217 protein-coding genes, 1 tRNA gene, 3 pseudogenes and 2 riboswitches (1 of these 223 cut by a window edge) are annotated in these 219,772 nt (G+C 69.6%); of the genes and pseudogenes, 103 read left to right on the forward strand and 118 right to left on the reverse strand.

Annotation, left to right across the window (positions count from 1 at the left end):
- The 8 genes from NGJ44_RS01710 to NGJ44_RS01745 form a co-directional block, all read left to right on the forward strand.
- Positions 1-308 (forward strand): UDP binding domain-containing protein (locus NGJ44_RS01710; RefSeq protein WP_286012345.1); only part of this gene is annotated, 308 nt, incomplete at its 5' end.
- Between the two features lie 13 nt (positions 309-321).
- Complete coding sequence (locus NGJ44_RS01715; RefSeq protein ID WP_053246562.1) at positions 322-1,347, forward strand: SDR family oxidoreductase; 1,026 nt, start codon at positions 322-324, stop codon at positions 1,345-1,347.
- A 1-nt stretch (position 1,348) separates the two neighbouring features.
- Positions 1,349-2,698 carry a murein biosynthesis integral membrane protein MurJ gene (gene murJ / locus NGJ44_RS01720; protein ID WP_251862920.1) on the forward strand — a complete coding sequence of 450 codons (1,350 nt, stop codon included), beginning with the start codon at positions 1,349-1,351 and terminating at the stop codon, positions 2,696-2,698.
- Positions 2,699-3,853, forward strand: a complete 1,155-nt coding sequence (locus tag NGJ44_RS01725; RefSeq protein ID WP_251862921.1) for a glycosyltransferase family 4 protein — start codon at positions 2,699-2,701, stop codon at positions 3,851-3,853.
- A 15-nt stretch (positions 3,854-3,868) separates the two neighbouring features.
- The gene (gene asnB / locus NGJ44_RS01730) at positions 3,869-5,800 is read left to right on the forward strand and encodes an asparagine synthase (glutamine-hydrolyzing) (RefSeq protein WP_251862922.1); all 1,932 of its coding nucleotides are present in this window, start codon (positions 3,869-3,871) and stop codon (positions 5,798-5,800) included.
- 3 nt (positions 5,801-5,803) lie between these two features.
- Positions 5,804-6,946 carry a glycosyltransferase family 4 protein gene (locus tag NGJ44_RS01735; RefSeq protein ID WP_251862923.1) on the forward strand — a complete coding sequence of 381 codons (1,143 nt, stop codon included), beginning with the start codon at positions 5,804-5,806 and terminating at the stop codon, positions 6,944-6,946.
- Positions 6,943-8,130, forward strand: a complete 1,188-nt coding sequence (locus tag NGJ44_RS01740; RefSeq protein ID WP_251862924.1) for a glycosyltransferase family 4 protein — start codon at positions 6,943-6,945, stop codon at positions 8,128-8,130. Before NGJ44_RS01735 ends, NGJ44_RS01740 begins: the two co-directional genes overlap by 4 nt.
- A gap of 89 nt (positions 8,131-8,219) precedes the next feature.
- A complete protein-coding gene (locus tag NGJ44_RS01745; RefSeq protein ID WP_251862925.1) occupies positions 8,220-9,353 on the forward strand; it encodes a glycosyltransferase family 4 protein in 1,134 nt (377 codons plus the stop codon).
- Positions 9,354-9,365: 12 nt separating this feature from the next.
- Here the strand turns inward: NGJ44_RS01745 and pgi are convergent, their stop codons facing one another.
- On the reverse strand, positions 9,366-10,925 hold the full coding sequence (pgi, locus tag NGJ44_RS01750) for a glucose-6-phosphate isomerase (protein WP_251862926.1): 1,560 nt from the start codon (positions 10,923-10,925) through the stop codon (positions 9,366-9,368).
- Positions 10,926-10,930: 5 nt separating this feature from the next.
- Positions 10,931-12,322 carry a phosphomannomutase/phosphoglucomutase gene (locus tag NGJ44_RS01755; protein ID WP_251862927.1) on the reverse strand — a complete coding sequence of 464 codons (1,392 nt, stop codon included), beginning with the start codon at positions 12,320-12,322 and terminating at the stop codon, positions 10,931-10,933.
- A gap of 286 nt (positions 12,323-12,608) precedes the next feature.
- Between NGJ44_RS01755 and NGJ44_RS01760 the strand changes: the two genes are divergently transcribed.
- From NGJ44_RS01760 to NGJ44_RS01780, 5 genes are all read left to right on the forward strand, one after another.
- Positions 12,609-13,250 carry a BPTD_3102 family carboxylase-like protein gene (locus NGJ44_RS01760; protein WP_251862928.1) on the forward strand — a complete coding sequence of 214 codons (642 nt, stop codon included), beginning with the start codon at positions 12,609-12,611 and terminating at the stop codon, positions 13,248-13,250.
- A 144-nt stretch (positions 13,251-13,394) separates the two neighbouring features.
- Positions 13,395-14,810, forward strand: coding sequence for an FAD-binding oxidoreductase (locus NGJ44_RS01765; protein WP_251862929.1), 1,416 nt, complete (start codon positions 13,395-13,397; stop codon positions 14,808-14,810).
- A 38-nt stretch (positions 14,811-14,848) separates the two neighbouring features.
- Positions 14,849-15,556, forward strand: coding sequence for a response regulator transcription factor (locus NGJ44_RS01770; protein ID WP_053244996.1), 708 nt, complete (start codon positions 14,849-14,851; stop codon positions 15,554-15,556).
- On the forward strand, positions 15,553-16,881 hold the full coding sequence (locus NGJ44_RS01775) for a sensor histidine kinase (RefSeq protein ID WP_251862930.1): 1,329 nt from the start codon (positions 15,553-15,555) through the stop codon (positions 16,879-16,881). The genes NGJ44_RS01770 and NGJ44_RS01775 overlap by 4 nt, the downstream gene beginning before the upstream one ends.
- Positions 16,882-16,935: 54 nt before the next feature.
- A complete protein-coding gene (locus NGJ44_RS01780) occupies positions 16,936-17,730 on the forward strand; it encodes a phosphatase PAP2 family protein (RefSeq protein ID WP_235489606.1) in 795 nt (264 codons plus the stop codon).
- On the opposite strand, the gene NGJ44_RS01785 is transcribed toward NGJ44_RS01780, so the two are convergent.
- Complete coding sequence (locus NGJ44_RS01785) at positions 17,693-18,619, reverse strand: SMP-30/gluconolactonase/LRE family protein (RefSeq protein WP_251863065.1); 927 nt, start codon at positions 18,617-18,619, stop codon at positions 17,693-17,695. The two genes, NGJ44_RS01780 and NGJ44_RS01785, sit on opposite strands and share 38 nt — an antisense overlap.
- A gap of 151 nt (positions 18,620-18,770) precedes the next feature.
- On the opposite strand from NGJ44_RS01785, the gene NGJ44_RS01790 reads away from it, so the two are divergent.
- The 3 genes from NGJ44_RS01790 to yihG all read left to right on the forward strand — a co-directional run bounded on the left by NGJ44_RS01790 (position 18,771) and on the right by yihG (position 22,646).
- On the forward strand, positions 18,771-19,499 hold the full coding sequence (locus NGJ44_RS01790) for a FadR/GntR family transcriptional regulator (RefSeq protein ID WP_251862931.1): 729 nt from the start codon (positions 18,771-18,773) through the stop codon (positions 19,497-19,499).
- Positions 19,500-19,689: 190 nt separating this feature from the next.
- Entirely contained in the window at positions 19,690-21,582 is a 1,893-nt protein-coding gene (locus NGJ44_RS01795) for an LTA synthase family protein (RefSeq protein WP_053244989.1), read from the forward strand.
- A gap of 161 nt (positions 21,583-21,743) precedes the next feature.
- Entirely contained in the window at positions 21,744-22,646 is a 903-nt protein-coding gene (gene yihG / locus NGJ44_RS01800; protein WP_053244990.1) for a 1-acylglycerol-3-phosphate O-acyltransferase, YihG family, read from the forward strand.
- A gap of 25 nt (positions 22,647-22,671) precedes the next feature.
- Here the strand turns inward: yihG and fahA are convergent, their stop codons facing one another.
- Positions 22,672-23,991: a fumarylacetoacetase gene (gene fahA, locus NGJ44_RS01805; protein WP_053244991.1), complete on the reverse strand. Its 1,320-nt coding sequence runs from the start codon at positions 23,989-23,991 to the stop codon at positions 22,672-22,674.
- A gap of 118 nt (positions 23,992-24,109) precedes the next feature.
- Positions 24,110-25,408 carry a homogentisate 1,2-dioxygenase gene (gene hmgA / locus NGJ44_RS01810; protein WP_053244998.1) on the reverse strand — a complete coding sequence of 433 codons (1,299 nt, stop codon included), beginning with the start codon at positions 25,406-25,408 and terminating at the stop codon, positions 24,110-24,112.
- Between the two features lie 171 nt (positions 25,409-25,579).
- Here hmgA and NGJ44_RS01815 point away from each other — a divergent pair, with 171 nt between their 5' ends.
- Entirely contained in the window at positions 25,580-26,539 is a 960-nt protein-coding gene (locus NGJ44_RS01815) for a LysR family transcriptional regulator (RefSeq protein ID WP_251862932.1), read from the forward strand.
- On the opposite strand, the gene NGJ44_RS01820 is transcribed toward NGJ44_RS01815, so the two are convergent.
- The 4 genes from NGJ44_RS01820 to mutM all read right to left on the reverse strand — a co-directional run bounded on the left by NGJ44_RS01820 (position 26,529) and on the right by mutM (position 30,532).
- A complete protein-coding gene (locus tag NGJ44_RS01820; RefSeq protein WP_502802095.1) occupies positions 26,529-26,726 on the reverse strand; it encodes a DUF2783 domain-containing protein in 198 nt (65 codons plus the stop codon). The genes NGJ44_RS01815 and NGJ44_RS01820 overlap by 11 nt on opposite strands.
- A 21-nt stretch (positions 26,727-26,747) precedes the next feature.
- Positions 26,748-28,424, reverse strand: a complete 1,677-nt coding sequence (locus NGJ44_RS01825) for an FAD-dependent oxidoreductase (RefSeq protein ID WP_251862933.1) — start codon at positions 28,422-28,424, stop codon at positions 26,748-26,750.
- A gap of 215 nt (positions 28,425-28,639) precedes the next feature.
- The gene (locus NGJ44_RS01830; RefSeq protein WP_251862934.1) at positions 28,640-29,593 is read right to left on the reverse strand and encodes an MBL fold metallo-hydrolase; all 954 of its coding nucleotides are present in this window, start codon (positions 29,591-29,593) and stop codon (positions 28,640-28,642) included.
- 111 nt (positions 29,594-29,704) lie between these two features.
- Positions 29,705-30,532: a bifunctional DNA-formamidopyrimidine glycosylase/DNA-(apurinic or apyrimidinic site) lyase gene (gene mutM, locus NGJ44_RS01835; RefSeq protein ID WP_251863067.1), complete on the reverse strand. Its 828-nt coding sequence runs from the start codon at positions 30,530-30,532 to the stop codon at positions 29,705-29,707.
- On the opposite strand from mutM, the gene NGJ44_RS01840 reads away from it, so the two are divergent.
- From NGJ44_RS01840 to NGJ44_RS01870, 7 genes are all read left to right on the forward strand, one after another.
- Positions 30,531-32,417 carry a tetratricopeptide repeat protein gene (locus tag NGJ44_RS01840; RefSeq protein WP_053244052.1) on the forward strand — a complete coding sequence of 629 codons (1,887 nt, stop codon included), beginning with the start codon at positions 30,531-30,533 and terminating at the stop codon, positions 32,415-32,417. The two genes, mutM and NGJ44_RS01840, sit on opposite strands and share 2 nt — an antisense overlap.
- Positions 32,414-33,007: a lipoprotein insertase outer membrane protein LolB gene (gene lolB, locus NGJ44_RS01845; protein ID WP_053244053.1), complete on the forward strand. Its 594-nt coding sequence runs from the start codon at positions 32,414-32,416 to the stop codon at positions 33,005-33,007. Before NGJ44_RS01840 ends, lolB begins: the two co-directional genes overlap by 4 nt.
- A 167-nt stretch (positions 33,008-33,174) precedes the next feature.
- Positions 33,175-34,773 (forward strand): methyl-accepting chemotaxis protein, encoded by a 1,599-nt coding sequence (locus NGJ44_RS01850; RefSeq protein WP_251862935.1) that lies wholly within the window; start codon positions 33,175-33,177, stop codon positions 34,771-34,773.
- 75 nt (positions 34,774-34,848) lie between these two features.
- Positions 34,849-35,760, forward strand: a complete 912-nt coding sequence (gene ispE, locus NGJ44_RS01855; protein WP_053244070.1) for a 4-(cytidine 5'-diphospho)-2-C-methyl-D-erythritol kinase — start codon at positions 34,849-34,851, stop codon at positions 35,758-35,760.
- A 1-nt stretch (position 35,761) separates the two neighbouring features.
- Positions 35,762-35,838: transfer RNA gene (locus tag NGJ44_RS01860), tRNA-Gln, on the forward strand.
- Between the two features lie 130 nt (positions 35,839-35,968).
- Positions 35,969-36,919: a ribose-phosphate pyrophosphokinase gene (locus NGJ44_RS01865; protein ID WP_053244055.1), complete on the forward strand. Its 951-nt coding sequence runs from the start codon at positions 35,969-35,971 to the stop codon at positions 36,917-36,919.
- A gap of 118 nt (positions 36,920-37,037) precedes the next feature.
- Positions 37,038-37,658: a 50S ribosomal protein L25/general stress protein Ctc gene (locus NGJ44_RS01870; RefSeq protein WP_251862936.1), complete on the forward strand. Its 621-nt coding sequence runs from the start codon at positions 37,038-37,040 to the stop codon at positions 37,656-37,658.
- Between the two features lie 104 nt (positions 37,659-37,762).
- On the opposite strand, the gene NGJ44_RS01875 is transcribed toward NGJ44_RS01870, so the two are convergent.
- Both NGJ44_RS01875 and NGJ44_RS01880 read right to left on the reverse strand, forming a co-directional pair.
- On the reverse strand, positions 37,763-38,743 hold the full coding sequence (locus tag NGJ44_RS01875) for a Bug family tripartite tricarboxylate transporter substrate binding protein (protein ID WP_053244057.1): 981 nt from the start codon (positions 38,741-38,743) through the stop codon (positions 37,763-37,765).
- Between the two features lie 73 nt (positions 38,744-38,816).
- On the reverse strand, positions 38,817-39,710 hold the full coding sequence (locus NGJ44_RS01880) for an MBL fold metallo-hydrolase (RefSeq protein ID WP_251862937.1): 894 nt from the start codon (positions 39,708-39,710) through the stop codon (positions 38,817-38,819).
- 135 nt (positions 39,711-39,845) lie between these two features.
- Here NGJ44_RS01880 and NGJ44_RS01885 point away from each other — a divergent pair, with 135 nt between their 5' ends.
- The 5 genes from NGJ44_RS01885 to NGJ44_RS01905 all read left to right on the forward strand — a co-directional run bounded on the left by NGJ44_RS01885 (position 39,846) and on the right by NGJ44_RS01905 (position 44,615).
- Complete coding sequence (locus NGJ44_RS01885; RefSeq protein ID WP_053244059.1) at positions 39,846-40,808, forward strand: LysR substrate-binding domain-containing protein; 963 nt, start codon at positions 39,846-39,848, stop codon at positions 40,806-40,808.
- Between the two features lie 140 nt (positions 40,809-40,948).
- Positions 40,949-41,548 (forward strand): aminoacyl-tRNA hydrolase, encoded by a 600-nt coding sequence (gene pth / locus NGJ44_RS01890; RefSeq protein ID WP_053244060.1) that lies wholly within the window; start codon positions 40,949-40,951, stop codon positions 41,546-41,548.
- Positions 41,545-42,306: a CPBP family glutamic-type intramembrane protease gene (locus NGJ44_RS01895; protein ID WP_251862938.1), complete on the forward strand. Its 762-nt coding sequence runs from the start codon at positions 41,545-41,547 to the stop codon at positions 42,304-42,306. The genes pth and NGJ44_RS01895 overlap by 4 nt, the downstream gene beginning before the upstream one ends.
- Positions 42,307-42,371: 65 nt before the next feature.
- A complete protein-coding gene (ychF, locus tag NGJ44_RS01900; RefSeq protein ID WP_053244061.1) occupies positions 42,372-43,463 on the forward strand; it encodes a redox-regulated ATPase YchF in 1,092 nt (363 codons plus the stop codon).
- 90 nt (positions 43,464-43,553) lie between these two features.
- A complete protein-coding gene (locus NGJ44_RS01905; RefSeq protein ID WP_251862939.1) occupies positions 43,554-44,615 on the forward strand; it encodes a class I SAM-dependent methyltransferase in 1,062 nt (353 codons plus the stop codon).
- Positions 44,616-45,190: 575 nt separating this feature from the next.
- Here the strand turns inward: NGJ44_RS01905 and NGJ44_RS01910 are convergent.
- The 3 genes from NGJ44_RS01910 to NGJ44_RS01920 form a co-directional block, all read right to left on the reverse strand.
- Complete coding sequence (locus tag NGJ44_RS01910) at positions 45,191-46,012, reverse strand: IS3 family transposase (RefSeq protein WP_043224117.1); 822 nt, start codon at positions 46,010-46,012, stop codon at positions 45,191-45,193.
- Positions 46,009-46,323, reverse strand: coding sequence for a DUF1153 domain-containing protein (locus tag NGJ44_RS01915; RefSeq protein ID WP_032955731.1), 315 nt, complete (start codon positions 46,321-46,323; stop codon positions 46,009-46,011). The genes NGJ44_RS01910 and NGJ44_RS01915 overlap by 4 nt, the downstream gene beginning before the upstream one ends.
- Positions 46,324-46,583: 260 nt before the next feature.
- Entirely contained in the window at positions 46,584-47,987 is a 1,404-nt protein-coding gene (locus NGJ44_RS01920; protein WP_251862940.1) for an MFS transporter, read from the reverse strand.
- Positions 47,988-48,088: 101 nt separating this feature from the next.
- On the opposite strand from NGJ44_RS01920, the gene NGJ44_RS01925 reads away from it, so the two are divergent.
- The 4 genes from NGJ44_RS01925 (at position 48,089) to NGJ44_RS01940 (ending at position 50,813) form a co-directional block, all read left to right on the forward strand.
- Positions 48,089-48,811, forward strand: a complete 723-nt coding sequence (locus tag NGJ44_RS01925) for an ArsR/SmtB family transcription factor (RefSeq protein WP_251862941.1) — start codon at positions 48,089-48,091, stop codon at positions 48,809-48,811.
- A gap of 88 nt (positions 48,812-48,899) precedes the next feature.
- Positions 48,900-49,643: a GntR family transcriptional regulator gene (locus NGJ44_RS01930; RefSeq protein WP_251862942.1), complete on the forward strand. Its 744-nt coding sequence runs from the start codon at positions 48,900-48,902 to the stop codon at positions 49,641-49,643.
- A gap of 16 nt (positions 49,644-49,659) precedes the next feature.
- Positions 49,660-50,511, forward strand: coding sequence for a sulfite exporter TauE/SafE family protein (locus tag NGJ44_RS01935; RefSeq protein ID WP_053245572.1), 852 nt, complete (start codon positions 49,660-49,662; stop codon positions 50,509-50,511).
- Positions 50,508-50,813: a DUF1634 domain-containing protein gene (locus NGJ44_RS01940; RefSeq protein ID WP_053245573.1), complete on the forward strand. Its 306-nt coding sequence runs from the start codon at positions 50,508-50,510 to the stop codon at positions 50,811-50,813. The genes NGJ44_RS01935 and NGJ44_RS01940 overlap by 4 nt, the downstream gene beginning before the upstream one ends.
- Before the next feature lie 122 nt (positions 50,814-50,935).
- Here NGJ44_RS01940 and NGJ44_RS01945 read toward each other — a convergent pair whose 3' ends face one another.
- The gene (locus tag NGJ44_RS01945) at positions 50,936-51,397 is read right to left on the reverse strand and encodes a MarR family winged helix-turn-helix transcriptional regulator (protein WP_053245574.1); all 462 of its coding nucleotides are present in this window, start codon (positions 51,395-51,397) and stop codon (positions 50,936-50,938) included.
- Positions 51,398-51,400: 3 nt separating this feature from the next.
- Positions 51,401-52,993, reverse strand: coding sequence for an MFS transporter (locus tag NGJ44_RS01950; RefSeq protein WP_053245575.1), 1,593 nt, complete (start codon positions 52,991-52,993; stop codon positions 51,401-51,403).
- A 380-nt stretch (positions 52,994-53,373) separates the two neighbouring features.
- Here NGJ44_RS01950 and NGJ44_RS01955 point away from each other — a divergent pair, with 380 nt between their 5' ends.
- Together NGJ44_RS01955 and NGJ44_RS01960 are read left to right on the forward strand one after the other, a co-directional pair.
- Positions 53,374-55,890: an AsmA family protein gene (locus NGJ44_RS01955; RefSeq protein WP_251862943.1), complete on the forward strand. Its 2,517-nt coding sequence runs from the start codon at positions 53,374-53,376 to the stop codon at positions 55,888-55,890.
- A complete protein-coding gene (locus tag NGJ44_RS01960; protein WP_053245581.1) occupies positions 55,887-56,276 on the forward strand; it encodes an MOSC N-terminal beta barrel domain-containing protein in 390 nt (129 codons plus the stop codon). The genes NGJ44_RS01955 and NGJ44_RS01960 overlap by 4 nt, the downstream gene beginning before the upstream one ends.
- 31 nt (positions 56,277-56,307) lie before the next feature.
- Here the strand turns inward: NGJ44_RS01960 and NGJ44_RS01965 are convergent, their stop codons facing one another.
- Together NGJ44_RS01965 and NGJ44_RS01970 are read right to left on the reverse strand one after the other, a co-directional pair.
- On the reverse strand, positions 56,308-57,531 hold the full coding sequence (locus tag NGJ44_RS01965) for a benzoate/H(+) symporter BenE family transporter (protein WP_251862944.1): 1,224 nt from the start codon (positions 57,529-57,531) through the stop codon (positions 56,308-56,310).
- Positions 57,528-57,782, reverse strand: coding sequence for a YfhL family 4Fe-4S dicluster ferredoxin (locus NGJ44_RS01970; protein ID WP_053245577.1), 255 nt, complete (start codon positions 57,780-57,782; stop codon positions 57,528-57,530). The genes NGJ44_RS01965 and NGJ44_RS01970 overlap by 4 nt, the downstream gene beginning before the upstream one ends.
- A gap of 209 nt (positions 57,783-57,991) precedes the next feature.
- Between NGJ44_RS01970 and NGJ44_RS01975 the strand changes: the two genes are divergently transcribed.
- Together NGJ44_RS01975 and NGJ44_RS01980 are read left to right on the forward strand one after the other, a co-directional pair.
- On the forward strand, positions 57,992-58,444 hold the full coding sequence (locus tag NGJ44_RS01975; RefSeq protein ID WP_251862945.1) for a hypothetical protein: 453 nt from the start codon (positions 57,992-57,994) through the stop codon (positions 58,442-58,444).
- Positions 58,445-58,453: 9 nt separating this feature from the next.
- Complete coding sequence (locus NGJ44_RS01980; RefSeq protein ID WP_251862946.1) at positions 58,454-58,804, forward strand: winged helix-turn-helix domain-containing protein; 351 nt, start codon at positions 58,454-58,456, stop codon at positions 58,802-58,804.
- A gap of 19 nt (positions 58,805-58,823) precedes the next feature.
- Here NGJ44_RS01980 and coaD read toward each other — a convergent pair whose 3' ends face one another.
- Complete coding sequence (coaD, locus tag NGJ44_RS01985; protein WP_053245576.1) at positions 58,824-59,327, reverse strand: pantetheine-phosphate adenylyltransferase; 504 nt, start codon at positions 59,325-59,327, stop codon at positions 58,824-58,826.
- A gap of 58 nt (positions 59,328-59,385) precedes the next feature.
- A complete protein-coding gene (rsmD, locus tag NGJ44_RS01990; RefSeq protein WP_053245580.1) occupies positions 59,386-59,952 on the reverse strand; it encodes a 16S rRNA (guanine(966)-N(2))-methyltransferase RsmD in 567 nt (188 codons plus the stop codon).
- On the opposite strand from rsmD, the gene ftsY reads away from it, so the two are divergent.
- Entirely contained in the window at positions 59,951-61,201 is a 1,251-nt protein-coding gene (ftsY, locus tag NGJ44_RS01995; RefSeq protein WP_502802096.1) for a signal recognition particle-docking protein FtsY, read from the forward strand. The two genes, rsmD and ftsY, sit on opposite strands and share 2 nt — an antisense overlap.
- Before the next feature lie 90 nt (positions 61,202-61,291).
- Here ftsY and NGJ44_RS02000 read toward each other — a convergent pair whose 3' ends face one another.
- The 9 genes from NGJ44_RS02000 to NGJ44_RS02040 form a co-directional block, all read right to left on the reverse strand.
- The gene (locus tag NGJ44_RS02000) at positions 61,292-63,487 is read right to left on the reverse strand and encodes a phosphocholine-specific phospholipase C (protein WP_251862947.1); all 2,196 of its coding nucleotides are present in this window, start codon (positions 63,485-63,487) and stop codon (positions 61,292-61,294) included.
- A 30-nt stretch (positions 63,488-63,517) separates the two neighbouring features.
- Positions 63,518-63,694: a hypothetical protein gene (locus tag NGJ44_RS02005; protein ID WP_251862948.1), complete on the reverse strand. Its 177-nt coding sequence runs from the start codon at positions 63,692-63,694 to the stop codon at positions 63,518-63,520.
- A 271-nt stretch (positions 63,695-63,965) separates the two neighbouring features.
- Entirely contained in the window at positions 63,966-65,636 is a 1,671-nt protein-coding gene (locus NGJ44_RS02010; protein ID WP_251862949.1) for a CYTH and CHAD domain-containing protein, read from the reverse strand.
- 182 nt (positions 65,637-65,818) lie between these two features.
- Complete coding sequence (gene phnE, locus NGJ44_RS02015) at positions 65,819-66,652, reverse strand: phosphonate ABC transporter, permease protein PhnE (protein WP_251862950.1); 834 nt, start codon at positions 66,650-66,652, stop codon at positions 65,819-65,821.
- Complete coding sequence (gene phnE / locus NGJ44_RS02020) at positions 66,649-67,533, reverse strand: phosphonate ABC transporter, permease protein PhnE (protein ID WP_251863069.1); 885 nt, start codon at positions 67,531-67,533, stop codon at positions 66,649-66,651. Before phnE (NGJ44_RS02020) ends, phnE (NGJ44_RS02015) begins: the two co-directional genes overlap by 4 nt.
- Positions 67,530-68,300: a phosphonate ABC transporter ATP-binding protein gene (gene phnC, locus NGJ44_RS02025; protein ID WP_251862951.1), complete on the reverse strand. Its 771-nt coding sequence runs from the start codon at positions 68,298-68,300 to the stop codon at positions 67,530-67,532. The genes phnE (NGJ44_RS02020) and phnC overlap by 4 nt, the downstream gene beginning before the upstream one ends.
- A 2-nt stretch (positions 68,301-68,302) precedes the next feature.
- Positions 68,303-69,307 carry a phosphate/phosphite/phosphonate ABC transporter substrate-binding protein gene (gene phnD, locus NGJ44_RS02030; protein WP_053246349.1) on the reverse strand — a complete coding sequence of 335 codons (1,005 nt, stop codon included), beginning with the start codon at positions 69,305-69,307 and terminating at the stop codon, positions 68,303-68,305.
- Positions 69,308-69,468: 161 nt separating this feature from the next.
- Positions 69,469-70,314: an IclR family transcriptional regulator gene (locus tag NGJ44_RS02035; protein ID WP_251862952.1), complete on the reverse strand. Its 846-nt coding sequence runs from the start codon at positions 70,312-70,314 to the stop codon at positions 69,469-69,471.
- An 11-nt stretch (positions 70,315-70,325) separates the two neighbouring features.
- The gene (locus tag NGJ44_RS02040; protein ID WP_251862953.1) at positions 70,326-71,141 is read right to left on the reverse strand and encodes an HAD-IIB family hydrolase; all 816 of its coding nucleotides are present in this window, start codon (positions 71,139-71,141) and stop codon (positions 70,326-70,328) included.
- Positions 71,142-71,303: 162 nt separating this feature from the next.
- On the opposite strand from NGJ44_RS02040, the gene ribBA reads away from it, so the two are divergent.
- The 6 genes from ribBA (at position 71,304) to NGJ44_RS02070 (ending at position 75,655) form a co-directional block, all read left to right on the forward strand.
- Positions 71,304-72,494, forward strand: coding sequence for a bifunctional 3,4-dihydroxy-2-butanone-4-phosphate synthase/GTP cyclohydrolase II (ribBA, locus tag NGJ44_RS02045; protein WP_053246352.1), 1,191 nt, complete (start codon positions 71,304-71,306; stop codon positions 72,492-72,494).
- Positions 72,491-73,018 carry a 6,7-dimethyl-8-ribityllumazine synthase gene (gene ribH / locus NGJ44_RS02050; protein ID WP_053246353.1) on the forward strand — a complete coding sequence of 176 codons (528 nt, stop codon included), beginning with the start codon at positions 72,491-72,493 and terminating at the stop codon, positions 73,016-73,018. Before ribBA ends, ribH begins: the two co-directional genes overlap by 4 nt.
- Positions 72,990-73,496, forward strand: a complete 507-nt coding sequence (nusB, locus tag NGJ44_RS02055) for a transcription antitermination factor NusB (RefSeq protein ID WP_251862954.1) — start codon at positions 72,990-72,992, stop codon at positions 73,494-73,496. The genes ribH and nusB overlap by 29 nt, the downstream gene beginning before the upstream one ends.
- A 69-nt stretch (positions 73,497-73,565) precedes the next feature.
- Positions 73,566-74,531, forward strand: coding sequence for a thiamine-phosphate kinase (gene thiL, locus NGJ44_RS02060; RefSeq protein ID WP_251862955.1), 966 nt, complete (start codon positions 73,566-73,568; stop codon positions 74,529-74,531).
- A gap of 63 nt (positions 74,532-74,594) precedes the next feature.
- Complete coding sequence (locus tag NGJ44_RS02065; protein WP_251863070.1) at positions 74,595-75,101, forward strand: phosphatidylglycerophosphatase A family protein; 507 nt, start codon at positions 74,595-74,597, stop codon at positions 75,099-75,101.
- On the forward strand, positions 75,098-75,655 hold the full coding sequence (locus NGJ44_RS02070) for a CinA family protein (protein WP_053246653.1): 558 nt from the start codon (positions 75,098-75,100) through the stop codon (positions 75,653-75,655). Before NGJ44_RS02065 ends, NGJ44_RS02070 begins: the two co-directional genes overlap by 4 nt.
- A 64-nt stretch (positions 75,656-75,719) precedes the next feature.
- Here the strand turns inward: NGJ44_RS02070 and pyrF are convergent, their stop codons facing one another.
- The 3 genes from pyrF to NGJ44_RS02085 all read right to left on the reverse strand — a co-directional run bounded on the left by pyrF (position 75,720) and on the right by NGJ44_RS02085 (position 78,357).
- Positions 75,720-76,538 carry an orotidine-5'-phosphate decarboxylase gene (pyrF, locus tag NGJ44_RS02075; protein WP_053246515.1) on the reverse strand — a complete coding sequence of 273 codons (819 nt, stop codon included), beginning with the start codon at positions 76,536-76,538 and terminating at the stop codon, positions 75,720-75,722.
- Positions 76,539-76,543: 5 nt separating this feature from the next.
- A complete protein-coding gene (locus tag NGJ44_RS02080; protein ID WP_251862956.1) occupies positions 76,544-77,860 on the reverse strand; it encodes an NAD(P)/FAD-dependent oxidoreductase in 1,317 nt (438 codons plus the stop codon).
- Between the two features lie 101 nt (positions 77,861-77,961).
- The gene (locus tag NGJ44_RS02085) at positions 77,962-78,357 is read right to left on the reverse strand and encodes a diacylglycerol kinase (RefSeq protein ID WP_053246517.1); all 396 of its coding nucleotides are present in this window, start codon (positions 78,355-78,357) and stop codon (positions 77,962-77,964) included.
- A 155-nt stretch (positions 78,358-78,512) separates the two neighbouring features.
- Here NGJ44_RS02085 and NGJ44_RS02090 point away from each other — a divergent pair, with 155 nt between their 5' ends.
- The 10 genes from NGJ44_RS02090 to NGJ44_RS02135 all read left to right on the forward strand — a co-directional run bounded on the left by NGJ44_RS02090 (position 78,513) and on the right by NGJ44_RS02135 (position 90,366).
- Positions 78,513-80,159 (forward strand): alcohol dehydrogenase catalytic domain-containing protein, encoded by a 1,647-nt coding sequence (locus tag NGJ44_RS02090; RefSeq protein WP_251862957.1) that lies wholly within the window; start codon positions 78,513-78,515, stop codon positions 80,157-80,159.
- Positions 80,160-80,223: 64 nt separating this feature from the next.
- Positions 80,224-81,198, forward strand: coding sequence for a sialic acid TRAP transporter substrate-binding protein SiaP (locus tag NGJ44_RS02095; protein ID WP_251862958.1), 975 nt, complete (start codon positions 80,224-80,226; stop codon positions 81,196-81,198).
- A gap of 63 nt (positions 81,199-81,261) precedes the next feature.
- Positions 81,262-81,888 (forward strand): TRAP transporter small permease, encoded by a 627-nt coding sequence (locus NGJ44_RS02100; protein WP_251862959.1) that lies wholly within the window; start codon positions 81,262-81,264, stop codon positions 81,886-81,888.
- Positions 81,889-81,898: 10 nt separating this feature from the next.
- Complete coding sequence (locus NGJ44_RS02105) at positions 81,899-83,308, forward strand: TRAP transporter large permease (protein ID WP_251862960.1); 1,410 nt, start codon at positions 81,899-81,901, stop codon at positions 83,306-83,308.
- Between the two features lie 11 nt (positions 83,309-83,319).
- Positions 83,320-84,066 (forward strand): SDR family oxidoreductase, encoded by a 747-nt coding sequence (locus NGJ44_RS02110; RefSeq protein ID WP_251862961.1) that lies wholly within the window; start codon positions 83,320-83,322, stop codon positions 84,064-84,066.
- A 26-nt stretch (positions 84,067-84,092) separates the two neighbouring features.
- Positions 84,093-84,959, forward strand: a complete 867-nt coding sequence (locus NGJ44_RS02115; protein ID WP_053244788.1) for a fumarylacetoacetate hydrolase family protein — start codon at positions 84,093-84,095, stop codon at positions 84,957-84,959.
- 27 nt (positions 84,960-84,986) lie between these two features.
- Entirely contained in the window at positions 84,987-86,522 is a 1,536-nt protein-coding gene (locus tag NGJ44_RS02120) for a UxaA family hydrolase (RefSeq protein ID WP_053246408.1), read from the forward strand.
- Between the two features lie 37 nt (positions 86,523-86,559).
- Entirely contained in the window at positions 86,560-87,771 is a 1,212-nt protein-coding gene (manD, locus tag NGJ44_RS02125; RefSeq protein ID WP_053244787.1) for a D-mannonate dehydratase ManD, read from the forward strand.
- Positions 87,772-87,773: 2 nt separating this feature from the next.
- A complete protein-coding gene (locus tag NGJ44_RS02130; RefSeq protein WP_251862962.1) occupies positions 87,774-89,294 on the forward strand; it encodes a mannitol dehydrogenase family protein in 1,521 nt (506 codons plus the stop codon).
- 13 nt (positions 89,295-89,307) lie between these two features.
- On the forward strand, positions 89,308-90,366 hold the full coding sequence (locus NGJ44_RS02135) for an Ldh family oxidoreductase (RefSeq protein WP_251862963.1): 1,059 nt from the start codon (positions 89,308-89,310) through the stop codon (positions 90,364-90,366).
- Here NGJ44_RS02135 and NGJ44_RS02140 read toward each other — a convergent pair.
- From NGJ44_RS02140 to groES, 3 genes are all read right to left on the reverse strand, one after another.
- Positions 90,329-91,249 carry a YihY/virulence factor BrkB family protein gene (locus NGJ44_RS02140; protein ID WP_053244224.1) on the reverse strand — a complete coding sequence of 307 codons (921 nt, stop codon included), beginning with the start codon at positions 91,247-91,249 and terminating at the stop codon, positions 90,329-90,331. The two genes, NGJ44_RS02135 and NGJ44_RS02140, sit on opposite strands and share 38 nt — an antisense overlap.
- Positions 91,250-91,463: 214 nt before the next feature.
- The gene (gene groL / locus NGJ44_RS02145; protein ID WP_053244225.1) at positions 91,464-93,104 is read right to left on the reverse strand and encodes a chaperonin GroEL; all 1,641 of its coding nucleotides are present in this window, start codon (positions 93,102-93,104) and stop codon (positions 91,464-91,466) included.
- A 37-nt stretch (positions 93,105-93,141) separates the two neighbouring features.
- Complete coding sequence (gene groES / locus NGJ44_RS02150; RefSeq protein ID WP_053244226.1) at positions 93,142-93,429, reverse strand: co-chaperone GroES; 288 nt, start codon at positions 93,427-93,429, stop codon at positions 93,142-93,144.
- A gap of 423 nt (positions 93,430-93,852) precedes the next feature.
- On the opposite strand from groES, the gene NGJ44_RS02155 reads away from it, so the two are divergent.
- The 4 genes from NGJ44_RS02155 to arsB all read left to right on the forward strand — a co-directional run bounded on the left by NGJ44_RS02155 (position 93,853) and on the right by arsB (position 96,576).
- A complete protein-coding gene (locus NGJ44_RS02155) occupies positions 93,853-94,506 on the forward strand; it encodes an alpha/beta fold hydrolase (RefSeq protein WP_053244227.1) in 654 nt (217 codons plus the stop codon).
- Between the two features lie 97 nt (positions 94,507-94,603).
- Positions 94,604-94,930: an ArsR/SmtB family transcription factor gene (locus NGJ44_RS02160; protein WP_053244228.1), complete on the forward strand. Its 327-nt coding sequence runs from the start codon at positions 94,604-94,606 to the stop codon at positions 94,928-94,930.
- Between the two features lie 60 nt (positions 94,931-94,990).
- A complete protein-coding gene (locus tag NGJ44_RS02165) occupies positions 94,991-95,497 on the forward strand; it encodes an arsenate reductase ArsC (RefSeq protein WP_251862964.1) in 507 nt (168 codons plus the stop codon).
- Positions 95,497-96,576, forward strand: coding sequence for an ACR3 family arsenite efflux transporter (gene arsB / locus NGJ44_RS02170; protein WP_251862965.1), 1,080 nt, complete (start codon positions 95,497-95,499; stop codon positions 96,574-96,576). Before NGJ44_RS02165 ends, arsB begins: the two co-directional genes overlap by 1 nt.
- 30 nt (positions 96,577-96,606) lie before the next feature.
- Here arsB and NGJ44_RS02175 read toward each other — a convergent pair whose 3' ends face one another.
- Positions 96,607-97,521, reverse strand: coding sequence for a beta-keto acid cleavage family enzyme (locus tag NGJ44_RS02175; RefSeq protein WP_053244231.1), 915 nt, complete (start codon positions 97,519-97,521; stop codon positions 96,607-96,609).
- A 61-nt stretch (positions 97,522-97,582) separates the two neighbouring features.
- Complete coding sequence (locus NGJ44_RS02180) at positions 97,583-98,791, reverse strand: ABC transporter substrate-binding protein (protein ID WP_082308242.1); 1,209 nt, start codon at positions 98,789-98,791, stop codon at positions 97,583-97,585.
- A gap of 183 nt (positions 98,792-98,974) precedes the next feature.
- Here NGJ44_RS02180 and NGJ44_RS02185 point away from each other — a divergent pair, with 183 nt between their 5' ends.
- On the forward strand, positions 98,975-99,694 hold the full coding sequence (locus tag NGJ44_RS02185; RefSeq protein WP_235489025.1) for a Crp/Fnr family transcriptional regulator: 720 nt from the start codon (positions 98,975-98,977) through the stop codon (positions 99,692-99,694).
- Positions 99,695-99,923: 229 nt separating this feature from the next.
- Positions 99,924-100,940, forward strand: coding sequence for a LysR family transcriptional regulator (locus NGJ44_RS02190; protein ID WP_082308243.1), 1,017 nt, complete (start codon positions 99,924-99,926; stop codon positions 100,938-100,940).
- Here NGJ44_RS02190 and NGJ44_RS02195 read toward each other — a convergent pair.
- The 5 genes from NGJ44_RS02195 to NGJ44_RS02215 form a co-directional block, all read right to left on the reverse strand.
- Positions 100,855-101,664 carry an aldolase/citrate lyase family protein gene (locus tag NGJ44_RS02195; protein ID WP_251862966.1) on the reverse strand — a complete coding sequence of 270 codons (810 nt, stop codon included), beginning with the start codon at positions 101,662-101,664 and terminating at the stop codon, positions 100,855-100,857. The two genes, NGJ44_RS02190 and NGJ44_RS02195, sit on opposite strands and share 86 nt — an antisense overlap.
- 61 nt (positions 101,665-101,725) lie before the next feature.
- The gene (locus NGJ44_RS02200; protein ID WP_082308244.1) at positions 101,726-103,468 is read right to left on the reverse strand and encodes an ABC transporter permease; all 1,743 of its coding nucleotides are present in this window, start codon (positions 103,466-103,468) and stop codon (positions 101,726-101,728) included.
- A 3-nt stretch (positions 103,469-103,471) separates the two neighbouring features.
- Positions 103,472-104,536 (reverse strand): ABC transporter ATP-binding protein, encoded by a 1,065-nt coding sequence (locus NGJ44_RS02205; protein ID WP_053244235.1) that lies wholly within the window; start codon positions 104,534-104,536, stop codon positions 103,472-103,474.
- A 31-nt stretch (positions 104,537-104,567) separates the two neighbouring features.
- Positions 104,568-105,626 carry an ABC transporter substrate-binding protein gene (locus NGJ44_RS02210; RefSeq protein ID WP_053244236.1) on the reverse strand — a complete coding sequence of 353 codons (1,059 nt, stop codon included), beginning with the start codon at positions 105,624-105,626 and terminating at the stop codon, positions 104,568-104,570.
- Between the two features lie 421 nt (positions 105,627-106,047).
- Complete coding sequence (locus tag NGJ44_RS02215; RefSeq protein WP_053244237.1) at positions 106,048-106,944, reverse strand: LysR family transcriptional regulator; 897 nt, start codon at positions 106,942-106,944, stop codon at positions 106,048-106,050.
- Positions 106,945-107,052: 108 nt separating this feature from the next.
- Between NGJ44_RS02215 and NGJ44_RS02220 the strand changes: the two genes are divergently transcribed.
- The 9 genes from NGJ44_RS02220 (at position 107,053) to NGJ44_RS02260 (ending at position 115,599) form a co-directional block, all read left to right on the forward strand.
- Positions 107,053-107,649 (forward strand): amino acid synthesis family protein, encoded by a 597-nt coding sequence (locus tag NGJ44_RS02220; protein WP_251862967.1) that lies wholly within the window; start codon positions 107,053-107,055, stop codon positions 107,647-107,649.
- Entirely contained in the window at positions 107,646-108,437 is a 792-nt protein-coding gene (locus tag NGJ44_RS02225; RefSeq protein WP_251862968.1) for an alpha/beta fold hydrolase, read from the forward strand. The genes NGJ44_RS02220 and NGJ44_RS02225 overlap by 4 nt, the downstream gene beginning before the upstream one ends.
- A gap of 34 nt (positions 108,438-108,471) precedes the next feature.
- On the forward strand, positions 108,472-109,440 hold the full coding sequence (locus NGJ44_RS02230) for a Bug family tripartite tricarboxylate transporter substrate binding protein (RefSeq protein ID WP_251862969.1): 969 nt from the start codon (positions 108,472-108,474) through the stop codon (positions 109,438-109,440).
- Positions 109,441-109,518: 78 nt separating this feature from the next.
- Positions 109,519-109,610, forward strand: a riboswitch (TPP riboswitch).
- Positions 109,611-109,680: 70 nt separating this feature from the next.
- A complete protein-coding gene (locus NGJ44_RS02235; protein WP_251862970.1) occupies positions 109,681-110,763 on the forward strand; it encodes a LuxE/PaaK family acyltransferase in 1,083 nt (360 codons plus the stop codon).
- Positions 110,760-112,247, forward strand: a complete 1,488-nt coding sequence (locus tag NGJ44_RS02240; RefSeq protein ID WP_251862971.1) for an acyl-CoA reductase — start codon at positions 110,760-110,762, stop codon at positions 112,245-112,247. The genes NGJ44_RS02235 and NGJ44_RS02240 overlap by 4 nt, the downstream gene beginning before the upstream one ends.
- 8 nt (positions 112,248-112,255) lie before the next feature.
- Complete coding sequence (locus tag NGJ44_RS02245) at positions 112,256-113,020, forward strand: ABC transporter ATP-binding protein (RefSeq protein WP_053244242.1); 765 nt, start codon at positions 112,256-112,258, stop codon at positions 113,018-113,020.
- The gene (locus tag NGJ44_RS02250) at positions 113,017-113,781 is read left to right on the forward strand and encodes an ABC transporter permease (protein ID WP_053244243.1); all 765 of its coding nucleotides are present in this window, start codon (positions 113,017-113,019) and stop codon (positions 113,779-113,781) included. Before NGJ44_RS02245 ends, NGJ44_RS02250 begins: the two co-directional genes overlap by 4 nt.
- Positions 113,782-113,801: 20 nt before the next feature.
- Positions 113,802-114,818: an ABC transporter substrate-binding protein gene (locus NGJ44_RS02255; protein WP_251862972.1), complete on the forward strand. Its 1,017-nt coding sequence runs from the start codon at positions 113,802-113,804 to the stop codon at positions 114,816-114,818.
- A 1-nt stretch (position 114,819) separates the two neighbouring features.
- On the forward strand, positions 114,820-115,599 hold the full coding sequence (locus NGJ44_RS02260) for an SDR family oxidoreductase (RefSeq protein ID WP_053244245.1): 780 nt from the start codon (positions 114,820-114,822) through the stop codon (positions 115,597-115,599).
- A 124-nt stretch (positions 115,600-115,723) separates the two neighbouring features.
- On the opposite strand, the gene NGJ44_RS02265 is transcribed toward NGJ44_RS02260, so the two are convergent.
- Genes NGJ44_RS02265 through NGJ44_RS02310 form a run of 10 tightly spaced genes read right to left on the reverse strand, consistent with a single transcriptional unit; the run spans position 115,724 to position 125,350 of the window.
- The gene (locus tag NGJ44_RS02265) at positions 115,724-116,641 is read right to left on the reverse strand and encodes an SMP-30/gluconolactonase/LRE family protein (RefSeq protein WP_251862973.1); all 918 of its coding nucleotides are present in this window, start codon (positions 116,639-116,641) and stop codon (positions 115,724-115,726) included.
- 38 nt (positions 116,642-116,679) lie between these two features.
- Positions 116,680-117,666 carry a Bug family tripartite tricarboxylate transporter substrate binding protein gene (locus NGJ44_RS02270; RefSeq protein WP_053244247.1) on the reverse strand — a complete coding sequence of 329 codons (987 nt, stop codon included), beginning with the start codon at positions 117,664-117,666 and terminating at the stop codon, positions 116,680-116,682.
- A 33-nt stretch (positions 117,667-117,699) separates the two neighbouring features.
- Positions 117,700-118,656, reverse strand: coding sequence for a tripartite tricarboxylate transporter substrate binding protein (locus NGJ44_RS02275; RefSeq protein ID WP_053244248.1), 957 nt, complete (start codon positions 118,654-118,656; stop codon positions 117,700-117,702).
- Positions 118,657-118,702: 46 nt separating this feature from the next.
- Positions 118,703-119,656 carry a tripartite tricarboxylate transporter substrate binding protein gene (locus NGJ44_RS02280; protein ID WP_251862974.1) on the reverse strand — a complete coding sequence of 318 codons (954 nt, stop codon included), beginning with the start codon at positions 119,654-119,656 and terminating at the stop codon, positions 118,703-118,705.
- A 55-nt stretch (positions 119,657-119,711) separates the two neighbouring features.
- Positions 119,712-120,782 (reverse strand): cyclase family protein, encoded by a 1,071-nt coding sequence (locus NGJ44_RS02285; protein WP_251862975.1) that lies wholly within the window; start codon positions 120,780-120,782, stop codon positions 119,712-119,714.
- Between the two features lie 10 nt (positions 120,783-120,792).
- On the reverse strand, positions 120,793-121,740 hold the full coding sequence (locus NGJ44_RS02290; RefSeq protein ID WP_251862976.1) for an NAD(P)-dependent oxidoreductase: 948 nt from the start codon (positions 121,738-121,740) through the stop codon (positions 120,793-120,795).
- Positions 121,737-122,420, reverse strand: coding sequence for an RraA family protein (locus NGJ44_RS02295; protein WP_251862977.1), 684 nt, complete (start codon positions 122,418-122,420; stop codon positions 121,737-121,739). Before NGJ44_RS02295 ends, NGJ44_RS02290 begins: the two co-directional genes overlap by 4 nt.
- Before the next feature lie 49 nt (positions 122,421-122,469).
- Positions 122,470-123,465 carry a Bug family tripartite tricarboxylate transporter substrate binding protein gene (locus tag NGJ44_RS02300; protein WP_251862978.1) on the reverse strand — a complete coding sequence of 332 codons (996 nt, stop codon included), beginning with the start codon at positions 123,463-123,465 and terminating at the stop codon, positions 122,470-122,472.
- A gap of 17 nt (positions 123,466-123,482) precedes the next feature.
- Positions 123,483-124,358 carry an amidohydrolase family protein gene (locus NGJ44_RS02305; RefSeq protein WP_251862979.1) on the reverse strand — a complete coding sequence of 292 codons (876 nt, stop codon included), beginning with the start codon at positions 124,356-124,358 and terminating at the stop codon, positions 123,483-123,485.
- Between the two features lie 23 nt (positions 124,359-124,381).
- A complete protein-coding gene (locus NGJ44_RS02310; protein ID WP_251862980.1) occupies positions 124,382-125,350 on the reverse strand; it encodes a Bug family tripartite tricarboxylate transporter substrate binding protein in 969 nt (322 codons plus the stop codon).
- A 93-nt stretch (positions 125,351-125,443) separates the two neighbouring features.
- Here NGJ44_RS02310 and NGJ44_RS02315 point away from each other — a divergent pair, with 93 nt between their 5' ends.
- A complete protein-coding gene (locus tag NGJ44_RS02315) occupies positions 125,444-126,181 on the forward strand; it encodes an IclR family transcriptional regulator (RefSeq protein ID WP_251862981.1) in 738 nt (245 codons plus the stop codon).
- Here NGJ44_RS02315 and NGJ44_RS02320 read toward each other — a convergent pair.
- From NGJ44_RS02320 to NGJ44_RS02350, 7 genes are read right to left on the reverse strand one after another with little or no spacing between them, the layout of a single operon-like run.
- Positions 126,178-126,936, reverse strand: coding sequence for a carboxymuconolactone decarboxylase family protein (locus NGJ44_RS02320; protein WP_251862982.1), 759 nt, complete (start codon positions 126,934-126,936; stop codon positions 126,178-126,180). The genes NGJ44_RS02315 and NGJ44_RS02320 overlap by 4 nt on opposite strands.
- On the reverse strand, positions 126,924-128,108 hold the full coding sequence (locus NGJ44_RS02325) for an SDR family NAD(P)-dependent oxidoreductase (protein ID WP_251862983.1): 1,185 nt from the start codon (positions 128,106-128,108) through the stop codon (positions 126,924-126,926). Before NGJ44_RS02325 ends, NGJ44_RS02320 begins: the two co-directional genes overlap by 13 nt.
- Positions 128,108-128,866: an SDR family NAD(P)-dependent oxidoreductase gene (locus NGJ44_RS02330; RefSeq protein WP_251862984.1), complete on the reverse strand. Its 759-nt coding sequence runs from the start codon at positions 128,864-128,866 to the stop codon at positions 128,108-128,110. Before NGJ44_RS02330 ends, NGJ44_RS02325 begins: the two co-directional genes overlap by 1 nt.
- A gap of 9 nt (positions 128,867-128,875) precedes the next feature.
- Positions 128,876-129,820 carry an acyl-CoA dehydrogenase family protein gene (locus NGJ44_RS02335; protein ID WP_251862985.1) on the reverse strand — a complete coding sequence of 315 codons (945 nt, stop codon included), beginning with the start codon at positions 129,818-129,820 and terminating at the stop codon, positions 128,876-128,878.
- Positions 129,817-131,022 (reverse strand): acyl-CoA dehydrogenase family protein, encoded by a 1,206-nt coding sequence (locus NGJ44_RS02340; RefSeq protein WP_053244363.1) that lies wholly within the window; start codon positions 131,020-131,022, stop codon positions 129,817-129,819. The genes NGJ44_RS02335 and NGJ44_RS02340 overlap by 4 nt, the downstream gene beginning before the upstream one ends.
- An 8-nt stretch (positions 131,023-131,030) precedes the next feature.
- Complete coding sequence (locus tag NGJ44_RS02345) at positions 131,031-133,163, reverse strand: acetate--CoA ligase family protein (protein WP_251862986.1); 2,133 nt, start codon at positions 133,161-133,163, stop codon at positions 131,031-131,033.
- 2 nt (positions 133,164-133,165) lie between these two features.
- A complete protein-coding gene (locus tag NGJ44_RS02350; protein ID WP_053244362.1) occupies positions 133,166-133,936 on the reverse strand; it encodes an enoyl-CoA hydratase/isomerase family protein in 771 nt (256 codons plus the stop codon).
- Between the two features lie 279 nt (positions 133,937-134,215).
- Here NGJ44_RS02350 and NGJ44_RS02355 point away from each other — a divergent pair, with 279 nt between their 5' ends.
- Positions 134,216-135,094, forward strand: a complete 879-nt coding sequence (locus NGJ44_RS02355) for an SMP-30/gluconolactonase/LRE family protein (protein ID WP_053244361.1) — start codon at positions 134,216-134,218, stop codon at positions 135,092-135,094.
- 21 nt (positions 135,095-135,115) lie between these two features.
- Here the strand turns inward: NGJ44_RS02355 and NGJ44_RS02360 are convergent, their stop codons facing one another.
- Positions 135,116-136,063: a LysR family transcriptional regulator gene (locus NGJ44_RS02360; protein WP_235489096.1), complete on the reverse strand. Its 948-nt coding sequence runs from the start codon at positions 136,061-136,063 to the stop codon at positions 135,116-135,118.
- 104 nt (positions 136,064-136,167) lie between these two features.
- On the opposite strand from NGJ44_RS02360, the gene NGJ44_RS02365 reads away from it, so the two are divergent.
- Positions 136,168-137,232: an LLM class flavin-dependent oxidoreductase gene (locus NGJ44_RS02365; protein ID WP_251862987.1), complete on the forward strand. Its 1,065-nt coding sequence runs from the start codon at positions 136,168-136,170 to the stop codon at positions 137,230-137,232.
- A gap of 10 nt (positions 137,233-137,242) precedes the next feature.
- Positions 137,243-138,040: a flavin reductase family protein gene (locus NGJ44_RS02370; RefSeq protein ID WP_251862988.1), complete on the forward strand. Its 798-nt coding sequence runs from the start codon at positions 137,243-137,245 to the stop codon at positions 138,038-138,040.
- A gap of 100 nt (positions 138,041-138,140) precedes the next feature.
- On the opposite strand, the gene NGJ44_RS02375 is transcribed toward NGJ44_RS02370, so the two are convergent.
- Positions 138,141-139,103: a tripartite tricarboxylate transporter substrate binding protein gene (locus NGJ44_RS02375; protein WP_053244357.1), complete on the reverse strand. Its 963-nt coding sequence runs from the start codon at positions 139,101-139,103 to the stop codon at positions 138,141-138,143.
- 309 nt (positions 139,104-139,412) lie between these two features.
- Between NGJ44_RS02375 and NGJ44_RS02380 the strand changes: the two genes are divergently transcribed.
- On the forward strand, positions 139,413-140,819 hold the full coding sequence (locus tag NGJ44_RS02380; RefSeq protein ID WP_251862989.1) for a 3-deoxy-D-arabino-heptulosonate 7-phosphate synthase: 1,407 nt from the start codon (positions 139,413-139,415) through the stop codon (positions 140,817-140,819).
- 31 nt (positions 140,820-140,850) lie between these two features.
- Here NGJ44_RS02380 and NGJ44_RS02385 read toward each other — a convergent pair.
- The 6 genes and pseudogenes from NGJ44_RS02385 to NGJ44_RS02410 all read right to left on the reverse strand — a co-directional run.
- A pseudogene (locus NGJ44_RS02385) lies at positions 140,851-141,276 on the reverse strand (transporter); the annotation flags it as partial.
- A gap of 188 nt (positions 141,277-141,464) precedes the next feature.
- On the reverse strand, positions 141,465-141,944 hold the full coding sequence (locus tag NGJ44_RS02390) for a carboxymuconolactone decarboxylase family protein (protein WP_053244350.1): 480 nt from the start codon (positions 141,942-141,944) through the stop codon (positions 141,465-141,467).
- Between the two features lie 87 nt (positions 141,945-142,031).
- Complete coding sequence (locus tag NGJ44_RS02395) at positions 142,032-143,006, reverse strand: tripartite tricarboxylate transporter substrate binding protein (RefSeq protein WP_251862990.1); 975 nt, start codon at positions 143,004-143,006, stop codon at positions 142,032-142,034.
- An 86-nt stretch (positions 143,007-143,092) separates the two neighbouring features.
- Positions 143,093-144,097 carry a cyclase family protein gene (locus tag NGJ44_RS02400; RefSeq protein WP_251862991.1) on the reverse strand — a complete coding sequence of 335 codons (1,005 nt, stop codon included), beginning with the start codon at positions 144,095-144,097 and terminating at the stop codon, positions 143,093-143,095.
- Positions 144,098-144,162: 65 nt separating this feature from the next.
- Positions 144,163-145,368 (reverse strand): CaiB/BaiF CoA transferase family protein, encoded by a 1,206-nt coding sequence (locus NGJ44_RS02405; protein WP_053244353.1) that lies wholly within the window; start codon positions 145,366-145,368, stop codon positions 144,163-144,165.
- Positions 145,369-145,419: 51 nt separating this feature from the next.
- Positions 145,420-146,262, reverse strand: coding sequence for an HpcH/HpaI aldolase/citrate lyase family protein (locus NGJ44_RS02410; protein ID WP_251862992.1), 843 nt, complete (start codon positions 146,260-146,262; stop codon positions 145,420-145,422).
- 86 nt (positions 146,263-146,348) lie between these two features.
- Between NGJ44_RS02410 and NGJ44_RS02415 the strand changes: the two genes are divergently transcribed.
- Positions 146,349-147,224, forward strand: a complete 876-nt coding sequence (locus tag NGJ44_RS02415) for a LysR family transcriptional regulator (protein ID WP_053244355.1) — start codon at positions 146,349-146,351, stop codon at positions 147,222-147,224.
- Positions 147,225-147,291: 67 nt separating this feature from the next.
- On the opposite strand, the gene NGJ44_RS02420 is transcribed toward NGJ44_RS02415, so the two are convergent.
- Both NGJ44_RS02420 and NGJ44_RS02425 read right to left on the reverse strand, forming a co-directional pair.
- Entirely contained in the window at positions 147,292-147,747 is a 456-nt protein-coding gene (locus NGJ44_RS02420; protein ID WP_251862993.1) for a CBS domain-containing protein, read from the reverse strand.
- Positions 147,748-147,773: 26 nt separating this feature from the next.
- Positions 147,774-148,187, reverse strand: coding sequence for an Hsp20/alpha crystallin family protein (locus NGJ44_RS02425; RefSeq protein WP_053244347.1), 414 nt, complete (start codon positions 148,185-148,187; stop codon positions 147,774-147,776).
- 189 nt (positions 148,188-148,376) lie between these two features.
- Here NGJ44_RS02425 and NGJ44_RS02430 point away from each other — a divergent pair, with 189 nt between their 5' ends.
- The gene (locus NGJ44_RS02430) at positions 148,377-149,771 is read left to right on the forward strand and encodes an MBL fold metallo-hydrolase RNA specificity domain-containing protein (RefSeq protein ID WP_053244346.1); all 1,395 of its coding nucleotides are present in this window, start codon (positions 148,377-148,379) and stop codon (positions 149,769-149,771) included.
- 2 nt (positions 149,772-149,773) lie between these two features.
- Here NGJ44_RS02430 and NGJ44_RS02435 read toward each other — a convergent pair whose 3' ends face one another.
- From NGJ44_RS02435 to NGJ44_RS02465, 7 genes are all read right to left on the reverse strand, one after another.
- Positions 149,774-151,591, reverse strand: a complete 1,818-nt coding sequence (locus tag NGJ44_RS02435; protein WP_251862994.1) for an adenosylcobalamin-dependent ribonucleoside-diphosphate reductase — start codon at positions 151,589-151,591, stop codon at positions 149,774-149,776.
- A 14-nt stretch (positions 151,592-151,605) separates the two neighbouring features.
- On the reverse strand, positions 151,606-152,094 hold the full coding sequence (locus NGJ44_RS02440; protein WP_251862995.1) for a universal stress protein: 489 nt from the start codon (positions 152,092-152,094) through the stop codon (positions 151,606-151,608).
- Between the two features lie 46 nt (positions 152,095-152,140).
- The gene (locus NGJ44_RS02445) at positions 152,141-154,573 is read right to left on the reverse strand and encodes a phosphoketolase family protein (RefSeq protein WP_251862996.1); all 2,433 of its coding nucleotides are present in this window, start codon (positions 154,571-154,573) and stop codon (positions 152,141-152,143) included.
- Positions 154,570-155,469, reverse strand: coding sequence for a murein L,D-transpeptidase (locus NGJ44_RS02450; RefSeq protein WP_251862997.1), 900 nt, complete (start codon positions 155,467-155,469; stop codon positions 154,570-154,572). Before NGJ44_RS02450 ends, NGJ44_RS02445 begins: the two co-directional genes overlap by 4 nt.
- A 10-nt stretch (positions 155,470-155,479) precedes the next feature.
- Positions 155,480-155,887, reverse strand: a complete 408-nt coding sequence (locus NGJ44_RS02455) for a universal stress protein (protein WP_251862998.1) — start codon at positions 155,885-155,887, stop codon at positions 155,480-155,482.
- 194 nt (positions 155,888-156,081) lie between these two features.
- A complete protein-coding gene (locus NGJ44_RS02460; RefSeq protein ID WP_251862999.1) occupies positions 156,082-157,065 on the reverse strand; it encodes a zinc-dependent alcohol dehydrogenase family protein in 984 nt (327 codons plus the stop codon).
- A complete protein-coding gene (locus tag NGJ44_RS02465; protein ID WP_082308257.1) occupies positions 157,062-157,559 on the reverse strand; it encodes a GNAT family N-acetyltransferase in 498 nt (165 codons plus the stop codon). Before NGJ44_RS02465 ends, NGJ44_RS02460 begins: the two co-directional genes overlap by 4 nt.
- A 221-nt stretch (positions 157,560-157,780) precedes the next feature.
- Here NGJ44_RS02465 and NGJ44_RS02470 point away from each other — a divergent pair, with 221 nt between their 5' ends.
- The 3 genes from NGJ44_RS02470 (at position 157,781) to NGJ44_RS02480 (ending at position 160,092) form a co-directional block, all read left to right on the forward strand.
- On the forward strand, positions 157,781-158,143 hold the full coding sequence (locus tag NGJ44_RS02470) for a cupin domain-containing protein (RefSeq protein ID WP_251863000.1): 363 nt from the start codon (positions 157,781-157,783) through the stop codon (positions 158,141-158,143).
- Positions 158,144-158,316: 173 nt separating this feature from the next.
- Positions 158,317-159,252, forward strand: a complete 936-nt coding sequence (locus NGJ44_RS02475; RefSeq protein WP_502802097.1) for a Bug family tripartite tricarboxylate transporter substrate binding protein — start codon at positions 158,317-158,319, stop codon at positions 159,250-159,252.
- A 153-nt stretch (positions 159,253-159,405) separates the two neighbouring features.
- A complete protein-coding gene (locus tag NGJ44_RS02480; RefSeq protein ID WP_251863002.1) occupies positions 159,406-160,092 on the forward strand; it encodes a DMP19 family protein in 687 nt (228 codons plus the stop codon).
- A gap of 106 nt (positions 160,093-160,198) precedes the next feature.
- On the opposite strand, the gene NGJ44_RS02485 is transcribed toward NGJ44_RS02480, so the two are convergent.
- From NGJ44_RS02485 to gtdA, 5 genes are read right to left on the reverse strand one after another with little or no spacing between them, the layout of a single operon-like run.
- The gene (locus NGJ44_RS02485) at positions 160,199-161,191 is read right to left on the reverse strand and encodes a tripartite tricarboxylate transporter substrate binding protein (protein WP_251863003.1); all 993 of its coding nucleotides are present in this window, start codon (positions 161,189-161,191) and stop codon (positions 160,199-160,201) included.
- 40 nt (positions 161,192-161,231) lie between these two features.
- A complete protein-coding gene (locus tag NGJ44_RS02490) occupies positions 161,232-162,437 on the reverse strand; it encodes a 3-hydroxybenzoate 6-monooxygenase (protein WP_251863004.1) in 1,206 nt (401 codons plus the stop codon).
- Between the two features lie 29 nt (positions 162,438-162,466).
- Positions 162,467-163,105, reverse strand: coding sequence for a maleylacetoacetate isomerase (gene maiA, locus NGJ44_RS02495; RefSeq protein ID WP_053244341.1), 639 nt, complete (start codon positions 163,103-163,105; stop codon positions 162,467-162,469).
- Positions 163,105-163,806: a fumarylacetoacetate hydrolase family protein gene (locus tag NGJ44_RS02500; RefSeq protein ID WP_053244340.1), complete on the reverse strand. Its 702-nt coding sequence runs from the start codon at positions 163,804-163,806 to the stop codon at positions 163,105-163,107. Before NGJ44_RS02500 ends, maiA begins: the two co-directional genes overlap by 1 nt.
- 51 nt (positions 163,807-163,857) lie before the next feature.
- On the reverse strand, positions 163,858-164,913 hold the full coding sequence (gene gtdA, locus NGJ44_RS02505) for a gentisate 1,2-dioxygenase (RefSeq protein ID WP_251863005.1): 1,056 nt from the start codon (positions 164,911-164,913) through the stop codon (positions 163,858-163,860).
- A 153-nt stretch (positions 164,914-165,066) separates the two neighbouring features.
- Here gtdA and NGJ44_RS02510 point away from each other — a divergent pair, with 153 nt between their 5' ends.
- The gene (locus NGJ44_RS02510) at positions 165,067-166,014 is read left to right on the forward strand and encodes a LysR substrate-binding domain-containing protein (RefSeq protein WP_053244338.1); all 948 of its coding nucleotides are present in this window, start codon (positions 165,067-165,069) and stop codon (positions 166,012-166,014) included.
- 10 nt (positions 166,015-166,024) lie between these two features.
- Here the strand turns inward: NGJ44_RS02510 and NGJ44_RS02515 are convergent, their stop codons facing one another.
- From NGJ44_RS02515 to NGJ44_RS02545, 7 genes are all read right to left on the reverse strand, one after another.
- Positions 166,025-167,131: an NAD(P)/FAD-dependent oxidoreductase gene (locus NGJ44_RS02515; RefSeq protein ID WP_251863006.1), complete on the reverse strand. Its 1,107-nt coding sequence runs from the start codon at positions 167,129-167,131 to the stop codon at positions 166,025-166,027.
- On the reverse strand, positions 167,128-168,477 hold the full coding sequence (locus NGJ44_RS02520) for an NAD(P)/FAD-dependent oxidoreductase (protein WP_251863007.1): 1,350 nt from the start codon (positions 168,475-168,477) through the stop codon (positions 167,128-167,130). Before NGJ44_RS02520 ends, NGJ44_RS02515 begins: the two co-directional genes overlap by 4 nt.
- A 44-nt stretch (positions 168,478-168,521) precedes the next feature.
- Positions 168,522-168,824 (reverse strand): (2Fe-2S)-binding protein, encoded by a 303-nt coding sequence (locus tag NGJ44_RS02525; RefSeq protein WP_053244337.1) that lies wholly within the window; start codon positions 168,822-168,824, stop codon positions 168,522-168,524.
- Positions 168,821-170,506, reverse strand: a complete 1,686-nt coding sequence (locus tag NGJ44_RS02530; protein WP_251863008.1) for a thiamine pyrophosphate-dependent enzyme — start codon at positions 170,504-170,506, stop codon at positions 168,821-168,823. Before NGJ44_RS02530 ends, NGJ44_RS02525 begins: the two co-directional genes overlap by 4 nt.
- Entirely contained in the window at positions 170,503-172,239 is a 1,737-nt protein-coding gene (locus NGJ44_RS02535; RefSeq protein WP_251863009.1) for a hydantoinase B/oxoprolinase family protein, read from the reverse strand. The genes NGJ44_RS02530 and NGJ44_RS02535 overlap by 4 nt, the downstream gene beginning before the upstream one ends.
- Before the next feature lie 11 nt (positions 172,240-172,250).
- On the reverse strand, positions 172,251-174,326 hold the full coding sequence (locus NGJ44_RS02540) for a hydantoinase/oxoprolinase family protein (protein ID WP_251863010.1): 2,076 nt from the start codon (positions 174,324-174,326) through the stop codon (positions 172,251-172,253).
- 140 nt (positions 174,327-174,466) lie between these two features.
- Entirely contained in the window at positions 174,467-175,411 is a 945-nt protein-coding gene (locus NGJ44_RS02545; RefSeq protein ID WP_053244335.1) for a LysR family transcriptional regulator, read from the reverse strand.
- A 162-nt stretch (positions 175,412-175,573) separates the two neighbouring features.
- Between NGJ44_RS02545 and NGJ44_RS02550 the strand changes: the two genes are divergently transcribed.
- Positions 175,574-176,545 (forward strand): Bug family tripartite tricarboxylate transporter substrate binding protein, encoded by a 972-nt coding sequence (locus NGJ44_RS02550; RefSeq protein WP_251863011.1) that lies wholly within the window; start codon positions 175,574-175,576, stop codon positions 176,543-176,545.
- Positions 176,546-176,661: 116 nt separating this feature from the next.
- Here the strand turns inward: NGJ44_RS02550 and NGJ44_RS02555 are convergent, their stop codons facing one another.
- From NGJ44_RS02555 to NGJ44_RS02565, 3 genes are read right to left on the reverse strand one after another with little or no spacing between them, the layout of a single operon-like run.
- Positions 176,662-177,243, reverse strand: a complete 582-nt coding sequence (locus NGJ44_RS02555) for an amino acid synthesis family protein (RefSeq protein WP_053244333.1) — start codon at positions 177,241-177,243, stop codon at positions 176,662-176,664.
- Between the two features lie 37 nt (positions 177,244-177,280).
- Positions 177,281-178,252: a Bug family tripartite tricarboxylate transporter substrate binding protein gene (locus NGJ44_RS02560; protein ID WP_251863012.1), complete on the reverse strand. Its 972-nt coding sequence runs from the start codon at positions 178,250-178,252 to the stop codon at positions 177,281-177,283.
- 42 nt (positions 178,253-178,294) lie between these two features.
- On the reverse strand, positions 178,295-179,212 hold the full coding sequence (locus NGJ44_RS02565) for an NAD(P)-dependent oxidoreductase (protein ID WP_251863013.1): 918 nt from the start codon (positions 179,210-179,212) through the stop codon (positions 178,295-178,297).
- Positions 179,213-179,337: 125 nt separating this feature from the next.
- Between NGJ44_RS02565 and NGJ44_RS02570 the strand changes: the two genes are divergently transcribed.
- The gene (locus NGJ44_RS02570) at positions 179,338-180,252 is read left to right on the forward strand and encodes a LysR family transcriptional regulator (RefSeq protein ID WP_053244331.1); all 915 of its coding nucleotides are present in this window, start codon (positions 179,338-179,340) and stop codon (positions 180,250-180,252) included.
- 24 nt (positions 180,253-180,276) lie between these two features.
- Here the strand turns inward: NGJ44_RS02570 and NGJ44_RS02575 are convergent, their stop codons facing one another.
- On the reverse strand, positions 180,277-181,545 hold the full coding sequence (locus NGJ44_RS02575) for an MFS transporter (protein ID WP_251863014.1): 1,269 nt from the start codon (positions 181,543-181,545) through the stop codon (positions 180,277-180,279).
- A gap of 194 nt (positions 181,546-181,739) precedes the next feature.
- Between NGJ44_RS02575 and NGJ44_RS02580 the strand changes: the two genes are divergently transcribed.
- Genes NGJ44_RS02580 through NGJ44_RS02600 form a run of 5 tightly spaced genes read left to right on the forward strand, consistent with a single transcriptional unit; the run spans position 181,740 to position 186,229 of the window.
- Positions 181,740-182,678, forward strand: a complete 939-nt coding sequence (locus tag NGJ44_RS02580; protein ID WP_251863071.1) for a Bug family tripartite tricarboxylate transporter substrate binding protein — start codon at positions 181,740-181,742, stop codon at positions 182,676-182,678.
- 27 nt (positions 182,679-182,705) lie between these two features.
- A complete protein-coding gene (locus NGJ44_RS02585) occupies positions 182,706-183,563 on the forward strand; it encodes a GntR family transcriptional regulator (protein ID WP_251863015.1) in 858 nt (285 codons plus the stop codon).
- Positions 183,564-183,579: 16 nt separating this feature from the next.
- A complete protein-coding gene (locus NGJ44_RS02590; protein WP_251863016.1) occupies positions 183,580-184,851 on the forward strand; it encodes a 3-isopropylmalate dehydratase large subunit in 1,272 nt (423 codons plus the stop codon).
- Positions 184,848-185,372: a LeuD/DmdB family oxidoreductase small subunit gene (locus NGJ44_RS02595; RefSeq protein WP_251863017.1), complete on the forward strand. Its 525-nt coding sequence runs from the start codon at positions 184,848-184,850 to the stop codon at positions 185,370-185,372. Before NGJ44_RS02590 ends, NGJ44_RS02595 begins: the two co-directional genes overlap by 4 nt.
- Entirely contained in the window at positions 185,372-186,229 is an 858-nt protein-coding gene (locus tag NGJ44_RS02600; RefSeq protein ID WP_053246423.1) for an isocitrate lyase/PEP mutase family protein, read from the forward strand. Before NGJ44_RS02595 ends, NGJ44_RS02600 begins: the two co-directional genes overlap by 1 nt.
- On the opposite strand, the gene NGJ44_RS23155 is transcribed toward NGJ44_RS02600, so the two are convergent.
- From NGJ44_RS23155 to NGJ44_RS02615, 4 genes and pseudogenes are all read right to left on the reverse strand, one after another.
- Positions 186,220-186,432 carry a hypothetical protein gene (locus tag NGJ44_RS23155; protein ID WP_353506944.1) on the reverse strand — a complete coding sequence of 71 codons (213 nt, stop codon included), beginning with the start codon at positions 186,430-186,432 and terminating at the stop codon, positions 186,220-186,222. The genes NGJ44_RS02600 and NGJ44_RS23155 overlap by 10 nt on opposite strands.
- Positions 186,433-186,550: 118 nt before the next feature.
- Positions 186,551-186,676: pseudogene (locus tag NGJ44_RS23160) on the reverse strand (tripartite tricarboxylate transporter substrate binding protein); the annotation flags it as partial.
- Between the two features lie 59 nt (positions 186,677-186,735).
- Positions 186,736-187,758 (reverse strand): tripartite tricarboxylate transporter substrate binding protein, encoded by a 1,023-nt coding sequence (locus tag NGJ44_RS02610; RefSeq protein ID WP_251863018.1) that lies wholly within the window; start codon positions 187,756-187,758, stop codon positions 186,736-186,738.
- A 120-nt stretch (positions 187,759-187,878) separates the two neighbouring features.
- Positions 187,879-188,970 carry a tartrate dehydrogenase gene (locus NGJ44_RS02615; RefSeq protein ID WP_053246426.1) on the reverse strand — a complete coding sequence of 364 codons (1,092 nt, stop codon included), beginning with the start codon at positions 188,968-188,970 and terminating at the stop codon, positions 187,879-187,881.
- A 124-nt stretch (positions 188,971-189,094) separates the two neighbouring features.
- Between NGJ44_RS02615 and NGJ44_RS02620 the strand changes: the two genes are divergently transcribed.
- Both NGJ44_RS02620 and NGJ44_RS02625 read left to right on the forward strand, forming a co-directional pair.
- Positions 189,095-190,012, forward strand: a complete 918-nt coding sequence (locus NGJ44_RS02620) for a LysR family transcriptional regulator (protein ID WP_251863019.1) — start codon at positions 189,095-189,097, stop codon at positions 190,010-190,012.
- A gap of 143 nt (positions 190,013-190,155) precedes the next feature.
- On the forward strand, positions 190,156-190,446 hold the full coding sequence (locus NGJ44_RS02625) for a DUF4148 domain-containing protein (RefSeq protein ID WP_053246427.1): 291 nt from the start codon (positions 190,156-190,158) through the stop codon (positions 190,444-190,446).
- A 19-nt stretch (positions 190,447-190,465) separates the two neighbouring features.
- Here NGJ44_RS02625 and NGJ44_RS02630 read toward each other — a convergent pair whose 3' ends face one another.
- From NGJ44_RS02630 to NGJ44_RS02650, 5 genes are all read right to left on the reverse strand, one after another.
- Positions 190,466-190,990, reverse strand: a complete 525-nt coding sequence (locus tag NGJ44_RS02630) for a carboxymuconolactone decarboxylase family protein (protein ID WP_053246428.1) — start codon at positions 190,988-190,990, stop codon at positions 190,466-190,468.
- Between the two features lie 40 nt (positions 190,991-191,030).
- The gene (locus NGJ44_RS02635; protein WP_251863020.1) at positions 191,031-192,065 is read right to left on the reverse strand and encodes an NAD(P)-dependent oxidoreductase; all 1,035 of its coding nucleotides are present in this window, start codon (positions 192,063-192,065) and stop codon (positions 191,031-191,033) included.
- Positions 192,049-193,008 (reverse strand): Bug family tripartite tricarboxylate transporter substrate binding protein, encoded by a 960-nt coding sequence (locus NGJ44_RS02640; RefSeq protein WP_251863021.1) that lies wholly within the window; start codon positions 193,006-193,008, stop codon positions 192,049-192,051. The genes NGJ44_RS02635 and NGJ44_RS02640 overlap by 17 nt, the downstream gene beginning before the upstream one ends.
- 79 nt (positions 193,009-193,087) lie before the next feature.
- Positions 193,088-193,888, reverse strand: a complete 801-nt coding sequence (locus NGJ44_RS02645) for a class II aldolase/adducin family protein (protein ID WP_251863022.1) — start codon at positions 193,886-193,888, stop codon at positions 193,088-193,090.
- 97 nt (positions 193,889-193,985) lie between these two features.
- Positions 193,986-194,933 carry a LysR family transcriptional regulator gene (locus NGJ44_RS02650; RefSeq protein WP_251863023.1) on the reverse strand — a complete coding sequence of 316 codons (948 nt, stop codon included), beginning with the start codon at positions 194,931-194,933 and terminating at the stop codon, positions 193,986-193,988.
- Positions 194,934-195,231: 298 nt separating this feature from the next.
- On the opposite strand from NGJ44_RS02650, the gene NGJ44_RS02655 reads away from it, so the two are divergent.
- Positions 195,232-195,645 carry a carboxymuconolactone decarboxylase family protein gene (locus tag NGJ44_RS02655; protein ID WP_053245944.1) on the forward strand — a complete coding sequence of 138 codons (414 nt, stop codon included), beginning with the start codon at positions 195,232-195,234 and terminating at the stop codon, positions 195,643-195,645.
- Between the two features lie 84 nt (positions 195,646-195,729).
- On the opposite strand, the gene NGJ44_RS02660 is transcribed toward NGJ44_RS02655, so the two are convergent.
- Positions 195,730-196,203 carry a MarR family winged helix-turn-helix transcriptional regulator gene (locus tag NGJ44_RS02660; protein ID WP_053245935.1) on the reverse strand — a complete coding sequence of 158 codons (474 nt, stop codon included), beginning with the start codon at positions 196,201-196,203 and terminating at the stop codon, positions 195,730-195,732.
- A 79-nt stretch (positions 196,204-196,282) separates the two neighbouring features.
- On the opposite strand from NGJ44_RS02660, the gene NGJ44_RS02665 reads away from it, so the two are divergent.
- Genes NGJ44_RS02665 through NGJ44_RS02675 form a run of 3 tightly spaced genes read left to right on the forward strand, consistent with a single transcriptional unit; the run spans position 196,283 to position 199,397 of the window.
- Positions 196,283-197,269 carry a tripartite tricarboxylate transporter substrate binding protein gene (locus NGJ44_RS02665; protein WP_251863024.1) on the forward strand — a complete coding sequence of 329 codons (987 nt, stop codon included), beginning with the start codon at positions 196,283-196,285 and terminating at the stop codon, positions 197,267-197,269.
- 8 nt (positions 197,270-197,277) lie between these two features.
- Positions 197,278-198,543, forward strand: coding sequence for a CaiB/BaiF CoA transferase family protein (locus NGJ44_RS02670; RefSeq protein WP_251863025.1), 1,266 nt, complete (start codon positions 197,278-197,280; stop codon positions 198,541-198,543).
- Positions 198,534-199,397 (forward strand): HpcH/HpaI aldolase/citrate lyase family protein, encoded by an 864-nt coding sequence (locus NGJ44_RS02675; RefSeq protein ID WP_251863026.1) that lies wholly within the window; start codon positions 198,534-198,536, stop codon positions 199,395-199,397. The genes NGJ44_RS02670 and NGJ44_RS02675 overlap by 10 nt, the downstream gene beginning before the upstream one ends.
- A gap of 251 nt (positions 199,398-199,648) precedes the next feature.
- Here NGJ44_RS02675 and NGJ44_RS02680 read toward each other — a convergent pair whose 3' ends face one another.
- Entirely contained in the window at positions 199,649-200,464 is an 816-nt protein-coding gene (locus NGJ44_RS02680) for an IclR family transcriptional regulator (protein WP_251863027.1), read from the reverse strand.
- Positions 200,465-200,573: 109 nt separating this feature from the next.
- Here NGJ44_RS02680 and NGJ44_RS02685 point away from each other — a divergent pair, with 109 nt between their 5' ends.
- The 3 genes from NGJ44_RS02685 to NGJ44_RS02695 are packed head-to-tail and all read left to right on the forward strand — an operon-like array spanning position 200,574 to position 204,559.
- Complete coding sequence (locus NGJ44_RS02685) at positions 200,574-201,392, forward strand: enoyl-CoA hydratase/isomerase family protein (RefSeq protein ID WP_251863028.1); 819 nt, start codon at positions 200,574-200,576, stop codon at positions 201,390-201,392.
- Positions 201,389-203,509, forward strand: coding sequence for an acetate--CoA ligase family protein (locus NGJ44_RS02690; RefSeq protein ID WP_251863029.1), 2,121 nt, complete (start codon positions 201,389-201,391; stop codon positions 203,507-203,509). Before NGJ44_RS02685 ends, NGJ44_RS02690 begins: the two co-directional genes overlap by 4 nt.
- Before the next feature lie 48 nt (positions 203,510-203,557).
- Entirely contained in the window at positions 203,558-204,559 is a 1,002-nt protein-coding gene (locus NGJ44_RS02695; protein ID WP_502802098.1) for a tripartite tricarboxylate transporter substrate binding protein, read from the forward strand.
- A 22-nt stretch (positions 204,560-204,581) separates the two neighbouring features.
- On the opposite strand, the gene NGJ44_RS02700 is transcribed toward NGJ44_RS02695, so the two are convergent.
- The 10 genes from NGJ44_RS02700 to NGJ44_RS02745 all read right to left on the reverse strand — a co-directional run bounded on the left by NGJ44_RS02700 (position 204,582) and on the right by NGJ44_RS02745 (position 211,721).
- Positions 204,582-204,902 (reverse strand): DUF190 domain-containing protein, encoded by a 321-nt coding sequence (locus NGJ44_RS02700; protein WP_251863030.1) that lies wholly within the window; start codon positions 204,900-204,902, stop codon positions 204,582-204,584.
- A 43-nt stretch (positions 204,903-204,945) separates the two neighbouring features.
- The gene (gene crcB, locus NGJ44_RS02705) at positions 204,946-205,329 is read right to left on the reverse strand and encodes a fluoride efflux transporter CrcB (RefSeq protein ID WP_251863031.1); all 384 of its coding nucleotides are present in this window, start codon (positions 205,327-205,329) and stop codon (positions 204,946-204,948) included.
- Between the two features lie 181 nt (positions 205,330-205,510).
- Positions 205,511-205,579: riboswitch (Fluoride riboswitch) on the reverse strand.
- 97 nt (positions 205,580-205,676) lie between these two features.
- On the reverse strand, positions 205,677-205,958 hold the full coding sequence (locus tag NGJ44_RS02710; RefSeq protein WP_251863032.1) for a hypothetical protein: 282 nt from the start codon (positions 205,956-205,958) through the stop codon (positions 205,677-205,679).
- Positions 205,959-206,235: 277 nt separating this feature from the next.
- Positions 206,236-207,225 carry an Lnb N-terminal periplasmic domain-containing protein gene (locus tag NGJ44_RS02715; RefSeq protein ID WP_502802099.1) on the reverse strand — a complete coding sequence of 330 codons (990 nt, stop codon included), beginning with the start codon at positions 207,223-207,225 and terminating at the stop codon, positions 206,236-206,238.
- A 79-nt stretch (positions 207,226-207,304) separates the two neighbouring features.
- The gene (locus NGJ44_RS02720) at positions 207,305-208,696 is read right to left on the reverse strand and encodes an HdeD family acid-resistance protein (protein ID WP_251863033.1); all 1,392 of its coding nucleotides are present in this window, start codon (positions 208,694-208,696) and stop codon (positions 207,305-207,307) included.
- 284 nt (positions 208,697-208,980) lie between these two features.
- Positions 208,981-209,661 carry an amidohydrolase family protein gene (locus NGJ44_RS02725; RefSeq protein ID WP_251863034.1) on the reverse strand — a complete coding sequence of 227 codons (681 nt, stop codon included), beginning with the start codon at positions 209,659-209,661 and terminating at the stop codon, positions 208,981-208,983.
- Positions 209,645-209,836: a hypothetical protein gene (locus NGJ44_RS02730; RefSeq protein ID WP_251863035.1), complete on the reverse strand. Its 192-nt coding sequence runs from the start codon at positions 209,834-209,836 to the stop codon at positions 209,645-209,647. Before NGJ44_RS02730 ends, NGJ44_RS02725 begins: the two co-directional genes overlap by 17 nt.
- A 14-nt stretch (positions 209,837-209,850) precedes the next feature.
- Entirely contained in the window at positions 209,851-210,585 is a 735-nt protein-coding gene (locus tag NGJ44_RS02735; RefSeq protein WP_251863036.1) for an isocitrate/isopropylmalate family dehydrogenase, read from the reverse strand.
- Positions 210,582-211,064, reverse strand: coding sequence for a Bug family tripartite tricarboxylate transporter substrate binding protein (locus NGJ44_RS02740; protein ID WP_502802100.1), 483 nt, complete (start codon positions 211,062-211,064; stop codon positions 210,582-210,584). Before NGJ44_RS02740 ends, NGJ44_RS02735 begins: the two co-directional genes overlap by 4 nt.
- Before the next feature lie 24 nt (positions 211,065-211,088).
- Complete coding sequence (locus NGJ44_RS02745) at positions 211,089-211,721, reverse strand: GntR family transcriptional regulator (RefSeq protein WP_251863037.1); 633 nt, start codon at positions 211,719-211,721, stop codon at positions 211,089-211,091.
- 185 nt (positions 211,722-211,906) lie between these two features.
- Here NGJ44_RS02745 and NGJ44_RS02750 point away from each other — a divergent pair, with 185 nt between their 5' ends.
- The 3 genes from NGJ44_RS02750 to NGJ44_RS02760 all read left to right on the forward strand — a co-directional run bounded on the left by NGJ44_RS02750 (position 211,907) and on the right by NGJ44_RS02760 (position 213,517).
- Positions 211,907-212,308: a DUF2946 family protein gene (locus NGJ44_RS02750; RefSeq protein WP_251863038.1), complete on the forward strand. Its 402-nt coding sequence runs from the start codon at positions 211,907-211,909 to the stop codon at positions 212,306-212,308.
- Between the two features lie 81 nt (positions 212,309-212,389).
- Positions 212,390-212,992: an SCO family protein gene (locus NGJ44_RS02755; protein WP_251863039.1), complete on the forward strand. Its 603-nt coding sequence runs from the start codon at positions 212,390-212,392 to the stop codon at positions 212,990-212,992.
- Between the two features lie 54 nt (positions 212,993-213,046).
- Positions 213,047-213,517 carry a copper chaperone PCu(A)C gene (locus NGJ44_RS02760; RefSeq protein ID WP_251863040.1) on the forward strand — a complete coding sequence of 157 codons (471 nt, stop codon included), beginning with the start codon at positions 213,047-213,049 and terminating at the stop codon, positions 213,515-213,517.
- 12 nt (positions 213,518-213,529) lie between these two features.
- Here the strand turns inward: NGJ44_RS02760 and NGJ44_RS02765 are convergent, their stop codons facing one another.
- Complete coding sequence (locus NGJ44_RS02765; RefSeq protein WP_251863041.1) at positions 213,530-214,090, reverse strand: nucleotidyltransferase family protein; 561 nt, start codon at positions 214,088-214,090, stop codon at positions 213,530-213,532.
- A 102-nt stretch (positions 214,091-214,192) separates the two neighbouring features.
- Here NGJ44_RS02765 and NGJ44_RS02770 point away from each other — a divergent pair, with 102 nt between their 5' ends.
- The gene (locus tag NGJ44_RS02770) at positions 214,193-214,672 is read left to right on the forward strand and encodes a thioesterase family protein (protein WP_251863042.1); all 480 of its coding nucleotides are present in this window, start codon (positions 214,193-214,195) and stop codon (positions 214,670-214,672) included.
- Between the two features lie 82 nt (positions 214,673-214,754).
- On the forward strand, positions 214,755-215,135 hold the full coding sequence (locus tag NGJ44_RS02775) for a MarR family winged helix-turn-helix transcriptional regulator (protein ID WP_251863043.1): 381 nt from the start codon (positions 214,755-214,757) through the stop codon (positions 215,133-215,135).
- 268 nt (positions 215,136-215,403) lie between these two features.
- Here the strand turns inward: NGJ44_RS02775 and NGJ44_RS02780 are convergent, their stop codons facing one another.
- Positions 215,404-216,564, reverse strand: coding sequence for an MFS transporter (locus NGJ44_RS02780; RefSeq protein ID WP_251863044.1), 1,161 nt, complete (start codon positions 216,562-216,564; stop codon positions 215,404-215,406).
- 77 nt (positions 216,565-216,641) lie between these two features.
- Here NGJ44_RS02780 and NGJ44_RS02785 point away from each other — a divergent pair, with 77 nt between their 5' ends.
- Positions 216,642-217,541: a LysR substrate-binding domain-containing protein gene (locus NGJ44_RS02785; RefSeq protein ID WP_251863045.1), complete on the forward strand. Its 900-nt coding sequence runs from the start codon at positions 216,642-216,644 to the stop codon at positions 217,539-217,541.
- Positions 217,542-217,680: 139 nt separating this feature from the next.
- Here the strand turns inward: NGJ44_RS02785 and NGJ44_RS02790 are convergent.
- The 3 genes and pseudogenes from NGJ44_RS02790 to NGJ44_RS02800 all read right to left on the reverse strand — a co-directional run.
- A pseudogene (locus NGJ44_RS02790) lies at positions 217,681-218,121 on the reverse strand (GNAT family N-acetyltransferase); the annotation flags it as partial.
- 197 nt (positions 218,122-218,318) lie between these two features.
- Positions 218,319-218,555 (reverse strand): hypothetical protein, encoded by a 237-nt coding sequence (locus NGJ44_RS02795; RefSeq protein ID WP_251863046.1) that lies wholly within the window; start codon positions 218,553-218,555, stop codon positions 218,319-218,321.
- Between the two features lie 144 nt (positions 218,556-218,699).
- On the reverse strand, positions 218,700-219,407 hold the full coding sequence (locus NGJ44_RS02800; protein ID WP_251863047.1) for a GntR family transcriptional regulator: 708 nt from the start codon (positions 219,405-219,407) through the stop codon (positions 218,700-218,702).
- A 208-nt stretch (positions 219,408-219,615) separates the two neighbouring features.
- Here NGJ44_RS02800 and NGJ44_RS02805 point away from each other — a divergent pair, with 208 nt between their 5' ends.
- Positions 219,616-219,772: the 5' portion of an NAD(P)-dependent oxidoreductase gene (locus tag NGJ44_RS02805; protein ID WP_251863048.1), read on the forward strand. 767 nt of this gene lie beyond the right edge of the window; only the first 157 of its 924 coding nucleotides appear in the window; its start codon is at positions 219,616-219,618; the stop codon falls past the right edge of the window.

Raw genomic sequence — 219,772 nt, forward strand, 5'->3', positions numbered from 1 at the left:
TCAAGGAGAACTGCCCGGACCTGCGCAACACGCGGGTGGTGGACATTGTGCGCGAGCTGGGCGAGTACAACGTGGACGTGGACGTGTACGACCCGTGGGTGGACCCGCAGGAGGCGGTGCACGAGTACGGCATCACGCCGGTGAGCCAGCCGGCCCAGGGCAAGTACGACGCGGTGATCCTGGCGGTGGCGCACCACCAGTTCGCCGAGCTGGGCGCCGAGGGCATCCGCAAGCTGGGCAAGCCCGAGCACATCCTGTACGACCTCAAGTACGTGCTGCCGGCCTCGGCCTCGGACCTGCGGCTGTAAGGGGGGCGCACGCATGACGACCCGTTTCCAGACCGTCCTCGAAGAACTCTCGGCCACGCCGCGCAAGTGGCTGGTGACCGGCTGCGCCGGCTTCATCGGCTCCAACCTGCTCGAAACCCTGCTCAAGCTGAACCAGACCGTGGTGGGCCTGGACAATTTCGCCACCGGCCATCAGCGCAACCTGGACGAGGTGCAGGGCTCGGTGAGCCCCGAGCAGTGGGCCCGCTTCACCTTCATCGAAGGCGACATCCGCGATCTCGACGCCTGCCGCCGCGCGGCCGAGGGCGTGGATTTCGTGCTGCACCAGGCCGCCCTGGGCTCGGTGCCCCGCTCGCTGAAAGACCCGATCACCACCAACGAGGTGAACATCGGCGGTTTTCTCAACATGCTGGTGGCCGCGCGCGACGCCCAGGTGAAGTCCTTCGTCTACGCGGCGTCCAGCTCCACCTACGGCGACCATCCCGCGCTGCCCAAGGTCGAGGAGAACATCGGCAAGCCGCTGTCGCCCTATGCCGTAACCAAGTACGTGAACGAGCTGTACGCGGATGTGTTCGCGCGCTCCTACGGCTTCGAGAGCGTGGGCCTGCGGTATTTCAACGTGTTCGGCAAGCGCCAGGATCCCAATGGCGCCTATGCCGCCGTGATTCCCAAATGGACCGCGGCCATGATCCGCGGCGAAGACGTCACCATCAACGGCGACGGCGAGACCAGCCGCGACTTCTGCTTCGTGGAAAACGCCGTGCAGGCCAATCTGCTGGCCGCCATGGCGCCGCCGGAAGGCCGCAACCAGGTCTACAACGTGGCGGTCAGCGGCCGCAGCACGCTGAACCAGCTTTTCGACTTCCTGGTGCAGGCGCTGGGCAAGCAGGGCGTGCCGTACGGCAAGAAGCCGGTCTATGGCGAATTCCGCGCCGGCGACGTGCGCCATTCGCAGGCCGACGTGAGCAAAGCCGGCCGCCTGCTCGGCTACCAGCCGACGCACACCGTGCTGCAGGGTCTGGAAGTGGCCATGCCCTGGTATACGCAATTCCTGCGTTGATTTGAAAGCCCTCATCCGCAGATTCGGCGCCCTGCACCCGGACCACCTGCGCATATTCAAGGGCGCGTTCCGGGTGGCCGTGTTCCTGGTGCTGGGCAAGGCCGCCGGCGCCGTGAAGGAAATGGCGGTGGCCTACCGCTACGGCGTCAGCGACGCCGTGGACGCCTACCAGTTCACGATGACCATGGCCACCTGGCTGCCGGTCACCATCGTGGGCGTGCTGTCGGTGGTGCTCATCCCCGTGCTGGTGCGGCTGCGCCGCGCCGAAGCGGCCGAGCGCGAGCAGTTCATCCGCGAGCTGCAGGGCTGGGTCGCCGCCGCCGGCGTGGCCCTGGCCCTGATCACCTGGCTGGCGTGGCCCTACGTGCTGGGCTGGCTGGGGCAGGGGCTGTCCGAGCGCGTGGGCCGCATGACCGGCGAGCTGCTCGTCGCGTTCGCGCCGGTATCCGCGCTGCTGCTCGTGGCGGGCATCAGCGCCGCGCGCCTGCGTTCCCACGAGCGGCACGTGAACACCCTGCTGGACAGCGTGCCCGCCGTGGCGACGCTGGCCTGGGTGATGCTGGCCGCCGGCGCCCAGGGCGTGGGGCCGCTGCTCTGGGGCACCCTGGTCGGTTATCTCATCCAGACCGCGTGGCTGGCCTGGCTCGCCGCGCGCGCCGACGGCGGTTTCTGGGGCGCGCCGCGGCTCACGCTGCGTTCGCCGCACTGGCCCGAGCTCATGAGCGCGGCCGGCGTCATGCTCATCGGCCAGGTGGCCATGAGCTTCGTCGGGCCGCTGGACCAGTACGCGGCCGCCCGGCTGGGCTCCAACGCCAATGCCATGCTGGGTTACGCCAGCCGGCTGCTGTCCCTGCTGCTGGGCATCGGCGCCGTGTCGGTGGGGCGGGCCGCGCTGCCCGTGCTGGCCGACGTGCAGAGCCGGGGCGACCGCGCGCGCGCGCGCAGCATGGCGCTGAAGTGGTCCGTGCTCATGGTGGGCGCGGGCGCGGCGGCGGTGGCCGTGGGCTGGGTGCTGGCGCCGTGGGGCGTTTCCGTGCTGTTCGAACGCGGCGCCTTCACCGCCGCCAATACCCAGGCCGTGGCGCATGTGCTGCGCTGGGGCCTGCTGCAGTTGCCGTTCTATTTCGGCGTGCTGATCCTGGTGCAATTGCTTGCCAGCCAGAACCGCTACCGCATCATGGCGGCCATCGCGGTGGGCAATTTCGCGCTGAAGGCCGTGCTCAACATGGTGCTGGCGCCGCGCATGGGCGCGGCGGGTATCATGCTGGCCACCAGCCTGATGTATGTGCTGTCGTATCTGTGCTACCTGGCGGCGGTGTGGCGCAGGGAAACCCTAGACGAGGCTGCCTGAATGTCCCAGTCCGCGCCTTCCGCTCCGGGCGCCCGTCCCCTGCGGGTGCTGATCTTCATCCATTCGCTGCACGGCGGCGGGGCCGAGCGCGTGGCGGCCGACCTCAGCGCCCACTGGGCCGAGGCGGGCCGCGAAGTCATGGTGGCGACGCAGGCCGACGCCCGGGACGACGCCTACAGCTTGGATCCCCGCGTGCGGCGGGTGGTGCTGGGCACGGCGGGCGAGGGCGGCGGCCTGCGCGGCCTGCTGGCCAACGCGCGCCGCGTGCGCGCCCTGCGCCGGGTGCTGCGCGAATTCCGCCCGGACATCGTGCTGGGCATGATGACCACGGCTTCCATTCTCGCGGTGCTGGCGGCGGCGGGCCTGGGCTGCCGCGTCATCGCCACCGAGCACACGCATCCGCCGTCACAGACGCTGTCGGGTTTCTGGCAGCGGCTGCGCCGGCTGACCTATCCACGCGCCGCGCGGGTGGTGGCGCTCACGCGCGGCACCGCCGACTGGCTGGAAAAGCACGTGCCGGGCTCGCGGCTGGCCGTCATCCCCAATCCGGTGCACTGGCCGCTGCCGCAGGGCGAGCCCCGGCTCGCGCCGCCCGCCGCGCCGCAGCGCAAGCGCCTGCTGGCCGTGGGGCGGCTGCATCCCGACAAGGGGTTCGATCTGCTCATCGACGCCTACGCGCGGCTCGCGCCTTCGCATCCCGACTGGGATCTGGTTATTCTGGGCGAGGGCGACGAGCGCGCCGCCCTGCAGGCGCGCATTGCCCAGGCCGGGCTGGAGGCCCGCGTGAGCATGCCCGGCCGCGCCGGCAACGTGGGCGACTGGTACCGCAGCGCCGACCTTTACGTGCTGACCTCGCGCTTCGAGGGGCTTTCCAATACGCTGCTCGAATCCATGGCGAGCGGCCTGGCCGCCGTCGCCTTCGACTGCGACACGGGGCCCCGCGAAATCATCCGGCCGGGCGTAGACGGCGTGCTGGTGCGGCCCAACGGCGACGTGCCGGCCCTGTGCCAGGCATTGGACGCGATAATGCGCGACGATGCCGCGCGCCAGCGCATGGCGCAGGCGGCCACGGCGGTGCGCGAACGTTTTTCGGCCGCGCGCGTGCTGCGGCTGTGGCAGGACCTTTTTGACGGCGCGCTCCAGCGCCGCGGATAACGAGAAAACCCGATCATGTGTGGAATCGTCGGAATTTGGGGCCCCCTGGCCAACAAGGAACAGGCGCTTTCTGAAAGCTGCCGCCGCATCCGCCATCGCGGCCCCGACAGCAACGGCTACTGGGAAGACCCCGAGGCCGGGCTCGCGCTGGCGCACGTGCGCCTGGCCATCCTGGACCTCACCGAGGCCGGCCACCAGCCCATGACCTCGGCCTGCGGCCGCTACGTCATGGTGTTCAACGGCGAGATCTACAACCATCTGGATATCCGCTCGCAGCTCGAGAAGTCGGGCCTGGCGCCGGCATGGCGCGGCCATTCCGACACCGAGACGCTGCTGGCGGGCTTCACCGCCCTGGGCGTGGAGAGCACGCTGCAGGCCGCCGTGGGCATGTTCGCCATCGCACTCTGGGACCGCGCGGCGCGCAAGCTCGTGCTGGCGCGCGACCGCATGGGCGAAAAGCCGCTCTATTACGGCTACTCGGGCGCCAACCTGGTGTTCGCGTCGGAGCTGAAGGGGCTGATGCCCATCCCCGGCTTCGGGCGCAACCTGAACCGCAATGCGCTGGCGTCGTTCATGCGGCACAACTACATCCCGGCGCCGCAATCCATCTACGAAGGCATCGCCAAGCTGCCGCCGGGATGCTGGGTGGAGTTCACCGCCGACGACACGCGCAGCCGCCGCATGCCGCAGCCGCGCGCCTACTGGTCCGCGCGCGACGAGGCCGATACCGCCTCGCAGTCGCTGCTGTCCTTCGATTCCGACGAGCAGGCCGCCGATGCGCTCGAGCAGGTGCTGTCGCGCTCGGTGGCGGGCCAGATGCTGTCGGACGTGGCGCTGGGCGCGTTCCTGTCGGGCGGCATCGATTCCTCCACCATCGTCGCGCTGATGCAGGCGCAGAGCGCGCAGCCGGTGCGCACCTTCGCCATCGGCTTTCACGAGAAGGGCTACGACGAGGCGCAGCACGCCAAGGCCGTGGCCACGCACCTGGGCACCGACCACACCGAACTGTACGTCACCGCCGAAGATGCGCTGGCCGTGGTGCCGACGCTGGCGGACATGTACGACGAGCCCTTCGCGGATTCGTCGCAGATTCCCACCTCGCTGGTCACGCGCATGGCGCGCCAGCACGTCACGGTGGCGCTGTCGGGCGACGGCGGCGACGAGCTGTTCGGCGGCTATTCGCGCTATTTCCGCGTCAACCGCTGGTGGGACCAGATTTCCCGCGTGCCCGGCCTGCTGCGCCATCCGGCCGGCGCGCTGCTCTCGGCTTCCACGCACCTGCCGGGCCGGGGCGCCTGGCGCGGCAAGGTCGGCAAGCTGGGCGAGCTCATGCGGGCCGGTTCGCGCGAAGAGTTCTACCGGCTCTTCGTGTCGTACTGGTCGGATCCCGCGCAGGTGGTCAAGGGCGGCGTCGAGCCGCCCTCGGAATTCGCGCGCACCATGAAGGGCTCGACCTTCGAGTCCATGATGAAGCTGGACACCATCACCTACCTGCCCGACGACATACTCGTCAAGGTCGACCGCGCCGCCATGGCGGTGAGCCTGGAGACGCGCGTGCCGCTCATCGACCACCGCGTGTACGAATTCGCCTGGAGCCTGCCGCACCGCTACAAGGTGCGCGGCAATACGGGCAAATGGCTGCTGCGGCAGGTGCTGTACCGCCATGTGCCGCAGGCGCTGGTCGACCGGCCCAAGCGTGGCTTCGCGGTGCCGCTGGCGGCCTGGCTGCGCGGCCCGCTGCGGGAATGGGCCGACGCGCTGCTCGACCCCGCCCGGCTGCGCCAGGAAGGATGGTTCGAGCCCGAGCCCATCCTGCGCAAGTGGCGCGAGCACCGCTCGGGCCATCGCAACTGGGACAGCCACCTGTGGGGCGTGCTCATGATGCAGGCGTGGCTGGACCGCTACCGCGGCGGCGCGGATCAGGGAGGATCGGCCGGGGGCCGTTGAGGCATGAAGATATTGATGCTGGTCAGCTCCATGCATGCGGGCGGCGCCGAGCGCGTGGCGGCCACGCTGGTCAACGCCTGGGCCGAGCGCGGCGACGACGTCACCCTCACGCCCACGTACTCGTCCAAGGGCACCTGCTTCTATCCGGTTTCCGAGACGGTGAGGCTGGCGTGGCTGGCCGACCTGGCGGGCACGAGGGCCTCCGGCGCGCGCGGCGCGCTGCGGCGGCTGGCGGCGCTGCGCAGGCACATCCGCGACACGCGGCCCGACGTGGTGGTGTCTTTCCTGACCAACGTCAACGTGGCCGCCATCCTGGCCACGCGCGGGCTGGGCGTGCCGGTCATCGTCTGCGAGCGCACCAATCCGGTGGCGGAAACGACCACCGGGTCCACGTGGCGCCGCCTGCGCCGGCTGCTCTATCCGTATGCCGACATGGTCACCGTGCAGGCCGAGGACACGGCGGGGCCGTTTGCGCGGCAAGTGCCCGGCATCAAGCGGCTGGCCGTCATTCCCAACCCCTTGCCTGCGCCGCTGCTGGACGCGCCGCGCGTGGCGCTGCGCGACGAGGGGCCGCGCGCCCTGCTGGCGATGGGCCGGCTGGTGCCGGACAAGCAGTTCGACCTGCTGATCGACGTGTTCGCCCGCCTGGCGCCGGACTTTCCGGAATGGAGCCTGCGCATCTGGGGCGAGGGCCCCGAGCGGCCCTCGCTGCAGGCGCAAGTGGCGCGGCAGGGCATGCAGGACCGCATCAGCCTGCCGGGCCGCACCGAGGCTCCGTGGGACGAACTGGCGCAGGGCCAGGCTTTCGTGCTCAGCTCCCTGGTGGAAGGTTTTCCCAATGTGCTGCTCGAAGCCATGGCGCTGGGCCTGCCCTGCGCGGCTTTCGACTGCCCCAGCGGCCCGCGCGAGATGACCCGCGATGGGCAGGACGCGCTGCTCGTGCCGGCCGGCAACCGCGACGCGCTCGGCGCCGCCTTGCGGCGCCTGCTGGGCGAGCCGGCGCTGCGCCGCCAGCTCGGCGAGCGCGCCGCCGGCTCGGTGCGCGAACGCTACGCCCTTTCCAGCGTGCTCGCGCACTGGGATCTGCTGTTCGAGGAAGTGGGGGCGCTGGGCCCGCAAGCCGTGCGCGAGCAGGTGGCGCCATGAGCGCGGGCCTGCCGACCGGAGGCGCGCCCGCGGCCGCGCCGCTGCGGGTGGTGCACGTCATTACCGGATTGGGGCAGGGCGGGGCGGAATCCGTGCTGTTCCGGCTGGCCACCTACCCCGGACAGGCCGTCGAGCACATTGTGGTGTCGCTCACCGACGAAGGGCTTTACGGGCCGCGCCTGCGCGAGGCCGGCGTGGCCGTGCACGCGCTGGGCATGCCGCGCGGGCGCGTCACGGCGGCCGGGTTCCTGGCGCTGCGCCGGCTCATCGCGCGCGCGCGGCCCGACGCCGTGCAAACCTGGATGTATCACGCCGACCTCATCGGCGGCCTGGCCGCGCGGCTGGCCGGCGTGCGCGCCGTGGCCTGGGGCATCCGCAACTCCGGCGCCCACCTGGAGCGCAGCAGCCGCTCGGCGCGCCTCGTGCTGCGAGCCTGCGCCCTGGTGTCGGGCTGGCTGCCGCGGGCCATTGTCTGCGCGGCGCAGAAGGCCGCCGAGCGCCATGCGGCCAAGGGATACCGGCGCGACCGCATGGTGGTCATCCCCAACGGCTACGATCTTTCCCGCTACACGCCGGACGCGCAGGCGGGCCGGCGCGCCCGCGCCCAGTGGGGCCTGGATGGCGAAGCGCCCGTCATCGGCTGCGTGGCGCGCTGGGATCCGCTCAAGGACCACGCCAACCTGCTGCGCGCCGTGGCCGCGCTGGTGCGCGACGGGCGCGATGCCGGCCTGCGCTGCGTGCTGATCGGCCGCGGCATGACGCCGGACAACCCCGAGCTGGCCGCGCTGCTGGACAAGCTTGCGCTGCGCGAGCGCGTGGTGCTGGCCGGCCCTACCGACGACGTGCCCGCCGCCATGAACGGGCTGGACCTGCACGTGCTGGCGAGCTGCGCCGAGGGTTTTCCCAACGTGGTCGCCGAGGCCATGGCTTGCGGCGTGCCCTGCGTGGTCACCGATGTGGGCGATGCCGCCTACATCGTCGACGGCGCGGGCGCCGTGGTGCCGCCCGAGCAGCCCGAGGCGCTGGCTCGCGGCATCGAGGCGGCCCTGGGCGAGGTGGCCGCCAAGGGCCGGCAGCGTGCCGGCGAGGCCGGCAGGGAGCGGGTGATGGCGCTTTTCGACCTGGCCCGCATGGTGGAGCGCTACGCCGGCGTGTGGCGGAACATCGCGGGAGGAAAGGCATGAGCCCGGCGGACCGTCCCACAGACGAATATCGGCGTGCGCGGCACGAAGGCGACGCCGGGAGCGGGTCCCGGCCCGCCGCGGGCGATTCCATGAACGCGGGGCACAGGCTGCTCTTCGTCGTCAACAACCCGGCGTTCTTCATGTCGCACCGCGCCCCGGTGGCGCTGGCGGCCCGGCGCGCCGGCTACGAGGTCCACGTCGCCACCATGGACGGCCCCGCCGTGGCCGAGATCGAGGCGCTGGGCATGACCCACCACGTCATTCCCATGACGCGCAGCGGCAAGCATCCGCTGCAGGAGCTGGCCACGCTGGCGGCGCTGCTGCGGCTCTTTCGCCGGCTGCGTCCGCGCGTGGTGCATCTGGTGACGATCAAGCCCGTGCTCTACGGCGGCATCGCCGCGCGCCTGGCGCGCGTGCACGGCATGGTGGCCGCCATTTCCGGGCTGGGATTCGTGTTCCTGTCCCGCTCGTTCAAGATGCGGATGGTGCGCGCCGTGGTGGCGCGCCTCTACCGCATCGCGCTGGGGCACCCGAACAGCCGCGTGATTTTCCAGAACGCCAGCGACCGCGACCTGCTCAAGTCGCTGGGCGCCGTGCGCGACGAGCAGGTGGTGATGATACGCGGCGCCGGCGTGGACCTGCGGGCCTGCCGCGCGCTGCCCGAGCCGCCCGAGCCGCCCGTGGTGGCCACCATGGTGGCCAGGCTGCTGCGCGACAAGGGCGTGCGCGAGTTCGTCGAGGCGGCCCGCCTGCTGCGCGAGCGCGGCGCGCCGGTGACCATGCAGCTCGTGGGCGGCGTGGACGCGGGCAATCCCGCCTCCGCCACGCCCGAGGAAGTGGCCCGGTGGCAGCAGGCGGGCTATGTGCGGGCGCTGGGCGAGCGCAGCGACGTGGCGGATCTCTATGCGGCCTCGCACATCGCGGTGCTGCCCTCATACCGCGAGGGCCTGCCCAAGTCGCTGATCGAGGCCGCGGCCTGCGGCCGCGCGGTGGTCACCACCGACGTGCCCGGCTGCCGGGACGCCATCGAGCCGGGCAAGACCGGGGTGCTGGTGCCGGTGCGCGACGCGCAGGCGCTGGCCGAGGCCATCGCCCGCCTGGCGTCCGACCCCGCCGGGCGGCAGGCCATGGGCGCGGCGGGCCGCGCCCTGGCCGAACGCGAGTTCGACATCGAAAAGGTGGCGCGCACCCACGTGGCGCTCTACGACGAGCTCGGCGCCTGAACCGGCGGGCGCTCAGCCGCGCCGGGCGATGGCGTCGATCCAGTAGCGCGTGGAGGGGTCCTGCGACGGGGCCTGCGGCGCGCAGGCGTCCAGTTCCTTGATGATGTTCTTGGCGAGCGTCTTGCCGAACTCCACGCCCCACTGGTCGAACGGATTGATGCCCCAGAGCACGCCCTGGGTGAAGACCTTGTGTTCGTATAGCGCCAGCAGCGCGCCCAGCGTGTAGGCATCCAGGCGCGGCAGCACAATGAGGGAAGAGGGCCGTCCGCCCGGGTGCACGCGATGCCGGGCCAGCAGGCGCGCGCGGGCGGGGTCGCTTTCGACGGCGGAAGTCTCGGCCAGGGCCTCTTCGTAGGTCTTGCCCCGCAGCAGGGCCGCGCGCTGCGCCAGGCAATTGGCGATCAGCAGTTCGTGATGGCACGCATAGGCGTGGTCGGGCTGCTCGCAGAGAATGAAGTCCACCGGCGCGCCGGCGGCGTCCTGGTGCAGCCACTGGAAGAACGTGTGCTGGCAGTCGGTGCCCGACATGCCCCACACCGCCGGTCCCGTGGGCACGCCGCAGGGGCTGCCGTCGCGCGTGGCCACCTTGCCCAGCGATTCCATTTCCAGTTGCTGCGCCCAGGGCACGATGTGGTAGAGCCGCGAGTCGTAGGGCGCGATCACCAGCGAGTCGTAGCCCAGCACGCTGCGGTTGGCCACGCCGGCCAGGGCCATCTGCGCCGGCGCGTTCGCGGCCAGCGGCGCGTGCCGGAAGTGCTCGTCCATGGCGGCCGCGCCCGCCAGCAGGCGGTCGAACGTGTCGGCGCCCAGCGCCAGCGCGATGGGCAGGCCGATGGCCGACCACAGCGAATAGCGGCCGCCCACCCAGTCCCACATCTGGAAAATGCGGTCGGGCGAGATCCCCAGGTCCAGCGCCGCCTCGACATTGGCGGTAATGGCCACCACCTGCCGCACGGGGTCGGCCACGCCGGCTTCGCGCAGCCAGTTCATGGCGACTTCGGCATTGGCCAGGGGTTCGGTGGTGGTGAAGGACTTGGAGGCCACGATGACCAGGGTGTCGTGCGGATCCAGCCGGCTCATGGCGTCGGCCACGGCGTGCGAATCGACGTTGGAGGCGAAACGCACCTCGCGGCGCAGTCCCTCGTGGCGCAGCGCGCGCGTGACCAGCCGCGGGCCCCAGTCGCTGCCGCCGATGCCCAGGTGCAGCACGCAGCGGTAACGGCCGGCGGCATCGGCCTCGCGCACGAACTGGCGCAGGCGTTCGCGTTCGCCCAGCACGGCGCGCGCCACCATGGCCGGCGGCTCGGGCGAACGCAGCGCCGTGTGCCAGGCGGGGCGCTGCTCGGTCCAGTTGGCCGGGCCGCCGTCGAACAGCGCGGCGCGCGCGGCGTCGAAATCCTGCTGCGCCAGCAGGGCGGCGCCCGCTTCGCGCAGCTCGTCCGAGCCGGCCTGGGCGCTGAGGTCCAGACGCAGGCCCGGCGCATCGATGATGCGCAGCTCGCTGCCGTTGCGGTCGGCCGACAGGGCCGCCGCGCGGAACCGTTGCCAGGCTGGACTTTGGGACAGGGACATGGGCTTCAGAAAGGCAGGGCGGCGTCGGGGGCGAGCTTGGTCAGTTCGCGCCGGAAGTCGGCCTGGATGCGCGCCAGCGCCTGCGGCGTCTGCGCCTCGAAGCGCAGCACCACGACCGGCGTCGTGTTGGAGGGGCGGGCCAGGCCGAAGCCGTCCGGGTACTCGGCGCGCACCCCGTCGATGGTGATGACGCGCAGGGCGTCGGGGAACTGGCCGTTTTCCTGCAGCGCGCGCACCAGGGTGAAAGGCTGGCCTTCTTCCATCTCGAGCTTGAGCTCGGGGGTGGAGACATCCTGCGGCAGGGCCTCCAGCACCGTGGAAGGATCGGCGTGGCGCGAGACGATCTCGAGCAGCCGCGCGCCGGTGTACAGGCCGTCGTCGAAGCCGTACCAGCGCTCCTTGAAGAAGATGTGGCCGCTCATTTCGCCGGCCAGCGGCGCGCCCGTTTCGGCCAGCTTGGCCTTGACCAGGGAGTGGCCGGTTTTCCACATGAGCGGCTCGCCGCCTGCGGCCTGCACCGCCAGGCCCACGTGCCGGCTGCACTTCACGTCGTAGATGATGGTGGAGCCGGGATTGCGCTCCAGCACGTCGCGCGCGAACAGCACGAGCTGGCGGTCGGGCCAGATGATCTGGCCCGACTTGGTGACCACGCCCAGGCGGTCGCCGTCGCCGTCGAAGGCCAGGCCCAGCTCGCAATCGGTGTTGGCCACGCAGTCGATCAGGTCGCGCAGGTTCTTGGGCTCGGCGGGATCGGGATGGTGGTTGGGGAAATTGCCGTCCACCTCGCAGAAAAGCTCGGTGACTTCGCAGCCCAGCGCGCGGAACAGCCGCGGGGCGAGGGCGCCCGCCACGCCGTTGCCGCAATCGACGGCGATTTTCATGGGACGGGCCAGTTTCACGCCGCAGGCCACGCGGGCGACATACGCGGCCACCAGGTCGAGCTGGCGGCGCGTGCCGACGCGGAGTCCTGCGGCCTCCTGCGGCGCGTTCATGGCGGCGGCCAGGGCCTGCACGTCGTCGCCGTACAGGGCGCGACCGCCCATCATCATCTTGAAACCGTTGTACTTGGGCGGATTGTGGCTGCCGGTAATGGCCACGCCGGAGCCCGTCTGCATGACGTGGGCCGCGAAGTACACCAGCGGCGTCGGCACCTGGCCGATGTCCAGCGTATCCACCCCGCCTTCCAGCATGCCTTCCTGGAGGGCCGTGGACAGCATCTCGCTGCTCAGGCGGCCGTCGCGGCCGACCACCAGCGTCTGCACGCCCTCGGCGCGCGCGCGGGCGGCCAGCGCCGCGCCCAGGGCGCGGGCAAAGCGGGCGTCAATCATGTCGGGGACGGTTCCCCGGATGTCATAGGCCTTGAAAACCGAGCTGGGGAATTGAGACGAGTCACCCACGACGATTCCTTGTTCTGTGGCGCGATGGCGCTGGTTGGTGAATATGCATGCGGCAAATGGGGATTATCCCCCATCGCAAGGGGGACATCATCGTCCGGGCGGCGTAAGCCGGATTTCCGCCTCGGCGGGCGCCGTTCCGGTGCGCGGGGCGCGGCCGCCCGGCCCCGTTCCGGTGCGCGTCGGGGCGGCGCGCGGGGCAGCGGGGCCGATGCGCCAATGGCATAAAATTTGCTCGTCGTCCGAAGGTGATACGCTTGCCATGCAAGCAGAAAGACCGGGAGGGCCTATGGGTGCCAACGTTTCCACCGCCATGTCGTCGGGAACCGCCAGGAGAAGGCGGGGCCCGCCCACCGACCATGCCGGACCCGCCGCGGGCGGAGAGCGCAGGCTCGACATCCACGTTTACGATGCGGCCGACGGCCGGCCGGTCACGGGCCGCGCCTGGGAGCGCTGCGTCTGGCGCGATGCGCGCGTGCTGATCGCCGAATGCCCCGCGCCGCACCTGCCCGTCTCCATCGAGAACGCCCTGCGCGCCATTGCCGCCCGCATCGCGCGCGACCTGCAATGGGAGGGCCTGGGCACGGTGTCGTTCGCGCTGGACGACCGCAGCGGCGTGTTCCGCGTGCTGGGCGCGCAGGCCGTGCCGCGCTCGGGCTCCGCGCCCGCCGAAGACGGGCCCGCCGGTCCCCTGGCGGCGGCGCATGCGCTGGAGCTGCGCATCGACAACCAGGCCGACCGCCGCCTGCCGCCCATGCGCATGCTGGTCTGCGGCGCCACGCGCGGCGAGGCGCTGCGGCGGGCCCACCGCGCGCTTTCCGAGATGCCGGGCCCGGCCGTGGTCGACCGCGCCTTCCTCATGAACCTCATCGCTTCGCGCGCCTTCTGCTCCGGCCTGACCGGCACCCGGCTGGACCGGGTCGTGGGGTAGGGCCGCGCCCGCTTACGCGGCCTCCGCCTCCTCGAAGGACCGCAAAAGAGCGGCCCGCCGGGGAGGCCGCGCTACTACTACAATAGGCCGCACATCCCTCGTAACGCGCCCGGACGGGTCCGGGCCCAACACTGTGCGGCGTCCATGACTTTGCTGAGCGAATTGCAGGCCCTGCTGGGGGCATCCCATGTGCTGACCGGCGAAGATGCCGAATCCTATGTGCAGGACTGGCGCCGCCGCTACCGTGGCGCGGCCCTGGCGGTGATTCGCCCGGGTTCCACGGAAGAGGCGGCGGCCGCGGTGAAGCTCTGCGCCCGGCACGGCGCGCCCATCGTGCCGCAGGGCGGCAACACGGGCCTGTGCGGCGGGGCCACGCCCGACGGCTCGGGCAGCGCCGTGCTGCTTTCCACCGCACGCCTGAACCGCGTGCGCGCCATCGACACCGACAACGACACCATCACCGTGGAGGCGGGCTGTGTGCTGCAGGCCGTGCAGGAGGCCGCGGCGCAGGCGGGCCGGCTGTTTCCGCTCAGTCTGGCCGCCGAGGGAAGCTGCACCATCGGCGGCAACCTGGCCACCAACGCCGGCGGCACGCAGGTGCTGCGCTACGGCAATACGCGCGACCTGACCCTGGGACTGGAAGTCGTCACCGCCGAAGGCGAAATCTGGAACGGCCTGCGCGGCCTGCGCAAGGACAACACCGGTTACGACCTGCGCGACCTGTACATCGGCAGCGAAGGCACGTTGGGCGTCATCACGGCCGCCACGCTGAAGCTCTTCCCGCGGCCCGTGGCGTCCTGCACCGCGCTGCTCACGCTGGACAGCATCGACGACGCGGTGGAGCTGCTGTCGCGCGCCCGCGCCGGGTTCGGCGCTTCGCTGACCGGCTTCGAGCTGATGGGCGGCGATTGCCTGCAGGCCGTGGTGCGCCTCTTCCCGCAGCAGCGCCTGCCGTTCGAGGGCGAGTCCGCCGCTTCGCCATGGTTCGCGCTGCTCGAGCTTTCCGACAGCGAAAGCGAGGAGCATGCGCGCGAGCGCTTCGAGACGGTGCTGGGCGAGGCCATCGAGGCAGGGCTCGTCAAGGACGCGGCCATCGCGGCCAATGTGGCGCAGAGCAAGGCGCTGTGGCACTTGCGCGAGAGCATCCCGCTGGCCGAGGCCGAACTGGGCAAGTCGGTCAAGCACGACGTCTCGATTCCCATTTCCGCCATCGCCGGCTTCGTGCACAAGACCAACGCGCTGCTGCAGGCGCGCTTTCCCGGCGTGCGGCACGTGATCTTCGGCCACCTGGGCGACGGCAACCTGCACTACAACGTCGCCAGCGCGGCGGGCCAGACCGAAAGCGAGCTGCTGGCGCTGCAGAGCGAAATCTACGGCGTGGTGCACGACAGCGTGCAGGCGCACGCCGGGTCGATCAGCGCCGAGCATGGCGTGGGCCAGCTCAAGCGCGACGAGTTGCCGCGCTACAAGAGCGCGGTGGAGCTGGCGCTCATGCGGCGCATCAAGCGCGCGCTCGATCCCCAGGGCCTGATGAATCCGGGCAAGGTACTGCAGGCCTGAGCGTCCGCGGCGTCACGTCGGAAGCCACGCGCATGTCCATGAACCCCGCTCCGGGCGCCAACCATCGCATCCTCATCGTCGAGGACGACGAGGTCATCGCCGGCAACCTGTACACGTTTCTCGAAGCGCGCAAGTTCCTGCCCGACGTGGCGTACAGCGGGCCGGCGGCGCTGCAGCGGCTGGCCGAGCAGCATTTCGATGCGGTGATCCTCGATATCGGGCTGCCGGGCATGGACGGCAACGCCGTGCTGCACACCCTGCGCAACGACCGGCGCCAGGCGGTGCCGGTGCTCATTCTCACCGCGCGCGACAGCCTGGACGACAAGCTGGCCGGCTTTTCGCACGGGGCCGACGACTACCTCACCAAGCCTTTCGCCCTGCTCGAAGTGGAGGCCCGGCTGCTGGCCCTGATCCAGCGCGCCCGCGGCAATACCGTGCAGGCGCTGCGCACCTGCGGTCCGCTGCAGTACGACACCGGCAGCGGGCAGGCCACGGTGCACGGCAGGCCGGTGCGCCTGACGCGCAAGGCCGCCCAGATACTGGACGCGCTGCTGCGCGAGCCCGGCCGCGTGGTGTCGCGCGAGGAACTGGAGTCGGCGCTGTGGGGCAACGACCCGCCTTCGTCGGATGCGCTGCGCAGCCAGGTCCACCTGCTGCGGCGCGCGCTGGCCGAGGCCGGCTTCGACGGCATCGAGACCCTGCACGGCACGGGCTGGCGCCTCAACCCGCAGGGAGAAGGCGCATGACTCGCGTGGCCGGCGGCACGCTGACCCAGCGTGTCGTCTGGGCGCTGACGGGCACGGTCGCCCTGTTCGTCACGGCGCTGGCGCTGCTCGCCTATCTGACCTTCGACCAGATGGAAGACGATCTGGTCAACGACATTCTCAACACCGAAATGGACCGCCTGGTGCAGCACGCGCGCAGCGGCGACGAGTTCCTCCCGCAGCGCGGGGCGCGCGAGCTGGGCGGCTCCATGCGCGCCTGGCTCAAGGCCGACGGGCAGTCTCCCCCGGGCATCCCCGCGCAGATCCTGGCGCTCGACAACGGCCTGCACCTGCTGGAAACAGCCGAGTACACCTGGCACGTCATGGTGGCCGATACCGGGCGGGGCAAGGTATATCTCATGTACGACGCCTCCGACAACGAGCAGCGCGTGCGCGACTTCGGCCTCTTCGTGCTGGGCGTGGGCGCGATCTGCGTCGTGGGCGCGTATGCGCTCTCGCGCCGCGTGGCGGCGATCGCCGTCGGCCCGCTGCTCGAACTGACCGACCGGCTTTCCACCTGGGCGCCCGGCTCGCCCGACCTGGCCGTCACGCGCGACGACGAGGCGGGCCGCCTGATCGAAGCCTTCAACCGCGTCCAGAACCAGGTGGACCGCTCCATCGCGCGCGAGCGCGAATTCGCCGGCAACCTGAGCCACGAAGTGCGCACGCCGCTGGCCGCCATACGCTCCGACAGCGAGCTCATGCTGCTCATGCAGGACCTGGCGCCGGGGCAGCGGCAGCGGCTGGAGCGCATTGTCGATTCGGTGGACGACGTGATCGTGAGCCTGGAGACGGCGCGCGCCATGGCGCGCGACCAGCTCCGTGCGCCCGAACCGGTCGACCTGGCCGCCTGCATGCAGGACGCCTGGCGCGGCTACGAGGCCATGGCGCGCGCCGCCGAGCTGCGGTTCGAGAACCACATTCCGGAAGGCCGCGTGCGCGAGCTGGACCGCTACGCCCTGCTGACGGTGCTGCGCAACCTGGTGCGCAACGCCGTGGAGCACGCCGCTCCGGCCACGCTGCGCGCCAGCCTGACCGCGCAAGGCGCGCTCGAATTGCGCGACGACGGCCGCGGCATAGACAGCGCCGACCTGCCGTTTCTTTTCCGCCGATACTACCGCGGACGCCTGCGCGACGCGGGCGGCGCGCAGGCCGGCGATTCGGCCCGGGGCCTGGGGCTGGCCATCGCCAAGCGCGTGTGCGACATGCAGGGTTGGAGCCTGACGGTGGCCTCCGAACGCGAGGGCGAACGGCACGGCACCTGCTTCTGGCTGGACCTGGACGGCGCGACGGACCGGCGGGCCTGAGCGCCGCGTCTCATTTGACGAATATTCGACTGCGGCGCGGGTACGCTGCGGGGCATGTCCGCGGCGCCTGCCGCGCTTTCCACGACCATCCCGCCGCCCATGCATCCGCTTTCCGCAGCCGCGCCGACACGCGCCTTCTACACGCTTACCCACGTGCTGGGCATTCCGCTGCTGCTCGCCTGCGCGGCGTGGCTCGCCGCCGCGAGCGGGCTGGACATGCGCATCGCCCGCGCGCTGTACGATCCCGCGCTCGACGGCTTTCCGCTGCGCGCCCACCGCTGGCTCGAACTGTTCGGCCACCGGCTGGCGCTGGCCCTGCCCGTGGGCATGGCGCTCATCGCGGTCGCCCTGGCGGCGGCGGGCAGCCGGATCGCCGCCTGGCGGCCGCTGCGCCGGCCGGCCCTGGCGCTGGCCCTGACCTGTATCGCGGGGCAGGTGCTGGTGCATGTGCTCAAGCATCATACGACCATGCCCCGGCCGTATGACCTGGCGACGCTGGGCGGCAACACGCCGTACCCCGGATTCTGGTGGACCTGGGCGCGCGCCTATGCCGGCGGCGCGCTGCCCAGCGGCCACGCGGGCGCCGGCTATTCGATGCTGGCGCTGTATTTCGCGGGCTGGTCGCGCCAGCGCCGGGCGCTGCGCTGGGGCGGGCTGGCGCTGGGCCTGGCCGCGGGCCTGGGGTTCTCGGCGGTGCGCATCCTGCAGGGCGCGCATTTCCTGAGCCAGACGCTGTATTCGGCAACCCTGCTGTGGCTGCTGGCGGCCGTGTTTTTCTACCCGCTCATCGTCGCGCCGCCGCGCCAGGCCGCTACCGACGCGCCGCGCACGCATCCGCATCCGGGCTGACCGGCCCGCCGTCGGGGCCGCCGGCGGCTTCCGGCAGTCCCCGCACGCCGGGCCGCAGGGCGAACACCGCGCCTTCCAGGCTGTCGGGCGGGCTGGACGGCGGCCGGATGGACGTGACGAACAGTGTGTCCATGCCGGCGCCGCCGAACGCGCACATGGATACGTTGCGGGCGGGCACGTCCAGGCGCCGGTCCAGCCGGCCATTGGGGGTATAGCGGTAAATGCGCCCGGCCTCATTGCCGCAGATCCAGTAGCAGCCTTCGGCGTCCACCGCCGCGCCGTCCGGATGCCCCTCGGGCAGGGCGGGAATGAAGATCTGGCGGTTGCGGGGTTCGCCGGTTTCGGCGTCGCAATCGAAGCGCCAGACCCTGCTGCGGGTCGGATGCGAGTCGGACAGGTACATGACGCGGCCGTCCGGGCTGAACGCCAGCCCGTTGGGAATGACCAGTCCGTCGAGCACCGCGCGCAGGCCGTTTGCGTCGTAGCGATAGAGCCGCCCGGCGGGGCTGGCCAGCGCCGTTTCCATGACCATGGTGCCGGCCCAGAAACGCCCCTGGCGGTCGCGCCGGCCATCGTTGAAACGCATGCCCCGCGCGCCATGCGCCACCGGCGCCAGCAGGCGGGGGACGCAGGCGGCTCCCCGGCGCAGCGGGCCGCAGGCGTAGAGGCCGTCTTCCATGGCGAGCAGCCAGCCCGCATCGCGCATGGCGATGCAGCCTGCCATGCGCGGCAGGTTCCAATGCGCCAGGACGCCGCCGTCGGGCTTCCAGCGCCACAGGGTCTTGCCGGGGATGTCGGTCCAGTAGAAAGCCTGGTCGCCGGGGCGCCAGACCGGGCTTTCGCCCACGCCGCAAAGCAGCGTTCCTATGCGTTCGGCCGGGCTGTGCATGGCGGCAGGCTCGAAGGAGATGCGCGGCGGCGCGGGCCGGAAAACCGCCTGCCGCGCCGCGCGGCGCGTCATCGCGTGACGTGCCGAAAAGTATAATGAGCGCAAAATTTTGCCGTCAAGCAGCGGCCCCTCCGCTTTCCGGAACCCCCAAATGACCGCTCCCGCCGATACGCCCGCTTCGCCGCCGCGCCGTCCCCGAAGCCTGGCGCAGGGGCTGGTGGAAGCGCTCTCCGAGCGCATCCGGTCGGGCGGGCTGCGGCCCGGCGAAAAGCTGCCCACGGAATCCGGCATCATGCGCGAGTTCGGCGTGAGCCGCACCGTGGTGCGCGAGGCGCTGTCGCGGCTGCAGGCCAGCGGGCTGGTCGAGACGCATCACGGGGTGGGCACCTATGTGCTCGAACCCAGCGGCGGCGCCGATTTCCGCGTCGATCCCGCCGACATCGCCACGGTGCGCGACGTGCTCGTCCTGCTGGAGCTGCGCATCTGCCTCGAAAGCGAGGCGGCCGGCCTGGCGGCGGCCCGGCGCAGCGGCGAGCACCTGCGGGCCATGCGCCAGGCGCTGGACGACTTCAAAACCGCGCTCGACGCCGGCGGCGACACCATCACGCCCGACTTCCGCTTCCACCTGCTGGTAGCGCAAGCCACCGAGAACCGCTATTTCGCCGACCTCATGTCGCACCTCGGTTCGGCCATCATTCCGCGCACCCGCATCAATTCGGCCCGCTTCGCCCAGGAAGACCGCGGCGTCTACCTGGCGCGGGTGAACCTCGAGCACGAGGACATTTACGGCGCCATCCTGCGCCAGGACGCCGAGGCCGCGCGCGCGGCCATGCGCACGCACCTGAGCAACAGCCGCGAGCGGCTGCGCCGGCTGGCCTAGGGCGAACACGCCCTGGAACTGGCGGCGCTCCGGGCGGGGAGAACCGTCCCCCATTGACCCGCTCCGAACCGCGTTAATCTTGCCGGTTTGGACTTTGGACGCATAGCGGCATGAGCGGTATCGTGGTTTGGCAGGACAGGGCGGAAACGCCGGCGCGGGGCGCGGCTCCGCATGGGGGGGAGGATCGCGCATGCGCCGCCTGACCTTGCGTTTTGTGGTGGCGGTGCTGGCGCTGCTGACCTTGTCCCGCCTGGGGCTCGCATTCTGGATGTGGGACCGCGTGCAGGCGGCCGGCGGGCTGTGGCCGCTGATGCTGGGCGGGCTGCGCATCGATCTGTGCCTGCTCTGCATGGTGGCGGCGCTGCCGGCCGTGCTGTCGCCCTGGTTCGGCCACCGCGCCGGGGCGGCCGCCGCCACGGCATGGTGGTTCCGCGCCTGGTGGATGCTCTACGTGTTGCTGGAAGTCTCCACGCCGCAGTTCATCGCCGAATACGACACGCGGCCCAATCGCCTCTACTTCATTTATCTGCTCAACCCGCGCGAAGTGGGCTCCATGCTCTGGGAAGGCTACAAGGGCGTGCTGCTGGCGGCTTTTGTGGCGTTGGCGCTGGCCGCGTGGCTGTCGCTGCGGCTTTTCCCGACCCGGCTGCGCGACCCCGCCATGGGGTGGTGGAAGCGGCCCGCGGCGTCGGTGCTGATTCTCGCGCTGGCGGTGCTGGGCGCGCGCGGCACGCTGGAGCACCGGCCGCTCAACCCCGCCAAGGTCGCCTTCAGTTCCGACGCCATGGTCAATGCGCTGGCGCTTAATTCGCTCTACAGCGTGTTCGACGCCGCCTACCGCATGCGCGACGAGCGCTCGTCGGCGGCCATGTACCCCAGGATGCCGGTCGACGAAATGAACGCCATCGTGCGCGCCGCGGCCGGCCTCGACGGGCCGCCGCTCGATCCGCGCTACCCCAGCCTGCACGAGCAGAAGGCCAGCGTGCGGCGCGACCGGCCGCTGAACGTGGTCATCATTCTCGAGGAGAGCCTGGGAGCCCAGTACGTGGGCAGCCTGGGCGGCAAGGATCTCACGCCCAACCTCGACCGCCTGGGCCGGCAGGGCTGGATGTTCCACCGCGCCTATGCCACCGGCACCCGCTCGGTGCGCGGCATCGAGGCCGTGACGGCGGGATTCCTGCCCACCGTGGCCGACGCCGTGGTCAAGCTGCCGCGCGCGCAGACCGGTTTTTTCACGCTGGCGCAGGTGCTGGGGCGGCACGGCTACCATTCGCGCTTCGTCTACGGCGGCGAATCGCACTTCGACAACATGCGCGCGTTTTTCCTGGGCAACGGCTTCGACGAAGTGGTGGACCGGCCGAAGTTCCAGAACCCGGTCTTCGAGGGTTCGTGGGGCGCGTCGGACGAAGACATGTTCACGCAGCTCGACCGGCTGCTGCGCGCCGACGGCGACCGGCCGGTGTTCACGCTGGCTTTCTCGGTCAGCAACCATTCGCCGTGGGAGTATCCGTCAGGCCGCATCGAGCCGGTGGGCGACCCTGCCTCGGTGGACAACACGGTGCGCTATGCCGACTGGGCGCTGGGGCAGTTCTTCGACAAGGCGCGCCAGGCGCCGTACTGGAAGAACACCGTGTTCCTGGTGATCGCCGACCACGATTCGCGCGTGTACGGTTCGATTCCCGTGCCGGTGCGGCATTTCCGGATTCCCGCCCTGATCCTGGGCGCGGACATCGCGCCGCGCCAGGACGAGCGCATCGTGAGCCAGATCGACATGGCGCCCACGCTGCTGTCGCTGATCGGCCTGGACAACGTCAACCCCATGCCGGGCGCGGATCTCACGCGGCGCGATCCCGGCCGGGCCATCATGCAGTACGCCGACAATTTCGGCTATCTGAAAGGCGAGCGGCTGGTGGTGATCGAGCCTTCCAAGCCGCCGCGCCAGTTCCGCTACGCGGCGGCGCCGGTGGGGCAGGACGAGACTTACGAATCCGTGGCGGCCGACCCGGGCCTCGGCAAGGAGGCGCTCGCCCACGCGCTGTGGGCGAGCTGGGCCTATCGGGAGGAAAAGTACCGCCTGCCTTGAGGCCGGCTTGATCCCGCGCAAGCCGCTTTACGCGCGGGAGACGCAAACTGGCGTCCATGACGTTTCCAGATCTGCCCCCGGACGCGGCCCGCGCTCCCGCCGCCATGCCAGGCCACGCAGGCAAGCCTGGCGGGTCTTTACCGCAACGCCGCGCCTGGCCCGTGCCGCGCGGCCGGCTTGCCTGGATCACCGGCGCGCTCAGCGTGCTGCTGCTGGGCGCCAGCACGATCTTCTGGTGCCTGCTGCTGTTCCCCGTGGCGTTGCTCAAGCTGCTGCTGCCCTGGCCCGCGGCCAGGCGGCGCATCGATCCGGTGCTCAACGGTATCGCGACGGCATGGGTTTCCGGCAACGCCGGCTGGTTCGCGCGCATCCAGCGGGCGGACTGGGACATCCAGGGCAATACCGGCCTGCGCTACGCGGACTGGTATCTGGTCAACTGCAACCACCAGTCGTGGGTGGACATCTTCGTGCTGCAGTATGCGCTGAACCGGCGCATCCCCCTGCTGAAGTTCTTCCTGAAGCGCCAGCTAATCTACGTGCCGGTGATCGGGCTGGCCTGGTGGGCGCTGGACTTCCCTTTCATGAAGCGCCACGGCAAGAGCGACCTGCGCCGCAATCCGGCCCTGGGGCGCCCGGACCAGGAGGCCGCGCGGCGCGCGTGCGAGAAGTTCTCGCTGGTGCCGACCAGCGTGATGGTGTTCGCCGAAGGCACGCGCTTTACCGAGGCCAAGCGCGCGGCCCAGTCTTCGCCGTACCGCCATCTGCTCAAGCCCAGGGCGGGCGGGCTGGCCGTGGCCCTGAATGCGATGGGCGCGCGCTTTCGCTCGATGATAGACGCCACCATCGCCTACCCGGAAGGCATACCCAGCTTCTGGGACCTGGCCTGCGGCCGGGCCGGGCGCGTGGCGGTGCGCATGCGGCAGCTGCCGGTGCCGCCGTCATTCTGCGACGGCGATTACACCGCAGACAAGGCGTTCCGCACGGCGTTCCACCAATGGCTCGGGCAGCAGTGGCAGGCCAAGGACGACGAGATCGAAACGCTGACGGCGCGCCGCGCTGCCTGATCGCGGGCGCCGCCGCCTTCCGGGATCAGGTCCGCGCCGGCAGCACGGTGCCCGAGCTTTCCCCGAACCCGATCCGCGGGTAACCCGCCTTGACGCATTCGGCGCGGATGATGATCTGGTCGCCGTCTTGCAGGAAGGCGCGCGTTTCGCCCCAGGGCAGTTCGACGGGCGATTTGCCGCCCTGCGAGAGCTCCAGCAGCGAGCCGGCTTCGGAAGGCTGCGGGCCCGACAGCGTGCCCGTGCCCAGGAGGTCGCCCGGCTGCAGGTTGCAGCCGTTGACCGTGTGGTGGGCGATGAGCTGGGCCACGTTCCAGTAGGCGTCGCGGAAGTTGCTGCGCGACAGGCGCGCGGGCGGCTGCTTGGCGGCGCGCGATTTCTCGGTGGTGATCAGCACTTCCATCTGCACGTCGTAGGCGCCGCGCTCGCGGTTGGCCTCGGAGGCCAGGTAGGGCAGCGGCTGCGGGTCGGCGGCGTCGCGCTTCCATTGCGTGCGGAAGGGCTCCAGGGCCTCCATGGTGACGATCCACGGCGAGATGGTGGAGGCGAAGTTCTTGGACAGGAACGGGCCCAGCGGCTGGTATTCCCAAGCCTGGATGTCGCGGGCCGACCAGTCGTTCAGGATGCACAGGCCGAACACGTGGGAATCGGCCTGGGCCAGCGGAATGCGTTCGCCCTGGGCATTGCCGGCGCCCACGAAAATGCCCAGCTCGAGCTCGTAGTCCAGCCGCGCGCAGGGGCCGAATTGCGGCGTCTCGCCTTCGGCGGCGGGGCGGGTCTGGCCCACGGGGCGCGGAAATCGCTGGTTCACGCCCACGCTGGAAGCGCGGCCGTGGTAGCCGATGGGCACCCACTTGTAGTTCGGCAGCAGCGGATTGTCGGGGCGGAACTGCCTGCCCACGGCGGTGGCGTGGTGCACCGAGATGTAGAAGTCGGTGTAGTCGCCGATGCGCGCGGGCGCGGTGTATTCGGCGTCGGCCTGCGCCACCAGCAGCGGCTCGATCTCGGCGCGCAGGGCCGCGCCTTCCCGCAGCGCGCGCGACAGCGCCAGGCGCAGGGCGCTCCAGTGCGCCTGGCCCAGCGCCATGAGCGCGTTCAGGCTGTCGCCCGCGCACGCGGCCAGCGCCTCGCCGGCCCTGCCGTCGAAAGGCTTGCGCGCGGCCAGCGCGGCCAGGTCGAGGATCTGGTCGCCGATCGCCACGCCCGGGCGAAAGGCTTCCTGCGAGCCGGCACGGCGAAACACGCCGTAGGGCAGGTTCTGCACCGGGAAATCGGAAGTTCCGGTATTGGCGCTGGCGACCCAGCTCTTGAGGGACGGGTCGTGGGTTTCGTTGATGGAAGTGCTCATGCGTGTCTCGCTCAGTGTGTTTATGGACGCGCCGCCGGCGCGGGGCGGAAAAGCCGGAAAAAGCCAAGCGGCGATGGGCTTGCGCCCATCGCCGCGGCTCGTCCGGACGCGCAGGCAGTCACGCCTTGCGGGGATCGAAATGCTTCTTGATGTCCTGCCAGCAGCGGTAGTAGTCGCCCTGCAATTCTACCGAGGCCAGGGCCTGCCCGGTCGGGCGGATCACGCGCCGGGTTTCGAACATGAAGGCCATGGTGTCGCGGATATAGTGGGCCTTGCTGGTGTCGGCATGCGACGCCTTTTCGAAGGTTTCGGCGTCGGGGCCGTGGCCGCTCATGCAATTGTGCAGGCTGGCGCCGCCCGGGGCGAAGCCTTCCGCCTTGGCGTCGTACACGCCCTGGATAAGGCCCATGAACTCGCTGGCCACGTTGCGGTGGAACCAGGGCGGACGGAACGTGTCTTCCATCGCCAGGATGCGCGGCGGGAAGATGGCGAAATCCATGTTCGCGGTGCCCGGGGTGTCCGAGGGCGCCGTGAGCACGGTGAAAATGGACGGGTCCGGGTGGTCGAAGCTGATCGAGCCGATGGTGTTGAAGCGGCGCAGGTCGTACTTGTAGGGTGCGTGCGTGCCGTGCCAGGCCACCACGTCCAGCGGCGAGTGGTCGATGGCGGCGCGCCAGAATCCGCCCGTGAACTTGGCGATCAGCTCGAAATCGCCCTCCACGTCTTCGTACCAGGCCACGGGGGTCTGGAAGTCGCGCGGATTGGCGAGACAGTTCGAGCCGATGGGCCCGAGTTCGGGCAGGCGCAGCGCCGCGCCGAAGTTCTCCAGCATGTAGCCGCGCGCCGCGTCGTCGAGCAACTCCACGCGGAAGCGCACGCCGCGCGGGATGACCGCGATCTCCAGCGGTTCCAGGTCGATCAGGCCCAGCTCGGTGGCCAGGCGCAGGCGTCCCAGCTGCGGCACCAGCAGCAGCTCGCCGTCGGCGTTGTAGAAGTAGCGGTCCTTCATCGAGCGGTTGGCCGCGTACAGGTGGATGCCCACGCCGCTCTGCTCGCCGGGACCGCCGTTGCCGCCCCAGGTTTTCACGCCTTCGATGAAATCGGTGGGCGCGGCGGGCAGGGGCAGCGGGCTCCAGCGCAGTTGGTTCGGCGTGACCGGGCCCGTGCCGAAGTCGCTCAGCCAGCCGGGCGCGCCGTCGAACGCCTCGAAGGGCTTGTGCTGCGCGCCGGGGCGGATGCGGTACAGCCAGGAGCGGCGGTTTTCGCTGCGCGGCGCGGTAAAGGCGGTGCCCGATAGCTGTTCGGCATACAGGCCGTACGGGCATTGCTGGGGCGAATTGCGGCCGACGGGCAGGGCCCCGGGCAGCGCCTCGGTGGCGCAATCGTTGCCGAAGCCGGTCTGGTATTTCAGTTCCATGGGTTCCTCCTGGGCGGCGGCGCGGTGCATGGCCGCGCATTACGGTGTCCGGGGGCGCGGGCGAGAGTCTCGTCCCGCGCGCCGATAGGCCATTTTCGGCAAAATCCGGCCCCTCGGCTACGGGAATGCGAAAATAGAAACTATAAATTCCGTGAATAATGAGGAAGCGCCATGGCCAGTCTGCGCGATGTGGACCTGAACCTGCTGCTGGTGTTCCAGCATCTGCTCGAAGAACGCAACATCTCGGCGGTGGCGCGCCGCATGGACCTGACCCAGCCCGCGGCGAGCAATGCGCTGCGGCGCCTGCGCGCCGCCTTCGGCGACGAACTCTTCGTGCGCACCGGCCAGGGCATGCAGCCCACGCCGCGCGCGGAAAGGCTGGCCGGGCCGGTGAGCGAGGCGCTGGCCACGCTGTCGCGCGCCCTGCAGGACCAGGACGCCTTCGACCCGGCCGCGAGCAGGCGGCGCTTCCGCGTGGCCATGTCGGACGTGGGCGAAATCCACTTCATGCCGCGCCTCATGGAAGCCTGCGCCCAGCTCGCGCCGGGCGTGCGCATCGATTCCGTGCGCACCCAGGGGCCGGATCTGCAGCGCGAAATGGAGGCCGGGCGCATCGACCTGGCCGTGGGCGCCTTCGACGACATGGGCGCCGGCGTCATGCAGCGCATGCTGTTCCGGCAGGGCTATGCCACGCTGTTCCGCCAGGGACATCCCACGGCCCATGCGGGCATGAGCCTGAAGGCTTTCCGCGCCGAGCGCCACCTCATCGTGTCGCGCGCGGCGCCCTACGGGCAGGTCAACCAGTCCATGGAACGCGCGGGCCTCGTGCTGGCCGAGCATTTCAGCGTGCCGCATTTCTCGGCCGTGCCGTATATCGTCAGCGCGACCGACCTGCTGGCCACGGTGCCCGAAAAGCTCGCCGCCAGCGCGGCCGGCCCGTTCGGCCTGCGCTACATCGCACCGCCGGTCAAGGTGCCGCCCTTGCAGACCAATATGTACTGGCAGCGCCGCTACGACCGCGACGGCGGCAGCCAGTGGCTGCGCGGCCTGATCGCGGAGGTGTTCGGCGCCGACGGGCAGCAGGCGCCTGTCGCGCGGGCCGGGGCGGGACGGCGCGACGCTACGCGCTGACGAGGGATTCCCGCGCCAGCCGCAGGGCTTCGCGCAGCAGTTCCATGTCGCCGAGATGGTTGGCCAGCAGCAGGATGAGCGCGGCGTTGAGCTCCTGGCTCTGCTCCAGGCTCAGGTCGCGGTGGATGTCGATCAGCGCCTCGTAGAAATCGTCCGGCGCGGGCAGGTTGGTTTCGGTGATGAGCATGATGGCTGCCTCTTTTCGGGATCAGGCGCAGATGGCGCGCCGCAGGGCGGCGTTGACGGCGGCGGCGTCCAGCGCGCGCCAGCGCGCCGCGACGTGCTGGTCCGGGCGCAGCAGGTAGGCCGTGCCGGGGCGCGCGTCGTAGCGCTGGGCGAGCAGGCCCGCGCTGTCCGCCACGTGCGTCATGCCCGGGGGCAGGGCCGGGGCGTCGCACTCGGCGCTGGTCACGATCAGCGGCTTGACCGGCGTCGCGGCCATGCTCAGCGCCTGCAGGGCCTGCACGGCCGCGGCATCGGGCAGCCGGTCGCCGCAGAAGAGGGCGAGCGCGAAGCCGCTGTCCAGCTGCGACAGCCACCAGCCGTCCTCGCCCGCCACGCGCACCGGCGCGTCCAGCGCCACCGCGCCGGGCCGCAGGCGTCCGCCGAACGCGTCCTGGTCGGGCGTGTTCAGCGGCGAGTCCGCATAGGTGGCCGGCAGCGAGAGGCGGCCGCTGTTGACGAGCGCGCGCGCAAACGAATGGCGCTTGGCCAGGTTGAGCACCGCGTTGCGGAAGCTGCGGCTGATGTCGCTCTTGGGCGTGATGAAATCGGTGGAGCGCGAGGAGTTGAGGATGTTCTCGTCGGCCGCGTACTCGCGTTCGGCGCAGTAGGTGTCGATGAGCGGCTCGGGCGCCTTGCCCGTCAACACCAGGGCGAGCTTCCAGGCCAGGTTCTCGGCGTCCTGCACGCCGCTGTTGGCGCCGCGCGCGCCGAACGGCGACACGCGGTGCGCGGCGTCGCCGGCGAACAGCACGCGGCCGTGGCGGAACTTGTCCATGCGTTCGCAGGCAAAGGTGTACACGCTCACCCATTCCAGCTCGAATTGCGCATCGGGCCCCAGCAGCGCGCGGATGCGGGGCAGCACATTCTCGGGCTTGACGGCTTCCTTGGGATCGGCGTTCCAGCCGAGCTGGAAGTCGATGCGCCAGACATTGTCGGGCTGCATGTGGAGCAGCACGGACTGGTTCGGATGGAAGGGCGGGTCGAACCAGAACCAGCGCTCGGCCGGGAAGTCCGCCTGCATTTTCACGTCGGCGATGAGGAAGCGGTCGCGGAAGACGCGGCCGTGGCTTTCCTGGCCCAGCATGGCGCGCACCGGCGAGCGTGCTCCGTCACAGGCGATCAGCCATTGCGCGTGCAGCGCGTAAGGGCCGTCGGGCGTTTCCACCGTCAGGCAGACGCCGTCGCCGGTCTGTTCCAGCGCCACCACCTTGTTCTTCCAGCGCAGGTCGATATTCGGCTGCTGCCGCGCATGCTCGTAGAGAAAACCTTCGGCGTAGTACTGTTGCAGGTTGACGAACGCGGGACGGCGGTGCCCCGGTTCGGGCAGCAGGTCGAAGCGCCACACCTCGCGGTCGCGGAAGAACACTTTGCCCACGTTCCACGACACGCCTTTCTCGGCCATGCGCTGGCCCACGCCCAGGCGGTCCCAGATCTCCAGCGTGCGCTTGGAGAAGCAGATGGCGCGCGAGCCGGTGGAAAGCCGGAAATCGTCATCCAGCACCACCACGCGCAAGCCCCGCCGGGCCAGGTCCAGCGCCGTGCTCAGCCCGACCGGGCCCGCGCCCACCACCACCACCGGGTGCGTGACGCGCTGTCCCGCGGCCTGGTCGGCGCATTTTTCATAGGCGAACTCCATCGCCTGGTAATCGATGTCTCCCACGTCTGTCTCCTGGGTGGGTTCGTTTTGTTTTTTGTTCGCTACGCCAGCCGCAGGCGCGTTGCCCGCGGCCCGGCAGTACGCGCCGCGGGCCTCGCGCAGCCAGGCGCGACGCTTCTCCGGGCGGGGGGCCGCGGCTCCGGCTCCGCCGGCGCGCTCCCCTGGGCGGGCTCCCCTCGAAGGGGAAGCGCCGCAGGCGCTTCGGGGGTGGAGCCCTCTCAGCCTTCGAGCTGCTTCCACATTTCGAGGTCGCGCTTGTCCGTCCAGATGCGCGGGTGCTCGATGCCGCTCGCCTCGTCGTAGGCGCGCGAAACGTCGAACGGCATGCAGTGGTCGAAGATCACCCAGTCGCTGTAGCGCGGCTTCATGAAGTCGTAGACTTCGCGGTAGATGGTCTTCAGGTCCTTGCCGTCGGCCACGCCGCGGTTCACCGCGCCATACAGGTCGGTGAGGAAGGCGCGGGTGCCGGCCAGGCCCTTGCGCACTTCCTCGGCGTTCTTGAGGGCCGGTCCGCGGCCCGGCACCATCTTCTCGGCCTCGAAACCGGCCAGCGCGTCCAGCGTGGAGGGCCAGTCGCGGAAGTAGGCGTCGCCGCAATAGGGCGTGGACTGGTACTCGACCAGGTCGCCCGCGAAAAGAATCTTCTGCTCGGGCAGCCAGGCGATGGTGTCGCCCTTGGTGTGGCCGCGGCCGACCTGCAGCAGCCGGACCTCGAGGTTGCCGAGGTTGACCGTCATTTCGCCCTTGAAGGTCATGGTGGGCCACACCAGGCCGGGCGGGATGGATTCGGCGTTGCGGAAGAGGCGGGGGAAACGGCCGATTTCGCTGGCCTTGTCCTGTTCGCCGCGCTCGGCGATGAGATCGTAGGTGTCGCGGCTGGCCAGGATTTCCTGGGCGTTGTAGGCCGAGGCGCCGAACACGCGCACGGCGTGGTAGTGCGACAGCAGGATGTACTTGATGGGCTTGTCGGTCACTTCGCGGATCCGGCGGATCACGTCCTGCGCCATGACCGGGGTGGCCTGGGTGTCGACCACCATGACGGCCTCGTCGCCAATGATGACGCCCGTGTTCGGATCGCCCTCGGCCGTGTAGGCATAGGCGTTGTCGGACAGCTTTTCGAACGACACGACCTTGTCGGCGAGGTCGGCGTGCGAGGCGAATTGCTTGCTCATGGGACTCCTTCCACTTTTATAGGAATAAGGGCATGGAAGCGACTATAGCCCCGCGTTAGTGTTTGTGCAATACGTTTGCTATAAACAAACAGGTGGGGTTTTTACGGGGATTCAAGGGTGTTGGCACCTCGGGCAGTAATACGTGGCGCGCTGTCCCTGGACGATGCGGCGGATGGGCGCGCCGCAGGCGCGGCAGGGCTGCGCCTCGCGCTCGTACACCGCCGCGTGTATCTCGAAATAGGCGCCCGGCTCGCCCGTGGCCCCCACGTAGTCGCGTAGGGTGCTGCCGCCCGAGGCGAGGGCGTCGGCCAGGGTGGCGCGGATCATGTCGGCCAGCCGGTCGCAGCGCGCCGGCGACAGCCGCCGGGCGGGCGTGGCCGGGTGGATGCGGGCGCGGAACAGGCTTTCGGAGGCGTAGATGTTGCCCACGCCCACTACGGCGTCGCCCGCCAGCAGCGCCTGCTTGATCGCCATGGCCCGGCCGCGGAAGTGCCGGTGCAGCCAGGCGCCGTCAAAGCGCGGGTCGAAGGGTTCGATGCCCAGCCGGGCCAGCAGGGGATGCTGCTCGATGGGCCCGGCGGCGCTGTCGTGCCACAGCACCGCGCCGAAGCGGCGCGGGTCGTGCAGGCGCAGGACGGCGTGGTCGAAGATCCATTCGACATGGTCGTGCTTGCGCAGGAATTCGCCCGGCGCCACGTTGCGCAGCGAGCCCGACATCCCCAGGTGCACGATCTGCGTTCCGTGCTCGAAACGCAGCAGCAGGTACTTGCCGCGGCGGGCGCATTCCAGCACCGTGCGCCCGGCCAGCAGGCCGGGCAGGTCCGGCGGAACGGGCCAGCGCATGCGGGGTTCGTGGACGACCAGGCGCGAGAGCTTCCGGCCGGTGATGACGGCGTCGATTCCTCGGCGCGTGGTTTCGACTTCGGGCAGTTCCGGCATGAGCCAGTGTAAGATCATCAATTGCGTGTACGAAGATTGTGCCATCAACCGGACGGGCCGCGTGAAGTCGTCTTTCAAACAAATGAATCTCGGGATAGCCGTGCTGGCGCTTGCGCTGGCCGCCACACTGGCCCCGCAAGCCCAGGCCGCCGACAGCAGGACGCGCGATGCGACCGGCCCTCGGATCGCGCCGCCCAGCCGCCAGCCGGAAACCGAAGTCATCCGCCTGCGCCCGGGCCAATTGCCCTATGTGACCCTCACCGCCGACATCTTCTACCGCGTGCTGGCCTCCGAGATCGCCGCGCAGCGCGGCATGTACGGCACGGCCGCCTCCACCATGGTGGGGCTGGCGCGCGAAACCGGCGATCCGCGCCTGGCCCGGCGCGGCCTGGAATTCGAGCTGGCCGGCGGCAACCTGCCCGGCGCGCTGGAAGCGGCGCGCGTGTGGGCCCGCCTGGCGCCCAACGACGTCGAGGCCAGCTCCACCGAGCTGGCGCTGGCCGCGGCCAACGGCCAGACGCGGGGCCTGGCGCAGGCGCTGCGCGCCCGCATCGACGGCGCCCGCGACAAGACCGCCGCCATCGGCCAGGCGCTGGCCGTGCTGAGCCGGCTGAACGACCGCCGCCTGGCGCTGCGCATCCTCGACGAATCCCTGAGCGAAAGCGCCCGCAAGCTGCCCGAAGCGCACCTGGCGCTGGCCGACGTGGCCTCGGCCGCGGGCGACTACGAGCGCGCCTCCCAGGAGGCCCGCCAGGCGCTGGCCGCCGATCCCCGGTCCGAGCCGGCCGCCCAGCGCGTGCTGGAATATGGCTACAAGGTCGATCCGCAGCGCGCGCAATCCGAGGCCCGCGCCTATATCGCGCGCAACCCCAACGCGCGCAAGGTGCGCCTGATGCTGGCCGGCCAGCTGGCCGACAGCGGCGACTACAACGGCGCGCTGGCCGAGCTGCAGGCCATGTCGCGCCGCTCCCCCGAAGATTTCGACCTGCTGTTCATGCAGGCCCAGCTTGCCTACAAGGCGGGGCAGCTGGCCCAGGCCCGCACGCTGCTGCAGCAGTATCTCGACGTGCAGAGCCAGCGCCAGCGCGCCACGGCGCCCGGTTCCACCGATGCCGGCGCCGCGGCCGCCGACGCGCGCGTGCTGCTGTCGCGCATCGCCGAAGACCAGGGCCGCTACGACGAGGCCATCGCCGAGCTGGGCCGCATCGACGATCCCACCCTGCGCTACTCGGTGCGCATGCGGCAGGCCACGCTGCGCGCCAAGGAGGGCCGGGTCGACGAATCGCTCTCCATGATCGACGCCGCCAATCCCCAGGACGACGAAGAGCGCACGCTGGGCGTGCTGACCAAGGCGCAGATCCTGCGCGACGCCGGACGGGTGCCGCAGGCCGTCTCCGTGCTCGAGGCCGCCGACAAGGCGCTGCCCGACACCGTCGAAATCAAATACGAGCTGGCCATGCTCTACGAGCGCCAGGACCGCCTCGGCGACCTGGAGCGCCTGTTGCGGCAGGTGATCGCGCTCGACCCCGACCACGCGCACGCCTACAACGCGCTGGGCTACACGCTGGCCGACCACAACCAGCGGCTGCCCGAGGCGCTGGATCTCATCACCCAGGCGCTGGAGCTCGCGCCCAACGACCCGTTCATCCTCGACAGCATGGGCTGGGTGAAATACCGCATGGGCGATCTCGCCGCCGCGGCCGACTACCTGCGCCGGGCATACGGCCTGCGCCCGGAGGCCGACATCGGCGCCCACCTGGCCGAAGTGCTCTGGCAGCAGGGCAGGCAGGACCAGGCCCTGCAGCTGCTGCGCGCGGCGCTGAAAAAAGACCCGGCCAACGAAACCGTGCGGGACGTCATCAAGCGGCTCGGGGTCCAGCCGTGACCGCCGTGCTGCGCAACCGGCGCGCCTTCCTGCGCGGCCTGGGCACGGCGCTGTGCGCGGCCGCGCTGGCGGCCTGCACCACGCCCAGGCCCATCGAAGGCGCCGCGCCGGGCGCGTTCTCGCGCGTTGGCCGCTTCGCCATCACCGTCAACGAAGAAGGCGGCAAGCAGAGCGCCGTGCAGGGCGGATTTTCGTGGCTGGACGACGGCAGCCGCTATGTGCTTGACCTGACCAACCCGCTCGGCTCCACCGAGGCCCGCGTCGAGGGCGGCCCGGGCGCCGCCACGCTCACCAAAGCCGACGGCACCCGCCTGTCGGCCGACAACCCCGATGCGCTGGCCGCCGAGGCGCTGGGCAGCAGCATGCCGGTTTCGGGCCTGCGCGACTGGCTGCGCGGGCGCCTGCCCGCCAGCCCGCAAGCCTCCGGCGTCACGCGCGATGACATCGGCCACCTGGCCGCTTTCGAGCAGGGCGGCTGGCACGCGCGCCTGTCGCGCTACGACGCGCAGGGGCCCTGCCTGCTGGTGCTCGAACGCCAGGAGCCGGGCCGCCGCATCCTGGTCCGCCTGGTCGTCAACCAGCCCTCCTAGCACAGTTTCGGCGCTGATGCACTGGGAAAAATCAAGGGTTTACCCTTGTATTTCCCGCCGGGCTTCCTTCTTTGTTACTGAATAATTCACCCTTACCGCCGCCGCGGGCGCTTGCCCGCGCGCCGTCACACCGGCCGGACCCGTCCGCGCCTTCAGGGAGTATTCGAATGTTCAGGAACATGCGCATCGCAACGATGCTGTTGGGGCTCATCGCGGTTTTCTTCGCGCTGCAGCTCGCCGTCGGCGGCATGGGTTTCACCGCCCTGCGCCAGACCAACGAGGACGTGGCGCAGCTCTATCGCCTCTCGGCCCGGCAGATGAATGAGGTAAACGATGCCGCGCTGTCGCTGGTGGCCGCGCGCACCGACCTCAGCCGCTACGCCACCCGCGTGGCCCAGGGCAAGGCCAGCGACGACGCCTCGCTGCGCGCCGCGCGGCAGCGCGTCGCCGCCGGCGACCGCAGCTTCAGGGCCTTCGCCGAGGGCCTGACTGCCGAAGAGCAGGCCGCCTATGCCGAGCTGCTGGGCGCGTATGGCAGCTTCAGCCGCAACCTGCAGAGCGTGGGCAACGTGCTGGAGGCGGGCGACATGGACGCCTACTACAAGCAGGGCACGCAGCAGGCGCAGGAGAGCTTCGTCGCCGCGCGCGAGGCGTTCATGCGCCGTGCCGATGAAGCGGGCCAGCGGGTCATGGACGAAATCTCCGGGTTCAACGCCGTGTTCACTTCCCTGCTGGCCGGCGCGCTGGTCCTGGGCCTGCTGGTGGCGGCGGGCGCGCACCTGATGATCCGCCGCGCCGTGCTGCGCCCGCTGCAGGAGGCCGGCGAGGTGTTCCGCCGCATCGCCGAGGGCGATCTCACGCGCCGCGTGGCCGACCACGGCCGCAACGAGATCGGCGCGCTGCTGGCCGCGCTCAGGAACATGCAGGACGGACTGGTGCGCACCGTGGGCGCGGTGCGCCAGGGCGTGGAAGAAATCCACGTGGGCACGCGCGAGATCTCATCGGGCAACGCCGACCTTTCCAGCCGCACCGAAGAGCAGGCCGCCTCGCTGGAGGAAACGGCCGCATCGATGGAAGAACTGGCCTCCACCGTCAAGCAGAACGCGGAAACCGCGCGCGAGGCCAACCGCATGGTGGCCGCCTCGGCGCAGGCGGCCGAGCGCGGCGGGCGGGCCGTGGCCACGGTGGTGGACACCATGCGCGCGATCTCGGGCAGCTCCAGCCGCATCGCCGACATCGTGGGCGTGATCGACGGCATCGCCTTCCAGACCAACATTCTCGCGCTCAACGCGGCGGTCGAGGCCGCGCGCGCGGGCGAGCAGGGCAAGGGTTTCGCCGTGGTGGCCAGCGAGGTGCGCACGCTGGCGCAGCGCAGCGCCGCCGCCGCCAAGGAAATCAAGCAGCTCATCGAGGATTCGGTGCAGAAGGTCGAGCTGGGCTCCGGGCAGGTGGAAGAGGCCGGCGGCACCATGCGCGAAATCGTCGAATCGGTGCAGCGCGTGGCCAACCTCATGGGCGAGATCGCCGCCGCCTCCAACGAACAGGCCAGCGGCATCGACCAGGTCAACGACGCCGTGTCCCAGATGGACGGCGTAACGCAGCAGAACGCCGCTCTGGTGGAGCAAGCCGCCGCGGCCGCCGGAGCGCTGGAGGAACAGGCGCGCCGCCTGGCCGCCGCGGTGGCCGTCTTCAAGCTGCCCGACGGGCACGTGATCGACGCGCCGGCCGTGGCGCTGCCAGCCGGCGCGGTGCCCAAGCTGGCCTGATTCCGGCGCACGGCAGGGCGGCGCGGCCCGCAGGCCGCCGCTTACAATGCGGGCAATGCCAAGACGGTGGTTTCCGTGACCCTCTACGACGTTCCCGCTCCCGCCAAGATCAACCTGTTCCTGCACGTGGTGGGCCGCCGCGCCGACGGCTACCACCTGCTGCAGACCGTTTTCCGTTTCATCGACCTGAGCGACACGCTGCACATCGAGGCGCGCGCCGACGGCGTCGTCAGCCGCGCGCGCGACCTGCCCGGCGTGCCCGAGGAACAGGACCTCACCCTGCGCGCGGCGCGCGCGCTGCAGCGGGCCACCGGCACCCGCCTGGGGGCGCACATCGGCCTGGAAAAACGCATCCCGCAGGGCGGGGGGCTGGGCGGCGGCTCCAGCGACGCGGCTTCCGTCCTCATCGCCTTGAACCGGCTCTGGAACACCGGCCTGTCGCGGCGCGAACTCATGGCGCTCGCCCTGCCGCTCGGGGCGGACGTGCCGGTTTTCGTGTTCGGCCAATCGGCTTTCGCCCAGGGCGTGGGCGAAGACCTGTCCCCGCTCGAGCTGCCCGAGCGCGCGTATCTCGTGGCCCAGCCCGACGCGAGCGTGCCCACCGCCAGCATTTTTTCCGCGCCGGATTTGACAAGAGATTCTTCTTTAGTCACAATAGCGGACTTTCTTGCTTCGCCAACATTTCGCCAGGGCAAGTTCTTTGGCAGGAATGATCTGGAGCCGGTGGTTTACCGCCAGTACCCTGAAGTCTTCAGGGCCGCGCGGTGGCTCGCTGAGCATGGTGTCCATGTTCGCATGTCGGGGTCTGGCGCGTGCTTGTACGCCGAATACTCCAAGCTCTCCGAAGCCGTTTTGGCGAAAACGGAAATTGCCGCTACAATGCGTGCCGCTGACAAAACAGATTGTCAGAAGCATCCACGGTTTCGGTTAGTGCAGGCCTGTACTGGATTAGCTGAACACCCGTTGCGGAATTGGATTGCAAGATAGTTGGGGAGTCGCCAAGCTGGTTAAGGCACCGGATTTTGATTCCGGCATGCGAAGGTTCGAATCCTTCCTCCCCAGCCACCCGAATACATAAAAAAGCTGTTGAACACGCCCATCCAATTGGCCCCGGTTCAGCAGCTTTTTTATTTCCGGCCCGCAGGACCGCGCACCACCTCGTCAGTGTCTTGAAACGACCCTCGCATCATCCATCATGGCAAACGAAAGCTTCATGATCTTCACGGGCACGGCCAACACCCGCCTGGCCGTGGACGTAGTCAACCACCTCGACATGTCCCTGGGCAAGATGACAGTGGGCCGCTTCTCCGATGGCGAGGTGATGGTCGAGATCAACGAGAACGTGCGCGGCAAGGACGTGTTCGTCCTGCAGCCCACCTGTGCGCCCACGAACGACAACCTGATGGAAATCATGGTCATGGTCGATGCCCTGCGCCGCGCCTCCGCCGGCCGCATCACCGCCGCGATTCCCTATTTCGGCTACGCCCGCCAGGACCGCCGCCCGCGCTCGGCGCGCGTGGCCATCTCGGCCAAGGTCGTGGCCAACATGCTGCAAGTGGCCGGCGTCGACCGCGTCCTCACCATGGACCTGCACGCCGATCAGATCCAGGGCTTCTTCGACATCCCCGTGGACAACATCTACGCGGGCCCCATCCTGCTGGGCGACATCTGGCGCCGCAACTTCTCGAACCTGGTCGTGGTGTCTCCGGACATCGGCGGCGTGGTCCGCGCCCGCGCCCTGGCCAAGCAGCTCGAAGCCGACCTGGCCATCATCGACAAGCGCCGCCCGCGCGCCAATGTGTCCGAAGTGATGAACATCATCGGCGAAGTCGACGGCCGCACCTGCATCATCATGGACGACATGGTCGATACCGCCGGCACGCTGTGCAAGGCCGCCCAGGCCCTGAAAGACCGCGGCGCCGGCGCCGTGTACGCCTATTGCACGCACCCCGTGCTGTCGGGCGGCGCCATCGACCGCATCGAAACCTCGGCGCTGGACGAACTGGTCGTGACCGACACCATCCCGCTGTCGGAGCAGGGTCAGGCCAGCGCCAAGATCCGCCAGTTGTCGTGCGCCGCGTTGCTGGGCGAAACCATTCTGCGCATTTCGAACGCGGAATCGGTGAGCTCGCTGTTCGTCGACTGACGCACCGTTTTCCCGTGCCCCGCTGGTCGCGGCGGGACACGGACCCCGCGGCGCGCATGGTGCGCGCCGCGTCGTAACCGGCGATGCCCCGCATCGTCCAAGCAATCTGGAGTTTTCCATGAAATTCAATGCCACTGCGCGTAGCGTCCAGGGTTCGAGTGCGAGCCGCCGCCTGCGCCGCGCGGGCCGCGTTCCCGCTATCGTTTATGGCGGCACGGCTGCCCCCCTGAACATCGAACTCGACCACAACGAGATCTACCACGCCCTGCGCAAGGAAGAGTTCCACGCCTCGATCCTGCAAATGCAGCTCGACGGCAAGGAGCAGCCCGTTCTGCTGCGTTCGGTTCAATGGCACGCCTACAAGCCGCAAGTCCTGCACGTGGACTTCCAGCGCGTGGACGCCAACCAGGCCCTGCACACCAAGGTGCCGCTGCACTTCATCAATGGCGAAAACTCGCCGGCCGTCAAGCTGGGCGGCGCCATGATCAGCCACGTCCTGACCGAACTGGAAGTGACGTGCCTGCCCTCGGCCCTGCCCCAGTTCATCGAAGTGGACCTGGCCAACCTGCTGCCGGGCGCTTCGGTGCACCTGGCTGACATCAAGCTGCCCAAGGGCGTGACCTACGTCGCCCACGGCGGCGATGCCAACCCGCTGCTGGCCTCCGCCGTCGTCAAGGGCGGTGGCGCTGCCGCCGCCGACGAAGGCGATGCCGGCGAAGAAGCCGCTCCCGCCGCCTGACAGGCACGGCGACCAGGCCCCGGCTGAGCCGGGGCCTGCCGTACCCGGCGCCAGACCCTGCCCGTGCCCGGCACGCGCAGGGTTTTTTCTTATCCGGCCATCCTTTAATCGTCGAGCGTGATGCCGGACTCCTTGACGATGGCTTGCCATTTCCGGCTTTCCTGCCGCAGCTCGCGTTCGAACCCGGCCGGATCGCTCCTGCCGGGGATGAATCCATTCTGCAGAAACGCCTTCTGGACGCCGGGGTCCGCCAGCGCCGCATTCAAGGCGCGCGACCAGCGCTGCATGACCTCTTGCGGCACGCCCCGGGGCGCGGCCAGCGCCCACCAGTTGCTCAGCACGACGTCGGGAATTCCGGCCTCGCGCGTGGTGGGCACGTCCGGCATGCCGGCGAAACGCTCGGGCAACGCCACGGCCAGCGCCCGGATACGGTGCTGCGGCACATACGCCGCGCCCACGCTGTAGCCGCCCAGGTAGAGCTGGACTTCGTTGGCGAGCAGGGCTTGGACGCCCGGCGCGGACCCCCGATACGGGATGTGCGTCATCTGTGCCTGCATCGCCCGCGTCAGCATATACGCCGACAGGTGCGGCGCGGTGCCCGTGCCAGGCGAACCATAGTTCAACTGGCCGGGATGAGCCTGGGCGTATTGCCTGAATTCCGCGTAGTTCGCGGCCGGCACGGCGGCGCTGACATAGATGAAGGAGGGCACGTCGGCCACCTTTCCGATCGGCTGCAGGTCTTTGAGCGGATCGAACCCCAGCTTGCGGTAGAGATATTGGTTGATGACGAAGTTGTTCGTCGCGCCCAGCACCAGCGTGTAGCCGTCCGGACTGGCGCGCGCGACTTCCTGCACGCCGATATTGCCGCCGGCGCCGCTGCGGTAATCCACGATCAGAGGCTGCCCCAGCGTCTTTTCCAGGAGGGGCTGCAACTGCCGCATGGCGATATCGCCCGCCGCGCCGGGCGCGTAGGGCAGCACGATGCGGACAGGCCGGTCAGGGTATTGCGCGGCGGCGGGCGACGCGCCGGGCGCGATCCAGGCCAGCGCCGCCGTAATGCCCAGCATGCATAGCTTGCGGTTCATCGTGGTTCCCCTTGTAAGCGCCCCCGGGCGCGGGGACTCGAATAATCGTTGCCGCCGCGAGGCGGCAGCCGGTCTACAGGTCGATGCGCATCAGGTCGTGGGCCAATCGCAGCGGCCCGGCATAGTGCCTGCGGATGTCCGACACGATGTCGTCCATCAGGTGCGGCCCCATCAGTTCGACCGGAAGGTGTTTCGCGGCAGCGCGCTTGAGCACCGGACTGCACGAATCGAAATGGCCGAAATGCGTGGCGACCAGGCTCTTCACACCCGCCTCGCGCGCGATTTTGCCCAGGTCGGCAGGGCTGGTGTGCGCATAGGTGCCCACGCCGGTCTTGGCGCGGTGGGCGATGAAAGATTCCGGAAACGTGCATTCGTGGATCAGCAGGTCCGCGTTCCGCGCCAGGCCGACCATGGACGGACAGGGCGCCGTGTCGCCGCTGAAAGCGACGACCCTGCCCTCAGCTTCGATGCGTACGCCGAAGCATTCGCAGATCTCGCGGGGAATGTGCTCAACCCAGTCCACGCTGATGCGCACGTCGCCGTCCTCGTACACCGTGCCCGGCGCCACCTCGCGCACTTCAGGCCGGACCGCTTCGATGTTCCGCTGCCGCGCCGGGTAGGAACTGCGCGCCTGGAAATCCGCGTGGAAAGCGCCATTCTCGAACAGGTGGTCAACGAAGTTCCGCGTGCCGCGCGGCCCCAGCAACAAGGGGCTGCCCGTCTTGTTCAGCATCCAGCTCGAAATCACGAAGTAGGGATAGTCGCAGATATGGTCGTGGTGCAGGTGCGTCAGGAACACAAAGCCGACATCGGCGGGATTGACGTTCGCGCGCACCATCTGGCGCGTGGCGCCTTCGCCGCAATCGAACAGATAGTGCCTGCCGTTTTCCAGCGTCAGCAGAATGGCGGACTGGCCGCGGTCCGGGTCCGGCAGCGCCGCGCCGGTGCCCAGCATGGTGATTTTCATGGCTTTCCCCTCATGTCCGTTTCAGGTGGGGTTTCGGGTCGTGGTTCCGCATCGGGAAAGCCCAGTGTAGGCAGCCGTGATATGCCGAGAAATCGAAAACTATAATCAAGTGAAAACCAAATGGAATCACCTGTCATGGCTTCCGACGTCCGCCTCCCCAGCGCCAGCGAGATCCGCGCGCGCCTGCGCATCCGGCACCTGGACCTGCTGCGGGCGCTGGACTCCACCCGCAGCGTGCACAAGGCCGCGGCGCAGATGGGCATGACCCAGCCGGCGGCCAGCAAGCTGCTGGCCGAGCTGGAAGCCACCTTCGGCGTGCCGCTCTTCGCGCGGTCGAGGCGGGGCGTGACGCCCACCCGCTATGGCCTGGCGCTGGCGCACAAGGCCGGCCTGCTGCTGGCCGACCTGGACGGCGCGCGCGTCGAGCTCGAAGCCATGACCCGCGGCGCCTCGGGCCGGGTGCGCGCCGGCGTGCTGCAGGTCGTGCTGCCCGTACTGATTCCCGAGGCGCTGGCGCAACTGCGCAAAGAGGCGGCGGGCGTCACCGTCATGCTGCAGGAGGGTTCGTACGACGTGCTGCTCAACGGGCTGGCGCGCGGCGAACTGGACTGCGTCATCGGCCGGCTGATGACGGGCGCGGCCCAGCGGACGTTCCGCACCGAAATCCTGTACGAAGAACCCATCCGCGTCGTCGCCCGCATCGGGCATCCGCTGATGCGCTCCTCGCGCGTGAACGCCGCCACGCTCGCGCGCCAGTCCTGGATCCTGCCGCCGCCCGAGGCCCCGCTGCGCGCGCGCATCGACGCCTACTTCGCCGAGCAGAACGCGCCCCTCATCGACCCCGTCGTCGAATCGGTGAGCCTGCTGGCCAACGAGGTGCTGCTGCGCCAGTCCAACGTGCTGGCGGCCATGCCGCGCGGCGTCGCGCTGCACTACGCCAGGCTGGGCGTGCTGGGCATTCTCAAGTTCCAGCCCGACTGGTCCCTGCCTCCGGTCGGCGTGGTTACCCGGGCGGACGCCGAGATTTTCCCCGCGCTGCAGGTGTTCCTGGAGGCCGTGTGCGGCCAGGCGCGCGCGCTGCGCCTGGCCGCACAGTAACCGGACCGGCGCGCATCGGCATGGGCGCGGTCCCGGAGACAGGGCCGTCCCAAGACAAAAACCAGAAAGGTCCTCGCGCGGGCAGTCCCAAGCCGCAGGCGCAGCGTGGGGACGGGATTTTTTGGTTTAATCGCCCCATCATGCCTACACCCATACGTCTCATTGTCGGCCTGGGCAACCCCGGCCCCGATTACGAAACCACCCGCCACAACGCGGGCTTCTGGCTGGCCGATCACGTGGCCGACGACCTGCGCGCCTCCTTCGCCATGGAAAAATCCTTCTTCGGCATGGTCGCCAAGGCGCGCCTGGGCGCGGACAACGTGCTGCTGCTCAAGCCGGCCACCTACATGAACCGCTCCGGACAGGCCGTGGGCGCGCTCGCGCGCTTCTACAAGCTCGCGCCCGAGCAGGTCCTGGTGCTGCACGACGAACTCGACCTCCTGCCCGGCCAGGTCAAGCTCAAACAGGGCGGCGGGCACGCCGGCCACAACGGCCTCAAGGACATACAGGCCGCGCTGGGCAGCCCCAATTTCTGGCGCCTGCGCATCGGCATCGGCCATCCCCGCACCCTGGGGCTGGCCCAGCCCGTGGCGGACTTCGTCCTGCACCAGCCCCGGCGCGAAGAACAAAAGGAAATCGAAGCCGTCATCGACCGTTGCCGCGCCCTCATGCCGGCCTTGCTCGCGGGCGATTTCGCGCTGGCCACGCGCCAATTGCACAGCGGCAACGAGGCCGGATGAACCCGCCGCCCCGCCCGCGCTTTCGCAGCGAATTCATGGACTTCCTGCGGTTCATCCGCAGACCGGCTCCGCTGCGCCGCCTGCCCGGCCGGCTGCGCGGCGGCGGCATCGCGGCCGACGCCTGGCCCGGCACCGGACCGCGGCGCCTGCTGGCCTGGGCCGCCTTCCTCTGGGCATTGAACCTTTTCGCGCTCGGCCCGCTCGCCGTGGCCGCCGCCGGCGTCGGCGGCGCCACCCACAGGCTGGACCTGAACAACATCCCCGTGCTTGCCGCCATTCTCTGGGCCCCGCTCGTCGAGGAAATGCTGTTCCGCTACGGCCTGCGCCGTCCCTTGCAGGCCCTGTGGCTGTGCCCGGCCATCGTGCCGGCGCTGATATGGGGGCCGCGGCTCTGGACCGGCCTGCTGCTGGCCGCTCTCCTGCTGCTCGCCGCCTGGGGCGTGCGGCAGCGCCCCCAAGCGCTCGCCGGCTGGAACACCGCCTGGCGGCGCTACTACCTGCGCCGCTTCGGCCTGGTCTTCCACCTCGTCGCGCTCGCCTTCGCCGGCATGCACCTGGGCAATTTCGTTCTGCACCAGACCCCTTACTGGCTGCTGCCCCTGCTCGTGCTGCCGCAATGGGTGACGGGTCTGGTCCTGGGCTGGATGCGCGTACGCCGCGGCATCGGCGCCGCCGTCCTCCTGCATGCGCTCTTCAACGCCGGCCCCATCCTGGTGATCTGGGCCATCATGCGCTGGGTGCCCTCGGCCGCCGCCTGAGGGCGGGGAGGGCGACGCGGTAAACTTACGCATCAACGATCAAACCATAATCACACAGGATTCCCATGGCTCTGCAATGCGGCATCGTCGGCCTGCCCAATGTCGGCAAATCGACGCTCTTCAACGCCCTGACCCGCGCCGGCATCGCCGCCGAAAACTACCCGTTCTGCACCATCGAACCCAACGTCGGCGTGGTCGAAGTGCCCGACCCCCGCCTGCAGAAGCTGGCCGAGATCGTCAAGCCCGAGCGCATCCTCCCGGCCACCGTTGAATTCGTGGACATCGCCGGCCTGGTCGCCGGCGCCAGCAAGGGCGAAGGCCTGGGCAATCAGTTCCTCTCCCACATCCGCGAAACCGACGCTATCGTCAACGTCGTGCGCTGCTTCGAAGACCCCAACGTGGTTCACGTGGCGGGCAAGGTCGACCCCATCGCCGACATCGAAGTCATCGAAACCGAGCTCGCGCTCGCCGACCTGCAGACCGCCGAGAAGGCTCTGCAGCGCCACCTCAAGACCGCGCGCTCCGGCGACAAGGAATCGCAGCGCATCGTCGCCGTGCTTGAGAAGTGCGTGGCCCACCTGAACGAAGCCAAGCCCATCCGCACCCTGGGCCTGTCGCCCGAGGAAATGGCCGACATCGCCCAGCTCTGCTTCATTACCGCCAAGCCCGCCATGTACGTGGGCAACGTCGCCGACGACGGCTTCGCCAATAACCCGCTGCTCGACCGCCTCACCGAATTCGCCGAAGCGCGCAAGGCGCCCGTGGTCGCCATCTGCGCCGCCATCGAATCCGAAATCGTCGACCTCGACGACGCCGACCGCCAGGCATTCCTCGCCGACATGGGCATGGAAGAACCCGGCCTCAACCGCCTCATCCGCGCCGCCTTCAAGCTGCTCGGCCTGCAGACCTACTTCACCGCCGGCGTCAAGGAAGTGCGCGCCTGGACAATCCCCATCGGCGCTACCGCCCCGCAGGCCGCCGGCGTCATCCACACCGACTTCGAACGCGGCTTCATCCGCGCCCAGACCATCTCCTACGACGACTACATCGCCTACAAGGGCGAACAAGGCGCCAAGGAGGCGGGCAAGATGCGCGCGGAAGGGAAGGAGTATGTGGTGCAGGATGGGGATGTGATGAATTTCTTGTTTAACGTCTGACCAGGCGCTTCCCGTCCCGGGGGCCTCGCGTCAAAGCGCCGGGGTTCCCGAAACGCCGCCATCTCCCCGGGGGCGCCCCGGGGTTTTGCATTGGGGCGACGCGATTGCTTCGCGGCGCTGGCCGCGCCGGTGCCGGCGGACCCGGCGGGTCGAGCTGCGCGCCCGATGCGGGGCGGCGGGGCACTACCCATTTCCGCGGCAGTCGGGCTACAGTTCGCTGTCATGCGGAAGGCGGAAAACGGGCAAGGGTGGCGCGCGTTTCGTCTTCCTTTTCATCAGATCCGCTTTATCGAGAAATTCATGATTTCCATTGATATCGGCTGCGGCCGCAAGAAGATGGCCGGTTCGGTCGGCATCGATTTCTCGCCCATGAGCGATGCCGACGTGGTGCTGGACCTGAACCGGGAAAAATTTCCGTTCGAGGATAACAGCGTCGATTTCGCGTTTTCCTCGCATGCCCTGGAGCACCTGACGCTGGACGGATTCTTCAACGTCATGTCAGAGGTGTACCGCGTATTGAAGCCGGAGGGGCAGTTCAAGATCGTGGTGCCGTACTTCACGACGACGATCAATTATGCCAATCCGTTCCATAACAACCAGATCTGTTTCAACGAGCATACGTTCCGCTTTTTTTCCTCCGACGCGGAGACGGACGCGCTGCCCAAGTACCAGTACGAAACGCCCAGTTGCCGGCAATGGGGGTTGCGTTATTCCGCCAACAGCGAACTGGGCATCGAGTTCCGGACGCGCAAGATCGGCTTTTTCTATTTTCCGGAGTATCGCGATCTCGACGAGAAGTCCCGGTTTCTCGCGCGTTCCACGAGCACCAATGTGGTGGATCAGATCATTTATACGCTCGAGCCGGTGAAACCCTGTCCGATACGCCCGGAAACCGGGCCGGTCGCTTCGGGCGACGATCCTCACGTTTTCGTCGGCAAGCAGCTCGAATATTTGAAAGAACAGGTCCGCCATCTCGAGGCGCGGGGTGTTTCCGCTCCCGACGTGGCCGTGGCGCGGGAGTATGCCGAGAACACGGTGCGACAAGGCGATCTGTATGCGGTCGGCGGCATTCTGTCTCCCGTCAATTTCTTCGTATTCGAAATGGACGACCACATCCAGCGCATGCGCCGGCTGATCGATACGCTGTCCTGAACCGCCCGGCCTTGGGCCGCGGCACTTCCGCATGCTGTGGCGGTACCAGGCTTCCATACCACCCGGCGCCCGCTGGTGCGATATCCGGGCGGCCGTGTCACAGAACCCGGACGGGTCAAGAACTCCTAACGTCGCCCTGGCGGGGCGATTGACGAGCCGCTTTGCCGGGCCTGGAATTCCCGTCAACACGGCTCCTCTCGATGACCCTGCTTCGGCGGGGAAGCTGCTGAGGGTTTTTGGTTGTCTGCAGATGCGTTTTCATTTTCGCCGGCCAACATCGACCGCGGGTTGACGTTGCCCAGCAGGTGGAGGGTGATCTTCAGCGACAGGAAGCGACGCATGCAGGCGGGTCAGATTCAAACCGGCTGACCCGTTGCGGTTCGGCAGCCAATGGCATCCTGTTCGACTTGGCGTATGCCGCTGAATAGCGTTGACAGCGTTCCGAAGTCCCATGCTTCGCATGCCACCCCGGTCGCCAGGGGAAGACCGCATTTGGCCGGTTGTGGCGCGCGAATGCTTCCTGGGGCCGCCCAATCAGCCGGGCGTGTGTAATGACCCAGCAGAACCTGCTCAGGTTAAGCGGCTAATGCAAATGCCTCAGCCGGGGTCTTCATGCCGAGCGCCTGGTGCGGTCGTCGGTCGTTGTAAAAGCGTATCCAGTCGCCGATCACGCGGCTGGCATGCTGGATCGTCTCGAAGCGATGCCGATGTACACACTGCTCTTTGAGCGTGCGGATCACGCGCTCGACCATACCGTTTTGCTGAGGGCAATGCGGCGTGATGAACTCCTGGCGCAATCCATAGCCGCGTACCAGTGCGGTGTAGCTGCGCGACGTGAACACCAGCCCATTATCCGAGCGCAACAGGAACGGCATCGGCACGCGACCCAACGTCCCGAAGCGGGCAATCAAGGCATGTTCCAGGGCGCTGCCCGCGGTGCAGGCCTTGCCGCTGCGAGATAGGTGCCAGCCTAAGAGTTCGCGCGTATGGCAGTCGATCACCAGCGCCAGCGTTGCCCAACCGTCCCGGCCAGCCCACACCCGGCACATATCCGTGGACCAGCGCTCGTTCGGCATCGTTGCCACCGATGGCAGGGCCTGGATCCGGGGCCTGAACCCGATCGGCCGCTTACGAACCTGCCAGCCCATCAACTGGAACACGCGTTGCACGGTGTTCTTGTTGAACCCCAGCAGATGCGCCACCGTCCGGTACCCAAACGACGGCGATTCCTCGATCATTGCCTTGATCGGCACGGCGAACTTGGGATCGACCTTGGGCGCGGACTTCACCGGCTTGTAGTACACCGTGCGGCGCGGCACACCGAACCAGCGACACAGCTTGGCGATCGAGACGGTGATACCGTCGGCTTGCAGTCCCTGGCGGATCGTCTCGATCACTTCTCGTCCTCGCCCAGCAGGGACTGCAATTTTTTTCTGGCGCGCAGCTCCAGCATCGCTTCGCCGTACGCCTCTTGCAGGTCTTTAAGCTGGCGCTCGTACTGCTCACGCACATCCTGCGGGTTGGCTCGCAGGGCGTTCTCCATACCCCGCTTGCCGTCATCGACCCACTGCTCGACTTCCGATGGTGACAGGTCGTATTGGCGGCTCGCCTCGGCCACTGTCGTCTTGCCTTGGATGATGTCCAGCACCAGCGCGCTTTTGCGCTTGGCTGTCCAGCGTTTGATGTCTTCTTCCATCTTCGTGCTCATCGTCATTTCCTCGATTATGACGTGAGCAGGTTTTCACTGGGTCAATACACGTGCTTGCTTAGCCAGTCAGGGTGGCGGGAGACACCGCTTGGCTTGTCCAGCTTGGCGCTGAATTCTTGGTGGAACAGGTCGGGCCGGAGATGGGCGAAGCAATGGTTTTGAATAGCAATAGCTCATGCCATGTCCCAGTTGCCCAGGCGCCATTCGACACCATGAGGCGATACTGGCTCTGATGCAGGCTCTATTCGGAGCCGTCCGATTCAAGGGCCTGGCTCATGGTCGGGAGGGAGCACGGCTTTCTCTTTCATCGCCACCCACGTTCCCGCCGCGCACGCAACCTGCACGGCGCCCCCTGCCGCCATCGCCGCCCGCAACCCTTCCACGCCGCCGCCCGCTATTGCATAAACCGTCCCCAGCAACGCCACTCCCGCCGTTGCTCCCACCATCCGGGCGACGTTGATGAGGGCGCTGGCGGTGCCGGCGCGTGCGGCGGGAGCGGCGCCGATGGCGGCACCCATGAGGGGGCCGGTGGCCAGGCCCATGCCCAGGCCGGTGAGGGCCAGCCCGAACCCTGCGGGCAGCACGGAGGCGAGGTGTGCGCTGGCGCCGATCAGCAGGAGGCCCGTGCCGATGATGGCGAGTCCGCCGGCGGTGGCGACGCGCGAGCCGTATCGCGCGGCGACGGCGGCGGAGCAGGGGGAGACGGTGACGAAGACGAGCGCCATGGGCATGAGGGCGAGGCCGGTCTGCACCGCGTCGAAGCGGCCGGCGACTTGCCAGGCGAGGGGGAGCAGGAAGAGGGCGCCGTACATGCCGAAGGTCATGCCGGCGGTGGCGGCGCAGGCGCCGCAAAAGGGGCGGGAGCGGAAGAGGCCGAGGGGAACGAGGGCGGCGGAGCCGCGGCGCTTTTCTTCGCGGAGGAAGAGGGCGAGCGAGGCGAGGGCGATCAGGAATGCGGCGAGGGCGGCGGCGGGCGAGGTGTGGGACTGGATGGCGGCGTAAGCCAGGCCGCCCAGGGCAAGTGCGCCCAGGAGCTGGGCGGAGCCGTCGAAATGGCGGTCCTGGGGATCGGAGGATTCCGGCAGGCAGATGAGGGCGAGCGCGAGGGCGGCGGCGCTGAATGGAACGACGGCCAGGAAGACGCCGCGCCAGCCGGCGTGGCCGATGAGCAGGCCGCCGAGCGTGGGGCCGATGGCCATGGCGAGGCCATTGCAGGCGGCCCAGATGCCGAGGGCGCGGGCGCGTTCGGCGGAGCCGGGCCAGACGACGCGGATGAGGGAGAGCGACGCGGGGATGAGCAGGGCCGCGCCCGATCCGGCGAGGGCGCGGGCAAGGATCAAGGCCGGTGCGGACGGCGCTGCCGCGCACAGCAGCGATGCGGCCGTGAAAACGGCGGCGCCGATGGCGAACAGGCGGCGCCGGCCATGGAGGTCGGCGAGCAGGCCGCCGGTGAGGAGCAGCGCGGCGTAGACCAGGTTGTAGCTGTCGATGATCCATTGCAGGGCGTCGAGGCCGGCGTGGAGATCGGCGCCGATGGCGCGGGTGGCGAGGTTGACGACGGCGGTGTCGATCTGGGCGGCGAGCACCGCGAGGCACAGGGCGAGAAGGGCGAGCCGGCTGTGGCGCGGTGCCGTTGCGGCGGCGGGGAGGGTTTGGGTTTGCATGGGCGGTAGCATAGGGATGTGCGCCCTGGGATGTTTCGACGCGGGTCGAAGCATGGGCGGACGGCCCTGGCTTAGCATGCGGGCATCATCGGGAGATTCACATGTCAGATTTGTCCAGTGTTTCGGCCGCGGCGTTTTTGGTGGCCGACCCCACCCGCGCGGCCATGCTGATGGTGTTGCTGGACGGGCGAGCCTTGCCGGCGGGTGAGCTGGCCCGCGCCGCGGGGGTGACGGCGCAGACCGCCAGTTCCCATCTTTCCAGGCTGCTCGAAGGCGGCCTGGTCGAGGTGGAGGCGGAGGGGCGGCATCGGTATTACCGGCTCGCGGGCAGCCATGTGGCGCAGGCGCTGGAGCAGCTTGCCGCGATCCGCCCCGCGAAGCCGGCGAGCGCGGCCCGGCCGAAGGCGCTGAGTCCGGAACAGCGGCAGTTGCGCTGGTGCCGCAGTTGCTACGACCACCTGGCGGGGCAAGTGGGCGTGGCGGTGACGCGCGCGCTGCGGGAACGCGATTATCTGCGGGCCGCGGCCGACAAGCGGTTTGCCGTGACGGCCGCCGGCGTGGAATGGTTCGGCCGCATCGGCGTGGACATTGCGTCTATCGAGCCCACGCCGCGCGGCCTGGCGCGGCCGTGCCTGGACTGGACGGAGCGCTTTCATCACCTGGGCGGCCCGCTGGGCGTGCGCTTGCTGGAGACGCTGTGCGCGCACGGCTGGCTGCGCCGTTCTCGCACGCCGCGCGTCCTGACGGTGACGCCGAAGGGCTGGGCGGAGTTCGGGCGGACGCTGGGCCTGACGGAGGAATCGGTGAGGCAATCCCAAGGTTGAGGGCGGCCCGGCGATGGACGTGTGCCGGCCGGGCTGCCGCTGCGGGATTCGCCTTGACATCATGACATCATGATGTCATGATGTCGCCATGCTGACGACTGCCGATCACGGACCCCTGTACGCCAAAGTCGAAACCGCTCTCGCGGCGGAAATCGCCTCCGGAGCGCTGCCCGCGGGCAGCCAGCTGCCGCCGGAAGACCGGCTGGTGGCGCGTTTCGAGGTCAGCCGCACGACGGTGCGCAAGGCCATCGAGAACCTGGTGGCGCGCGGATTGGTGGAGATCCGGCGCGGCAAGGGCACGTTCGTGACGCCGCCCAAGATCACGCAGGAGCTCACCGAGCTTACGGGGTTTGTGGAGGACATGCTGGCGCTGGGCCGCACGCCGACGGCGCGGCTGCTGGACAAGCAGCTCGTGCCGGCCGGCGCCGACGCGGCCCGGCAACTCGCGCTGCCGCCGGGCAGCCTCGTCATGCGGATCCAGCGGGTGCGGCTGGCCGACGGCGTGGCCGTGTCTTTCGACGAAACCTACCTGCCGCGCGAGGTCGGCGAGAAGATCGCCAGCCACGACCTGGACGCGGAACCCATCTTCTCGCTGCTCGAAGACAAATACGAGCTTGCGCTCACGGAAGCGGAGTACCGGCTGGAGGCGGTGACCGCCGCGCCGGAGGTGGCGCGGGCGCTGGAGATCGATGCGGGCAGCGCGGTTTTCCTGATCGAGCGCACCTCGTACACCGAGGGTCGCCGGCCCATCGACTACGAAAAGCTGCATTACCGCGGCGACCTCATCCGCTTCGTCACGCGCCTGGCCCGTCGGCCGCGCGGGCGCGGCTGAACCGCAGCGCCTGGCCATGGAAATCTTCTGGCTCTTCGCGGCCGCGTTCGGCGCCAGCGCCCTGGGCGGCGTGCTGGGCATGGCCAGCGGCATATTCATCGTGCCCATGCTGACGCTGTTCTTTGGCGTGGACATCCACGTGGCGATCGGCGCGAGCATCGTGTCGGTGATCGCCTGTTCCTGCGGCAGCGCAGCGCCTTTCCTGAAAGAGCGGCTGACCAACGTCCGGCTCGCCATCGTGCTGGAAACGGCGACGACGCTGGGCGCGCTGACCGGCGTGTTCCTGATCGGCATTGTCTCCACCTCGTTCCTGTATGGCCTGTTCGCGGCGATTCTGGCGGTTTCGGCGCGGCAGATGCTGGCGCGGCGGCGCGAGGCCGTGGACGCCAGCCCCGCCAACGTCAAGAGCTGGGCCACGGTGCTGCGCCTGCATTCGAGTTTTCCCGACCGGGCGTCGGGCCGGGAAGTGCCGTACCGGGTGGGCCGCGTGCCGCTCGGGCTGGCGCTGATGTACGGCGCCGGTCTGATCTCCGCCCTGCTGGGCATCGGTTCGGGCGTGCTGAAGATTCCGGCCATGGATGCGGCGCTGCGCCTGCCCATCAAGGTTTCGTCCGCCACGTCCAATTTCATGATCGGCGTGACGGCGGCGGCGAGCGCGGGGGCCTATTTCGCGCGCGGGGCCATCGACATCGGCATCGCGGGGCCCATCGCGCTGGGCTCGGTGGCCGGCGCGCTGGCGGGCGCGCGGATGCTGATGGGGCTGCCGGCCGACAAGCTGCGCGTGTTCTTCGTGATCGTGCTTGCGCTGCTGGCGGTGCAGATGCTGCTGAGCGCGCTGGGCGTCCATATTCCGGGAGGCGGGGCATGAGATCGGATGCGGACCACGCCGGACGGCGCGACCGGGCCATCGCGGCGCTGCTGCGCACGGGAACCTGGCTCGCATGCGCGCTGATCGCCGCGGGGCTGGCCCTGATGGCGGCCGGCCCGCCGGACGTTCCTGTCGACGGTCATGATCTCATGAAGGCGGGCGTGGCCGTGTTCATCGTCCTGCCGGTGTCGCGGGTGGCGCTGATGCTCTGTCTTTTCGTGCGCGAGCGGGACTACGCCTATGCCGCCATCGCGGCGCTGGTGCTGGCCGTGATCGCCGCGGGCGTGATGATCGAGATGTGAACCGAGGCCGCAGGCGCGCCCGCGCGCTGGCCGCCGTGGACATGGCGGCGCAGGGCGAAGCGCTGGAGCGGAGCCCCCGCGCTCTGGGCGGGGCTGATGCGGAATGCCGCCTCGTACGGAACCTAGGCGCCCGGGCGTTCGGTCTGGCGGCCGCGGGCGGCCGTGCGGGCGAAGTTTTCTTCCAGGCGGCTGAGGATGCGGTTGAGGGTGTCGATGTCGGACGTCGACAGGCCCTTGAGCGTATCGTCGAAGAATTCCGCGCGCCGGGGCAGGGCTTCGTCCACCACGGCCTGCCCGGCCGCCGTCAGGCGCACGTTGGTGACGCGGTTGTCGTGCGCGTCGGGCGCGCGGGCGAGCCAGCCCAGCTTCTGCATGGCCTGCAGCTGCCGGGTGAGCGAAGCCGGGTCGAGCCGGCAGCGCTCGGCGAGGTATTTCTGCGATGACACTCCGCACTCGTGCAGCGCCAGCAGGATGCGCCAGCGCGGCAGGGCATGGCCCACCTTGAGGCTGAACGCGCTCTGCATGGCGCGGTAGGTCTGCCCCAGGTGCTGGATGACCTGCAGGCCGTGTTGTTGTCTGGGCAAGACTCATTCTCCAGGATTGCCGTGTCCGCGCGCAGGCGGGGCCGCCAGCCGGACGGGCGGCACGCGCCGCACGCACCACAGTGCGAACACGGCGACCGCGAGCGCGATTGCCTGGCCGCTGTGGATGGCGCCGACCAGCGCCAGCCGGGCGGCCTCGATCAGCGAGGCGCCGTTTTCGCTGTGATGCGCCAATTGTGCCAGGAACCGGCCCTGGGCCTGGGGATCGACCAGCATCTGGGGGTCTTTGAGCTGGGGCAGCCAGCGCGCCGCGCCGCCGCCCAGCGCCGTTTCCACGTCGGTGAAATAACAGTGGTTGACCAGCGTGCCCACGACCGCGGTGCCCACCATGCCGCCTATCATGCGCAGGGACTGCAGCAGCGCGGTGGCGATGCCCAAGTGGCTGCGGCCCGCCGTCTGCTGCGCGAACACGGTCAGGTTGGGCATGATGAAGCCGATGCCCAGGCCGGCCATCATCATGTAGGCGGCGATCAGCGCGTGCGAGGTGGACGCGCGCGTGCCCACGATGCCCAGGCACGACAGCGCCAGCAGGCTGAATCCCGCATACAGCATGCGGTTGGCGCTGCGGATGCGGGTGACGATGCGCCCGTTGACGATGCTGCCCACGGTGATGCACACGACCATGGGCGTGATGAGCAGGCCCGCGTCCTGCGGCGACAGGCCGAAGCCTCCCTGCAGCAGCAGCGGCGCATAAAAGAGGAGCGAGTACATGACGACGCCGGCCAGCAGCGACAGCAGGAACAGCATGGACAGGGCGCGGTTGCGCAGCATGTCGAAGGGCAGCAGCGGATGCGGACAGCGGCGTTCCCACACATAGAGCAGCGCGAAGGCGGCCAGGCTGACCCCGGCCAGCAGCACGGTGCCGGGTTCCAGCCCGTGGCGCGGCAGCAGTTCGACCATGAGCTGCAGTCCGCCCAGCGCGGCCGCGATGAGCAGCGCGCCCTGCCAGTCGAGCCGCACGCGGCCTTCCTGATGGTTGCGCAGCAGCGGCAGGTAGCGGATGACGAACCACGCTCCCAGCACGCCGATGGGCAGGTTCACGTAGAACACCGAGCGCCAGCCGTAGTGCTCGGTGAGCGCGCCGCCCAGGCTGGGCCCCACGGCGTTGGCGATGCCGAATGCGGAGCTGACCATGACCTGCCAGCGCAGGCGCACGCGGGTATCGGGAAAGAGATCGGGAATGCAGGCGAAGGCCGTGCCCACCAGCATGCCGCCGCCCACGCCCTGCAGCGCGCGGGCCAGCACCAGGGCGAACATGCTGCCGGCGGCGCCGCAAAGCGCCGAGGCCAGCGTGAACAGCGCGATCGCCGCCACCACGAAGGGCTTGCGCCCGTAGTAATCGCCCAGCCGGCCGAAGACAGGCACGGTGATCACGGAGGTCAGCAGGTACGAGGTGGCCACCCAGGCATAGAGCTCGAAACCCTGGAGTTCGGCCACGATGGTGGGCAGGGCGGTGCCCACCACGGTCTGGTCCACCGCCACCATCATCATGACGAAGCACATGCCCAGCATGGCGAGCAGGGTCTGGCGGAAGGGCAGGAGCTGGCCGGCGGGAACGGAGGGGGAGGGGGCTGGCATGAGGGGATGAATCTGTAGATCGGTCAATATTTGATAGGTCAAACATTCTACTCCCAAGGCCGCCGCGCCTGGAAACCGCCTGCCATCCGGCCCGCGCGCCATCCGCCTTTTGGCGGGCTGCCGCGTGCGCCGCCCCGTTTTTGTTACGATAGCGGTGCATATCCCCGGTTGCGCCTGCGGCCGGCATGCATCAAGTCCAGCTCCTGCAGACCCTTTCCCTTTTTCTCACGCCCGCGCCGAAGGCTCGGCAGGAGCGGGGGCACGCCCAGGAGACGGGCCATTCAGCCGCGCGGGCCGCCCGCGCGCAGTCGCACCGTCCACGCCAGGCTTTGGGGGACGGCATTCAGGGAATTCCAGTCGAGGTACCCGACGGGGCAGCAATGAAAACGTGGTTCAAGCGCATATTGATAGGCCTGGTTGTGTTGGTTGTCGTGGCCGTCGTCGGCCTGGCCATCTTTTTGCTGACGTTCGACCCCAACGCGTACAAGTACAAGCTCGAGGAACTGGTGCAGCAGCGTTATCACCGCACGCTCAGCATCGACGGCGAAATCGAACTGTCGCTCTTCCCGCGCATCGGGCTGTCGGTGCAGAACGTGTCGCTGTCCGAGCCCGATAGCACGGACATCTTCGCCTCCATCCAGAGCACGCGGCTGGCCGTGGCGGTCTGGCCACTGCTGTCCAACAGCTTCGTGGTGGACCACGTGGCCATCAGCGGCCTGAAGGCGCGCGTGGTGCGCGGCAAGGACGGCGCCTTCAATTTCAGCAATCTCGTGGGCGGCATCGAGCCCAACACCGTGGCTCCGGCCAACCCGGCCGAGGCCCTGGCGGGAGCGGCCCAGGCGGCCGCGCAGGCGCTCACCAGCGGCACGCTGCCGGCGCCGCGCAACAACATGCAGATCGACATCGCCGGTCTGGACCTGAAAGACAGCGAGGTCCAGCTCCAGGACCAGATCACCGGCATGGCCGTGGCCGTGACGCGCATCAACGCCAACACGGGCCGCGTGACGTTCAACCAGCCTTTCGACGTGCGCCTGTCCGCCCGGGTCGAGGGCGGCTATCCCCGCGTGGACGCCAACCTCAACGGCCAGGCATTGCTCACGCTGGATCCGTCGGCGCAGCGCTACGCGGCCCAGAAGCTGGACCTGCGCATGGACGGCAAGCTGCCCGGCGCCGAGGCCAAGAGCCTGGCGGTGCGCGGCAACCTGGCCTTCAATGGCCGCAAGTCGGCGCTGGACGTGGCCGGCCTGGAAATCGTGTTCCAGGGCGACGTGACCGACCCCGCCGCCCGCGCCTCCAATGTGGAAGCCAGCGTGGCCATGCCCAAGCTGTCGATCGACCCGCACAAGAGCCAGCTGCAGATCGAGAAGCTGGCCATCCGCGCCAAGGGCGCCGTCGAAGACGGTCCCTTCGAGCTGGCGGCCGATGCGCCGGCGCTCAACATCTCGCCCGCCTCGGCCACCGGCGAGGCCCTGACCGGCCGGGTGCGCGTCGGCGGCCTGGACGCCAGCTTCGGCCTGAACGGCATCAGCGGCAACGCGGGCGAGCTGGACATCAAGGAGGCCAAGCTCGACAGCACCTCCAAGAACGGCGAGCGCGTGGTCAAGCTGAACTTCGTCTCGCCGCTCACGCTGAACCTGCTGCAGCGCAGCGGCGGCATGTCGGCGCTGCGCGGCGACGTCAACATCACCGATCCGGGCCTGCCCAAGGGCAGCCTGCAGATTCCCGTGATCGGCAGCCTCGGCGCCGACCTGCTGAAAGACCAGGCCACCAGCAAGATCAACGCCGTGCTCGAAGGCGGCAAGTTCGACCTCACCGCCGACATCGCCAAGCTGAGCGAGTCGCCGCAGGTGAAGTTCGCGCTGGCGGTCGACATCCTCGACCTGGACAAGCTCGCGCCGCCCGCCTCGGCCACGCCGCCGGCCAGGCAACCCGCCGGCGACGGCAAGAAAGACGAGTCCAAGCCGGCTCCGCCCGCGCCTCCGCCCGCGGCCGCGCCGCCGGCCGACGACTCCATCGACCTGTCCGCGCTCGTCGGCCCCAGCGTCAACGGCACGCTCAAGGTGGGCAAGCTGGTGGTGCGCGGCCTGAAGGCCGAAGACGTCTCGGCCGCCCTCAAGCTGGAGCGCGGCAAGCTGGACATTTCCAGCCTGACGGCGGGCCTCTATGGCGGCAAGCTGGCCGGCGCGGTCAGCGTCGACGCCGCGCAGGGCAACCAGGTGGCGGCCAAGATGTCGCTGGCCGGCATCGCCATCGAGCCGCTGCTGGTCGACCTGGCCAACCGCAACGTGCTGAGCGGCACCGGCAGCCTGGCGCTCGACCTCAAGACCGCCGGCGCGAATTCCTACGCCATGAAGAGCGGGCTGGGCGGCACCATGCAGCTGCGGCTGCGCGACGGCGCGGTCAAGGGCATCGACCTCGCCCGCACGCTGCGCGAGCTCAAGGCCGCGTTCAAGCCCGAGTCGGCCGAGGAAACCGTGGCGTCCGACGCCACCCGCCAGACCGCATTCTCGGAAATGGACGCCGACCTGTCTTTCACCAAGGGCGTGGCCACGGTCAAGCGCCTGAACGTCGTGTCGCCCCTGCTGCGCGTGACGCAAGGCGAGCCCGCCGCCATCGATTTCGTGAAAAGCCAGCTCGACCTGGTGGCGCGCGCGCGGGTGGTGAATCCGGCCGCCGACCCCGAGGGCAAGGATCTGGTCGACCTGAAAGACGTGACCATCCCCGTGCACGTGCAGGGTCCGTTCGACAAGCTCTCCTATACCGTGCTCTGGAAAGACGCCATCGGCGGCATCCTCAAGCGCAGCCTGGAGAACCGGCTGCGCGACGCCGTCACGGGCAAGGGCGGCAAGGGCGGCGCGGCCGTGGAAGAAGCCATCAAGGGACTGCTGGGCAAATGAGCGAGCAAACGGTTTACGAGCCCGTGGCGGGTTGCGGCGGCACCACGCAGCCGCAGGCCGCCGCGTATCACCGCCAGTGGCTGGTGGCCAACGATGCCGGCCAATGGATGAGCCGCGGGCTGTGTCCGAAGCTCGAGCAGGTGTCGGTGGAGCTGCGCCTGGGCTACCTGGTGCTGCGGGCCCCGGGCATGCTGCGCATGGACATTCCGCTGGACGTCATCGAGGACGACGACAGCGTGCGCTACGGCCTGCGCCTGGGCGAGCAGGCGATCGACGTGGTGGACGAAGGCGAGCTCGCCGCCGCGTGGATATCGAATTTCGTCGGGGTGCCCTGCCGCATTCTCAAGGTGCACCCCGAGACGCCGGTTCGGTCCTGGCCGGACTGACGGCCTGCCGCGCGGCCGGACGCCCTCCGGTTCAGCCGGCTTCGCCGGCGCGCCGGTATTCGAAGACGGCGTGCGCCGCCAGGCCCGCAGCCAGGCCCCAGAAGGCCGACCCGATTCCCCAGAAACTGAAGCCCGAGGCCGTGGCCAGCAGCGTGATGAGCGCCGCTTCGCGCCGCCGCGGATTGGCCATGGCCGAAGCCATGCCGCCCATGATGGTGCCCAGCAGGGCCAGGCCGGCGAGGGCCGCCAGCAGGGCGGCCGGCAGCGCCTGGAAGAACACCGCCACCGCGCCCGCCACCATGCTCAGCAGCACGTAGCTGATGCCATAGGTGGCGGCGGCGACGTAGCGCCGCGCCGGCTCTTCGTGCGCTTCGGGGCCGGTGCAGATGGCCGCGCTGATGGCGCCCATGGTGATGCTGTGCGCGCCGAACGGCGCGGCGAGCAGGCCCAGCACGCCCGTGGTCGCCACCAGCCGGGAGGCCGGCGGCTGGTAGCCGGAAGCCTGCAGGATGGCCAGGCCGGGGAGGTTCTGCGAAGCCATGGCCACCACGAACAGCGGAATGCCGAGGCTGACGGCCGCCTGCGCGCTGAAGACCGGGGTAGTCCAGACGAATTCCGTGAGGCGCCAGTCGAGCTGGTCTGCGCGGATCAGGCCCTGGGCCGCCGCCAGCGCGACCGCCACGGCCATCACCACCAGCACCGCGTAGCGCGGCGCGAAGCGCCGGCACAGCAGATAGGCCGCGCACATGCCGAGAACCAGCGCGGGCTGCCGGCTCACGCTGGTGAAAATGCCCATGCCGAAGTTGAGCAGCACGCCGGCCAGCATGGCGGCGGCGATCTCGGGCGGAATGCGGCGCAGGATGGGGTCGATCCAGCCGAAGAGCCCGCAGGCCAGCGTGAGCGCGGCCGCGAGGAGGAAAGCGCCCACGGCTTCGCCGAACGGCACGCCGGCCAGGGCGGTTACGAGCAGCGCGGCGCCCGGGGTGGACCAGGCCATGACGATGGGCAGGCCCGTGCGCAGGCTGTAGACCGTGCCGCCCAGGCCCAGCGCCAGGCTCAGCGCGCCGATCCAGGAGCCGATGCGGGCGGCGTCCAGGCCGGCGGCGTGCCCGGCCTGCACCATGAGCACGGCCGTGCCGCCGAAACTCACCAGCACCGCGACCAGGCCGGCCGCGATCGCGGAAGCGGAGAGGTCGCGGCCGAGGCGCGGGCGTGCGGAAGGGTTGTCGAGCCGGGACTGCGCGGCGCCGCTCATGCGGACCCCGTCGTCAGGCGGCGGTATTTGGCCATGAGCTGTTCCTGGCCTTCTTTCCATTGCGGGTGGAGTTCGATGCACTCCACCGGGCACACCACCTGGCACTGGGGCTCATCATAGTGGCCCACGCATTCCGTGCAGCGATTGGGGTCGATGACGTAGTAGTCCTCGCCCATGGAGATTGCTTCGTTGGGGCACTGCGGCTCGCAAACGTCGCAATTGATGCATTCTTCGGTGATGGTCAGGGCCATGATCTTTTCCGTCCGCCAGCCTTCGTGTGCGCGGCGGAGGCGGCCATGGGCCGATTTTACTCAAAACGGCCGGCGCCCATCCGGCGCGCCGCGCCCGGCCCGGTTGCCCGTGCCGGGCAACATCGTTATCGTTTATATAACGTTTTGCGGACCGGCGCTGCCGCGCTGCCCGCGAGCGGCGTGGCAGGCTTGACGGTCGGGGGCAGGCAATGTTTGCGATTACCCGGTTCCACCAGTTCATGATCCTTTACCGCGTGCGTTACGCCGCGGCGCTGGCGCGGGCCCTGAACGTCTCGCCCGCGGCCGCGTTGGCGCTCGACATGGCGCTGGATGCGGGCCGCATGCCGCTGCGGACGCTGCACGATCTTCTCGGATGCAGCCGCGCCCAGGCCATGGCCGCAGCCTTCGACCTCGAAAGGCAGGGCCTGGTCCGCCCCATCGACGACACCCGCGACGCCCATGGCGAATACTTCGTGGCGCCCATCGACGAGCGCTGCGAGGCCGCGCGCCTGTACCGCGCCCGGCTCGAGGCGCTGGTCGATGAGCGCGGCCTGTACGAGGGCGGGCAGTCGGTGGAGGCGATGCTGGCGTCGCTCGAAGATATTTTCACCACGGCGCTGGCGGAGATCGACGACAGCGCGGTCGCGGTGGGCTCGCCGTGAGGGTTCGCCATGCCTGCCAGGCCGGCTGACATCTATCTGCGGTTCCTGCAATTGAGGGCAGGGTTGCGCGGTTTGTCGCCGCTGCCCGCGCTGGACCCGCTCGAAGAGAAAATCCTGGAATCCGTGGCCCGGGTGACGCAGAAAAACGGGCGGCTGTCGGTGCGCGACATGATGGCCCACGGCGAACTCGGCTCGCCCGCCACCATTCATGCGCGCCTGACCTCGATGCGCGCGAAAGGCTGGCTCACGCTGAACGATACCGAAGACGCCCGCCGCAAGCAGATCGAATTCACGCCTGCCGCGCTGCGGCATTTCGACAGGCTGGCCGAGACCTTCGCCCAGGCCGCGCGGGACGCCTGAGCGCCCCGCGGCCCGGCGTTCAGCCCGGCCAGGACTGCTCGCGGCGCTCCTTGGCCTTGGCCTGCAGCCAGCGCTCCACCGACGGAAACACGAACTTGCTCACGTCGCCGCCCAGCTGGGCGATTTCGCGCACGATGGTGCCGGAGATGAACTGGTATTGGTCCGAGGGCGTCATGAACAGCGTTTCGACGTCGGGCAGCAGGTGGCGGTTCATGCCGGCCATCTGGAACTCGTATTCGAAATCGGACACGGCTCGCAGGCCGCGCACGATGACGCGCCCGCCCTGCTCGCGCACGAAGTCCTTGAGCAGGCCGCCGAAGCTCTGCACTTCCACATTGGGATAGTGGCCGAGTACTTCGCGGGCGATGGCGACGCGCTCGTCTATGCTGAAGAACGGCTTCTTGTTGCGGCTGTGGGCCACGCCGACCACGACTTTGTCGAACAGCGTGGCGGCGCGCCGGACCAGATCCTCGTGGCCTCGGGTCAGCGGGTCGAACGTACCGGGATAGACAGCGGTAATCATGCAGGCTCCGTACCGTTATTGATGGCGTACACCTTCCTCCGAAGCCCGGATTATTGACTTATTTCCGCAATGCAGCAAATTCCATCAGGTGGTAATGCACGGCGCCGGCCTTGTCCTGGCGCAGCATGCGGAATCCTTCGGGCGGATCGATCGGGCTTTCGGCTTCAGCATAGACCAGGCCGCCGTCGTTCAGAATACCCGGCAGCATCGGCCATATGCGGGGCAGCCAGCCCTGTCCGAAGGGAGGATCGAGCAGGACGAGGTCGAAGCGCGAAGCGTCCATCCGTTGCAGGACCTGCATCGCATCGCCCGCATGGATGCGTATCATGTCGGCTTTGAGCTTGTCGCGCAGTGTCCGCAGGGCGGACGCGGCGGTTCTGTCGCGCTCGACCATCAGCACGTGGCCGACGCCGCGCGAGGCCGCCTCGAAGCCCAGCGCCCCGCTGCCCGCGAACAGATCCAGCACCTGCTTGCCGGCGAATTCGCCGCCCCACAGGTGGTTGAGCCAGTTGTAGAGCGTTTCGCGCACCCGGTCGGGGGTGGGACGGAGCGTTTCCACGTCGGGGACGGCGATGGGAGTGCGCCGGTATTGGCCTCCGACGATACGAATATACTTGTTGCCCATGTTCAGCTTCTTCAAGAAAAAGACCCCTCCGCCCGCCGCGCCGGCCCAGCCCGCGCCGCTGCCGGAGGCTGCGCCGGCGTCCGAGCCGGCGCCTGCGGCCGCGCCTGCGCCACTGTCGCAGCCCGCCCCGCCGGTTCCTCCCGCGCCTACGCCGGCCGCGCCTGAGCCGGCCGCGCCTGAGCCGGCCGCGCCTGAGCCGGTCGCCCCTGAGCCGGTCGCCCCTGAGCCGGTCGCCCCGGCCGCCACGGCGCCAGCGGCGATGCCGTCGGCCGCGTCCGAGCCGGCTGCGCCTGCGCCGGAGTCCGGCGCCCCGGCGGCCGCCGGGGCCGCGCCCAGGAAGGCTTCGTGGCTGACCCGCCTCAAGCAGGGCCTGTCGCGCACCGGCCAGAGCATCGGCGGCATTTTCGTCGGCGTGAAGGTCGACGAGAACCTTTTCGAGGAACTCGAATCGGCGCTCATTATGGCCGATGCGGGGCTGGAGGCCACCGAGAAGCTGCTTGCGGCCCTGCGCGCCCGGGTCAAGAAAGAACGCATCGAAGACCCGGCCAAGGTCAAGGCGGCGCTGCGCGAATTGCTGGCCGACCACCTGCGGCCGCTGCAGCGCAGCTTCGAGCTCAACCGCGCCAAGCCGCTGGTGGTGATGATCGCCGGGGTGAACGGCGCGGGCAAGACCACGTCCATCGGCAAGCTGGCCAACACGTTCCAGCGCCAGGGCGCCAGCGTGCTGCTGGCCGCGGGCGACACCTTCCGCGCGGCGGCGCGCGAACAGCTCATCGAATGGGGCAGCCGCAACAACGTCACGGTCATCTCCCAGGACGGCGGCGACCCCGCCGCAGTGGCCTTCGACGCCGTCAATGCCGGGCGCGCCCGGGGCGCCAGCGTGGTCATGGTGGACACGGCGGGCCGCCTGCCGACCCAGCTGCACCTGATGGAAGAGCTGAAGAAGATCCGCCGCGTGATCGGCAAGGCCGACGCCTCCGCGCCGCATGAGGTGCTGCTGGTGGTGGACGGCAACACCGGCCAGAATGCGCTGGCGCAGATCCGCGCCTTCGATGCCGCCATCAATCTCACCGGCCTGGTCGTGACCAAGCTGGACGGCACCGCCAAGGGCGGCACGCTGGCCGCCGTGGCGGCGGGCAGCCAGGGCGTGCGGCCGATTCCGGTCTACTGGATCGGCGTGGGCGAAAGCCTGGAAGACCTGCAGCCCTTCGTCGCCGATGAATTCGCCGGCGCGCTGCTGGCCGATTGAACCGCCGCCCGCCGGCGCGTTCTGCGCCGGCGGGCGGCCGAGGATTTTCCTGGAATGCCGGCGTTCTGCGCCGGCATTCGTCTTCGGGGCTCAGGCCACTTGCCCCATGGCCGGGTCGCTGATGGAATCCTTGCCCGTTTCCATGCGTCCGGCAAAGCGCCGCGCGAACGCGGCGTAGCCTTCGCAGGCCACCGCGAAGTCATACCACTGGCCGCATGCGGCCACATCCCACGTCAGCTCTCCCGTTGCGCCGGGCTGCACCGTCACGCTCCACGGGCCGTCGCCGCGGTAGGCCATGGCGCGCACCGAGAACACGCAGGGCGCGGCGCCGTCGTTGCGCAGCTTGACCTGCACCTGCGGGGTTTCGCAGGGCAGGTAGCACACCTGGATCTCCGGCCGCGCGCCGGCGGCCTGGGCGAGATCGCCGGCAAACGAACGATGATAGCCATTGGGGCCCAGCACCCAGAGGTCGTACCGCCCCTGGTCGGCGGAAACGTCCCAGGCGTCTTCCAGCGACTTGCCGGCTTCGACGACGTAGCGCCGCGGTATGCGGTCCAGGCGCAGCTTGTCGTACACATGGAAGACGGCCGCCGCGCCGGCGGCGCTGGCGTTGGCGAAGATCAGCCGGACCTGCCCGGCGCCCGCGTCTTCGCGCGCGCTGGCGTGCAGCTCGTAGGGCAGGGCGCGCGAGGGGCGCGTTCCCGGCGCCTGGGCGGGCAGGGTCTGCACGGCGGGCACGGCGATGGCCGGCTGTTTTTCCTGCCAGCTCGTCAGCCCGTCGGCGTCGCTGCGCGTGCGGCGTCCGGCCAGCATGGGCAGCGACGCGGTGTTGGGCGACACGAAGTCCAGGCAGGAGGTCAGGTCGCCGCACACCGCCCGGCGGAACGGGGCGATATTGGGTTCCGCGACGCCGAAGCGCCGCTCCAGGAAGCGCAGCACCGAGGTGTGGTCGAACACTTGCGAATTCACCCAGCCGCCGCGGCTCCAGGGCGAGATGACCCACATGGGCACCCGCATGCCGGGGCCGAACGGCTTGCCGTCGGCCGTGAGCTGCCTGGGCGTGGCGGGCGCGTAGGTAAAGTACTCGAAGGCCATGTCGGCATCGGACAGCGTGGATTTGCCCGCCAGCGTGCCGTCCTCGTTGCGCGAGGGGGCGGACGGCGAGGGCATGTGGTCGAAGAAGCCGTCGTTCTCGTCGTAGGTCACCAGGAACACCGTCTTGCTCCAGACCTCCGGCGACAGGGTCAGCGCGTCCAGCGCGGCCTGGATGTACCAGGCGCCCTTGGCCGGGCTGGAGGGCCCGGGATGTTCGCTGTACGCCGCGGGGGGAATGATCCACGACACTTCGGGCAGCGTGCCGTTGAGCACGTCGTCGCGCAGGCTCTGCAAAAAGCCGCCGTCGGGCATGGTGTTGCCGAATCCCTTGGCGAACGGGCTGTAGGCGTCGTCGATGGCCGGGTTGTAGGCGGGGCCGCCGTTGTTGGTCACCTGGCGGTCGGCCGGCATTTTCTCGATCTCGGCGCGCCAGTGCCGGAAGCTCATCATTTCGTTGCAGCCGAAGTTGTCCGGAATGTTCTGGTACACCTTCCAGCTCACGCCGGCCTGCTGCAGGCGGTCGGCGTAGGTGGTCCAGGTCCAGCCCTCGGTAGAGGGGCCCACGTCGGCGCCGTCGTTCATTTCGTTCATGACCACGGCCACGTTGTCGCCCGTGGGGCCGTTGGTGCCGGTCCAGAAGAAGAGGCGGTTGGGAATCGTGCCCGCGTGCATGGAGCAGTGGTAGGCGTCGCACAGCGTGAAGGCTTCTGCCAGCGCGCGGTGAAAGGGCACTTCGGCGTCTTCGTAATAGCCCATGGACAGCGGCTGCTTGGCGCTGGGCCACCGGTTCATGCGGCCGTGATCCCAGGCGGCCTGGCAGTTGGGCCAGGCGTGCGGCGTGCTGCCCGCCCGCTGTGCGTTGCCCTGCGTGGCGTCCAGGTGGTAGGGCAGCTCTTCGGTGCCGTCGGCCCGGGTCTGGTGAAAGACCGTCTTGCCGTTGGACAGCGGGATCGGAAAGCGGTCGCCGTAGCCGCGCACGCCGCGGAAAGTGCCGAAATAGCTGTCGAACGAACGGTTCTCCAGCATCAGCATGACCACATGCTTGACGTCCTGGATGGTGCCGGTGGCGTTGTTGGCCTCGATGGCCAGCGCGCGGCGGATGCTGGGCGGAAACATCGACAGCGCGCCCGCGGCGGCCGTGGCGCCCAGGGAGGCTTTGATGAACTTTCTCTTGGAAGCGTTGATCGTCATGGGAGCAGGCGGATAGGTGGCGGACCGGGGTCACGGCGCGCAATGCGCGGCGCAGGCGGGGGGCGTTTCGGGAGCAGTGGGCGGAGCCGGCGCGGGATCGTCGGAGCCGTCGTCGTCGTCGCCGCAGGCGGCGAGCGCCAGCGCCAGCGAAACGGCGCAACAGGCGTACAGGCTCCGCCTGGCGAACGTGGTCAGCGTGTCGGTCATGGGCATGATCGGGAATGAGGGTGGACGGGAAAGGCCCGCGCGGCGGGCCCGGGCGCGCCGGGCGCTTTCGGTGGCGCCCGGCGCGGTCCACCAGTATTCGGGGCCGGAATGTCTTTCCGTTGACCGCAAGCTGACGGGAAGCTGTCAGCGTCCCTTTTTTTGAAACGCGGTGCGAGAAGCGTGTCCGCTTGCAAGCGGAAGCACGGCTGTCGTATCGGGAAGGTAGGTGCGCGCGCCCCGGCCGGTCAGCCGGGGCGCAAGGCGCGGACGGCTATTTCCAGAACGGCTTGCCGTGGGCCAGGTCCTGGAACGCCCGCCGGGCCTCGGCGGTGAGTTCGTCGAGACGCGCGCTGATCCAGCCCAGCGCGAACCAGGCTTCGGGGTGGGCGGCGGTGCGGGCCGCGTAGTGGTCGCGGGCGAGGGCGAGATCGTTGATCTCGCCCAGCACGTCCTGCACGTGCGAGAGCAGCTTGCGGTAGTCGCGCAGGCGTCCGGCCGGCAGCAGCGATTCGGCGAACGACAGGCCATAGCGCAGCCGCTTGCCGCGCTTGCGCAACTCATGGCGCTCGGCCAGCGGAAGCTCGGCGAAGCGCAGGCCGGCTTCGGCGACCTTGCGGTGCCAGCGGCGCAGGCGGCGGGCGAGCAGCTTCCGCAGGGACGCGGGATCGGGCTGAGCGGCCTGCAGCGGAATGATGGCCGGCACGCGCGCCGCTGCCGATGACGACGGCCCGCCTTCGAGCCGGATGGCGGGCTCCGGGGCGTGGTCGTCGGCGCCCCGCGCACGCCGGGCGGGCGGCGCTCCGGACGCGGGCGCCTCGGCGGCCGGCACGTCCAGGCTCCATTCGAGCAGGTTCAGCAGCCAGGACTGGAACGCCTTGCCGCCGGCGATGGCCCGGGCGTCTTCCTGCGGCGCGGCGGACTCGGCGGGCAGCATGGGCATGCCCGCGCGGGCGAGCGCCGGCGCGATGGTTTCGTTCAGCACGTCCTGGTCGCGGTTCGCCCCGAACGCGGCGAAATGGCGCCGCATGTCGTCCAGCAGGGAGGCCGGAACCGGGCCGGTCCAGCCGTCGAACAGGCGCCAGGCGGAGCGCAGGCGGCGGATGCCGACACGCAGCTGGTGCACGTGCTCGGAATTGCCGGCGCGGCAGACGCCCTCGGTGTCCACCTCGGCCAGCACCGATGCGTTGCGGGCGATCTGGTCCAGGCACTCGGCGGCCACGCGCGCCATGGCTTGCGGCGCGCTCATGCCGGGCTCCAGCCTGACGGGCGCGGCCGCGCGCGGCGCCCAGAAGCGGGCGATGGCCTCGGCCCGGCGCGCCTCGCGCTCTGCTTCGGCGCCGGCATCCACGTCTTCGAGCCGCCGCGCGAGCTGCGCCAGCGCGTCGCCGCGTTCGGACTTGCTGCGGGGGTCGAGCACCAGCCCGTGCCGCTGCTGCCATTTGCGCGCCAGGGAGAAGATCGCGGCGGGCCGGCCCGACACCAGCTCGAACTCCAGCTCGGAAATCGGCAGTTCCAGCGCACCGGCGCGCAGAATGCCCGTGTCGTAGGCCAGTTCCACCGTGCCCTGGCGGGTGCGCACGCGGCGCAGCAGGCGCTGCACGTCGGTTTCGTAGCGCAGGCCGAGTTCGCCCTTGAGCGCGGCCAGCGCGGCTTCCTGCTCCGTGCCGGCATAGACGGAAAGGTCGAGTATCGGGCCGGGGCGGGGGTGGTTCAGCTCGACGCGGGTGATGGTGTCGGCGCCCGGCATTTTCAGCGTCTGCACCCATTCCGCGCCTTCCTGGCGCAGCCGGATCGCGATGCGCGCGCGCGCCAGCTCGCGCTCGGGCGTATCGAAGTACATGGCGTGCAGCCGGACGCGCGCGACTTCGCGCTGCTTCATTTCCCGCAGCACGCTTGCGCGGAACGCCATGGGCACGTGCAATTTGAGTTCTTGTTCCGACATGGAGCGGGTGTCCGGCGTGAAAAGGCAGGATATTACTCAAGCCGTGCAGCGGATTTGATGACGGGTCATATTCCGGTCATGTGCAGCATAGTCGGCCCGGACGGGCGCAACAAGCGGGCAGGGGAAGGCGGCATGAAGCGCGCCCCGGGGCGGGAAGTCCGCCGGGGCGCGCGGGAGGGGGCTCACAGGATGCGCTTGCGCGCCTGCGTGATGACGATCTCGGCGACGACGACGATCGCGAAGATCGCGGCCAGCACCAGCGAGACGCGGTCCCACTGGAAGAGGTTGAGCGCGGTGTCCAGGGCCATGCCGATGCCGCCCGCGCCCACCAGCCCGAGCACGGCGGACTCGCGCACGTTGATGTCCCAGCGCAGCAGCACGATGGACCAGAACGCCGGCCGGATCTGCGGCCAGTAGGCGTACCAGAGCACCGCGCCCCGGCTCGCGCCGGTGGCGGTGACGGCCTCGATGGGGCCGCGCTGTGCCTCTTCGATGGCCTCGCCCACCAGCTTGCCGACAAAGCCGATGGAGCGGAACGCGATAGCCAGCGTGCCGGCCAGGGCGCCCGGGCCGAAGATGGCGATGAAGAGCAGCGCCCACACCAGCGAGTTGACCGAGCGGCTGGACACCAGGATGAGCCGGGCCAGCAGGTTGACGGGCCTGCTGGGCGTGAGGTTGTGGGCGGCCAGCAGGCCCACCGGCACGGCCATGATCACCGCGAGGATGGTGCCCAGCGTGGCGATGTGCAGGGTTTCGACCAGCGGGCCGTGTACGCCTTCCAGGTAGTAGCCCCAGTCGATCGGCCACATGCGCTGGAAGAGGTCGGCCATCTGTTCCGGCGCGTCGTACAGGAACTCCGGGATGATCTCCACGCTGCGCACGGCTTGCACGATGGCGGCGACCACCGCCAGGTACAGGGCGAAGCGCAGCAGGCGCTGGCCCGGGCTGTAGCGGCGCCATTGGCGGGGCGTCGAGCCGGCGTGCGCGGCCGGGGTGGGGTGGGCGGCGGCGTTCATTCTTCCACCTCCGCCTTGCGCGCCGCGGGCGGCGAGGCCGGATCCGGACCGCGCGCGCCGGTCCGGCGGCTGCGCAGGATGCGGTCGAAGCCCAGGTTGTCCAGGAACACCGCGCGCACGAAGCCGGCCAGGATCTCGCCCAGCATGATGATGGCGATCAGCGTGAGCAGGATGGCCGCGACGAAATCGTAGTCGAAGCGCTGGAAGGCCGAGAACAGCGTGCCGCCCACGCCGCCCGCGCCCACGATGCCCACCATGGTGGAATTGCGCAGGTTGGAATCGAACTGGTAGGTGGCAAAGCCCACGAAGCGCGCGAACACCTGCGGCAGCACGCCGAACAGGACCACGTTGGCAAAGGAGGCGCCCGTGGCGCGCACGGCCTCGACCTGCTTGAGCGAGATTTCCTCGATGGCCTCGGTGAAAAGCTTGCCGATGAAGCCCACCGAGGCCACCATCAGCGCCAGGATGCCGGCCAGCGCGCCGAAGCCCACCGCCTTCACGAACAGAATGGCCACGATCACCGGATGCAGCGCCCGGCACAGCGCCACCAGCGCGCGGGCCGGCCAGGAGATCCACGCCGGCATCAGGTTGCGCGCGCCCAGCATGCCGATAGGCAGCGAGAGCAGGATGCCGAGCAGCGAGGCCAGCACGGCGATCTCCAGGCTCTCGCCTATGCCTTTCCAGAGCGTGTCGGGTTTCTCGAAATTGGGCGGAAACATGCGCGACAGAAAGGTCGCCGCATGACCGATGCCCGAATGAAAGCGCGCCCAGCTGAAATCGAGCTGCGCCGCCGCGTAGACGGCGTAGATGACCACCAGCGCCAAGCCCGCCTTCACGCGGCCCGGCATGGCAAAGGGGCGGTATCCGCCGGGAACGGTCATTCCAGCCACGACTCGCCTCCGTAGATGGTCTTGAGCATGGCCGGGTCCAGCCCGTGGCCGTCGCCGTCGTACACCACGTGCCCGCCCGACATGCCGATGATGCGGGTGGCGTAGCGGCGCGCCAGCTCCACGTCGTGGATGTTCACGATGACGGGAATGCCGCTGGCGCTGCCCTGCGCGGCCAGCAGCTCCATGATTTCGACCGAGGTCTTGGGGTCGAGCGAGGACGTGGGCTCGTCGGCCAGCAGCAGCTGGGGGCGCTGCATCAGCGCCCGCGCGATGCCCACGCGCTGGCGCTGCCCGCCCGAAAGCGCGTCGGCGCGCTGGTCGGCGAAGCCCTCCAGACCCACGATTTCCAGGAGCCGGAAGGCGTGGGCGATGTCCTCGGGTTCGAACTTGCGCATCCACGCCTTGAAGGCGGAGGTGTAGCCCAGGCGGCCCGTCAGCAGGTTCTCCATGACGGTCAGGCGCTCGACCAGGTTGTATTCCTGGAACACCATGCCGATGCGGCGGCGGGCCCGCCGCAGGGCCGTCCCGCGCACCCGCGCCAGGTCCACCGCGCCTTCCGGAGACTCCAGCACGATCTCGCCCCGGGTGGGCTCGATGAGCCGGTTAATGCAGCGCAACAGCGTGCTTTTGCCGGTGCCCGACGGCCCGATGATGGCCGTCAGGCCCTGGCCGGCGACCTGCAGGTCTATGCCATTGAGCACCGGCCGGCCGGCCCGGTATTCCTTCACCAGGCCGGAAATGCGCAGAGACGTCGTCATGCTTACTGCTTACCCTTGTTCTTGGCGGTTTCGCGGTCATAGGCCGCGCGGTTGAAGCTCTCGCCGCCGGACTCGGCCACTTCGCGCACGATGGCCCAGTCTTTCTGGTAGGTCACCGGGTAGAAGCGGTCCGCCCCGTCGAAGGCTTTTTTCATCTCGTCCGGGAAGCGGTAGTCGTAGAAGCACTTGAGCATTTGGTCGCGGAACTTCGGCTCCAGGTCGTGCGCGTACGAGAACGAGGAAGTGGGGAATTTCTCGCTCGTGTAGATGATGCGGAAATCCGATTCCTTGATCTGGCCGCGCTCGGCCATGCGCTTGAATACGTCGGAGGCCACCGCGGCGGCGTCGTAGTCGCCGGAATTCACGCCCATGACCGACTGGTCGTGCTTGCCCGAGAAGATGACCTTGTAGTCTTTGTCGGGCGTGAGGCCTTCCTTCGGAAACAGCGCCACCGGCGCCATGTGTCCGGAGTTGGAGGAGGGCGAAGTGTGGGCCAGCTTCTTGCCCTTCAGGTCGGTCAGTTTCTGGTACGGGCTGTCTTTCTTGACGATGACGATCAGGTTGTAGCCCTGGAACCCGTCGGCATAGCCCTTCACCGCGAACGGCACCGCGCCGGCGATGTTCACCGCGAACGCGGTGGGGCCGGTGGAAAAGCCGCCCACGTGCAGGCGGCCGGAGCGCATGGCTTCGATTTCGGCGGCGTTGCTCTGCACCTGGTAGAACACCACGCGCTTGCCGGTGCACTCGGACAGGTATTTGGTAAAGGGCTTGAAAATATCTTCATATACCGCCGGGTCTTCGACCGGCGTGTAGGTGAACACCAGCGTGGACGGCGTCTTGAGCTTGGCCGGGTCGGTCGGCGTGTCGGCGACCAAGTCCTTGTTGGCGTCGCAGAAGTTCTGGTCCAGGTCGCCCCGGTTGGGGCAGGTGTCGGCCGCATGGGCCGGTGCGGCGCCAACGGCGAGCGCGGCCAGGACGGCCGCCGGCAACAGACGCAGGGCGGGCATGGTGTGTCTCCTCTTTATGTATGAATCTGACGGGTCGTCAACGTGTCGTCAAATTCAAACACACAAGAACGCAAGGCACACTCGGGAAAGTCCCTGCTTTTTCTTTTCGACTTTCTTTGATTGTTTGCGTTGGATGTTCGTTTTTGCGCGTTTTGAGCGATTCAGCCCCGGTATCCCAGCTTGCGCGAGATTTCCTGCGCGCAGGCCAGCAGGGGCCGCGCGATGGTGCCGTCCCAGGCCACGTCGAACAGGCCCGTGGGGCCCAGCGCGGTGAGCGCCAGCACGATGGCGCCGGTATTGTCGAACACCGGCACGGAGAGCGCGTCCACGCCCGGCAGCGGATTGCCCAGGGCGCGGGCCATGCCGTGCACGCGGATGTCGGCGAGCTGGGCCTGCAGATGCGCGCCGCTGGCGTGGCGCGGCGGCGTCAGGCTGGCGATCACCGCCGTGTCGCCTTCCTCGCGGGCGATGTAGTGCTCGCTCACCTTGGGCGGCAGCCAGGCGGCGAAAACCAGGCCCGTGGCGGTGTTCAGCATGGACATCACCGTGCCCTTGCGCATGTTCACGTGCACCGGATAGCTGGCCTCGGTCATGTGGATCATGGTGGGGCCGTGCGAGCCCAGCACCGCGATGCCCAGCGTATGGCCGATCTCGGATTGCAGCTTGGCGATCTCGGGCATGGCCACCCGCACCGGGTCCAGCCGCTGCAGGCTGACCAGGCCCATCTGCAGGGCGAAGGGGCCCAGTTCGTACTGGCCGGTGAGCGGATCCTGCTGCACCAGGCCCACGCGGACGAAACTCACCAGATAGGGGTGGGCCTTGGCCGAGGTCATGCCGGCGCCGGCTGCCAGGTCGCGCAGGGTGAGCGGCTTGCCCGCCTCGACCAGGGCGGCCAGCAGCGGCGCGCCGACCTCGATGGACTGGATGCTGCGGCGGCCGTCGTTGGCGGCCGGCTTGGCCGCGGTTCTGGAAACGGTCTTGGCCGCGGTCTTGGATGCAGTGGCCACGTTGCCTCCCCTCAGGCGTCCGTATGGCGGCGGGCGCGCGCTTGCAGCAGGCGCTCGGCCATCTCGACGAAGCCCCCGCCGCCGTGGCGCGCGGCGACGTAGGCGGGGCGGTGCGCGAGGCGGTGCAACTGCGACTGGATGTTGGCCACGCCCACCGAAATGGGAAAGTACGCGAACATGGGCTCGTCGTTCGGCGAGTCGCCGATGAAGAGGGTGGTGTCCAGGGCCCGGTCGGTGTCCACCCCGAATTCGCGCTCGAACAGCGTGCGCGTCATGGTGAGCTTGTCGTATTCGCCGAACCAGCCGTTGACGTGGATGGAACTGACCTTGGCCCGGGCGCCCGCCTCCTCGAAGATGCGCACGATGCGGCCGATCTGCGCCTCTGGCAGCGGCGGCACGTCTTCGCAGAAGTCGATGGCCAGGTCGGCCACGCGGTAGTCCTGGTCGCTGGCCACGGCGGCGCCCGGCACCTCGCGCAGCACGCGGTCGCGGATGGCGTCCAGCTTGCGGCGGCTCAAGGCGCGCGAGGCGGCGTCGGTCCAGTAGTGCGTCTTCATGCGCCGGGCCTGGCGGTCGTAGGCGTAGTAGAAGGCGCCGTTTTCCCCCACCACCGCGCGCACCGGCCACATGCGCGCGATGTGGTCGCACCAGCCCGCCGGGCGGCCCGTGATCGGCACCACCTGCACGCCGGCCCGGTCCAGCCGCTCCAGGGCGTCGTAGGCCTCGGCCGGCAGGCGGCCGTCGGTGGTCAGGGTGTCGTCGATGTCGGTCAGCACGACGCGGACGGCGGCCGCGACGTCCGTGGGCATGGCCGCGAGGGCTTGCATGGGCGCGTTTTCCTTGTGCAATGGGCGGGAGATCTCCGGGCCGCAGTTTACTCCGGGGCGGCGGCCGGCCGGCATGGCGCGGGGGCCTTGCGGCCCGCGATAGGGAATCCGGCGCCAGGGGCGGTAAAATCCGGGCTTTCCCGCCTGGTTTGCGTGTACGCCATGTCCGTCCAGTTGTCCTCCCTGCCCGGCGCCGCGCCGGAATCCTTCGGCATCGCGTCCGTTGCCGAAATCATTGCCGAGCTGCGCGCCGGCCGCATCGTCATCCTGGTCGACGAAGAAGACCGCGAAAACGAAGGCGACCTGGTCATGGCCGCCGAATTCGTCACGCCCGAGGCCATCAACTTCATGGTCACGCACGGCCGCGGCCTGGTCTGTCTGACCCTCACCGAAGAGCGCTGCCGCCAGCTCGACCTGCCGCTCATGGCGGCCCGCAACGGCACGCGCTACGGCACCAATTTCACGCAGTCGATCGAAGCCGCCGAGGGCGTCGAAACCGGCATCTCGGCCGCCGACCGCGCCCGCACCATCCAGGTGGCGGTGGCGCGCGACGCCAAGCCTTCCGACCTGGTTCAGCCCGGCCACATCTTCCCGGTACGCGCCGTGCCGGGCGGGGTGCTGGTGCGCGCCGGCCATACCGAGGCCGGCTGCGACCTCACCGCCATGGCCGGCCTGACGCCGGCCGCCGTCATCTGCGAAATCCTCAAGCCCGACGGCACCATGGCGCGCCTGCCCGACCTGGTCGAGTTCGCCCGCCAGCACCAGCTCAAGATCGGCACCATCGCCGACCTGATCCAGTACCGCAGCGAGCACGAATCCATCATCAAGCGCATGGGCGAGCGCGCCATGCAGACGGCCTGGGGCGAATTCCGCGCCGTGGCCTACCAGGACACGGCCGCGGGCGCCGTGCACCTGGCCCTTACGCATGGCGACATCTCCCCCGACCGCGAAACCCTGGTGCGCGTGCACGAACCCGCCTCCGTGCTGGACGTGCTGGACACCGGCGCCAGCCCGCACAGCTGGGGCGTGGGCCAGGCGCTGAAAGCCATCTCCGCGGCGCCGGCCGGCGTGCTGGTGCTCATGAACTGCCAGCCTTCGGCCGAGTACCTGGCCGGCCAGATCGCCGGCTGGACGGATCCCAAGGCCGTGGCCAACCCGGGCGGGGGCGACCGCCACGGCCTGCGCACCTACGGCATCGGCGCCCAGATCCTGCGCGACCTCAACGTGGGCCAGATGAGGCTGCTGGCCCGGCCGCGCAAGATGCCCAGCATGGCGGGCTTCGCGCTCACCATTACGGGTTACGATTGCGACCCTCCCGAAACACCACGCAACCAACAGAAGGCCGACACATGAACCCTTACATCCTCACCCCCGACCTGAACGGCGAAGGGCTGCACATCGGCATCGTACGCGCCCGCTTCAACGAAGAAATCGGCCTGGCCGAGCTGGACGCCTGCTTGAAGGAACTGGCCGAGCTGGGCGTGGACGAGCGCGATGTCATGGTCGCCACCGTGCCGGGCGCGCTCGAGCTGGGCGTGGCGCTGTCGCACATGGCCGAGACTTTCGAGTTCGACGCCCTGATCGCGCTGGGCGCCGTGATCCGCGGTGAGACTTATCACTTCGAGGTGGTCAGCAACGAGATGGCCGCCGCGATTACCCGCATCTCCCTGGAAACCGGCATTCCGGTCGCCAACGGCGTGCTCACCGTCGACACCGACGAGCAGGCCCAGGCGCGCGCCGCCGGCAAGGGCCGCGACTGCGCCCAGGTGGCCGTGGAGATGGCCAACCTCGTGGCGGCGCTGGAGCCCGAGGAAGATGACGACGACGAATACGACGAGGACGAAGATTTTGACGACGAAGAAGACGACCAGCGCTGACAGCGCGGCGCAGGCCCGCGCCAACGCCCGCAGCGCCCGCCGCCGTGCGCGCGAATTCGCGCTGCAGGGCGTGTACGCGTGGCTGCTGCGCGGCGGCCAGGGCACGCAGGACGCCGGCGAAATCGACGCCCATCTGCGCGATGCCGAAGATTTCTCCGAAGCCGACGCGCAATGGTTCAAGACCCTGCTGCACGGCGTGCTGCGCGAGGCGCCCGCCCTGCGCGAACGCTTCACGCCCTATGTGGACCGCCCGCTGGCCGAGCTGTCGCCGGTGGAGCACGGCATTCTGCTGATCGGCAGCTACGAGCTGATCCATCACGTCGAGGTGCCGTACAAGGTCGCCATCAACGAGGCGGTGGAGCTGGCCAAGTCGTTCGGCGGCACCGACGGATTCAAGTTCGTGAACGGCGTGCTCGACAAGCTGGCGGCCGACGTGCGCGCGCACGAAGTGCAGGCCGCCGCCCAGCAGCGCCGCTGACCCGGTCCGCAGCGGCGCGTTTGGGCGCCGCCCGGCCCGCCTTTTTCCACTTTCCTGCCTGGAGTTTCCGTGGCGTCGGAGTTCGAGCTGATCGCGCGCTATTTCAACCGCGCCGCGCCGCAGGGACTGCTCGGCGTGGGCGACGACTGCGCGCTGTTTCCGGCCCCCGCGGGCGAGGAAGTGGCCACCAGCATCGACCTGCTGCTCGAAGGGCGCCATTTCTTTTCCGACGTGGATCCGCGCGCGCTGGGGCACAAGTCGCTGGCGGTCAACCTGTCGGATCTCGCCGCCATGGGCGCCAGGCCCATCGGCTGCGTGCTGGGGCTGGCGCTGCCGCGGCTGGACGAAGCCTGGCTGGCCGCGTTCGCGCAGGGGTTCCACGACCTGGCCGCGGCGCACGGCTGCCCGCTGATCGGGGGCGACACCACCCGAAGCGCCCATGACATCGCCATCAGCGTCACCGTGTTCGGCTCCGTGCCGGCCGCGACGGCGCTGCGGCGCGCGGGCGCCCGGGCCGGCGACGACATCTGGGTTTCCGGCGAGCTCGGCGCGGCCGACATCGCCTATCGGCTGCTCGACGGGCAGCATCCGGCCGACCCGCCCCTGCTGGCGGCCACGCGCGCCGCGCTGGAATGGCCCGAGCCCCAGGTGGCGCTGGGCCTGGCCCTGCGCGGCATCGCGCACGCCGCCATCGACATTTCCGACGGCCTGCTGCAAGACCTGGGCCACATCCTGGCTGCCAGCGGGGTGGGCGCCTGCCTGTGGTACGCCAGCCTGCCCGCCGCCGCGGCGCTGGACGGCCTGGCCGAGCCCCGCCGCCGCCAGGCGCTGCTGGGGGGCGGCGACGTCTATCAGCTCTGCTTTACCGCGCCGGCCGCGCGGCGCGCCGACGTGGCCCAAGCCGCCCGGCAGGCCGGCGTCCGCGTCACGCGCGTGGGCGAGATCACCGCCGGGCCGGGCCTGGCGGTGCGGGACGCTGAGGGCCGCCCGCTGGCCGGGCTGCCGCGCGGCTTCGACCATTTTCCGGCGGCCTGACGCGCCGCCTTCCGCTATTCTCTGCGCATGAGCATGCCGTCTTCCGATCCGCAGTCTCCCTCCATGCGCGAGCGCTCGCGCGCCGCCTATCCCGCGCTGGCCTGGGTCTGCCGCGACCCGGGGCGGCTCATCGCCTTCGGGCTGGGCAGCGGCCTGGTCCGTCCGGCCTCCGGCACCTGGGGCACGCTGCTGGCCTGGGCGATCTGGGTAGCCGCCTCGCCCGCGGCAACGGACCTGTACATCGGCATTTTCCTGTTGCTGGCGTTTCTCTATGGCTGCTGGGCTTGCGACCGCGTGGGCAAGGAACTTCGCCAGCCCGATCACGTCGGAATGGTCTGGGACGAAATGGTGGCATTCTGGCTGGTGCTGTGGTTCTCGCCGGCCGGGCTGCTGCCCCAGGCGCTGGCGTTCGTGCTGTTTCGCACCTTCGACATCGTGAAGCCGCCGCCCATCAAGTTTTTCGACGCCCGCCTCAAGGGCGGTTTCGGCGTAATGTGGGACGATATCGTCGCGGCGTTCTATGCCCTGGTCATCATGGCGCTGGCCGCGCGCACAGGAGTCTTCGGATGAGCGATCAAACCGCGTACACGCAGTCCGGCCTGTCGGCGTCGCAGCTGGCGCAGGCCACCATCCACGGACTGGCCGAGCGCCTGGGCGAAACGCTCATGCGCCACGGCTGGATGCTGGGCACCGCGGAGTCCTGCACGGGCGGCCTGCTGGCCGGGGCCATCACGTCCATCGCAGGCTCCAGCGGCTGGTTCGACCGGGGCTTCGTCACTTACAGCAACGAGGCCAAGGTCGCCGAACTCCGGGTTTCGCCCGACGCCCTGCATCATTTCGGCGCAGTTAGCGAGCCGGTGGCGCTGGAAATGGCCAACGGCGTGCTGCTGGCCTCGCCGGGCGCGCACCTGGCCGTGTCCACCACCGGCATCGCCGGGCCGGGCGGCGCCACGCCGGGCAAGCCGGTGGGCATGGTGTGCTTCGGATTCGCCCTGCGCGTGGACGACGGCATCAGCAGCCGCGCCGTTACGCACGTATTCCGGGGCGACCGCGCCCAGGTGCGCCTGGCGGCCGTGGACTACGCGCTGCGGGGCGTGCTGGAATTCATCGGCGAGCCGGTCTAGGCCGGCGCTGTCCGGGAGGGCGCGCCTGCCGGCTTGCGCCGGCCCTCGACGCCGCGGGTGCGGCTCAGCGCACCGCGTTGATGGCGTCGCGCAGGCCCTTGGCGGCCTGGGCGGCGGCTTCGCGCCAGTCGTCGCCGCCGCTGGCGTAGATGATGGCGCGCGAAGAATTGATCATCATGCCGGCGCGCGCGGCGTTGGCGCCCGCGTTCACCGTGGCGGTGATGTCGCCGCCCTGCGCGCCGATGCCGGGCACCAGCAGGGGCACGGCGTCGCCGATGCGCTGGCGCACCGCGGCCAGTTCGTTGGGGAAAGTGGCTCCCACGACCAGGCCGCACTGGCCGTTGGCGTTCCATTTATCGGCCACCAGGCCCGCCACGTGCAGGTACAGCGGCGTGCCGTCTTCCATCTTCAGGAATTGCAGGTCCGAGCCGCCGGGGTTGGAGGTGCGGCACAGCACGATCACGCCGCGATCGCGCCAGGCGAGATAGGGCTCGACGGAATCCAGCCCCATGTAGGGAGACACCGTGAGCGCATGCGCCTGGTAGCGCTCGAACGCCTCGCGCGCGTAGTTTTCGGCGGTGGAGCCGATGTCGCCGCGCTTGGCGTCCAGCACGATGGGCAGGTCGGGGTGCTGGTCGCGGATGTGCTGGCACAGGGCCTCGAGCTGCTCTTCGGCCCGGTGCGCGGCAAAGTAGGCGATCTGCGGCTTGAAGCTGCACGCATAGGGCGCGGTGGCGTCCACGATGCCGCGGCAGAACTGGAAGATGGCGTCCGGCTTGCCGTGCAGCTCGCGCGGAAAGCGCTGCGGGTCGGGATCGAGCCCGACCTGCAGGAGCGATTGGCTGGCGGCCCAGGCGTGTTCGAGTTTTTGCAGGAAATTCATGGGATTCAGTGCAGTTTGACCCGCGGGCGGGTGCGGCGCATGAGCAGTCGGGCCAGCGCCAGGGACGCGGTGCGCGAGACGCCCAGCACCGCCTTGTGGTGCATCAGGTGCAGGCTCATGTACATCAGGCGCGCCAGTGTACCGCTTACGAACAGGCCCCGCCCCGCGAGCTTGCCCATCAGGCTGCCCACGCCGGCGTCCTGCCCGAGCGAAACCAGCGAGCCGTGGTCTTCGTACACATAGGGCGCAGACGGTTCCGGCGCATGGCGCAGGCGCGCGCCCAGTTTCTTGGCCAGGTACTCGGCCTGCTGGTGCGCGGCCTGTGCGCGGGCCGGCACGGTGCGGCCGTCGCGCCAGGGCGCGGCGCAGCAATCGCCCAGCGCCAGGATGTGCGGATCGGATGTCTCCAGCCGCTCGTTCACTTCGATCTGGCCCAGCTTGTTGAGCGGCAGCCCCAGGCCGCGCAGCACCGCGGGCCCCTGAATGCCCGCCGCCCACATGCAGAGCTGGGCGGGAAATTCCCGCCCGTCCGCGGTCTTGACCGAGGCGCCGGTGACTTCGGAAACCCGGCACGATGTCTCCACGCGTATGCCTAGTTCCTTCAGGCGCGCCGTGGCGGCGGTGGAGATCTTCTCGGGCAGGGCCGAGAGAATGCGCGGCGCGCCTTCCACCAGCGTGATCGCCAGGTCGCGCTCGGCGCGGAAGTTCGGCAGGCCGTAGGCGCTGACCACGTGGCTGGCTTCCACCAGCTCCACCGCCAGTTCCACGCCCGTGGCGCCGCCGCCCACGATGACCAGGTCCAGCCGCGAGGAGGGGTCGCGCACCTTGGCCTGGTCCACCAGCGCCATGGCCTTGAGCATGGTCAGCCGGAACTGTTCGGCGTTCTCGGTGGTGTCCAGCGTGACGGCGTGAGCCTCGGCGCCCGGTGTATTGAAGAAGTTCGAGGCGCTGCCCAGCGCCAGCACCAGCGTGTCGTAGCCCAGCTCGCGGCGGGGCAGGACTTCTTCGCCCTGATCGTCGCGCACGGCGTCCACCGTGACGAGCCGGCGCTCGCGGTCCACGCTTTCGAGTCGGCCCTGCGCGAAACTGAAGCCGTTGAGATGCGCCAGCATCAGGTACGACAGGCCCTCCTGGTGGATGTCCAGCGTGCCCGCCGCCGCCTCGTGCAGGGAGGGCTTCCAGATATGGAAGGGGCGGCTGTCCACCAGCGTGATGCGCTGGCGGCCATGCGCACGGCCGAGGCGGGAGGCCAGTTCCAGGCCGCCCGCGCCGCCGCCGACGATCACGATGCGTTCGGAGGGGGCTGACGTCGATGTAGGCATGATGGCTCCCAGTATACGGGCGGGCAGGAATTGCGGGACATTGCGGTCTGCCCGCGATGGGCCGGCCGCTTCCGGGCGGCGGCCGGGGCTGGCGTTTCCGGTCAGTGCATGAGGTATCGGCTGATCGCCACGCCGGCCCACACCGCCACCGTGAAAAGCAGCATCAGCATCACCGCGGCGCTGCCCAGGTCTTTGGCGCGGCCCAGCAGCGGATGGGTTTCCACCGACAGGGCGTCGGCCAGCGCTTCGATGGCGGAATTCAGCAGTTCCACCACCAGCACCAGTATCACGGTGGCGACCAGCAGGAACACCTCCACCGTATTGCGGCCCAGGAAGAAGGCCGCCGGAATCAGCAGCACGGCCAGCACCAGCTCCTGCCGGAAAGCCGCCTCGTAGCGGATGGCGGCCCGCAGGCCCTGTAGCGAATAGCGCAGCGCATTCAGGATGCGGCGCAGGCCGCCGGTGCTTTTGTAGGGCGAGGAGTGCGGATGGGACATGGCTGGGCGAGAAAACCGGTTGGCGGGGTTTTAACAGATATGGAAGGCGCCAGGGGGGGCGAATCCATGGGCAAACCCTAATTGTGCGCCCATGGCGCATGCGCGCAGCATAGTGGCCAATTGGTAAGGCCACTTTACCCTTTTACCCGGCGCCCATGCCTATCCAGATCATCGAACCCCGGCGTCTATACCGCCAGATTGCCGACCAGCTCCGCGAGCTGATCGAGGCGGGGGAGTTCCCCGAAGGCGCCCGTCTGCCGCCGGAACGCGACCTGGCCCTCAAGCTGGGCGTGTCCCGCCCTTCGGTGCGAGAGGCGCTGATCGCGCTGGAAGTGGAGGGCTGGGTCGAAGTGCGCATGGGGTCGGGCGTTTACGTGCGCGGCCCGGGCGCCGCGCCGCAGGCCAGCCTCACGGCCGAAAGCCCGCTCGAAACCATACGCGCGCGCCAGGTCGTCGAGGGCGAACTGGCGGCGCTGGCCGCCCAGAATGCCGTGCCCGCCGCCGTCGAGGGCTTGCGCGCAGCGGTGGACGCCATGGCGCGCGAAGCGGCCGCCGGCAACGTGCCCATCCGCGGCGACCGGCTGTTCCATCTGCGCGTGGCGGAAATCGCCGGCAACGCCGTGCTGGCCCGCGTGGTGGGCGAACTCTTCGACGAGCGCCACAATCCCTTGTCGGTCAAGCTGGGCGACTATTTCGAGAACCCCGCCAGCTGGGCAGCCGCCATCGACGAACACCGCCAGGTCATCGACGCCATCGCGGCCCGCCAGGGCGGCGGCCTGGTCTGCCGCATCCACGGGGCGCGGGATCTGCGCCTGGCGTCCGAGGAACCGGCGCCGTTGGCGCCGCAGGACGTGGAGCTGCGGCTGGGGGCGGCGGGCATCTGCGGATCGGACCTGCACTATTTCCAGCATGGACGGGTGGGCGCTTTCGTGATCCGCGAACCGCTCATCCCGGGGCACGAGGCCTCGGGCGTGGTGCTGCGCGCCGGCAGCGGCGTGCACGGCCTGGAGCCGGGCATGAAAGTCGCGATCAACCCCTCGCACCCTTGCGGCGCCTGCGATTACTGCCGCGAAGGCCGTTTCAACCTGTGCCGCCACATGCGCTTCCTGGGCAGCGCCAGCGTGTACCCGCACGTGCAGGGCCTGTTCCGCGAACGCTTCGTCATGAACGCGCGCCAGCTCACGCCGGTGCCCGAAGACATTTCGCTGGGCGAGATCGCCTGCGCCGAGCCGCTGTCGATCGGCCTGCACGCGGTCAACCGCGCCGGCCCGCTCATGGGCAGGACGGTGCTGGTGACGGGCGGGGGCACCATCGGCTGCATGACGGTCATGGCGGCCCGCCTGGCCGGCGCGGCGCGCATCGTGGCCGTGGACGTGGCCGAGCGTCCGCTGCGCATGGCGAGCGAGGCCGGCGCGGACGAAGCGCTGCGCGGCGACCAGTGCGCGCCCGCCGATCTGGCGGGCCTGGCCGACGTGAGCATCGAGGCCGCGGGCAGCCCGGCGGCGCTGGCCACCTGCCTGGCGGCGACGCGCCGGGGCGGGCGCATCGTGCAGGTGGGCACGCTGCCGGCCGGCGACATCGCCTTTCCCGCCAACGACATCATGGCGCGTGAGCTGGATTACGTGGGCGCTTTCCGCGCGGGCGCCGAATTCGATTGGGCCGTTTCCTTCCTGCGCGCGCGCAGGCTGGACGTGCGGCCCCTGATGAGCGCGCAATTGCCGCTGTCGCTCGCCGCGCAGGCGTTCGAGCTGGCGGCCGATCGCAGTCGCAGTACCAAGGTGCAACTCGTATGTGAAAACTGACCCCCCATGGGCCGGCCATAACAACATCCGCCGGACCCTCAACCCCCACGAGGGAGGAGACGACATGAAACGATGCAACGTCCTCAAGGCGCTGCTGGCCGCCGCCATACTGGCCACGGGCGGCAGCGCGCTGGCGCAGACCAAGCTGAAATGGGCGCACGTCTACGAAACTTCCGAGCCGTTCCACACTGCCTCGGTGTGGGCCGCCCAGGAGATCGAAAAGCGCACCGGCGGCCGCTATCACATCGATGTCTATCCCGCATCGCAGCTGGGCAAGGAGAACGACATCAACCAGGGGCTGACGCTCGGCACGGTGGACATCATCATCTCCGGCTCCAGCTTCGCGGCCAAGACTTTCCCCCGCATCGGCGTCACCTACTATCCCTACATCTTCCGCGATCCCGCGCACCTCATTGCCTACACCAAGAGCGACATCTACAAGGAACTCACGCGCGGCTACGACGAGAAAAGCGGCAACCACATCGTCGCCACCACCTACTACGGCACGCGCCAGACCACCTCCAACCGGGCCTTCACCAAGTGCTCGGAAATGAAGGGGCTGAAGATCCGGGTGCCCGACGTGGCGGCCTATCTGGCCATGCCGCGCGCCTGTGGCGCCAATACCGCGCCCATTGCCTTCGCCGAGGTGTACCTGGCCCTGCAGAACGGCACCGTGGAGGCCCAGGAAAACCCGCTCACCACCATCGAGGCCAAGAAGTTCTACGAGGTGCAGAAGAACATTATTCTCACCGTCCACATCGTGGACCATCTGAATACGGTCATCTCGGGCAGGTTGTGGAAGAGCCTGTCGGACGAAGACAAGAAAATCTTCACCGAGGTGGCCCAGCAAGCCGCCGAAAAGGCTTCGGCCGAAGTGGCCGGGAACGAGAAGAAGATGGTGGACGTGTTTCGCAAGCGCGGCTTGAACGTGGTCGAGGTAGACACCGGCGACTTCCGCAAGACCGTGCTCGAGAAAGTGCCGTTCAAGCAGTACGGCTACGAGAAATCGGACTGGGAACGTATCCAGGCCGTGAAGTGAGCGAGCGCGGGCCGCCGCGCGCGGCCCGTTTTCCAGCGCAGCACACCGGAAAGGGGAACGCCCATGCCTACTCAATCCAAAGCCGCCGCCGCGGCGGCCCCCGGCCTCGCGCCGCCGGCCGCCGCCGTCCATCATGCGCCGTCCTCGGCGGCGGAAATCGTGCAGAGTTTCGAAGAGGCCGACCACCACGAGGTCAGCCTCAAGGGCTACCAGCCCGAAGACTGGATCTGCCTGGCCCTGTTCTGGGCCATGGCCGTGCTGGTCTTCCTGCAGTTTTTCTCGCGCTACGTGCTCAACGATTCCTACGCCTGGACCGAGGAGCTGGCGGTGTACTGCCTCATCGGCGTGGTTTTCCTGGGCGCGGCCATGTGCGTGCGCGCCTGCCGCCACATCCAGGTGGATTTCCTCTACCGCTACCTGCCCCGCCCCGTGGGGCGCGTGTGCGCCACGCTGATCGACGTGCTGCGCACGGCCTTCTTCGGCTACACCGTGTGGCTCACTTACCGGTACATCGAGCTGGTGGGCGATGAGCCCATGACCACGCTGTTCTGGAACAAGGCTTGCGTGTACTGGGTGGCGCTGGCGGGCTTCGCGATGATGTTCGTGCGCTCGCTGCAGGTATCGGCGCGCAACTGGCGGCAGGGATACTCCATCCTGGAGAATCCCGGCGCCTACGAGTCGCTGGATTGAGGAGCCGGAAATGGGAATCCTGATCGGAACCTTTCTGCTGTTGATGATCTTCGGCCTGCCCGTGGCCGTGTCCATGGCCGGGGCCTCGCTGTTGTACCTGCTGGCCACGGGCAGCGTGCCCGACGTGGTGATCGCCCAGCGCATGATCGCGGGGGTCGAGTCGTTCCCGCTGCTGGCGGTGCCGTTCTTCATCCTGGCCGGCAATCTCATGAACATCGCCGGCATCACCGGGCGCATCTACAACTTCGCCGTGGCGCTGGTGGGCTGGATGCGCGGCGGCCTGGGGCAGGTGAACATCATCGGCTCGGTAGTGTTCGCCGGCATGTCGGGCACGGCCATTGCCGACGCGGCGGGGCTGGGCACCATCGAGATCAAGGCCATGAAAGACCATGGCTACGAAACCGAGTTCGCGGTGGGCGTGACGGCCGCCTCGGCCACGCTGGGACCCATCATCCCGCCCTCGCTGCCCTTCGTCATCTACGGCATGATGGCCAACGTCTCCATCGGCTCGCTGTTCCTCGCGGGCCTGCTGCCGGGCGCGGTGCTCACCCTCCTGATGATGCTCACCGTGGCCTACTACGCCCGGCGCAACAACTGGGGCGGCGACGTGTCCTTCAACTGGAAGCGGCTGGGCGGGGCCACGCTGGAAGTGCTCATTGTGCTGGCCTTCCCGCTGGCCATCTGGATCATGACCAGTCTGGGCGTGTCTCCGAACCTGGCCACCGGCGTCGCCTTCGCCGCGCTGCTCGTGCTGGACTGGACCTTCAACTTCTCGGCCGTCATGGCGCTGATGGCGCCGGTGATTCTCATCGGCGGCATGACCCTGGGCTGGTTCACGCCCACCGAGGCGGCCGTGGCCGCGGTGATCTGGGCGCTGTTCCTCGGATTGGTGCGCTACCGCTCCATGACGCTGCGCACGCTGGCCAAGGCATCGTTCGACACCATAGAAACCACCGCCTCGGTGCTGTTCATCGTGACGGCCGCCTCGGTGTTCGCCTGGCTGCTCACCACCACCCAGGCCGCGCAGGCCCTTACGGACGCCATCCTGAGCGTCACGCAGAACAAATGGGTTTTCCTGCTGATGGCCAACGTGCTCATCCTGATCGTGGGCTGCTTCATCGACACCATCGCGGCCATCACCATCCTGGTGCCCATTCTGCTGCCCATCGTGCTCAAGCTGGGCATAGACCCCATCCACTTCGGCCTCATCATGACGCTCAACCTCATGATCGGGCTGCTGCACCCGCCGCTGGGCATGGTGCTGTTCGTGCTGGCGCGCGTGGCCCGGCTCTCGGTGGAGCGCACCACCATGGCGATCCTGCCCTGGCTGGTGCCGCTTTTCGTCGCGCTGCTGGCCATTACCTACATTCCGCAAATCACGCTCTGGCTGCCCGGCGTCATGGGCATGGCCGGCAAATGAAAGGAGTCGTCATGTCAGGAAGATTGCAGGGCAAGCTCGCCGTGGTGACCGCCGCGGGGCAGGGCATCGGCCGCGCGGTCGCCGAAGCCTATGCCGCCGAAGGGGCGGACGTGCTGGCCGTGGACCTCAACCCGGCCACGCTGGAGACGCTGCAAGGCTGCCGGCGCCAGGTGCTGGACGTGACCGACGGCCAGGCGGTCGCGCAGCTGGCGCGCGACGCCGGCCCCGTGCAGGTGCTGTTCAACGGCGCGGGTTTCGTGCACGCGGGCGCGATTCTCGACTGCGACGAGGCCGCCTGGGATTTCTCCTTCGAGCTCAACGTGCGGTCCATGTACCGCATGATCCGCGCCTTCCTGCCGGGCATGCTGGAGCGGGGCGGCGGATCCATCATCAACATGGCCTCGGTGGCCTCCAGCATCAAGGGCGCGCCCAACCGCTGCGCCTACGGCGCCACCAAGGCCGCCGTCATCGGCCTGACCAAGGCGGTGGCCGCCGACTACGTGGCGCGCGGCGTGCGCTGCAACGCCATCTGCCCCGGCACCGTGGAGTCGCCCTCGCTGCGCGAACGCATCGACGCGCAGGCGCGCGCCTCGGGCCAGACGCGGGAGATCGTGGAGGCCGCCTTCGTGGCGCGCCAGCCCATGGGCCGCATCGGCCGCCCGGAGGAAATCGCGGCGCTGGCGGTGTATCTTGCCAGCGACGAGTCGGCCTTCACCACGGGCACCGCCCAGGTCATCGACGGCGGCTGGTCGAACTGAACACAACGCAAGCAAAGGAACACGTCATGAAACTCATGCGCTATGGCGCCCGGGGCGCCGAGAAGCCCGGGCTGGTGGATGCCCAGGGGCGGGTGCGGGATCTCTCCGCCGTGCTGCCCGACATCACGGCCCAGTCGCTCACGCCCGAAGGGCTGGCGCGGCTGCGCGCCGTGGACGCGGCGGGCCTGCCCGTGGTGGCCAGTCCCGGCCGGATCGCGCCGCCCTGGAGCGGCATGGGCAAATTCATCTGCATCGGCCTGAACTACGCCGATCATGCCGCCGAGGCCGGGCTGCAGGTGCCGGCCGAACCCGTCATCTTCATGAAACCCACCTCCGCGCTGGCGGGCTGCAACGACCCGGTGGTGCTGCCGCGGGGCTCGGTCAAGACCGACTGGGAAGTGGAGCTGGGCGTGGTCATCGGCAAGAAGGCCCGCTACGTGGACGAGGCCGAGGCGCTGTCCCACGTGGCCGGCTATTGCGTGGTGAACGACGTGTCCGAGCGCGAATACCAGATCGAGCGCGGCGGCACCTGGGACAAGGGCAAGGGCTGCGACACCTTCGGGCCGGTAGGGCCGTGGCTGGTGACGGCCGACGAAGTGCCCAATCCCCAAGACCTGGAACTGTGGCTGGAAGTCAACGGCAAGCGCTACCAGAACGGCAGCACCCGCACCATGGTGTTCGGCGTGGCGCAACTGGTGGCCTACGTGAGCCGCTTCATGACGCTGTACCCGGGCGACCTCATCAGCACCGGCACGCCGCCCGGCGTCGGCATGGGCCAGAAGCCCGCGCCGGTCTATCTCGAGGCGGGCGACGAAATGAAGCTGGGCATCACCGGCCTGGGCGAGCAGCGCCAGCGCGTGCACGCCTGGGATCCGGCGCTCATCGACGGCTGAACCCGGCCCTTTTCCGCGGAGCCCTCCATGTTCCAGACCGATACGGCAGTCATTCGCATCCACCCGGCGGACAACGTGGTCATCGCGCGGCGCCAGCTCGTCAGCGGGCAGCGCCTGGAGAGCGAGGGCGTCACCGTGGCGGGGCTGGTGCCGCCCGGCCACAAGGTGGCCGTGCGCGCCATTGCCGCCGGCGAGCCGGTGCGGCGCTACAACCAGATCATCGGCACGGCCCGGCAAGACATCGCGCCGGGCCAGCACGTGCATACGCACAACCTGGCGTTCTCCGACTTCGAGCGCGACTATGCGGTCGGGCAGGGCGCGCGCCCCACCGACTACGTGGCGCAGCCGGCCTGTTTCGACGGCATCGTGCGCGCCGACGGGCGGGTGGCCACGCGCAACTACATCGGCATCCTCACCAGCGTGAACTGTTCGGCCACCGCCGCACGCGCGATCGCCGACCACTTCCGGCGCGATATCCATCCCGAGGCGCTGGCGCCGTACCCCAACGTGGACGGCGTGGTGGCCCTGACCCACGGCGCGGGCTGCGCCACCGGCGCCGACGGCGAGCCGCTGCGCGTGCTGCGCCGCACGTTGGGCGGCTATGCGCGCCACCCCAATTTCGCCGCCCTCATGGTGGTGGGCCTGGGCTGCGAAACCAACCAGATCGGCGGCCTCATGGAACAGGAGGGTCTGCGCGAAAGCGCGCGGCTGCACACGTTCAACATCCAGGAAACGGGCGGCACCCGCAAGACGGTGGAGCGGGGCGTCGAACTGGTGCGGGCCATGCTGGAGCAGGCCGACCGGGCGCGCCGCCAGCCCGTGCCGGCCAGCCACCTCGTCGTGGGCCTGCAGTGCGGCGGCTCCGACGGCTATTCCGGCATCAGCGCCAATCCTGCGCTGGGCGCGGCCGTGGACCGGCTGGTGCGCCATGGCGGCACCGCCATTCTGTCGGAGACGCCCGAGATCTACGGCGGCGAGCACCTGCTCACGCGCCGCGCGCAGCATCCCGACGTGGCGGCGCGGCTGCTGGCGCGGCTGCGCTGGTGGGAGGACTACTGCGCGCGCAACCAGGCCGAGATGGACAACAACCCTTCGGCCGGCAACAAGGCCGGCGGCCTGACCACCATCCTGGAAAAGTCGCTGGGCGCCATCGCCAAGAGCGGCACCACCAATCTCACGGCGGTCTACGAATACGCCGAGGCGGTGCGCGAGCGCGGCCTCGTCTTCATGGACACGCCAGGCTACGACCCCGTCTCGGCCACCGGGCAGGTGGCGGGCGGAGCCAACCTCATCTGTTTCACCACCGGGCGCGGCTCGGCCTACGGCTGTGCGCCGGCGCCCTCGCTCAAGCTCTCCACCAACACCGCGCTCTGGCAGCGGCAATCCGACGATATCGACATCAACTGCGGCGCAGTGGTCGACGGCGCGCAAAGCGTGGAGCAGATGGGCGAGCACATCTTCCAGCGCATGCTGGAGACGGCTTCCGGCCGCCGCACGCGCAGCGAGGAACACGGCTACGGCCAGAACGAATTCGTGCCCTGGCAACTGGGCGCGGTGATGTAGCGGCGCGGGGCCGCGTCTACTCCACAGGAGCCTCTCCATGAAAATCTCCGACGCGCGGGTCATCGTGTGCAGCCCGGGACGCAATTTCGTGACGCTCAAGATCGAAACCGACGAAGGGCTGTCGGGCATCGGCGACGCGACGCTCAACGGCCGCGAGCTGGCGGTGGCGTCCTACCTGTCCGATCACGTCGTGCCCTGCCTGCTGGGGCGCGACCCGCAGCAGATCGAGGACATCTGGCACTACCTGTACCGCGGCGCGTACTGGCGGCGCGGGCCGGTCACCATGGCGGCCATCGGCGCGGTGGACACGGCGCTCTGGGACATCAAGGCCAAGGCCGCGGGCATGCCGCTCTACCAGTTGCTGGGCGGCAGGAGCCGCAGCGGCGTCATGGTGTACGGGCACGCCAACGGCCGCGACATCGAGGAAACCGTGGACGAGGTGCTGCGCTACCGCGACATGGGCTACCTGGCCGTCCGCGCGCAAAGCGGCGTGCCCGGGCTGAATGCCGTGTATGGCGTGGGGCGCGGCCGCATGTTCTACGAGCCCGCCGATGCCGCGCTGCCTTCGGAGCACGACTGGTCCACCGAGAAATACCTCGATCACACGCCCCGGCTTTTCGAGCGCCTGCGCCAGGCCGTGGGCTGGGACACGCATTTGCTGCACGACGTGCACCACCGGCTCACCCCCATCGAGGCGGGACGGCTGGGCAAGGCGCTCGAGCCCTACCGGCTCTTCTGGCTGGAAGACGCCACGCCCGCCGAAAACCAGGAAGCCTTCCGACTCATCCGCCAGCACACCGTGACGCCGCTGGCCGTGGGCGAGATATTCAACACCATCTGGGACTGCAAGGACCTGATCCAGAACCAGCTCATCGACTACATCCGCGCCACCGTGGTGCATGCGGGCGGCATCACGCACCTGCGCCGCATCGCCGACCTGGCCTCGCTGTACCAGGTGCGCACCGGCTGCCACGGCGCCACCGACCTTTCTCCCGTCTGCCTGGGCGCCGCCCTGCATTTCGACATCTGGGCGCCCAATTTCGGCATCCAGGAATACATGCGGCACACGGAGGAGACCGATGCCGTGTTTCCCCACGCTTACCACTACGAGCAGGGCATGCTATACCCTGGCGAGGCGCCGGGCCATGGCGTGGAAATCGACGAAGGGCTCGCCGCGAAATACCCCTACCAACGCGCCTATCTGCCGGTCAACCGGCTGGCGCACGATGGCACTCTGTGGCATTGGTGAACATGCTGGAACGCTTGAATTCGAAGTCTCTCTCCCATCTGCCCGCCGGCGTGGAGCGCCCGGCCTACGACCGCGAACGGCTCACGCCCGGCATCGTGCACCTGGGGCTGGGCGCCTTTCACCGCGCCCACCAGGCGCTGGTCACCGATCTGGCCATGCAGGCCAGCGGCGACCTCAGCTGGGGCATATTGGGCGTCTCGCTGCGCAGCCCGGCCGTGCGCGACGCCCTGGCGCCGCAAGACGGCCTCTACACGCTCGCCACGCGCGACGCCGGCCCCGACGGCCAGCCGCGCGAGGCGCTGCGCGTGGTCGGCTCGGTGCTGCGCGTGATGGTGGCCGAGGAAGACCCCAACGCGGTGCTGGAGCGCATCGCCTACCCGCAAACGCGCATCGTCAGCCTGACCGTCACCGAGAAGGGCTATTGCCACGAGCCTGCCTCCGGCCTGCTGCGCTGGGACGACGCCGACATCCTGCACGACCTGGCGCACCCCGAGGCGCCGCGCAGCGCCATCGGCATGCTGGTGCACGGCTTGTCGCTGCGCCGCGAGCGCGGCCTGCCGCCGGTGACGCTGCTGTCCTGCGACAACCTGCCGTCCAACGGCGACACGCTGCGCAAGCTGGTGCTGGCCTTCGCGCTGCGCGTGGACCCCATGCTCACCGCCTGGATCGACGCGCACTGTACCTTCCCCAACTCCATGGTCGACCGCATCGTGCCCGCCACGCGCGACGAGGACCGCCAGCGCATTTCCGAGCGCGTCGGCTTCCAGGACGCCTGGCCCGTGGTGGCCGAGCCCTATCTCAACTGGGTCATCGAAGACAAGTTCGCCGCCGGCCGTCCGGCCTGGGACGTGCCGGGCGGCGCCACCTTCGTCGGCAACGCCGCGCCTTATGAGCGCCTCAAGCTGCGCATGGTCAACGCCCCGCATTCCGCCTTCGCCTACCTGGGCGCCATGCTGGGCATCAAGACCAACAGCGAAGCCGCCGCCAACCCCGGACTGCGGCGCTATGTGGACACCCTGATCCGCACGGAAATCGCGCCGACCCTGCGCGGCATTCCCGAAGCCGGCCTGGACGAATACCGTCAGCGCTTTCTGGCGCGCGTCTCCAACCCGGCGCTGCCGCACCTCACCCACCAGGTGGCCATGGACGGCTCCCAGAAAGTGCCGCCGCGCCTGCTGGCCGCCGTCCGCGAGCGCCTGCGGCGCGGCGAGAGCATCGAGCTGCTGGCGCTGGCCGTGGCGGCGTGGCTGCACTACCTGCGCGGCTACGACGAAACCGGCGCCCGCTACGCGGTGCAGGATCCGCTCGCCGCGCAACTCGCCCGCATGCTCGAACGCGCCGAGGTGGCCGCCCGCGCCGCCGCGCCCTCGCAGGCCGCGCATCGCCGCGCCCTGGTGCTGGCCGGCTACCGGCCGGTGTTCGGCGACCTGGGCAAAAAGCCCGATTTCGTCGCCGCCATGGCCCGCCATCTCGAAACCCTGCGCGAGCACGGCGTCATGCGCGCCGTGCAGGGCGTGGCCTGAAGGCGCAAGCATCATGCGGGAGACGCTGCGCATCGCCGCTTCCGACTGGGAAACCTGGGCCGCCGCCTGCCTGCGCGCCCAGGGTTTCACCGAAGACGACGCGCTCCTGCTCGCGCACAGCCTGGCGCAGACCAGCCTGTGGGGCATCGATTCGCACGGCATCGCGCGCCTGCCGCACTACCTGGCGCGCGTCGCCCGGGGTTCCATCCTGCCCCGGCCCGACGTGACCGTCCGGCGCACGGCGGCCGGCACCGCGCAACTGCACGGCGGGCGCGGCCACGGCATCGTCCTCGCCCACCGCGCCTGCAGCCTGGCGGCGGAGCTCGCCGCGGAGGCCGGCATCGGCGCCGTCGGCGTCGGCGACAGCTCCCATTGCGGCGCCATCGGCCTCTACAGCCGCGCCATCGCCCGGCGCGGCCTGATCGGCATGGCCTTCACCCATTCCGACGCCATCGCCGCGCCGCACGGCGGCAAGCGGGCTTTTCTCGGCACCAACCCGCTCTCTTTCGCCTTTCCGCAAGCCGGCGGCGAACCCCTGTGCCTGGACATGGCCACCACTTCCATCGCCTGGAACCGCGTCATGAACGCGCGCCGCGACGGCGAGCCGCTGCCGGGCGGCGTGGCCCTGGACGGCGACGGAACGGACTGCGCCGACCCGGCGGCCGTGCGCGCGCTGCGCCCCTTGGGCGGCCCAGCCTACGGCTACAAGGGGTACGGGCTCGCCCTCATGATCGACCTGCTGTGCGGGCCGCTGAACGGCAACCCCTGCGGGCCGCGCATCCCGCCGATGTACGAAGACCTCGAACGGCCGCGCGAACTCGGCGCGTTCTTCATTGCCATCGACCCGGCGCGCTTTGCCGGCGGGGCCGTCCTGGCCGCCGCCGTCGCCGCCATGGCGGCCGAACTGCGCGGCGAGCCCGGCGGACCGCGCCTGCCCGGCGACCCCGAGGCCCAGGCGCAGGCCGAGCGCAGCCGGCACGGCCTGCCGGTTCCCGATGCGCTGTGGAAAGACATGGGCGCGTGGAGCGCCCGGCTCAATGTGCGTCTTCCGGAGCGCCTGGCGCAGCGCTGACCGGCTCCGTCCTGCCGAACCGCAGCGCGAACTGCCGCGTGAACACCGCCCCGAAAAAGAAAATCTGCGCCGAATAGTAGATCCACAGCAGCAGCGCGATCAGCGACCCCGCCGCTCCGTAGGCCGACACGGCCGCGCCCCGGCTCAGGTACAGGCCGATGGCCCACTTGCCCACCAGGAAAAGCGCCGCCGTCACCACCGACCCCGGTATCACGTCGCGCCAGGAAATCGTCGCGCTGGGCAGGAGCTTATAGATCACCGCAAACAGCGCCACCACGATGCAGAACGAAAACGCCGACGACAGCCATTGCGCCGCCATCGCCAGCTGCGAGGCCGCCCAGAGATCGCCGTAGTACTTGCTCGCGGCCCCCAGCGCCGCATTCGCCGACAGCGAAATCAGCAGGAACACCGCCAGCACCAGCACCAGCCCGAACGACAGCATCCGGCTGCGCACCATGCCGTGCAGCCCGCCCCGCGCATTGGCCGAGGCGTCCCACAGATCATCCAGGCTTGCCTTCAGCTCCGCGAACGCCGTGGTCGCGCTGAAAATCAGCACGAAAATCGAGATCAGCGCCGCGATCCAGCCCTTGCCCGACTCATGCGCGCTGGCCAGCACCGTCTGTATCACCTCCGCCCCGCGCTCGCCCGTCAGGTCGCGCAACTGCGCGAACAGCTCCGACCGCACCGCGTCTTCGCCAAAAAACGCGCCCGCCACCGCGATCACCAGGATCAGCATCGGCGCCAGAGAGAACACCATGTACAGCGCCAGCGCCGCGCCCTTGCTCGACGCGCGATGGGCGGACCATTGCTTGGCGGAATCCATCAGCAGCCCCCAGATCTCGGAGGGGCGCAGCGCACGCAGCAGGTGGGAGGGCAGACGCATGGAACAGGCTCGCAGACTGGAAGCCTTCATTGTAGGGACGCATGCTTGCGCCCGACACTGTCAGATTGTTGGAAAACGTACGCGCGGCGCCCCGGGGCCGGCCGCGGTCTTGTCCGCGCAAAAAAGAAAACCCCCGGGGGCGAAGGACCCGGGGGTTCTCAGGATTTGCTCGGCCCGGGCAAGCCCGGGCCTGGCAGGGCCGTGACGGCGGGACTTAGAAGTCCATGCCGCCCATGCCGCCCATGCCGCCGGGCATGGCCGGGGCAGCGGGCTTGTCTTCGGCCAGTTCGACCACGGCGGCCTCGGCCGTCAGCAGCAGGCTGGCCACGGACGCGGCGTTCTGCAGGGCGGTGCGGGTCACCTTGGTGGGATCCAGCACGCCTTGCTCGACCAGGTCGGTGTACTCGCCGGTCGCGGCGTTGTAACCGTAGTTGCCCTTGCCGTTCAGCACGTTGTTCACCACCACGCTGGCTTCTTCGCCGGCGTTGGTGACGATGGTGCGCAGCGGCTCTTCCACGGCGCGCAGGATCAGCTTGATGCCGGCGTTCTGGTCGGCCGTTTCGCCCTTCAGGTCGGCAATGGCCTGCTTGGCGCGCAGCAGCGCAACGCCGCCGCCAGCCACCACGCCTTCTTCCACCGCAGCGCGGGTCGCGTGCAGGGCGTCTTCGACGCGGGCCTTCTTTTCCTTCATTTCGACTTCGGTGGCAGCGCCCACGCGGATCACGGCAACACCGCCGGCCAGCTTGGCCACGCGCTCTTGCAGCTTCTCGCGGTCGTAGTCGGACGTGGCTTCCTCGATCTGCACGCGGATCTGCTTCACGCGGGCTTCGATCGACTTGCTGTCGCCGGCGCCGTCGATGATCGTGGTGTTTTCCTTGCCCACTTCGATGCGCTTGGCCTGGCCCAGATCCTGCAGCGTGGCCTTTTCAAGCGACATGCCGGTTTCTTCCGAGATCACCGTGCCGCCCGTCAGGATGGCGATGTCTTCCAGCATGGCCTTGCGGCGGTCGCCGAAGCCCGGAGCCTTGACGGCGGTGGTCTTCAGGATGCCGCGGATGTTGTTCACCACCAGGGTGGCCAGGGCTTCGCCCTCGACGTCTTCGGCGATGATCAGCAGCGGACGGCTCGACTTGGCCACTTGCTCCAGCACCGGCAGCAGGTCGCGGATGTTGCTGATCTTCTTGTCGAAGATCAGGACGTACGGATCGTCCAGCGCGGCGACTTGCTTGTCGGGGTTGTTGATGAAGTAGGGCGACAGGTAGCCGCGGTCGAACTGCATGCCTTCCACGACGTCCAGCTCGTTTTCGAGCGACTTGCCGTCTTCGACGGTGATGACGCCTTCCTTGCCGACCTTGTCCATCGCGTCAGCGATGATCTGGCCGATGGAGCTGTCGCTGTTGGCCGAGATGGAGCCGACCTGGGCGATTTCCTTGCTGGTCGTGACCGGCTTGGACTGCTTCTTCAGTTGCTCGACGGCGGCGGCCACGGCCTTGTCGATGCCGCGCTTCAGGTCGATGGGGTTGAAACCGGCGGCAACGTACTTCAGGCCTTCCTGAACGATGGCCTGGGCCAGCACGGTGGCGGTGGTGGTGCCGTCGCCGGCGTTATCGGAGGTCTTGGAGGCAACGTCCTTGACCAGTTGCGCGCCGATGTTCTCGAACTTGTCCTTCAGTTCGATCTCCTTGGCCACGGACACGCCGTCCTTGGTCACGGTCGGGGCGCCGAACGAGCGCTCCAGCACGACGTTGCGGCCCTTGGGGCCCAGGGTGGTCTTGACAGCGTTGGCGAGGACATTCACGCCACGGACGATGCGCACGCGGGCGTCGTCGCCGAACAGTACTTGCTTGGCAGCCATTGTTAGCTTCCTTCCTAGATTCTTCGGTTAGGCAGTATTACTGGATCACGGCGAGGATTTCGTCCTCGCGGATGACGAGCAGTTCTTCGCCATCGACCTTGACGGACTGGCCGGCGTACTTGCCGAACAGCACCTTGTCGCCCGCCTTCAGGTCGACCGGCAGCACCTTGCCGTCTTCGGTCTTCTTGCCCGGGCCGACGGCGATGACTTCGCCTTGGTCCGGCTTCTCAGCGGCGCTGTCAGGGATGACGATGCCCGAGGCAGTCTTGCGCTCGTTGTCCAGGCGTTTGACGATCACGCGATCGTGCAGGGGACGCAGGGCCATGGGGGAACTCCTGTATCTATAGAAGATGTTGATCAGTTCGGTTAGCCCCGGCGAAGCGTTGTTAGCACTCGCCGGTGTCGAGTGCTAATTATAGGGATGAGTTCCGAGGGTTCAAGGGGTGGGATGGGGTTGTTACATTTTGATAAGAATGGAGGGCCTGAGCAGTTCCGCCAAGTGGATCTCCGGCAGACTTCACTCGAGGGATTCTTGGCATTTTGGCGCGCCATCCTATGTGATGGGGCAAGCCTGGTGGGATACCCAATGCATCTGGCGCCTCACCGACCGGCTCTGATGCCTCGCCTGCTCAGATTTATCTGGCCCGGGGATGCCCACGAAGGTGTACTGTTCCCGTCTGGAGAGCTTGGTTTGCGAGGCGACCCTGCGCGCGCCGGTTCGACACGCACCTCCGAGAGGGTAGAGCAAATGGCGAGATTCATTCTGGTGCCGGGCGGCTGGCACGGGGGCTGGGCTTTCGATGCCGTCGGCGAGGCGCTGTCGGGCGAAGGCCACGACGTGCAGGCGCTCACGCTGTCGGGGCTGGGCGACGAACCGGCGGCGGGCGTTAACCTCGACCGGCACATCGACGAAGCGGTGCAGGCGATACGCGGAGGCGATGCGCCCGCCATTCTGGTCGGGCATTCATACGGGGGCATGGTCGTCACGGGCGCGGCGGACAAGGAGCCGTCGCGCCTGAAGGCGCTGGTGTACGCCGATGCCTACGTACCGGATGACGGCGCGTCGGTCTGGTCGCTCACCACCCGCAATTACCGGGACCGCTTTATTGCGGGCGTGGCCGCCGACGGTCTGAACTGCGCGCCCGCGGCGCACCTCGACAGGCGGTGTCGTCCTCATCCCATCGCCACTTTTCTGCAGGCGATCAGGTTGACGGGCGATTGGCGCAAGGTCCGCAGCAAGGCTTTCATCGCCGCGTTCGGATGGGAGGGAAGCCCGTTCATTGAGCAGTACGAACGCCTGCGGCAGGACCCCGAATGGGCCACGTATCGCCTGGATTGCGCGCACGATATTCCAAGGCTGGCGCCCGAGGCTTGCGCGAGGATTCTGCTGGAGTACGCGTAGGGCGCACCGGCCTGCGGGCTGTTCGCCAATGCCGCAGGACTGCCCGGTTTCCCTGTCGCGGCGAACATTAATTCAATAAACGTTGTATTATCGAATCATGAATGAAGATCAGGCTGTCTTCGCGCTGGGGGCCCTGGCTCATGCCCAACGGCTGCGGGTCTTCCGCGCCCTGGTCGTGGCGGGCCCGGCCGGCCGGACGCCCAGCGACCTTGCCGATGAGCTGGGCGTCGCTCGCAATACGCTGTCGTTTCACCTGAAAGCGCTGTCGCATGCCGGCCTGGTTTCGGTGGAGCAGCAAGGCCGCAACCTGATTTACCGCGCCGACTTTTCCCGGATGAACGGATTGCTTGGCTATCTGACCGAGTATTGCTGCCAGGGCGAGCCTTGCGAAGTGTCTGCTCCCGGGAGTTGCGCGTCGTGTTGATGTGCCTGTCCATACAGGCCGTCCCAGCCGGAGACGGCCCGCCTGCCGCCAGGAGCGCCGATGTTGCACTCTCCCTATAACGTGCTGTTTCTCTGCACGGGCAATTCCGCCCGTTCCATTCTTGCCGAAGGCCTGCTCAATGGCCTGGGCTGCGTGCGCTTCTGGGCGTACTCCGCGGGCAGCGCTCCCAGGGGCGAGGTTCATCCGCTCGCCCTGGCCACGCTGCAGTTCTACGCCCTGCCCACCGACGGCTATCGGAGCAAGAGCTGGGACGAGTTCGCGGCTCCCGGCGCGCCGAAGATGGATTTCATCATCACGGTCTGCGACCACGCGGCCGGCGAAACCTGTCCCGTCTGGCCCGGCCACCCGATGACGGCGCATTGGGGCATTCCCGACCCCGCTGCCGTCGAAGGAGACGAAGACGAGCGCCGGAAGGCATTCCACGACACGGCGCGCGTGCTCAAGCGGCGTATCGGGCTTTTTGCGCGCCTGCCGTTCGAGCGCCTGGATGCGCTGTCGCTGCAGGCCGAATTGGGCGGCATTGGCCGGATGGCGGGAGCAGCCTGATGTCGTTGCGCTGTCACACGGCGCCCGCTCCGGGGCCGCGCGCCGGCATGGGCGTCTTCGAACGCTACCTGTCGCTGTGGGTATTTTTCTGCATCGTGCTCGGGGTCGTCCTGGGTCGGCTCATGCCCGCGGTTTTCCAGGCGATAGGGCGCCTCGAAGTCGCGCAGGTCAATTTGCCCGTCGGAGCCCTGATCTGGGTGATGATCGTTCCCATGCTTCTGAAGGTGGATTTCGGGGCGCTGGGCCAGGTCCGGCAACACTGGCGCGGCATGGGCGTGACCCTGTTCATCAACTGGGCGGTGAAGCCGTTTTCGATGGCGTTCCTGGGCTGGCTGTTCGTGCGCCAGGTGTTCGCACCATGGCTGCCGGCCAGCGAGTTGGACAGCTATGTCGCCGGACTGATCCTGCTGGCCGCGGCGCCCTGCACGGCCATGGTTTTCGTGTGGAGCAGGCTTACTGGCGGCGATCCGGTCTTTACGCTGTCTCAGGTGGCGCTGAACGACCTGATCATGGTGTTCGCCTTCGCGCCCATCGTGGGCCTGCTGTTGGGCCTCTCGTCCATTACCGTGCCCTGGGATACGCTGCTCGTGTCCGTGGGGCTGTACATCGTCGTCCCGGTCATTCTCGCCCAGCTGTGGCGCCGCTCGCTGCTGCGCCGCGGGCAGGCGGCCTTCGAGGCCGCTCTGGCGCGCATCGGGCCTTTTTCCATGGCTGCGCTGCTGTCGACGCTGGTGCTGCTGTTCGCGTTCCAGGGCGCGGCCATCATCCGCCAGCCGCTGGTGATCGCCATGCTGGCGATGCCTATCCTGGTCCAGGTCTTCTTCAACGCCGGGCTTGCCTATTGGCTCAACCGCCGGGCGGGAGAGCGGCACAGCGTTGCGTGTCCGTCCGCACTGATCGGGGCGTCCAACTTCTTCGAGCTGGCCGTCGCGGCCGCGATCAGCCTGTTTGGGTTCCGCTCGGGCGCCGCGCTGGCCACCGTGGTCGGCGTGCTGGTCGAGGTGCCGGCGATGCTGCTGGTCGTGCACCTGGTCAACCGGAGCAAACGCTGGTACGAGGCGGGCGCCGGCCGGAAGTGAGGGGGGCGGGCGGCGGCTTGCAGCGTATGCTCACACCGCGAATTCCGGCCGGGGGCCGTCGGTGCGCGGCAGGCCCATGATCTCCCTCGCCTCGGCCGGGGTGGCCGGCTCCATGTCCAGCTCGCGGATGATGCGCACGATGCGTTCGGTGAGCTGCACGTTGCTGGCCAGCTCGCCGTGGCGGTAGTAGAGGTTGTCTTCCAGCCCGACGCGGGCGTGGCCGCCCAGCAGCAGCGCGCTGATGTTCGCCTCGAGCTGCGACGGGCCGATGCCGCTGACGCAGAAGACGCTGTTCCTGGGCAGCAGGTCGACCATCATTTGCAGATGGCGCGGCGAGAAGGGCATGGCGTTCTGGAAGTTGCGGTGCACGTTCATGACCAGGTTGATGAAGGGCGGCCCGTCGTCCAGGCCCTCGTTGATGAGGGTGGTGGCGTCCTGGATGATGTGGGTGGGGCTGAACACCTCCCATTCGGGCTTGATGCCGCGCGCCTTCATGCCGGCGGCGAGTTCGCGCGCCTTGCTGAGCGGCGTGTTCATCAGGTATTCGCGGTCGCCGAAGGCCAGGTTCAGCGTGGTGGCGTCGAGCGTGCACATCTCGGCGCCCGCGTCCATGCCTTTGAGCCGTTCTTCCCACAAGATCTCCCAGGTGCCGGGCGAGGTTTCTTTCACCATGTCGCCGTGCACGCCGCCGCCGGTGGAGTTGTTGAGCACAATGTCGCAGCGATCGCGGATAAGCCGGTTCATTTCGCGGTAGATCGACGCGTCGCAGGTGGCCTGGTCGTCGGGCCGGCGCGCGTGCAGGGCGGCCACGCTGGCGCCCGCGTTGTAGCAGCGGTAGACGTCTTCGGCGATTTCGGCGGGCTGGGTGGGAAGGCGGGGGTTCTGGCTCTTGAATGCCATGCCCCCGGTCGGGGCGATGGTGACGATTACTTTGCGTTTTGCCATGGGGGGCTCTCTCGGGTGTGTGTCGGGCGGGACCGCGCGGGGGCGGGCGCGCGGGTGCTGCTCATTTCCACAGCGCGCAGCGGCTCTCGGCCTTTTTCGTGAAGGCTTCGTTGCCGTCGATGGTCTGCACGACGTTGAAATAGTCCCAGGGTTCCTTGGACTGGCCGGGCGTCTTGACCTGCAGCAGGTACATGTCGTGCACGACCCGGCCGTCGGGGCGCACCACGCCGTCCTTGAGATAGATGTCGTTCAGCTTGTTGGCGCGCAGGTACGCGAGCACCTGCTCGGCGTCGTCGGTGCCGGTGGCCTTGACGGCGCGCAGGTATTGCAGCGTCGCGGAGTAGTCGGCGGCCTGCAGCGAGGAAGGCATGGCCTTGTGCCGCTTGTAGAACTCGCGGCTCCAGGCGCGGGCGTCGTCCGAGCCGTTCCAGTACCAGCTATCCGTGAGGTACATGCCCTGCGCCGTCGGCAGCCCCAGGGCGTGGATGTCGTTGATGAACATGATCAGGCCGGCCAGCTTCATGGTCTGCGTGACGCCGAACTCGTTGGCTGCCTTGATCGCGTTGGTGGCGTCGGCGCCGGCGTTCGCCAGGGCCAGGATTTCGGCCTTGCTGCCTTGCGCCTGGAGCAGGAACGAGGAGAAGTCGCTCGCCGACAGCGGATGGCTGACCGAGCCCAGCACGGCGCCGCCCGCGGCCTGGACCACGCGGGTCGTGTCGGCCTGCAGGGCGTGGCCGAAGGCATAGTCCGCGGTCAGGAAGTACCAGGTCTTGCCGCCCGTCTTGACCACGGCGCCGCCGGTGCCGCGCGCCTGGGCGACGGTGTCGTAGGCGTAGTTCAGGGTATAGGGCGTGCACTGCTCGTTGGTGAGCGCCGGGGCGCCGGCGCCGACCACGATGATGGGCTTCTTCTTCTCGGCGGCCACGCGCGACATGGCGAGCGCCGCGCTGGAGTTCGTGCCGCCGATCAGCATGTCCAGGCCCTTTTGGTCGAACCATTCCCGCGCCTTGGCCGACGCGATGTCGGCCTTGTTCTGGTGGTCCGCGGTGAGCAGCTCGATTTTCCTGCCGTCGATCGCGCCGCCCATCTCCTCGATGGCCATCCTGATGGCTTCCACGCCGCCGGGGCCGTCCGGGCCCGAGTACACGCCCGACAGGTCGGTGATGAACCCGATCCGGATGACGTCGTCCGAAACCTGAGCATGGGCAACGCCAGGCCCTGCGGACAGGGCGGCGCAGCAGACTGCGGCGGCGGACATCGCGCGCGACATTGACAACATTCCTGTCTCCTCTTATGTTTTTTGGCCCGACGGGCTTCCTTATTCTGTGGCCGGGTCTGTCGCGCAGACAGTCACCATGGTGACAAAGAACCCTAGGGTTTACCTGGGCCAGGCCACGTGGCCGGCGATGAGGAAGCGATGCGCATGGCGTCTGCGGACACGGGGGAGCAACCATTGAGCGCGCGGCAGCGGCAGGCGCAAAACGCGGTGGACACGATGCTGGGCGTCGTGCCCTGGTACAACGGCCTGCCGGACGCGGAGCGCGCGGAAATCCGCGCCGCGCTCCGCATGGTGTCGCTCAGGGCGGGCGAGTACCTGTTTCGCGCGGGCGAGCGCTCGCCCGGCTGGTACGGCGTGGTGGATGGGCTCGTGAAATGGTCGTCGCGCGGGGCCGACGGCAAGACGCTGTCGCTCGCGGGCTTCAGCACGGGAAGCTGGTTCGGCGAGGCCACCATGATCCGGGGCGCGCGTTTCGAGTACGAGGTCGTGGCCTTGCGGCCGAGCCGCGTGGTGATACTGCCGCGCGACACCTGCGAGCGGCTGTGGAACAACAACATCGCGTTCACCAAGACCTTGATGGAACATCTGGCGCAGCGGGTGGACTGGCTGATGGCGAGCTACACCGGCAATGTGCTGCTGGACGTGGACACCATGGTGGCGCGCGCCGTGGCGGCGCAGCTCGCGGCGCAATCGCATTCGGACACCAGCGGGCGCCTGCGGATGTCCCAGGAGGAAATCGCCAGCCTGTGCGGCGTGTCGCGCCAGCGCTGCAATGCGGCATTGATGCGGCTGGCCCGTGCCGGCGTGTTGCGCACGCACTATGGCGGCCTCACCGTTCTCGACCGTGACGCGCTGCACCGACAGGCGGAGATCGAGCGCAAATCCGTGGAATAGGGGGCGGACGCACGCGCCCGGACCGCGGGACCGCACGGCCCATGCGCCTCCTGCGCGGCATTTCGACAGTACACTTTTCCACAGGCTGGGCCGCTCCGCGGCGGCGCAAGCCGGGCAGGAGGAGGATCGGCGCCCGGCCCGCATTCGGGCCGGTCATGGGCGATCTTCGCGGCATTGGCCGCGCATGCTGCGCAATGATGCGCGAATCGCGTCACAAGGGGTAGTTGCCATGTCTATCCATTTCGATCTCACGGATATGCAGTTGTTCATCAACATAGGCGATTCCTCCAGCCTGACGCGCGGCGCGGAGAAGTCGCACCTGTCCGCGCCCGCGGCGAGCATACGGATCAAGAATCTGGAAGACGCCTTCGGCACCCGGCTGCTCTACCGCACGCACCAGGGGGTAACGCTGACCCCAGCGGGCGAGGCGCTGAAGCGGCACGCCCACGCCATGATGGCCCAGGCCGAGCGCGTGCACACCGACATGCAGCAGTTCGAGCGCGGTGCGCGGGGGCTGATCCGGATAATGGGCAACACCACTTCCATGGCCGATGTGATGCCCGCCGTGCTCGGGCGCTTTCTGCCGCTGCATCCGGACGTGGACATCGAGGTGCGCGAGCGGCTGAGCCACCAGATCGTCAAGGCGATCGCGGAAGGGGCGGCGGACCTGGGCGTGGTGGGAGGACGTCCGCCCTGCGAAAACCTGCAATTCCTGCCGTGCCGCGAGGACAACCTGGCGCTCATCGTGCCGCATGGCCATCCCCTGGACGGCCGCGCGGAGGTGGCGTTTTCCGACACGCTGGACTACTGCTATGTCGGACTGTCGGAATGGAGCGCGATCCATTCCTTTCTGGTGCATACCGCGGCCAGCGTGGGCAGGCCGTTCAGGTTCCGCGCCGAGGTGGGAAATTTCGACAGTGTTTGCCGGCTGGTGGAGGCCAACGTGGGTATCGGCGTCATAGCGCGGTCGGTGGCCGACGCCAGCGCCCTTACCCGGAAGATCTCGGTGATCCGGCTCTCGGACGGCTGGGCGGCCCGCAGGCTCAACGTCTGCATGCGCAGCCTGGACGAGCTTGAGCCGTTCGCGCGGGAACTGGTCGATATGTTCGTCGAGGAATCCGCCGGCGGCCAGCGGCGCGGGCAGCCCCGCGCGGGCGGCGTCAATCCAGCCCCAGGTCTGCGCGCACGCGGGGCAGGAACTCCATCATGGCCACCTGGAGCAGGAACTGGGCGCCCTGGATCATGATGAAATTGAAGCCGGCGTCGTGCAGCCGCTTTACGCGCTGGCGCATTTCGTCCAGCGTATAGGCGTAGCTGGTGTTGGCGCCCAGCATGATGTCGCGTTCGCGCGCTTTCCTCACCGCCTTGTCCACCATCCGCCACAGCTCGGGAGCGTCGAAGTTCGGTTTCTTGGCATTGCCGCCCAGCACCTTGCTCAGGTCGGTCATGGCGAAGAAGAACATTTTCAGGTCGGGCAGGTCCAGTATGTCGTCGAAGTCGTCGATGGCCCCCTGGCTTTCCATGTGAGGAATGATGTAGGTGGACGCGGCCATTTCGTCCGTGCGCGCGGCCCACTCGCTGCCGCTGAAAGGGTGCACCCACAAGGCGCGGCGATGCCAGTCTTTGGCGATCTCCAGGGCTTCGGCGATTTCCCGCAGGCCGGAGTGCGAAATCAGCACGTATTCCGCTCCAATGCCCTGGAGGCGCGAAAGGTCCACGCCGATGCGCGCGTCGTAGCCGTGCCAGGGGTTGGTATGCATGCGCACCACCGGCGTGATGCCCGACCCTTCGCAGGCGCGGATCATGTTCTGCACGTCGCGGAAGTCCATGCCGGTGAACATCATGTCGATCATGATCCAGTCCAGGCCCAGGTGCGCGCACAGTTCGACGGTTTCCGGGTCGTTGGCCCAGACGCCCAGCGCCGTGCGGCCGGACTGCATGGTTTCCATCAGAAGGTTTTTCGGTTTCATCGCACTTTCTCCATTGAATGATGCCCGCCACGCATGGGCGGCAGTAAACGGGAAACGGATCTCAGGCCGGCGTCAGGGGGCGCAGCGCGCGGGGCGCGGCGCGGCGGCGCAGAACCAGCTTGAGCGCGGCCATGAACGCCATGCCCACCGCCATCTGCAGCAGGGAATAGCTGGCCAGTCGGGAGAAGTCCCCCACGTTCCAGGCCTCGAAGGCCAGCACGGAGAACGTCCGGTTCTGGGCCGTGTAGAGCACCACCACCATGGACAGCTCGGTCATGAAGAAGCTGAACAGCAGCATCCAGGCCGCGATGATGCTGGGCAGGATCAGCGGCAGGGTGATGCGCGTGAAAGTGCGGATCGGCCCGTATCCGCAGATGCGCGCGCTTTCCTCCAGCTCTGGATGGACCTGGACCAGGCTGGCGGAGATGGAGCGCACGGCATAGGCGGTGAAGCGCCCCACGAAGGCCAGGATGATGATGAGCATGGTGCCGTAGACGGGCAGCGGCAGGCCGATCCACACCAGCATGAATCCCACGCCGAAGGCGATGCCCGGAACCGAGATCGGCAGCAGCACCAGGTATTCGAGCAGGTCGCGGCCGGGCAGGCGGGTGCGCACCACCGCCCAGGAGATGAGGATGCCCGCCACGGTGGCGGCCGTGGCCGAAAGCACGGAGATCGTCACGCTGTTGCGCAGGGTGAACCACACGTCGTCGGTGGACAGCGCGGCGAGCATGTTGGCCAGATCGTATTGGCCCGACCAGGTGTAGCGCGAGCACGCGGCCGCCACCAGGACGGCGATCGGCGCCAGGATCGTGCCCGCGACATAGAGCAGCGCCAGCCCGCTGGCCGGCCAGCGCCAGGCGCCCAGGCCCAGCAGGGCGGGCCGGTAGCCCTTGCCGCTCACGGTGACGTACGAGCGTCCCCGGAGGGCCGCGTGCTGCAGCCACGTGGCCAGGCTGGACAGCAACAGCAGGTAGATGGCCAGCACCGCCATCACGCCATAGGCCGGCGGCACCTCCTGGGAGCTGATCCAGATGCGCGAAGTCAGCATCAGGATCTGCCGCGCCCAGCCCAGCACGACCGGCGTGCCGAACAGCCCCAGCGCAATCGTGAAGGCCAGCGCGGCGCCCGACAGGATGGCGGGCGCCAGCAGCGGCGCCGTGATGCGGCGCGCCGTCTGCAGCCGCGTCAGGCCGCACACCTGGGCGGCCTCTTCCAGGCTGGGGTCCATGCTGCGCAGGCTGGCGGCCACGATCATCATCACATAGGGCGCCAGGTACATTCCGATCACCAGCAGGATGCCAGTGAGACTGTAGACGTCGAGCGCGCCCGGCAGCCCGGCGGAGACGAGCAGGCGGTTCATGATGCCGCTGCGCGGCGCCGCCAGCAGCGACCAGGCCACCGCGCCGACAAAGGGCGGTATGAAGATGGGAAGCTGGCAGACCCACTCCAGCATGGCGCCGCCGGCCGCGTCGGTGCGCACGAACAGCCAGGCCAGCACGACGCCGATGGCGGTGGCGACCAGCGATGCGCCCAGCGACACCAGCAGCGTGTTCCACAGCGCGACCCAATAGACTTCGCCGCCCAGCACGGCCTCGAAATAGCGGCTGGTGAAGCGGATGCCGCCGCCGTCCAGATCGACCACCGAGCGGTACAGGATGGAGGCCAGGGGCGCGACGATCAGCGCGGTCACGAACACGCCTAGCAGCAGCGTGTACAGCAGCATGGGCAGCTTTTGCCGCAGCGCGCCGCCGGCGGCGGTCTGGAGCGATTCCGGGGACGGCGGGGTGGCGCGGGTCAGCATGGGCTACTCCCGCACGATCCCGATGTCGCCGGGGCGCACCGCCAGCCCAATCTGCTCGCCCGGCTGGCGCAGTTCGCCGTCCAGCTGCACGGCGAGCATGCTGCCGGCATCGGTCGCGACGCGGTACTCGGTGCGGTCGCCGACGAAACTCGCCTGCTCGATGCGGCCGCGCAGCACGTCCGGCCCGTCGGCGTCCACGATGCGCCATTTTTCCGGCCGGATGCACAGCCGCGCGCCTTCGGCGGGCCGCTCGCGCAGCCCGGTGCGCAGCACGGCGCCGCCGGGCAGCACCACTTCGGAGGCGTCGCCGGCGCTCCTCCAGTCGAATTCCCCGATCAGGTTCGCGCGCCCCAGGAACTCGGCGGCATAGCCGCTGGCGGGATGGTCATACACGTCCTTGGGCGCGCCCTTCTGCACCACGCTGCCGTTGCGATACAGGTAAAGCGTATCGGCAAGAGACATGGCCTCTTCCTGGTCGTGCGTGACGAACAGGATGGTGCGGCCCAGCCGCTTCTGCAGGTCGCGGATCTCCGAGCGCATGGCCACGCGCAGCCGGGCGTCCAGGTTGCTGAGCGGCTCGTCCATCAGGATCACCGGCGATTCGGACACGATGCAGCGGGCCAGCGCGACGCGTTGCTGCTGTCCGCCCGAGAGCTGCGTCGCGTTGCGCGCCGCATAGGCGTCCAGGCCCACCAGTTCCAGCGTGGCCGTAACCGCCTGGCGGATGCGCCGCCGGTCGACGCCTGCCGCGCGCAAAGGCAGGCCGACGTTGTCGAACACGGTCATGTGCGGCCAGATGGCATACGACTGGAACATCATCGAGACGTTGCGCCGCTCCGGGGCTACCCATACGGCGGGCCTTTCCTGATAGACCGTGCGGCCGTCGATCTGGATGCGGCCGCCCGAAGGGCGCTCCAGGCCGGCGATGCAGCGCAGCGTGGTGGTCTTGCCGCAGCCGCTGGGCCCGAGCAGCACCGAGATGCGCGCCTGGTCGAAGGTTTCGGTCACGCCCTGCAGAACGCGGCTGGGCCCGAACGCCTTTTCCAGGCCCTGGAGGACGATGGACATGAGTAGGGATTGCCTGGGAACGGGGGCTGGGCTATTGGATGCCGGTGGCGCGCTTCCACATGCCGATGAGCTTTTCCTGGTCGCGCAGCGCCGCGGCGATGTCCAGCGGAAGCGTCTTCACCGACGCCAGCTCAGGCATGCCGCGCGGCGGGGCGGAACCGTTGCGCAGCGCATATTCGTTGGCCTTCTGTACGATGTCCTGGACGTCGCTCATCATGAAATCCACGAACAGCCGGGCCGCGGCCGGGTGCGGCGCATCCTTGAGCACCGCCACCGAGAACGGCGTGGCCACCGTGCCGGATTTCGGCACGATGAACTCCAGCGGCGCGCCCTTGGCGACCGCGCCGCTGTAGTGGTTGTTGACCACGTAGAACATCAGCGGCCGTTCGCCCGACAGCAGCTTGGAAAGACCCGCCGGCGTGGTCGGCGTCAGCTCCGCTCCGGACTGGACCAGGCCCCGGTAGATGGACATGGTCTTTTCTTCGCCGAAGTTCTGGTACAGCGCGGCGAGCAGCGAGAACGCGGCCGACGAGGTGCGCGGATCGTAGAACGTGATGAGGTTTTTCCAGTCGGGACGGGGATTGGCGAAGTCGAACCAGTCCTGCGGCGGCTGCACGCCGTCCAGATAGCTCTTGTTGGTGGCGATGCCGAGGATGAGTTCCTTGACCCGCTGGAAGTCCTTGCCTTCCGGCGCCGCGGACGCCGGGAAGTTCTTCAGTTCGGGAGAACGATAGGGCGCGAGCAGCCTTTCGTCCTGCATGCGGGTCAACACGTCTTCCAGCGAGAAGAAGACGTCGGCGGCCTGCTTGCGCGCGCCCCGCTCGGTGACGTGGCGGTTATAGATCTGCCAGCAACCCGCCAGGTAGGAACTGACCTGGATGCCGGGATAGCGCTTCTTGAACGCTTCCAGGTAGACCGGCGTCTGGGGCGGATCGCAGCCGTACACCACCAGGCTGCCTTCCTTTCTGGCGGCGGCTTCGAGCTCAGGGTCCGCCGCCCGGGCGGACTGGCCGCCGGTCAGGGACAGCCATGCCAGCAACAGCGGCAACAACAGGGCGCGCACGCCCTTGTTCGACAGGAACGCAACCATGGCTTTCTCCGGCATCTGTCGAGAACCGTCGCGCTGTCTCGACGCGGCCCCAGTATGGTCGAAGCCGGTTGCGCCCGGAATTTGAAATAGCGGAACGCGGCGTTAGCGGGGCGCTAATTTCGGATTCATGGAGGGGGCTCGCGGCGCTTGATGCGGGCCGTCGCATTTGGATGGCCCGGAGCTGTGAAATTGTGTGTCCAGGGCGGCCGCGCGAGGCCCGGCGGGATGCCGCTGCGAGACGGCGCCCATATGCGTCACGTCATACCGCGGCGCGGCCAGCGCGGCCAGCGGATGTCCGGCTGGGCGGAACGGCTCAAACGCGACGAAGCACGATTGCGCGCGCGCTATCTGGGCTCGCTCTGCCTGGGTGGAGTAAAAGCTGTCGCGGCGTCGAGGCACGATGGGAGTCGCCCCGGCGTCGTCATCGGCGCAATGCCCGCGCCGGTTCTCCCATCAGTTCCACCAGCAACCCATACATGGACTGCGCGGCGGGCGAAAGCGTTTGCCCGGGCCGGGTGAGCAGGCCCACCGTCCGGGCAATGACCGGCCGGTGCAGGCGCACGAATGCGAGCCTGTGCTTGCGTGCGGGCCGGGCCAGCATGGGCAGGATGGTGACGCCCAGGCCGGCCCGCACGCTGGCGATCAGGGAGGCGCGGTTGGTGACGACCATGCCGGGGTCGGCGATCCAGGGCGGAATGTCGGGATGGCGCAGCGCCTCGAAAGTGGCGTTGCCGATCAGCCGTTCTCCTTGCAGCGCTTCCCAGTCCACCGGCTGCGGCAGCCTGGCCAGGCGGTGCGAGGCGGGGCAGATGATGCCGAACTCATCGAGCGCCAGGGGGCGGAACTCCAGCCGCGGGTCGTCGGCCAGCAGGCCGGCGATGCCGATGTCGGCTTCGCCGCTCAGCACCATCTGGCGCACGGCCTGCGAAGGGATGTCGACGGCGCGCAGGCGCACGCGCGGCCATTGGCGCGCGTAGCGGGAGAGGATGTCGGGCAACCACTCGTCGGCCAGCGAGGGCATCACCGCCAGGGCCACCGAGCCTTGCCGGGCCTGGGCGAGTTCGCTGGCTTCCAGGCGGACGCGGTCGTGCACGGCCAGCAGCTCGCGGAACAGCGGCAGCAGGCTCAGGCCGAGCGGCGTGGGCAGCGCGCGCTTGCCGGGTTCGAACAGGGGGGCGCCGACCTGCCGCTCCAGATCGTCCATGGCGGCCGACACTGCGCCCTGGGACCGGAACGTGGCGCGGGCCGCCGCCAGAAAGCTGCCGCTGTCCACGGCGGCCACGAACTGGCGGAGGTGCTGGATCTTGAAGGGCTCCATGGCGAAACTCGCGGCTTAATTTGGATTTTCTGAATTTTATTTTCATTAATTTGATTTGCCAAAACTTCCCGGCCCCCCGACCATAACGCTGCAACCAAGGGAGGCCACATGGCACTGGAAGTACGCAAAGTCGTTTCCTACATCGAGGAGACGCGCATCGAAGGCGGCAAGGAGGCGGCCCGGCCCTTGCTGATGATCCTGAGCGCCGCCGTGGTGAAGAATCCGTGGGCGGGCAAGCCGTTCACCGAAGACCTGCGCCCGGAGATCCTGCGCATCGCGCCGCCGCTGGGCGAGCTGCTGGTCGGGGAAATTCTGCGCCACGCGGGTTCGGGCGAGCGCGTCGAGGGCTATGGCAAGGCCGCCGTGGTGGGCGCGGACGGAGAGGTGGAGCATGCGTCGGCGCTGATCCACACGCTGCGTTTCGGCAACAAGTACCGGAATGCGGTGGGCGGCACCAGCTACCTGAGTTTCACGAATTCGCGCGGCCCCATGGGCTGCCCGATCGTGGTGCCGATGATGCACAAGAAAGACGAGGGCATGCGCTCGCATTACCTGACGGTGCAGACCACGATTGCCGATGCGCCTGCCGCGGGCGAGATCGTCGTGGCCCTGGGCGCGAGCGTGGGCGGGCGGCCGCATCACCGTATCGGCGACCGCTACCAGGACATGCAGGAACTGGGCGCGCAGCCCGGCGGGCAGGCATGAATCCGCTGAGCGGCGTGTCGCGCAGCGGCTCGGGCGCGCCCGTGGTGCTGATTCACGGGGTGGGGCTGGATCGCGGCATGTGGGACGAGCTTGCGCTGGCGCTGGACGGCGTCTGCGAAGTGATCCGCTACGACATGCTGGGCCATGGCGCGACGCCGTTGCCGGACGGGCAGCCCGATCTGGACGCGTATGTGGCCCAGCTGGAAGCGGTGATAGACGGCCTGGGCCTGCAACGGCCTTGCGTGCTCGGCTATTCCATGGGCGGTCTGGTGGCGGGGCGCTTTGCGGCCCGGCATCCCGGCAAGCTGGGCAGGCTGGTGCTGATGAGCACGGTGTTCCGGCGCGATGCGGCGGAAATCCAGGCGGTGCAGGCCCGCTTGCGGCAGGCCGAGAGCGGCGACCGCGAGGCCGCGGCCGATGCCTCCGTCGAGCGCTGGTTTTCGCCGGCGTTCCGCCAGGCGCGCCCCGGACGCGTGGCCGCTTTCAGGCGGCGCCTGCTGGACAACCGGCAGCCGGACTTCCTGGCGGCATACCGCCTGTTCGCCGCCGGCGGCGACGTCTTGCCGCAGGCCGCGCCCCGCATCGCGTGCCCGACGCTGGTGATGACCGGCGCGCAAGACCCGGGCTCCACGCCGCGCATGGCCGCGGAGCTGGCGACGGCCATTCCCCGCGCCATGCTGGACGTGGTGCCGGAGCAGAAGCACATGCTGCCGGTCGAGAACGCGCCGAGGGTGGCGGCGGCGCTCGAAGCTTTCCTGGACGGCAGGGCGGTCGGCCAGGCCGCCTGATCCCGTCCGCACGCATAAAGAAAGGAGACAACTCATGGAACGCAGACAAATGCTCGCGGCGCTCGGGGCCCTGGGCACGCTGGCCTGCCTGGGCGGGCTGCGCGCGCAGGCGGCCGCGGCGCCGCTGCACGTGATCGTGCCGTTTCCGCCGGGCGGCGGCACCGACGTGCTGGGCCGCGCGCTGGGCTTCAGCCTGGAGAAGCTGCTGGGCCGCACGGTCGTGGTGGAAAACAAGCCGGGCGCCAGCGGCATCGTGGGCGCGGAGTACGTGGCCAAGTCGGCGCCGGACGGCAATACGCTGCTGTTCTCGGGGCTGGTGCCGTCGGTCCGCTACTACAGCCGCCCGGTTTCGCAGATCGGCGCGGAGCTGAAGCCCGTGTGCATGATCGCGCGCTCGCCCTATCTCGTGGTGGTCAATCCCAAGGCGCCCGCCCGGACGCTGCAGGAGCTGGTCCAATGGGCCGGACGCTCTCCGGGCGACCTGACTTTCGGGTCGCCGGGCAATGCCACGCCGCAGCACCTGGCCACCGAGCGGTTCCGCAGCCGGGCCGGCATCGACGTGCTGCACGTGCCGTATCGCGGCACCGGGCCCATGATGACCGATCTGCTGGGCGGGCAGATCCAGTTCGTTTTCGCCACGGTGGCGGCGGCCGAGCAGCATGTGCAGTCCGGCCGCCTGCGCGCGCTGGCGGTGACCAGCGCCGGGCGGCTCGACCGCCTGCCCGACGTGCCCACGGTGGGCGAGGCGGGTTTCCCGGGCTTCGAGGCCGAGATCGCGTTCGGCACCTATGTGGCCGCGGGTACGCCGGACGATGCGGTGGCCGCCTTGAACCGCGCCATCAACCAGGCGCTGACCGACGCCGGCGTGCGCGCCAGGCTGGTGGAGCAGGGGTTCGTGCCGGTCGGCGGCACGCCGGCGGACCTGGAAAAGCGCCTGGTGGCCGAGGTGCAGGCAATCTCCGAGCTGCTGCGGTCGGGCCGGGTCCGCATCGACGCCGCTTGAGGGGCGGCGGTTTCGATAGCGGGACGGCGCGCCGCCGCTGTCCCTATTTAGGCGCCCTCGTCATTGCGGGTTAACATTGCGCTTGCTCCGGGGTGCACGCCAGTGCTGAGATCCAGACCCGCGAACTTGACCCGGTTCATGCCGGCGTAAGAAGAGCATTGACCTCGACGAGGGGGCGCATGCCGGCGCCGCCGGCACGGGCGGGCTTCGGAGCTTCCAGGTACAGGAACACGAAAGCCCATGAACTACGCCGAACCGCCGGTCGCGGACATTCTCGAATTCATCGCCCAGGACGGCTGCATCGACGAGCAGTTCGACCGGCTCGCGCTGCGCCTGTTTGCGTATCAGTACGGCGCCAACGCCGCCTACCGCGGTTTCTGCCAGCGCCGCGGCGCCACGCTGCGCACGGTAAAGACGTGGAGCGACATCCCGCCGGTGCCCATCGACGCGTTCAAGGCGATGGAGCTGCGCTGCGAAGCGCCTTCGCCGGCGGAGCGCGTATTCATGACCAGCGGCACCACGCGCGCCGACACGCGGGGGCGGCACTTCCATCCGCGGCTGGACGTCTACGACCTTTCCATGACGCGCAACTTCGCGCGGCGCTTCATGCAGGGCGCGGAGCGCCTGCCGATGGGCATTCTTTTCCCCGATGAGATCGCCATGCCGAACTCTTCGCTGGCGCATTATCTGGCGCTGGCCAAATCCGGGTTCGGCGCGGCCGGCAGCCGATACTTCATGTCGCCGCAGGGCATCGACCTGGACGGCCTGTGGCAGGCGCTGGAGCAGGCCGAGCGGCAGGGCGAGCCTTATGCGCTGCTCGGGGCGAGCTACGGCTTCGTGCACGTGATCGACGCGATGCGCAGGCAAGGCCGCTCTTTCCGCCTGCCGCCGGGCAGCCGCATTCTCGATACGGGCGGCTACAAGGGGCAGTCGCGCGAGCTGCCGCTGGACGACTTCTACTCGTCGCTTTCCGAGCTGCTGGGCGTGCCGCGCGCGCTGTGCATCAACATGTACGGCATGACCGAGCTGAGCACCCAGTTCTACGACGACGGCAATGCCGTCGTGCCGTCGGTGAAGTCGGGGCCGCACTGGATACGGTCGCGCCTGGTGGACCCGGCCACGGGCCGCACGGTGCCGGCCGGCGAGCGCGGGATCCTGGCGCATTGCGACCTGGGCAACTTCAACTCGGTCAGCACCATCCTCACCGAGGACGTGGGCCAGCCGGCCGAGGGCGGGTTCCTGCTCCTGGGGCGGGCCGGGGGCGCGCAGGCCAAGGGCTGCTCGCTGGCGGTCGAAGAATTCATCCGGTCGGCCGCGCCATGAACACGCGCCGGGTCGAGGCGGGTTATCTGCCCGGGCTGGCCGCGGCCGAGGTCCAATGGCAGGCGCTGTCTTTCGAGCGGGACGGCGAACGGCTCGAGGTGGCCGTGCCGGTGCTGTCCGCGCCGCAGATGGAGGCCCTGGCCGCGCGCGTGCGGCGCGCGAGCGCGCAGCATCTGAAGACCATGACGGTGTCGGAGATCATCGCCGTGATCGACCGCGCCGTCGGCCGGCTGCTGGACCGCGACGATCCCTACCGCCGGCGGGCCGACGCGCTGCTGCCGTTCGTCAGCGGCTATGACGCCGAGATGGTCCGCCTGGGACTGACCGGCTTGCTCAAGACCTTTCGCGCGCCGCAGCTGCATCGTTTCGTGGCCGAGGATTTCCCCAACCCGAAGGTGCTGGACGGCTTCCAGCCCGCGGCCAAGGGCGGCGCGGTGCGCGCCTACGGTCCGGGGCTGCTGGCGCACACCTGGGCCGGCAACGTGCCCGCGCTGGCGCTGTGGAGCCTGGTCTGCGGGCTGCTGGTCAAGGCCGGCAGCATTGGCAAGGTGCCCAGCGCCGAGCCGCTGTTCGCCGGCTGGTTCGCGCGGTTGCTGGCCGAGGCGCATCCGCCGCTGGCCGATTGCCTGGCAGTGGTGTGGTGGCGCGGCGCGGGCGGCGATGAAGCCGACGCGCTCTATGCGCAGGCGGACGCCGTGGTGGCCTATGGCGGCAACGAGGCGCTGCAGGCCATCCAGCGCCGCCTGCCGGTCACCACGCGCTTCCTCGCCCATGGCCACAAGCTGGGCTTCGGTGTGGTGAGCGCGGCGGCGCTGGACGCCGTGAACGCCCCGGCCGTGGCCCGGCGCGCCGCCTGGGACGTAATGCGCTACGACCAGCAGGGCTGCTACTCGCCGCACATGTTCTACGTGCAGCGCGGCGGCGCGGTGGCCCCGCGCGAATTTGCCGGCTACCTGGCCGGCGAGCTGGCCAACCTGCAGCGGCGCTATCCCCGCCGCGCGCTGGACCTGGAAGAGTCGGCGGCGCTCGCGAAATGGCGGCAGTCCATCGAATGGAAGGCGGCGGGAGCCGGCGACGCGCTGCTGGGCGATCCCGGCGCGGCGTGGACCGTGGTTTACGCCGACGCGCCGCAGGAGCTGGCGCCCACCGCGACGCAGCGCAGCATCGTCGTCGCGGCCATCGGCTCGCTGGACGAGGTGGCCGCCGCCGTGGCCGGCCGCGCCTTGGCCGGCCGCGCCTTGGCCGGCCGCGCCAGCTTTCTCCAAACGGCTGGGGTGGCGGCGGCGCCCGAGGAGCTGTACCGGCTCGCCGAACAGCTGGGCGCGGCGGGCGTTACCCGCATCAGCGCCCTGGGCGCCATGAGCGTACCCGAGGCGGGCTGGCATCATGATGGCCGCTTCAACCTGCTCGACCTGGTGCGCATGACCGAGATCGAGCAGTCGGCCGAAGCAGCGGCCGAGCCCTACGCGCCCTACGAGCCATGAGCCGAGTCATGAGCGCGGTCGCGGCCATGCCGTTTCTCGACATCCGGGGCGTCAGCTACGGCTACCCGGGCCGGCCGGCCGTCGTGGACGGCATCGACTGGCGGCTGGAGGCCGGCGGTTTTCATTGCCTGGTCGGGCGCAGCGGCTGCGGCAAGACCACGCTGCTGAAGCTGGCGGCGGGCCTGCTGGCGCCGCGGTCGGGCCGCATCGTGCGGGCGGACGGCACGCCGGCCGCGCCCGGTCCGCAACTGGGCTATATGTTCCAGGCGCCCACGCTGCTGGAATGGCGCCGCGTCATCGACAACGTGCTGTTGCCCGTTTCGCTGCAGCGCCGCCCGCTCGCCGCCGACCTCGAGCGCGCCCGGGGCCTGCTGGACATGCTGGGGCTGTCCGGCCATGCGCAGCACTACCCGAGGCAGCTGTCCGGCGGACAGCAGAGCCGCGCGGCGCTGGCGCGCGCCCTGATCCTGGAACCGGCGCTCCTGCTGCTGGACGAGCCCTTCGCGGCGCTGGACGCCATCACGCGCGGCGAGCTGCAGGACGACCTGATGCGGATGTGCCGCCTGCGCAGCACGACCGTGCTGTTCGTGACGCACGATATCGGCGAGGCGGTATACCTGGGCGACCGCGTGGGCGTCATGCACCGGGGCCGCCTGGTGGCCGACATCCCGGTGAGCCTGCCCGCGCCGCGCACGCCGGCCATGCGCCACGAGGCGGCCTTCAACCAGGCCTGCGCGCGTGTCTTCCAGGCCATGACCGGAGACGGGCCATGAAGCGGGCGTTGAATCCGCGCGTCCTGGCCGCGGCGCTGTTCGCGGCGCTGCTTGCCATCTGGGAGCTCACCGTGCGGCAGGCCGGCATTTCGGCGCTGGTGCTGCCCGCGCCCTCGGCCGTGGTCCGCACCTTGTGGACCACCCTGGGCTCGGGCTATCTGTGGCCGCACATCGGCGCGACCCTGGCCGAGATGCTGCTGGGGCTGGCGCTGGGCGGCGCGGCAGGCCTGGCGATGGGCGTGGCCCTGGCCGAATCGTCCCTGCTCGATCGCATGTTCAAGCCCTACGTCGTCGTGAGCCAGGTCGTGCCCAAGCTGGCGCTGGCGCCGCTCTTCGTGCTGTGGTTCGGATTCGGCATGCTGCCCACCATCGTGATGACCGCGCTGATCTGCTTTTTCCCCTTGATGGAGAACACGCTGACCGGCCTCGGGCAGGTCGATCCCAACCGGCTGCAATTGTTCCGCATGCTGGGCGCGTCGCGCGCGCAGACCCTGCTGCGCCTGAAGCTGCCCGCGGGCCTGCCTGGCATCCTGGCCGGCTTGCGCGTGGCGGTGGTGCTGGCGCTGGTCGGCGCGGTGGTGGGCGAATTCATCGGCGCCAGCCGCGGGCTGGGGGCGGTCATCATCGCCGCGCAGGGCATGATGGACACGCCGCTCATGTTCGCGGCGCTGACCGTCATCGCCTGCATCGGCCTGCTGTGCTATCAGGCCGCGCTCATGCTGGAAAGGCGCCTGCTGCGCCCCTATGCGGATCATTCATGACACACACCAGGAATCCTCCCATGCGTCCGTCTCCCACCCGCCGCGCGCTGCTGGCCGCGGCCGCCGGCTTCGCCGCGGCGTCGCTCGCGGCCCCCGCCGCCCGCGCCCAGGCCGCGGCTTCCGGCAAGATCGTCCTGGCCGGCTGGAGCAAGCCCATCGCCGAGATCACCAACCTGCTCGCCGAACCCGACAAGGGCTTCTTCAAGGCCCAGGGCGTGGATCTCGTCTATCTGCCGGGCGCCGGCGGAGGCGACGCCATCCGCAATATCCTGAGCGGCCAGGCCGACGTGGCGTTCACCGATCCCGGCTCCTTCTTCATGGCGCTCGACAAAGGCGAAAAGCTGCGCGCCATCTACGACATCTATCCGCAGAACGTTTTCAACGTGGTGTCGCTCAAGTCGGCCCGCATCGCCCGCCCGGCGGACCTGAAGGGCAAGCGCATCGGCGTCTACAGCCTGTCCAGCGGCACGCGGCAGAACCTGCTCGTGCTGCTGCACCAGGCCGGCCTGAGCGAGTCGGACGTGGAAATCGTGGTCACCGGCGTGCTGAACTTCGCGCCCCTGCTGCAGGGCCAGGTCGACGCCACCGCGGCCACCGACACCGGACTGCTCGCAGGCCGGCGCCGCGGCCTGGGGGATGTCGACGTCATGGAAATGCGCGACTACATCAACGTCTCCAGCGACCTGTTTGTGGTGCGCGAGCAGGTCTACCAGGAGAAGAAAGCCCTGCTGCGCGCCTTCCTGCGAGCCTACCGCGACAGCGCCGCCTGGATGATCGCCCGGCCGGAAGAGGCGGCCTCGATCGCTTCCAAACGCGCCATCGACGGCACCGACCGCCAGGTCAATCTGGAGGTGATCCGCCTGCGCAACGCCGCCGCGGTCGCGCCGCCCGGCCCGGACGGCAAGGCGCGTCCGCTGGGCGCTTTCGACCTCGAACGCCTGCAGAAGGCGGCCGACGCTTACCGCGAACTGGGCCTCATCCAACGCCGTATCGACGTGGCCGGCGTGGTCGACGCCGGCCTGCTGCCGGAGTCGTGACATGAACGCTTCCCGAAAATTCGCAGGCAAGGTGGTGCTGGTGACCGGCGCCAGCCGGGGCATCGGCGCCGAAATCGCGCGCAGCTTCGCGCGCGAAGGCGCGACCGTGGTCGTCAATTACCTGAACAATGCCGCCGCCGCGGACGCCGTGGTCGCGCAATGCCAGGACGCCGGCGGCGACGCCTGGGCCGTGCAGGCCGACGTCGGCTCGCCGGAAGCGGTGCGCGCCATGATGGACGCCATCGTGCTGGAAACCGGCCGTCTCGACGTGCTGGTCAACAACGCGCTGCGGCATTACGCCTTCGATCCGCGCCGGCGCACCGCCTTCGGCGACCTGGGCTGGGCCGACTACCAGGCGCAGTTCGACGGCGCGGTCGGCGCGGCCTTCAACACCTGCGGCGCCGCGCTGCCGCATTTCAGGCGGCGCGCCCAGGGCTGCATTGTCAATATCGTCAGCAATCTCGTCGAGCATCCCGTGGTGCCATACCACGATTACACCACCGCCAAGGCCGCGCTGGCGGCATTCAGCCGCAATCTCGCGGTCGAGCTGGGGCCTTTCGGCATCCGGGTGAACTGCGTCGCGCCGGGCCTGGTGTACCCCACCCAGGCCAGCGGCGGCACCCAGGAGTCCTTCCGCGAATCGCTCATCGCCGCCACGCCGCTGCGCCGCATCGCCCGGCCCGAAGACGTCGCCGGCCCGGTGCTGTTCCTGGCTTCCGACTGGAGCGGGTTCATGACCGGACAGGTGCTGTTCGTGGATGGGGGACTGGTGATGCGTTGAGGCGGCGGCATCGCGCGCAGCGCGCTGCATCCGCGCGCGGCCCTGGCGCGCCCCGCCGCCGCGTTCCGGGATTTCATGATGCACGCGGCGGGCAGTGAGCGCAGCGGCCCGCGGCCGCGGTTTTTCAGGCCGGGCGGGCCAGGGCGAGCCCGGCGCGCGGCGCCCGGGCGGTGAGGATGGATCCGGACACGGATTCGGTGCAGTAGAGGGTGCGCCGGTCCGGGCCGCCGAACGCGAGGTTGGTGGTGGACATGCCTGCGGGGCTGCGCCATACCGTCGTCGGCTCGGCCCGGTGATCGAGCCGCCAGACATAGCCCAGGCCGGGATTGCAGACGAGCAGGTTGCCCTCCACGTCCACCGCCAGGCCGTCCGGTCCGCTGGGGCCGTACGATGTGAAGAACTGGCTGACCTTGCTCACGCTGCCGTCGAGCAGCAGGGGCACGCGCCAGACGCAGTTTCCGCGCGTCACCGCCAGGTAGAGCACTTTTTCGTCGGGCGACAGCGCCACGCCGTTGGGGCTGGGCACGTTCGCCAGCAGCAGGTCGAGCTGGCCGTTGCGGCGCAGCCGGTACAGGCGGCCGGAGGGATCGTGCAATCCGCTCTGTCCCTGGTCGGTGAAGTAGAGATTGCCGTCGCGGTCGAAGACCAGGTCGTTCACGCCTTTGAAGCGTTCGCTGTTGCGGCGCTCCAGGTAGGGACGGACCGCGCCGCGGGCGAGGTCCAGCGCCATGAGGCCGTTCTTGTAGTCGGTGATGAGCAGATGGCCGGCATCGAGGAACTTCATGCCGTTCGGCTCGCCGTCGTACTCGGCCACCAGCGTCCACTGGCGCGCGGGGTCGATGCGGAACACGCGGCCCCAGGGAATGTCCGCCACATAGAGGTTGCCGGCGTCGTCGAAGACGGGGCCTTCGAGAAAGGAATCGGCCGGGGCGCCGCCGCGGTTGGCGTCGGACCAGGCGCTGCGCTGCGGTTTGCGGAACCGCTCCGGCATGGCGGACCACACTTCGAATTCGACCACGTCGGGCGCTTGCAGCAGGAACATGGGATAGCTCCGGTAAGTGAATGGGGGACGGCGCCGGCTCAACGCGCGTCGAAGCCGATCTTCCTGGCGACGTTGCCCCACATGGCGCCGCTGTCCTGCAGGATGCGGGCGAATTCCTGCGCGTCGGCGGCGCGCGGCTCGGCGCCCATCCGGGTGGCGAATTCCCGCATTTCGGCGGTGGACATGACGGCGGCGATGTCGCGCTGAAGACGGTCGAGCACGGGCTGCGGCGTGCCTTTGGGCGCCCACAGGCCGGTCCAGTTCATGACGCCGAAGTCTGGCACGCCGGCTTCGGCGAAGGTCGGCACGTCTGGCAGGACGGCCAGCCGCCCCGCGCCGCTGACGGCGAGCAGGCGGAGCTGGCCGCCTTGCACCGGGCCCATGATGCCGGTGGTGGAGGCGAACTGGAAATCGATGACCTTGCCCAGCACGGCCTGTGTGGCTTCGGCCGCGCCCTTGAAGGGCACGTGCATGAATTTCACGCCGGTGGCGATGGCGAGCGCCTCGGCCGCGAAGTGCGGCGTGGTGCCGGGCCCGCCCGAGCCGTAGGTGACGACGCCGGGCTGCTTGCGCGCCTGCGAGAGCAGGTCGTCCAGCGTCTTGTACGGCGAGTCGGCGCGGACGGCCAGACCCATGGGGGCGAAGACGAAGGCGGAGACGGGCCGCAGATCCTGTGCGGGATCGAAGGGCAGGTTCTTGAAGATATACGGCAGCAGCGAATACGTGGTGTCGTTGGCCACCAGGGTGTAGCCGTCGGCCGCGGCGCGCGCGGCCTGGTTCGCGCCTATGGTGCCGGTGGCGCCCGGCTTGTTCTCGACCACGAAGCTCTGGCCGGTCCGGGCGGCGAGCATCTGCGCCATCTTGCGCGTGGCGACGTCGACGGCGCCGCCCGGGCCGTAGGGAACGATGATGCGCACGGAACGCTCGGGCCATTCGGCGTGCGCCGCGCCGGCGCATGCGATGAGGGCGGCGGCCAGCGCCGCGCGTTTCAAAAGAGCGGATACGGAAAAGCGATGGCGTTGCATATGTCTTCCTCGATTCGATGTTCTGCCGCGGGCCTATTCGGCGCTTAGCCCGAGGTCGCGCGCGAGCGCACTGTATTCCCTGACTTCGTCCGTCAATTGGGCCTGGAAGCCGGCGCCGCAGGTCTGTCTGGGCTGCATGCCGAGGGCCTTCAGGCTTGCGGCCGTTTCCGGCGCGGCGGCGAAGCGCCTGCTCAACGCTTCGAGGCGTTGCCGTATGTCGTCCGGCAGCCCCGCGGGCGCCAGCACGCCATACCAGGCGTCGGCGGCGTAGCCATGGACGCCGGCCTCGTCGAAGGTCGGCACGCCGGGGAGCTGCGGCACGCGGCGGGGCGACGCGACGGCCAGGGCGGCGAGCTTGCCGGACGTTATCTGGGGCAGGACCGAGCCGAGCGTCGCCAGCGAACTGTCGACCTGGCCGCCCATGAGATCGGAGACGGCCTGGGCCGCGCCTTTGTACGGGATATGGTTCATGGAGGCGCCGGTGAGCTGCAGGAACCGGGCCGTGGCGAAATGGCCGGAGCTGCCGGTGCCGGGCGTGGCATAGGTGTGCTTGCCCGGCTCGGCTTTCAGCCGGGCAAGAAAGTCCGCCATGCTCACGGCGGGCAGGGCGGGCCCCACCACCAGCACGGTGGGGCTGGCCGCGACCGCGCAGATCGGCGTGAAGGAGCGCAGGGCGTCGAATTTCACGCGGTCGCGGTAGAGCGCCGGGATCATGGTGTGATTGGTGGCGCCCATCAGCAGCGTGTAGCCGTCCGGCGCGGCCTTGGAGACGGCTTCGGCGGCCAGGATGGTATTGGCGCCCGGCTTGTTCTCGACCACGAAGGTCTGCCCCAGGGCCTGCGACGCATACGAGGCAAAGGCGCGGGCGACCACGTCCGTCGGTCCGCCGGGCGAGAAGCCGACAATGATGCGCACCGGCCGCTCGGGATAGGCGGCATGCGCCGCGCCGGCCAGCAGCGCGAGGGCCAGCATGGGAAGGATTTTTTTCATGGAATGTCTCCTGCGTCGGCGGCGTCGTGGCGCGCGCCGAGGATCGTCAGTTTTTCCGGATGCCGGCGTCGGCCAGCACTTGGGCGGCGCGCCGCATTTCGCCGTCGAGAAACGCGTTGAACTCGGCGGCCGTGGAGCCGACGGGCTGTGCGCCCAGCTCGGCCAGACTGCGGCGCAGGCCGGGATCCCGCAGCGTGGCGTGCACCGCCTCTTCGACGCGGGCGGCCACGTCGGCGGGCAGGCCCGCCGGCGAGAAAATGCCGTTCCATTCGTAAACCGCGTAGTCCGCCAGGCCCGTCTCGGCGACCGTGGGAACGTCCGGCAACTCGGGTACGCGCTCGCGCGAGGTGACGGCCAGGGCGCGCAGCTTGCCGCCTTTCACCAAGGGATAGGACGCCGCCATGTTGCTGAACATCATGTCCACCTGTCCGCCCATCAGGTCGGTCAGGGCGGGCGCGCCGCCCTTGTAGGGGATGTGGGTCAGGGTCAGGCCCCTGCCCTGCGAGAACGAAGCCGCCGCGATGTGCTGGGCCGTGCCCTGGCCGGGCGTGGCGTAGGTGAGATGGCCCGCGCGGGCCGCGGCTGCCAGGTCGTCGACCCGCCGGTACGGCGCCTGGGACGGCACCACCAGCAGATTGGGCGTGAGGCTGACCAGCGCGATCGGGCGGAAGTCGCGCCTGGGGTCGTAACTCAGCGACTTATAGAGGGCGGGGTTGATGGCGAATGCGGTGGCGTCGTAGAGCAGGGTATAGCCGTCGGCGGGGGCGCGCGCCACGCTGGCGGCGCCGATGGTGCCGCTTGCGCCGGGGCGGTTTTCCACGACCACGGGCTGGCCCAGGCGGGCCGCCAGCTTTACGGCCACCAGGCGCGCCTGGGCGTCGGCCGCGCCGCCGGCGGAATACGGAACGACCAGCTTCACGGGCTTTTCCGGGTATTGCGCGGCGGCCAGGGGCACGAGCAGCGCCAGGAACGCGCCGCCAAGAAATCGAATCGGGTTCAAGTTGTCTCCTCCTGTGGATGATTCGGCCGGCCGGTCCGGCCTGGCCGGTTTTTTTTCAGACGGTGGCGATCGGCGTGGCCGGAGAGCCGGCGGCGCCCGGCAGGCGCAAGGGGGGCGCGGTAAGCAGGAAGCGATGGCGGCCGTGCGCGCGCAGCCATCCGGCCAGCGGCGTGAGCCACCACAATTCGCCGAGGTGGATGCCGTTCTTGAACAGGCAATGCTCGTGCAGCGGCAGGCGCGCGCGGCGCAGCGGCGTGGCGCGCCCGCCGAAGTCCACCGGCCGCACCAGCTCGACCGCCGGGTTGTCGGCGATCAGGCAGGCCAGCCGCGAGTCGACGATCCACTGCAGCAGCCGCTCGTCGTTGCCGTCCAGGCCGCTGCCCAGCGCGTGCAGGCGCGCCACATCGGGCTGCCGGTTCATCGCCATCAGCGCGTCGCCGAAGCCGGTGTGCAGGCAGACCATGTCGCCGGGTTCGATGCTCACGCCGTCGGCCTCCATGATGCGCATGAGACGCTCATAGCCCACCGCCGTCCGCGTCCTGCCGACGTGGCGTTCCAGGTCGATCATTACAGCCCGTCCCTGCACGCCGTGCTCGGCCAACTGCTCGATGCCCAGCGCGCCCGCATTCGGCCCGGGAAAGCGCGCCCAGTCGGCCGCGGCTTGCGGGTCTTCTTTGGCGGCGACGATGTCCTTGCCGGCGCGAAAGCCGTTGTAGAACACCGCTTCCGCGTGTCCGTCGCCGTCCGCGTCGAAGCGGCTGCCCATGTGCGCGAGGCTGTCCCACTGCGTGGAGTACTGCGTATTCATGAGCAGCACGTCATCGCAGACCACGTCGGTCAGCCGGGGGTCTTCGCAGGCATACGACCAGCAGTAGCCCTGCGCGCCGGCGCTCTTGCCGTCGCGCAGCGTGGCATAGCGCCGCGGCGGAAGGCGGCGGGGATTCAACGCCATGCCGCCCGGCATGTCCAGCGGCAGCGAAAGGCAGAACGTCAGCCCTTCGCGGACTTCGGCGATGCCCTGCAGCACCTTGCGCCTGTCGACCAGGTTCATGCGCCCGCGCTGGTCGTCGGGCCCGAATTCGCCCCAGTTGCTGCCGGCGGGCGCGTGTGTCCATCGCTGCGGCATGGCCCGCTCCTCAGGCCGAGGCCGCATCGCGGGCGAGCACGGCCAGCGCATTGCGCGCGGCGGCGACGCCCATGTTCACATAGGCGTCGCCGGTGACGCCGCCGATGTGCGGACTCAGGATGATGTTCGGCTCCTGCTGGAAGGGATGGCCCGGCGTCATGGGCTCGACCGCGAAGCTGTCCAGGCCCGCCGCCATCACCTGGCCCGAGCGCACGGCGTCCAGCAGCGCGGTTTCATCGACCAGTCCGCCGCGCGCGGTATTGACGAGAATCACGCCGCGCTTGCACCGGGCGAGCGTGGCGGCGTTGACCAGTCCGCGGTTCTCGTCAGTCAGCGGGCAATGCAGCGAGATCGCGTCCGCGTCGCGCCAGATATCGTCCAGCGCGGCCTGCGCGACATGCTCGGGAAACCGCCGCGCGTAAGGATCGAAGCCGATGACGCGCATGTTCATGGCGTGGGCCATGGCCGCCATGCGCTGCCCGATGGCGCCCAGGCCCACCAGGCCGAGCGTCCGGCCCGCCAGCTCGACGCTCTTGTGCGTGGCCTTGTCCCAGTGCCCGCCGCGCATGCGGGCATCCAGCTTCACCACCGATTTCGCGCAGGCGAGCAGCAGGGCCACGGCCTGTTCGGCCACGGCCGCCGCGTTCGCGCCCACGGCCGCGACCACCTCGATGCCGCGCTGCGCGGCCGCGGCCTTGTCGATGGTGTCGGTGCCGCTGCCGTGCTTGGAAATCACGCGCAGGGACGGGGCGGCGTCCATCGCGGCGTCGCCCACTTTGCTGTAGCGCACGATGATGGCGGCCGGATCGTGCTCGCGGCAGAGCGCCACGATGTCCGCTTCGGAAGGCGTCTTGCCGGCGAAGACCACGTCGCAGTCGCGCAGCAGCGCCAGCGCCTGGGGCGCGAGATCGGCCGCCGTCACCAGCACCTTGGGTTTCCGGGCTGCCGGGGCGCTCACAGCGATTCTCCTTCTTTCAGCACGCCGGCGGCGCGCAGGGCTGCGACGAGCCACTTGGCTTGCGTGTCGCCCGCGTTGATGGCCTCGATGCGGGCGGCCTCGTCCTTGACCTTCTTTTCGGCGGCGGGCAGCAGGCCGGCGATTCTCTCGCGTTCCACGACCACGACGCCGTCGGCGTCGCCGATGACGAAGTCGCCGGGATGGACCGTGACGCCGCCCACGGACACCGGATGGCCGATGCGTCCGGGGACATTCTTGGTGGGGCCGTTGGGGTTCGTGCCCGCGGCGAACACCGGGTAGCCCATTTCGATGATGTCGCAGGCGTCTCGCGCGGCGCCGTCCATCGCCACGCCGGCGATGCCCAGCTTGCGGCAGGCGTTCATCATGATCGTGCCCATCAGCGCGGAGCTGAGGTCGCCCTTGCCGTCGATGACGAGCACGTCGCCGGGGCGAGCCAGCGACATGGCGGCGTGGATCATGAGGTTGTCGCCGGGGCGCACTTCGACCGTCAGCGCGCTGCCGGCGAGTTTCATGCCGGGATGCAGCGGGCGTATGCGTCCGCTCAGCGCGCCGCGGCGCCCGGCCACGTCGGCCAGGATGGCCGGCTGCAGTTGCGCCGCGCGGCGCACGATGTCCTCGCCGACGCGGGGAAAGTCTTTGACGATGTCCTGGTTTGCCATGGAAGTTCCTGTTCAGGGTTCAAGAGCCGTGTTGTGGTGAAAGGGGACCTCAGGCGGGCTTGATGCCGGCGTTGCGGATGAGCGCGCCCCACTTGTCGAAGTCCGCCCTGCGCACCCGGTCGAGCTGCTCGGGCGGACCGCCGGCCAGGCCGATGCCCAGCTGCTGCGCGAGCGCCTGCAGCGAGGGGCTTTGCAGCGCCTTGCCGATGCCGGCATTGAGCGTCCCGATGACGGCCCCGGGAGTGCCGGCCGGCGCGAAGACGGCCTGCCACTGTTCGACGATGAAATCGGCATAGCCCGCTTCCGTCATGGTCGGCGCGCCGGGCAGGGCGGCGAGCCGCTGCGCGGACGTGACGGCCAGGGCGCGCAGCGCGCCCGCCTGGATGTGCGGCAGCGCCGCGGCCACCGGCACGAACGCGAATTGCACCTGGCCCGCCAGCGTGTCTTGCAGCGCCGGCGTGTCGCCTTTGTAGGGAACGTGCAGGAACCGCGTGCCGCTCTGCTGTTGCAGCAGCGCGCCCTGCATGTGCAGGATGGTGCCGGTGCCGCCGGAGGCATAGGCGATGCGGCCGGGCGCTTTCCGCGCCGCGTCCAGCAGGTCGGCCAGCGTCCGGAAGGGCTGCGCGGCGCCCACTACCAGCACGTGCGGAATGGTGCCCACCATGATGACGGGCGCGAACGATTCGATGGGGTCGTACGGCAGCTTGCCCATCAGGTGCGGGGCGATGGCCTGCGGGCCGATCGACGTGCCGAGCAGGGTGAGCCCGTCGGGAGCGGCCCGGGCGACGCGGGCCGCGCCGATGGTGCCGGTGGCGCCGGGACGGTTTTCGACGATGACCCGGGTGGCCAGCAGCGAGTCGAGCTGTTGCGCGATGGCGCGTCCCAGCACGTCGGTGCTGCCTCCGGGCGGGTAGGGAACCACCCAGGTAATGGGTTTGCCGGCGGGCCAGTCTTGCGCGGCGCGCGCCTTGAAAGCGGCGCCGGCCGCCAGCGCCGCGCCCAGGCCCAGCAGATGGCGGCGCGTCATGGAGAAGGGATGGTGCATGGCGTTTCCGTGGAAAGTCAGTCGCAGGGCGGGAAGCCGTACAGCGCCCGCGGGTTGTCGGTGAGGATTGCGCGCAGCGTCGCGGCGTCGCCGGCCCATTCGGCCAGGCGCTCGAGCTGGCGCGCGTCGTCCGGCATGGGCTGCAGGCCGGCCGACGCGGTGGCGTGCGGCCAATCGCTGCCCCACACCACGCGCGCGGCCGATGCTTCGATGTAGCCGCGGGCCAGGCGGTCCAGGGCGGGGTCGTCCACGCTGTGCAGGGCGCTGACGAGGTAGCCGCCCGAAAGCTTTACCCAGGCCTTGCCGTCGCGCATCAGGCGCAACGCCAGCGCATGCGCGGGATGGCGGAATGCCTGGGCGGGCGCGATGCGCGCCATGTGGTCGAATACCAGCGGCACGGGTAGCCGGGCCAGGGAATCGCCGAGCGCGGCCAGCTGGTCGGGAGGCATCAGGAGCTGCATGTGCCAGCCCAACGGCGCCACGCGGCGCGCCAGCGGTTCGATTTGCTCGGGCGATCCCGTCACGCCCAGGGACAGGTTGAGCCGGATGCCCCGGACACCGGCGGCATGCATTGTTTCCAGCTCCGCGTCGGTTTCCGTGCCGTCGATGACGGCCACTCCGCGCGCCTGCCCGGCCATCGCGGCCATGCCCGCAAGCATGCAGCGGTTGTCGGCGCCGTAGGTGGAGGGTGTCACCAGGACGGCGCGCTGCATGCCCAGCAGGCGCTGCAATGCGCGGTACTGTCCGGCATCCGCATCGGGCGGCCGCAGCGCCGCGCCGGGGGCGGCGGGGCAGCGGGCGTCGTAGACATGGATGTGGCAATCGCATGCGCCGGGCGGCATGGCGACGGCCGGCGGCGCGCTGCTAGCCGAGAAGGCGAACGTTGCGGTCATCGGTGTGGGTCCGGCCGGGCGGCTTACTCGACGTGCGCGCCCGAGTCCTTGACGATCTTGCCCCAGCGGATGCGGTCGTCGTGGATCAATTGGGCAAACTGCGCCGGCGTGCTGGTCAGCGCGCGGGCTCCCTGCTCGCGGTACTTGGCGGCGAGGTCGGGCGTCTCCAGCGCCTTGTTGAATTCGGCGTTGAGCCGTTGCACGATGTCCTTGGGCACGCCGGCCGGCGCCGCGAGCCCGAACCAGGTCACGGCCTCGAAGCCCGGATAGCCGCGCTCGCCGATGGTGGGCACGTCCGGCAGGTCGGGCGCGCGCTCGGCGGAGGTGACGGCCAGCGCCCGCATCTTGCCGTTGCGCACATGGCCGATCAGCGTGGGCACGGACGACAGATACATGTCGATCTGGCCGCCGATCAGGTCGTTGGCGGCCTGGGCGGCGCCCTTGTACGGAATGTGCGTCAGTTTGATGCCGGCCGCATTCTGCAACTGCACCGCGGCCAGGTGCGCAACCGTGCCGTTGCCCGAACTGGCGAAGTTCAGCGCGCCGGGATGGGCCTTGGCTTCCGCGATCATGTCGTCGAAGGTCTTGAGGCGGGAATTGGCCGGCACCACGAGCACCAGCGGCGCATCGGCCACGAGGCCGATCGCGGTCAGGTCTTTTTCGGGGTCGTAGGGCAGCCGGGGGTACAGCGTGGGGTTGATCGCCAGATTGCTGGTCTGGCCGAGCACCAGCGTGTAGCCGTCCGGCTCGGACTTGGCGGCGGCGTCCACGCCGATATTGCCGCCCGAGCCCGGCCGGTTTTCCGTCACGATGTTCCAGCCGGTGTCGGCCGCCACCTTGACGGCGGCCTCGCGGGCCAGGACGTCGGTGCCGCCGCCGGGCGGGAAGGGCACGATCAGGCGGATGGGTTTGGCGGGATACGCCTGGGCCAGGCAGAGGCCGCTGGCCAGGGCCAGGGCCAGGCCGGACAGGACGCGCGCGATCAGCTTCATGGTTGTCTCCGATGATTGTTCTGGTCCGCGCATTGTGGATGTGTGTTCCGTCTAATACAATACGAGTTCGTATAGCGAAACGTGTTGCGTACAATGGACGAAAACAAAGACCACGATCCGGCCGATGCCGGCGCAGAGGAAGGCGTCGTCGCGGTGCGGCGCGCCATGCGCATCCTGGAGGCATTCGGTGTGGAGGATTCGCACCTGTCGCTCGCGGAGCTGAGCCGGCGCACCGGATGCCACCGCTCCACGGTGCTGCGCCTGGCCCGCACGCTGGCGCTGGACGACTATCTGGCGCAGCGGCCCGACGGCACTTGGCGGCTGGCGCGCGCGGCCGGCTGGCTCGGCGCCTGCTACCAGGCAACGTTCAATGTGCTGGAGGTGGTGCAGCCGGTGCTGCGCGAGCTATCGGCCGCTACTGGAGAAAGCGCCACGTTCTATGTGCGCGAGGGCGGCCAGCGCATCTGCGTGGCGCGGGTCGAGGGCCCGAAGTCCATCCGGCACCATGTGCGCGTCGGCGCCGCCCTGCCGCTGGCCCTGGGAAGCCCCGGGCGCGTGCTGCTGGCGTTTTCCGGCGAGCCGGGCGAGCCCTATGAGTCGATCCGGCGGACCGGATACATGATGTCGCTGGGCGAGCGCGACGCCGAAGTCTCGAGCATTTCCGCGCCGGTGTACGGCATCAACTGGACGCTGCAAGGCGCGATCTGCATCTCCGGCCCCCTGTCGCGCCTGACCGAGCAGGTTCTGCTGGGCCACAAGGAAGAGATATTGTCGGCCGCCAGCCGCCTGTCGCGCGCCATGATGGGCGCGCGGCAGGGTCAGCCGCGCTAACCGCCGACTGCCTGCGCGCTGCCGGCGCCGGCGGCCCCGGCGAGGCCGGCATGAACCGTGGCGCCCAGAGCCGCGCCGTGGATGGCCAGGTGGGCGCCCAGCTGGATGGCCTGGAGCAATTCGGCCCGGTTCGCTCCCAGGGCCAGGCCCTCGGCGATGAGCGTGCGCGTGGCGGCCATGTCGCCGTGCGTGAAGCAGGCGTGCAGGGCCAGGCGCACCAGCAGGCGTTCCGCATGGCTCAGGCCGTTCGCAGGCGCGCCCTGCTCGGCGAAGTCCAGCAGTACGGCGACGTAGCCGGGGTCCAGCGCGGCCAGGCGCAGCAAGCTTGCGGCCTGTTCGGGCCGGAGTTTCCCGATGCGCGCGCGCAGCGCGCGCGGAATGTCCGGGCAGGAGGGCGGCGCGGCCGCATGCAGCAGGTCGGCGGCCTGGAGCACGGCGCTCACTCCCTGCAGCGTCACGAGGTGCAGCACGTCGAATATGTCGGCGTCGCTGGCGCCGGCCTGCCGGGCAAGCCGCATGTGGGTGGCGAGCCCCGCTTCATGAAGATGGGTGGCCGACGCGTCGAGCGCGATGTACAGCAGCTCCACCATGCGCGGGCTGAGCGGTCCGGTTTGCGCCGGGTAGCCCGCATAGTCGGCGTAGCGGGCCAGGAAGTCCGGATTGGCGCGCAAGAGGGCTTCGGTCCAGGGACGCCAGTAGCCGCGCGCGGCGATGAAGCGCGCCTTGATGGCGTCGGTATCGGTCACGGGTTGCATCGCAGCGTCTGTCCAGTCAGATATTGCGCCTGGGCGCCGGCCGCGAAACGCAGCAGCGGCGCCAGGGATTCGGCGGAGGTATCGGGGGCGACTTCCACGGCATTGACGCGCCGGGCGTCGGCGCCCCATTCGCAGGCCAGCGTGGCCACCAGCATGCGCAGGGCGGCGGACTCGCCGGCCGCCTCCCAGTCCGGCTTGTTTTCACGCGGCAAGAGCAGGGTCAGGCTGCCGGGGCCGTCATGCGCATGGCGGCGCGCCGCATCCAGCGCGGCGTCCAGCCGCTGCCCCACGGGACGGTCCAGCACGGTCGCGTCCGCGACGGCGGGATAGCCGTCGCTGCAGGGCTGCGGCTCGGGCAGGCCGATCCAGGAACCGCGGATTCGGAGGTCCAGCGGGGCATCGCAGGACACCGGGGCGTGGCGGGAAGGCTGGCACGGCTGGCTGCCTCCGAAGACGGACGAGCCGCCGTCCACGGCAAGCAGGCCGCCGCCGATGGGACGGGCATGCGGGCCGGCCAGAAATGCGAGCGCGCAGGCCATTTCCTCGGGAGCGGCCATTCTGCCGAGCGGAATCTTCGCGACGGCGCGCGCCGGGTCGAGGCGGCCCGACTCGATCAGTCCGTTCACCAGTTCGGTCCGGACGAAACCGGGGCACAGCACCGTCATGACATATTCGGGATGGGCACGCGCCAGTGCGCGCGTCTGGGCGATGAGCCCTGCCTTGCTCGGGCTGTAGGCGCCGCGCCAGGGGATGGCGTGCAGGCCGGCGCCGGACGCCACGTTGACGATGCGCGCGCCGCGGACCAGGCGGCCGCGCAGGGCGTGCAGGAGCCGCGCCGGCGCGCGCAGGTTCAGGTCGAGCAGGCGTTGCCAGTCGCCGGGCGCGATGTCCGTGGCGGGACGGTTGCCGCGTTCCGTCATGCCGGCGTTGTTGATGAGCGCGTCCAGGCGGGGCAGTTCGTCGGCCAGGGCCGCGATCCGGGTCGCGTCGGCGAGGTCCGCGACGCAGGCCAGATGCCCGCCCTGCGCGGAGGGCGGCAGCGCGGCGCGCAAGGCTTCCAAGGCCGGCGCGTCGCGGTCCAGCAGCACGCAGCGCCAGCCTTGCCGCGCCAGGCGCCAGGCGGCGGCGCGGCCAATGCCGCTGGCCGCGCCCGTCAGCAGCACCGTGTCCATCAGAGCGTGGTGAAGGTAATGCCGCCGTCCACCACCAGGGCCTGGGCCGTGATGAAACGGGCCTCGTCGCTGGCCAGGAAAGCGATGGCGCCGGCCACGTCGTCCACCGTGCCCAGGCGGCCCATGGGCGTGCTCGCGATGCGCCGGGCGTCGCGTTCGGCGTTGCGGTTGCGCTGGGTGCCTTCGGTGGGCACGGCCGAAGGGCATACGGCGTTGACGCGGATGCCGCGCGCGCCCAGTTCGGCCGCGGCCGCGCGGGTGATGCCGAGAACGCCGGCCTTGATGCCGGAGTAGACCACCGATCCGGGCGCGGATTTGAGGGCGGCGGTGGAGGCGACGTTGACGATGGCGCCGCCGCGCTCGCCGTCCATGGCCTCGGCGGCGGCCTGCATGCCCCAGACCACCGCCTTGAAACCGATGTCCAGCATGCGGTCCAGGGTCTCGGGCATGATGTCGGGCACGTGCTGGTAGCGCACCCACGCCGCGTTGTTGACCAGGATGTCGAAGCGCGAGCCGTGCTCGGCGGCCTGGCGCACGGCCTGCGCAATGCCTTCGCGCGTCGCCACGTTCCGCACCACGGGAAACGCCTTGCCGCCCGCGGCCTCGATGGCGGCCACGGCGTCGTCCACCAGTTCCTGCTTTAAATCATTGACGCCCACGATGGCGCCGCGCGCGGCGAGCTGGCGGGCCGTGGCCCGGCCGATGCCGGCGCCCGCGCCGGTGACGAGCGCCACGCGCCCGGCGAGATCTTGTTGCATAGTCGTTTCCTACACCGATTCAATGAAGGCGCGCCCCGTTTCGCGAGACAGGCCGCCGAAGGCCGCGTCCAGCCTGCGCACCGCGCGCAGCGCGCGGTGCAGCGGCAATTCCCAGGTAAAGCCCATGCCGCCGTGCAGATGGATGGCTTTCTCGATGACGAAGGCGGCATTCGCGATGGCGCCGGCCAGCGCGGGACGCGGGTCGCGCGGCGCGCCGTATTCATCGGGCCGTATGGCGCGGCGGATGGCCGCGCTGGACACTTCCTGCAACAGGCGCATGCGCGCCAGCAGATGGCGGACCGCCTGCTTGGCCGACAATGGCCGGCCGAACTGCACGCGCGTGGCCATATAGCTCGCCGCCGCCTGCAGCGCGCCTTCGGCCGCGCCGTTGGCGAATTCGGCCAGCAGCAGCCGGGCCTGGCGCTGCAGCGCGTCCCAGGCCGACGTATCCAGGCGCGCCAGCACGGGCGCGTGCCGCAAATCGAGCCAGACCTGCGGGCAGTCCGGGTCCAGCGCGGCCTGCACTTCGCGCGGCGACCCGGCGGCATCCACGAGCGCGGCGCCTTCGGCATCGGCCGCGAGCACCCAGTCGGCCGGGCCGTGGTCCAGCCGGACCCAGCCATCCGGCAGCCGGCCCTGCCATGCGATGCCGGCCAGGCGCTCGCCCGAGGCCAGCGCCGCGGCCTGCGGCGTGTCCGCCAAGGCATGGGCGGCGACGATCTGCTCGGCCAGCGGCAGGGGCAGGCGCAGCCGTCCCGCGGCATGGACGATGGGCAGCGCAAAGCGCAGGTCCAGGCCCAGCCCGCCGTCGTCCTCGGCGGCCATCACGCCGCACAGGCCGGCACGCGCCAGCACGGCCGCCATGTCGTGCACGTCCTGGCGGGTCAGCGCGTCCATGATGGCCGCTTCGGCGGCCTGGGCGAATTCCTCGGGCTGCAGTGCGTCGCTGCTCATGTCAGATCCTTGGGAAGATTCATGATGCGCTGCGCGATGACGTCGAGCTGCACTTCGGTGGTGCCTGCGTAGATCGTCTCGGCGCGCGCGAATAAGTAGGCGTTGGTGCAGGCCTGCCGGGCGCGGCGCGCCAGCGGGCTGGATTGCGGACCAACCTGCGAAAGCAGCGAGAGGGCGAGCCCGGCGAAAGCCTGATGGCATTCCGACCAGTAGAGCTTGGTGAGCGAGCCGCGCGCGCCGATGGCCTCGCCGCGCATCATGCGCTCGACCGTCAGCTCCACCAGGCCTTTCAAGCCGTCGATCTCCGAGGCCAGTTCGCCGACGCGGCGCTGCACGCCGCCGTCTTCCAGGGCGGGAGCGAGCCGGGCATCGGATTTGCACGCCGCGATAAGCTGGCGCAGCTCGCACTCGAAGCGCCAGGGACGGTACATGCGGTTGGTGGCCCGTTCGATGGAGAGCACCCGGATGGCGGCGCTCCAGCCCTCGTCCGGCGCGCCCAGGCGCGCGCTGTCGGGAACCACGACGTCGTCGAAGAAGACCTCGGCGAAGGATTCCTTGCCGTCGATGGACTTGATGGGGGCGACGCGGATGCCCGGCGTGTCCATGGGCACGGCGAACATCAGCAGGCCGCGATGCCGGTCGGCCACCGTGCCGGTGCGGGTGAGCAGCAGGCAGTAGTGCGCCTTGGCCGCGCCGCTGGTCCAGATTTTCTGGCCATTGATGCGCCAATGGCCGCCTTCCCGCACGGCCCGGGTGCGCAGCCGCGCGAGGTCGGAGCCGGCGTCGGGTTCGGAAAACCCCTGGCACCAGTACTGGCGCATGGCCAGGATGGCGGGCAGGAACGCCTGCTTCTGCGCTTCGGTTCCGACCGCCATGATGATGGGGCCGGCCAGCTCCTTGCCGATGGAGCTCACGCTCTCCGGCATGGGCAGCGCGCCGATTTCCTTGTTCACGGCCAGATGCTCGCGCAGCGTCAGTCCATGGCCGCCATAAGGTTTGGGCCAGGTCATGCCCGCCAGGCCGGCCTGGTACATGGCGGCTTCCCATGCGCTGCTTTCGGCCAGCGTCGCGGGCCGCCAGTCCGGGCTGTCGGTCCGCATGAAACCGGGCAGATTGGCGCGCAGCCAGGTGCGCGCATGTTGGCGGTAAACCTCGGGCCCGGCGGCCGGGTCGGGGACCGCTACGTGATGGTCGAAGTGCATGCCAGTCCTCAGTGAGCGGGCGCGGCGCGCGGGATCATCAGCGCGTCCAGCACGATCGCGCCCTGGCCCTGCGGGCGCACCAGAATGGGGTTCATATCGATTTCGGCGATGTGATCGCGATGCCGGAAGGCGAATTCCGACAGGCGGGCCACGCTGCGCGCGGCCGCGCCGATGTCCGCCTTGGCCCGGCCGCGCGCGCCGTCCAGCACGGGAAACATCTTGAGCGAACGGATCATCGCCAGCGCTTCGTCCTCGGTCACGGGCGCGGCCTGCACCGCCACGTCCTTCAGCACCTCGGCGTAAATGCCGCCCATGCCCACCATGACGATGGGACCGAAGACCGGATCCCGCGAAATGCCGGCGATCAGTTCCGTGCCGCCGCGCACCATGGGCGCCACCAGAACGCCGTCGATGCGCGCCCGAGGCGCATGGCGCGCCGCGCTGCCGACGATCCGTTCATAGGCCGCGCGCACGGCATCGGCGTCGACCAGGTCCAGCGCCACGCCGCCGATCTCGGTCTTGTGGGCGATGTCTTCGGAGGCGATCTTCAGCACGACGGGATAGCCTATCGTCTCGGCGGCGCGGACGGCCTCGCCGGCATCGCGGGCGACGAACTCGCGGGGCACGTCGATGCCGGCCTGGCCCAGGGCGCGCTTCGCGTGGAATTCGCTGCGGAACACCGCCGGATCGACGGGTTCGGCGGCAGGCAGCCGGGCGGGCTCGGACGCGGCGGCGCTCAGGCGGCCCAGCGCGACCAGGCCGGCCAGCCCGGTCGCCGCGGCGTCGATGCTGGAAAACACGGGAATGCCCAGCGCGTTGATCTCGCCGACCGCGTCGGCCGGACCCTGGCTGATGACCATCAGCAGGCGGTCGGGATGGCTGGCGCGCACCTGGGCGAGCGCCTCGAGGTAGACGCCGCGCAGCCTCGTGTTGTAGAGCGACAGGGACATGAACAGCGCCAGCGTCCCGTCCGACGGATCGTCCAGCAGGGCGCCCAGCAGCTCGAGCAGGATGTCGGGGCGGCTGGACATCTGGGCCGAGGCGTCCACGGGATTGCCCGTGCTCGCGGTGGGAACGGCTTCGCGTATGCGTCGTTGGGTATGGGACGCGAGCGCGGGCAGGGCCAGGCCCGCTTCGCTCATGGCGTCGGCCATCATGATGCCGAAGCCGCCGGAGGCGGCCACCAGCGTCACCGCCTCGCTGCGCGGCAGGCGGCCGGGCATGAGCAGCGAAGCGGCGTGGCCGATGTCGATCAGCGCTTCCACCGAACGCACGCGCAGCGCGCCATAACGGCGGAATACCGCGTCGATCACGGCATCCGAGCCGGTGAGGGCGCCGGTATGCGAAGCCGCCGCCGCCTGACCTTTCTCGGTCGAGCCGATCTTCAGGACGATGACGGGCTTGCGGCGTTCGCGCGCCATGCGCAAGGCGCCGACCAGCTTGCCGGCATTGCGGCAGGTTTCCATGCAGCACAGGATGATGCGCGTGGACGCGTCTTCGGCCAGGGCGGCGATGCCATCGGCCACGTCCACGTCGGCCTCGTTTCCGGTGGCGATGAATCGGCTTACGCCCATGCCGCGCCGGGCCACGCTTTGCATGGTGTGGCTGCCCACGTTGCCCGATTGCGAAACGATGCCCACCTGCCCGGCGGCAGGCATGTGCTCTTCGAGCGCGATCGAGAAGGAAGCGATCAGGCGGTCGGCCACGTTTACCGCGCCCAGGCAATTGGGACCGAGCAGGCGCATGCCATGGGCGCGGGCGATGCCGGCCAGCTCGGCCTGCAGGGCGGCGCCTTCCGGGCCGGCCTCCACGAAGCCGGACGACAGCACGATGGCGGCCTGCACGCCGCGGGCGGCGCAGTCCCGCAGCGCGGCCGGCGTGGCGGCCGCCGGCACGGCCAGGATGGCCAGTTCGGGCGCGGCGGGCGTGTCGAGCACCGATGCGTAAGCGGGCAGCCCCTGAATGACGCCGCCTTTGGGGTTGATGGGATAGACCGGGCCGGCATAGCCGTGCTTGGCCAGCATGTGCACGGGCCGGCCGCCGATCTTGGCGATTTCGTCGGAAGCGCCGATCACGGCGATGCTGCGGGCTTCAAAGAAGGCCGCCAGGCCGGCGCCCGGCTGTTGCGTCTGTTCCCCCATGCTCAGCGTCCTTTGAATACCGGCTGGCGCTTTTCGAGGAAGGCCATGCGGGCCTCGCGCGCGTCTTCGGTCTTGGCCAGGGCCATGGTGAAGTCCTGCTCGAAGCGGTAGGCATCCCGTTGCGGCATGAGGTCCACCATATTGGCCGCGCGCTTGGCGTACACCACGGCCAGCGGCGCCTTGGAGGCAATCTCATGGGCCAGTTCCAGGGTCGTGGGCAGCAGCCGGCCGGCGGGAAGCACGTCTTCCAGCACATTGCGGCGCAGCAGATCCTGCGCGCTGAGCCGTTGGCCGGTAAAGAACATGCGGCGCACGGTCGAGCGGCCGAACAAGGTGCGCAGCATGGAAGCGCCGCCCGCCAGGCCGACGTTGATCTCGGGCATGCCGAAGCTGGCGTTCTCGGAAGCGTACATGATGTCGCAGGCGGCCATGAGGCCCAGGCCCGCGCCCAGCGCGGCGCCGTTCACGGCGGCAATCACGGGCTTGGCGCATTCCCTGATGGCGTTGCCGGTTTCCCGCGTGACGCGGTTGTGTTCGAGGAAGTCGCCGGCGATGTCGGCATCGGGGCGGTCCTTGAGGTCGGCGCCTGCGCAGAAGACATTGCCGTTTCCGGTCAGCACGGCGCAGCGGATGTCGCCGCGCTCGGAGATCTCGTCGAAGACGGCGACGATGCGCCGGCGCATTTCGCGGTTGAGGGCATTGACGGGCGGACGATTCAGCGTAACGAGCGCAACGCCCTCGCTGACTTCGAATTTGACGGCGGGTTCGCTCATGCCCGCTCCTGGTACTGTCGGGGGAAGGCGGGCGCGCCGGGGGCGCGGTGGGCATGCTGCATCGTGTGTCTCCTCGAGTCGGAATGACCGGTCTTGCCTGTGCGCCGGAGCCTGGAGAGGCCGGCTTTTTTTTGATTATATGGATGGGTATTGCCGCGAATTCACGCCAGAAAAGTTGGTTGTGTTCTGCGCGAAAGCGGCATATTCCGGGGCTGCGCAAGCCGATACCATCGAAGCCGTGGCGGTTCGCCGGAACGCGGCGATGGAGGAAACCTGCAGATGCGTATCGATCGGATCGGCGCGCTGCGCGCGTCCCTGGGAGAGTGTCCCGTGTGGGATGCCGAGCGGCGGCGTTTATGGATGGCGGACTGCCGCAGCGGGCGGATCCATGCCCTCGACCCGGAAGGGGGACAGGCGCGGAGCTGGCTGCTGCCCGCGCCGCTGGGCTCTTTTGCGCTCAATGGAGACGACGAACTGGTCGTGGCCCTGAAGGAGGTTTTCGCGCTCTACCGTCCGGCCGACAACACGCTGCGCACATTGGCGCGCATCGACGACAGCCATCCCAACCTGCGCCTCAACGATGGCGTGCCGTTGCCCGACGGCAGTTTCGTGGCCGGCACGATGCACACCTGCCGGCAGGAGGGGCAGGAGCCGCTCGGAGGGCTTTATCGGCTGGATACCCGGGGCCGCCTGACGCGCATCGCGCAGGGCATCGGCGTGGCGAACGGTCCGAACGTGGATCTGCGCAATGAATTCTTCTATGTCTGCGACAGCGCGCAGCGCAGGATTTTCCGTTATCGCATGGACGGGGATGGCCGGCTCGGCGCGCGCGAAGTCTTCGTCGATACCGGGGCTTACGATTCGGCTCCGGACGGCTGTTGTTTCGATCTGGCGGGCGGCCTGTGGACCGCGCTGGTTCATGCGGGCGCCATCGCCAGGTTCGATGGCGCGGGCAGGCTGGACTTGCGGATAGACCTGCCCGTGACCCATCCCGCTTCGTTGTGCTTCGGCGGCGAGGACATGACGGACATCTTCGTGACGTCCATCAGCGACAGCGGGCGTCTGGCGGCCTCGGGGCCGCTGGATGGTTGTCTGCTCCGGCTTCGCGGCGTGGGCTTCGTGGGCGCGGCGCGGCCGCGTTGCCGGATACGCCCTTAGCGCCGGCAGGCGCCTGCCCGGTCATCCGGCGCCCGCCGCGGCCTTGCCGTAGGCCGTGAAGCGCAGCGTCTTGCCCGAGACGTGCGAGGCGATGAAGTCCAGGAACAGCCGGATCTTGGCCGGGATCATTGCCGTATCCAGGATGGTGGCGTACATGCCTTCTTCGAAGGTCGTGTTGGTGACGCGGTGGTCCGGGCACAGCCGGACCAGGGTGCCGCGCGTGATGTCGTTGTGCACGGTGTAGTCGTCCAGCAGGGCGATGCCTTCGCCCAGCCGCGCCAGCTCGAGCAGGGCCACGCCGTTGTTGGTGACGTGCCGCGGCTTGATCGGCACTTCTTCCTGGATCTCGTCCTGCTTGAATCGCCAGCAGTACTGGTCGCCGGGCAGGAGGTAGGCCAGGCAGGCGTGCTGCGCGACCTCGGCCGGCCTTGTCGGCGTTCCACGCGCGGCCAGATAGGCGGGAGACGCCACGAGGTAGCGCTCGCTCTTGAAAAGAATGCGCCGCTTCAGCCCGGCTTCGACGGGCGGCGAGATGCGGAAATCGATGTCGAAGTTGTTGCGCCTCAGGTCGGTCTTGGACTCGGACAGCACCAGTTCGACGAGGATGTCCGGGTACTGCTGGCGAAAGGCCGCGATGAGCGGAGGCAGCACGCCCAGCCCGAACATCATGCGCGAATGCACGCGCAGCGTGCCTTTGGGCGCGGCGCGGATCTCCGTGATGTTGCGGTGCGCCTCGTTGATGTTCCAGAGGATGCCTTCGAGCTGGCGGGCGTATTCCTGGCCGGCTTCGGTCAGCACGACCTGACGGGTCGAGCGCAGCAGGAGCTTGACGTTCAGCGCATTCTCGAACTCGGTGATCGTCCGGGAAACCGATGTGGCCGATACGCCGAATTGCCGCGCAGTCTCGGAGAAGCTCTCCGTTTTGGAAATCGACAGAAAGAGCTCCATCGCGCGCAGCCTGTCCATCATTCCTCCACTTTATGCAGCACAGAACGCCGCATTTATTGTATTCCAGCCATTACGGGCAGCCTTCTAGAATTTCCTTGAAGCTTCACGAACATTGAGGAGACATCATGGAATTCGGCGTATTCATTCTGGCGCAGCAGCGAGGTTATCACCAGTCGTCCCGGCAGGTCATCAACAACTCCATCGAACAGACCGTCGCGGCCGAGCAGGCGGGCTTCGACACAGCCTGGTACGCCGAGCACCACTTCAACAACTATTCCCTGTCGCCTTCGCCGCTGATGACGGTGGCGCACGCGGCGGCCAAGACGCAGCGCATCCGGCTGGGAACCGCGGTCTGCATTCTGCCGCTCTATCATCCTGCCCGGTTCCTGGCCGAAGTCGGCTTCGTCGATACGGTTTCCAACGGCCGGCTGGAGCTGGGCGTGGGCTCGGGCTACCAGGAATTCGAGTTCGAGCGCTTCGGCGTGCAGATCGCCGATTCCGGGGCCATCTTCAACGAGTTCCTCGACCTCATTCCCAAGGGGCTGACGCAGAAGATCTTCGAGCACGACGGGCAGTTTCTCAAGGTGCCGCCCAGTTCCATCGCGGTGCGCTGCCTGCAGGATCCCATGCCGCCGATGTGGATCACTTCGGGCAACCCCGTGACGCTGGGCCGCGGTGTGCGCGAGAATCACAATCTCTTCGTCACGGCCCTGCTCAAGGGCAACGACGCGATCGCCGAGCTGCGCGGCCGGCTGGAGAAAGTCGCCGCGGACAACGGCAAGGATCTGGACCGCGACGTGAAGTTCGGCTTTCTGCGCTGCGGCTATGCATCGGACAACAAAGCCGAGATCGACGCATACCTGGATTGCGCGCGCTTTCAGCGCCGCATCTCCGAAAGCCTGAAATACCGCCGCGCGCAGAGCGACGACGGCTACATGGTCAAGGAAGTCCCGTCGGAGAACGATCCGACCTTCGAGCAACTGCGCGGGAACCTGCCGGTGGGTTCGGTCAACCAGGTGATCGACAAGATGCTGGAAGAGATCAGCATCCTGCGCCCCAAGCACATTGCCTTGCAGACTCAACTGGGCGACTTCGACCAGAAGACCATGCTCAAGCAGATCGAGATCTGGGGCGACAAGATCATTCCCGCCATCCGCAAGGAAGTCGGCGCTTCCGCGCTGGCGGCGTAAGGAGCGCGTCATGCGTATCTACTTGAGCAATGCGGGCGCGATCTCGCTGCGCGAGCCGCTGGACTTCCGCCGGCTCGACGTCCTGGCCGACCCCCAGCCCAGCGACAGGCTCGAACGGGCCATCGCGCGGGTCGGGCGGCGCGAGGACGAGCGGCACATCCGCCTGTCGCCCTCGGTGCTGCGCTTCCTGTCGAAGCACGCGGGCGATCCGCAGTGGGAGGCGGGGTTCTCCGCGATGGTGGATTATGCGGCGCGCCACGGCTGGGTCGACGAGCGGGGCGACATCCGCGCCCACATGGTCGTGAACGAGCGCGACGACGTGGTGTCGGTCGACGACTTCAAGGCCGCGATGCGCGCCTTGCCCGCGGGCATCAGCGCGGTCAGCACCGGCGACGGCGAACAGGTGGCCGGCATGATCGTGTCCAGCCTCACGTCGATTTCCGCCGATCCGCCCATGGTCGGGTTCTTCGTGCAGCAGACTTCGTCTACGCGGGACGCCCTGCTGCGCAATGGCCGCTTCGTGGCCAACATCCTGGGCGAGAATCATGGCGGGGTCATCCAGGCTTTTCTGCGCCAGCCCCAGGGCCCGGCGCGTTTCGCGCAGGGCGGCTGGGTCGTGAACGAGCTGGGCTTGCCGGTTCTGCCGGATGCGCTGGCCAGCATCGAGTGCGACATCGTCTGCACCGAAGTGCTCGGCACCCACGATTTCATCGTCGGCAAGATGCGCAAGACCGCCTGCCGCCAGGCGCAGCCGGTCATCAATTTCAATGCCGCCACGCACCGCATCGCGCCCGTGCGGCTCCAGTAGGGCGGACGACGCCCGGCGCGCTTTGCCGGGGCGTCGGGCAGGGCCGGAGGGGGGAAAATGAAAAGCGGCGGGCCTGGCCCGCCGCTTTGGCGTGCAGCGTTCAATCCAGGACGATGCGGTTTTCCTTGATGACCTTGCCCCAGTATTGGCGGTCGGCTTCCAGTTGCGCATCCAGGGCTTGCGGGCCGCCGGCCTTTTCGGTCTGGCCGTTGGCGGCCAGCACCTGGCGAAAGCGCTCCGATTGGACCGTCTTGATGGCGGCCTCGGCGTACTGCCGGACCAGGTCGGCGGGCGTGCCCTTGGGCGCGTGCAGCGCCGTCCAGTAGCTGGCCTTGAGCTGGGGGTAGCCGAGCTCGGTCACGCACGGCACGTCGGGCAGCGCCGGGTCACGCCGGTCGGTGGTCAGGGCCAGGATCTTGATCTCCCCCGCCTTCTGGTGGTCGGCCAGGGCGATGGGCGTCATGTAGGAAAGGTCGTTGCGTCCGGTGATGAGGTCGATCAGGCTGGTCGGCGTGCTCTTGTAGGGCACGGGCGTCAGCGGGATGCCCAGCGTCTTGGACAGGATGAGGCCGTACAGGTCGGTGACGCTTCCGGGTCCCAGGGTGCCGTAAGTCAGCGCGCGATTTTCCTTCTTTGCGTAAGCCACGAGATCGGCAATGGAGTTCACGCCCATCGAGGATGGCACGGTGATGGTGAGCGGGCCGTCGAACATCATGGCCACCGAGGCGAAGCTGTCGAAGCCATACTGCAGATTGGGACGCAGCAGGATGTTCAGCGAAACCGGGCCCGATCCGCCCATGAGCAGCATGGCGCCGTCGGCCGGGGCGCGCGCCACCTGGGTCGCGCCGATGATGCCGTTGGCGCCCGGCTTGTTCTCGACGATGAACGGGCGGCCGACCTGGGCGCTCATGCCTTCGGCCAGCAGGCGCGCGAAGTTGTCGTTGGGCCCGCCGGACGCATAGGGAACGATCAGGGTCACGGGCTTGGGGGCGGCGCGCAGCGGCCGGGCAAGCATCATGAGCGTGCCGGCCGCGAGAAAGCTGCGGCGCGTGGGCTTGAACATTGTCTCTCTCCTTGTCCTGGACGCCATCTTCTGCCTTGCCGTTTTCCTGGCGGGATCCGGTCTTGTGCATGCTGGCCACAGGGTCGGCCGGCGGGGGCGCCGGCCTTGGGTTGTCACAGAAGCCGATCATAAGTTTTATCGGTCCGCGCGATTACCCCACGGTTGTGCAGAACAGTTCTGCGGACCCGGAGAAACTGCGCGGCGGCGCGGGGGAGAAATGGATGACGGATGAGAACGGGCGGCGGTACATTTGTCGGGGCCGCATCGCCCAGCGACCCCGACCATCGGTTCCCTCGCCGTCCATCTTCCATGGCTACTCCATCGCCGCCTTCCCCTCTTGCCGACATCCTGCGCGCCGTCGTCCGGCGCTACCGCTTGCCGGATACGCCCGAGCTGATCGCGGGCCAGATGCGCAACGGGCCCGCGCAGGCGCTTGCCGTGGCGGTGGAGCAGGCCCGGCTGGCGCTGGCGCGCGGGGAGGCGCCGGGCGAGGAAACGAAACGCCGATTCCTGGACGCGCTCTGCCGCCTGATCCGCGACGCGATGCGCGAGCAGGGCGGCGACCCGGTGTTCCAGGCCATGGTGCTCCGGCGCCGCGCCGCCCGGGTGCGGGAGTACGCGTCGCTGGCCGCGCACGCGCAGCGGGATCGCCGGCGGATGCATGCGGCGGTGAATGCGGTTGCGCATCCCGCCCGGCGGCAGTCCGCCGATGCGGCGGACCTGCGCGAGGCGCTGGCCGGCCTGCGCGCGTTGGCCGCGTCGGGATCGTGGTCGGCCTTGCGCGAGGCGGCGGGCCGTCTTGCGGCCATGCCGGAGACGGCCGGCGATGGGCCGCTCGCGCAGGGGCTTGCGCGGCTGCGGGAGGCGCCGGAACTGGATCGCCTGCAGCGGCTCGAATCGTTGATGTCCGATGAGCTGGTGCGCGAATACCAGGCGCTGTGGGGCCGGCAGGGCCCGGTTTCGGGAAGCGCCGGGGCGGCGGCGCAAGGGGTTGCCGCGCAGCGGCGCGGCGCCCGGGTCGAGGCGCTGGCCGCGCGGGCATTGCGGGCGCTGGCGCTGCGGCTCGAAACCGCGGAGCGCGGCCGGGCGGCATACCGCGTGGCGACGTCGATGCGCGTGCCGGCCACCATACCGGGCAGCCCCGATCGCGCCAAGAGCGAGTGGGACGCGGTGTTGCTGCGACGGCCCGCGACGGCCGATGAAACGGAAGCCTGGGAGGTCTGCCTGCTGGTGGAGGCCAAGGCCTCGGCGGACGCGGCGGCCACCGATCTGCCGCGGCTGCTGCGCGGCCTGCGCCTGCTGGCGCAGGCGGACGAGCGCGAGACGTATGCCTTCGAAACGCGCGAAGGCGTGGCGCGCCTGCGGGGCGCGTCGCTGCATGCGCTGACGGCCGACGAGGCGCGGTTGGCGGAAACCGTGCTTTATTGCTGCGATGCCCCCGCCGACGCCGCGCCCCGGCTGCTCAGCGCCGCCAGCCGGATGCAGTTGCTGTCCGCGCCGGCCAGCCTGGCGTTCGCCTCGGCCCTGCGGGCGCCGAGGGCGGATGAAGGGCTGCTGGAGCCGGTCTGGCGCCAGCTGCTGACCTCGCCGCAATGGGGCGGCGTGCTCAGCCAGTATCCGATGCTGCGACTGGCGCGCGGGCTGATGGTTCATGCCGACGACCTGCTGGCCGCGGCCGGCGGCGCGGCGTCGTGCGGCTCGCGCGCCGGCGAATGACCGCCCGGCGCGGGCCGCTGTCCGTGCCGCGTCAGACAATCAGGGCGGCGCTTGCCATGAAGGTGGCCGTGCTGTCGAGGCGGCGCGTGCTGGCGATGGTGGGCGCCCAGCGCAGGGACAGCGACAGCGAGCGCTGGTCGGCCAATTTGCGGTCGTAGGTGAGAATGGGGCCCAGGGCGAAGTCGTGCCCCCGGAAGCCGTCGAGGCGGTCCGCCGTGGGGCCCGAGTCCTTGTCCAGCTGCAGCCGGGTCCCGGCTACCAGGCCCAGTCCGTTGCCGAACATTTTCCGGGCCATCACGTCCAGCCCGAATAGCGGGGCGTTGCGATAGCCGGTGGGCGCCCAGACGTTCAGGCTGAGCGACAGGTGCTGCGTTTCGGAGAAATGGCAGCCGGCGATGACGGGCGTGAAATACAGGTCGAACAGGTTGGAGGCGATGTCGCTCGTCTTGCCCTGCCGGGCCAGCAAAGCGCCAGGAGCAGGGCGCCGGGGCGAAAGGCGGCCTGGGGTGCGGACGGACGGTTCTGCATGGCGACGTGTCCTCATCCCTTGCATGTCAGGGCTCCGCTGCGCAAAGCGTATCGATCGGCACAAGCAAAGCGACGGGCCGTCGCATCGGTTTGGTTTCTGCCCAATTCCGGAACTCGTCAATTCTCCATCGGGGCGGGCGGCGGCCGCCGGGCGCCGAGCGGGTCGGCCTCGCGCGGATCGGCCGGTTCCAGCGCGTAGCCGATTTCGCCGGCCGCCTCAGCGAGGATCTTCTGCGCCAGGCCGAAGGCGGTGTTGGCGGCGGGCACGCCGGCGTAGATTGCGTTCTGCAGCAGCACTTCCTTGAGTTCGTCGGGCGAGAGCCGGGAGTCGTCGGTGGCCGTCAGCGCCGCTCGCACGTGCAATTCGAATTCCTCCCAGCGCGCCAGGGCCAGCGTCACGGACAGCACCATCATGCGGCGCGCCTTGCGAGGCAGGCCGTCGCGGCTCCAGATGTCGTGCCAGGCATAACGCGTGATGAGGTTCTGGTATTCGGCCGTGAAGCCGGTGGCGCGCGAAAGCGAGCGATCGACCCATGCGTCGCCCAGGACGGCCCGCCGGTTGGCGAGCCCTTGCTCGAAATCGTCTTTGCGGCTCATCGAGGTTCCTTGTTCGGGGAAGTACGGCGAGCATAAAGCCAGGGACGCCGGCGCGCAGGCGTCCCTGGCCATGCCCGGGCGGGGCGGTCAGTTGACCTGGATGTTGTTGGCCTTGACCACCTCCGCCCAGCGCGTCTGCTCTTCGTCGACGAACCTGGCGAAGTCGGCGGCGCTGCTGCCCACCGGGGTGAGGCCCAGCTTGCCGAGCTTTTCCCGGGTTTCGGGGCGCGCCAGCGCTTTCTGGACCACGTCCTGCAGCCTGGTCACCACCTCGGGCGGCGCGCCTGCCGGCAGGAAGAAACCGTTCCATTCCACCACGTCGAAGTTCTTCACGCCGGATTCCGCCACGGTGGGCACGTCGGGCAGTTCGGGCATGCGCCTGGACGAGGACACCGCCAGGGCCTTGAGCTTGCCGCCGGTGACGTAGTTGAGGCTGGAGGCGGCATTGGCGAAGTACACGTCGACCTGCCCCCCCATGACGTCCACGATGGCGGGCGCACCGCCCTTGTACGGCACGTGGATGGCCTTGATGCCCGTGTCTTTCTTCAGCAGTTCGGCAGCCATCTGGGCCAGGCTGCCGGGGCCGTACGATGCGTAGGTGTAGTGGTTGGGCTGGTCTTTGGCGGCCTTGATGAAATCGGACAGCGAACCAAAGGCGGAGCCGGGCGCGGCCACCAGGATGTTGGGCACGCTGACCGCCTGCGATACCGGGATGAAGTCTTTCTTCGCGTCATAGGGCAGCTTGCGCAGCGCCGGATTGATGGCGAAGGCCGAGGCGTCGTAGAGCACGGTGTAGCCGTCGGGATTGGCCCGCGCCACGTAGGCCGCGCCGATGGAGCCGCTGGCGCCGCCCTTGTTCTCGATGACGACGCTCTGGCCGCTGGTTTCGGCCATGCCTTGCGCGATGATGCGGGCGGCGTTGTCGGCCCCGCCGCCGGCGGAATAGGGCACGACAACGGTGATGGGCTTGTCGGGATAGCCGGCGGCCTGCGCGGCCGCCGCGGCGGTCAGGCCGAGGGCCGCGGCCAGGGCGGCGCGGGCCGGGTGAGTGCGTTTCTTCATGTCTGCTCCATTCTCCTGTGCGGGAAGCGGGGGGCTTGTTGGAATCGTTGTGTCGTCAGGGGGGCGGGCGGTCCGGGGATCGGGTGTCAGACCGTGGCGATGGGGTTGACCGGCGCGCCGACCAGGCCCGGCAGGTGCATCGGGGCGGCGGTCAGGAAGAAGGCGTGGCGATGGTTCCGTCGCAGCCAGTGCGCGAGCGGCGTGAGGTGCCATAGCTCGCCCAGCGGCAGGCCGAGCTTGAACAGGCAGTGTTCGTGCAGGGGCAGCAGCGCGCCGCGCTCCGTGTCGAGATGATGGTTGCGCAGCTCGACTGCGTGGTTGTCGGCCGCGATGGCGGCGATGCGGCTGTCGGTGATCCACGCGAGCAGGCCGGGGTCGCCGCCGTCGAGCACGCAGCAACGGGTCTTCAGCCGGTGCTGTTCGTTGTCGGCCAGCGTGAGCGCGAGATCGGCCAGGCCGGTGTGCAGGCACAGCACGTCGCCCGGGCGCACGGTTACGCCGTCGGCCTGCATGACGCGCATGAGGTCGGCGTGGGTGATCTTGCGCTGTTCGTCGCCGAAATGCGCGCGCAGGTCCACCATGACGCCCCGGCCCTGGATGCCGTGGCGCGCCATGGGGGCGATGGACAGGTCGCGCGTGCCGGCGAAGCCTTCGCGGCCGGGCGCGCTGACGGTGTAGCCGTTGTAGCCCGTGGGCTGGGGCGTGCCGTTGCCCCGCGCATCGTAGAGCGAACCCACGTGTCCGAGGGCGTCCCATTGGGTGGAGTACTGCGGCGAGAGGGTGACGCTGTCGTCGCTGATGACGTCGGTGGCGCCGGGCACGTCGTTGGCCAGGGGGTAGCGGTAGACGGGCACGCCGTTCTTCTCGGCGGGCCGGATCACGGGGCCCTTGCGCCTCGGGTTCAGCACCGGCGCGCGCGGCACCGTCAATGGCAGGCTGAGCGAGAACGACAGCCCTTCGCGGATCTCGGCCGCGGCGGCCAGGCGCGCGGCGCGGTCCAGGTGGTTGAGGGTGCCCAACTGGTCGTCGGGACCGAAATCGCCCCAGTTCGACCCTTCGGGCCGCTGGCGGTAACGCGGTGTCTGGCTCATGGCCTCGTCGTCTCCTCGCCCGTTTTCGTCGAGCGTCGTTGTTGATGCGGCGGCTGGCGCGGCGGCTAGCGCACCGCCGCGCCTCCCAGCAGCCCGTCGATCTCCGCCGGACCATAGCCCAGTTCGGCCAGAATGGCGCGGCTGTGCTCGCCCAGGCCCGGGGCGCCGCGCGGCGGGGCGGCGGCGCCGTCCCTGTTGCCGCCTTCGTCGAAGCGCGCCCAGCGCGCCAGGCCCAGGTACTCGCCGGCCTGGGGGTTGCGCAGGGTCTGCATAAAGCCCATGGCCTGGACCTGCGGGTGGTCGAACATGTCTTCCACGCGGTTGACCACCGCGCACGGCACGCTCTGGCCGAAGCGCTCGGCCCATTCGGCGGCGCTGGCGCCCGCCAGGGCGCGCCGCACCCGGGGCACCAGCTCGTCGGCGCGGGCCGCGCGCTTCTTGACCGTATCGTAGTCGGGGTGTTCGGCCAGTTCGTCCAGGCCGAGATGGCCGCACAGCGCGCGCCAGAAGTGCGGCGTGTTGGCCGAGATGTACAGATAGCCTTCGCGCGTGGGATGGATGCCCGTGATGCCGCCCGACCGCATGTCGCGCTCGATGGCGCGCGGCTCGCCGTCGGCCCAGACCAGCCGCGCGGACTGCATGGCCAGGGCGCTGCCCAGCAGCGAGACTTCGATGGCTTGGCCGCGGCCGGTGCGCTCGCGCCGGTAGAGCGCGGCCGAGACGCTGCTGGAGATCAGCGCGGCGCCGTAGTAATCGACCACGGAACCGTACAGGATTTCCGGCGGTCCGCCGGGCTTGCCCTGCGAGGCGCACATGCCCGTCATGGATTGCAGCACCTGGTCGTAGCCGGCGTGGCCGGCCATGGGGCCCCGGGCGCCGTAGCCCGTCATGGCGCAGTACACCAGGCGCGGATTGACGGCCGCGAGCGTGGCGTAGCCGATGTTCAGCCGTTCCGGCACGCCCGGGCGGAAATTGTGCACCAGCACGTCCGCTTCGCGGACCAGCCGCGTCAACACTTCGTAGCCGGCCGGCTCCTTGAGGTTGAGGCAGATGCCGCGTTTGTTGCGGTTGATGCCGAGAAATGCCCGGCTTTCGGCCGCCAGGGTGGACGGATACTTGCGCAGGTTGTCGCCTTCGGGCGGCTCGATCTTGACGACCTCGGCGCCCAGATCGCCCAGCAGCGCGCAGCCGTACGGGCCGGCGATGTAGGCGCTCAGGTCCAGCACCTTGACGCCGGCCAGGGGAAGATCGGAAACAGCGGGTTGTTGCATAGGGTGGTCGTTCGGAATCCGTGGGAAAAGAAAAAGGCGCGCGGACAGCGCCTAGCCTGCGCCGGCCGCCAGCAGCACGTCGCGCGCGCGGCGCACGAAGGGGGCATCGATCATGCGGCCGTCGAGCAGGAAAGCGCCCACGCCGGACCGCGCCCGGCTTTCGGCCACGACGCGGCGCGCATGCTCGATTTCCTCGGAGGAAAAACCGAAGACCTCGTTGGCGATGGCGACCTGGCTCGGATGGATGCACGATTTGCCGAGCAAGCCCAGCGAACGCGAGAGCCGGGCCTCGGCGCGGAAGCCTTCGGGGTCTTGCACGCGGGGATAGGCGGCGTCCAGCGCATACTTGCCCGCCGCGCCCGCGGCCAGGCGCACGGCCAGCAGCACGGGGCGCAGCGTTTCCGGGGCGTAGCGCTCGATGCCCAGGGGCTCGAACAGGTCGGCCAGCCCTAGCTGCAGGCCGCGGACGCGCTCGTGCGCGGCGGCGAGTCCGGCCGCGCGCGCCAGGCCCCGCGGCGTTTCGACGTTGACCAGGAAGCCGCCGCGAAAACCCGCGGCCGTGGCCTGTTCGATGGCGCGGCGCACCGCGTCGGCGTCCTCGGTCTTGGGCACGTTGAGCAGGTCGACCGGCAAGCGGCCGAGCGCGGCGAGATCGTCGGCGTACCAGGGCGTGTCGGCCGCGTTGATGCGGACGATAATTTTCTTGGGATGCGCGGCGGCTGGCGCCGCGGCGGCGCGCCGCGCCAGCCAGTCGGCGAGCAGGGCGCGCGCCTCGGGCTTGCGGTCGGGCGCGACGGCATCCTCGAGGTCGAAGGAAATCGCATCGGCCTCGCTGGCCATGGCTTTTTCAAAGAGTTCCGGGCGCGAGGCCGGCACGAACAGCTTGCTTTTCATGAATATCTCCTGGGCCGGATTTTGACCTGGGAGCCCGTGCGCGTGGGCCAGCGGAGATTCGATCAAAAGATAGAATATCTATCATCATGAACACCGATTTCCTGCACACGCTCGTGGCCGTGGCCCGTTACGGCTCCATGGCCGAGGCCGCCCGCAGGCTGGGCCTGACCCATGGCGCCGTGGCGCAGCAGATCCGCGCGCTCGAGCACGAGCTGGGCGCGCCGCTGGTGGCGCGCGCCGGACGCACGGTGCACCTGACCGCCAAGGCGGCGGAGCTGCTCGCGCCCGTGCAGGAGGTGCTGGCAAGCCTGGAGCAGATCCGCTATCTGGCGCGCTCGGGCGAGGTCATGGGCGAGTTGCGGCTGGGCGCGGGCAACACCGCGCTCAATTCCGTGGTGCCGGCCATTCTGGAAAGGCTGGTGGCGCGCCATCCGCTGGTCAACGTGGCGCTGACGCCGGGGCATTCCGCGCGTTTCTACCCGGCGGTGGAAGCGGGGGAAATCGACGCGGCCATCGCGCTGCAAGCGCCTTATCCGCTCTCCAAGAGCATGGGCTGGCAGCTTCTGCGCGAAGAGCCTTATGTGCTGGCCGCGGCGCCCCGGCTGGCGGGGCGCGATCCCCACGCCCTGCTGGCCAGCGAGCCCTTCATCCGCTATCAGCGCAACGATTGGGGAGGCCGGCACGTCGACGACTACCTGCGGCGGGTCGGCATCACGCCGCGCGACCGCTTCGAGCTCAACGCCATCGAAGCCATTGCCGTCATGGTGAGCCGCGACCTGGGCGTGGCCATCCTGCCGCTGTCCACCAACGGGGCCATCGAGCGGCTGGGCCTGGCCGCGCTGCCGCTGCCGGCGCCGTGCGAGCCGCGCCGCTTCGGCCTGATCTGGCTGCGCGGTTCGTCCCGGCTGGCGCTGATCCAGGCGTTTCGCGAGACGGCGGTGGAGGAGTACGGCAAGCTGTGACGCGCGGGCCCGCGCCCGCCGCGCCGCCGGCCTCGGGCCCCTCCCGGCCGGACCTACCCGGCCGGACCTACTCCGCCTGCGCCAGCAGGGCGCGCAGGATGTCGCGCCGGCTCACCACGCCGACCAGCTTGCCGTCGCGGGTCACGGGCACCCGCTTGATGCTGCGGCAGACCAGGATGTCGGCGATCCGCGCCAGGCCGGTGCTCTCGTCCACGGCCACGGGCGGGCTGCTCATCACGTCGCGGGCGGTTCTTTCGGCCAGGTGCAGGCTGCGCAGGAACTCCGGGTTGAGCGGATGTCCCTCGGCTAGCTGGGCCAGCCAGTGCTCCTGCTTGCGCTGGTGCACGCTGTCCTGGCGGTGCACCAGGTCGCCTTCGCTCACCAGCCCGATCAGCCGCCCGTCGCTTTCGGTCACCATGACGGCGCTGATGTTGCGGTCCAGCATGGTGCGGATGATGGCGGATACGGGCGTATCGGGCGTTACGCTGAGCGGGTCGGGGGTCATGAGATCGCGTGCTCGCATGGCGGTTCTCCGGAAAAGGCGGCGGATCACTCGACGGCGACTTTCCGGCTCGCGCCGCCGGCCTTCTTGGGCAGGTTGAGCGTCAGCACGCCGTTGTCGTACGTGGCCTTGGCCTGGGCTTCGTCGATCGGGCCGGCCAGGGTCAGCATGCGCTGCGCGCTGCCCCAGTACCGCTCGCGCTGGATGACCCGGCCTTCGGATTTGACCTCGTCCTGCTGCTCGCGGTGCGCGCGGATGAGCACCGTGGCGCCGTCGATCTGGACGTCGATGTCTTCCTTGGAGAAGCCGGGCGCGTCGGCCTTGAGAATGTAGGCGTCCGGGCTTTCGGTGATGTCGATGTCCATGCGCGGCGCGTCTTCTTCGGCGCGCTGCCGGATGGGTCTGAGGAACGCTTGGAAAACGTCGGAAAACGGGTCGGATGAGGGAATCAGGCGCGACATGGAAGTCTCCTCGAGGGGCAAAGGCAAAGAGCTGCCTTCCCGTCTATATTGATCCTGCGCGGCCGGGCAATCTTGATCCGCGTCAAGCATCGATGTTTTGCCGGGTCGCGGCGCCGCGCCGCGTGCGAAGCTGGGGCCGCGAAGCGCATGGTTTCGCGCGCCGGAGGTCCGGGGATCGGGAGAGGTTTCATGTTGAAAAGCCTGCAATTGCGTTTTCTGGGAGGCGCCGGCACGGTGACCGGCTCGCGCCATTTGCTGGAGGCGGACGGCCGCCGCGTGCTGCTCGACTGCGGCCTGTTCCAGGGCCTCAAGCCGCTGCGGCTGCGCAACTGGGCGCCGTTTCCGGTGCGGCCGGCTTCGGTCGAGGCGGTGGTGCTGTCGCACGCGCACCTGGACCACTCGGGCTACCTGCCCAAACTGGTGCGCGAGGGGTTTCGCGGCCCCATTTATTGTTCGGCCGGCACGCGCGACCTGTGCGAGATCCTGTTGCTGGACAGCGCGCACCTGCAGGAGGCCGACGCCGATTACCTGAACCGTCATGGGATTTCGCGGCACAAGCCGGCGCTGCCGCTGTATACGGTGGCCGATGCGCAACGGGCCATCGCGGCGCTGCGGCCCGTGGCGTTCGATGAGACGGTGGCGCTGCCGGCCGGACTGCAACTGCGCCTGAGGCGCGCCGGCCACATCCTGGGCGCGGCGGTGGTGGAGGTGGACTACCCCGGCGGCAGGCTGGTGTTCTCGGGCGACCTGGGGCGCTACGAAGACCCGCTCATGCCCGCGCCGCAGGCGGTCGCCGAGGCGGACTACCTGCTGGTGGAATCCACCTACGGCAACCGGGCGCACCCCAAGGACGACCCGCGGGACGTGCTGGCGGAGATCATCCAGCGCGCGATCCGGCGCGGCGGCACCGTCGTCATTCCGTCGTTCGCGGTGGGGCGCGCGCAGTTGCTGCTGCTGCACTTGTGGCGGCTCAAGCAGGCCGGCCGCATTCCGCGCGACCTGCCCGTGTACCTGGACAGTCCCATGGCCACCGACGCGGTGGACGTGTATCTGCGGCACGAGCGCGACCAGCGGCTCACGGCCGCCGAGGCGCGGGCGGCCTACGGAGTCGCCACCTATGTGCGCGACGTCGAGCAGTCCAAGGCGCTGGACGCCTCGGCCATGCCGAAGATCATCGTGTCGGCCAGCGGCATGGCGACGGGCGGGCGCGTCATCCACCACCTCAAGCATTACCTCCGGGACGCCCGCAATACCGTGCTCTTCGCCGGCTTCCAGGCGGTGGGCACGCGCGGCGCGGCCATGCTGGACGGGGCGCCCAGCGTGAAGATCCATGGCGAGTACGTGCCGGTCAAGGCCGAGTTGCAGAATCTTTCCATGCTGTCGGCCCATGCCGACGCCGATGAAATCATCCGGTGGCTGCGCGGGTTTTCCAGGCCGCCCAGGGAAACGTTCATCGTCCATGGAGAGCCCGGCGCCGCCGACGCCCTGCGGCTGCGCATCCAGGACGAACTGGGCTGGTCCTGCCATGCCGCCGAGCCCGGCGAAACCGCCACGCTCCGGGGCGCGGCTTCCGGATCGGCGTAACCCTATTCGCAGGCGGCGCAATCGCCGGGCGGCGAGCAAGGGCGCTGCGGCGCGTCGCGGGCGTACATGACGGCGTCCATTCCGGCGGCGGGGCGGAACAGCGTCAGACCTTTCAGGCCGGCTCGCCATGCCTGCAGGAACAGGGCCTGGGCGCGTTCCAGCGGACAGTCGGCCGGCACCGGCACGCTTTTGGAGATCGCCGCGTCGACCAGGGGCTGCAAGGCGGCGAGCATGGCGACGTGATCCTCCGGCGCTATGCTCGCCGCGCTGAGGAAACAGGGCGGCAGCGGCGCGTCTTCGCCCATCAGGTGCCGCCAGCGCCGCCAGGCGTGGTTCTCCGCGCGGGTCTGGACGGGAGCCTCGCGCCCCAGCCGCACCATGCGCGTGTACACCCAGTCGAAAGCCGGTTCGATGCCGTTGGAGCAGTTGTCGCCAAAGGCCAGGCTGACGCTGCCCGTGGGTGCGAAGGAAAGCAGGTGGCTGTTGCGCAGGCCGTGCCGGCCGATGGCCCGCCGCACGGCGGCAGGCAGCTCGGCGCCTACCCTGTCCGCGCCCAGGTAGTCTTGGGGGCGGTAGAGCGGAAAGGGGCCGCGTTCGGCCGCCAGGGCGGCCGAGGCGGCATAGGCATGATCCCGGATGATGCGCACCGCGTCGCGGGCGGCGGCGCGGCCCGCCTCCTCGTCGTAGCGCAGGCCGAGCATGGCCAGCATGTCGGCCAGCCCGGTGATGCCCACGCCGATGCGCCGCTTGGCGCGGGCCTCGGCCGCGTGCGCGGGCAGGGGCCAGCGCGTCAGCGCCAGGACGTTGTCGAGCAGGCGCACCTGGATGCGCGTCATCCGGGCCAGCCGGCCGCGCTCCAGCGTGGCGGGTCCGCCCACGCCGAAGGGGTGCGAAACCAGCCGCGAGAGATTGATCGGCCCCAGCACGCAGCTTCCGTAGGGCGGCAGCGGCTGCTCGCCGCAGGGGTTGGCGGCGCTCAAGGTTTCGAGGGCGCGCAGGTTGTTGGCGCGGTTGATCGTGTCCAGGTAGAGCAGGCCGGGCTCGGCGCTTTCCAGCGCCTGTTCGGTGATGGCCCGCCACAGCGCCCGCGCGGATTCGCGGCGGTACTGCCAGAGACCGTCCGGCATCCGGAACGCGCCCCGGGCCCGCGCGGCGGGGCCGGGAGCGGCGCGATGGCAGAGCGTCCAGGGCGCGTCGTCGACGACGGCCTGCAGGAAGGCGTCGCTTACCGCCACGGAGAGATTGAAGCCGCGCCAGCGCTTGCGGCCCGCCTTGGCGCGCGCAAAGGCGAGCAGGTCGGGATGGGTGCACGACAGCACCGCCATCTGCGCGCCCCGGCGGGCGCCCTCGAACGCCAGCGCGGCCGATGCCGCGTCGTAGCGGCCGATGGCCTCGCAGGCCGAGGGCAGGCCGGCCCTATCCTGCGCGTCGGCGGGCGGCAGCACGGAAAAGTCGTAGCCCACCCCGCCGCCCATGGACAGCGTCTTGCAGGCATCGGCCAGGCCGGCCTCGAACGACGCCGCTCCCCGTCCGGCGCCGACGGGATGCACGAAGCAATTGACCATGGTGCCGGTCCGCCGCGCGCCGGCGTTGGCCATGATGCGGCCGGCCCCGATCGCGCCCTGCTCCATGTTGCGCAGGAATGCGCGCGCGACGGCCTCGCGGCGCTCCGGGCGTTCGGCCTGGGCCAGCGCCAGCGCGACGCGGCGGTATATCTGCGAGGCGTCGTGCTCGCCCGGGCCGGCGTAGCGGTCGGCCAGCACCTGCCGGCTGACCGGCTGCGGCGCCGGCGGCGCGGTATCGGCGCGCGGAGACGGCACGGAAGTTCCGGCGCTCAATGCGAGGGCGCCGCCGGCGCGCCGTCCGCCGCTTTCTCTTCGACGCCGCGCACCAGCAGCACGGGCACCGGGGCGCTGCGCAGGACGTTCTCGGCGCTGCTGCCCAGCATCAGGCGCCTGACGCCGCGCCGGCCGTGCGTGCCCAGCACGATGAGGTCGGCGCGCCAGTCCCGCGCTTCCTCGAGTATGCATTGCGGCACCGTCCGGTCCAGATTGGCGTACAGGGTCGTCTCCACGTCCAGCCCCGCCGTGCGCACCCGCGCCGCGCCTTTCTCCAGGACCTCGGCGCCGTTCTTCTGCAGCAATTCGAGCAGCTCGCCGGCGTAGACGCCATAGGCGTCGATGGCCAGCGCGAAAGACAGTTCGTCGACGATATGAATCAGCCGCAGGCGGGCATGCGTGAGCGTGCCCAGGCGTATGGCTTCGGTCAGCCCCTGCTCGGCGGTCGGGCTGCCGTCGATGGGAACGAGTATGCGTTGATACATGGAACACCTCCGTGCGGTGGACAAGGGTATGCCTGCTGGCGCATGGCTATGCGTCCGGGCGCCGCCCGGCGGCCGTTTCCCCGGCGGCCGTTTCCCCGGCGGCCGTTTCCCCGGCGGCGTCGGGCCAGCGCCAGTCGCGGATTTCCGGGGCGTCCACGCCTTCGGCGCGCGCATAGGCCAGCAGGTCTTCCTGCTTCCGGAGCCAGCGCTGCCGGGCGGGCTCGCTGCACGTGCGCAGGCGCGGGACGCGTTCCAGCACGTTCATCGCCAGGCTGTACCGGTCTATGCCGTTCAGCGCCGCCAGTTCGAACGGCGTGTTCACGTCGCCTTTCTCCCGATAGCCGTGCACATGGAAATTCGGCTGGTTGCGGCGCCGGTGGCAGAGCTTGTGGATGAGCGCCGGATAGGCATGGAAGTTGAAGATCACCGGCTTGTCGGCGGTGAACAGGGCGTCGAATTCCTCGTCGGGCAGGCCATGGGGATGGTGGCTGGGCGAAACCAGCGTGAACAGGTCCACCACGTTGACGAAGCGGATCTTCAGGCCATGGAAGCTGGCCTTGAGCAGGGCCGTGGCCGCCAGCGCCTCCTGCGTGGGGATGTCGCCCGCGCAGGCCATGACGAGGTCGGGCTGCTGGTCGACGAAGGTGCCGGCCCAGTCCCATCGGCCGATGCCCGCGGCGCAGTGGCGGATCGCGCTGTCCATGTCCAGATAGACGGGGTGGGGCTGCTTGTCGGCCACGATGACGTTGACGTAGCCCGTCGAGCGCAGGCAATGGTCGGCGACGCTCAGCAGGCAATTGGCGTCCGGCGGCAGGTAGATGCGGACCACGTCGGGGCTCTTGTTGGCGACCAGGTCCAGGAAGCCCGGGTCCTGGTGGCTGAATCCGTTGTGGTCCTGCCGCCATACCAGCGAGGTGATGAGCAGGTTCAGCGAAGCGACCGGCGCGCGCCAGGGCGCTTCGTTCCTGGCCTTGTCCAGCCATTTCGCGTACTGGTTGAACATGGAGCCGACGATGTGGGCGAAGGCCTCGTAGGTGGAGAACAGGCCGTGCCTGCCGGTGAGCAGATAGCCTTCCAGCCACCCTTGCAGCGTGTGCTCGCTGAGGATTTCCATGACCCGGCCGTCGGGCGATAGCTCGCCGCCGTCGGCGTCGCTGTCCAGCATCTGCGCCATCCAGGTCTTGGGCGAGGCGGCGTAGATGGGCGCCAGCCGGTTGCTGGCGGTTTCGTCGGGGCCGAACACGCGGAAGCGGTCGAGGTTGCGCTGCATGACGTCGCGCAGGAAACCCCCGAGCTGCTGCGTCGCCTGGGCATCCACCCGGCCCGGCGCGGGGGTGGCGACCGCGTAGTCGCGGAAATCCGGCAGATCCAGCGCCTGGCGCAATCGGCCGCCGTCGGCATGGGGGTTGGCGCTGATGCGCCGCTCGCCCTGGGGCGCCAGCAACCGCAGTTCGGAAATGAGGCGGCCCCCGGCGTCGAAGTGCCGCTCGGGCCCGTAGCTGCGCATCCATGCCTGCAAGGCGAGCAATTCGTCGGGCCGGCCGGCGGGGTCGGGAAGCGGTATCTGGTGGGAGCGCCACGAGCCGGCCACGCGGTGGCCGTGCAGCTCCCTCGGGCCGGTCCAGCCTTTGGGCGTGCGCAGCACGATCATGGGCCAGCGCGGCCGCTTCAGCCTGCCGCGCGCGCGGGCCTGGGCCTGGATGCCGCGTATTTCCGCCAGGCATTGTTCCAGGGCGCGCGCCATCTTGCGGTGCATGCGCGGCGGATCGTCGCCTTCGACGAAGTGCGGCCAGTAGCCGTATCCCTCCAGCAGCGCGCGCAGTTCCCGGGCCGGGATCCGCGCCAGCACGGCGGGGTTGGCGATCTTGTAGCCGTTCAGGTGCAGGATGGGCAGCACCGCGCCGTCGCGGCGCGGATTGAGGAATTTGTTGGAATGCCAGGACGCGGCCAGCGGACCGGTTTCGGCCTCGCCGTCGCCCACCATCGCGGCGACGATGAGCGAGGGGTTGTCCAGGGCCGCCCCGTAGGCGTGCGACAGGCTGTAGCCCAGCTCTCCGCCTTCGTGGATGGAGCCCGGGGTCTGCGGCGTGCAGTGCGAGCCGATGCCCCCGGCGGCGGAAAACCGCTGGAACAGCCGCAGCATGCCGGCCTCGTCCTGCCCGCATTCGGGGTACAGCTCCGAATAGCGGCCGTCCAGGTAGGCATGGGCCAGCACCGCGGCCGCGCCGTGGCCCGGGCCGCAGACATACATGAGGTCGACGCCGTGCACGCGGATGAGACGCTCCAGGTGGACCAGGGCGAATGTCTGGCCGGGGCAGGTGCCCCAGTGTCCCAGCAGCCGCCGCTTGATGTGCGCCGGCTCCAGCGGCTCGCGCAGCAGCGGGTTGTCGCGCAGATAGAGCATGCCCGCGCACAGGTAGTTGGCGGCCTGCCAGTAGGCATGCATGCGTTCCAGTTCGGCCTGGGAGGGCGGGATCATGGTTGGCGGTCCTTCTGTGAAGAGGGCGGCGGCGACCATTCCGGCCGCCGGTCGCGCCCGGTGTCGACGATGATGAGATAGCGGCCCACGCCGCCGGCGGTCGTGCGGTCGGTGCGCAGCACCCAGGGCGGGCGCTCGCGCTGCGCGGCGATTTCGTAGTCGGCGTCGAGCAGGCCGTAGCGGTCGATCAGCCGGTTCAGGCTGGACGGAATGCGGATGCAGCCCTTGGACTGGACCGTGCCCAGCCGCTTTTCGAGAATGGGGTCGGTGGAGTGCAGTTGCAGCCGCATGGTGCCCGCCTGGCCGTCGCCCCAGCCCTTGCGCGCCTGCTGCCAGCCGAAGTCGTAGACTCTTTCGCCCTTTATGCCGTAGCCCCGGATGCCGTTGGCGTTTTTCGTGCCCTCGGCGCGGAAGTCGGGGTTGTCCAGCGAATGCCCGAAAACCCCCGTGGGCGTTTCGAAATGATCGAACTCGCCCAGGCGGCCCGTGGAAACCGGCGCGGCGCCGAGATACCGTGCGGGCGCGTCGGCGGGCAGCCAGTAGAGCAGGGCGGCCTGCGCGTTGGGGTTGCGGTCCACGACCAGGACGTATTGGGGGGCGATCAGGAAAATGCCCGCGGTTTCCAGCGCGCGGCGCGCCAGGTCGCCGTAGCGCGACTGCTCGGCCTGCGGCACGGCGAGCTGCGGCCGCACGTCGGCCTGGTATGCGGCGGCCACCTCCTGCGGGCCGGGGCGGGCCGCGGCGGCCGGCGCGATGGCCGCCGCCCATGCCAGCGCCGCCGCGCCGCAGGCCCGTGCCGTCCGCCCGCCGCGCCGGGGGCGCAGGCGGGATTCTCCGCGCGGCGGAGCCGGCGCCGGCGGGCCCAGGGAATTGCGTGTCCATCGCAGTATCGCCATCGGCTTGCTCTCAATGGACGAGGGTTACCGGAACAGGAACGATGCGCATCACGGTCGCAGCGACGGCGCCCATCGGGCCTGGCGCCGAACCCGCGCCCCGCGTGCCCATGACGATGTGGTCGCATTGCCGCTGGGCCGCGTAGCGCCGGATCGATTCGGCCACGCCGCCGATGCGCACGCCCGCGTCATAAGGCAGCCCAGCCTGGTCGAGCATGGCCGTCGCGGCGGCGACCGCCATGCAGGCCTTTTTCTCATCGTAATCCTCAACCGGCGCGGCGGCGAGAGCGGGCGCGGCGCTTTCCTGGACGGTCAGCAGGCAGATGTGGCAGCCGCCCCGGCGCCGCATCCGCCGGACCACGAAGCGGACGGCGCGCAACGCATGCGTCGAACCGTCGACGGGGATAAGCACTTTTTTCATGGCGGCTCCATGCCCGCCGTATCGCCGCGCCGAGGGGGCGGGCGGACCGGTCCGGTTCTCCAGGGCTGTGCACGCTGACTGAAAGAGGACGCTGCATTTTTGCGTGGACACCTCTTAATGTTGCGGAGTTCGGCAAGGGACGGATTGACCGGGATCAAGTTTCCCGGAGGCGTCCGCGCGTGCCGGCCGCGCGCTCAGGGCACCAGCACCGCGGTGGCCTGGATGCGGCCCGCGCGCAGGTCGTCCAGCGCCTGGTTGGCCTGCTCCAGCGGGTAGGGGCGCACCTTGCAGCGCACGCCGGCCGCCACAGCGGCTTCGATGAATTCCCTGCCGTCGGCGCGCGTGAGGTTGGCCACCGACGCCAGCGTGCGTTCGCCCCAGAGCAGCCGGTAGGGGAAGGAAGGGATGTCGGACATGTGGATGCCGCCGCAGATCACGCAGCCGCCCTTGCGCACGGCGGCCAGCGCGCGCGGCACCAGCTCGCCGGCGGGCGCGAAGAGGATCGCGCCGTCCAGCGGTTCGGGCGGGTCTTGCGTGCTGTCGCCGGCCCAGGCCGCTCCCAGCGTGCGCGCATGCCGCTGCGCGGGCAAGTCGCCCGCCCGCGTGAAGGCGTAGACGCTGCGCCCCTGCCAGCGGCAGACCTGCGCCAGGATCTGGCCCGCGGAACCGAAGCCGTAGATGCCCAGCCGGCGCGCCTGGCCCGTGGCCCGCAGCGAACGCCAGCCGATCAGGCCGGCGCACAGCCAGGGTGCGATCTCGGCGGCTGGCGCGCCGGGCGGCAGGTCGAAGAGAAATTCCGGATCGGCCAGCATGTGCGAGGCGAAACCGCCGTCGCGCGTATAGCCGTTGAAGTCCGCGTGGTCACAGAGGTTTTCCTGGCCGGCCAGGCAGAATTCGCAGCGCCCGCAGGCATGCGCCAGCCAGGCCGCCCCGACCCGCCTGCCCAGCAGGGCGGGATCGACCCCGTCGCCTGCCGCTTCGATGACGCCCACCGCTTCATGGCCCGGCACGCGCGGGTAGCGCAGCCCGGGCAGTTCGCCGTCCACCACGTGCAGGTCGGTACGGCAGACGGCGCAAGCCTCGATGCGCAAGCGCACCTGTCCCGGCGGCGGCGACGGATCGGGGCGCTGCGTAAGCGTCAGCGGAGCGCCGGCGCGGGCCTGTTCCATGACTTTCATGGCGAGCTCCTTTCCAGGGATGCGGCTGCCCCGCTCGCGGTCGGCAGGGAATAGAGCGCCAGCTCCGTGCGCCGCGCGGCGCCGGCCGCCGCCCAGAACGCCTGGCCGCTCGCGTTGGCGCTGAACACCAGCAGGTGGCATTTTTCGATGCCCCTGTTGTACAGCGCGTCCAGACTGCGCTCAAGCAGCGCTCGCCCCAGGCCCCGGCGGCGCTCGGCGGCGTCTACCGCAAGATGATGTATCAGGCCCCTGCGGCCGTCGTGCCCGCACAGGATGGTCCCCGCCAGCCGCGGCCCGCGCCAGGCGGCAAAGCTCAGGCCCGGATTCCGTTCCAGAAACCGCGCAATCGCGTCGGGACGGTCGGCGCTGCTCAGCCCGACTTCCGGCGTTCGCAGCCAGAGCGCGTAAGCCTGAGCATAGTCGTCCAGGCCGAACGCACGTATCCGGATGGCGGCCGCGGTTGGCGGGGAGGGGGAGGCGTTGTGGTCGGTCATGCTTTCGTTCCTTATGCTTCGCGGTTGGCGAAACGAAGGCGAGGCGGGAATTCGCGTGGCCGGCCGGCGCCGGATTTCATGACACGTCCAATGAAAAAGCCACGAGAAATCCCGTGGCCTTCGAGTAGCGGACGCCGGCTGGCGTCCGTGCGCACGACATCTCTCAACCCGGGGGGCCGGAGCTTCGTCGCGATTCGAGAGCAATGAACAGAGGCGTCATCATGCGATCCAGCATACTCCCGGGCGCAGGCGTCGTGTCAAGCGCGGCGCAGGCTTTCCGGCATGGCCAGCCACACTTCGACATCGAAGCCGAAACGGTCTTCGAGCACCTGCGCCAGGCCGTCGCGCCGCGGCTGGCCCGCCTGGGAAGCCGGCCCGGCAGCCTGCGCCTGGTCGCCAACCTGGTCGCGCCGGCGCCGGGCATGCGGGCGTTTCCGTTCCATTCCCACCGCGCCAATGACGAGCTGTTCCATGTGCTGTCGGGCACGGGCGAACTGCGCCTGGGCGCGCGGACGCACCCGATCCGCGCGGGCGACTTCATCGCCTGCCCGGCGGCCGGCTATTGGGCGCTGCCGCAAGCGTGAGGCGGCGCGCGGCCCGATATCCAGGCGCTATCAAGCTTCATATTTTTAGTATTAGACAAGCCTTTCTCGCCCGCATAGAGTCGCCTGCAACGATAAGACAGCTCATACCAAAGGAGACATACGTGCAGAATCGCCGCAGAGCGTTAGTGGCCGCGGCCGTGGGAGGCTGCCTGATGAGCGTCACGCTGGCGGGAATGCCCGTGGCGCGGGCGGACACTTTTCCTTCCAGGCCCATCAAGTTCGTCGTGCCCTTCGGGCCGGGCAGCGGCACCGACACCTCGGCGCGCTATTTCGCGCGCAAGCTGCAGGATCTCACCGGCCAGCCGGTCGTGGTCGAGAACAAGCCGGGCGCCAACGGATTCATCGCGGTCAAGAGCGTGCTGGGGGCGCCGGCGGACGGCTACACCGTCTTCATCGGCAGCAATTCCACGCTGGCGGTCAATGCCGCGCTCTTCAAGCAATTGCCCTACGACCCCGTAAGCGACTTCGCGCCGCTGACGATGATGATGCGCTCTCCCGCCATGCTGGCGGTCAAGCCGCAGGCGCCGTATTCGGATCTCAAGGGACTGATCGCGTATGCCCGGTCCAATCCCGGCAAGGTGAATTTCGGCGCGGGATCGGCGGGGTATCAACTGATGGGCGAGCTGCTCAATGACGCCGCCAGCATCCAGGCCGTGCATGTGCCCTTCAAGGGCGCGGCCGAAGCGATCACCGCCGTGGCTTCCGGCACCGTGGACTATGCCTTCGCCGAGGTGACCGCCGTGCAGGAGCTCGCCAGGGACGGGCGGGTGAAAGCCGTGGCGGTGGCCTCCGACCGGCGCGTGCCCACCTCGCCCGACGTGCCCACCGCTTCCGAGGCGGGGCTGCCCGGCTTCGAGGCCTATACCTGGGTGGGCGCCATGGTGAGCGCCAAGACGCCGCCGGCCGAAACCGCCAGGCTCGCCGAGCTCTTCACCTCCGTCTCCAGAATGGACGAGACGCGCCGCTTCTACGAGCGCCTGGGCGCCACGCCCATGACCGGCGGCCCGGCCCAGATGCACGAGTTCCAGAAGAACGAGATCGCGCTATGGAAGCGCATCGTCGAGAAGGCCCACGTGCAGCGGCAATGACGCGCCGGCCCGGCCCTGGGCTACCATCGCGCTTATGCCGAAGCGAAACGAACACAATCCGGGCGGGACGGCCGCCGCCGTGCGGGCCGGCGGCCGCGCGGGCGTCCTGGCCGGCCTGCTCGCCGCCGCCCGCGCGCCGGGAGGGGCCGGCCAGTGACGAAGACCGAACCGGACCCCAACCCCATCGTCGGCGTCAGCTTCGACGACACCCGCATCCTGCTCGCCCTGGCGGACGGACGCGTGCTCGCCACGCCGATCCGGCGCTACATCCGCGTGGCCAAGGCCACGCCCGCCCAGCGCCAGGAATGGACGCTCACGCCCGACGGCCGCGGCCTCAACTGGCCCGCGCTGTGGCCGCCGGCGGACCACGGCATGGTGAGCGCCTGGGAACTCGAGCAGAACGCCCTCTACGATCACGCCCTGGCCCTGCTGCGGCAGGCCGGCTGGAACCTCGCCGCCCTGCCGCGCGACGCGCGCGAACTGGCGGCGCTGTGGCGCCTGGAGGCCGACATCAACAACGGCGGATTCCTGCAGTTCTTCTGCAACTGGGGCGAGCAAACCTGCCAGCTCGCGCTGGACGCCCTGGACCGCATCGGCGCCCGCGCGGCCCGCCGCTGCCTGGGCGACATGGCCGGCGTCATCGCCCGGTACGGCGAAACGAGCGAGCCGGCGGCGCTGCAAGACCTGCCGGGACGGCTCACCGAAGCCGATTCCGAGCGGCTGTACGAGCTCGATCAGGAATTCTGGTCGTACCCGGACAGGCTGGATGTGCTGGTGGTGCGCGAGTATGCGGCGAGGATGCCGCAGGCGATGCCGGGGGCGTCTTCGCCTGCGGCATAAGCGCATCCGGGAAAGGACGGCTGCACGGGCATGATGCCGGGCCGGCAGGCCGTCGGGGAGATCCGCAGGCAAAAGGCGGCCCGCCTTCGGGCCCCTCGATCCAACCTCAATCCAACCGTATCCCCGCGCTCTCGGTCAAGGTCTTGTACGTCTCCGACTTCTGGTCGAGCCGCTTGCGCAGTTCCGCGAGCGGCCAGTCCAGCGGCTCGAAGGCGAAGGTGTCGAAGCGCTTGCGCACGTCGGGGCTGGCGAGCACCCGGGTGATGTCGGCGTGGATCTTGTCGCGGATTTCCGGCGCGATGCCTTTGGGGGCGAGCAGGGAGACGATGGAATTGACGTCGAGCTGGGCGGGGCCGCCGGATTCGGCCACGGTGGGCACGTCGGGGAACTGGGGATGGCGCCTGGGGGCGGCGATGGCGAGGTAGCGCAGTTTGCCGCTGTCGTAGACGGGGCGGGTGGAAGGGATGGTGCCGAACGCCCAGTCCACCTCTCCATTGGCGACGGCGGTGTACAGTTGCGACACCTCTTTGTACGGAACGTGGATCATCTTGGCGCCGGTCAGCGAGGCGAGCCATTCGCCGCCGAGATGGCCGGGGCTGCCCACGAACCACGAACCGTAGGTGAGGCTGTCCTTGCGGGTCTTGGCGGCCCGGATCAGGTCGGCCACGTTCTTCCAGGGCGATTGCTCGCTGACGGCGATCATGAACGGCGTGTAGAAGAGCGGCGCCACCAGGTCGAACTTCTGCAGCGGCACGTAGTGACGCGACTTGTACAGGTGGGGCAGGGCCGAGACGTGTTCGCTGTCGAGCTGCAGCAGCGCATAGCCGTCGGCGGGCAGCTTGGCCACGGCCTCCATGGCGATAAAGCCGCCGCCGCCGGGGCGGTTCTCCACGACCACGGGCTGCTTCCAGACCTTGGCAAGCTCCTGGCTGAGGATGCGGAGCACGACGTCGGGGCCGCTGCCGACCGAGAAGGCGGTGTACAGCGTGACAGGCCGGCTCGGGTAGGCGGGCGCCTGGGCATGGGCGGCGCAGGCCAGGCCGGCGGCGAGCACGGCGGCGGAGGCGGCCAGCAGGGTGCGGCGGGTGCGGGAAATCATGGGTTTGTCTCCTGGTGTCGTTATGGTTTTCCGGCAGGCGTCAAAGACGGGGGCCCTGCATGCAGTTGTCGGCGTTCCACCCGTACAGCCATTGCAGGTTGTCGTAGAAGCGGGATTGCGGCGTGTCTTTCCAGAGCGAGTTGCGCACCGCGCGTTCCACGCCCTTGGCGTGGTAGATGCGGCCCATTTCCCGGGTGGACCACAGCACGCGCGCGCTGCGCGGAATGCGCAGCGATTCGTAGAGCCTGAAGGCCGCGGCCAGGTCGGGCCCGCATTGGCGGATGGACAGCCCCAGCGTGACGGCGTCTTCGAGCGCCATGCAGGCGCCCTGGGCCATGTATTGCGACATAGGATGGGCCGCGTCGCCCAGCAGCGTGATCCGGCCGAAGCTCCACTGCTCCACCGGCTCGCGGTCGGCCGTGGCCCAGCGGCGCCACGAGGTGGGGCGGTCCAGAAGCTGCCGGGGCCGGGCGTGGATGCCTTCGAAGTACGAGAGCACTTCTTCCTTGCTGCCCTCGCGCACGCCCCATTCTTCCTGCCCGCGGCTGTGGAAGGTCACGACCAGGTTGTATTGCTCGCCGCCGCGCAGGGGGTAGTGCACCAGGTGGCAGCGTGGGCCGGCCCACAGTACCGGCGCGTTGATGCGCAGGTCCGCGGGCATGTTGCCGCGCTCGACCACCGCGCGGTAGACCACGTGGCCGGTCACGCGGGGCGGATCGCCGATCAGGTGCTGGCGCACCACCGACTTCACGCCGTCACAGCCGATCAGCACGTCGGCGCGGTAGGCGTTGCCCTCGGCGTCGCGCACCTCGACGTGCCCGCCCGTCTGCGTCACGTCGCGGATCTGCGTGGAGGTGCGAAACGAGATCAGCGGGTCGTTCTGCACGCCTTCCAGGATGGCGCCGTGGATGTCGGCCCGGTGGATGACGGCATAGGGGCCGTTGAAGCGCTCGCGGAAGGCGGGGCCGGTTTCGATGCGCACGAGTTCGGTGTTGTCCACCGCGTCCATCATGATGATGTGGTCGGTGAACACGGCGCGCTGGCGGGCCGGCTGGCCCACGCCCAGCGCGTCGAGCGCGGCGAAGGCGTTGGGGCCGAGCTGAATGCCGGCGCCGATTTCGCCGATGTGCGCGGCCTGTTCCAGCAACTGCACCTGGATGCCTTCGCGCGTGAGCGCCAGGGCGGCGGCCAGGCCGCCGATGCCGCCGCCCACCACGATGGCGCTTTGCGGGCGTGTGCTCGTCATGCGTGTCTCCTTTGGCCGTTATCGGCGCGTCATGCGGTGAAATCGGGCTGGGTGGAGGGCGCGGCCCGCGCGAAGGCGGGCTGGGCCAGGCAGTATTCGTGCACCGCGAGGGCGCGCGGGCAAGCCGAGAGATCGCAGCCCATGCGCAGCGCGTTGGCCATCTGCGGCACCAGGCAGCAGTCGGCCAGCGTGGGCGCTTCTCCGAAGCAGTATGGCCCCGCGCCGTGGCGCGCCAGCAGGTCTTCCACCATGGCCATGCCCTCGCGGATCCAGTGCCGGTACCAGGCGTCTTTCTGGCCGGCGGACACGCCCAGCGCGTCCTGCAGATAGCGCAGCACGCGCAGGTTGTTGACGGGGTGGATGTCGCAGGCGATGGCGTGGCTCAGTTCCAGCACGCGCGCGCGCAGCCGCGCGTCGGCGGGAATCAGGCGCGGCTCGGGATGGCGCGCGTCCAGGTAGTCGATGATGGCCAGCGACTGGCCCAGCGAGAAATCGCCGTCGCGCAGCAGCGGCACCGAGCGCGACGGATTGAGTTCCACATAGTCCGCCTCGCGATGCGCCAGCGTGCGGATGTTCACCCCCTGGTAGTCGTGCGGCAGGCCCTTGAGGGCCAGCGCGATGCGCACGCGGTACGACGTGGAGCTGTTGAAGAAGCTGTAGAGCCGCATCACCGTGTCACCTCGACCTTGAGGGTGCCCAGCCCGTCCACGCCGCCTTCCATGAGATCGCCCGCCGTCACCGGCCCCACGCCTTCGGGCGTGCCGGTGTAGATCAGGTCGCCCGCCTCGAGGCGGAAATAGCGCGACAGATAGGCAATGGTTTCCGCTACCGGCCAGATGAGGTTGTCGATGCCGCTTTGCTGTTTGAGCTGTCCGTTGACCTTGAGCCAGATCGCGGCGCGGCCGATGTCGCCGGCCTCGGCGGCGCGCCGCAGCGGCGCGATGGGCGCGCTGCGGTCGAAGGCTTTGCCCAGCTCCCAGGGCCGTCCGGCTTCGCGCATTTTCATCTGCAGGTCGCGGCGGGTCATGTCCAGGCCGACCGCGTAGCCCCACACGTGCGACAGCGCGTCCTCCACGGCGATGCCGGAGCCGCCCTTGCCGATGGCGGCCACCAGCTCGATCTCGTAATGGTAGTTGGACGTCTCGGCCGGATAGGGCAGGGCCAGCGTCCGGCCTTCGGCCACGGGCACGACGGCGTCGGCCGGCTTGCAGAAGAAGAATGGCGGCTCGCGGTCGGGGTCGAAGCCCATTTCACGCGCATGGGCGGCATAGTTGCGGCCGACGCAGTACACGCGGCGCACGGGGAACAGATCGGCGCTGCCGGCCACGGGGATGCCCACCGGGGCTTGCGGGGGAAAAACATACGACATGAGAGAACTTCCTTGCGGAGGGGAAAACGGAGGAGCGGGCCGCGCGGCGGCTCAGCCTTCGCGCGATTCGCGCCACAGGCCCAGCGCGGCCTGCACCGGGCGGTCGGAATAGCTGAACAGCACGGCGTCGGCCAGCGCGGCGAGCTGCACCGGCATCCAGGAAGGCGCCACGAAGATGTCGCGCGGACCGAAGGCGAATTCCCGGTCGCCGATACGCACCGTTCCGCGGCCTTCCACCACGCTGTACACCGTCGAGTCGGTGCCGCGGTACGTGCGGCCGCGGAATCCGGCCGGCAGCAGCTGCATGAACGTGGCCATGGTCGGCATGGGATAGCCGCCCGTGGCCGGGTTGACGTAGCGCAGCTTGACGCCGTCCCAGGGGTCGAGCTCGCCGTGGCGGTACAGTTGGTCCAGCGCTTCGCGGGTGCGGGCGTAGGGGTAGTTGAAGATCGGCGATGCGCCGGCGCGCGGCGCGTCGTGGCGCACCGGCGCCATGTTGTGGCCATAGCGCGCCATGCTGTCGCCCTCGGGGCGCGTCACCGGCTGCGTGGCGGTCGGATAGTTCTCGGCGAAGCCGGCGTCCAGCGCGCGCACCAGCGGAATGTCCAGGCCGTCCAGCCACACCACGGGTTCGCCGCCGTCGGCAGCCTCGGCGTTGCCATGGTCGTGCCAGGTCCAGGAGGGGGTGATGATGAAGTCGCCCGGGTGCATGGTGGTGCGCTCGCCATTGACCGCCGTATAGGCGCCGCGCCCTTCCACGATGAATCGCAAGGCCGACTGGGTGTGGCGGTGGCTGGGCGCGACCTCGCCCGGCAGAATGAGCTGCAGGCCGGCGTACAGTGTCTGCGTGATGCTGGCCTGGCCCGGCAGCCCGGGATTCTCCAGGACGAGCACGCGGCGCACCGCTTCCTCGGCGCTGATGAGCCGGCCCGAGGCCATGACGTCGGCGCGAAGCTCGTCGTACTTCCAGAGGAACGGCACGCAGCGCGGCGCGGGCGAGGGGGGCACCAGGGTATGCAGCGACTCCCAGAGCGGGCTGAGGTGGCTGGCGGCGATGCGGGCGTAATAGTCCGCGCGGCTCGCCTTGGAGGATTGTCCATCGGCCATGTCTGTCTCCTTTTGTTCGCCGGCGCGCCGGCGGCCGCGGGCGCCTGCCGGTGCGGCGTCCCGTCGATGCAGGCGATTATGGGGAGGCAGATATGCAAAATAAAATGAAATTTATTTATCATTCATACGAAAAATCATATGACTGGAGGAGGTATGGACTGGACGCACCGCTTGCGCCTGCGGCATGTGAAGATGCTGCTCAGCCTGGCGCAGACGCATAACATCAGCCACTCGGCCGTCATGCTCAACACCACGCAGCCCGGCTTGTCCAAGTGGCTGAAAGACCTGGAAGAGGACATCGGCCTGCCTCTGTTCGAGCGCCACGCGCGCGGGCTGGTGCCCACGCCCTATGGCGAGGTGCTGATCGCGCATGCCCAGCGCATCGACGCGCAGCTCGACCGCGCCAGTGGCGACATGGAGGCCCTGCGCGAGGGCGGCAGCGGGCGCGTGGTGATCGGCGCCAGCGGCGTGGCGGCTTCCGATACCGTGCCGCTGGCCATCATGCGCATGCTGGACCGCATGCCCAGGGCGCGCGTCAGCCTGGTCGAGGGCACCACCGACCGCCTGACCGCCCAGCTCGCCCAGGGCGACCTGGACGTGGTGCTGGGCCGGGCGGACCCGGAGTTCAGCGATCCGGCGCTGGACATGGAGGCCCTGTTCTTCGACCCCATCCACCTGGTGGTGCGGCCCCGCCATCCGCTGCTGCGCGCCGACGCCGTGGGCTGGGACGACCTGCATGCGTACCGGTGGATACTCTGGCCGAAGGGCACGCCGGTGCGCAACGCGCTGGACAACGCGCTGGCCGAGGCGGGGCAGGGCATTCCCCGGGACACCATGGAAACCAACTCCGTGACGGCAAACCTCACCCTGCTGAACAACAGCGACATGATAGGCGTGGCCTCCCATCGGGCCGCGCTGCGCCTGACCCAGATGAATGTCATCCGCATCCTGCCCGTGCGGCTCTCCGGCTTCGGCGCGGTGGCCATGTACCGGAGCAAAGACGCCTTCATGTCGCGCGCCGTGCTGCTGGCGATGGACTGCCTGCGCGAGGTGGTGGCGGAGTACGGCGCAGACCGGACCGCCGGGCGCGCGGCGGGCTAGGGCGACGCTTTCAGCCCCAGCGGCCGGGGCAGAATCGTTCGGCCATCGCCAGGCCGCCGCGGCCGGTGACCATATCGGCGAGCGCTTCTCCCACGGCGGGCGCGATCTGAAAGCCGCCGCCGGAAAAGCCGAAGGCGTGCAGCAGGCGAGGCACGTTGCGGCTGAAGCCGATGACCGGATTCTTGTCAGCAAAGTAGCCTTCGATGCCGGACCAGCAGCGGATGACGCTGGCGCAAGCCAGCGCCGGCAGGACCGCGGGAGCCGTGCGCCCGAGTTCCGAGAGCGCGGCTCGGCCGGGCCGCGAGCGATCCCCGGGCAGGGCGACCCCGTATCCGCCTCCCATGACGACATTGCCGCGCGCAACTTGCCGGGCATAGAAGCCTCCGCCTTCCACGCCGAGCGAAACCCCGATCTGCGGCGTCAGCGGTTCGGTGACCAGCATCGTGGGGTATTTGACCTGCAGCGGCAGATGGTCGGAGAACCAGGCGGCGACGGCCGCGCCCCAGGCGCCGGCCGCATTGATCAGGATCTCCGACCGTATCCGCCGGCCGTCGGCAGCGGAGAGCAGGAAATCCCCGCCTTGTGTGTCGGCGTGCTGGATGGCGCAGTTTTCCAGTACGTGCGCGCCGGCGTGCGCGGCGGCGCGCGCGAACGCGGGAGCCACGAGGCGCGGATTGGCCTGGCCGTCCTCCGGGCAGAGCGAGCCGCCGGCAATATCGCTTCCCAACGCGGGAAAACGGCGGCGCAGCGACGCGCCGTCGATGATCTCCAGGCCGAGATCGAAATCGCGGACCTTGTCCCGATACGCCGCCAGCTTTTCCAGGTCGGCTTGCGAGCGCGCCAGTTTCAGGTGGCCGGAGCGGACATATTCTCCGTCGGTGCCGATGATCTCGGGCAGGCGCGCCCAGATGCCGTGGGCCCGCTGCGCGAGATGAAGCTGCTCGGGCGACCTGCCCTGGCGGCGCACGCCGCCGAAATTGACGCCGCTGGCGCGCGCTCCGCACTGTCCGCGCTCGATCAGGGCCGTGGCCACGCCGGCCCGGCGCAGCGCCAGGGCGGCGCTGGCGCCCACCAGGCCGCCTCCGAGAATGGCGACCTCCACATGCAAGGCGTTCATGGCGCGGCCTCGCCCAGGCTGGCCAGCGCCAAAGGCTTGACGGGGGCCTGGCCGCGCAGCCGGCCGATTTTCGACAATGGCACTTCGCGGCAGCAAGCCAGCAGCTCGGCCGCGCCGGCCTGGCACATGCGCCCCTGGCACAACCCCATGCCGATACGCGTCAACGCCTTGAGCCGATTGAGATCGTCGATGTCATATTGACGGGCGGCGGCGCGCAAAGCGCCGGCGCGAATTTCCTCGCAGCGGCAGACGATGACCTCGTCGCCACAGGACGCCTCGGCCGGCGGCAGCGCGAAGGCGCGGTCCATGCCTTGCCGGAAACGCGCCAGGCTGCGCTGATGGCGCGCCAGCGCGCGTACACGCGCGCCGTCAACGGCGATGCCATGGTCGGTGAGCATGGCCAGCGCGGCGCGCTCGCCCGCCAGTTCGGCAAATGCCGCGCCGGCGATGCCCGCGCCGTCGCCCGCGAGGTAGACGCCCGCCACCGTGCTGCGGCCTTCCGCATCCCGCCTGGGCAGCCAGGCGCGCTGCGCGTCGTCGAAATCGAACGCGCAGTCCAGCAGGTCGGCCAATTGCGTTTCCGATCTCAGGCCATGTCCGACCGCCAGGACGTCGCAGGCGAATTCGACCGCGGCCCCCTCGACGATGGCCCGGACCGTCTCGACCCGTCCGGCCCCCAGCGCGGCATCGATCCGCGCAGCGTGAAACACCGGAATCCCTCGGGCGCGCAGCCAACCGAGGTAGTACAGGCCCTTGGCCAGCGTGCCGGCCTGGTTCATCAGCGCGGGCAGCGCCTTGGCCTGCGAGGCCCTCGACCCGTAGTCCAGCACGGCCTGGACCCGGCCTCCGGCGCGGGCATATTGATAGGCCACCAGATAGAGCAAGGGGCCGGACCCGGCGAAAAGGATGCGAGGCCCGAGCAGGCAGTGCTGGCCCTTCAGGGCGATCTGCGCGCCTCCCAGCGAGTAGACGCCCGGCAGCGTCCAGCCGGCAAAGGGCAGCACCCGGTCTGTGGCGCCGGTGGCCAACAGCAGGTGCGTATAGGGCAGCGTATCGATCTCCCCTTCGCGCACGAGATCCAGCAGGCCCGGGGAGGCATTCCACACCGCCGTGCAGGGCCGATAGTCGGCCTGTGCGGCGAGTTCCGCTCCCGCGGCGTGTATGGATCGCGCTTTTCTCCACTCGAAGCCGTAGCGCTCGCGCGCGCTGCCGCGGGCGATGGCGCCCTGGCGATAGATCTGGCCGCCGGGCAGGGGGGCTTCGTCGATGACGGTAGGCCGTACACCGTAGCGCAGCAGCGTTTGCGCGGCGCGCACGCCGGCCGGGCCGGCGCCCACTATCACCATATGCGGCTCCTGTGGCCGTGCCGGCATGTCCGGGCCTGGCGCGTTCATGTGCATGGAATCTCTCCCGGTTGTGCGCTGACCAGTTCCATGCCGTCCCGGGCCAGCGTGGAGCAGGCGCGCAGGCGCTTTCCCGCCGCGGTCTGGACCCAGCAATCCTGGCAGGCGCCCATGAGGCAGAAACCGGCGCGCGGCGCTCCTTCGCCCAGCGTCAGCCGCGGACGTTCGCCGGCCAGCAACAAGGCGGTCAACACGGTATCGCCCTCATGCGCCCGCAGAGGCCGTCCGTTCCAGGTGAGCTGCAGGACGCGGGCGGAGGGAACGCGCACGCGGCGCATCAGCGGTTTCATGCGGCGGCGCCCGTTTGCCGCATTTGCGACAGCGTGCGGTCCGGCAGGATGATGTCGGCGTCGTAGCGCAGGTCGAGCAGGGCCGGCATGGCGTGTTCCTTGGCGTGGGCCAGGGCCGCGTCATAAGCGGGCGCGAAGTCCTCCGTGCGCGTGACGGTTGCCCCGAATGCGCCATAGCTGCGCGCCAGCAGGGCGAAATCCGGGTTGACCAGTGCCGTGCCGAGCGCCCGGCCGGGGTAGGCACGTTCCTGGTGCATGCGGATGGTGCCGAACAGCCCATTGTTGAAGACCAGGACGACGATGCCCAGCCGATACTGCACGGCCGTGGCGAATTCCTGCATGGTCATCTGGAAGCAGCCGTCGCCCGCGAAGCAGATCACCGTCGAATCGCGATCATGCAGCTTGGCGGAAATAGCCGCCGGCAGCCCATAGCCCATGGCGCCGACCGCGGGCGCCAGTTGACTGCCCAGCCCTTTGAAGGCGATGTGCCGGTGCGCATACAGCGCATAGTTGCCGGCACCCACGGTAACGCAGGCTCGCTCGGGCAGTGTGGCGGCGACGTGGCGGGCCGCCGCGTTCAGATCCAGCGGGCCCGGCGTGGGCGGCAGCGCCGGCGGCGAGGGCGCCGCCTGCGCGCCGGGACGGCGCGGATGCCAGCCCGGGCCGGGCGCCAGCTCGACGGCCGCCTCGGCAAAGCCGTCCATGGTGGAGACGATGCCGAGATCGGGCGCGCACACGCGCCCGATCTCGTTGGCGTCGGGATGAATATGAACCAGCGTCTGGCGAGGCTGGGGAGAGGCCAGCCATTCGTAGTTGATCGTGGTCGGCTCGCACAGGCGCGTGCCCAGGGCGATGACCAGATCGCTCTCCATGACGGCCCGCTTCTGGTGCGCGGGCATGCTGGCGCTGACCTGGCCCACGAAGTTGGGATGGTCGTTGTCGAACAGCTCCAGGCGCCGCCACGCCGTCGCCACCGGCAGGTCGAAACGCAAGGCGAAGTCGCGCACGCCCGCGCGCGCGGCCGCCGACCAGCGGGGCCCGCCCAGCAACAGCAGCGGGCGCTCGGCCGCTTCGATCATTTCGCGCAGCCGTTGCAGGTCCGGCGCGACCGGCCTTGCGCGCGGCGGGCAGGGCAACGCGGCAAGCGGAGCTTCGGTGTCCCGGGCCAGCATGTCCTCGGGCAGCGCCAGCACGACGGGGCCGGGGCGGCCGGCGGTGGCGATGCTCCAGGCGCGGGCCAGGTATTCGGGAATGCGGTCCGCACGCTCGATCTGGGCGGCCCATTTCGCCAGCGGGGCGTACATGGCGCGATAATCCACCTCCTGAAAGCACTGGCGGTCGGCGGTGTCGCCGCCGACCTGGCCGATGAACAGGATCATGGGCGTGGAGTCTTCCCGCGCAGTGTGTACCCCGATTGCGGCGTTGGCGGCTCCCGGGCCGCGCGACACGAAGCAGATGCCCGGCTGGCCGCTCAGCTTGCCATGCGCTTCGGCCATGTAGGCCGCGCCGCCCTCCTGGCGGCAGACCACGGTTTCGATAGTCTCCCGGCGGGAATGAAGCGCGTCGATGCAGGGCAGGAAGCTCTCGCCCGGGACCATGAAGACGCGCTTGACGCCATAGGCTTCGAGCTGCGCGACCAGCAGCTCGCCGCCGCTGCGGCTGCCTGCGTCTCGCCCGGTCATGCCGCCGCTCCTTGCAAGGCGCGTGCCACTTTCTCCGCGCCGTAGTCGCGTTCCGCGGCGGCGCGGCTCACCTTGCCGCCGCCGACGTCGCGCCGGATGGCTTCCGGATCGCGGTCGGCGGGCGCGCCGTACCCCCCGCCGCCCGGCGTTTCGAGGCGCACCGACTGGCCGGAGGGCAGCGGATGGCCGGAGATCTTGTTGGGCAGGCGCTGCGCATCGGGCCGGCCGGGGTTCTGCACGACATGCGACGTGCGTCCCGCCAGGCCGCCGTTCAGGCCGGCCGCGCCGAACAGGGCGGCATCGCACCGGATCGAGCAGCTCAGCTGATCGTGCAGCGAGCGAATCTGGCGCGCGATGCCCATGCCGCCGCGATGGCGGCCGGCACCACCGCTGTCGGCGACCAGCGCATATTCCTCGACCAGCAGGGGGTACTCGATCTCCAGCGCCTCCGCGGGAAGGTTGGACGTGTTGGTGACGTGCACCTGGATGCCGTCCATGCCGTCACCCTGCGCCCGTCCGCCCGCGCCGCCGCCCAGGGTTTCCAGGTACACGAACGTGCCCTTGCCGTCGCGCAGCGGGCCGGAGAAAAGCATGGAGGGCATGACGTCGTTGCAGGACGCCATGGCGCGTTCGGGCGGAAGCAGCTGGCCCAGGGCGCCGATCACCGTGCCGGCCACGCGCTGCGCGGTCGTTACCCGCGCGCCCACCGCGGCCGGAAACCGCGGATTGGCAATCGTGCCTTCCGGAGCGGTGATCGTGATGGGCTGGAACATGCCGTTGTTGGGCATGAGTTCCGGGTCCAGCATGGCTTTCACCGCGAAGTAGACGCTGGCCTGCAGGGCGCTGGCGGGAAGATTGAAAGCGCCGCGCGCCTGTTTGCCCGTGCCGGTGAAGTCGACGTGGAGCTGGCCGTCCCGGGCGTGCACATTGGCCTGGATGACCACCGGATCGCCGCCCATGCCGTCGTCGTCCATCTTCTCCGTGAACGATACGGTGCCGGAGGGCAACTGGGCAATGCGGTGGCGCAGCCGGCGCTCGGTGTATCGCAGAATGCTCTCAATGGCATTGAGCACGGTCCGCAGGCCCGACTGTCCGACCAGGTCGAGGATCAGCCTGGCGCCTTTGTCGTTGGTTGCTATCTGGGCGCGGATGTCGTGCATCCGGTTGTCCGGCTCGCGGGTGTTGTGCGCGATCATCTCCAGCAGATCCAGGTCCAACTCGCCTTCGCGCACGATGCGCATGGCGGGCAGGCGGATGCCTTCTTCCCAGACGGTCTTCAGGTGATGCGACGTTGAACCCGGCACCGCGCCGCCCACGTCGGTATGGTGGCCGATGTTCGCGGCGAAAAAGCGCAGTTCGCCTTCGCAGAACACGGGCGTTACCACCGTGATGTCCGGCGCGTGAGTGCCGCCGGCCAGGTAGGCGTCGTTGCACAGGAAGGCATCGCCCGGGCGTATCCCGGCGTTGCCGTAGCGTCGCAGCACGGCCTCGATGCCTCCGGAGAGCGAGCCCAGATGCACGGGGACGTGCGCAGCCTGGGAAACCAGGCGGCCGGCGGCATCGAACAGCGCCACCGAGCAGTCCTTGCGTTCTTTGATGTTGCTGGAGAAGGACGAGCGGATCAGCGTGTTGCCCATCTCTTCGGTAATGGACAGCAGGCGGTTGCTGAAGACCTCCATTTCAATGGGGTCGAACATGTCCGCGTCGGCGTGAGAGGTCGGTCGGGTGGCCATGGCGGTACGCCCTACAGGTTGAGGTTGACGATGAGGTTGCCGTACTGATCTACGCGCGCCTGCTGTCCCGGCAGGACAACGGTGGTCGAGCTCATTTCCTCGATCACGGCCGGGCCGTCCACGGGCGCATCCACGGGCAGGTGGGCGCGCCGGTAGACCGGCGTGTCTGTCCATCCTGCCGCCTCGAAATAGACCTTGCGCCGTTCTTTGACCGCATCGGAAAGGCTGGCGCCTCCGGCGACGCGGGCCAGCGGGGCGCGGGGCACCAGCCCCACGGCCCGCACGCGCAGATTCACGATCTCCACCGCGCGGTCGGCGGCGTCGTAGCCGTATTCGCGCACGTGAGCGGCGCTGAATGCGGCGATGAAGTCGTCCAGCGCCATGAGCCGCATGCCATCCAGCGGCACGGGGATTTCGAAGTTCTGCCCCTGGTAGCGTGCGTCGATGACGGCCGACAGGCGTTGCGCGCTCTCAGCCACGCCTTCGCTGTCCAGCCAGGCGCGCGCCTTGTCCGCAAGGCTGCCCAGGGTTTTCCGGACGACTGCCCACCCCGCTGGCTTCGCATGGGCCATCAGCGTCTGTACGAAGTCCATCGAGATGTCGGAAAGCAGAATGCCGCGCGCGCACATGGTGCCCGGCTCCTGCGGGATCAGCAATGCGCCGATGCCGCAGTCGCTGGCCAGTTCGGCCGCGTGCAAGCCGCCCGCCCCGCCGAAGGCGCAGAGTACGAACTTGCGGATATCGTGTCCCCGCTCCGTCGAGACGGCGCGCACGGCGCGCGCCATGTTCGAATTGGCGATGCGCAGAATGCCGAAGGCGGCCTCTTCGATGCTCAGGCCCAGCGGGCCGGCGATCTGCGCCTGCATTGCCGCGCGCGCGCGCTCGGCATGGACGGCCATGCGGCCTTCCAGCAGAGCAACGGGATTCAGGCGGCCCAGCACGACGTGCGCATCGGTAAGCGTCACCTGCGCGCCGCCGCGGTCATAGGCTATGGGGCCGGGCACCGCGCCGGCGCTCTGGGGACCGACCTTGAGCGCGCCTGCGTCGTCGATGCGGGCGATGCTGCCGCCGCCCGCGCCAATGACGTGCACATCCACCATCTGGGTCTTGACCGGATAATCGGCCACCAGCCGGCTCGACGTGAACAGCGGCTGCAACGCCGCGACCAGGGAAACGTCCGTGCTGGTGCCTCCCACGTCGAAGGTGATCAGGTTGGGAAAACCTGCCGCGCGCCCCAGCTCGGCGGCCCCGATCACGCCGGCGGCGGGCCCCGATACGCAGGTTCGGACCGGGGCCGAGAGAACGGATTCGACCGACATCAATCCGCCATTGGAATGCACCGTGGCCGGCTGCGTCGCGACGCCCATGTCTTTTACGGAATTCACGAGATTCCGCATATAGGCCGCCATCCGCGGGCCGACATAGGCGTTCAGCGCCGTCGTGGACATGCGTTCGTATTCGCGGAACTCTGGGAGGATTTCGCTGGATACGCTCAGGTAGATGCCAGGGAGATGTTCGGCCAGAATGTCCCGCGTCCGGCGCTCATGGGCATTGTTGCGATAGCTGTGCATGAAGCAGATGGAAACCGACTCCACCCGCGCTGCGGCCAGCTCGCGCGCGACGGCCACGACTTCGTCCTCGTCGAGCGGTTGCAGCACCGAGCCGTCGGCGGCAATGCGTTCGGTGATTTCGAAGCGCCATTCGCGGGGGGCGAGCGGCTCCGGCTTGACGACGTTGTAGTCGTACAGATGGGGCCGGGTCTGCCGGCCGATTTCCAGCACGTCGCGAAAACCGCGGGTGGTCACCAGCGCGGTGCGCGAGCCCCGGCGCTCGATCACCATGTTGGTCGCGACCGTGGTGCCGTGGCCCACGTGAACCAGCTCGGAACCGTCTATGGCGTGCTCGCGCATCAGGTGGGCCAGACCTGCCTGGATGGCTTCGGAAGGATCATGCGGCGTGGAGGGCACCTTGAAATAGTGCAGTTCGCCGGTATGTTCGGCCAGCAGTGTGAAGTCGGTGAACGTGCCTCCCACGTCGAAGCCGACGCGAAAGCGGCGGCCGCCCGGGGCGGTTGCGGTATGGGTCACAAGGGTCTCCAGGATGCTGGCGCGCACTGCGCCGGAAGTGGAATGACCCGAATGCTATCGACGCCCCGTCATACGGTCCAATCAAAGATTGGTATCAGTTGTTATCATGGATATGAATGACGAAGCCGGGCTTTCTTCTCCTAGTACGCATGGGGTTCGGGCCGCGCCGTCTGGTCGAACACCATGCCTTGCGCTTTGCATACCTTGAGGATTTCCTCCCGCAGCCAGCGATGCGCGGGCAGGTTGTCGGAACGTTCGTGCCAAATGAGGTTGACGGTGCGAGGCACGAAAGGAAAAGGCGCTTCGACCGCTTCCAGCAGGTGGCTGTACGGGCTGTTGCGCACCGTGTTGACCGGCACCACGCAGATCAGGTCCGTTTCGGCCAGCAGTCGCGGCGCAAGCGCGAATTGGTTGATCGTAAGCACGACATTGCGCTTGTACCCGTGCGCGGCCAGCTCGTGATCGATGAGCGCCGGCGTGCCGAGCAGGCTGACCATGAGATGGCGCGCGCGCAGGAAGCTGTCCAGCGTGAAGCGGGGCTGCGCCAGCAGCGGATGGCCCTTGCGCATGGCGCAGACATAGGTCAGGGTCTCGAGCGGCAGCGTGCGCAGCGAAGACCCGAAATTCGAGTACACGCCCGCCGCCATGTCGACCTCGCCTTTTTCCAGGAGCAGGCCGGCGTTGTCCAGCGAGTAGGGATGCAGGTGGATGCGGACATTGGGCGCCACTTCCTGCTGTTCGACGAAGAGCGGGCGTATGACCTGGTCGGCCACATAGTCCGACATGGCGAGCCGGAACACGGCTTCGGAGCGGGCAGGGTCGAACTCGTTGCGCTCCAGCGTGTCCGAGATGCGCGCGAGGGCGTCCCGGATGGGCGGCCACAGCAATTCGGCGCGTTGCGTGGGCAGCACGCCGCCCGGCACCTTGACGAACAGCGGGTCTTTCAAGGTGAGCCGCAGGCGATTGATGGCATTGCTTACGGCGGGTTGCGTCATGTGCAGGGCCGCGGCGGCGCGCGTCACGTTCCGCTCCGTCATGACGGCATCGAAAATGCGCAGCAGGTTCAGATCCATGGCGGCGAGCATGCGGATTTCCTGTTATCAGTTGTGGTGATGACGATTCATTTTAATTGTTGATTGGCCATATAACGCCAGGCCGCTTAACCTTGCCCACGTTCCAGCGCGGTTCCAGAGCGCGGTCCAGTGCCCGCAGTTCAAGTTTTCCATACCAACCGGGGGAATCCATTGATGGTCAAGAACCTGAAGTTTCTGGCCGCCGCCTGCGTGGCGGCCCTGGCTGCCGCGCAGGCGGCGGCCGCGGACAATTTTCCCAGCAAGCCGATCACCATCGTTCTGCCCTACGCCACGGGCGGCTCGGCGGACATGCTGGCCCGTTTCGCGGCCCAGGGGCTGCAAAGCGAGCTGGGCCAACCGGCGATCGTGGAGGCCAAGCCCGGCGCGGGCGGCGTGCTGGGCACCGAGTACGTCGCCAGGGCGGAGCCCGACGGCTACACGCTGGTGCTGACCGCCAGCGGCACGATGGCGGTCAACCCCTATGTCTACAAGCTGCGCTACAAGCCCTTGGAGGATTTCAAGCAGATCACCGTGCTTGTCGATCTGCCTTTCGTGGTGGTCACCAACAATGAGTTCCCCGGAAAGAACCTGAAGGAGTTCATCGATTACGGTCGCCAGCATCCCAATGGCATCACCTTCGGCAATGCGGGCCTGGGCACGCAGCAGCATCTGACGCAGCTCATGTTCGCGCGTGCCGCCGGCATCCAGGTGAACATCGTTCCTTACAAGGGCAGCAGCCCGGCCATGAACGATCTGCTGGGCGGGCACATCAACGCCGTGCTGGACAATACCGGCGTGCAAACGCCGTTCATCAAGGCCGGAAAAGTGCGGCCGTTGTTCGTCACCAACCCGGAGCGGGTGGCTGCCCTGCCTGACGTGCCTACGGCCTCCGAAGCGGGCTTGCCCGGCTTTTCAGCCGTCGCCTGGTTCGGTCTTGCCGCGCCCAAAGGCACGCCGGACGCGGTCGTGGAGAAGATCCAGCAGGCCGTGGCCCGCGAATTCGCCAAGCCTGAAATGAAGCGCCGCCTGCTGGATCTGGCCATGATTCCGCGTGTGTCCACGCCGGCGGAAGCCACGGCTCGCGTCAAGGACGATCTGCAGGCATTCGGCAAGATCGCCAAGGAAGTCGATCTCAAGCCGATGTGAGCAAGCTTGCGGCGCGCCGGTCCTGTGCGCCGCCGCTCTCACCCGAACACCCTGCACACAGGACTCGCGCAGGGCGTCGCGTCGCCGGCCGGAGCGAGCCGGCCCGCTGCCGGGCCTCAGCGCTGTCCGTCGTGCACCGACACCGCTTCCTTGGTGAGCCCGCCCAGGCGCGAATGCACGCGGCCTCCGGTGCCCATGACGAGCGCGAAAAGGATTTCGTTGGCGCGGGGGGCGTCCTGGATGCCGATTTCGATACTGTTGAAGTGGCTGCGCACGTAGGAGGCATGGATGTAGTGCACCGGCACCATCATGCGGTAGCCGGCCACGGCCACGGCCTTGACGGCCGGCACCATGGCCCTGGGCTCGCCCAGCACGCTGCGCATGGCCCAGCCGCCGGCTTCGTGCCAGACCGCGCCGTGTTCCATCTCGCCGTCCAGGCCCACGATGGCGGCTTTGCTGTAGACCTCGATGTTCTCTTTGCCGCCCAGGGTTTCGACCAGCTCGGTGGCCAGCAGCGTGCCCAGGCTGCGCAGCTCGGCCATGAAGGGCATCAGGTCGGGCTCGTAGCGGCCGGCGTAGGGGTTGCGGATCACCGCGCACGAGGCGGCGAGCCTGAGGGGTTTTTCGGGGGGCGGGCCGTTCTCGTGGAACGTGGTTTCGACGATGAGGCAGCGCTTGCGGATATCGATCAGCGACATGGACGGGATTCCTGGTTCGGGAGAGTCGGGAAGAGGGTTATTGCGGCGGGATGCCGGTTTCCTTGACGATGGCGGCCCACTTGCCGATTTCGGCGCGCACGAAGGCGCCGAACTCGGCCGGGCTCTGGGTCTTGACCGTGAGGCCCTGGCGCGCGTAGGTCTGCCTGAGCTCGTCGCTGCCCAGCGCCTTGTCCAGCGAGCGGGACAGGCGGTCCTGCACCGGCTGCGGCAGGCCGGCCGGGCCCATCAGGCCGAACCACACGGTGAGGTCGAAGCCGGGGGCGCCGGTTTCGTTGAGCGTGGGAATGTCGGGCGCGAGCGCAAAGCGCTCCGGCGTGCTGACGCCATACGCCTTGACCTTGCCGGCGCGGGCCTGCTGCAGGCCGTTGGCGAGATCGGTGAACGTGAGGTCCACGGTGCCGCCGATCACGTCGGTGAGCGCCTGCGGGCCGCCGCGGTAGGGAACGGGCGTGACCTCGATATGCCCCATGGCCGCGAGCTTGGCGCCGAAGACCTGGGCGCTGCCCGAGCCGTAGGCGTAGGTCAGCTTGCCGGGATGCCGGGCGCCGTAGGCGTACAGGTCGGACACCTTGGTGCCGGGCATGCGCGGCGAGCCCACCAGCAGGTACGGGGTTTCGGCCACCGCGCCGATGGGCGAGAGATCCTTGGCGGGATCGTAAGGCAGGTCTTTGAACAGGCTCACGCCGCTGGCCGCCGTGGAAACGCCCACCACCACCAGGGTGTAGCCGTCGGGCCTGGCCCTGGCCACATCGTGCGTGCCGATGATGCCGTTGGCGCCCGGCTTGTTCTCCACCACCACGGGCTGGCCCAGGTCGTCGGCCATGGCCTTGCCCAGGCTGCGGGCCACGACGTCGGTGATGCTGCCGGGCGGAAAGGGAACCACCATGCGGATGGGGTGGTCGGGGTAGGTCGTGGCCTGGGCGGCGCCGGCCAGCAGGGCGGCGCCCAGGCCGAGCGCCAGCCTGAGCGCGGCGGCGGTGTGCTTCATGGCTTGTCTCCTGTCTGATGTCGTTATGGGCGTCGCCGGCGCTCAGGCCGGCGCGGGAGCGTTCAGCCGCTCCAGGTAGCGGTGGATTTCGGTGTTGTCGGCGCCGGCCGGCATCTCCTCGCGGGCGCGCTGCCACAGCTCGGCGCACAGCGACAGCTGCGCGGCGGACACGCCAGCCAGGGACTGCAGCGCATTGGCGGTGCGCAGGTCCTTGGCCATCAGCGCGAGGGAGAAGCCGCCGTTGTAGCTGCCCGGCACGATGAACTGGCGCAGCTTGGTTTCGGTGGCCACGTTGCGGCCGCTGGACGCGTTGAGCACGTCGGTGAACACGTCCAGGTCCAGGTCCATGCGCCGGGCGATCAGCAGGGCCTCGCTGGCGGCGAGCAGCCCGGCGGCGTAGACATAGTTGTTGAGCGCCTTCATGGCGTGCGCCGATCCCGTCGCGCCGGTGCGGATGAGCGAGGCGCCCATGCGGGACAGTATCGGGCGCACGCGCTCCAGGTCGTCGGCTTCCGCGCCCACCATGATGGCCAGCGTGCCGGCGGCGGCCTTGGCCACCGCGCCGGAAACCGGGGCGTCGATCAGCGTAAGGCCGGCCTGCCGCAGGCGCGGCGCCAGGCGCAGCGTTTCGGCGGGGTTGGACGAGCCCATGTCGAGCAGCACCGAGCCCGGCTTGAGCAGCGCCGCCAGCCCGGGCCGCCCCGGCTCGCCTTCGATCACCGCGCTGGTGACGGTGCTGTCGGGCAGCATCGTGATGACCACGTCGCACCCGGCCAGGTCCTGCAGGCCCGCCGCCGGGCGCAGGGTCTTGTTCCAGGCGGGGTGCGCCGCCAGGCGCGCCAGCCGCGCGGGATCCCGGTCATAGGCCAGGATGCCGAAGCCGTCCCCGCCGCCGGCGAGGTTCTCGAGCATCGGCAGGCCCATCATGCCCAGGCCGATAAAACCTATGTTCATCTTCATGCTTTTCCTTTATCGACTCGACCTGAAAGTTGCGCCAGGCCATCGACGGAATGCTAATGAACGGCAGGAATGAGCGGTTATGCTAAGTTGCGCAGGGGATATAACAAACGATTATCGGGTTGGCCATGAGATTCAAGCTGAGGCAGATGGAAGTGTTCAGGGCGGTCATGCTGACCGGCTCCATGAATGGCGCGGCAAAGCTGCTCTTCGTGTCGCAGCCGGCCATCAGCCGCCTCATTGCCCATACCGAGCAGAGCCTGGGCCTGCAATTGTTCGAGCGCGACAAGGGCAAGCTCACGCCCACGCCGGAGGCGCACCGGCTGTTCCAGGAAGTGGGGCCCCTGTTCGAGGAGGCCCTGCGCATCGACGAGCTCGCGCGCGACCTGGCCGAGCGGCCCGAGGGCGCGCTGACGCTGTGCTCCAGCCCCAGCCTGGCGCTGAATTTCGTGCCGCCCGTGATCGCGCAGTACCTGGAGCTCTACCCCAACGTGCGCCTCAAGTACCACACCACGCTGCTGGCCGACATGGCGCACGAGCTGCTGGGCCGCAAGGCGGAGCTGGCCGTGTCGGTGCTGCCCATCGACCATCCCAATCTGGCGGTGGAGCCGCTGGCCACGGGCGAAATGGTCTGCATCCTGCCGCAGGGGCATCCGCTGGCGGCGCAGCCCGACGTGGGGCTGGCGGAGCTGGCCGCGTACCGGCTGATTCTCTACAGCCGCAATATTCCCTTCGGCCAGCTCGTGGCCGCCGCGTTCCAGCGCGCCAACGTAAGCTGGAACGCGGCCGTGGACATCGTGCGGGCCGAGCTGGCCTGCGCGCTGGTGCGGGTGGGCGCCGGCGTGGCCATCGTGGACCAGTTCTCCGTCGGGCAGCAGGGATGGCCGGGCGTGGTGACGCGGCCGCTGCGCGAGTCGATTCCGCTGTCGCTGAGCCTGGTGCGCTCGCGCTTCGAGCGCCCCAGCCGCCAGGTGCAGCGCTTCGTGCGCCTCATCAAGGAGCACGCGCGCCATGCGCCGGGCCTGCGGCCCGGCGGGGCGTAGACGCCCGGCCGCGGACCCGCGGCCTCAACGCAGCGCGGCTGCCTTGACGCGCCGGTGCAGCCAGGCGGTCAGGCCGAAGTTGACCGCGGCCAGCGCCGTCAGTATCCACAGCGTGCCCGCCGCGCCCGCGTGCGTGACGAGAAAGCCGCAGGCCAGCGGCGTCAGCGCCTGGCAGAGCAGGGACGAGCGGGCCAGCCTGCCCATCACCGGCGCCAGCGCGGACTGCGGCACCAGGGCGATCGGCAGCGTGCCGCGCACCAGCGCGCGCAGGCCGTTGCCGATGCCGTAGCACACGATGCCCGCCGCCGCGGCCCGCGGGTCCAGGCTGACCAGCAGCAGCCCGATCGCCACGAAAGCGGCCGAGACGAGGGCCATCCAGATGGGGTGCAGGCTTTTTATGGAGAACGTGATCACGCGCATCAGCACCATGCTGGGACCGATGAGCGCGCTGAGCGCGATGGCCGAGGCTAGCGTGTGCCCGGCGCCTTGCAGCAGCACGATGATCTGCACCGACACCGCCGTCATCAACAGGGCGGCAATCGAAAACACGAACGACAGCAGCCAGTAGTCGCCGGCGGAGATGCCCGGGGGCAGCGCCCGCCTGCCGCGGCCGGCGGGCTTGCGCGCCGGGAGCGCGGCGGCCGCGGGCGCGTCCGGAGGCAGCGCCTTGAGGTAAAGCGGCGCGATGCTCAGCGCCAGCACGGCGGCATAGGCCCAGCAGGTCGCGCGCCAGCCCAGCGGGCCGGTCATCCAGGCCAGCGCGGGCCAGACCACGGTGGTGGCGAATCCGGCGATGAGGGTAATGGCATTGATGACCGGGCGCGCGCGCTGTCCGTGGCGGATGCCCAGCGTGGTGAAGAGCGGATCGTAGAGGCCGCCGGCCATGCCTACGCCGATCAGGCACCAGCCCGCGATGAACGCGGGAATGCCGGGCGCGGCGCCCACGACGCACAGGCCGGCCGCCACGATCCAGCCCGACAGGATGAGCACGCGGCGGCCATGCCCGCGCGCGATGTACACATTGGCCTGCGGCGAGAGCAGGCCGGAAACCAGCACGCCAGCCGTGAGGCCGCCGTAGATCCAGGTCATCGACCAGCCCGTATCGCGGTGGATGGGCTCGGCCAGCACCGACAGCAGGAAGAACGATCCGCCCCAGATGAGGATCTGGGCGATGCCCAGCAGCACGCTGGCGGAGAAGGGAACGCCGGCTTCGGCCTGCGCCTTCCCGGGCGGCGGGGCGGGGTTGCCCGAGCCGCCGTCGCCCCGGCGGCTTGCGGATGGGGGCGCTTCCATGGTCATCGATTCTCCGGCGCGCTGGCGCGCCATGGCAATAAAGGGTTGGGGATGGGGGAGTCCGCCGCGGAGCGGCAAACCGCCGGCATTGTCGCGCACGCGGGGCCGCCTTGCGCGTTTGCGGCAGCCAAAGGTACACTTGTATTAACATCAATACAACATATCGGGAGACAACTGTGTTCAGACATCTGGCCATGGGCTGCGCCATCGCCGCGGCCTGCGCGTTCGCCGCTCCGTCCGGAGCGCAGGAAGCCGCCATCAAGCTGGTGGTGGGCGCGCCGCCCGGCGGCACCACCGACACCGTGGCCCGCAGCATCGGCCAGCGCATGAGCCACGATCTCAAGCGCACGGTCGTGGTCGAGAACCGTCCGGGCGCAGGCGGCAACATCGCGGCGGACTACGTGGCCAAGAGCAAGGCGGACGGCAGCACGCTGCTGGTCACTTTCACGAGCTTCTCTATCAATGCTTCGCTCTACCGCAACCTGCCGTTCGACCCGGTCAGGGACTTCACGCCCATCAGCATGCTGGCCAACGTGCCCAGCGTGCTGGTGACGCGCAAGGATTTTCCGGCGAAGAACATGGCGGAGTTCCTGCGCGAAGTGAAGGCGCATCCGAGCAAGTACACCATGGCGATCGGCGCCCTGGGTTCGTCGCTGCACATGGCGGGCGAGCGCATGAAGATGATGGCGGGCCTGGAGATCCTCAACGTGCCCTACAAGGGCACCTCGCCGGCCATTACCGATCTGCTGGGCGGGCAGGTGGACATGATGTTCGCCAGTTCGCTCAACGCGCTGCCGCACATGAAGAGCGGCGCGCTCAAGCCGCTGGGCGTGACCAGTCCGCAGCCGCTGCCGCAGTTTCCCGGCGTGCCGCCCATCGGCGATGCCATCAAGGGTTTCGAGTCCAATGCCTGGTTCGCGCTCTTCGGCCCGGCCGGCCTGCCGCCGGAGACGGTGGCGGCGCTCAATGGCGCGGCGCGCAAGGCGGTGGACACGCCCGAGTTCCGCCGCCTGCTGGAAGGCGAGGCCGCCACGGCCGTCAGCAGCACACCCCAGGCGCTCGGCGACTTTGTGCGCGAGGACATCGCGCGCTACGCCGAAATCGTCAAGTTCACCGGCGCCACGGTCGACTGACCCGCGCGCCCTCGTCCGGAGCCGTCCGTGTCCAGGAATCCGTTGCCTCTTTATCACCAGGTCTATCTGCTGCTCAGGCAACGCCTGACGGCGGGCGGGTTCCCCGCCGGCGCGGCCATGCCGGGCGAGAACGCGCTGGCCGCCGAGTACGGCGTGTCGCGCCTGACCATGCGGCGTTCGCTGGAGGCGCTGGAAGCCGAGGGCCTGATCGAGCGGCGCCAGGGCAGGGGCACCTTCGCCGTGGACCGGGGCTGGGTCGACGCGCCGCAGCCCAGCGCCGACATGGATTCGCTGATGCGGCATCTCGCCAGCATGGGCATGCAGACACAGGTGCGCCTGCTGTCGCTGGAGGCCGAGCCGGCTTCGGCGGCGGTGGCCGCGCACCTGGAACTGGAGCCCGGCGCCCTGGTGCACCGCTCGGTGCGGGTGCGCAGCCATGGCGGGCTGCCGTTCTCGTATCTGGTGACGGTGGTGCCGGGCGACATCGGCGCCCGCATCCGCGAAAAAGACCTGAACAGCCGGCCGCTGCTTGCCATCTTCCGCGAGCTGGGCGTGCGCGTGGCGCGCGCCGAGCAGAGCTTTTCCGCCGCGCTGGCCGACCCGCAGGCGGCCGCCGCGCTGGATGTGCCCGTGGGGTCGGCGCTGCTGAGCCTGCGCCGCCTGGTGCGCGACGACGCGGGCCGTCCGGTCGAGTGGCTGCATGCGCTGTACCGCCCCGACCGCTATGAATACCGCATGGACGTGCAGGCGCACGACACACAGGGCGAGCCCGACTGGCTGCCTTCCGGCGCGGCAACGGCCGCGCCCGCCCGGCGCAAGGCGCGGCCGGCTCAGGCGCGGCCGGCTCAGGCGCGGCCGGCCAAGGCGTCCGCCGCGCATTCCTGAACCGGAGCCCTTTCTCATGACTACCCAGACCCTGGCGCAGAAACTGCTGGCCGCCGCCAGCGGCCGGTCCTCGGTGCAAGCCGGCGAGATCCTGACCTGCAAGGTGGACCTGGCCATGTTCCACGACTCCAGCGGCCCGCGCCGCCTCAAGCCCATGCTCGAGGCGCTGGGCACCGGCCTCTGGGACCGCGACAAAGTGGTGCTGGTCATGGACCACTACGTGCCGGAATCCGGCGAGGAGTCGCGCCGCATCGTGCGCATCGCGCGCGAATGGGCGCGGGAGCAGGCCCTGCCGCACGTGTACGACTCCATCGGCATCTGCCACGTGGTGGTGCCCGAGCACGGGCACATCCGACCTGGCATGTTCTGCGTGGGCGGCGACTCCCACTCGCCCACCGGCGGCGCGTTCGGGGCCTATATGTTCGGCGTGGGCAGCACCGAAATGCTGGGCGTGGTGGCCAGCGGCGAGATCTGGGTGCAGGTGCCGCGCACCATCGCCATGCAATGGAATGGACGCCTGCAGGCCGGCGTCACCGCCAAGGACATGGCGCTGGCCATGATCGGCCGCTTCGGCATGAACGGCGGGCGCTACCAGGCCGTGGAGTTCTGCGGCGAGGCGGTGCGCGCCCTGTCGATGCAGGAGCGCATGACGCTGTCCAACATGTCGGCCGAACTCGGATCGCAGGCCGGCCTGATCGCGCCCGACGCCGTCACGCTGGACTACCTGCACGCCGCGGGCGTGCCCGGCGCGCGCGGCATGGACATTTCGCATTGGCGCACGGACGAGGACGCCGAGGTGGAACGGCATGAGTTCGACGCGGCGGCGCTGGCGCCGCAGGTGGCGGCCCCGCACAGCCCGGCCAATGCCGCGCCGGTGGGCGACTACCCCTTTACCCCGATCCAGGCCGCCTATATCGGCGCCTGCACGGGCGCCAAGCTGGAAGACCTGCGCGCGGCCGCCGAGGTGCTGCGCGGCAGGCGCATCGCCGCCGGCGTCACGCTGATGGTGGCCCCGGCCAGCGCGTTCGACCAGCGGCGCGCGCAGGAAGAAGGCATCATGGACGCGCTGGCCGCCGCGGGCGCGCAGGTGCTGCCCACGTCGTGCGGCGCCTGCTCCGGGTACGGCGGCTCCATTCCCGAAGGCGTCAACGTCATTTCCACCACCGCGCGCAATTTCAAGGGCCGCATGGGCGCGCAGACGGCGCGGGTCTTCCTGGCCTCGCCGTATTCCGTGGCCGCGGCCGCCCTCACGGCGCGCATCACCGACCCCCGCGAGGTGCTGGCATGAGCGCCCAACCGACACAACACCGGGTCTGGCGCGTCGGCGCCGATATCGACACCGACCAGCTGGCGCCGGGCGCCTACATGAAATTCGGCATAGAGGAGATCGCGCGGCATTGCCTGCAGGGCGTGCGCCCGGAGTTCGCCGCCGCCGTGCGGCCGGGCGACGTGCTGGTGGCCGGACGCAACTTCGGCATCGGCTCTTCGCGCGAACAGGCGGCCGCGGCGCTCGTGCACCTGGGCGTGCAGGCCGTGATCGCGCCGAGTTTCAACGGCCTGTACTTCCGCAACGCCTTCAACGTGGGCTTGCTGCTCGTCACCTGCGAGCGCGCCGACGAGATCGGGGAAGGCGAGCGCGTCTCCCTGGACCTGGCCGCGCGCCAGGTGCTGCGCGCCGGCGGCGAGGCGCTGCCGTGCGCCGAAGTGCCGGGCTTCCTGCTGGATATGGTGCGCGCCGGCGGACTGATGAATCTCCTGAAGCGCAGGCTCGCCGACGGCAGCCTGGCGCGTCATCCTGTGAGGGCATGATGACCATATCTACGCTGAAGCGCCGGCTGGACGCCGGGCAGACCGTGCTGGCCCCGGGCGTCTACGACGCGCTGTCGGCGCTCATCGCCGGGCAGGCCGGTTTCGATGCGCTGTACCTGTCCGGCGCGTCCATCGCGTATTCGCGCCTGGGCCGCTCCGACGTGGGGCTCACCACCTACAGCGAGGTGGCGGACACGCTGGCCCGCATTGCCGAGCGCGTGGACGTGCCCATCATCGCCGACGGCGACACGGGTTTCGGCAACGCGCTGAACGTGCAGCGCACGGTGCGCGGCTTCGAGCGCGCCGGCGCCGCCATGATCCAGCTCGAAGACCAGGGGTTTCCCAAGCGCTGCGGGCACCTGTCCGGCAAGACGGTGGTGCCGCCTTCCGAGATGTGCGGCAAGCTGCGCGCGGCGCTGGACGCGCGCGACGAGATGCTGGTGCTCGCGCGCACCGACGCGCTGGCGGCGGAAGGACTGGACGCCGCGCTGGACCGCGCCGAACAGTACCTGGAATGCGGCGTGGATGCGCTGTTCATCGAGGCGCTGCGCACGCCGGAACAGCTGGACGCGGCCTGCGCGCGCTTTGCCGGTCGCATTCCGCTGCTGGCCAATATGGTCGAGGGCGGCCAGACGCCGGTGGAAAGCGCGCAGGCCCTGGCCGGACGCGGGTTTCGCATCGTGATCTTTCCCGGCGGCGCCTCGCGCGCCGTGGCGCATGCGCTGCAGGCCTACTATGGCAGCCTGCGCCGCCACGGAACCACCGCGCCCTGGCGCGAGCGCATGCTGGACTTCGATGGCCTGAACGCGCTGATCGGCACGCCCGAACTGCTGCAAGCCGGCAAGCGCTACGAGTAGGCGGCTTCCTTCCGGGCGGCCTGCTGCACGGGCTCGATGCCCGCCTGCCTGACGATCGCGGCGTACTTGTCCATTTCCGAGCGGAAGTACGCCACGGTTTCGCGCGGGGGCATGAGCACGATCTGCTTGCCCTGCGTGGCCATGGCCTGCCGGACCTCGGCGGCGTTGAAGGCGCGGCGCAGCGCCTGGTAGACGCGTTCCACCTCGGCGGCCGGCAGTTTCGCCGGCCCCGCGGCGACGAACCCGCCGCCGACTTCGTACCCGGGCAGCCCCCAGGGCCTTGAGCGCGCCGCTCTTGATCTGCGGCAGCACGGAAGGCAGGGACAACACGCCGAAATCCACCTGCCCGCCGATCAGGTCGGCCATCATGGGGCCGACGCCCTTGCAGGGAATGTGCCGCGCCTTGGCCTGCGCCTGTTGCAGGTACATCTCCGCGGCCAGGCGCATGGCGGCGCGGCTGTTGCTGGACTATCTTGCCGGCCTGGAAAGCCGCGCCGCGCCCGGCGTCACTCCACCTTGATGCCGTTTTCCTTGACCAGCGTGGCGAAGCGGCGGGTGTCGGCGTCGATGCGCTGGGCGAACGCCTGCGGCGTGGCGCTCATGGGTTCGGCGCCCGCCGCCAGCAGGCGCTCGCGGAAATCCGGCTGGCCGACGATGGCGGAGATTTCGCGGTTCAGCCGTTCGATAACGGGCCGGGGCGTGGCGGCCGGCGCGAGCACGCCGAACCACGTGCCCATGTCGAAGTCCTTCAGGCCCGATTCCGCCAGGGTGGGCACGTCCGGCAGCGCGGCCGAGCGCTGGGCCGTGGTGACGGCCAGGGCCCGCAGCTTGCCCGACTGGATGTAGGGCAGCACCGTCGTCACCGTGTCGAAGGACATGGCCACCTGCCCGCCCAGCAGGTCGGTGGTAAGCGGGCCGCTGCCCTTGTACGGCACGTGCAGCAGCGTGATGCCCGCCGCGGCCTGGAACTGCGTGCCGATCAGGTGCTGGCCGGTGCCGTAGCCATTGGAACCGTAGGCCAGGGGCTGGGCCGACTTGCGCGCCTGTTTCACGAGGCCGGCCACGCTCGTGGCCGGCGCCTGGGCGGGGTTGACCACCAGCACATTGGGCACCATGGCCAGCGGGCTGACCGCCGCCAGGTCTTTCTGGAAATCGTACGACAGCGACGGGTACACGCTGGTGGCGATGGTGTGATGCACGGCGCCCATCAACAGCGTATAGCCGTCGGGCCGCGCCTTGGCCACATAGTCCGCGCCGATGGTGGCGCCCGCGCCCGGGCGGTTCTCCACCACCACGGGCTGTCCCACGCGCTGCGAAAGCTGCTCGCCCAGGGCGCGCGCCAGCACGTCGGTGGTGCCGCCCGACGGGAACGGCACGACGAGCGTGATGGCCCGGACGGGCCAGGCGGCTTCGGCCGCATGCAGCGCGGGAGCGCTGGCCAGGGCGCCGAGGGCGGCCAGGAGCAGGGAAAGGCGCCGGCGGCGCGGCGAGGGCGCAGGCGGGGCCTGGCGGAATGCGGGCACGTTCATGAGTTCTCCTCCTCGGGTGGTCCTGCCGGGCGCGGCGGCGGATCTGCGTCCGCGCGCCGCGCCGGTCCGATGCATACGGGCGGCCGGCGCACCGGCGGCCGGCGCTCAGGCGGCCGGCGCTCAGGCGGCCGGCGCACCGGCGGTCTGCGGCGCCGGCAGGCGCTCGCGCACAGCCTGCGTGACCTCCGCGGTCGTCGCCTGCCCGCCCAGATCGCGCGTGTGCAGGGCGGGGTCGGCGGTCACGGCTTCGATGGCCCGCATCAGCCGCGCGGCGGCCGCCGTCTCGCCCAGGTGTTCCAGCAGCATCGCCACCGACCAGAACGTGCCGATGGGGTTGGCCAGGCCCTTGCCCATGATGTCGAACGCCGAGCCGTGGATGGGCTCGAACATGGACGGGCCGCGCCGTTCCGGATCGATATTGCCCGTGGGGGCGATGCCCAGGCTGCCGGCCAGCGCCGCCGCCAGATCGCTCAGGATGTCGGCGTGCAGGTTGGTGGCCACGATCGTGTCCAGCGACGAGGGGCGGTTGACCATGCGGGCGGTGGCGGCGTCGACCAGCTCCTTGTCCCAGCTCACGTCGGGAAACTCGCGCGCGATCTCCGCGGCGATCTCGTCCCACATCACCATGGCGTGGCGCTGGGCATTGGACTTGGTGACGACGGTGAGATGGCGGCGGGGCCGCGACCCGGCCAGGCGGAAGGCAAAACGCAGGATGCGCTCGACGCCGGCGCGCGTCATCATGGACACGTCGGTGGCCGCCTCGATCGGCAGCCCCTGGTGCACGCGGCCGCCCACCCCGGCGTATTCGCCTTCGGAGTTCTCGCGCACGATGACCCAGTCCAGGTCGCCCGGCGCGCAGCGCTTGAGCGGGGCGTCGATGCCCGGCAGGATGCGCGTGGGGCGCACGTTGGCGTACTGGTCCAGGCCCTGGCAGATCTTCAGCCGCAGTCCCCACAGCGTGATGTGATCGGGAATGCCGGGGTCGCCGGCGGAGCCGAACAGAATAGCGTCCTGCCCGCGCAGCGCGTCCAGGCCGTCGTCCGGCATCATGCGGCCGTGGCGGCGGTAGTAGTCGCCGCCCCAATCGAAATCCTCGAACTGGAAACGGAAATCCGAGCCCTCGGCCAGGGCCTGCATGACCTCCCTGCCGGCCGGCACGACCTCCTTGCCTATGCCGTCTCCGGGAATGGTGGCGATGCGATACGTCTTCATGGGGTAGCTCCTGCTTTCATCGGCGGCCCGCGCGGCGGGCGGGCAAGAGGTCATTCTTGCGCGTGGACGGCTGCCGTGGACGCGATTAAAGTTGAAGCATGATTAACTCAAGGTTGAAACCGGAATGACCGGAAAAACAGGCTTGCAGCCCTCCGAGCTGGGCTTCTTCGCGGCAGTGGCCACGGCCGCAAGCCTGAGCGCGGCCGGCCGCGACCTCGGCGTGTCCACCGCCGCCGTCAGCAAGCGGCTGGCGCAGATGGAGGCGCGCCTGGGCGTGCCGCTCATGGTGCGCACCACGCGCCGCGCCTCGCTCACGCCCGAAGGCGAACTGCTGCTGGAGCACGCGCGCCGCATTCTTGGCGAAATCGAGGCCCTGCAGCATCTCATCGGCGCGGCCGGCGGGCGGCCCAGCGGGCTGCTGCGCGTCAACGCCACGCTGGGCTTCGGCCGCATGCACGTGGCGCCGGTCATCTCCGAGTACATCAAGCGCCATCCCGGGGTGGACGTGCAGTTGCAGCTTTCGGCCGATCCTCCGCCTCTGGCCGAAGACGCCTTCGACGTCTGCGTGCGCTTCGGCTCTCCGCCCGAGGCGCGCATCGTGGGCCGCTTCCTCGCGCCCAACCGCCGGCTGCTGTGCGCTTCGCCCCGGTATCTGCGCGCGCATGGCGAGCCGCGCACGCCGGCCGACCTCGCGCGCCACAACTGCATCGGCATCCGGCAGGGCAGCGACGCCTACGGCGTGTGGCGCCTGGCGCAGGCGGGCGCCGCGCGGCCCCAGGCCGTGCACGTGCGCGGCAACCTCACCACCAACGACGGCGAGATCGCCGTGAGCTGGGCGCTGGAAGGGCTGGGCATCATCATGCGCGCCGAGTGGGACATCGAGCGCTATCTGCGCAGCGGCAGGCTGGTGCAGGTGCTGCCGCAATACGCCACACCAGAAGCCGACATCTATGCCGTCTATCACCGCCGCCACCAGATGCTGCCGCGCGTGCGCAGCTTCGTGGACTTCCTGACCGAACGTTTCGCGCGGCTGGGCCGCTGACCGCGCCGTTGCGTCGATTTCTGGAATGCTATTTTCCAGCCCGGCGGTTTATCCAAAGACGAACTCCGCGCAAACTTGCTTCGTCGGGCCCCGGCCACGTTCGATGCAACCGGCCGTGCCCGCGCGTTCGAAGGAGAAGAATCATGAAGAAAACCGCCATTGCCGCATTGATTGCCATGTCTCTCGCAGGGGCCGCGGCCCACGCCGCGCCGGGCGGGGCGGCGCAGGACAACGGCCAGGGCAACCGCGTCACGCGCGCCGAAGTGAAGGCCGACCTGGCCGTCTGGCGGCGGGCTGGCCTGGACAAATTCTGGCGCGGCGACAGCAGCCCCGACATCTACAGCCCGGAGTATCGGGCGGCCTATGCCGATTACCTGCGCCGGCTGCACAGCGACGAATACCGGGAGGAACTGCGGCGGCAATCCGCCGAATGAAGGCAGGCCGCCCGCCCGCTCAACGGGCGTCGTCGCTGTGGATGCCGAACGCTTCCAGGAAGCGCGACACCATGTTGTAGGCCGCCACGGTGGCCACCAGCTCGACCAATTCCTGGCGATTGAAGTCCCGCGCCAGGCTTTCCATCAGCGACTTGTCCACGCGCACGTTGCGCGTCATCTCGTCCGTGAGCGCGAGCACGCGCTTTTCCGCTTCGCTGAACCGGCTCGATGCCTGCCAGTTGCCGAGCTCGTCGATCTGCGCCTGGCTGACGCCTTCTTTCAGCGCGATCGGGATGTGCTGGTCGGCTTCGTACTGGGCGCCGTTGAGCTGCGCCACGCGCACGATGACCAGTTCGCGGATCGCGCCCGGCAGGCTGGCCTTCTGGCGCACCGCCGTCAGGTAGTTGAGCCAGCCTTCCGCGATGGGCGGGCTGTGCAGCAGCATCTGGTACAGGTGCAGCACGCTGCCGCGTTCCTCGACGATGCGCTCGACCAGCGGCCGCGCCTGCTCGCTGTCCAGCTCGGCGTAGGGAATTCTTGCCATGGTTTGCTCCTCTTCGGTTGTGCAAGACGGGAGCTTCACTTTACAGGCTGGGCGGCATGGCAGGGCGTCCGCCGCCGCGAAAGCCCTGGGTCCGCGCCACGTTCAGCAGGGGCTCCCCGGCCGCGTATCGCGCGAGATTGCGCGCGAACAGGGCGCGCACGCGGGCGGCGTTGCCGTCCGAGAACGCGGCGCTGTGCGGGGTGACGATAACGTTCTCCAGGTCCCAGAACGGCGAACCGGCGGGCAGGGGTTCGTGCTGGAATACGTCGAGGAAGGCGCCGGCCAGCCGTTTGGCGGCCAGGCGCTGCGCGAGGGCGTTCTCGTCGATGACGTGCCCGCGCGCCACGTTGACCACGCAGGCGCGCGCGGGCAGGGCGTCCAGCGCGGCGGCGCCCGCCAGCCCCCGCGTGGCGTCCGTGAGCGGGCAGGCCAGGACGAGCCAGTCGGCATCGGGCAGCAGCGCGGGCAGGTCCCGGTAGGCGGCGCTGCGACGGGCTTCGGGCGCACGCGCGTCCGAGTGGCGGACCACGTCCAGCGTCAGGCCGAGCGAGATCAGCCATTGCCCGATGCGCTGCCCGATGCCGCCCCAGCCCACGATCACGGCGTGTTGGCCCGCCAGGTCGCGGGGCAGTTCCGCCTCCAGCAGCGGGCGCCACGCATGGTCGGCCTGCGCGCGGGCCAGATAGGGCAGCCGGCGCGCAAGCGCGAGAATGCCGGCCAGCGCCGTCTGGGCGACCACCGCGTCGGTGGCGCCCTGCGAGGTGGTCAGCGTGACGCCGCGCGCCATCAGTTGCAGATAAATGTCGCGGTCGGCGCCCGACGAGTGGATGTGCGCCCAGCGCAGGCCGGGTGCCCGCAGCAGGGCGTCGTAGTACACGCGCGTGTCCGGCAGGATCTCGAACTTGGTCGAGCGGCCGGTAATGTCGCGCGAGACGAAGGCCGCGTCGAAATCCGCGCCGTCCTCCGGGTGCAGCAGCACGCAGGGCGGGCCGCCCGCCTGCGCGATGGCGGCGCGCAGCAGGGGCGCTTCGGCCGGCGAGCAGAGGACGCGCGGGGACTCAGTTGGCGGTCGCATCGAATTTCTTCACCAGCCCGGCCCATTTGGCGTGCTCCTGCCGGATGAACGTGGCGAACTGCGCGGGCGTGCCGCCCACCGGCTCGGCGCCCTCGTTGAGCATTTGGGTTTTCAGCGCGGGCATGGCCGCGTTGACTTCCCGGTTCAGCGTCTGCACGATCTCGGCCGGCGTGCCCTTGGGCGCGAAGAAGCCGAACCAGGAACCCGCGTCGAAGCCGGGGTAGCCCGATTCCGCGACCGTGGGCAGCTCCGGCAGCGTGGCCGAGTGCTGCGCGGTGCTCACGGCCAGCGCGCGCAGCTTGCCGGCGCGGATCTGGCCGATGACCGAGGGCAGGGTGGCGAACATGAAGTCGATGCGCCCGGCCAGCAGGTCGTTGACCGCGTCGGCGCCCTTGTAGGGCACGTGGGTCGCCTCCACCCCGAGCTGGTCCATGAGCATGTAGCTGGACAGGTGCGAAGACGTGCCCACGCCCGTGGAGCAGTAGGTGGGATGGGGCTTGGCCTTGATCCATTCCAGAAAGCCCTTGAAATCCCGGGCGGGCGAGGAAGGCGGCACCACCAGCACGTTGGGCACCGTGGCGAGCTGCACGATGGGAACGAGATCCGTGAGCGGGTCGTAGTTCAGCTTCATGAGCGAGGGGTTCACCGCGATGGGCCCCACCGAATTGACGATCAGCGTCTGGCCGTCCGGGTCGGCGCGCACTACGTACTCGGTGCCGATGTTGCCGCCGGCGCCCGGCTTGTTCTCCACCACGAAGGGCTGGCCCAGTTTCTTTGCCAGCAGGTTGCTGACGCCGCGGGTGAGCGTATCGGTGGTGCCGCCGGCCGAAAAGGCCACTACGACCTTGACCGGGCCGGCGGGATAGCCGGCCGCCATGGCGGCGGGGCTGCTACAGGCCGCAGCCAGCGCGATGCCGGCGAGCCAGGTTCTCGGGTGGTGCATGTTCGTCTCCTCCATGCGTTTTGTTATGGATGGGCGGCGTCGTCGCGCCGCTCGGGTCCGCCGCGGCGGGCGCGGCGGATCAGTCGCGAAAGCCGGGGTCCAGGCGGTCCAGCTTGCGCAGCAGGGCAGGCCACTCCATCACGCCGTAGGGGCGGCGCGTGTTGGGCTGATAGTTGTTCCAGGTGGCCTCGAGCACGGCCTGCGGCACGGGCTGCAGCGCCGCGCCGGCGGCCTGGGCGGCCAGTTGCGCGCGGCAGGCGAGCTCCAGGCGGTGCATCCAGTTGAAGGCCTCGCCCACCGTCCGCCCGACGGTCAGGGCGCCGTGGTTGCGCAGGATGAGCGCCTCGCCCTCGCCCAGGTCGGCGATGAGGGAGGCTTGTTCCGCGGTGTCCAGCACCACGCCCTGGTAATCGTGATAGCCGATCTTCAGGAAGCGCATCGCCGTCTGCGTGAGCGGCAGCAGGCCGCAGGCCAGGGACGACACGGCCATCGAGGCCCAGCTGTGCGTGTGGATCACGCAGTCCACGTCGTGGCGCGCGCCGTGGATGGCGCTGTGGATCACGTAACCGGCCTTGTTGATGCCGTAATCCAGCGGGCCGAAGTCGGGCTTGGCGAGAATGTTGCCGTCCAGGTCCACCTTGATGAGGCTGGAAGCGGTGATTTCCTCGTACATCATGCCGTAGGCATTGATGAGAAACGCATTCTGCTCGCCGGGCACGCGCGCCGAGATGTGGTTGGCCATCATATCGGACATGCCGTAGAGCTCGACCAGGCGGTAACAGGCGGCCAGGTTTACCCTGGCCTCCCATTCTTCCGGGGAGCAGTGCGGGCGCATGGAGGGAATGCGCAGGGCGCCGGGGCGCGGAGTCTCTGTCGTCATCGCGGATCGGAAAGAAGGCCGCCGCAACAGGCGGCGATGGGACAGACTCTATCGGCGCACCCGGCGAGCGCCTACCCAGCGCCGCGGCATGGGGGCATCACGATTCGAGAAGGGTGGCTCCGGGCCAGCCGCCTTGCCGCACGAGGCCGCGCATGACGTCCGTCAGCACCGCGCGGGCGGCCAGCGCCGCGGGAGAGAGCTCGTCTTCGTTCACGCACCGGACGGTGCTGCGGCGGAACAGGAAAGGGTCGTCGATGGGATGGGCGGAGAGCAGTTCGCGGTCGGCGCGCGCCACCGTGCCGCCGGGCTGGATCGTGGCCATGGCGTTGGATTTCACCAGGTCCATGAGTGTCGTGAGCCCGTCCACCTCCACCGCGATCCAGGGCTCCCGCCCCGCCCGCTCGAAAGCCGCCTGCACCCAGGCGCGCATGCCATGCGCCTTGCTGGTCAAGGCCAGGGGCAGCAGGGCGAGCTGCGCCATCGTGACCGGCTGGCCGTCGGGCAGGTCGAGCAGGCCGCGCCGGGCCAGCAGCAGGCCGCGCCGGGCCAGCAGGAACAGACGCTCGTCCAGGATGGGAATGGCGTTGTGGCTGTTGCCCGCGTCGTTCTGGAACAGCACGGCCAGGTCCAGCCGCCGCGCATTGAGCTGGTCGGCCAGGCTGCCCGACAGCCCCTCGACCAGGTGCAGCCGCACGTTGGGGTGCCGCTCGGCCATGGCGGCATAGTAGGGACGGGCCAGCATGTAGGCGGTGGCCGGCGCGAAACCCACGCTGACCGTGCCCGACAGGCGCGCCTCGCGCGCCGCGGCGACGGCGCTCTCGGCATGCCGCAGCGTCAATTGCGCCTGGCGCAGAAAGGCCGCGCCGGCCGCCGTCGGCACCACGCCGGTGTGGGTGCGCATCAGCAGGCGGGTGGCGAGCTCGGTTTCCAGCCGACTGATCTGCTGGCTGAGCGCCGAGGCCACCACGTTCAATTCGCGCGCGGCGCGGCCGATGCTGCCGAGTTCGGCGACGCGGACGAAATAGCGGAGTTGGCGCAGTTCCATGCGAGGGAAAGAATGGACAAGGGAACAATCGATTGTGCCGGCAAATCCGCGGCGCGGGGACAGCCTGGGCACGGGATTTTCCCGAAGACGGTCGAGCCGCATGGCGTGCTGATGCCATCGGAAACGGGCAGGGCTCCGTCAGGACTTGCGCGGCGTGCATGGAGCCCGGACCGGCATGGCGGCCGGAGTCGTCAGCGATCTGGGCCGACAATACGGCAAGACGGCGAACCCGCTCAAAGCGGAACGATTTCGCCGCCCGCCGGCGGCAGCCGGCCGCCATTTCACCGAGGAGAATTCCATGGCAGACAAGCAAAACCCCAACCACGAATTGTTCGACCAAGGTCTGCGGTTGCGCCGCGAGGTGCTGGGCGCCGGATATGTCGATGATTCGCTGGCCCGCGCGAACGATTTCATGATGGCCTTCCAGCGCATGACCACTGAATGGTGCTGGGGTTACGCCTGGGGCCGACCTGGCCTGGAGAAGAAAACCCGCAGCATGCTCAACCTGGCCATGCTGACCGCGCTCAACCGCCCGGCGGAGATCAAGCTGCACGTCAAGGGCGCGCTCAACAATGGCGTGACCCCCGACGAGATCAAGGAAATTCTGCTGCACGCCACGGTGTACTGCGGCATTCCGGCTGGCCTGGACGCTTTCAAGGTGGCAAACCAGGTGCTCGAGGAAGCGGGCGCGTTTAAGCAAGAGCAGGCATAAGCGCCGCCCCGGAGTTCGTTTGCGCCCGCAACGGAGTCGGCTGCCGCCCCCCAGGCAAGGCGGGGCGGCGCAGCGCACGCCGATTCAGGCATTTCCCCCACCTTCCCGCGCCTGCTCCAGCATTTCGCGCGCCTGCCCCGTAAGCGTGTCGAGGATGCGGTGCAGCGTCGCGCGGTCTTCGGACGACAGCGATTCTTCCAGCGATTTCTGGCGCGCCTGCGTGCCGCGCAGGCCCCGGTCCACGACCTTGAGGCCGGCCGGCGTCAGCGAAACAATGGTGCGCCGGCGGTCGGCCGCGTCCACTTCCTGGCTCAGCAGGCCGAGCTTCTCGGTCTCGAACACCGCGCGGCTGATCTGGCTCTTGTCCATATGCGAGAACCGGGCGATCTCGGAAGGCGTGGCGGGCCCCAGCCGGTGCAGGGTGATCATCGTGCGCCACTGGCGGCTGTTGAGCCCCAGCGCCTTGTTCACGGAGGCGTCCACGACCCGGGCCAGCAGTTGCGCGAGCACCGAAACCTTGAATGTAATCAGCTCTTCCACTGCGATCTTTTTTGGCATATTCTCTCACTTGCAACTATTGCAGTAGCAACAAACTACTTATAGCACGTCCTTCATTACACCGATACGGGAGACAGGGATGCAAGCCAATGCCAGAAACAGGATGCGGCGGCAATTGCTGGCCGCGCTGATCGCGCTGCCGATGGCGGCAGGCGCCCAGGCCGCGCCGGCCTGGCCCGCGCAGCCGATCAGGATCGTGGTGACGCAGGGGCCGGGGTCGGGCAGCGATGTGCTGGCCCGGCTCATCGGCCAGTATCTGGGGCAGGCCGTGGGCCAGCCGGTCATCGTGGAGAACAAGGTCGGCGGCGGGGGCGTGGTGGGCCACGAGGCGGTGCTGCGCGGCGCGCACGACGATTACACGTTCGTTTTCAGCTCGACCGCGCCGCTGTTCGTAGTGCCCTATCTGAACAAGGCCGCCACCTACCGCTACCAGGACTTCGTGCCCGTGGCGCCCGTGATGCAGGCGCCGTTCGTGGTGCTGGTGCCCAATACGGAAAGCGCGCCCAAGACGCTCAAGGACCTGATGGACAGCCTGCGCGCCAGGCCGCAGGCGTATTCGTCGGCGGGCTACGGCACCATGACGCACCTTGCCAGCCAGATGCTGCTGCAGAAGGCGGGCGTGAAAGCCACGCACGTCCCCTATAAGGGCAGCGGCGCCTCGCTCAACGACCTGATCGGGCAGCAGGTGGCGTTCTCCACCGATTCGCTGGCGGCGTCCATGCCCCTGATCAAGGCCGGGCGGCTGCGCCCGTTGGCGGTGACCAGCACGGCGCGCGAGCGCTCGCTGCCCGACGTGCCCACCCTGGCCGAGGCGGGCTATCCGGGCCTGTCCATCGCGGTGATCGGCGGGCTCTTCGCGCCCAAGACCGTCTCGCCCCAGGCCGTGGACGGCATGGCGGCCGCCATGGCCAAGGTGATGCGGAACAAGGAGGTGCGCGAGCGCTTCGCCACGCTGGAAACCGAGCCGCTGGACGTGTCGCGCCAGCAGTTCGTCTCCCTGCTGGACAAGGAGGCGCCGCGCTGGGAAGCGGTGGCGCAAACCCTGGAACCCGAGTCCGGACGATGAGCGCGGCGATGAACGGACCGACGAGCGGCCCCCCGGCCGGCGGACTGCCGCGGGTGGCGTTCGACGCCGCCCGCCGGGGCGTGCTGGACGGCGTCCGTGTGCTGGACCTGAGCCGGCTGGTGGCGGGCAATATGCTGACGCTGCAACTGGCGGATTTCGGCGCCGACGTGCTGAAGATCGAATCCGCCCGCGGCGGTGACACGCTGCGCCAGTGGACGCAGCCCCATCCTGAATGCCCGGAGGGGTACGACGGCTGGTGGCAGGTCTACGCGCGCAACAAGCGCAGTGTGGCGCTGGACCTGCGCAGCCCGCGCGCCTGTGGTCTGCTGCGCCGGCTTTGCGGCCGGGCGCAGGTGCTGGTGGAGAGCTTCCGGCCGGGCACGCTGGAGACGATGGGGCTGGACCCCGCCGTGCTGCATGCGGACAACCCGGCGCTGATCGTCGTGCGCCTGTCGGGCTGGGGGCAGACCGGCCCGTACCGCAGCCTGCCCGGCTTCGGCAGCCTGGTCGAAGGTTTTTCCGGCTTTGCCCTCAAGAGCCGCGACAGCGCCGGCGCGCCCGTGCTGCCGGGCATCGCGCTGGCGGACATGGTGGCCGGCATGAGCGGCGCGTTCGCGGTGATGGCGGCGCTGCGCGAGGTGGAGGTCAACCGCGGCAAGGGGCAGGTGATCGACCTGTCCTTGCTGGAGCCCATGCTCGCCATCATGGGGCCGGACGTGACGAACTACGCGCGCACCGGCGTCAAGCCGGCCGAGGGCGCAAAGATCGCCTCGCCGCGCGGCGCCTACCGCTGCGCCGACGGACGGTGGGTGGCCATGTCGGGCTCCACCGATGCGATGGCGCGCAAGGTGTTCGAGGCCATCGGCAAGGGCGGGCTGTATGACGATGCGCGCTATCGCACCAATGCGGCGCGGCTGGCGCACGATGCGGAGATCGACGCCATGGTGCAGGCATTCATCGCCCGGATGGATCAGTCGGCCTGCCTGGCGCATTTCCGCGCCCACGGCGTGACCGTCGGGCCCATCCACGACGCCGAAGGACTGTGCCGCGACGAGCACGTGCGCAGCCGCGGCGTGTACGTTGCGGCCGGCGACGGCGCGGACGAGGACGTCGTCATGCACGCCGTGGCGCCGCGCCTGAGCGGCACGCCGGGGGCGCTGCGCCGCCGCGCGCCGCGCCACGGCGAACATACCGGGCAGGTGCTGCGCGACCTGGGCCTGAGCCAGGAAGACATCCGGCAACTGCACGAACAGGGAGACATCAAATGCGGCTGAACGGATTGCGGTCTTTGCTGTTCGTGCCCGCTAATGCGCCGGCATTCATCGAGCGCGCGCACGAGCGCGGCGCGGACGCCGTCATCCTCGACCTGGAAGACGCCGTGCCGGCCGAGCAGAAAGAGGAAGCGCGCCAGCGCGTGGCCGGCGCTTCGCGCAAGCTGGCCGAGCGCGGCGTGCCGCTGCTGCTGCGCCTGAACGCCAACCCTCGCGCCTGGCGCGCCGACCTGGAATGCGCCGACCTGGGGGTGCTGGGCGCCGTCATGCTGCCCAAGGTGGAGACGCCGGCCCAGGTCAACGCGCTTGCCGATGCGTTGGACGAGCTGGAGCGCGCGCAGGGGCTGGCGCGGCAGATCGCCATTGCGGCCCTGATCGAATCGCCGCTGGGCGTGCTGCGCGCGCCCGAGATCGCCTGCCGCTCGCCGCGCCTGTGCGCGCTGGGCTTTGGCGCCGAGGACTACGCCGCGGCCATGTCCGTCGCCGCCGAGCCGGACAGCCTGCGCTGGGCCGCCCAGCAGGTCACTAACAGCGCCCGCGCTTTCCAGCTCGGGTGCTGGGGGCTGGCCGACAGCATCGCCAATCTGCAGGACATGCCGCGCTTCGATGCCGCGGTGCGCGAGGCGCGCAAGCTGGGCTTTACCGGCAGCGTGGCGATCCATCCGCGCCAGGTGCCCTACGTCAACCGCGGCTTCAGTCCCACCGACGCCGAACTCGACTGGGCGCGCCGCGTGGTGGCGGCCGCCTCGGCCGCGCGCCGGGAAGGCAAGGGCGTGGTGCTGGTGGACGGCAACATGGTGGATCAGCCGCTGCTGGAGCGGGCCATGCGCTGGCTGGAATGGCAGCGCGCCGCCTGAGGCGCCGGCGCGCCAGGCGGCGCGCGTGCGGCCGTCGGGCAGGCCGCGTTCCTGGCCGGGCCGGTTCCCAGCCGGGCGGAAAACGCGCCGGTGCGCATCCGCATCGAGGCGCAGACGCTGCACCAGGCGCTGTTGCAGCCGGGGCGGCAGACGCCCGTCCAGATCTATCTCCGTCCCGATTCGGGGGCCGGCATTCCGGCCCCGTTCCCTGAGCGGCGCCATGACGCCGGAACAGGCGCCGGCCCGCCGCCTCAGCCTGCGCCGCCGGCCGCTTCCCGTTCGATGGCCCGCGCAACCCCGTCCGCCAGCGCCAGCAGGTCTTGCGCATAGCTGCGCGCGACGCTGGCGGGCGCTTCGTCGGTTTGCAGGCTGAAGTTCATGACCAGGGGCGCGTGTCCCGCCGCCGGCAGCGGCGTAGCCAGCGCCACGACGCCGGGCTGCCAGGACGCCGTGCAATAGCCCGCGGTTTCGACCTGCCTGACCGCGGCGGCGATTTCGCGAGCGATGACTCGCCATGACGCGGCCCGATAGCCGGCGCCGATGTCCGCCAGCAGCCTCGAGCGAGCCGCCGCGCCCAGGCGCGCCAGATAGGCCCGCCCCAGCGAAGTGAGCTCGACGGGCACGCGCTGGCCCGCCACGATAGTGCGCAGCGAGGCGCGCCGGTTGTAGCGGATGGATTCGAGATAGACCATCTCGGCGCGGTCCGCGCTGGCCAGGCCGACGTTGAGCTTGTAGGCGCCGGACGCCTCGCGCATCAGGGGCGTGGCGGCCTTGAGCACGGGCGAGGCCGCGCGCATGGCATGCCCCAGGCTCAACACCGCCGGCGCCAGCCGGTAGGCGCGCGCCCGGGCGTCGTGTTGCAGGAATCCGCCCAGCACCAGCGTCTGCGTCAGCCGGCTCACGGTGGCCGGCGCCAGCCCGGTGCGCTCGGCCAGCTCGCCGTTTCCCAACAGATCCGTCCCTGGCCGGAACGCGCGCAGGATCTCGAGCCCGCGTTCCAGGGAGCGGTTCTGGCTGCCTTGCGCGAGGCGCGCGCCGGCCGGGGCGCGGGGGCGGGAGGCGTTCATGCAATTCCACTCCTTGGAAATGGGCCGCTGCCGTCCGCCACTTTAGCGCGTACTGTGCATGCAGCGCCAGGACGGCCCGGCGGCCGCTGGCAATGCCTCAGGAGGAACGATGGCGGAATACGAATTCATCAAGCTGGAAAGCCAGGGGGGCGTCGCGACCCTGACCCTGAACCGGCCGGAAAAGCGCAATGCGATCAGCGACGCCTTGCGGTCCGAGCTGATCGACGCGCTGGAGCGGGTGGCGCAGGACCGCGCGATCCGCGCCCTGGTGCTGACGGGCGCGGGCGCGGGGTTCTGCGCCGGCGGCGACGTGGCGGGCATGCGCGACCGCATGCAGGCGCCCGCCGGCGAAGTGGCCTTCAACGGCTGGTCGCGCCAGCAGCGCGTCCATCATGCGGTGGATCTGCTCTTCCGGATGCCCAAGCCCACGATCGCGGCCGTCAACGGCGCGGCCGCCGGCCTGGGCGCCGATATGGCGCTGAGCTGCGACTTCGTGATGGCCTCCGAGGCGGCCAGCTTCACCTGGAGCTACATCGCGCGCGGCCTGATTTCCGATGGCGGCGGCATGTACTTCCTGCCCCGCCGCGTGGGACTGCCGCGGGCGAAGGAGCTGATCTATTCGGGCCGCAAGGTGGCGGCCGACGAGGCGCTGCGGTTGGGCATCGCCGACCGCCTGGCGCCTGCCGACGAGCTGCTGGCCCGCGCCCGGGCCTGGGCGGCCGAGCTGGCGGGCGGTTCGCCCACCGCGCTGGCGCTGTCGAAATCCATTCTGGACCAGAGCTTCGAGCTGAGCGCCGCGCAGGTGTTCGCCATGGGCAGCCAGGCGCAGGGCATCTGCTACACCAGCGGCGAACACCGCGCCGCGGTCGAGGCGTTCCTGGAAAAAACGGCGCAGGCCCGCAGGGGCCGGGAAGGAGGCGGATCGTGAGCGCGCCGCACGTGCCGGACGGGCTGTGCCGCCTGCTGCGCCCGCGCAGCGTGGCGGTGGTGGGGGCCTCGGCCGATCCCGCCAAGACATCGGGGCGGCCCATAGGCTACCTGCGCGCGCATGGCTATGGCGGCAGCATTTACCCGGTCAATCCGAAGGCCGGCCGGATCGACGGGCTGCCCTGCTATCCCGACGTGGCGTCGCTGCCGCAGGCGCCCGACGTGGCGCTGGTGCTGCTGGGCGCGGACCGCGCGCAGCAGGCCGTGCGGGAGCTGGCCGGGCGAGGCGCCGGCGCCGCCATCGTGCTGGCGAGCGGCTATGCCGAAACGGGCGAGGCGGGGGCCAGGCGACAGCAGGCCCTCAAGGAGGCGGCGGGCGGCATGCGCCTGCTGGGCCCCAACACGATCGGCCTGGTCAACCTCACCGACGGCGTCACGCTCTCGGCCAGCGGCGCGCTGGCGGCGGGCGCGATGGACGGCGGAAGCATCGGCCTGGTCTCGCAGAGCGGGGGCATCCTGGGGTCGCTGCTGTCGCGCGCGGCGGCGCGGGGCATCGGCTTTTCCAAGCTGATATCCACGGGCAACGAGGTGGACCTGGAACTGGCCGACTTCGTGGAAGCGCTGGCCGACGATCCCGCCACGCGGGTCATCGCGCTCTATATGGAAACGCTGCGCAACCCGGCCGCCTTCCGCCGGGCGGCGGCCAGGGCCCGGGCGGCGGGCAAGCCCGTGGTGGCGTTCAAGGTAGGGCGCTCGGAGTCCGGCGCGCGCGCCGCCGCCTCGCACACGGGCGCGCTGGCCGGGGCCGATGCCATGTACGACGCGCTCTTCGAGGAGGCCGGCGTGTTGCGCGCGCAGACCTTCGCCGACCTGCTCGACGCGCCTGCCGCGCTGGCCGCCGGGCGCGCCATGCGCGGCAGGCGCGTCGCCATCCTGACTTCGACCGGCGGCGCCGGCACGCTCGTGGCCGACAGCCTGGGCGTGGCCGGCTTCGTTCTGCCCGCGCCGGGCGCGGAAACCGCGCGCGCCCTGCGCGAACTCCAGCAGGGCGACCACGCGGCGCTGGACCGCAATCCCATCGACGTGACGCTGGCGGGATTGCAGCCCGACCTGCTGCGCAAGGCGCTGCGCATCGTGCTCGAAAGCCGCGACTACGACGCTCTGGCGGTGGTGGTGGGGTCGTCGGCCGTGGGACAGCCTGCGCTGATGGCCGACGCGCTGCGCGATTCGCTGGCGCTGGGCGACAAGCCCGTGCTCGCCTACGTCAGCCCGCACGCGCCGCAGGCCGCCGAATTGCTGGGCCGCTACGGCATTCCCGCGTTTCACGCGCCGGAGAGCATCAGCGCCGCCCTGTCGGCCATGCGGCGCGTGGCCGAACGCGCCGAGGCCGCGCCGCGCGGCCCGGGCATCAAGGCGCCCGCGGCGTCGGCGGGCGCGCACGGTGCGCTGGACGAGGCCCAGGCCAAGGCGCTGTTCGCCCGCTTCGGCGTTCCGTCGGTGCGCGAGATCGTCGTGCGCACCGAGGACGAGGCCCGCGAAGCCGCGCGGGCGCTCGGTCCGCGCGTCGTGCTCAAGCTGCTCTCGTCCTCCATTACGCACAAGAGCGAGGTGGGCGGGGTGGCCGTCAACGTCGAGGCGGCCGGCGTCGCCGGGCGCCTGCGCGCCATGCGGGCCGAGGTGCGGCGCCACACCGGAGCGGAGCCTCCGGCATTCCTCGTGCAGGAAATGATCGAGGATGCAGAGGAAGTCATCGTGGGCCTGCACCGCGATCCGCTGGGCAGCGCCATTCTGCTCGGCATGGGAGGGGTGGTGGCCGAGCTCATCCGCGACGTCACGCTGATCATGCTGCCCGACGACGGCGCGCCGCTGTCGGAGGAACAGGTGCTGGCGGCGCTGCGCCGGCTGCGGACCTGGCCCCTGCTCGACGGCTACCGCGGGCGCGCCCGCGCCGACGTGCCGGCCCTGGTCCGGGCCGTGCTCGGGTTCGCCGACATGGCGCAGGCCCTCGGGCCGCAGATTCTCGAAGCCGAAATCAACCCCTTGTTCGTGCGCGCGGCGGGGCAGGGCGTGCGCGCCGCCGACGGCGTGGCCGTGCTGGCCGCGTCCCCGCAGACCTGATTCGAGACGCGGCGCCAGAACCGCGCTGTTCTACCCAGGAGACATGCCATGACGACACTCAAGCAATTCGCGCGCGGCGCCCGGCGGGCCGCGCTGGCGGCGTCCATGGGGGCCGCCGCGCTGCTGGCGGCCGCGCCCCAGGCCCGCGCCGCTTTTCCCGCCCGGCCGCTGCGCATCGTCGTTCCGTTCACGCCCGGCGGAGGCACCGACCTCGTGGCGCGCCAGCTTGCCAAGGGGCTCACCGACGAGCTGGGACAGGCGGTGGTCGTGGAGAACCGGCCGGGCGGCAGCACGATCATCGGCTCGGAGAACGTCGCCAAAAGCGCGCCGGACGGCTACTCCCTGCTGATGGCCACCTTCGCCCATGCCGTCAACCCGGCCATCCACGAACAGTTGCCCTACGACACGGATCGCGACTTCGATCCGGTGGCGCTCATCGGCAAGTCGCCCAACGTGCTGGTGGTGTCCGCCAAATCCCGCTTCAAGAACGTGCGCGACCTCCTCGACTACGCGCGCGCGCATCCGGGCAGGCTCACCTTCGGCTCCTATGGCAACGGCACCTCGGCCCACCTGGCCGGCGAACTGTTCAAGAGCCTGGGCCAGGCCGACATCCTGCACGTTCCGTACAAGGGCTCGGGCCCGGCGATCAACGACCTGATGGGCGGGCAGATCGACATGATCTTCTCGACCTCGGCCAGCGTCAGCGCCTACGTCAAGAGCGGGCGGCTGCGCGCGCTGGCGGTCACCACGCAAGACCCGTCGCCGTCCTATCCCGGCGTGCCGCCGGTGTCCCAGGCGGGGCTGCCCGGCTATTACGTCGATAGCTGGTACGGCATTTTCGTGCCGCACGGAACGCCGGCCGGCATCGTGCAGAAACTCAACGCCGCGATCCGGCGCGCCGTGGCGCGGCCCGAGGCCAAGGCCGCGCTCGAGATGGAGGGCCTGGCGGCGGACGTGGGAACGCCCGTTCAACTGGGCGAGTACGTGCGCACCGAGGAAGCCCGCTGGAAGCGCATCGTCAAGCAGGCCGGAATCACGGACCAGCCCTGAGGCCCGGCGAGGGGGCGGGCGCTCAGCCGCGCCTGGCGGTGCGTCCGTACTCCGCCGGGATCTTCACGTAGAACACGTCCACCGCTTCCTGCTCGATGACCTCGAACAGGCGTTCGCAGGTGGCTTCGTCCACCGCGACCATTACGCCCACGGGCTGGTCCGCGAGTTCGAAGAAATGGGCGGAATGGAAGCGTCCGTCGTGTCCGAAGCTCTCGCCCGCGCTGAAGAGCGTGCCGCCCTGCGCGCCTTGTTCCTTGGCCTGGCGCAGCAGCCATTCGGCCAGGGGCTCGCGGTCGTGGCGGCGATCCTGCTGGGTGTAGAACGTCAGCTGATAGCCTTTCATGATTGCTCCTTGCGTCGGTGTTTCGGAACGGGCGCCGCGCCCGTCATGCGGCGCGCAGCGCGGACACGGTGGCGATGCCGAGCAGGGTCATCACGAGCGACCCGACCACGTGCGTGCCGATGTGGAGGGCGAGCACGCCCAGCCGCGCCTGCTGCAGCAGCGCGACCGCTTCGGCCGAGAAGGTGGAAAACGTGGTCAGCCCGCCGCAGAAGCCCGTTACGACGAAAAGCCGCCATTGCGGCGCGATGGCGGGATGGCTGCCGAAGAAACTGATGGCCAGCCCGATGACATAGCCGCCCACCAGGTTGGCGGCCAGGGTGCCCGGCGGCAGCGAAGGCGCGAGCGCGTTGAGGGCGTTGCCCAGCGCCCAGCGCAGCAGCGCGCCGAGCATGGCGCCCACGGAAATGGCGATTACGGAACTGAACATGCGGCCGCTCCCTTAATCCGCGCACGGACGGCGGGCGGCGGCGGGAACGGAAAGCGTGTCGGGAAATCGAGGCATGGCGTCGGATCGCTGATCGGTTGGCTGATCGGGTCGCTAAGGTCGAAAAGCACGGATCCACGCGGCGGCCCGGCGAAAAAACGCCTGCGGCCCCCGGCGTGGCCAGGTGTCTGCAGGCATCATCAGCCGTCATGAAGGCGGCGGTTGGCGGAGGAATGCCATCTCCGGAGCATGCGGAGATATTATCAGCCGGCGGGAACGGGCGGCAAGAACAAAGCCTGCCTTCGCAGGCGGGCCGCGCGTTCAGTCCGCCTTCAGTCCCGCCCCGGCGATCAGCGGCTCCCACTTGCTGCGTTCGCTTCGCGCGAAGGCGGCCAGTTCCTCGGGCGAACCGCCCGCCGGTTCGTGGCCCGGTTCGAGCACGAGCCGCGCACTTCTTCCTGCGCATACGGTTTGCACGCCTCGCGGATTTCCCCGGGCGTGCAGCGGCGCGGCTCGCGCGCCCGCACTTCGCGGTATTTGCTGCCCTGTTCGCGGGCGTGGTCGCGTTCGGTGCGGAAGCGCCAGCTGTCGGCCTCGGCGGCCTTGTCGCCTTCCTGGTTGAAGAAATCCACGTGATAGACCTGCTGCACCGCCCGGCCGGCCAGGCCGTGCTCAAGCGGGTGGGCCGAGGCGCGGGAAAGGGGCGCCGCCGCACTGCCCGAGAAAGCGCGCGCCGCGTTCCCGCCGTCCCGGCTCGACGGCCCGGCGTATCGGCAGAGCGCCGCCGAAATGGGCGCCGGCCCGCGCACGGTCAAGCGCTACATGGCCGAGGCGTTCCGGCATTGTCGTGCAGCTACGGCGACGGCCGGCTGGTGTTCGCAGCCCCGGAGTACGGCCGGTTAACCCGCCCTAGCCGGCCGCCACGCCCGGCACGCCCCGCCGGATGTCGCGCGAGTATTCGTCGGGCGATCGGCTGGCCCGCGCGCGGTCGGTATAGCGGCCCGCGCGCCGGTAGGCGGCAGGGCTGTCCGCGCCTTGCAGCGCGCCCACGCGGTACAGGTACTCGGGCAGGTAGCCCGAGAGCAGCAGGCGGTAGTCCAGCGGCAGGCCGGGCACGATGCGCCGCGCCAGCTGGTACACGATGGTGGTGCAGTTGCCGGTGAGCGTGTTGTAGAAGCGCGGGCGGTCGACCAGCCGGTTGGCCGTTTCCAAGTACGAGAGAAACAGGGCGCGGGCCGCGCCCTCGGGCATGCGCACGCGGTACAGGTAGCCGTCTTCTCCGCGCACGTTGGTGCGCACGCGCAGGCTGTCTTCTTCCGTGGAGGCCAGCACCGACAGTTCGTACTGCCGGAAGAAACCGCCGATTTCCGAGAATGCGTCGCCCTGCTTGCGGCGGATTTCCACGGAGAAGACCACGTGCGCGCCGTCGGCAAAGCCGAAAGACACCATGGCGTGCGCGATGGCGGGGCGGCCCCAGTACGAGAGCGCGAGGTCCACCGACGCCAGGCGCGACAGGTCATAGACGCGGGTTTCCCAGCGCGCATCGTAGTCGGCGGCCGTGCGCCACGCGAAATTGCGCACGTTGTGCAGCGTGACGAGGTCGCCGGCCACGCTGCCGTGCGTCAGGCGCGATACCTCGGGCATCCAGCGCCGGTCGTTGGAAGGGCGCACGCCCAGCAGCCACCAGGCCAGCAAGGCCAGCAGCGCCGCGCCGAAGATCCACGCGGGCCAGGGCCGGCCCAGCGCCAGGCCGCCCAGGGCGCAGGCCGCCAGCGCCAGCCAGGCCGCGGCCAGCGCGGCGCGGGCGCGGCCTGGCCAGGGCGGCTGGAACCACAGGGCGCAGGCGCCCCAGCCCGTGGCGGCCGTGATCGCCAGCATGAGCGCGGCGCGCAGCATCATGGGCGAAGGCCCGCTCGGCCATGCCCGGGATCCCGCCGGCGGCGCAGGCAAGCGCGGGCGGCCCGCGCGCGGGCGGGCACTATCGGGCTCCTTGCGAGGACCGGGCCTCGGCATTGCGCGCCACGGCCTCGCGGTCCTGGCGCCGCCAGCCGCTGCGCAGGGCCTGCATCTGGCGCAATGCCGACTGGGCCATCTTCCACCAGCCGAACGGACGCGGATCGGCCAGCATGCTGAGGGCCCGCGCATAGTCCAGCGTCAGCCCGGGCGTCCAGGCCATGGTGAGGGCGCGCTTGCGGATCTGCGCCGCCACCCACAGCTCGGGCGTGAGCAGCAGGCGCAGCAGCGCGCCCCAGCCCGCGTCCGGGCCGTGCAGCCGGCCCACCACGCCGTCCAGCGCGGCTTCCAGGGCGCGCGACACGGAGCTGGAGCAATTGCGGTGCGTCAGGTTGTAGGTGGTGTTCTTGCGGTATTCGAGCCAGAACGCCTGCAGCTTGGCCGCGTCGTAGTTGCGGATGCGCACCTGCACCGTGGAGGGACACCATGCCTTGGACTCGGTGGGATAGTCGGGCTGGAACACGCCGGGCACGTCATTGTCGGCGGTGGCGCGCAGCAGCGATCCGAACTGCGCCGGCGAATGGTCGATTTCCTCGGCCGGATAGAGGCTCACGTAGACGCCCTCGGGAGACTCGAGCGCCGCGTGGCCGGTGGACACCACGCCGTTGACGTCCACGGCGGCGATGTAGCGGTTCACCAGCGGGTAGTTGCGCGTCTGCGCCCTGGCCGACCCGGCGGGGGTCCAGATGTGCACGGTCAGGGCGCGCTCGGATTCTGCGGGCGGGCCGTCGAAGACCTTCTGCGGCGCGCCCTCGCGCGTCGGCATGAAGTCGGGGTCGGGGTTGGCGTCCAGGGCGGGATTGGCGTCCAGCCGGCGCACGCGGTGCGCCAGCGAGAGCAGCTTGAGCCCCGAGAAAGCCAGGAACAGCCCCAGGCAGTACGGCACCGTGCCCACGTAATGCGTGGGATAGGGCTGGAAAAAGAAGATGGCGAGCAGCACCTCGGCGATGCCGGACGCGAATACGTAGCGCCAGCGCCGGTAGCGCACCACGTAGGCGGCGATGCATTGCATGAGGCCGTCCACCAGGAACAGCAGGCCGAAGATCATCGACAGCACGAAGTGCCCGTGATGGTGCCCGGCCAGGATCAGGATGCCGGCGACCAGCACGAAGATGCCCTTGGCATAGCGCAGCACCCGCTGGCCGCCCACGCCGGACTGCGCGATCGCCAGTGTGGCCATGCCCTCGACGACGAACAGCGCGGCGAAGAAGTTCAGCGGGAAATACATCGCGCCGTCCAGCGCATCGATGAACACGACGACGCCGGCCAGGAGAAAGAAGCCCCCCGCCGCATAGAGCGCGCGGGCGCGCTTGCGCAGGTAATCGACGCCAAGCAGCAAGAGAACGAGCTTTCCCATAGATCAACGCTCCGGGATGACTGTGCAGGCAGGCGGCCCGCGCGGCGGGCCCGGCCGCGGCCCTGTGGAGGCGCGGACACGTCAAAAAAATAAGGGAGCGAGCGGGATTCGTCAACGCGCAGTGCGCGGCCGCCGTTCAAGCGGCGCGGATATGGCTCCAGCCCCCGGTCTGGCGCGGCGCCAGGGACAGCACGGCGGCGCGCCGGGCCTGGGTTCCCGGCTCGGCCTGGAAGTCCTGCAGCCGGACGGTGGCTTCACGGACTGCGTGGGAAAGCGCCGCGAACTCAGAATCCGTAGAGCCGGGCCGGGTTGTCGGCCAGCACGCGCCGGCGCAGGGCGGCGTCGGGCAGCCAGGCGGCGATTTCCTCCAGCAGGCGCCCGGGCGGCACGTCGCGGTAGGGGCTCACTTCGTGCGGCGCGGCGCCGGGGGCGCGGTTGGTGTGAGGCCAGTCGCTCGCCCACAGCAGGCGGTCGGGGTTGGCCGCGGCAAAGGTCCGCGCCAGCGCCGTCACCGCGTCCGCGTCGCCGGGGCCGCCGATGCGGTATGGGGCCGACAGCTTCACATAGGCCGCGCCTTCGCGCACCAGGTCCAGGATGGCGCGCAGCTCGTGGTCATCGGGAGCGGTCTGCGCCGGCGTCATCGCGAAATGGTCGAACACCAGCGGCACGCCCAGCTTGCGCACGCGCGGCGCGGCGGCGGCGAGGGCCCGGCACGAGGCGTAGACCTGCAGGTGCCACCCCTGTCCGCGCACGCGCCCGGCCCAGGCCGACAGGAGGCGCGCCAGGGCGTCCGGGTCGCTGGCGCCGGCGCTCTCGAGGTTGACGCGCACGCCGCGCACGCCCGTGGCGTGCAGGCGGGCCAGTTCGCCGTCGTCCACTTCCGGTCCCTGCACGGCGACGCCGCGGACCGCGCCCCGCGGCTGGGCCAGGCTTTCTTCCAGCAGCCGGTTATCGACGCCGTACACGCTGGGCTGCACGATGACCGCGCGACAGGCCCAGCCGCCGCAGATGACCGTGCAGCGCCTGCACGCCGGCCGGGCCGGGCGTGTAGCGGCGCCCGGGCAGCATGGGGTATGCGTCCTGCGGCCCGATCACGTGCACGTGGCAGTCGCAGGCGCCTTCGGGTAGCGACAGTGTCATGGCCTGCTCCGGCGTCAGCGCGCAGCCAGGCGGCGCAGGAAAGCCTCGCCCGCCGCGCGCGTTCCCAGCTTGCCGCCCACGTCGGCCGTGCATTCGTGCGCGGCGATGGTGTCGGCGATGGCGGATTCGATGGCGGCGGCCGCCTCCAGGAAGCGCGGGTCGCCGCGCTTCTGGCCGTACCAGTTGAGCAGCATCGCGGCCGACAGGATTTGCGACACGGGATTGGCGAGGTCCTTGCCGGCGATGTCCGGCGCGGAACCGTGGGCCGCCTGGCCCATGGCATAGTCCTTGCCCGCGTTCAGCGACCCGCCCAGGCCCAGGCTGCCGGACAGCTCCGCCGTGAGATCGGACAGGATGTCGCCGAACATGTTGGTGGTGACGATGACGTCAAAGCGCTGCGGCGCGCGCACCACGTGGGCCATCATGGCGTCCACGATGACGTCGTCCACGGCCACTTCGGGAAATTCCCGCGCCACCGCGTGGCACATCTCGATGAACATGCCGTCTCCGCGCTTGAGCACATTGGCCTTGTGCACGATGGTCACGCGCTTGCGGCGCGTCATGGCCAGTTCGAACGCCGAGCGCGCGATGCGCTCGCAGCAGTGGCGGGTGATGCGGCGCAGCGACACGACCACGTCCGGCGTGATGAGCAGCTCGCTGTTGCCGGACTCGATGTTGCGGTCGGCGTAGAAGCCCTCGGTGTTCTCGCGCACCACCACCAGGTCGAATTCGCCCAGGCGCGCCGTCATGCCGGGGTAGGTGCGGGCCGGGCGGCGAGCCTGCGCAGCGCCGCCACGGAATCCAGCTTGAGGTTCTTTGCCGTGACGATGAGCAGCGGCCCGCGTCCCAGCATGGCCACGGGCGCGAACGATTTCTGCACGTCGTATTGCGGCGAGAGGCCGGCGGCCGCATTGGTCACGAAGGTCGAGGTCGCGAACAGCAGGGTGTAGCCGTCGGGCCGGGCGTTGGCCACGAAATTCGCGCCGATGGACCCGCCGCCGCCGCCCCGGTTTTCCACCACCACCGGCTGCCCCAGCCGTTCGGACAGGGTGCGGGCGAGGTCGCGCGCGATGCTGTCCGTGCCGCCGCCGGCGGCAAAAGGCACGACCAGCGTCACCGGCCGGGCGGGAAAGTCCTGCGCCGCATGCGCGGGGGCGCAGATCGCGGGCACGAGCAGGGCCAGCCCCGGCAGCCAGCGCCACCGGGGGAGCTTCATGAACTTCGGCATGGATTTGTCTCCGTTATGCGCCGCTTATCCCTGGCGCAGCATCTTCAGTCGTTCCAGCAGGGCCTGGTGGATGTGGTGCCGGGCCGCCGCCTCCGCCGCCGCGGGGTCTCGGGCGCGGATGGCGTCGACGATGGCCTGGTGTTCGGTATTCGAGACGCGCGCGCGCGCCGGCTCGGCCAGCGTGCTGCGGCCCAGCAGATAGGTCGTGCCGGTGAGAGATTGCAGCGAGCGCAGCAGGTAGCGGTTGTGGGCGGCCGCATAAATCGCCTGATGGAAACGCAGATTCTGGGCCACCGGGTCGCCGCCGTCTCCCTCGTCGAGTATCGCCTGCATGTGCAGGATCTCCACGTCGGACGCATGGCGGGCGGCCAGGCCGGCGGCGGCGCTTTCCAGCACCTCGCGCATGGCGTAGAGCTCGCCGACTTCCTGCTGGTCCATGGTGGTGATGACCAGGCCGCGGCCCGGCTGGTGGGTGATCAGCCCCTCGTCCTGGATACGCTTGAGCGCCTCGCGCACCGGCGTGCGGCCCATGGACAGCAACGACGCGACCTCCGTCTCCCGCAGGCGGTCCGCGGGCGTGAAGACGCCGGCAAGGATGCGGCGCTTGATTTCGTTGTAAGCCGCGTGCGACCGGGAATTGGCTTTGGAGATAGGCATGGGCTGACCGCGTTGTTTTTGCATATTTTTGTATACAAAAAACTCCGGCCACAACCGGGAACGGAAAGCCGGAGCCGGAATATCCGCTTCCCCGATCCGGTCTGCAAAGGTTCTCCCGCCGGGACAATTGCTGATTCGCCGGCGCGCGGGGGCCGGCGGCGCGCGGTCCGTACTAGAATCCGGCCATGCATATGCACCGGCGCCCGATGTCCAGGCATGGCAGCCTGCCCTGGCGGATCCTGATCTGCCTGGCGGTCTGCGCGCTTGCCTTGCGCGCCGCGATTCCCGGCGGCTTCATGGCCGCGCCGTCTTCTTCCCCCCTCGCGCTCGCGCTGTGCACGGCGGCCGGGCCCGGCATCGTCAAGCTCGACTTGCCCGGCAAGGCCGGCGACGTCCATGCCGCCGATCACTGCGTGTTCGGCGCGGTCGCGTCGCACGCGGTGCTGCCCGACGCCGGGCTCGCGCCGCGCCTGGGCGCCCGGCCGGCCCATGCGGCGCCGGCGCGGGCGGCCTACCGCGCCGCGCCGGCGCTGCCTCCCCTCGGCCCGCCGCTGGGCCCGCGCGCTCCTCCCGTTCCGCTCGCCTGACGACGTTCCCGGACGCTTCGGCGCGTCCGGCCATTTTTCTTCCGGGCGCGAGCGTCCGGAGTTGCGACTACGGAGCACGGCGTGAACAGACGACGCCTTTTGCTGGCCGCCCTGCTGGGCGCGCCGCTGGCCGCATGCTCATCGCGCGATGAGCTGCACGGCCTGAACGGAACCGATATTTCCGGCAGCGGCATCGGCCGCGACTTTTCCCTCATGGGCGCCGACGGGCGGCGCCACCGCCTGGCCGACTATCGCGGCAAGGCGGTGATGGTGTTCTTCGGCTTCACCCAATGTCCCGACGTGTGCCCCACGGCGATGGCGCGCGCCGTGGAGATCCGCGGGAAGCTGGGCGCGGACGCCGCGCGGCTGCAGGTGATCTTCATCACCGTGGATCCCGAGCGCGACACGCCCGAGGTGCTGCAGGCCTATGTGCGGGCGTTCGACCCCGCGTTTCTCGGCCTCTACGGCACGGCCGGGGAAACCCGCCAGACGGCGCAGGCGTTCCGGGTCTATTACCAGAAGGTGCCGACCGGCAGCTCGTACACCATGGACCACACGGCGCTGAGCTACGTGTACGACACGCAGGGGCGGCCGCGCGTGGCCTTGAAGCACACGCAATCCGCCGAGGACTGCGCCGCCGACATCCGGAAAGTTCTGGCGCTGGACGGAGCGGCCCGGCGCTGATTTCCGCAATTCGCGCGAGCCATCCCGGCGCGCGCATTCTTTTCAGGAGAACTCATGACATTCCTCTACAAACCGATGGGCGCGCTGGCGCTGTGGGCCGTTTGCGCGGCGGCGCAGGCCCAGGTCAGCGTGGAAAACGCCTGGGTGCGGGCCACCGTGCCCGGCCAGAAATCCACCGGCGCGTTCATGACGCTGCGTTCGGCGTCCGACGCGCGCCTGGTCGCGGCGCAGTCCGACGCCGCGCGCGCCGCCGAGGTCCATGAAATGAAGATGGAAGGCGACGTCATGCGCATGCGCGAAGTGCAGAGCGTGGCGCTGCCGGCCGGGCAAACGGTGGAACTCAAGCCGGGCGGCTATCACATCATGCTGCTGGACCTCGGCAGGCAGATCGTCGAAGGGGAAACGGTTCCGCTGACGCTGGTCATCGAAACCGCCGGCCGCCGCGAAACGCTGCGCGTACAGGCGCAGGCGCGTCCGCTGGCCTCGGCGGCCCGGCCGGCAGCGCACGGGCACGGCGCGCACTGAGGCGCTCGGCGGTCAGCAGGGCGCGACCCGCAGAAAGGGCCAGCGATCCAGCCAGCCCTTTGCCTGCCAGCGCGCTTCGAAAACCGCCCGCTTCGCGCCGAGAAAACGCGGCGTCGGCCGGATCACGCCATCGAAAAGATCGCGCAGGCCGAAAGGCGCAAGCACCTCCAGGCCGTGGTCCGGCGACAGCCGCACCGCCACCGCGGTGGCGGTCTCGGGCCACCCCGCGAGGGCCTGCAGGCTGCAGGCGTATGGGGCGTCGCCGTTGCGCGCGTGCATGCGGCCCTGGTTCTTCACCGACCATTGCGCCCGGGGCGCCGCGCGCGCCAGCCGCCGTTCCAGCGCCAGATCCCGCGCCGGGCACGCGCGCCGCGGGTCGTGCCAGATCACGTCGATGTCTTCCGGCAGCGGCGAGGGCCGCCCCGCCAGGCTGTCCCATACGGCGGCGCGCACGAAGCCGGCGCCGATCCAGGCGTCGGGCAGCTTCAGGTCGCGCACGTGCCCGAGCAGGCGCAGGCGCTGCGCGTCCGCGCGCATGAGGTCGGCGAGCCGGCGTTCGAGGTCGGAAGGCATGGGGCGGGGCCGTTGTTGTCGACGCAGGCATTAAACCGTAAAGTGGGCCAGCCCCATATGGGCCAGCCCCGTATGGGCCAGCCATCCCACTCCGAGGAAATCATGACGCAAGACCTGCCATCCACTCCGCTCGCCGTGGACCCGGCCTGGATCGACGAATACGGCCACATGAATGCCGCGCACTATGTCGGCATCTTCGACCGCGTCGGTTTCGAGCTGCTGCGGCAGGTCGGCGTGGGCCTGGACTACACCGAAGCCACGCGCTGCGGCATCTACACCATGAACATCCACGTGGCCTATCTGCGCGAGGTGCTGGCCGGGGATCCGCTGGCGCTGCGCATCCGCCTGCTGGAGGCCGACGACAAGCGGCTGCTCTGCCTGATGGAACTGACGCAGACCCGCGACGGCTACCTGGCCGCCACCATGGAGCAGCTTTCGCTGCACGTGGACCTGCAGACGCGGCGCGCCAAACCCTTCCCGCCGGACCTGGCGGCGCGCCTGGCGCAGACCGTGGCGGCGCACGCGCGGCATCCCCTGCCGCAAGGGTATCGCCGCCTGCTGCCGCTGAAAGCCCCGCGTTGAGGCGGATGCCGGCCCGCTCCTGCTGTCCTTCACGACCTCCATCCAGCCGGCCCGCCGGGCCGGGGCGCAGGCCGCGAGCACCGTGCTGTGCGAAAGCCGGGTGTCGATATCGCTGGGCACCGCGGTCCTCCTGCTGCAACGCCAGGGCGGCGCCGCGCAGCAGAGAAGTCTGGCCGCGCGGGTGGGCATCAATGCCGCCGCCATGGTGCGTGTGCTCGACCAGGGCGAGGCCATGGGCATTCTTGCGCGCCGGGACGCCCCGGACAACCGCCGCAGCAAGACCGTGGTCCTGCTGCCGCCCGGCAGGACGCTGGCCAGGCGCCTGCAGAAATCGCCGCAGGCGCTGCGAAAGGAACTGCTCGGAGACGTGCCGCCGCGCGACATCGAAACCGCGCTCAGGGTAATACGCCTTTTCGAGGCGCGCGCGCAAGCCTTCCGCGCCGCAGACAAGGGCGATCCTTGAGCGCGGCGCCGGCCCGGGCGGGGGATCGGCCCGGCACACCGCCATGGCTTGAGGGCTCGCGACCCAGGAAGCCGTCGGCATGAACGGCGCAGGGCCGCTTCCGGTTCCGGGAGCGGCCGGTTTTCAGTTGTTCAGGCGGGCCGGCCGCGCCGGGCGACCCGGCCGATCTTCAGGAGCACGCCTGCCTCTTCACCTCGGAAGCGGAGGCGGGCAAAGGCTGGATTTTGCGCAACGCCGCCTCGTCGGCCCAGGTGCGGCCGCGCCCTGGCTAGCGCGTGCGTGCGCAAGCCAGGGCGGCAACGGCCAGCATCAGCGCGGCGGCGCCGTACATCCACGATGCCGGCATCACCGGCAGCAGCAGGCCCGCGGCCAGCGGCCCCGTGCCCGCGCCGATGTCGCGCCAGACCGAGCGCGCCGCCAGCGCCCGCACGCGGTCGGGGCCGGGATGCCGCCGCGCCACGATGGGCGGCAGGAGCGGCAACTGCAGCGCGCGCAGGATCACGATGGCCAGCGCGCAGCTTCCCAGCCAGCCGTGGCCGAAGCCCGCCAGCGCGAGCGAGGTCAGCAGCGACAACACCACCAGCAGCCGCTCGGCGCCCCAGGCGCCGGCCATGCGCCCGCCCACCGGGCTGAGGACGATCTCGGCCCCGTAGCGCAGCGCCATCAGCGTACCGGCCGCCGCCACGGCGTTGCCGGGCAGCAGGTCGCGCCCGAGGTACGACAGGCCGATCACGAACAGCCCGTCCAGCGTGAAGCCTTCCAGGAACGACCAGGTGTCCAGCGCGTTCGGCAGCCGCTGGCGCGGCCGTCCGGCCGCCGCCGCCGCTGGATGCGGCAGGGCGGGCAGGCGGCGCGCGGCCAGCCAGCCGGCGAGCGCGAGCGCCGCCAGCGCCACGAAAATCGGCCGCGGGCCCGCGGCCTGGGCCAGCAGCGCGCCGGCCGGCAGACCTACGAGCGGCCCCAGCGCGATATAGGCGCGCGAGCGCCCCGACCGCGCCGCCGCGCCTTCGGCCGCCGAGGTCGCCAGCACCTGGGTGGAGAGATTCAGCGCCGCGAACGACAGGCCCCAAACCAGCCGCAGCGGCAGCAGCGCCCAGAAACCGGACAGCGTCGCGTAGCCCAGCGCGCACAGCGCCGCCGCCGCCACGGCCAGCGTACAGGTGATCCGGTCGCCCCGCCGCGCGTAGAACCGCGCCACCCAGCCATAGCCCGCGATCCGCACCAGCCGGTTGGCCGCCAGCAGCATGCCGGCCTCGGCCAGCGTGACGCCGAACGCGTCGTGGAACATCGGCAGCAACAGATACAGCACCGTGTCGCCGGGCAGGGCGGCGGCCAGGGCCATGGCCCCGTGCCGCGAATCGCGGTCGGCATCGCGCGGCGCGGCGCAAGCAGGCCGCGGCTCGGCGGCCTGGGAGGTCAGTGTCGTCATGGGCCGATATGCTGCGCCGGCCCGCGCACCCCGACAAACGATATCGCCGCCGCGTTACGTGTGAGAAAATCTCACGCATGTCCGCCCACCTGCCGCCATTGCACGCCGTGCGCGCCTTCGTCGCCGCCGCCCGCCACCTGAGCTTCACCCGCGCGGCGGCCGAACTCCATGTCACCCACGGCGCCGTCAGCCGGCAGATACGCGGCCTGGAAGCGCACCTGGGCGTGGCGCTCTTCGAGCGCCGCGTGCGCCAGGTGGCGCTTACGCCGGAAGGGCTGGCGTTCTATGGCGAAGCTTCGGCGGCGCTGGCGCAGATCGGCGCGGCGGCCGCGTCCCTCATGGCGCGCGCGCCGGTCCGGGCGGTGCGCATCAATGTGCGGCCCTCGTTCGCCGTGCGCTGGCTCATCCCGCGCCTGCCGGATTTCGTCGCGCGCCATCCCGGCATCGAGCCCCAGGTCGTCACCACCACGGCCGCGCCTGCCAAGGCCGCCGAACGCTACGACGTGGCCATCCGGCGCGGCGTGCAGGGCTGGCCGCCCGGCGTGCAGGTGAGGCCGTTCCTGCAGGACGAGGCGCTGGTCGTGGGCGCGCCCGCGCTCTTGCGGGACGCGGCGCCGCGCACTCCGGCCGACCTGGCGCCCCGGGTGCTGCTCTCGGCCCGCTCGCGCAAGTCGGACTGGGACGACTGGCTGCGCGCCGCCGGCATGCCGCGCCTGCGCCCCGCGGGCCGGCTCCAGTTCGACCACCTGCACCTCGTGCTGCAGGCCGCCGTGGACGGCCTCGGCCTGGCCGTTGCCCCGCGCTCGCTGCTCTCGCACGATCTGGAACAGGGCCGCCTCGTCTCGCCGCTGCCGCAGTGGCGCCTGCCCCTGGAACGCTACTACTACTGCCTCGATCCCGGCGCCGGTCCCGAGGCGCAGTTCTTCGCCCGCTGGCTGGAAGACGTGCGGGCGTCGGAGGCGACCGCCCGGTCGTAGCCGCACAGGCCGCGCGTCTCGCTCCGGCGCTTGCAGACGGCTGTGCCGTGTGAGGCGCGACGGAGAAAATCAACGCCGCCGTAGCCGTCCCGTGCCGTTGAATCCGGTTCCGCGCAATTCCTTCGAGCTGCGCGCCATACTTCCGCGCGACCGACTCGCTTGCCAGATTTCCGGCTGCGGCAACGATTTCGACCCGCTTCATGCCAGGTACGTCGAAGGCACAGGGCACCAGCGCCCGCACCGCGCGGGAGGCAATGCCCTGGCGTTGCGCCGATTGTTTGACCCAATAGCCCAGATTGCAGACAAGATTCCGCCGGTCAATCGCGTTCAGCGCCGCGCCGCCCAGCAATTCGCCCGTTGTTTTCGAGAATATGCCCAGCTCGACAGCCGTCTTGGCGCGCTTGCTTGCCCGGCATTGCTTGAACCACGCAAGGGCGTCCGCTTTCGAGAACGAGGCGGTGCGCCATGGCATCCAGCGGCCCACGGTATTCACCGATTCCCGCGCCGCGCAAGCGAAATCAGCAGCGTCGCCAGGGCGAAAACCGCGAAGAACCCGTTCGTCGAACACCATCGATGGCATTGTCCACCTCTGCGACGGTCAAGAGCCCGATGATGCAGACTCGACGCCGGATATCGCGGGGCCAGATTCGACTTCCCTATTGCCGGGCAATGCCGTGCGGCGGCGTCGGCCCGCGCATCCGTTCTTTCGCCGTCCCCGCTCTCACGGCCATTGACGCTGCGGACGAACCCGCCCGCGTCAATCTCGCCTGGAAACCCTCAAGCCACCTCGCCGAGCGCGCGGGCGGCTTGCTGTTCAGACTTCATCGGGCGGCTCGGGAAATAGCGCTTGAGCGGCAGCCGGGGCAGGTGGCGCATGGCGGCGTTGCGCTGCGCCAGACATGCGGCGCGGCCATGGTGCTCGCCTGCCGGCCGGGCGCGGCGCGGGAAATGACATCGCGCGCCAGGCCGGGCGTGTCGGCCACTTTCGCCGCGCTGCAGGGCGATCCATTCCATCTGCGCCAGCAGTTCGCGGTAGCGGATGCGCGTGATTTCCCGGCTGGCGCGGTCAAGGCAGACGTTCTTGCCGATTTCGCGTTCGACGGTGCGCAGGGGACGGGCGCCAGGCCCATGGGGCGCGCCCGGTGGCCGGGACCGGCCTCAGGTGGTGGCGGCCAGCTCCTGGCCGGCCATGTAGATCTGCGCGTAGCCCTCGCGAATGGCCGAGGTGATCTGGTCCATGCGGCGGTCGATGTGTTTTTCGAGCAGCGCCGCGCAGGCGTTCTCGTCGCGGGCGAGCAGGGCCTGCAGCAAGAGGCGGTGCTCGCGCTGGCTGGCCGGGCGGTCGGCGCGGCGCATATCGATCCAGCGCACGAAGCGGATGCGCGCATTCACGTTCTTCAGCACGCGCAGCATTTCGGCGTTGCCCGACATGGCCATGACGCGCTCATGGAAAGCCTCGTCCAGCGCCACCAGTTCCACCACCGTGCGTTCGCCGGCCTCGGGGCCGGTGGCTTCCAGGAAGTCGAGCGCCTCGCGGATGCGCTCGTCGCCGGCGCGTTGGATCGCCAGCCGCACGGCCGACACTTCCAGCGATTTGCGCAGCTCGTAGAGCTGGAAGATCTCGTTGACGTCCAGGTCGCGGCAGTAAAAGCCCTTGCCGGGCGAGAACTTCAGCAGGCCCTCGATGTTCAGGCGATTGAGCGCTTCGCGCAGCGGCGTGCGCGACACGCCCAGCGTCTTGGACAGCGCCACTTCGTTGATGCGCTCGCCGGGCTTGAAAACATAGTCGATCGCCATGTCCCGGACCTGCAGATAGACTTTGTCGACAATGCTGTCGCTGGGCGTTTGCGCGAGGTCTTCGGACATGGAACGGACGCCGGTGGGGCGAAAAGAAAGGGGGGAGGGGGCTTTAGCCTTTTTTCGGGGCCGCGCCGCGGCGGCCGTCCTTGGCGCGCATCGTATCACTTGACTGTATACAGAACAATATTCATCATCTGTATGCAGCATCGAATACAGATTTTTCGGCCCCGCCGGCCGACATTTTCCTCGCCTCCGATCCGAAAAGGACTTCCGCATGAAAGCCGTTTTCCTCGACGCCAACCCCACGCTCGCCGCCGTGGCCGAGCGCCTGCGCCGCGCCGGCGATCCCGAGCTGGTCATCAACCGCCAGCCCGACATCACGCCCGACCAGGTGCCGGCCGCGCTGGGCGACGGCGAAATCGCCATCATCG

The sequence above is a fragment of the Achromobacter sp. Marseille-Q4962 genome, from assembly GCF_943737005.1.
Taxonomy (GTDB): Bacteria; Pseudomonadota; Gammaproteobacteria; order Burkholderiales; family Burkholderiaceae_B; genus Achromobacter.

Bases quoted from the DNA above. Each gene is read 5' to 3' on its own strand.
- NGJ44_RS01715 (WP_053246562.1), top strand. From the start codon at position 322: ATGACGACCCGTTTCCAGACCGTCCTCGAAGAACTCTCGGCCACGCCG.
- NGJ44_RS01725 (WP_251862921.1), top strand. From the start codon at position 2,699: ATGTCCCAGTCCGCGCCTTCCGCTCCGGGCGCCCGTCCCCTGCGGGTG.
- asnB (WP_251862922.1), top strand. From the start codon at position 3,869: ATGTGTGGAATCGTCGGAATTTGGGGCCCCCTGGCCAACAAGGAACAG.
- NGJ44_RS01735 (WP_251862923.1), top strand. From the start codon at position 5,804: ATGAAGATATTGATGCTGGTCAGCTCCATGCATGCGGGCGGCGCCGAG.
- NGJ44_RS01740 (WP_251862924.1), top strand. From the start codon at position 6,943: ATGAGCGCGGGCCTGCCGACCGGAGGCGCGCCCGCGGCCGCGCCGCTG.
- NGJ44_RS01745 (WP_251862925.1), top strand. From the start codon at position 8,220: ATGAACGCGGGGCACAGGCTGCTCTTCGTCGTCAACAACCCGGCGTTC.
- pgi (WP_251862926.1), bottom strand. From the start codon at position 10,925: ATGTCCCTGTCCCAAAGTCCAGCCTGGCAACGGTTCCGCGCGGCGGCC.
- NGJ44_RS01760 (WP_251862928.1), top strand. From the start codon at position 12,609: ATGGGTGCCAACGTTTCCACCGCCATGTCGTCGGGAACCGCCAGGAGA.
- NGJ44_RS01765 (WP_251862929.1), top strand. From the start codon at position 13,395: ATGACTTTGCTGAGCGAATTGCAGGCCCTGCTGGGGGCATCCCATGTG.
- NGJ44_RS01770 (WP_053244996.1), top strand. From the start codon at position 14,849: ATGAACCCCGCTCCGGGCGCCAACCATCGCATCCTCATCGTCGAGGAC.
- NGJ44_RS01775 (WP_251862930.1), top strand. From the start codon at position 15,553: ATGACTCGCGTGGCCGGCGGCACGCTGACCCAGCGTGTCGTCTGGGCG.
- NGJ44_RS01780 (WP_235489606.1), top strand. From the start codon at position 16,936: ATGTCCGCGGCGCCTGCCGCGCTTTCCACGACCATCCCGCCGCCCATG.
- NGJ44_RS01785 (WP_251863065.1), bottom strand. From the start codon at position 18,619: ATGCACAGCCCGGCCGAACGCATAGGAACGCTGCTTTGCGGCGTGGGC.
- NGJ44_RS01790 (WP_251862931.1), top strand. From the start codon at position 18,771: ATGACCGCTCCCGCCGATACGCCCGCTTCGCCGCCGCGCCGTCCCCGA.
- NGJ44_RS01795 (WP_053244989.1), top strand. From the start codon at position 19,690: ATGCGCCGCCTGACCTTGCGTTTTGTGGTGGCGGTGCTGGCGCTGCTG.
- fahA (WP_053244991.1), bottom strand. From the start codon at position 23,991: ATGAGCACTTCCATCAACGAAACCCACGACCCGTCCCTCAAGAGCTGG.
- hmgA (WP_053244998.1), bottom strand. From the start codon at position 25,408: ATGGAACTGAAATACCAGACCGGCTTCGGCAACGATTGCGCCACCGAG.
- NGJ44_RS01815 (WP_251862932.1), top strand. From the start codon at position 25,580: ATGGCCAGTCTGCGCGATGTGGACCTGAACCTGCTGCTGGTGTTCCAG.
- NGJ44_RS01820 (WP_502802095.1), bottom strand. From the start codon at position 26,726: ATGCTCATCACCGAAACCAACCTGCCCGCGCCGGACGATTTCTACGAG.
- NGJ44_RS01830 (WP_251862934.1), bottom strand. From the start codon at position 29,593: ATGAGCAAGCAATTCGCCTCGCACGCCGACCTCGCCGACAAGGTCGTG.
- NGJ44_RS01840 (WP_053244052.1), top strand. From the start codon at position 30,531: ATGAGCCAGTGTAAGATCATCAATTGCGTGTACGAAGATTGTGCCATC.
- mutM (WP_251863067.1), bottom strand. From the start codon at position 30,532: ATGCCGGAACTGCCCGAAGTCGAAACCACGCGCCGAGGAATCGACGCC.
- NGJ44_RS01850 (WP_251862935.1), top strand. From the start codon at position 33,175: ATGTTCAGGAACATGCGCATCGCAACGATGCTGTTGGGGCTCATCGCG.
- NGJ44_RS01865 (WP_053244055.1), top strand. From the start codon at position 35,969: ATGGCAAACGAAAGCTTCATGATCTTCACGGGCACGGCCAACACCCGC.
- NGJ44_RS01870 (WP_251862936.1), top strand. From the start codon at position 37,038: ATGAAATTCAATGCCACTGCGCGTAGCGTCCAGGGTTCGAGTGCGAGC.
- NGJ44_RS01875 (WP_053244057.1), bottom strand. From the start codon at position 38,743: ATGAACCGCAAGCTATGCATGCTGGGCATTACGGCGGCGCTGGCCTGG.
- NGJ44_RS01880 (WP_251862937.1), bottom strand. From the start codon at position 39,710: ATGAAAATCACCATGCTGGGCACCGGCGCGGCGCTGCCGGACCCGGAC.
- NGJ44_RS01885 (WP_053244059.1), top strand. From the start codon at position 39,846: ATGGCTTCCGACGTCCGCCTCCCCAGCGCCAGCGAGATCCGCGCGCGC.
- pth (WP_053244060.1), top strand. From the start codon at position 40,949: ATGCCTACACCCATACGTCTCATTGTCGGCCTGGGCAACCCCGGCCCC.
- NGJ44_RS01895 (WP_251862938.1), top strand. From the start codon at position 41,545: ATGAACCCGCCGCCCCGCCCGCGCTTTCGCAGCGAATTCATGGACTTC.
- ychF (WP_053244061.1), top strand. From the start codon at position 42,372: ATGGCTCTGCAATGCGGCATCGTCGGCCTGCCCAATGTCGGCAAATCG.
- NGJ44_RS01915 (WP_032955731.1), bottom strand. From the start codon at position 46,323: ATGAGCACGAAGATGGAAGAAGACATCAAACGCTGGACAGCCAAGCGC.
- NGJ44_RS01920 (WP_251862940.1), bottom strand. From the start codon at position 47,987: ATGCAAACCCAAACCCTCCCCGCCGCCGCAACGGCACCGCGCCACAGC.
- NGJ44_RS01925 (WP_251862941.1), top strand. From the start codon at position 48,089: ATGTCAGATTTGTCCAGTGTTTCGGCCGCGGCGTTTTTGGTGGCCGAC.
- NGJ44_RS01930 (WP_251862942.1), top strand. From the start codon at position 48,900: ATGCTGACGACTGCCGATCACGGACCCCTGTACGCCAAAGTCGAAACC.
- NGJ44_RS01935 (WP_053245572.1), top strand. From the start codon at position 49,660: ATGGAAATCTTCTGGCTCTTCGCGGCCGCGTTCGGCGCCAGCGCCCTG.
- NGJ44_RS01940 (WP_053245573.1), top strand. From the start codon at position 50,508: ATGAGATCGGATGCGGACCACGCCGGACGGCGCGACCGGGCCATCGCG.
- NGJ44_RS01950 (WP_053245575.1), bottom strand. From the start codon at position 52,993: ATGCCAGCCCCCTCCCCCTCCGTTCCCGCCGGCCAGCTCCTGCCCTTC.
- NGJ44_RS01955 (WP_251862943.1), top strand. From the start codon at position 53,374: ATGAAAACGTGGTTCAAGCGCATATTGATAGGCCTGGTTGTGTTGGTT.
- NGJ44_RS01960 (WP_053245581.1), top strand. From the start codon at position 55,887: ATGAGCGAGCAAACGGTTTACGAGCCCGTGGCGGGTTGCGGCGGCACC.
- NGJ44_RS01965 (WP_251862944.1), bottom strand. From the start codon at position 57,531: ATGAGCGGCGCCGCGCAGTCCCGGCTCGACAACCCTTCCGCACGCCCG.
- NGJ44_RS01970 (WP_053245577.1), bottom strand. From the start codon at position 57,782: ATGGCCCTGACCATCACCGAAGAATGCATCAATTGCGACGTTTGCGAG.
- NGJ44_RS01975 (WP_251862945.1), top strand. From the start codon at position 57,992: ATGTTTGCGATTACCCGGTTCCACCAGTTCATGATCCTTTACCGCGTG.
- NGJ44_RS01980 (WP_251862946.1), top strand. From the start codon at position 58,454: ATGCCTGCCAGGCCGGCTGACATCTATCTGCGGTTCCTGCAATTGAGG.
- coaD (WP_053245576.1), bottom strand. From the start codon at position 59,327: ATGATTACCGCTGTCTATCCCGGTACGTTCGACCCGCTGACCCGAGGC.
- ftsY (WP_502802096.1), top strand. From the start codon at position 59,951: ATGTTCAGCTTCTTCAAGAAAAAGACCCCTCCGCCCGCCGCGCCGGCC.
- rsmD (WP_053245580.1), bottom strand. From the start codon at position 59,952: ATGGGCAACAAGTATATTCGTATCGTCGGAGGCCAATACCGGCGCACT.
- NGJ44_RS02000 (WP_251862947.1), bottom strand. From the start codon at position 63,487: ATGACGATCAACGCTTCCAAGAGAAAGTTCATCAAAGCCTCCCTGGGC.
- NGJ44_RS02005 (WP_251862948.1), bottom strand. From the start codon at position 63,694: ATGACCGACACGCTGACCACGTTCGCCAGGCGGAGCCTGTACGCCTGT.
- NGJ44_RS02010 (WP_251862949.1), bottom strand. From the start codon at position 65,636: ATGTCGGAACAAGAACTCAAATTGCACGTGCCCATGGCGTTCCGCGCA.
- phnE (WP_251862950.1), bottom strand. From the start codon at position 66,652: ATGAACGCCGCCGCCCACCCCACCCCGGCCGCGCACGCCGGCTCGACG.
- phnE (WP_251863069.1), bottom strand. From the start codon at position 67,533: ATGACCGTTCCCGGCGGATACCGCCCCTTTGCCATGCCGGGCCGCGTG.
- phnC (WP_251862951.1), bottom strand. From the start codon at position 68,300: ATGACGACGTCTCTGCGCATTTCCGGCCTGGTGAAGGAATACCGGGCC.
- phnD (WP_053246349.1), bottom strand. From the start codon at position 69,307: ATGCCCGCCCTGCGTCTGTTGCCGGCGGCCGTCCTGGCCGCGCTCGCC.
- NGJ44_RS02040 (WP_251862953.1), bottom strand. From the start codon at position 71,141: ATGCAAGCCCTCGCGGCCATGCCCACGGACGTCGCGGCCGCCGTCCGC.
- ribBA (WP_053246352.1), top strand. From the start codon at position 71,304: ATGTCCGTCCAGTTGTCCTCCCTGCCCGGCGCCGCGCCGGAATCCTTC.
- ribH (WP_053246353.1), top strand. From the start codon at position 72,491: ATGAACCCTTACATCCTCACCCCCGACCTGAACGGCGAAGGGCTGCAC.
- NGJ44_RS02065 (WP_251863070.1), top strand. From the start codon at position 74,595: ATGCGCGAGCGCTCGCGCGCCGCCTATCCCGCGCTGGCCTGGGTCTGC.
- NGJ44_RS02070 (WP_053246653.1), top strand. From the start codon at position 75,098: ATGAGCGATCAAACCGCGTACACGCAGTCCGGCCTGTCGGCGTCGCAG.
- pyrF (WP_053246515.1), bottom strand. From the start codon at position 76,538: ATGAATTTCCTGCAAAAACTCGAACACGCCTGGGCCGCCAGCCAATCG.
- NGJ44_RS02080 (WP_251862956.1), bottom strand. From the start codon at position 77,860: ATGCCTACATCGACGTCAGCCCCCTCCGAACGCATCGTGATCGTCGGC.
- NGJ44_RS02085 (WP_053246517.1), bottom strand. From the start codon at position 78,357: ATGTCCCATCCGCACTCCTCGCCCTACAAAAGCACCGGCGGCCTGCGC.
- NGJ44_RS02090 (WP_251862957.1), top strand. From the start codon at position 78,513: ATGCCTATCCAGATCATCGAACCCCGGCGTCTATACCGCCAGATTGCC.
- NGJ44_RS02095 (WP_251862958.1), top strand. From the start codon at position 80,224: ATGAAACGATGCAACGTCCTCAAGGCGCTGCTGGCCGCCGCCATACTG.
- NGJ44_RS02100 (WP_251862959.1), top strand. From the start codon at position 81,262: ATGCCTACTCAATCCAAAGCCGCCGCCGCGGCGGCCCCCGGCCTCGCG.
- NGJ44_RS02105 (WP_251862960.1), top strand. From the start codon at position 81,899: ATGGGAATCCTGATCGGAACCTTTCTGCTGTTGATGATCTTCGGCCTG.
- NGJ44_RS02110 (WP_251862961.1), top strand. From the start codon at position 83,320: ATGTCAGGAAGATTGCAGGGCAAGCTCGCCGTGGTGACCGCCGCGGGG.
- NGJ44_RS02115 (WP_053244788.1), top strand. From the start codon at position 84,093: ATGAAACTCATGCGCTATGGCGCCCGGGGCGCCGAGAAGCCCGGGCTG.
- NGJ44_RS02120 (WP_053246408.1), top strand. From the start codon at position 84,987: ATGTTCCAGACCGATACGGCAGTCATTCGCATCCACCCGGCGGACAAC.
- manD (WP_053244787.1), top strand. From the start codon at position 86,560: ATGAAAATCTCCGACGCGCGGGTCATCGTGTGCAGCCCGGGACGCAAT.
- NGJ44_RS02130 (WP_251862962.1), top strand. From the start codon at position 87,774: ATGCTGGAACGCTTGAATTCGAAGTCTCTCTCCCATCTGCCCGCCGGC.
- NGJ44_RS02135 (WP_251862963.1), top strand. From the start codon at position 89,308: ATGCGGGAGACGCTGCGCATCGCCGCTTCCGACTGGGAAACCTGGGCC.
- NGJ44_RS02140 (WP_053244224.1), bottom strand. From the start codon at position 91,249: ATGCGTCTGCCCTCCCACCTGCTGCGTGCGCTGCGCCCCTCCGAGATC.
- groL (WP_053244225.1), bottom strand. From the start codon at position 93,104: ATGGCTGCCAAGCAAGTACTGTTCGGCGACGACGCCCGCGTGCGCATC.
- groES (WP_053244226.1), bottom strand. From the start codon at position 93,429: ATGGCCCTGCGTCCCCTGCACGATCGCGTGATCGTCAAACGCCTGGAC.
- NGJ44_RS02155 (WP_053244227.1), top strand. From the start codon at position 93,853: ATGGCGAGATTCATTCTGGTGCCGGGCGGCTGGCACGGGGGCTGGGCT.
- NGJ44_RS02160 (WP_053244228.1), top strand. From the start codon at position 94,604: ATGAATGAAGATCAGGCTGTCTTCGCGCTGGGGGCCCTGGCTCATGCC.
- NGJ44_RS02165 (WP_251862964.1), top strand. From the start codon at position 94,991: ATGTTGCACTCTCCCTATAACGTGCTGTTTCTCTGCACGGGCAATTCC.
- arsB (WP_251862965.1), top strand. From the start codon at position 95,497: ATGTCGTTGCGCTGTCACACGGCGCCCGCTCCGGGGCCGCGCGCCGGC.
- NGJ44_RS02175 (WP_053244231.1), bottom strand. From the start codon at position 97,521: ATGGCAAAACGCAAAGTAATCGTCACCATCGCCCCGACCGGGGGCATG.
- NGJ44_RS02180 (WP_082308242.1), bottom strand. From the start codon at position 98,791: ATGTCGCGCGCGATGTCCGCCGCCGCAGTCTGCTGCGCCGCCCTGTCC.
- NGJ44_RS02190 (WP_082308243.1), top strand. From the start codon at position 99,924: ATGTCTATCCATTTCGATCTCACGGATATGCAGTTGTTCATCAACATA.
- NGJ44_RS02195 (WP_251862966.1), bottom strand. From the start codon at position 101,664: ATGAAACCGAAAAACCTTCTGATGGAAACCATGCAGTCCGGCCGCACG.
- NGJ44_RS02200 (WP_082308244.1), bottom strand. From the start codon at position 103,468: ATGCTGACCCGCGCCACCCCGCCGTCCCCGGAATCGCTCCAGACCGCC.
- NGJ44_RS02205 (WP_053244235.1), bottom strand. From the start codon at position 104,536: ATGTCCATCGTCCTCCAGGGCCTGGAAAAGGCGTTCGGGCCCAGCCGC.
- NGJ44_RS02210 (WP_053244236.1), bottom strand. From the start codon at position 105,626: ATGGTTGCGTTCCTGTCGAACAAGGGCGTGCGCGCCCTGTTGTTGCCG.
- NGJ44_RS02215 (WP_053244237.1), bottom strand. From the start codon at position 106,944: ATGGAGCCCTTCAAGATCCAGCACCTCCGCCAGTTCGTGGCCGCCGTG.
- NGJ44_RS02220 (WP_251862967.1), top strand. From the start codon at position 107,053: ATGGCACTGGAAGTACGCAAAGTCGTTTCCTACATCGAGGAGACGCGC.
- NGJ44_RS02225 (WP_251862968.1), top strand. From the start codon at position 107,646: ATGAATCCGCTGAGCGGCGTGTCGCGCAGCGGCTCGGGCGCGCCCGTG.
- NGJ44_RS02230 (WP_251862969.1), top strand. From the start codon at position 108,472: ATGGAACGCAGACAAATGCTCGCGGCGCTCGGGGCCCTGGGCACGCTG.
- NGJ44_RS02235 (WP_251862970.1), top strand. From the start codon at position 109,681: ATGAACTACGCCGAACCGCCGGTCGCGGACATTCTCGAATTCATCGCC.
- NGJ44_RS02240 (WP_251862971.1), top strand. From the start codon at position 110,760: ATGAACACGCGCCGGGTCGAGGCGGGTTATCTGCCCGGGCTGGCCGCG.
- NGJ44_RS02245 (WP_053244242.1), top strand. From the start codon at position 112,256: ATGAGCGCGGTCGCGGCCATGCCGTTTCTCGACATCCGGGGCGTCAGC.
- NGJ44_RS02250 (WP_053244243.1), top strand. From the start codon at position 113,017: ATGAAGCGGGCGTTGAATCCGCGCGTCCTGGCCGCGGCGCTGTTCGCG.
- NGJ44_RS02255 (WP_251862972.1), top strand. From the start codon at position 113,802: ATGCGTCCGTCTCCCACCCGCCGCGCGCTGCTGGCCGCGGCCGCCGGC.
- NGJ44_RS02260 (WP_053244245.1), top strand. From the start codon at position 114,820: ATGAACGCTTCCCGAAAATTCGCAGGCAAGGTGGTGCTGGTGACCGGC.
- NGJ44_RS02265 (WP_251862973.1), bottom strand. From the start codon at position 116,641: ATGTTCCTGCTGCAAGCGCCCGACGTGGTCGAATTCGAAGTGTGGTCC.
- NGJ44_RS02270 (WP_053244247.1), bottom strand. From the start codon at position 117,666: ATGCAACGCCATCGCTTTTCCGTATCCGCTCTTTTGAAACGCGCGGCG.
- NGJ44_RS02275 (WP_053244248.1), bottom strand. From the start codon at position 118,656: ATGAAAAAAATCCTTCCCATGCTGGCCCTCGCGCTGCTGGCCGGCGCG.
- NGJ44_RS02285 (WP_251862975.1), bottom strand. From the start codon at position 120,782: ATGCCGCAGCGATGGACACACGCGCCCGCCGGCAGCAACTGGGGCGAA.
- NGJ44_RS02295 (WP_251862977.1), bottom strand. From the start codon at position 122,420: ATGGCAAACCAGGACATCGTCAAAGACTTTCCCCGCGTCGGCGAGGAC.
- NGJ44_RS02300 (WP_251862978.1), bottom strand. From the start codon at position 123,465: ATGCACCATCCCTTCTCCATGACGCGCCGCCATCTGCTGGGCCTGGGC.
- NGJ44_RS02305 (WP_251862979.1), bottom strand. From the start codon at position 124,358: ATGACCGCAACGTTCGCCTTCTCGGCTAGCAGCGCGCCGCCGGCCGTC.
- NGJ44_RS02310 (WP_251862980.1), bottom strand. From the start codon at position 125,350: ATGAAGCTGATCGCGCGCGTCCTGTCCGGCCTGGCCCTGGCCCTGGCC.
- NGJ44_RS02315 (WP_251862981.1), top strand. From the start codon at position 125,444: ATGGACGAAAACAAAGACCACGATCCGGCCGATGCCGGCGCAGAGGAA.
- NGJ44_RS02320 (WP_251862982.1), bottom strand. From the start codon at position 126,936: ATGCAACCCGTGACCGATACCGACGCCATCAAGGCGCGCTTCATCGCC.
- NGJ44_RS02325 (WP_251862983.1), bottom strand. From the start codon at position 128,108: ATGGACACGGTGCTGCTGACGGGCGCGGCCAGCGGCATTGGCCGCGCC.
- NGJ44_RS02330 (WP_251862984.1), bottom strand. From the start codon at position 128,866: ATGCAACAAGATCTCGCCGGGCGCGTGGCGCTCGTCACCGGCGCGGGC.
- NGJ44_RS02335 (WP_251862985.1), bottom strand. From the start codon at position 129,820: ATGAGCAGCGACGCACTGCAGCCCGAGGAATTCGCCCAGGCCGCCGAA.
- NGJ44_RS02340 (WP_053244363.1), bottom strand. From the start codon at position 131,022: ATGCACTTCGACCATCACGTAGCGGTCCCCGACCCGGCCGCCGGGCCC.
- NGJ44_RS02345 (WP_251862986.1), bottom strand. From the start codon at position 133,163: ATGGGGGAACAGACGCAACAGCCGGGCGCCGGCCTGGCGGCCTTCTTT.
- NGJ44_RS02350 (WP_053244362.1), bottom strand. From the start codon at position 133,936: ATGAGCGAACCCGCCGTCAAATTCGAAGTCAGCGAGGGCGTTGCGCTC.
- NGJ44_RS02355 (WP_053244361.1), top strand. From the start codon at position 134,216: ATGCGTATCGATCGGATCGGCGCGCTGCGCGCGTCCCTGGGAGAGTGT.
- NGJ44_RS02360 (WP_235489096.1), bottom strand. From the start codon at position 136,063: ATGATGGACAGGCTGCGCGCGATGGAGCTCTTTCTGTCGATTTCCAAA.
- NGJ44_RS02365 (WP_251862987.1), top strand. From the start codon at position 136,168: ATGGAATTCGGCGTATTCATTCTGGCGCAGCAGCGAGGTTATCACCAG.
- NGJ44_RS02370 (WP_251862988.1), top strand. From the start codon at position 137,243: ATGCGTATCTACTTGAGCAATGCGGGCGCGATCTCGCTGCGCGAGCCG.
- NGJ44_RS02375 (WP_053244357.1), bottom strand. From the start codon at position 139,103: ATGTTCAAGCCCACGCGCCGCAGCTTTCTCGCGGCCGGCACGCTCATG.
- NGJ44_RS02380 (WP_251862989.1), top strand. From the start codon at position 139,413: ATGGCTACTCCATCGCCGCCTTCCCCTCTTGCCGACATCCTGCGCGCC.
- NGJ44_RS02390 (WP_053244350.1), bottom strand. From the start codon at position 141,944: ATGAGCCGCAAAGACGATTTCGAGCAAGGGCTCGCCAACCGGCGGGCC.
- NGJ44_RS02395 (WP_251862990.1), bottom strand. From the start codon at position 143,006: ATGAAGAAACGCACTCACCCGGCCCGCGCCGCCCTGGCCGCGGCCCTC.
- NGJ44_RS02400 (WP_251862991.1), bottom strand. From the start codon at position 144,097: ATGAGCCAGACACCGCGTTACCGCCAGCGGCCCGAAGGGTCGAACTGG.
- NGJ44_RS02405 (WP_053244353.1), bottom strand. From the start codon at position 145,368: ATGCAACAACCCGCTGTTTCCGATCTTCCCCTGGCCGGCGTCAAGGTG.
- NGJ44_RS02410 (WP_251862992.1), bottom strand. From the start codon at position 146,262: ATGAAAAGCAAGCTGTTCGTGCCGGCCTCGCGCCCGGAACTCTTTGAA.
- NGJ44_RS02415 (WP_053244355.1), top strand. From the start codon at position 146,349: ATGAACACCGATTTCCTGCACACGCTCGTGGCCGTGGCCCGTTACGGC.
- NGJ44_RS02420 (WP_251862993.1), bottom strand. From the start codon at position 147,747: ATGCGAGCACGCGATCTCATGACCCCCGACCCGCTCAGCGTAACGCCC.
- NGJ44_RS02425 (WP_053244347.1), bottom strand. From the start codon at position 148,187: ATGTCGCGCCTGATTCCCTCATCCGACCCGTTTTCCGACGTTTTCCAA.
- NGJ44_RS02430 (WP_053244346.1), top strand. From the start codon at position 148,377: ATGTTGAAAAGCCTGCAATTGCGTTTTCTGGGAGGCGCCGGCACGGTG.
- NGJ44_RS02440 (WP_251862995.1), bottom strand. From the start codon at position 152,094: ATGTATCAACGCATACTCGTTCCCATCGACGGCAGCCCGACCGCCGAG.
- NGJ44_RS02445 (WP_251862996.1), bottom strand. From the start codon at position 154,573: ATGATCCCGCCCTCCCAGGCCGAACTGGAACGCATGCATGCCTACTGG.
- NGJ44_RS02450 (WP_251862997.1), bottom strand. From the start codon at position 155,469: ATGGCGATACTGCGATGGACACGCAATTCCCTGGGCCCGCCGGCGCCG.
- NGJ44_RS02455 (WP_251862998.1), bottom strand. From the start codon at position 155,887: ATGAAAAAAGTGCTTATCCCCGTCGACGGTTCGACGCATGCGTTGCGC.
- NGJ44_RS02460 (WP_251862999.1), bottom strand. From the start codon at position 157,065: ATGAAAGTCATGGAACAGGCCCGCGCCGGCGCTCCGCTGACGCTTACG.
- NGJ44_RS02465 (WP_082308257.1), bottom strand. From the start codon at position 157,559: ATGACCGACCACAACGCCTCCCCCTCCCCGCCAACCGCGGCCGCCATC.
- NGJ44_RS02470 (WP_251863000.1), top strand. From the start codon at position 157,781: ATGCGATCCAGCATACTCCCGGGCGCAGGCGTCGTGTCAAGCGCGGCG.
- NGJ44_RS02475 (WP_502802097.1), top strand. From the start codon at position 158,317: ATGAGCGTCACGCTGGCGGGAATGCCCGTGGCGCGGGCGGACACTTTT.
- NGJ44_RS02485 (WP_251863003.1), bottom strand. From the start codon at position 161,191: ATGATTTCCCGCACCCGCCGCACCCTGCTGGCCGCCTCCGCCGCCGTG.
- NGJ44_RS02490 (WP_251863004.1), bottom strand. From the start codon at position 162,437: ATGACGAGCACACGCCCGCAAAGCGCCATCGTGGTGGGCGGCGGCATC.
- maiA (WP_053244341.1), bottom strand. From the start codon at position 163,105: ATGCGGCTCTACAGCTTCTTCAACAGCTCCACGTCGTACCGCGTGCGC.
- NGJ44_RS02500 (WP_053244340.1), bottom strand. From the start codon at position 163,806: ATGTCGTATGTTTTTCCCCCGCAAGCCCCGGTGGGCATCCCCGTGGCC.
- gtdA (WP_251863005.1), bottom strand. From the start codon at position 164,913: ATGGCCGATGGACAATCCTCCAAGGCGAGCCGCGCGGACTATTACGCC.
- NGJ44_RS02510 (WP_053244338.1), top strand. From the start codon at position 165,067: ATGGACTGGACGCACCGCTTGCGCCTGCGGCATGTGAAGATGCTGCTC.
- NGJ44_RS02515 (WP_251863006.1), bottom strand. From the start codon at position 167,131: ATGAACGCCTTGCATGTGGAGGTCGCCATTCTCGGAGGCGGCCTGGTG.
- NGJ44_RS02520 (WP_251863007.1), bottom strand. From the start codon at position 168,477: ATGGTGATAGTGGGCGCCGGCCCGGCCGGCGTGCGCGCCGCGCAAACG.
- NGJ44_RS02525 (WP_053244337.1), bottom strand. From the start codon at position 168,824: ATGAAACCGCTGATGCGCCGCGTGCGCGTTCCCTCCGCCCGCGTCCTG.
- NGJ44_RS02530 (WP_251863008.1), bottom strand. From the start codon at position 170,506: ATGACCGGGCGAGACGCAGGCAGCCGCAGCGGCGGCGAGCTGCTGGTC.
- NGJ44_RS02535 (WP_251863009.1), bottom strand. From the start codon at position 172,239: ATGGCCACCCGACCGACCTCTCACGCCGACGCGGACATGTTCGACCCC.
- NGJ44_RS02545 (WP_053244335.1), bottom strand. From the start codon at position 175,411: ATGCTCGCCGCCATGGATCTGAACCTGCTGCGCATTTTCGATGCCGTC.
- NGJ44_RS02550 (WP_251863011.1), top strand. From the start codon at position 175,574: ATGGTCAAGAACCTGAAGTTTCTGGCCGCCGCCTGCGTGGCGGCCCTG.
- NGJ44_RS02555 (WP_053244333.1), bottom strand. From the start codon at position 177,243: ATGTCGCTGATCGATATCCGCAAGCGCTGCCTCATCGTCGAAACCACG.
- NGJ44_RS02560 (WP_251863012.1), bottom strand. From the start codon at position 178,252: ATGAAGCACACCGCCGCCGCGCTCAGGCTGGCGCTCGGCCTGGGCGCC.
- NGJ44_RS02565 (WP_251863013.1), bottom strand. From the start codon at position 179,212: ATGAAGATGAACATAGGTTTTATCGGCCTGGGCATGATGGGCCTGCCG.
- NGJ44_RS02570 (WP_053244331.1), top strand. From the start codon at position 179,338: ATGAGATTCAAGCTGAGGCAGATGGAAGTGTTCAGGGCGGTCATGCTG.
- NGJ44_RS02575 (WP_251863014.1), bottom strand. From the start codon at position 181,545: ATGGAAGCGCCCCCATCCGCAAGCCGCCGGGGCGACGGCGGCTCGGGC.
- NGJ44_RS02580 (WP_251863071.1), top strand. From the start codon at position 181,740: ATGGGCTGCGCCATCGCCGCGGCCTGCGCGTTCGCCGCTCCGTCCGGA.
- NGJ44_RS02590 (WP_251863016.1), top strand. From the start codon at position 183,580: ATGACTACCCAGACCCTGGCGCAGAAACTGCTGGCCGCCGCCAGCGGC.
- NGJ44_RS02595 (WP_251863017.1), top strand. From the start codon at position 184,848: ATGAGCGCCCAACCGACACAACACCGGGTCTGGCGCGTCGGCGCCGAT.
- NGJ44_RS02600 (WP_053246423.1), top strand. From the start codon at position 185,372: ATGACCATATCTACGCTGAAGCGCCGGCTGGACGCCGGGCAGACCGTG.
- NGJ44_RS02610 (WP_251863018.1), bottom strand. From the start codon at position 187,758: ATGAACGTGCCCGCATTCCGCCAGGCCCCGCCTGCGCCCTCGCCGCGC.
- NGJ44_RS02615 (WP_053246426.1), bottom strand. From the start codon at position 188,970: ATGAAGACGTATCGCATCGCCACCATTCCCGGAGACGGCATAGGCAAG.
- NGJ44_RS02620 (WP_251863019.1), top strand. From the start codon at position 189,095: ATGACCGGAAAAACAGGCTTGCAGCCCTCCGAGCTGGGCTTCTTCGCG.
- NGJ44_RS02625 (WP_053246427.1), top strand. From the start codon at position 190,156: ATGAAGAAAACCGCCATTGCCGCATTGATTGCCATGTCTCTCGCAGGG.
- NGJ44_RS02630 (WP_053246428.1), bottom strand. From the start codon at position 190,990: ATGGCAAGAATTCCCTACGCCGAGCTGGACAGCGAGCAGGCGCGGCCG.
- NGJ44_RS02635 (WP_251863020.1), bottom strand. From the start codon at position 192,065: ATGCGACCGCCAACTGAGTCCCCGCGCGTCCTCTGCTCGCCGGCCGAA.
- NGJ44_RS02640 (WP_251863021.1), bottom strand. From the start codon at position 193,008: ATGCACCACCCGAGAACCTGGCTCGCCGGCATCGCGCTGGCTGCGGCC.
- NGJ44_RS02645 (WP_251863022.1), bottom strand. From the start codon at position 193,888: ATGACGACAGAGACTCCGCGCCCCGGCGCCCTGCGCATTCCCTCCATG.
- NGJ44_RS02650 (WP_251863023.1), bottom strand. From the start codon at position 194,933: ATGGAACTGCGCCAACTCCGCTATTTCGTCCGCGTCGCCGAACTCGGC.
- NGJ44_RS02655 (WP_053245944.1), top strand. From the start codon at position 195,232: ATGGCAGACAAGCAAAACCCCAACCACGAATTGTTCGACCAAGGTCTG.
- NGJ44_RS02660 (WP_053245935.1), bottom strand. From the start codon at position 196,203: ATGCCAAAAAAGATCGCAGTGGAAGAGCTGATTACATTCAAGGTTTCG.
- NGJ44_RS02665 (WP_251863024.1), top strand. From the start codon at position 196,283: ATGCAAGCCAATGCCAGAAACAGGATGCGGCGGCAATTGCTGGCCGCG.
- NGJ44_RS02670 (WP_251863025.1), top strand. From the start codon at position 197,278: ATGAACGGACCGACGAGCGGCCCCCCGGCCGGCGGACTGCCGCGGGTG.
- NGJ44_RS02675 (WP_251863026.1), top strand. From the start codon at position 198,534: ATGCGGCTGAACGGATTGCGGTCTTTGCTGTTCGTGCCCGCTAATGCG.
- NGJ44_RS02680 (WP_251863027.1), bottom strand. From the start codon at position 200,464: ATGAACGCCTCCCGCCCCCGCGCCCCGGCCGGCGCGCGCCTCGCGCAA.
- NGJ44_RS02685 (WP_251863028.1), top strand. From the start codon at position 200,574: ATGGCGGAATACGAATTCATCAAGCTGGAAAGCCAGGGGGGCGTCGCG.
- NGJ44_RS02695 (WP_502802098.1), top strand. From the start codon at position 203,558: ATGACGACACTCAAGCAATTCGCGCGCGGCGCCCGGCGGGCCGCGCTG.
- NGJ44_RS02700 (WP_251863030.1), bottom strand. From the start codon at position 204,902: ATGAAAGGCTATCAGCTGACGTTCTACACCCAGCAGGATCGCCGCCAC.
- crcB (WP_251863031.1), bottom strand. From the start codon at position 205,329: ATGTTCAGTTCCGTAATCGCCATTTCCGTGGGCGCCATGCTCGGCGCG.
- NGJ44_RS02715 (WP_502802099.1), bottom strand. From the start codon at position 207,225: ATGATGCTGCGCGCCGCGCTCATGCTGGCGATCACGGCCGCCACGGGC.
- NGJ44_RS02720 (WP_251863033.1), bottom strand. From the start codon at position 208,696: ATGGGAAAGCTCGTTCTCTTGCTGCTTGGCGTCGATTACCTGCGCAAG.
- NGJ44_RS02730 (WP_251863035.1), bottom strand. From the start codon at position 209,836: ATGACACTGTCGCTACCCGAAGGCGCCTGCGACTGCCACGTGCACGTG.
- NGJ44_RS02735 (WP_251863036.1), bottom strand. From the start codon at position 210,585: ATGACGGCGCGCCTGGGCGAATTCGACCTGGTGGTGGTGCGCGAGAAC.
- NGJ44_RS02740 (WP_502802100.1), bottom strand. From the start codon at position 211,064: ATGCCGAAGTTCATGAAGCTCCCCCGGTGGCGCTGGCTGCCGGGGCTG.
- NGJ44_RS02745 (WP_251863037.1), bottom strand. From the start codon at position 211,721: ATGCCTATCTCCAAAGCCAATTCCCGGTCGCACGCGGCTTACAACGAA.
- NGJ44_RS02750 (WP_251863038.1), top strand. From the start codon at position 211,907: ATGCATATGCACCGGCGCCCGATGTCCAGGCATGGCAGCCTGCCCTGG.
- NGJ44_RS02760 (WP_251863040.1), top strand. From the start codon at position 213,047: ATGACATTCCTCTACAAACCGATGGGCGCGCTGGCGCTGTGGGCCGTT.
- NGJ44_RS02765 (WP_251863041.1), bottom strand. From the start codon at position 214,090: ATGCCTTCCGACCTCGAACGCCGGCTCGCCGACCTCATGCGCGCGGAC.
- NGJ44_RS02770 (WP_251863042.1), top strand. From the start codon at position 214,193: ATGACGCAAGACCTGCCATCCACTCCGCTCGCCGTGGACCCGGCCTGG.
- NGJ44_RS02780 (WP_251863044.1), bottom strand. From the start codon at position 216,564: ATGACGACACTGACCTCCCAGGCCGCCGAGCCGCGGCCTGCTTGCGCC.
- NGJ44_RS02785 (WP_251863045.1), top strand. From the start codon at position 216,642: ATGTCCGCCCACCTGCCGCCATTGCACGCCGTGCGCGCCTTCGTCGCC.
- NGJ44_RS02795 (WP_251863046.1), bottom strand. From the start codon at position 218,555: ATGGAATGGATCGCCCTGCAGCGCGGCGAAAGTGGCCGACACGCCCGG.
- NGJ44_RS02800 (WP_251863047.1), bottom strand. From the start codon at position 219,407: ATGTCCGAAGACCTCGCGCAAACGCCCAGCGACAGCATTGTCGACAAA.